The sequence below is a fragment of the Xanthomonas sp. AM6 genome, assembly GCF_025665335.1.
In the GTDB taxonomy this organism is placed as follows: domain Bacteria; phylum Pseudomonadota; class Gammaproteobacteria; order Xanthomonadales; family Xanthomonadaceae; genus Xanthomonas_A.
On the sequence record NZ_CP106869.1, the window covers coordinates 1,885,834 to 2,113,682 of the forward strand.

At 69.2% G+C, this 227,849-nt stretch carries 196 protein-coding genes, 4 tRNA genes and 1 pseudogene (1 of these 201 running past the window's edge); 127 read left to right on the forward strand and 74 right to left on the reverse strand.

Annotated elements, in window-relative coordinates:
- The first annotated feature begins 319 nt into the window (after positions 1-319).
- On the forward strand, positions 320-1,600 hold the full coding sequence (locus OCJ37_RS07815) for an MFS transporter (RefSeq protein WP_263113099.1): 1,281 nt from the start codon (positions 320-322) through the stop codon (positions 1,598-1,600).
- An 18-nt stretch (positions 1,601-1,618) separates the two neighbouring features.
- Here OCJ37_RS07815 and OCJ37_RS07820 read toward each other — a convergent pair whose 3' ends face one another.
- Together OCJ37_RS07820 and OCJ37_RS07825 are read right to left on the reverse strand one after the other, a co-directional pair.
- Positions 1,619-2,926 carry an NAD(P)/FAD-dependent oxidoreductase gene (locus OCJ37_RS07820; RefSeq protein ID WP_263113100.1) on the reverse strand — a complete coding sequence of 436 codons (1,308 nt, stop codon included), beginning with the start codon at positions 2,924-2,926 and terminating at the stop codon, positions 1,619-1,621.
- Positions 2,927-3,024: 98 nt separating this feature from the next.
- On the reverse strand, positions 3,025-4,404 hold the full coding sequence (locus tag OCJ37_RS07825; RefSeq protein ID WP_263113101.1) for a glutamine synthetase family protein: 1,380 nt from the start codon (positions 4,402-4,404) through the stop codon (positions 3,025-3,027).
- Positions 4,405-4,659: 255 nt separating this feature from the next.
- On the opposite strand from OCJ37_RS07825, the gene OCJ37_RS07830 reads away from it, so the two are divergent.
- The 12 genes from OCJ37_RS07830 (at position 4,660) to OCJ37_RS07885 (ending at position 20,874) form a co-directional block, all read left to right on the forward strand.
- Positions 4,660-5,415 (forward strand): gamma-glutamyl-gamma-aminobutyrate hydrolase family protein, encoded by a 756-nt coding sequence (locus OCJ37_RS07830; protein ID WP_263113102.1) that lies wholly within the window; start codon positions 4,660-4,662, stop codon positions 5,413-5,415.
- Positions 5,416-5,429: 14 nt separating this feature from the next.
- Entirely contained in the window at positions 5,430-6,812 is a 1,383-nt protein-coding gene (locus OCJ37_RS07835) for a glutamine synthetase family protein (protein ID WP_263113103.1), read from the forward strand.
- A gap of 798 nt (positions 6,813-7,610) precedes the next feature.
- Entirely contained in the window at positions 7,611-8,975 is a 1,365-nt protein-coding gene (locus tag OCJ37_RS07840) for an aspartate aminotransferase family protein (RefSeq protein ID WP_263113104.1), read from the forward strand.
- Between the two features lie 100 nt (positions 8,976-9,075).
- Positions 9,076-10,203, forward strand: a complete 1,128-nt coding sequence (locus OCJ37_RS07845) for a polyamine ABC transporter substrate-binding protein (RefSeq protein WP_263113105.1) — start codon at positions 9,076-9,078, stop codon at positions 10,201-10,203.
- A 162-nt stretch (positions 10,204-10,365) separates the two neighbouring features.
- Positions 10,366-11,496, forward strand: a complete 1,131-nt coding sequence (locus OCJ37_RS07850; RefSeq protein ID WP_263113106.1) for an extracellular solute-binding protein — start codon at positions 10,366-10,368, stop codon at positions 11,494-11,496.
- A gap of 430 nt (positions 11,497-11,926) precedes the next feature.
- Positions 11,927-13,132 (forward strand): HlyD family secretion protein, encoded by a 1,206-nt coding sequence (locus OCJ37_RS07855; protein ID WP_263113107.1) that lies wholly within the window; start codon positions 11,927-11,929, stop codon positions 13,130-13,132.
- A gap of 98 nt (positions 13,133-13,230) precedes the next feature.
- Complete coding sequence (locus OCJ37_RS07860) at positions 13,231-14,712, forward strand: DHA2 family efflux MFS transporter permease subunit (protein ID WP_263113619.1); 1,482 nt, start codon at positions 13,231-13,233, stop codon at positions 14,710-14,712.
- A gap of 7 nt (positions 14,713-14,719) precedes the next feature.
- The gene (locus OCJ37_RS07865) at positions 14,720-16,210 is read left to right on the forward strand and encodes an efflux transporter outer membrane subunit (RefSeq protein ID WP_263113108.1); all 1,491 of its coding nucleotides are present in this window, start codon (positions 14,720-14,722) and stop codon (positions 16,208-16,210) included.
- 116 nt (positions 16,211-16,326) lie between these two features.
- Complete coding sequence (gene potA, locus OCJ37_RS07870) at positions 16,327-17,487, forward strand: ABC transporter ATP-binding protein (protein ID WP_263113109.1); 1,161 nt, start codon at positions 16,327-16,329, stop codon at positions 17,485-17,487.
- On the forward strand, positions 17,484-18,449 hold the full coding sequence (locus OCJ37_RS07875) for an ABC transporter permease subunit (RefSeq protein WP_263113110.1): 966 nt from the start codon (positions 17,484-17,486) through the stop codon (positions 18,447-18,449). Before potA ends, OCJ37_RS07875 begins: the two co-directional genes overlap by 4 nt.
- Positions 18,446-19,300 carry an ABC transporter permease subunit gene (locus OCJ37_RS07880; RefSeq protein ID WP_263113111.1) on the forward strand — a complete coding sequence of 285 codons (855 nt, stop codon included), beginning with the start codon at positions 18,446-18,448 and terminating at the stop codon, positions 19,298-19,300. Before OCJ37_RS07875 ends, OCJ37_RS07880 begins: the two co-directional genes overlap by 4 nt.
- 209 nt (positions 19,301-19,509) lie before the next feature.
- Entirely contained in the window at positions 19,510-20,874 is a 1,365-nt protein-coding gene (locus tag OCJ37_RS07885) for an NAD-dependent succinate-semialdehyde dehydrogenase (RefSeq protein WP_263113112.1), read from the forward strand.
- A 194-nt stretch (positions 20,875-21,068) separates the two neighbouring features.
- Here the strand turns inward: OCJ37_RS07885 and OCJ37_RS07890 are convergent, their stop codons facing one another.
- From OCJ37_RS07890 to OCJ37_RS07935, 10 genes are all read right to left on the reverse strand, one after another.
- Positions 21,069-22,061, reverse strand: a complete 993-nt coding sequence (locus tag OCJ37_RS07890) for a magnesium and cobalt transport protein CorA (protein WP_263113113.1) — start codon at positions 22,059-22,061, stop codon at positions 21,069-21,071.
- A 25-nt stretch (positions 22,062-22,086) separates the two neighbouring features.
- Positions 22,087-23,337, reverse strand: a complete 1,251-nt coding sequence (locus OCJ37_RS07895) for a lipoprotein N-acyltransferase Lnb domain-containing protein (protein WP_263113620.1) — start codon at positions 23,335-23,337, stop codon at positions 22,087-22,089.
- 50 nt (positions 23,338-23,387) lie between these two features.
- Complete coding sequence (locus tag OCJ37_RS07900) at positions 23,388-24,269, reverse strand: CorC family transporter (protein ID WP_263113114.1); 882 nt, start codon at positions 24,267-24,269, stop codon at positions 23,388-23,390.
- A gap of 111 nt (positions 24,270-24,380) precedes the next feature.
- The gene (locus tag OCJ37_RS07905; RefSeq protein ID WP_263113115.1) at positions 24,381-24,977 is read right to left on the reverse strand and encodes a hypothetical protein; all 597 of its coding nucleotides are present in this window, start codon (positions 24,975-24,977) and stop codon (positions 24,381-24,383) included.
- 58 nt (positions 24,978-25,035) lie between these two features.
- Positions 25,036-25,434 (reverse strand): hypothetical protein, encoded by a 399-nt coding sequence (locus OCJ37_RS07910; RefSeq protein ID WP_263113116.1) that lies wholly within the window; start codon positions 25,432-25,434, stop codon positions 25,036-25,038.
- A gap of 118 nt (positions 25,435-25,552) precedes the next feature.
- Entirely contained in the window at positions 25,553-26,038 is a 486-nt protein-coding gene (gene ybeY / locus OCJ37_RS07915) for an rRNA maturation RNase YbeY (RefSeq protein WP_263113117.1), read from the reverse strand.
- Positions 26,039-26,111: 73 nt separating this feature from the next.
- The gene (locus OCJ37_RS07920; RefSeq protein WP_263113118.1) at positions 26,112-26,666 is read right to left on the reverse strand and encodes a hypothetical protein; all 555 of its coding nucleotides are present in this window, start codon (positions 26,664-26,666) and stop codon (positions 26,112-26,114) included.
- Positions 26,663-27,649: a PhoH family protein gene (locus OCJ37_RS07925; RefSeq protein ID WP_263113119.1), complete on the reverse strand. Its 987-nt coding sequence runs from the start codon at positions 27,647-27,649 to the stop codon at positions 26,663-26,665. The genes OCJ37_RS07920 and OCJ37_RS07925 overlap by 4 nt, the downstream gene beginning before the upstream one ends.
- A 229-nt stretch (positions 27,650-27,878) precedes the next feature.
- On the reverse strand, positions 27,879-28,760 hold the full coding sequence (locus tag OCJ37_RS07930; protein ID WP_263113120.1) for a class I SAM-dependent methyltransferase: 882 nt from the start codon (positions 28,758-28,760) through the stop codon (positions 27,879-27,881).
- Position 28,761: 1 nt separating this feature from the next.
- Positions 28,762-30,330, reverse strand: a complete 1,569-nt coding sequence (locus OCJ37_RS07935) for an FAD-binding oxidoreductase (RefSeq protein ID WP_263113121.1) — start codon at positions 30,328-30,330, stop codon at positions 28,762-28,764.
- On the opposite strand from OCJ37_RS07935, the gene OCJ37_RS07940 reads away from it, so the two are divergent.
- Positions 30,292-31,083, forward strand: a complete 792-nt coding sequence (locus OCJ37_RS07940) for a helix-turn-helix domain-containing protein (protein ID WP_263113122.1) — start codon at positions 30,292-30,294, stop codon at positions 31,081-31,083. The genes OCJ37_RS07935 and OCJ37_RS07940 overlap by 39 nt on opposite strands.
- Positions 31,084-31,249: 166 nt before the next feature.
- Here OCJ37_RS07940 and miaB read toward each other — a convergent pair whose 3' ends face one another.
- Together miaB and OCJ37_RS07950 are read right to left on the reverse strand one after the other, a co-directional pair.
- Complete coding sequence (gene miaB / locus OCJ37_RS07945; RefSeq protein ID WP_263113123.1) at positions 31,250-32,674, reverse strand: tRNA (N6-isopentenyl adenosine(37)-C2)-methylthiotransferase MiaB; 1,425 nt, start codon at positions 32,672-32,674, stop codon at positions 31,250-31,252.
- A gap of 71 nt (positions 32,675-32,745) precedes the next feature.
- The gene (locus OCJ37_RS07950; RefSeq protein ID WP_263113124.1) at positions 32,746-33,369 is read right to left on the reverse strand and encodes a glutathione S-transferase family protein; all 624 of its coding nucleotides are present in this window, start codon (positions 33,367-33,369) and stop codon (positions 32,746-32,748) included.
- 73 nt (positions 33,370-33,442) lie between these two features.
- Here OCJ37_RS07950 and OCJ37_RS07955 point away from each other — a divergent pair, with 73 nt between their 5' ends.
- From OCJ37_RS07955 to OCJ37_RS07990, 8 genes are all read left to right on the forward strand, one after another.
- The gene (locus OCJ37_RS07955) at positions 33,443-34,402 is read left to right on the forward strand and encodes a helix-turn-helix transcriptional regulator (protein ID WP_263113125.1); all 960 of its coding nucleotides are present in this window, start codon (positions 33,443-33,445) and stop codon (positions 34,400-34,402) included.
- A gap of 333 nt (positions 34,403-34,735) precedes the next feature.
- Positions 34,736-35,698 carry a lytic transglycosylase domain-containing protein gene (locus OCJ37_RS07960; RefSeq protein ID WP_263113126.1) on the forward strand — a complete coding sequence of 321 codons (963 nt, stop codon included), beginning with the start codon at positions 34,736-34,738 and terminating at the stop codon, positions 35,696-35,698.
- A gap of 136 nt (positions 35,699-35,834) precedes the next feature.
- A complete protein-coding gene (gene petA / locus OCJ37_RS07965) occupies positions 35,835-36,455 on the forward strand; it encodes a ubiquinol-cytochrome c reductase iron-sulfur subunit (protein ID WP_263113621.1) in 621 nt (206 codons plus the stop codon).
- 3 nt (positions 36,456-36,458) lie between these two features.
- Complete coding sequence (locus tag OCJ37_RS07970; RefSeq protein WP_263113127.1) at positions 36,459-37,721, forward strand: cytochrome b; 1,263 nt, start codon at positions 36,459-36,461, stop codon at positions 37,719-37,721.
- Positions 37,714-37,866, forward strand: coding sequence for a hypothetical protein (locus OCJ37_RS07975; protein ID WP_263113128.1), 153 nt, complete (start codon positions 37,714-37,716; stop codon positions 37,864-37,866). Before OCJ37_RS07970 ends, OCJ37_RS07975 begins: the two co-directional genes overlap by 8 nt.
- Entirely contained in the window at positions 37,863-38,609 is a 747-nt protein-coding gene (locus tag OCJ37_RS07980) for a cytochrome c1 (protein ID WP_263113129.1), read from the forward strand. The genes OCJ37_RS07975 and OCJ37_RS07980 overlap by 4 nt, the downstream gene beginning before the upstream one ends.
- A 170-nt stretch (positions 38,610-38,779) precedes the next feature.
- A complete protein-coding gene (locus OCJ37_RS07985; RefSeq protein ID WP_263113130.1) occupies positions 38,780-39,415 on the forward strand; it encodes a glutathione S-transferase N-terminal domain-containing protein in 636 nt (211 codons plus the stop codon).
- A 79-nt stretch (positions 39,416-39,494) separates the two neighbouring features.
- Positions 39,495-39,926 carry a ClpXP protease specificity-enhancing factor gene (locus OCJ37_RS07990; RefSeq protein WP_263113131.1) on the forward strand — a complete coding sequence of 144 codons (432 nt, stop codon included), beginning with the start codon at positions 39,495-39,497 and terminating at the stop codon, positions 39,924-39,926.
- Between the two features lie 379 nt (positions 39,927-40,305).
- On the opposite strand, the gene OCJ37_RS07995 is transcribed toward OCJ37_RS07990, so the two are convergent.
- The 4 genes from OCJ37_RS07995 to OCJ37_RS08010 form a co-directional block, all read right to left on the reverse strand.
- Entirely contained in the window at positions 40,306-40,650 is a 345-nt protein-coding gene (locus OCJ37_RS07995; protein WP_263113132.1) for a DUF3301 domain-containing protein, read from the reverse strand.
- Positions 40,651-41,062: 412 nt separating this feature from the next.
- Entirely contained in the window at positions 41,063-42,166 is a 1,104-nt protein-coding gene (locus tag OCJ37_RS08000) for a DUF2272 domain-containing protein (protein ID WP_263113133.1), read from the reverse strand.
- A 61-nt stretch (positions 42,167-42,227) separates the two neighbouring features.
- Positions 42,228-43,106: a carboxylating nicotinate-nucleotide diphosphorylase gene (gene nadC, locus OCJ37_RS08005; RefSeq protein ID WP_263113134.1), complete on the reverse strand. Its 879-nt coding sequence runs from the start codon at positions 43,104-43,106 to the stop codon at positions 42,228-42,230.
- On the reverse strand, positions 43,103-43,372 hold the full coding sequence (locus tag OCJ37_RS08010; protein ID WP_263113135.1) for a Trm112 family protein: 270 nt from the start codon (positions 43,370-43,372) through the stop codon (positions 43,103-43,105). Before OCJ37_RS08010 ends, nadC begins: the two co-directional genes overlap by 4 nt.
- Positions 43,373-43,430: 58 nt before the next feature.
- Here OCJ37_RS08010 and purE point away from each other — a divergent pair, with 58 nt between their 5' ends.
- The gene (gene purE / locus OCJ37_RS08015; RefSeq protein WP_263113136.1) at positions 43,431-43,934 is read left to right on the forward strand and encodes a 5-(carboxyamino)imidazole ribonucleotide mutase; all 504 of its coding nucleotides are present in this window, start codon (positions 43,431-43,433) and stop codon (positions 43,932-43,934) included.
- The gene (locus OCJ37_RS08020) at positions 43,931-45,091 is read left to right on the forward strand and encodes a 5-(carboxyamino)imidazole ribonucleotide synthase (protein WP_263113137.1); all 1,161 of its coding nucleotides are present in this window, start codon (positions 43,931-43,933) and stop codon (positions 45,089-45,091) included. The genes purE and OCJ37_RS08020 overlap by 4 nt, the downstream gene beginning before the upstream one ends.
- A 177-nt stretch (positions 45,092-45,268) precedes the next feature.
- On the opposite strand, the gene OCJ37_RS08025 is transcribed toward OCJ37_RS08020, so the two are convergent.
- Entirely contained in the window at positions 45,269-45,847 is a 579-nt protein-coding gene (locus OCJ37_RS08025; RefSeq protein WP_263113138.1) for a superoxide dismutase, read from the reverse strand.
- 123 nt (positions 45,848-45,970) lie between these two features.
- On the opposite strand from OCJ37_RS08025, the gene grxD reads away from it, so the two are divergent.
- The 5 genes from grxD (at position 45,971) to ppnN (ending at position 52,901) form a co-directional block, all read left to right on the forward strand.
- A complete protein-coding gene (gene grxD, locus OCJ37_RS08030) occupies positions 45,971-46,291 on the forward strand; it encodes a Grx4 family monothiol glutaredoxin (RefSeq protein WP_263113139.1) in 321 nt (106 codons plus the stop codon).
- Positions 46,288-47,028: an SDR family NAD(P)-dependent oxidoreductase gene (locus tag OCJ37_RS08035; protein ID WP_263113140.1), complete on the forward strand. Its 741-nt coding sequence runs from the start codon at positions 46,288-46,290 to the stop codon at positions 47,026-47,028. The genes grxD and OCJ37_RS08035 overlap by 4 nt, the downstream gene beginning before the upstream one ends.
- Positions 47,025-47,624: a YhgN family NAAT transporter gene (locus tag OCJ37_RS08040; protein ID WP_263113141.1), complete on the forward strand. Its 600-nt coding sequence runs from the start codon at positions 47,025-47,027 to the stop codon at positions 47,622-47,624. Before OCJ37_RS08035 ends, OCJ37_RS08040 begins: the two co-directional genes overlap by 4 nt.
- Before the next feature lie 568 nt (positions 47,625-48,192).
- Complete coding sequence (locus OCJ37_RS08045) at positions 48,193-51,402, forward strand: TonB-dependent receptor (protein ID WP_263113622.1); 3,210 nt, start codon at positions 48,193-48,195, stop codon at positions 51,400-51,402.
- Positions 51,403-51,512: 110 nt separating this feature from the next.
- Positions 51,513-52,901 carry a nucleotide 5'-monophosphate nucleosidase PpnN gene (gene ppnN, locus OCJ37_RS08050; RefSeq protein WP_263113142.1) on the forward strand — a complete coding sequence of 463 codons (1,389 nt, stop codon included), beginning with the start codon at positions 51,513-51,515 and terminating at the stop codon, positions 52,899-52,901.
- Between the two features lie 39 nt (positions 52,902-52,940).
- On the opposite strand, the gene OCJ37_RS08055 is transcribed toward ppnN, so the two are convergent.
- The gene (locus tag OCJ37_RS08055; protein WP_263113143.1) at positions 52,941-53,972 is read right to left on the reverse strand and encodes a sensor histidine kinase; all 1,032 of its coding nucleotides are present in this window, start codon (positions 53,970-53,972) and stop codon (positions 52,941-52,943) included.
- Positions 53,973-54,117: 145 nt separating this feature from the next.
- Here OCJ37_RS08055 and OCJ37_RS08060 point away from each other — a divergent pair, with 145 nt between their 5' ends.
- From OCJ37_RS08060 to OCJ37_RS08085, 6 genes are read left to right on the forward strand one after another with little or no spacing between them, the layout of a single operon-like run.
- Complete coding sequence (locus OCJ37_RS08060; protein ID WP_263113144.1) at positions 54,118-54,711, forward strand: GspH/FimT family pseudopilin; 594 nt, start codon at positions 54,118-54,120, stop codon at positions 54,709-54,711.
- A gap of 5 nt (positions 54,712-54,716) precedes the next feature.
- Complete coding sequence (gene pilV / locus OCJ37_RS08065; protein ID WP_263113145.1) at positions 54,717-55,187, forward strand: type IV pilus modification protein PilV; 471 nt, start codon at positions 54,717-54,719, stop codon at positions 55,185-55,187.
- Positions 55,188-55,234: 47 nt separating this feature from the next.
- Positions 55,235-56,197, forward strand: a complete 963-nt coding sequence (locus OCJ37_RS08070) for a Tfp pilus assembly protein PilW (RefSeq protein WP_263113146.1) — start codon at positions 55,235-55,237, stop codon at positions 56,195-56,197.
- Complete coding sequence (locus OCJ37_RS08075; RefSeq protein WP_263113147.1) at positions 56,194-56,727, forward strand: pilus assembly PilX family protein; 534 nt, start codon at positions 56,194-56,196, stop codon at positions 56,725-56,727. Before OCJ37_RS08070 ends, OCJ37_RS08075 begins: the two co-directional genes overlap by 4 nt.
- 15 nt (positions 56,728-56,742) lie before the next feature.
- On the forward strand, positions 56,743-60,141 hold the full coding sequence (locus tag OCJ37_RS08080; RefSeq protein ID WP_263113148.1) for a pilus assembly protein: 3,399 nt from the start codon (positions 56,743-56,745) through the stop codon (positions 60,139-60,141).
- Between the two features lie 45 nt (positions 60,142-60,186).
- The gene (locus OCJ37_RS08085) at positions 60,187-60,624 is read left to right on the forward strand and encodes a type IV pilin protein (protein ID WP_263113149.1); all 438 of its coding nucleotides are present in this window, start codon (positions 60,187-60,189) and stop codon (positions 60,622-60,624) included.
- Between the two features lie 42 nt (positions 60,625-60,666).
- On the opposite strand, the gene OCJ37_RS08090 is transcribed toward OCJ37_RS08085, so the two are convergent.
- A tRNA-Asn gene (locus tag OCJ37_RS08090) sits at positions 60,667-60,743 on the reverse strand.
- Between the two features lie 56 nt (positions 60,744-60,799).
- On the reverse strand, positions 60,800-61,327 hold the full coding sequence (locus OCJ37_RS08095; protein ID WP_263113150.1) for a GspH/FimT family pseudopilin: 528 nt from the start codon (positions 61,325-61,327) through the stop codon (positions 60,800-60,802).
- A 146-nt stretch (positions 61,328-61,473) separates the two neighbouring features.
- On the opposite strand from OCJ37_RS08095, the gene uvrB reads away from it, so the two are divergent.
- The 17 genes and pseudogenes from uvrB to OCJ37_RS08180 all read left to right on the forward strand — a co-directional run bounded on the left by uvrB (position 61,474) and on the right by OCJ37_RS08180 (position 81,404).
- On the forward strand, positions 61,474-63,498 hold the full coding sequence (gene uvrB, locus OCJ37_RS08100) for an excinuclease ABC subunit UvrB (RefSeq protein WP_263113151.1): 2,025 nt from the start codon (positions 61,474-61,476) through the stop codon (positions 63,496-63,498).
- 88 nt (positions 63,499-63,586) lie between these two features.
- Positions 63,587-63,661: transfer RNA gene (locus tag OCJ37_RS08105), tRNA-Val, on the forward strand.
- A 165-nt stretch (positions 63,662-63,826) separates the two neighbouring features.
- On the forward strand, positions 63,827-64,084 hold the full coding sequence (locus OCJ37_RS08110) for a hypothetical protein (RefSeq protein ID WP_263113152.1): 258 nt from the start codon (positions 63,827-63,829) through the stop codon (positions 64,082-64,084).
- Positions 64,085-64,119: 35 nt separating this feature from the next.
- Positions 64,120-65,793, forward strand: a complete 1,674-nt coding sequence (locus OCJ37_RS08115) for a type IV secretory system conjugative DNA transfer family protein (protein ID WP_263113153.1) — start codon at positions 64,120-64,122, stop codon at positions 65,791-65,793.
- Positions 65,794-66,222: 429 nt separating this feature from the next.
- The gene (locus OCJ37_RS08120; RefSeq protein ID WP_263113154.1) at positions 66,223-66,651 is read left to right on the forward strand and encodes a toxin co-regulated pilus biosynthesis Q family protein; all 429 of its coding nucleotides are present in this window, start codon (positions 66,223-66,225) and stop codon (positions 66,649-66,651) included.
- Between the two features lie 63 nt (positions 66,652-66,714).
- A complete protein-coding gene (locus OCJ37_RS08125) occupies positions 66,715-67,752 on the forward strand; it encodes a VirB8 family type IV secretion system protein (protein WP_263113155.1) in 1,038 nt (345 codons plus the stop codon).
- Positions 67,749-68,510 (forward strand): TrbG/VirB9 family P-type conjugative transfer protein, encoded by a 762-nt coding sequence (locus OCJ37_RS08130; RefSeq protein WP_263113156.1) that lies wholly within the window; start codon positions 67,749-67,751, stop codon positions 68,508-68,510. Before OCJ37_RS08125 ends, OCJ37_RS08130 begins: the two co-directional genes overlap by 4 nt.
- Positions 68,507-69,703, forward strand: coding sequence for a TraB/TrbI/VirB10 family type IV secretion system protein (locus OCJ37_RS08135; protein ID WP_263113157.1), 1,197 nt, complete (start codon positions 68,507-68,509; stop codon positions 69,701-69,703). The genes OCJ37_RS08130 and OCJ37_RS08135 overlap by 4 nt, the downstream gene beginning before the upstream one ends.
- 18 nt (positions 69,704-69,721) lie before the next feature.
- Positions 69,722-70,765, forward strand: a complete 1,044-nt coding sequence (gene virB11, locus OCJ37_RS08140; protein ID WP_263113158.1) for a P-type DNA transfer ATPase VirB11 — start codon at positions 69,722-69,724, stop codon at positions 70,763-70,765.
- 146 nt (positions 70,766-70,911) lie between these two features.
- Positions 70,912-71,811, forward strand: coding sequence for a lytic transglycosylase domain-containing protein (locus tag OCJ37_RS08145; RefSeq protein WP_317633222.1), 900 nt, complete (start codon positions 70,912-70,914; stop codon positions 71,809-71,811).
- Between the two features lie 71 nt (positions 71,812-71,882).
- The gene (locus OCJ37_RS08150) at positions 71,883-72,290 is read left to right on the forward strand and encodes a TrbC/VirB2 family protein (protein WP_263113159.1); all 408 of its coding nucleotides are present in this window, start codon (positions 71,883-71,885) and stop codon (positions 72,288-72,290) included.
- Complete coding sequence (locus OCJ37_RS08155; RefSeq protein ID WP_263113160.1) at positions 72,283-72,594, forward strand: VirB3 family type IV secretion system protein; 312 nt, start codon at positions 72,283-72,285, stop codon at positions 72,592-72,594. The genes OCJ37_RS08150 and OCJ37_RS08155 overlap by 8 nt, the downstream gene beginning before the upstream one ends.
- Before the next feature lie 179 nt (positions 72,595-72,773).
- The gene (locus tag OCJ37_RS08160) at positions 72,774-75,239 is read left to right on the forward strand and encodes a VirB4 family type IV secretion/conjugal transfer ATPase (RefSeq protein ID WP_263113161.1); all 2,466 of its coding nucleotides are present in this window, start codon (positions 72,774-72,776) and stop codon (positions 75,237-75,239) included.
- 66 nt (positions 75,240-75,305) lie between these two features.
- Positions 75,306-76,085 (forward strand): hypothetical protein, encoded by a 780-nt coding sequence (locus OCJ37_RS08165; RefSeq protein WP_263113162.1) that lies wholly within the window; start codon positions 75,306-75,308, stop codon positions 76,083-76,085.
- 148 nt (positions 76,086-76,233) lie between these two features.
- Positions 76,234-77,349: a TrbL/VirB6 family protein gene (locus tag OCJ37_RS08170; RefSeq protein ID WP_317633223.1), complete on the forward strand. Its 1,116-nt coding sequence runs from the start codon at positions 76,234-76,236 to the stop codon at positions 77,347-77,349.
- Between the two features lie 852 nt (positions 77,350-78,201).
- Positions 78,202-78,672, forward strand: a pseudogene (locus OCJ37_RS08175) (hypothetical protein); the annotation flags it as partial.
- Positions 78,673-79,793: 1,121 nt separating this feature from the next.
- The gene (locus tag OCJ37_RS08180) at positions 79,794-81,404 is read left to right on the forward strand and encodes an alpha-glucosidase family protein (protein ID WP_263113623.1); all 1,611 of its coding nucleotides are present in this window, start codon (positions 79,794-79,796) and stop codon (positions 81,402-81,404) included.
- A 174-nt stretch (positions 81,405-81,578) separates the two neighbouring features.
- Here the strand turns inward: OCJ37_RS08180 and OCJ37_RS08185 are convergent, their stop codons facing one another.
- From OCJ37_RS08185 to OCJ37_RS08195, 3 genes are all read right to left on the reverse strand, one after another.
- Positions 81,579-81,941: a hypothetical protein gene (locus tag OCJ37_RS08185; protein ID WP_263113164.1), complete on the reverse strand. Its 363-nt coding sequence runs from the start codon at positions 81,939-81,941 to the stop codon at positions 81,579-81,581.
- Positions 81,942-82,310: 369 nt separating this feature from the next.
- A complete protein-coding gene (locus tag OCJ37_RS08190; RefSeq protein ID WP_263113165.1) occupies positions 82,311-85,064 on the reverse strand; it encodes a TonB-dependent receptor in 2,754 nt (917 codons plus the stop codon).
- A 465-nt stretch (positions 85,065-85,529) separates the two neighbouring features.
- On the reverse strand, positions 85,530-87,518 hold the full coding sequence (locus OCJ37_RS08195) for a glycoside hydrolase family 97 protein (protein ID WP_263113624.1): 1,989 nt from the start codon (positions 87,516-87,518) through the stop codon (positions 85,530-85,532).
- Positions 87,519-87,879: 361 nt separating this feature from the next.
- Between OCJ37_RS08195 and OCJ37_RS08200 the strand changes: the two genes are divergently transcribed.
- From OCJ37_RS08200 to OCJ37_RS08210, 3 genes are read left to right on the forward strand one after another with little or no spacing between them, the layout of a single operon-like run.
- Positions 87,880-90,081: an alpha-L-rhamnosidase-related protein gene (locus OCJ37_RS08200; protein ID WP_263113166.1), complete on the forward strand. Its 2,202-nt coding sequence runs from the start codon at positions 87,880-87,882 to the stop codon at positions 90,079-90,081.
- Positions 90,078-91,568: an MFS transporter gene (locus OCJ37_RS08205; protein ID WP_263113167.1), complete on the forward strand. Its 1,491-nt coding sequence runs from the start codon at positions 90,078-90,080 to the stop codon at positions 91,566-91,568. The genes OCJ37_RS08200 and OCJ37_RS08205 overlap by 4 nt, the downstream gene beginning before the upstream one ends.
- Positions 91,565-93,241: an alpha-amylase family glycosyl hydrolase gene (locus tag OCJ37_RS08210; protein WP_263113168.1), complete on the forward strand. Its 1,677-nt coding sequence runs from the start codon at positions 91,565-91,567 to the stop codon at positions 93,239-93,241. The genes OCJ37_RS08205 and OCJ37_RS08210 overlap by 4 nt, the downstream gene beginning before the upstream one ends.
- 307 nt (positions 93,242-93,548) lie before the next feature.
- Here the strand turns inward: OCJ37_RS08210 and OCJ37_RS08215 are convergent, their stop codons facing one another.
- From OCJ37_RS08215 to OCJ37_RS08230, 4 genes are all read right to left on the reverse strand, one after another.
- Entirely contained in the window at positions 93,549-95,120 is a 1,572-nt protein-coding gene (locus tag OCJ37_RS08215) for a PepSY-associated TM helix domain-containing protein (RefSeq protein ID WP_263113169.1), read from the reverse strand.
- 10 nt (positions 95,121-95,130) lie between these two features.
- Positions 95,131-95,394, reverse strand: coding sequence for a hypothetical protein (locus tag OCJ37_RS08220; RefSeq protein WP_263113625.1), 264 nt, complete (start codon positions 95,392-95,394; stop codon positions 95,131-95,133).
- Entirely contained in the window at positions 95,394-95,693 is a 300-nt protein-coding gene (locus OCJ37_RS08225; RefSeq protein ID WP_263113170.1) for a hypothetical protein, read from the reverse strand. The genes OCJ37_RS08220 and OCJ37_RS08225 overlap by 1 nt, the downstream gene beginning before the upstream one ends.
- Before the next feature lie 319 nt (positions 95,694-96,012).
- Positions 96,013-97,038: a LacI family DNA-binding transcriptional regulator gene (locus tag OCJ37_RS08230; protein WP_263113626.1), complete on the reverse strand. Its 1,026-nt coding sequence runs from the start codon at positions 97,036-97,038 to the stop codon at positions 96,013-96,015.
- 492 nt (positions 97,039-97,530) lie between these two features.
- Between OCJ37_RS08230 and thrS the strand changes: the two genes are divergently transcribed.
- The 22 genes from thrS (at position 97,531) to OCJ37_RS08340 (ending at position 121,019) form a co-directional block, all read left to right on the forward strand.
- On the forward strand, positions 97,531-99,435 hold the full coding sequence (gene thrS, locus OCJ37_RS08235; protein ID WP_263113171.1) for a threonine--tRNA ligase: 1,905 nt from the start codon (positions 97,531-97,533) through the stop codon (positions 99,433-99,435).
- Positions 99,436-99,498: 63 nt separating this feature from the next.
- Positions 99,499-100,023 carry a translation initiation factor IF-3 gene (gene infC, locus OCJ37_RS08240; RefSeq protein WP_317633229.1) on the forward strand — a complete coding sequence of 175 codons (525 nt, stop codon included), beginning with the start codon at positions 99,499-99,501 and terminating at the stop codon, positions 100,021-100,023.
- 358 nt (positions 100,024-100,381) lie between these two features.
- Entirely contained in the window at positions 100,382-100,579 is a 198-nt protein-coding gene (gene rpmI, locus OCJ37_RS08245) for a 50S ribosomal protein L35 (RefSeq protein ID WP_002811096.1), read from the forward strand.
- A 10-nt stretch (positions 100,580-100,589) separates the two neighbouring features.
- Positions 100,590-100,949, forward strand: a complete 360-nt coding sequence (gene rplT / locus OCJ37_RS08250; protein WP_128421688.1) for a 50S ribosomal protein L20 — start codon at positions 100,590-100,592, stop codon at positions 100,947-100,949.
- Between the two features lie 203 nt (positions 100,950-101,152).
- A complete protein-coding gene (gene pheS / locus OCJ37_RS08255) occupies positions 101,153-102,148 on the forward strand; it encodes a phenylalanine--tRNA ligase subunit alpha (RefSeq protein ID WP_263113172.1) in 996 nt (331 codons plus the stop codon).
- A gap of 120 nt (positions 102,149-102,268) precedes the next feature.
- Complete coding sequence (pheT, locus tag OCJ37_RS08260) at positions 102,269-104,647, forward strand: phenylalanine--tRNA ligase subunit beta (protein WP_263113173.1); 2,379 nt, start codon at positions 102,269-102,271, stop codon at positions 104,645-104,647.
- A 21-nt stretch (positions 104,648-104,668) separates the two neighbouring features.
- Entirely contained in the window at positions 104,669-104,968 is a 300-nt protein-coding gene (locus OCJ37_RS08265) for an integration host factor subunit alpha (protein ID WP_003466661.1), read from the forward strand.
- The gene (locus OCJ37_RS08270) at positions 104,949-105,305 is read left to right on the forward strand and encodes a MerR family transcriptional regulator (RefSeq protein ID WP_045727228.1); all 357 of its coding nucleotides are present in this window, start codon (positions 104,949-104,951) and stop codon (positions 105,303-105,305) included. The genes OCJ37_RS08265 and OCJ37_RS08270 overlap by 20 nt, the downstream gene beginning before the upstream one ends.
- 97 nt (positions 105,306-105,402) lie before the next feature.
- Positions 105,403-105,479: transfer RNA gene (locus OCJ37_RS08275), tRNA-Pro, on the forward strand.
- Positions 105,480-106,203: 724 nt separating this feature from the next.
- Positions 106,204-106,902 carry a polysaccharide biosynthesis/export family protein gene (locus OCJ37_RS08280; protein ID WP_263113174.1) on the forward strand — a complete coding sequence of 233 codons (699 nt, stop codon included), beginning with the start codon at positions 106,204-106,206 and terminating at the stop codon, positions 106,900-106,902.
- The gene (locus OCJ37_RS08285) at positions 106,884-108,317 is read left to right on the forward strand and encodes a GumC family protein (protein ID WP_263113627.1); all 1,434 of its coding nucleotides are present in this window, start codon (positions 106,884-106,886) and stop codon (positions 108,315-108,317) included. Before OCJ37_RS08280 ends, OCJ37_RS08285 begins: the two co-directional genes overlap by 19 nt.
- Before the next feature lie 307 nt (positions 108,318-108,624).
- Positions 108,625-110,085 carry an undecaprenyl-phosphate glucose phosphotransferase gene (locus tag OCJ37_RS08290; RefSeq protein WP_263113175.1) on the forward strand — a complete coding sequence of 487 codons (1,461 nt, stop codon included), beginning with the start codon at positions 108,625-108,627 and terminating at the stop codon, positions 110,083-110,085.
- A gap of 223 nt (positions 110,086-110,308) precedes the next feature.
- A complete protein-coding gene (locus tag OCJ37_RS08295; RefSeq protein ID WP_263113628.1) occupies positions 110,309-111,565 on the forward strand; it encodes a polysaccharide biosynthesis protein GumE in 1,257 nt (418 codons plus the stop codon).
- A complete protein-coding gene (locus tag OCJ37_RS08300; RefSeq protein ID WP_263113176.1) occupies positions 111,562-112,668 on the forward strand; it encodes an acyltransferase family protein in 1,107 nt (368 codons plus the stop codon). The genes OCJ37_RS08295 and OCJ37_RS08300 overlap by 4 nt, the downstream gene beginning before the upstream one ends.
- Positions 112,669-112,714: 46 nt before the next feature.
- Entirely contained in the window at positions 112,715-113,848 is a 1,134-nt protein-coding gene (locus OCJ37_RS08305; protein ID WP_263113177.1) for a glycosyltransferase family 4 protein, read from the forward strand.
- Complete coding sequence (locus OCJ37_RS08310) at positions 113,845-114,894, forward strand: glycosyltransferase (protein ID WP_263113178.1); 1,050 nt, start codon at positions 113,845-113,847, stop codon at positions 114,892-114,894. Before OCJ37_RS08305 ends, OCJ37_RS08310 begins: the two co-directional genes overlap by 4 nt.
- Positions 114,891-116,396, forward strand: a complete 1,506-nt coding sequence (locus tag OCJ37_RS08315) for a lipopolysaccharide biosynthesis protein (protein WP_263113179.1) — start codon at positions 114,891-114,893, stop codon at positions 116,394-116,396. The genes OCJ37_RS08310 and OCJ37_RS08315 overlap by 4 nt, the downstream gene beginning before the upstream one ends.
- 52 nt (positions 116,397-116,448) lie before the next feature.
- Positions 116,449-117,636 (forward strand): GumK N-terminal domain-containing glycosyltransferase, encoded by a 1,188-nt coding sequence (locus OCJ37_RS08320; protein WP_263113180.1) that lies wholly within the window; start codon positions 116,449-116,451, stop codon positions 117,634-117,636.
- Between the two features lie 56 nt (positions 117,637-117,692).
- Positions 117,693-118,484 carry a polysaccharide pyruvyl transferase family protein gene (locus OCJ37_RS08325; RefSeq protein WP_263113181.1) on the forward strand — a complete coding sequence of 264 codons (792 nt, stop codon included), beginning with the start codon at positions 117,693-117,695 and terminating at the stop codon, positions 118,482-118,484.
- Entirely contained in the window at positions 118,471-119,268 is a 798-nt protein-coding gene (locus OCJ37_RS08330) for a WecB/TagA/CpsF family glycosyltransferase (protein ID WP_263113182.1), read from the forward strand. Before OCJ37_RS08325 ends, OCJ37_RS08330 begins: the two co-directional genes overlap by 14 nt.
- A 201-nt stretch (positions 119,269-119,469) precedes the next feature.
- On the forward strand, positions 119,470-119,940 hold the full coding sequence (locus tag OCJ37_RS08335; RefSeq protein ID WP_263113183.1) for a cupin domain-containing protein: 471 nt from the start codon (positions 119,470-119,472) through the stop codon (positions 119,938-119,940).
- 95 nt (positions 119,941-120,035) lie between these two features.
- Complete coding sequence (locus OCJ37_RS08340; RefSeq protein WP_263113184.1) at positions 120,036-121,019, forward strand: TraB/GumN family protein; 984 nt, start codon at positions 120,036-120,038, stop codon at positions 121,017-121,019.
- Positions 121,020-121,082: 63 nt separating this feature from the next.
- Here the strand turns inward: OCJ37_RS08340 and dxs are convergent, their stop codons facing one another.
- From dxs to OCJ37_RS08380, 8 genes are all read right to left on the reverse strand, one after another.
- Positions 121,083-122,996, reverse strand: coding sequence for a 1-deoxy-D-xylulose-5-phosphate synthase (gene dxs, locus OCJ37_RS08345; RefSeq protein WP_263113185.1), 1,914 nt, complete (start codon positions 122,994-122,996; stop codon positions 121,083-121,085).
- A 151-nt stretch (positions 122,997-123,147) separates the two neighbouring features.
- A complete protein-coding gene (locus tag OCJ37_RS08350; protein WP_263113186.1) occupies positions 123,148-123,807 on the reverse strand; it encodes an HNH endonuclease in 660 nt (219 codons plus the stop codon).
- Positions 123,808-123,909: 102 nt separating this feature from the next.
- Entirely contained in the window at positions 123,910-125,694 is a 1,785-nt protein-coding gene (locus tag OCJ37_RS08355) for an acyl-CoA dehydrogenase C-terminal domain-containing protein (protein ID WP_263113187.1), read from the reverse strand.
- Between the two features lie 177 nt (positions 125,695-125,871).
- Entirely contained in the window at positions 125,872-126,870 is a 999-nt protein-coding gene (locus OCJ37_RS08360; protein ID WP_263113188.1) for an HlyD family secretion protein, read from the reverse strand.
- Between the two features lie 8 nt (positions 126,871-126,878).
- The gene (locus OCJ37_RS08365) at positions 126,879-127,085 is read right to left on the reverse strand and encodes a DUF1656 domain-containing protein (RefSeq protein WP_263113189.1); all 207 of its coding nucleotides are present in this window, start codon (positions 127,083-127,085) and stop codon (positions 126,879-126,881) included.
- Positions 127,069-129,246 (reverse strand): FUSC family protein, encoded by a 2,178-nt coding sequence (locus OCJ37_RS08370; protein ID WP_263113190.1) that lies wholly within the window; start codon positions 129,244-129,246, stop codon positions 127,069-127,071. Before OCJ37_RS08370 ends, OCJ37_RS08365 begins: the two co-directional genes overlap by 17 nt.
- Positions 129,243-129,740 carry a MarR family winged helix-turn-helix transcriptional regulator gene (locus OCJ37_RS08375; protein ID WP_263113191.1) on the reverse strand — a complete coding sequence of 166 codons (498 nt, stop codon included), beginning with the start codon at positions 129,738-129,740 and terminating at the stop codon, positions 129,243-129,245. Before OCJ37_RS08375 ends, OCJ37_RS08370 begins: the two co-directional genes overlap by 4 nt.
- A gap of 489 nt (positions 129,741-130,229) precedes the next feature.
- Positions 130,230-130,706: an LEA/WHy family protein gene (locus tag OCJ37_RS08380; RefSeq protein WP_263113192.1), complete on the reverse strand. Its 477-nt coding sequence runs from the start codon at positions 130,704-130,706 to the stop codon at positions 130,230-130,232.
- A gap of 644 nt (positions 130,707-131,350) precedes the next feature.
- Here OCJ37_RS08380 and OCJ37_RS08385 point away from each other — a divergent pair.
- A tRNA-Phe gene (locus tag OCJ37_RS08385) sits at positions 131,351-131,426 on the forward strand.
- A gap of 244 nt (positions 131,427-131,670) precedes the next feature.
- Positions 131,671-132,216, forward strand: coding sequence for a lipocalin family protein (locus OCJ37_RS08390; protein ID WP_263113193.1), 546 nt, complete (start codon positions 131,671-131,673; stop codon positions 132,214-132,216).
- A gap of 45 nt (positions 132,217-132,261) precedes the next feature.
- On the opposite strand, the gene OCJ37_RS08395 is transcribed toward OCJ37_RS08390, so the two are convergent.
- From OCJ37_RS08395 to queG, 3 genes are read right to left on the reverse strand one after another with little or no spacing between them, the layout of a single operon-like run.
- Positions 132,262-132,657 (reverse strand): antitoxin Xre/MbcA/ParS toxin-binding domain-containing protein, encoded by a 396-nt coding sequence (locus OCJ37_RS08395; RefSeq protein WP_263113194.1) that lies wholly within the window; start codon positions 132,655-132,657, stop codon positions 132,262-132,264.
- Between the two features lie 41 nt (positions 132,658-132,698).
- Positions 132,699-134,030, reverse strand: coding sequence for an exodeoxyribonuclease VII large subunit (gene xseA / locus OCJ37_RS08400; RefSeq protein ID WP_263113195.1), 1,332 nt, complete (start codon positions 134,028-134,030; stop codon positions 132,699-132,701).
- A gap of 27 nt (positions 134,031-134,057) precedes the next feature.
- Positions 134,058-135,191: a tRNA epoxyqueuosine(34) reductase QueG gene (queG, locus tag OCJ37_RS08405; protein WP_263113196.1), complete on the reverse strand. Its 1,134-nt coding sequence runs from the start codon at positions 135,189-135,191 to the stop codon at positions 134,058-134,060.
- Positions 135,192-135,214: 23 nt separating this feature from the next.
- On the opposite strand from queG, the gene OCJ37_RS08410 reads away from it, so the two are divergent.
- The 6 genes from OCJ37_RS08410 to OCJ37_RS08435 all read left to right on the forward strand — a co-directional run bounded on the left by OCJ37_RS08410 (position 135,215) and on the right by OCJ37_RS08435 (position 142,808).
- Positions 135,215-136,699: an NAD(P)H-hydrate dehydratase gene (locus OCJ37_RS08410; protein ID WP_263113197.1), complete on the forward strand. Its 1,485-nt coding sequence runs from the start codon at positions 135,215-135,217 to the stop codon at positions 136,697-136,699.
- Positions 136,696-137,175 (forward strand): tRNA (adenosine(37)-N6)-threonylcarbamoyltransferase complex ATPase subunit type 1 TsaE, encoded by a 480-nt coding sequence (tsaE, locus tag OCJ37_RS08415; RefSeq protein WP_263113198.1) that lies wholly within the window; start codon positions 136,696-136,698, stop codon positions 137,173-137,175. Before OCJ37_RS08410 ends, tsaE begins: the two co-directional genes overlap by 4 nt.
- 81 nt (positions 137,176-137,256) lie before the next feature.
- On the forward strand, positions 137,257-138,909 hold the full coding sequence (locus OCJ37_RS08420) for an N-acetylmuramoyl-L-alanine amidase (protein WP_263113199.1): 1,653 nt from the start codon (positions 137,257-137,259) through the stop codon (positions 138,907-138,909).
- Between the two features lie 156 nt (positions 138,910-139,065).
- Positions 139,066-140,898 (forward strand): DNA mismatch repair endonuclease MutL, encoded by a 1,833-nt coding sequence (gene mutL, locus OCJ37_RS08425; RefSeq protein ID WP_263113200.1) that lies wholly within the window; start codon positions 139,066-139,068, stop codon positions 140,896-140,898.
- Positions 140,898-141,827: a DUF1684 domain-containing protein gene (locus OCJ37_RS08430; protein ID WP_263113201.1), complete on the forward strand. Its 930-nt coding sequence runs from the start codon at positions 140,898-140,900 to the stop codon at positions 141,825-141,827. Before mutL ends, OCJ37_RS08430 begins: the two co-directional genes overlap by 1 nt.
- A 12-nt stretch (positions 141,828-141,839) precedes the next feature.
- Complete coding sequence (locus OCJ37_RS08435; RefSeq protein ID WP_263113202.1) at positions 141,840-142,808, forward strand: TraB/GumN family protein; 969 nt, start codon at positions 141,840-141,842, stop codon at positions 142,806-142,808.
- 145 nt (positions 142,809-142,953) lie between these two features.
- Here OCJ37_RS08435 and phaR read toward each other — a convergent pair whose 3' ends face one another.
- The 3 genes from phaR to gluQRS all read right to left on the reverse strand — a co-directional run bounded on the left by phaR (position 142,954) and on the right by gluQRS (position 145,387).
- Positions 142,954-143,472, reverse strand: a complete 519-nt coding sequence (gene phaR, locus OCJ37_RS08440; protein ID WP_263113203.1) for a polyhydroxyalkanoate synthesis repressor PhaR — start codon at positions 143,470-143,472, stop codon at positions 142,954-142,956.
- 211 nt (positions 143,473-143,683) lie between these two features.
- Complete coding sequence (locus tag OCJ37_RS08445) at positions 143,684-144,424, reverse strand: beta-ketoacyl-ACP reductase (protein WP_263113204.1); 741 nt, start codon at positions 144,422-144,424, stop codon at positions 143,684-143,686.
- A gap of 54 nt (positions 144,425-144,478) precedes the next feature.
- On the reverse strand, positions 144,479-145,387 hold the full coding sequence (gene gluQRS, locus OCJ37_RS08450; RefSeq protein WP_263113205.1) for a tRNA glutamyl-Q(34) synthetase GluQRS: 909 nt from the start codon (positions 145,385-145,387) through the stop codon (positions 144,479-144,481).
- 101 nt (positions 145,388-145,488) lie between these two features.
- Between gluQRS and htpX the strand changes: the two genes are divergently transcribed.
- Positions 145,489-146,373, forward strand: coding sequence for a protease HtpX (htpX, locus tag OCJ37_RS08455; RefSeq protein ID WP_263113206.1), 885 nt, complete (start codon positions 145,489-145,491; stop codon positions 146,371-146,373).
- Between the two features lie 194 nt (positions 146,374-146,567).
- Here the strand turns inward: htpX and OCJ37_RS08460 are convergent, their stop codons facing one another.
- The 3 genes from OCJ37_RS08460 to OCJ37_RS08470 form a co-directional block, all read right to left on the reverse strand.
- On the reverse strand, positions 146,568-148,643 hold the full coding sequence (locus tag OCJ37_RS08460) for an EAL domain-containing response regulator (protein WP_263113207.1): 2,076 nt from the start codon (positions 148,641-148,643) through the stop codon (positions 146,568-146,570).
- 180 nt (positions 148,644-148,823) lie between these two features.
- Positions 148,824-150,020: a BaiN/RdsA family NAD(P)/FAD-dependent oxidoreductase gene (locus tag OCJ37_RS08465; RefSeq protein WP_263113208.1), complete on the reverse strand. Its 1,197-nt coding sequence runs from the start codon at positions 150,018-150,020 to the stop codon at positions 148,824-148,826.
- On the reverse strand, positions 150,017-150,562 hold the full coding sequence (locus tag OCJ37_RS08470; protein WP_263113209.1) for a YaeQ family protein: 546 nt from the start codon (positions 150,560-150,562) through the stop codon (positions 150,017-150,019). The genes OCJ37_RS08465 and OCJ37_RS08470 overlap by 4 nt, the downstream gene beginning before the upstream one ends.
- Before the next feature lie 42 nt (positions 150,563-150,604).
- Here OCJ37_RS08470 and OCJ37_RS08475 point away from each other — a divergent pair, with 42 nt between their 5' ends.
- The 3 genes from OCJ37_RS08475 to OCJ37_RS08485 all read left to right on the forward strand — a co-directional run bounded on the left by OCJ37_RS08475 (position 150,605) and on the right by OCJ37_RS08485 (position 153,242).
- Positions 150,605-151,519 (forward strand): pseudouridine synthase, encoded by a 915-nt coding sequence (locus OCJ37_RS08475; RefSeq protein WP_263113210.1) that lies wholly within the window; start codon positions 150,605-150,607, stop codon positions 151,517-151,519.
- A gap of 577 nt (positions 151,520-152,096) precedes the next feature.
- Positions 152,097-152,309: a cold-shock protein gene (locus tag OCJ37_RS08480; RefSeq protein ID WP_263113211.1), complete on the forward strand. Its 213-nt coding sequence runs from the start codon at positions 152,097-152,099 to the stop codon at positions 152,307-152,309.
- 237 nt (positions 152,310-152,546) lie between these two features.
- Entirely contained in the window at positions 152,547-153,242 is a 696-nt protein-coding gene (locus OCJ37_RS08485; protein ID WP_263113212.1) for a glutathione S-transferase family protein, read from the forward strand.
- Between the two features lie 94 nt (positions 153,243-153,336).
- Here the strand turns inward: OCJ37_RS08485 and OCJ37_RS08490 are convergent, their stop codons facing one another.
- Positions 153,337-154,233 carry an alpha/beta hydrolase gene (locus tag OCJ37_RS08490; protein WP_263113213.1) on the reverse strand — a complete coding sequence of 299 codons (897 nt, stop codon included), beginning with the start codon at positions 154,231-154,233 and terminating at the stop codon, positions 153,337-153,339.
- A gap of 424 nt (positions 154,234-154,657) precedes the next feature.
- On the opposite strand from OCJ37_RS08490, the gene OCJ37_RS08495 reads away from it, so the two are divergent.
- The gene (locus OCJ37_RS08495; protein WP_263113214.1) at positions 154,658-156,211 is read left to right on the forward strand and encodes a protein adenylyltransferase SelO; all 1,554 of its coding nucleotides are present in this window, start codon (positions 154,658-154,660) and stop codon (positions 156,209-156,211) included.
- 490 nt (positions 156,212-156,701) lie between these two features.
- On the opposite strand, the gene OCJ37_RS08500 is transcribed toward OCJ37_RS08495, so the two are convergent.
- Positions 156,702-157,406 carry a TetR/AcrR family transcriptional regulator gene (locus OCJ37_RS08500; RefSeq protein WP_263113215.1) on the reverse strand — a complete coding sequence of 235 codons (705 nt, stop codon included), beginning with the start codon at positions 157,404-157,406 and terminating at the stop codon, positions 156,702-156,704.
- A gap of 61 nt (positions 157,407-157,467) precedes the next feature.
- Here OCJ37_RS08500 and OCJ37_RS08505 point away from each other — a divergent pair, with 61 nt between their 5' ends.
- The 3 genes from OCJ37_RS08505 (at position 157,468) to OCJ37_RS08515 (ending at position 162,390) form a co-directional block, all read left to right on the forward strand.
- Complete coding sequence (locus OCJ37_RS08505; RefSeq protein ID WP_263113216.1) at positions 157,468-158,622, forward strand: efflux RND transporter periplasmic adaptor subunit; 1,155 nt, start codon at positions 157,468-157,470, stop codon at positions 158,620-158,622.
- Between the two features lie 6 nt (positions 158,623-158,628).
- Positions 158,629-161,751 carry an efflux RND transporter permease subunit gene (locus OCJ37_RS08510; RefSeq protein WP_263113217.1) on the forward strand — a complete coding sequence of 1,041 codons (3,123 nt, stop codon included), beginning with the start codon at positions 158,629-158,631 and terminating at the stop codon, positions 161,749-161,751.
- Between the two features lie 81 nt (positions 161,752-161,832).
- Positions 161,833-162,390, forward strand: coding sequence for an adenine phosphoribosyltransferase (locus OCJ37_RS08515; RefSeq protein WP_263113218.1), 558 nt, complete (start codon positions 161,833-161,835; stop codon positions 162,388-162,390).
- Between the two features lie 175 nt (positions 162,391-162,565).
- Here the strand turns inward: OCJ37_RS08515 and OCJ37_RS08520 are convergent, their stop codons facing one another.
- Genes OCJ37_RS08520 through OCJ37_RS08530 form a run of 3 tightly spaced genes read right to left on the reverse strand, consistent with a single transcriptional unit; the run spans position 162,566 to position 164,900 of the window.
- Positions 162,566-163,084 (reverse strand): DUF6985 domain-containing protein, encoded by a 519-nt coding sequence (locus OCJ37_RS08520; protein ID WP_263113219.1) that lies wholly within the window; start codon positions 163,082-163,084, stop codon positions 162,566-162,568.
- On the reverse strand, positions 163,081-164,457 hold the full coding sequence (gene dbpA, locus OCJ37_RS08525) for an ATP-dependent RNA helicase DbpA (RefSeq protein ID WP_263113220.1): 1,377 nt from the start codon (positions 164,455-164,457) through the stop codon (positions 163,081-163,083). Before dbpA ends, OCJ37_RS08520 begins: the two co-directional genes overlap by 4 nt.
- 59 nt (positions 164,458-164,516) lie before the next feature.
- Positions 164,517-164,900 (reverse strand): hypothetical protein, encoded by a 384-nt coding sequence (locus tag OCJ37_RS08530; protein WP_263113221.1) that lies wholly within the window; start codon positions 164,898-164,900, stop codon positions 164,517-164,519.
- A gap of 44 nt (positions 164,901-164,944) precedes the next feature.
- Here OCJ37_RS08530 and OCJ37_RS08535 point away from each other — a divergent pair, with 44 nt between their 5' ends.
- Complete coding sequence (locus OCJ37_RS08535) at positions 164,945-166,843, forward strand: ATP-binding cassette domain-containing protein (RefSeq protein WP_263113222.1); 1,899 nt, start codon at positions 164,945-164,947, stop codon at positions 166,841-166,843.
- Between the two features lie 865 nt (positions 166,844-167,708).
- Here OCJ37_RS08535 and OCJ37_RS08540 read toward each other — a convergent pair.
- Both OCJ37_RS08540 and OCJ37_RS08545 read right to left on the reverse strand, forming a co-directional pair.
- The gene (locus OCJ37_RS08540) at positions 167,709-168,218 is read right to left on the reverse strand and encodes a barstar family protein (RefSeq protein WP_263113223.1); all 510 of its coding nucleotides are present in this window, start codon (positions 168,216-168,218) and stop codon (positions 167,709-167,711) included.
- Positions 168,215-168,682 (reverse strand): guanyl-specific ribonuclease, encoded by a 468-nt coding sequence (locus OCJ37_RS08545; RefSeq protein WP_263113629.1) that lies wholly within the window; start codon positions 168,680-168,682, stop codon positions 168,215-168,217. Before OCJ37_RS08545 ends, OCJ37_RS08540 begins: the two co-directional genes overlap by 4 nt.
- Positions 168,683-169,255: 573 nt before the next feature.
- Here OCJ37_RS08545 and OCJ37_RS08550 point away from each other — a divergent pair.
- Positions 169,256-169,867 (forward strand): superoxide dismutase, encoded by a 612-nt coding sequence (locus OCJ37_RS08550; protein ID WP_263113224.1) that lies wholly within the window; start codon positions 169,256-169,258, stop codon positions 169,865-169,867.
- Between the two features lie 67 nt (positions 169,868-169,934).
- Here OCJ37_RS08550 and OCJ37_RS08555 read toward each other — a convergent pair whose 3' ends face one another.
- Both OCJ37_RS08555 and OCJ37_RS08560 read right to left on the reverse strand, forming a co-directional pair.
- The gene (locus tag OCJ37_RS08555) at positions 169,935-170,453 is read right to left on the reverse strand and encodes a helix-turn-helix domain-containing protein (protein ID WP_263113225.1); all 519 of its coding nucleotides are present in this window, start codon (positions 170,451-170,453) and stop codon (positions 169,935-169,937) included.
- 145 nt (positions 170,454-170,598) lie between these two features.
- Positions 170,599-170,997: a hypothetical protein gene (locus tag OCJ37_RS08560; RefSeq protein ID WP_263113226.1), complete on the reverse strand. Its 399-nt coding sequence runs from the start codon at positions 170,995-170,997 to the stop codon at positions 170,599-170,601.
- A 184-nt stretch (positions 170,998-171,181) separates the two neighbouring features.
- Here OCJ37_RS08560 and OCJ37_RS08565 point away from each other — a divergent pair, with 184 nt between their 5' ends.
- Both OCJ37_RS08565 and OCJ37_RS08570 read left to right on the forward strand, forming a co-directional pair.
- A complete protein-coding gene (locus OCJ37_RS08565; RefSeq protein ID WP_263113227.1) occupies positions 171,182-174,181 on the forward strand; it encodes a sensor histidine kinase in 3,000 nt (999 codons plus the stop codon).
- Between the two features lie 55 nt (positions 174,182-174,236).
- Positions 174,237-174,818 (forward strand): response regulator, encoded by a 582-nt coding sequence (locus OCJ37_RS08570; RefSeq protein WP_263113630.1) that lies wholly within the window; start codon positions 174,237-174,239, stop codon positions 174,816-174,818.
- A 29-nt stretch (positions 174,819-174,847) separates the two neighbouring features.
- Here the strand turns inward: OCJ37_RS08570 and OCJ37_RS08575 are convergent, their stop codons facing one another.
- The 3 genes from OCJ37_RS08575 to OCJ37_RS08585 form a co-directional block, all read right to left on the reverse strand.
- Complete coding sequence (locus tag OCJ37_RS08575) at positions 174,848-175,735, reverse strand: endonuclease/exonuclease/phosphatase family protein (RefSeq protein WP_263113228.1); 888 nt, start codon at positions 175,733-175,735, stop codon at positions 174,848-174,850.
- 231 nt (positions 175,736-175,966) lie between these two features.
- Positions 175,967-178,948 carry a glycoside hydrolase family 3 C-terminal domain-containing protein gene (locus OCJ37_RS08580; RefSeq protein ID WP_263113229.1) on the reverse strand — a complete coding sequence of 994 codons (2,982 nt, stop codon included), beginning with the start codon at positions 178,946-178,948 and terminating at the stop codon, positions 175,967-175,969.
- Between the two features lie 77 nt (positions 178,949-179,025).
- A complete protein-coding gene (locus OCJ37_RS08585) occupies positions 179,026-180,798 on the reverse strand; it encodes a M14 family metallopeptidase (RefSeq protein ID WP_263113230.1) in 1,773 nt (590 codons plus the stop codon).
- Between the two features lie 179 nt (positions 180,799-180,977).
- On the opposite strand from OCJ37_RS08585, the gene OCJ37_RS08590 reads away from it, so the two are divergent.
- Both OCJ37_RS08590 and OCJ37_RS08595 read left to right on the forward strand, forming a co-directional pair.
- Positions 180,978-182,534: a POT-type proton-dependent oligopeptide transporter gene (locus tag OCJ37_RS08590; RefSeq protein ID WP_263113231.1), complete on the forward strand. Its 1,557-nt coding sequence runs from the start codon at positions 180,978-180,980 to the stop codon at positions 182,532-182,534.
- Between the two features lie 9 nt (positions 182,535-182,543).
- Entirely contained in the window at positions 182,544-183,179 is a 636-nt protein-coding gene (locus OCJ37_RS08595; RefSeq protein WP_263113232.1) for a rhomboid family intramembrane serine protease, read from the forward strand.
- Between the two features lie 176 nt (positions 183,180-183,355).
- Here OCJ37_RS08595 and OCJ37_RS08600 read toward each other — a convergent pair whose 3' ends face one another.
- On the reverse strand, positions 183,356-183,556 hold the full coding sequence (locus OCJ37_RS08600) for a hypothetical protein (protein WP_263113233.1): 201 nt from the start codon (positions 183,554-183,556) through the stop codon (positions 183,356-183,358).
- 297 nt (positions 183,557-183,853) lie between these two features.
- Between OCJ37_RS08600 and OCJ37_RS08605 the strand changes: the two genes are divergently transcribed.
- From OCJ37_RS08605 to OCJ37_RS08620, 4 genes are all read left to right on the forward strand, one after another.
- Positions 183,854-184,141 (forward strand): GNAT family N-acetyltransferase, encoded by a 288-nt coding sequence (locus OCJ37_RS08605; protein WP_263113234.1) that lies wholly within the window; start codon positions 183,854-183,856, stop codon positions 184,139-184,141.
- A gap of 44 nt (positions 184,142-184,185) precedes the next feature.
- Positions 184,186-185,064: a PdaC/RsiV family protein gene (locus tag OCJ37_RS08610; RefSeq protein ID WP_263113235.1), complete on the forward strand. Its 879-nt coding sequence runs from the start codon at positions 184,186-184,188 to the stop codon at positions 185,062-185,064.
- 15 nt (positions 185,065-185,079) lie between these two features.
- The gene (gene cfa / locus OCJ37_RS08615; RefSeq protein WP_263113236.1) at positions 185,080-186,198 is read left to right on the forward strand and encodes a cyclopropane fatty acyl phospholipid synthase; all 1,119 of its coding nucleotides are present in this window, start codon (positions 185,080-185,082) and stop codon (positions 186,196-186,198) included.
- Positions 186,199-186,275: 77 nt separating this feature from the next.
- Positions 186,276-186,773 (forward strand): MarR family winged helix-turn-helix transcriptional regulator, encoded by a 498-nt coding sequence (locus OCJ37_RS08620; protein WP_263113237.1) that lies wholly within the window; start codon positions 186,276-186,278, stop codon positions 186,771-186,773.
- 109 nt (positions 186,774-186,882) lie between these two features.
- Here OCJ37_RS08620 and OCJ37_RS08625 read toward each other — a convergent pair whose 3' ends face one another.
- Entirely contained in the window at positions 186,883-189,084 is a 2,202-nt protein-coding gene (locus OCJ37_RS08625) for a M3 family metallopeptidase (protein WP_263113238.1), read from the reverse strand.
- Between the two features lie 207 nt (positions 189,085-189,291).
- Here OCJ37_RS08625 and OCJ37_RS08630 point away from each other — a divergent pair, with 207 nt between their 5' ends.
- Positions 189,292-191,334 carry an amidohydrolase family protein gene (locus OCJ37_RS08630; protein ID WP_263113239.1) on the forward strand — a complete coding sequence of 681 codons (2,043 nt, stop codon included), beginning with the start codon at positions 189,292-189,294 and terminating at the stop codon, positions 191,332-191,334.
- A 4-nt stretch (positions 191,335-191,338) separates the two neighbouring features.
- Positions 191,339-191,830 (forward strand): glutathione peroxidase, encoded by a 492-nt coding sequence (locus tag OCJ37_RS08635; RefSeq protein ID WP_263113240.1) that lies wholly within the window; start codon positions 191,339-191,341, stop codon positions 191,828-191,830.
- 137 nt (positions 191,831-191,967) lie between these two features.
- Here the strand turns inward: OCJ37_RS08635 and OCJ37_RS08640 are convergent, their stop codons facing one another.
- From OCJ37_RS08640 to OCJ37_RS08665, 6 genes are all read right to left on the reverse strand, one after another.
- Entirely contained in the window at positions 191,968-192,747 is a 780-nt protein-coding gene (locus tag OCJ37_RS08640; RefSeq protein ID WP_263113241.1) for a ferredoxin--NADP reductase, read from the reverse strand.
- Between the two features lie 97 nt (positions 192,748-192,844).
- Positions 192,845-193,240, reverse strand: coding sequence for a hypothetical protein (locus tag OCJ37_RS08645; RefSeq protein WP_263113242.1), 396 nt, complete (start codon positions 193,238-193,240; stop codon positions 192,845-192,847).
- 25 nt (positions 193,241-193,265) lie between these two features.
- Positions 193,266-195,149 carry an ABC transporter ATP-binding protein gene (locus OCJ37_RS08650; protein ID WP_263113243.1) on the reverse strand — a complete coding sequence of 628 codons (1,884 nt, stop codon included), beginning with the start codon at positions 195,147-195,149 and terminating at the stop codon, positions 193,266-193,268.
- Between the two features lie 405 nt (positions 195,150-195,554).
- The gene (locus OCJ37_RS08655) at positions 195,555-196,460 is read right to left on the reverse strand and encodes a dimethylarginine dimethylaminohydrolase family protein (protein ID WP_263113244.1); all 906 of its coding nucleotides are present in this window, start codon (positions 196,458-196,460) and stop codon (positions 195,555-195,557) included.
- 150 nt (positions 196,461-196,610) lie between these two features.
- Entirely contained in the window at positions 196,611-197,051 is a 441-nt protein-coding gene (locus OCJ37_RS08660; RefSeq protein ID WP_263113245.1) for a carboxymuconolactone decarboxylase family protein, read from the reverse strand.
- A 153-nt stretch (positions 197,052-197,204) separates the two neighbouring features.
- Positions 197,205-198,071, reverse strand: a complete 867-nt coding sequence (locus OCJ37_RS08665) for an RNA polymerase sigma-70 factor (protein ID WP_263113246.1) — start codon at positions 198,069-198,071, stop codon at positions 197,205-197,207.
- A 102-nt stretch (positions 198,072-198,173) separates the two neighbouring features.
- On the opposite strand from OCJ37_RS08665, the gene OCJ37_RS08670 reads away from it, so the two are divergent.
- Both OCJ37_RS08670 and OCJ37_RS08675 read left to right on the forward strand, forming a co-directional pair.
- Positions 198,174-199,697 carry a fumarate hydratase gene (locus tag OCJ37_RS08670; protein WP_263113247.1) on the forward strand — a complete coding sequence of 508 codons (1,524 nt, stop codon included), beginning with the start codon at positions 198,174-198,176 and terminating at the stop codon, positions 199,695-199,697.
- Between the two features lie 79 nt (positions 199,698-199,776).
- Positions 199,777-200,412 carry a glutathione S-transferase family protein gene (locus tag OCJ37_RS08675; RefSeq protein WP_263113248.1) on the forward strand — a complete coding sequence of 212 codons (636 nt, stop codon included), beginning with the start codon at positions 199,777-199,779 and terminating at the stop codon, positions 200,410-200,412.
- 75 nt (positions 200,413-200,487) lie between these two features.
- Here OCJ37_RS08675 and OCJ37_RS08680 read toward each other — a convergent pair whose 3' ends face one another.
- Positions 200,488-201,639 carry a phospholipase A gene (locus OCJ37_RS08680; RefSeq protein WP_263113249.1) on the reverse strand — a complete coding sequence of 384 codons (1,152 nt, stop codon included), beginning with the start codon at positions 201,637-201,639 and terminating at the stop codon, positions 200,488-200,490.
- Positions 201,640-201,769: 130 nt separating this feature from the next.
- Complete coding sequence (locus tag OCJ37_RS08685; RefSeq protein WP_263113250.1) at positions 201,770-202,255, reverse strand: DUF456 domain-containing protein; 486 nt, start codon at positions 202,253-202,255, stop codon at positions 201,770-201,772.
- 235 nt (positions 202,256-202,490) lie between these two features.
- On the opposite strand from OCJ37_RS08685, the gene OCJ37_RS08690 reads away from it, so the two are divergent.
- Entirely contained in the window at positions 202,491-202,706 is a 216-nt protein-coding gene (locus tag OCJ37_RS08690) for a cold-shock protein (protein ID WP_046979462.1), read from the forward strand.
- A 103-nt stretch (positions 202,707-202,809) separates the two neighbouring features.
- Here OCJ37_RS08690 and OCJ37_RS08695 read toward each other — a convergent pair whose 3' ends face one another.
- A complete protein-coding gene (locus OCJ37_RS08695) occupies positions 202,810-203,289 on the reverse strand; it encodes a glycine zipper 2TM domain-containing protein (protein WP_263113251.1) in 480 nt (159 codons plus the stop codon).
- A 154-nt stretch (positions 203,290-203,443) separates the two neighbouring features.
- On the reverse strand, positions 203,444-203,869 hold the full coding sequence (locus OCJ37_RS08700) for a hypothetical protein (protein WP_263113631.1): 426 nt from the start codon (positions 203,867-203,869) through the stop codon (positions 203,444-203,446).
- Positions 203,870-203,975: 106 nt separating this feature from the next.
- Between OCJ37_RS08700 and OCJ37_RS08705 the strand changes: the two genes are divergently transcribed.
- Entirely contained in the window at positions 203,976-204,809 is an 834-nt protein-coding gene (locus tag OCJ37_RS08705) for a tRNA threonylcarbamoyladenosine dehydratase (protein WP_263113252.1), read from the forward strand.
- Between the two features lie 91 nt (positions 204,810-204,900).
- Here the strand turns inward: OCJ37_RS08705 and OCJ37_RS08710 are convergent, their stop codons facing one another.
- Together OCJ37_RS08710 and OCJ37_RS08715 are read right to left on the reverse strand one after the other, a co-directional pair.
- On the reverse strand, positions 204,901-205,683 hold the full coding sequence (locus OCJ37_RS08710; RefSeq protein ID WP_263113253.1) for a TatD family hydrolase: 783 nt from the start codon (positions 205,681-205,683) through the stop codon (positions 204,901-204,903).
- Between the two features lie 6 nt (positions 205,684-205,689).
- Positions 205,690-205,923: a DUF6116 family protein gene (locus OCJ37_RS08715; protein WP_263113254.1), complete on the reverse strand. Its 234-nt coding sequence runs from the start codon at positions 205,921-205,923 to the stop codon at positions 205,690-205,692.
- Positions 205,924-206,098: 175 nt separating this feature from the next.
- Between OCJ37_RS08715 and OCJ37_RS08720 the strand changes: the two genes are divergently transcribed.
- The 6 genes from OCJ37_RS08720 (at position 206,099) to OCJ37_RS08745 (ending at position 211,792) form a co-directional block, all read left to right on the forward strand.
- Entirely contained in the window at positions 206,099-206,908 is an 810-nt protein-coding gene (locus tag OCJ37_RS08720) for a glycine zipper 2TM domain-containing protein (protein WP_317633224.1), read from the forward strand.
- Positions 206,909-207,017: 109 nt separating this feature from the next.
- Complete coding sequence (locus OCJ37_RS08725; protein WP_263113255.1) at positions 207,018-208,181, forward strand: acyl-CoA dehydrogenase family protein; 1,164 nt, start codon at positions 207,018-207,020, stop codon at positions 208,179-208,181.
- Between the two features lie 57 nt (positions 208,182-208,238).
- Entirely contained in the window at positions 208,239-208,778 is a 540-nt protein-coding gene (locus OCJ37_RS08730) for a GNAT family N-acetyltransferase (RefSeq protein ID WP_263113256.1), read from the forward strand.
- Between the two features lie 40 nt (positions 208,779-208,818).
- On the forward strand, positions 208,819-209,481 hold the full coding sequence (locus tag OCJ37_RS08735) for a glutathione S-transferase family protein (protein WP_263113257.1): 663 nt from the start codon (positions 208,819-208,821) through the stop codon (positions 209,479-209,481).
- Between the two features lie 72 nt (positions 209,482-209,553).
- Positions 209,554-210,108 carry an NADPH-dependent FMN reductase gene (locus OCJ37_RS08740; protein ID WP_263113258.1) on the forward strand — a complete coding sequence of 185 codons (555 nt, stop codon included), beginning with the start codon at positions 209,554-209,556 and terminating at the stop codon, positions 210,106-210,108.
- Positions 210,109-210,373: 265 nt separating this feature from the next.
- Positions 210,374-211,792, forward strand: coding sequence for a replicative DNA helicase (locus OCJ37_RS08745; RefSeq protein WP_263113259.1), 1,419 nt, complete (start codon positions 210,374-210,376; stop codon positions 211,790-211,792).
- A gap of 102 nt (positions 211,793-211,894) precedes the next feature.
- Here the strand turns inward: OCJ37_RS08745 and OCJ37_RS08750 are convergent, their stop codons facing one another.
- Positions 211,895-212,239, reverse strand: a complete 345-nt coding sequence (locus tag OCJ37_RS08750; protein WP_263113260.1) for a hypothetical protein — start codon at positions 212,237-212,239, stop codon at positions 211,895-211,897.
- Between the two features lie 268 nt (positions 212,240-212,507).
- Between OCJ37_RS08750 and OCJ37_RS08755 the strand changes: the two genes are divergently transcribed.
- The 7 genes from OCJ37_RS08755 (at position 212,508) to OCJ37_RS08785 (ending at position 220,919) form a co-directional block, all read left to right on the forward strand.
- The gene (locus OCJ37_RS08755) at positions 212,508-213,617 is read left to right on the forward strand and encodes an FIST N-terminal domain-containing protein (RefSeq protein WP_263113261.1); all 1,110 of its coding nucleotides are present in this window, start codon (positions 212,508-212,510) and stop codon (positions 213,615-213,617) included.
- A gap of 2 nt (positions 213,618-213,619) precedes the next feature.
- On the forward strand, positions 213,620-214,747 hold the full coding sequence (locus tag OCJ37_RS08760) for a sensor histidine kinase (protein WP_263113262.1): 1,128 nt from the start codon (positions 213,620-213,622) through the stop codon (positions 214,745-214,747).
- A 3-nt stretch (positions 214,748-214,750) separates the two neighbouring features.
- Positions 214,751-215,857 carry an HDOD domain-containing protein gene (locus tag OCJ37_RS08765; protein ID WP_263113263.1) on the forward strand — a complete coding sequence of 369 codons (1,107 nt, stop codon included), beginning with the start codon at positions 214,751-214,753 and terminating at the stop codon, positions 215,855-215,857.
- Entirely contained in the window at positions 215,854-217,011 is a 1,158-nt protein-coding gene (locus OCJ37_RS08770) for an HD domain-containing phosphohydrolase (RefSeq protein ID WP_263113264.1), read from the forward strand. Before OCJ37_RS08765 ends, OCJ37_RS08770 begins: the two co-directional genes overlap by 4 nt.
- 92 nt (positions 217,012-217,103) lie before the next feature.
- A complete protein-coding gene (locus tag OCJ37_RS08775) occupies positions 217,104-218,516 on the forward strand; it encodes a cryptochrome/photolyase family protein (RefSeq protein ID WP_263113265.1) in 1,413 nt (470 codons plus the stop codon).
- 147 nt (positions 218,517-218,663) lie between these two features.
- The gene (locus tag OCJ37_RS08780) at positions 218,664-220,148 is read left to right on the forward strand and encodes a WS/DGAT/MGAT family O-acyltransferase (protein WP_263113266.1); all 1,485 of its coding nucleotides are present in this window, start codon (positions 218,664-218,666) and stop codon (positions 220,146-220,148) included.
- A gap of 75 nt (positions 220,149-220,223) precedes the next feature.
- Positions 220,224-220,919, forward strand: coding sequence for a YiaD family glycine zipper/OmpA-like lipoprotein (locus OCJ37_RS08785; protein ID WP_263113267.1), 696 nt, complete (start codon positions 220,224-220,226; stop codon positions 220,917-220,919).
- A gap of 94 nt (positions 220,920-221,013) precedes the next feature.
- On the opposite strand, the gene OCJ37_RS08790 is transcribed toward OCJ37_RS08785, so the two are convergent.
- Positions 221,014-222,120 carry a LysR family transcriptional regulator gene (locus OCJ37_RS08790; protein WP_263113268.1) on the reverse strand — a complete coding sequence of 369 codons (1,107 nt, stop codon included), beginning with the start codon at positions 222,118-222,120 and terminating at the stop codon, positions 221,014-221,016.
- A 129-nt stretch (positions 222,121-222,249) separates the two neighbouring features.
- Here OCJ37_RS08790 and OCJ37_RS08795 point away from each other — a divergent pair, with 129 nt between their 5' ends.
- The 5 genes from OCJ37_RS08795 to OCJ37_RS08815 all read left to right on the forward strand — a co-directional run.
- Positions 222,250-222,474 carry a hypothetical protein gene (locus OCJ37_RS08795; protein WP_263113269.1) on the forward strand — a complete coding sequence of 75 codons (225 nt, stop codon included), beginning with the start codon at positions 222,250-222,252 and terminating at the stop codon, positions 222,472-222,474.
- Positions 222,475-222,479: 5 nt separating this feature from the next.
- Entirely contained in the window at positions 222,480-223,241 is a 762-nt protein-coding gene (locus OCJ37_RS08800) for an SDR family NAD(P)-dependent oxidoreductase (RefSeq protein ID WP_263113633.1), read from the forward strand.
- Positions 223,238-224,443 carry an efflux RND transporter periplasmic adaptor subunit gene (locus OCJ37_RS08805; protein ID WP_263113270.1) on the forward strand — a complete coding sequence of 402 codons (1,206 nt, stop codon included), beginning with the start codon at positions 223,238-223,240 and terminating at the stop codon, positions 224,441-224,443. The genes OCJ37_RS08800 and OCJ37_RS08805 overlap by 4 nt, the downstream gene beginning before the upstream one ends.
- 144 nt (positions 224,444-224,587) lie before the next feature.
- The gene (locus tag OCJ37_RS08810) at positions 224,588-227,758 is read left to right on the forward strand and encodes an efflux RND transporter permease subunit (RefSeq protein WP_263113271.1); all 3,171 of its coding nucleotides are present in this window, start codon (positions 224,588-224,590) and stop codon (positions 227,756-227,758) included.
- A 31-nt stretch (positions 227,759-227,789) separates the two neighbouring features.
- Positions 227,790-227,849: the beginning of an SDR family oxidoreductase gene (locus tag OCJ37_RS08815; protein WP_263113272.1), read on the forward strand. It continues 675 nt past the right edge of the window; the window shows 60 of its 735 coding nt (coding positions 1-60); its start codon is at positions 227,790-227,792; its stop codon lies beyond the right edge, outside the window.

Sequence of the window (227,849 nt, forward strand, 5' to 3'; positions counted from 1 at the left end):
GGCAGGGACGCTCCTGCGCGTGCGCGATCCATGCCCGGCACCGGCACCGCATCGGCCACGGTCGCGCCGAGCGCAGCGCGGGGTGCGGCGGGCGGGGTGATCGCTCAGGCGCCGCTCCTTGCCGCTCCGCGCGCAAGAGCGGGCGAGGTGCGCGGCGATCGGGGCATGCGTCAGGCATGGCGGGATCACCCGCCTGCCCGTCGTATGCGCACTGTCGCATGCAGGCATCGCCGGCTGCGGCCGACCGCCATCGCGGGGCCGGGCGCCACGCCCGCGATCGATCTGCCAGAATCGGGCGGTGTCCCGTCGATGCCGATCCATGACCGCTGCCGCGCTTCCCGCTTCGCCCCTCAATTCGCCGCGTCGCGTGCTGCTGGCCAGCCTGGTCGGCACCACCATCGAATTCTTCGACTTCTACATCTACGCCACCGCCGCGGTGCTGGTGTTCCCGACCCTGTTCTTTCCCGCCGGCGATGCCGACGCGGCCAGGCTGCAGTCGCTGGCGACCTTCGCCGTGGCCTTCGTCGCGCGGCCGCTGGGCTCGGCGCTGTTCGGCCATTTCGGCGACCGCGTCGGGCGCAAGGCCACGCTGGTGGCGGCGCTGCTGACCATGGGCCTGTCCACGGTGCTGATCGGCTTGCTGCCCAGCTACGCCAGCATCGGCATGTGGGCGCCGGCGCTGCTGGTGCTGTGCCGCTTCGGCCAGGGCCTGGGGCTGGGCGGGGAATGGGGCGGGGCGGTGCTGCTGGCGACCGAGAACGCGCCGCCGGGCAAGCGCGCCTGGTACGGCATGTTCCCGCAGCTGGGCGCGCCGCTGGGCTTCCTGCTGTGCTCGGGCATCTTCCTGTTGCTCGGCGCGCTGCTGGACGATGCGCAATTCATGCAGTGGGGCTGGCGCGTCCCGTTCGTGGCCAGTTCGCTGCTGGTGGTCACCGGGCTGTGGGTGCGCCTGCGCATCCACGAAACCCCCGACTTCCAGCGCGCGCTGGACCGCAACGAGCGCGTGCGCCTGCCGATGTGGACGGTGCTGTCGCGGCATACCGGGGCGATGCTGCTGGGCACGCTGGGGGTGTTCGCCACCTTCGTGCTGTTCTACCTGATGACCGTGTTCGCGCTGGGCTACGGCACCGCGGCGCTGGGCTATAGCCGCGAGCAGTTCCTGCTGCTGCAGATGGTCGGGATCCTGTTCTTCGCCGCCGGCATCCCGCTGTCGGCGCATTTCGGCGATCGCCGCGGCACGCGCCTGGCGATGATCGTGGCCAGCGTCGCCATCGTGCTGTTCGGGCTGGGCTTCGCGCCGCTGTTCCAGGCCGGGCAGCCCTGGCAGGTGCTGGCGTTCCTGTCGCTGGGGTTCTTCTTCATGGGCCTGACCTACGGCCCGTGCGGCACCTTGCTGGCCGAGCTGTACCCGGTGCCGGTGCGCTACACCGGCGCCTCGCTGTCGTTCAACCTGGCCGGCATCGTCGGCGCGGCGCCGGCGCCGTACGTGGCCAGCTGGCTGGCCCAGCACTACGGCCTGCAGTGGGTGGGCTACTACCTCAGCGCCGCGGCGCTGCTGACCCTGCTGGCGCTGTTGGCGATCCGCGCCGCGCGCCGCTGAGGCGCCAGCGCGGCGTGCTCACCACAGCGCGTCGCGCAGCTTGTACCAAGACATCGCCGCCACCAGCAGCGGCGTGCGCAGCAGGCGCCCGCCGGGAAACGGCGCGTGCGGGATCCTGGCGAACAGGTCCAGGCGCTGCGCCTGCCCGGCGATGGCGGACGCGATGACCTGGCCGGCCAGGCCGGTGGCGGCCACGCCGTGGCCGGAGAAGCCCTGCGCGAAATACACGTTCGGGGTCAGCCGGCCCCAGTGCGGGGCGCGGTTGCGGGTGATGTCGACGTAGCCGCCCCATACGTAGTCCAGCTCGACCGCGCGCAGCTGCGGGAACACCCGGCGCATGCGCCGGGTCATGACTCCGCGCAGGCCCGGCGGCGGCAGCGACGAATAGCTGGCGCGGCCGCCGAACAGCAGGCGGTGGTCGCGGCTGAGGCGGAAGTAGTCCAGCGCCCAGTTCACGTCGGCCACCGCCATGTCGTTGCCGATCAGCTCGCGCGCCAGCGCCGCGCCCAGCGGCGCGCTGGCGCCGATGTAGGTGCCGACCGGCATGATCCGCGACTCCAGCTCCGGCGCGATGCCGCGCAGCCAGGCGTTGCCGGCGAGGACCGCGAAATCGGCCTGGACCTCGCCGTGGGCGCCGCGCAGGACCGGCCGCGCGCCGCGCACCAGCGCGGTCACCGGCGACTGCTCGTAGATGCGCACGCCGGCGGCCAGCGCCGCGCGCGCCAGCCCGCGCGCGTATTCCAGCGGGTGCAGGTGGCCGCTGGCCGGATCGTACATCGCGCCCAGGTAGCGCTCGCTGCGCAGCTGTTCGCGCAGCTGCGCGCGGTCCCACCACTGCAGCGGATAGTCGTAGCGCTGCGCCATCTCGACGATGCCGGCCTGCAGCGCGCGCGCCTGGCGCGGCTTGATCGCCACGTGCGCATGGCCGTCGCGCCAGTCGCAGGCGATGGCGTGGCGCTGGATGCGCTCGCGCAGCAATCGCATGCCGTCGCGCGAGAAGTCGAACAGCAGCCGCGCCTCGGCGTGGCCGAGCAGCGCTTCCAGCGTGTGCTGCTCGCAGCCGTAGCCGACGATGGCCTGGCCGCCGTTGCGCCCGGACGCACCCCAGCCGACCCGCTGCGCTTCCACGACCGCGACCTGATAGCCGGCCTCGGCCAGCGCCAGCGCCGCGCTCAGCCCGGTATAGCCGGCGCCGAGGATGCACACGTCGGCCCGCACCTGCCCGCGCAACGGCGGCTGCGGCGGCAGCGGGGTGGCGCTGTCGGTGTACCAGGAAGAGCCGGGATCCGGGATTCGGGAATCGGGAATCGGGGAAGAGCGGGTCATGGCAGCAGGTTGCTGGAATGGGGAAACATGGAGTCAGCGTCCGGATGCGTGGCGTTTGCTCTTCGATTCCCCATTCCCGATTCCCCATTCCCGGCCTTTCACACCGTACGCAAGTACCACCGATAATCCAGGTCGCTCACCTGCGCATGGAAATCCAGCATCTCGCGCCGTTTCTGCTGGCCGTAGACGTGGCGGAAGCGGGTGCCGAACTGCGTGGCGGCGAAGTCGCTGGCGAGGAAGTCGGCGATCGCGCCGCGCCAGTCCGGATGGCGGATCTCGGTCTGCTCGTAGGCGTTGCCCTGCACCGGCGGACCGGGGTCGAACCGGTGCTGCAGGCCGTGCTCGATGCCGGCCAGCACCGCCGCGGCGACCAGGTACGGGTTGGCGTCGGCGCCGGCGATGCGGTGCTCGATGCGGGTGTTGGCCGGGTCGCTGTGCGGCACCCGCATCGCCACGGTGCGGTTGTTGAAGCCCCAGCTGTCGTTGAGCGGCACGAACGCGTTGGGTACGAAGCGGCGATAGCTGTTGGCGTGCGGGGCGAACAGCAGCAGGCAATCGTCGGCGCTGCGCTGCAGGCCGCCGATGGCGTGGCGCAAGGCGTCGGCCGGCGCCTGCGGGGTGCCGGCGAAGACGTTGGCGCCGGCATCGTCGAGCAGGCTCACGTGCAGGTGCAGGCCGCTGCCGGACTGCGCCGCGAACGGCTTGGCCATGAAGCTGGCGAGCAGGCCCTGCTGCTGCGCGACCGCCTTGATCGCGCGCTTGAGCAGCACCGCATCGTCGCAGGCGGCCAGCGCGTCGCCGCGGTGCTTGAGGTTGATCTCGAACTGGCCGGGCGCGTATTCGGCGACCGCGGTGTCGGCGGGGATGCCCTGCGCACGGCAGGCCTGCGCGACCGCGTCGGTGAAGCCGCGCTGGTCGTCCAGTTCCTGCATGTAGTAGACCTGGGTGCTGTCGTTGCGCAGCCCGGTCTGCGCCTGCAGCGGCGGCTGCGGCCGGCCGTGCGCGTCGGCGCGCGGGTCGAACAGGTAGAACTCCAGTTCCACCGCGATCACCGCGGTCAGGCCGCGCGCGCGCAGCCGCGCCAGCACCCGCGCCAGCACTTCGCGCGGGGCGAACTCCAGCGGCTGGCCGTCTTCGTCGCGCATCGCCAGCAGCAACTGCGCCGACGGCACCGGCGCCCACGGCACCGGCCGCAGCGTGCCGGGCACCGGGAAGCACAGCCGGTCCTCGTCGCCGATGGCGTAGCCCAGCCCGGTCTCCTCGACCGTGTTGCCGGTGATGTCGGTGGCGATCAGCGACATCGGCAGGCACACCCCGTCGCGGTAGACCTTGTCCAGCGCGTCGCGGGTGATGCGCTTGCCGCGCAGCAGGCCGTTGCTGTCCGGCAGCAGCAGGTCGATCTGTTCGCAGCCGGGGATGCGCTGCAAGGCGTCGGCGGCATCCGGGGGCAGGGGCGGAGCGTCGTGCGTGCGGGTCATGGCGGCGGCCTGCGGGAGTGGGGCGAGCTTAGCAGAGCCGTGCGCGCGTCAAGAATACTCAACAGGCCGGCGCATCGGTGGTAGCGGCACGCCGGGCACCGCCGCCGCACGATCCCTATCCGCGCTGTAATAACAGCGCTATGCCGCGTGCGGGCAATGGCGACGCGCCCTCGGTGCCAGCCACGCGGCGCTGCTGCGTGTTGTAAAAATAAAACGCCCGGGGTAAGTTGCGGCGACGCCACACGAGCTCTTCGCATGGCCGTATCGCCCCTGGTCGGCCTGCCGACCGATCGCAAGCTCATCGGCCAGCATCCGTTCCTGGCCGCTGGGGAAAAGTACCTGCGCGCGGCCGTCGACGGCGCCGGGGTGACCCCGGTGCTGCTGCCGTCGCTGCAGCCGCCGGTCGCGCCGCGCGACTGGCTGGCGCGGCTGGACGGCCTGCTGCTGACCGGCGCGATCAGCAACATCGAACCGCACCATTACAGCGACGAACCGAGCTGGCTCGGCAATCCGCACGATCCGGCGCGCGACGCCAACACGCTGGACCTGATCCCGCAGGCGATCTCGCTCGGCCTGCCGATCCTGGCGATCTGCCGCGGCTTCCAGGAAGTCAACGTCGCCCTGGGCGGCACCCTGCACCAGAAGGTGCACGCGGTGCCGGGGCTGTCCGATCATCGCGAGGACACCCAGGCGGCGCTGGAACTGCAGTACGCGCCGGCGCACGAGGTGGTGTTGAGCGAGGGCGGCTGGCTGGCGGAGATCGCCGGCAGCACGCGCGCACGGGTCAATTCGCTGCACGGGCAGGGCGTGGCCCGGCTCGGCGGCGACCTGATCGTGGAGGCGCTGGCGCCGGATGGATTGATCGAAGCGTTCCGCGGCATCGGCCCCGGCTTCCTGCTGGGCGTACAGTGGCACCCGGAATGGCGCGTGCTCGACGACCCGTTCTATCTGGGCATCTTCCAATCCTTCGGCGATGCCTGTCGCCACTACGCGGCTCGCCGCACGCACTGAATCGATCCCTCCCCATGGCCAGCCGACCGCGCTCCCGCAAGAACACCCCCGAACAGCAGGAAAGCTCGCTGCGGCGCTGGCTCAAGGAGCGCCACATCACCGAGGTCGAGTGCCTGGTGCCGGACATCACCGGCAACGCGCGCGGCAAGATCATTCCCGCCGCCAAGTTCTCCCACGATTACGGCACGCGCCTGCCCGAAGGCATCTTCGCCACCACCGTCACCGGCGAGTATCCGGACGACTACTACGAACTGACCTCGCCGTCGGACTCGGACATGCAGCTGCGCCCGGATCCGGACACGGTGCGGATGGTGCCGTGGGCCACCGATCCCACCGCGCAGGTGATCCACGACTGCTACACCAAGGACGGCCAGCCGCACGACCTGGCGCCGCGCAACGTGCTGCGCGGCGTGCTGCAGGCCTACGCGGCGCTCGGCTTCAAACCGGTGGTGGCGCCGGAACTGGAGTTCTTCCTGGTGCAGAAGAACACCGACCCGGATTTCCCGCTGCTGCCGCCGGCCGGCCGCTCCGGCCGCCCGGAGACGGCGCGGCAGTCGTACTCGATCGACGCGGTCAACGAGTTCGACCCGATCCTGGACCTGATGTACGACTACTGCGACGCGATGGAACTGGACGTGGACACCTTGATCCACGAATCCGGCGCGGCGCAGCTGGAGGTCAACTTCACCCATTCCGACGCGCTGTCGCGCGCGGACCAGGTGTTCCTGTTCAAGCGCACGATGCGCGAGGCGGCGATGCGCCACGGCGTCTACGCCACGTTCCTGGCCAAGCCGATGGAGAACGAACCGGGCAGCGCGATGCACATCCACCAGAGCCTGGTCGACAAGAACGGCAAGAACGTGTTCAGCGGCCGTCGCGCCGGCGAGTACAGCCGCACCTTCGCGCACTACCTGGCCGGGCTGCAGAAGTACGTGCCGATGGCGATGGCGCTGCTGGCGCCGAACGTCAATTCCTACCGCCGGCTGATGTTCGGCGAGGTGTCGCCGAGCAACGTGCTGTGGGGCTTCGACAACCGCACCTGCGGGCTGCGGGTGCCGATCGACACGATCGAGAACATGCGGGTGGAGAGCCGTTTCGCCGGCTCCGACGCCAATCCGTACCTGGCGATGGCGGCGACGCTGGCCTGCGGCCTGCTGGGCATCCGCGAGAAGCTGGAGCCGACCGAGCCGATCAGCGGCAACGGCAAGGAGATGGGCTATCAGCTGCCGCGCTCGCTGGGCGAGGCGCTGGACGAGCTGGAGCGCTGCGTGCCGCTGCAGGAGCTGCTGGGGCCGCGCTTCGTGCGCGCCTACATCTCGGTCAAGCGCAAGGAATACGAGACGTTCTTCCGGGTGATCAGTTCGTGGGAGCGCGAGTTCCTGTTGTTGAACGTGTGAGTTCGGCATCGCATCCGATGGCGGATCGGACGAGCCGCAGTCGCTAGCTTTTGCGGTTGCCGCTGCCGTGCTGTTGCTGTTGCCTTGGCTGTTGCTGTTGCCTTGGCTGTTGCTTGTGATTTGCCGGGTTCCCTTCCGTAGCGGCGAACCAGGCGGGAAAACACCCGAAGGGCGGCGCACAGGGATGTGCGCCGTCCGCGGCAGGGGCAGGATGCCCCTTCCGCGGATCCCGTCTGGTTCGCGGACCCGTAGCGCGCAGCGCGGAGGGCGCGCAGGCAGGGTGTGCTTTCTTTTGGTTACTTTTCTTTGCACAAGCAAAGAAAAGTGACCCGCGCAGCGGAAGCTCTGCTCCTGCTCCATATGCTCTTGTTGTTGCTCAGGGCTTACGAAGGCAAAAACAGAGGCAAAGGCAAAAGCTTTCGCGCTTTGGCGCGAGTCACTTTTCTTTGCTCGCGCAAAGAAAAGTAACCAAAAGAAAGCGCGCCCTGCCTCGCGCCTTCCGCGCTGCGCGCTCCAGGTCCGCGTCCATGGCGGGGATTCGCGGAAGGGGCATCCTGCCCCTGCCGCGAACGGCGCACATCCTTGTGCGCCGCCCCTTCGGGGTTTTTCCCCGCCATGGCCGCCGCTGCGGAAGGGAACCCGGTAAGTCAAAAGCAACAACAACAGCCAAGCAACAGCCAAAGCGACAGCCAAAGCGACAGCAAGAGCAGGAACAGCAAGAACAAGAACAAGCACAGGAGCAAGAGCAAGAGCAGTAAGAGCAGCAGCAACAGCCACAGCAACGAGCACGGAGTGGACATGGATCGGATAGAAACGCGGACCCTGCAGGACCTGGATGCGGCGCACCACCTGCACCCGTTCAACGACAACGCCGCGTTGGCCCAGAAGGGCACGCGCATCCTCACCCGCGGCGACGGCGCCTACGTCTGGGATGCCGACGGCAACAAACTGCTCGACGCCTTCGCCGGGCTGTGGTGCGTCAACGTCGGCTACGGGCGCAAGGAACTCGGCCAGGCCGCGGCGCGGCAGATGGAGCAGCTGGCGTACTACAACAGCTTCTTCCAGTGCACCACCGAACCGACCATCCGCCTGGCCGCCAAGCTCGCCGAACTGGCCCCCGGCGACCTCGACCATGCCTTCTTCACCAACTCCGGCTCCGAGGCAAACGACACCATCCTGCGCCTGGTGCGCCACTTCTGGGCGGTGCAGGACCAGCCGCAGAAGAGCATCTTCATCGGCCGCCACGACGGCTACCACGGCACCACCATGGCCGGCGCCAGCCTCGGCGGCATGAAGGGCATGCACCGCCAGGGCGGGCTGCCGATCCCCGACATCCACCACATCGATCCGCCATACCCGTTCGGCGACGGCGGCGACCTGGACCCGGAGGAATACGGCCTGCTGGCCGCGCGCCGGCTCGAGGACAAGATCCTGGAACTGGGCCCGCAGCGCGTGGCCGCGTTCATCGGCGAGCCGATCATGGGCGCGATCGGCGTCTACATCCCGCCGCGCAGCTACTGGCCGGAGATCGAGCGCATCTGCCGCCGCTACGACGTGCTGCTGGTCGCCGACGAGGTGATCTGCGGCTTCGGCCGCACCGGCGAGTGGTTCGGCGCGCAACACTTCGGCTTCCAGCCCGACGTGATGACCATCGCCAAGGGCATCACCTCCGGCTACATCCCGCTGGGCGCGGCGATGTTCGGCCAGCGCGTGGCCACGGTGCTGAAGGAGCAGGGCGGGGAGCTGGCGCACGGTTGCACCTATTCGGGGCATCCGGTGTGCGCGGCGGTGGCGCTGGAGAACCTGCGCCTGCTGCAGGACGAGGGCATCGTCGAACGCGCGCGCAGCGAGATCGCGCCGTACCTGGCGCAGCGCTGGGCCGAGCTGGGCGAGCACCGGCTGGTCGGCGAGGCGCGCATCGTCGGCATGATCGGCGCGCTCGAACTGGTCCCGGACAAGCCGCGCCGGCACTATTTTCCCGACCGCGGCAGGGTCGGCGCGCTGTGCCGCGACCACGCCCTGCGCCGCGGCCTGATCCTGCGCGCGACCAACGACGCGATGCTGCTGTCGCCGCCGCTGATCCTCAGCCGCGCCCAGGTCGACGAGCTGTTCGACAAGGCCTGGCTGGCGCTGGAGGACACCGCGCAGGCGCTGGGCAAATAGGCCGGCGCCGGCCGCCCTGGATTGGTAGTCTAGAGGCGGCCGCGCGGCGTCGTGGCGTGTATCTTCCGATCTTCCCCCCATGGACCTGCGGAGACCTGCAATGAAGCTGCGACTGCTCACTCTTTCCCTCACTGCGGCGCTGCTCGCCTCCTGTGGCGGTTCCGGCGGCGGGGAGGGCGGCAAGCCCGCGGCGGCGGGCGAGGACCAGGTCCTCAACGTCTACAACTATTCGGACTACATCGCCGAGAACACCGTGCCGGCGTTCGAGCAGGCCAGCGGGGTCAAGGTCACCTACGACGTGTTCGACAGCGACGAGATGGTCGAGACCAAGCTGCTGGCCGGCGGCAGCGGCTACGACGTGGTGGTGCCGACGCTGAACTTCTTCGGCCGGCAGATCCAGGCCGGCGTGTTCCTGCCGCTGGACAAGAGCAAGATCCCGAACATCGCCAACCTGGATCCGGAGATCATGCAGCGCATCGCGCAGCAGGACCCGGGCAACAAGTACGGCATGCCGTACATGGTCGGCACCACCGGCATCGGCTACAACGTGGACAAGGTCAAGGCCGCGTTCGGCAGCACCGACGTCGCCAACAGCTGGGACCTGGTGTTCAAGCCGGAGAACATCGCCAAGCTCAAGGACTGCGGCGTCACCATCCTCGACACGCCCTCGGACCTGATCCCGATCGCGCTGCACTACCAGGGCGAGGACCCGCACACCACCGACAGCGCCAAGATCGAGAAGGCCGCGGCGCTGATCAAGAGCATCCGCCCGTACGTGCAGAACTTCCACTCCTCGCAGTACGTGACCTCGCTGGCCAACGGCAGCACCTGCCTGGCGGTGGGCTGGTCGGGCGACATCATCCAGGCGCGCGACCGCGCCGAGGAAGCCAAGAACGGCGTGCACGTGGCCTATTCGATTCCCAAGGAAGGCGCGCCGCAGTGGTTCGACATGCTGGCGATCCCGAAGGACGCCAAGCATCCGGAGAACGCCTACAAGTTCATCAACTACCTGTTGACGCCGGAGGTGGCTGCGGCCAACAGCAACTTCATCCACTACGCCAATCCGGTGCCGAAGGCGACGCCGCTGGTGGATGCGGCGATCCGCAATGACCCGACCATCTATCCGCCGCCGGACGTGGCCGCGAAGATGTTCACCTATTCGATCAACCCGCCCGAGGTGGACAAGCTGTACACCCGCCTGTGGACGGAGATCAAGACCGGCCGCTGAGCCGGTCGCGTCCGTGGTCCATGGCGCGGCGCGGCGGCGCGGCGCCTGCACGCAGTACGGCCGCGCCGCGCGCGGCCGCCAACGGGGAGGACCACCGGGATGCGCGCCACGTGCGGCGTCCCGCCAACCGCTGCCCGCCACGGGCGGCATGGGAGACGATTGATGAAGCGGCGAGCGATAGCGGGGATGGTGGCGGTGCTGTGCCTGGCCGGTTGCGGCGGATCGGGCCAGGACAGCGGCGCGGCGGAAACGGCCGGCGCCGACGATGCCAGGCAATTGAACGTCTACAACTGGTCGGACTACATCGCCGAGGGCACCGTGCCCGGTTTCGAGCGGCTCAGCGGCGTGCACGTCACCTACGACGTGTTCGACAGCAACGAGGTGCTGGAAGCCAAGCTGCTGGCTGGCGGCAGCGGCTACGACGTGGTGGTGCCGTCGCTGAGTTTCCTCGGCCGGCAGATCCAGGCCGGCGTGTTCCTGCCGCTGGACAAGAACAAGATTCCGAACCTGGCCAACCTGGATCCGGCGATGATGCAGCGCATCGCCCAGCAGGACCCGGGCAACACCTACGCGGTGCCGTACCTGTGGGGCACTACCGGCATCGGCTACAACGTCGACAGGATCCAGGCCGCGTTCGGCAGCACCGACGTGGTGAACAGCTGGGACCTGGTGTTCAAGCCGGAGAACCTGGCCAAGCTCAAGGACTGCGGGGTGACCTTCCTGGATACCGCCTCGGAGATCGTGCCGACGGTGCTGCACTACCTGGGCGAGGACCCGAACAGCACCGACCCGAAGGTGATCGAGAAGGCGGCGGCCAAGCTCAGGGAGATCCGCCCCTACATCCAGAACTTCCATTCCTCGCAGTACATCGACGCGCTGGCCAAGGGCAGCACCTGCCTGGTGGTGGGCTGGTCGGGCGACATCCTGCAGGCGCGCGACCGTGCCGAGGAGGCCAAGAACGGCGTGCGCATCGCCTATTCGATCCCGAAGGAAGGCGCGCTGCAGTTCTTCGACATGCTGGCCATCCCCAAGGACGCCAAGCATCCGGAGAGCGCCTACCAGTTCATCAACTACCTGCTGACCCCGGAAGTGGCCGCGGCCAACACCAACTTCGTCAGCTATCCGAACGCGGTGCCCAAGTCGCTGCCGCTGATCGACGCGGCGATCAGCGGCGACCGCACCATCTATCCGCCGGCGGAAGTGCAGGCCAAGCTGTTCGCGCTGGCGGTGATGCCGCCGGAAGTGGACCGCCAGTACACCAGGCTGTGGACCGAGCTGAAGACCGGGCGCTGAGCGAAGGCGGGCCCATCGGAGCCATGATCCCCCTCTCCCCGCGGGAGAGGGGGAGGAGTGAGGGTACGGCGGTGCCGGGAAGTTGAAGGCTGGGATCGAGCGCTGTCGTCATCCCACAGCTTCGCAACGCCCGATCGCGTGCGTGTTGCCCGTACCCTCATCCGCCCTGCGGGCACCTTGTCCCGAGGGGAGAAGGAGAGGCGTGGGTCGCTGCCACAGGCAGGGGTGACGCGTCCGGGCGAGCAGGACGACGTGCCGGCGCACTGAATGCCGCCATCGGCGCATTCACACAATCTGGACTCGCCGGTACAGATACTTGCGCAGTCCGTACGCCACCGTCTGGTGGAGGGGCCGGCTGGTGCGGTGCACGGCCATGCCCCTGCCAGGCAGCTGCGCCGACGGTCCCCACTCCTTCCCCAGGATCCGCGACTTGAGCACCCACGACCCAGATCCCACGCAGACGCAACGGCAGGCGGCTTCGGACGACGGCGGCCGGGCCACACCGCCCCAGGACGACGGCAAGCAGCCCGACAAGCCGTCGCCGCTGAAGAATCCCAAGGTCAAATGGACGCTGCTGCTGATCGGCCTGGCGGTCGCGATCGGCCTGGTGGTGTGGCTGATCTATTACCTGACCACCGGCCGCTACCTGCAGGAAACCAACAACGCCTACCTGCAGGCCGATTCGGTGGCGGTGGCGCCGCGGGTCAACGGCTACGTGACCGCGGTGTTCGTCGGCGACAACCAGACGGTGAAGGCCGGGCAGCCGCTGCTGCAGATCGACGAGCGCACCTACCGCGCCACCCAGCAGCAGGCGCAGGCCGTGGTCGCGGTGCGCCAGGCCGACATCGCCGCCGCCGAGGCCGGGCTGCAGGCGCAGCGCGCGACGCTGCTGCAGGCGCGCACCCAGGTCGCCGCGGCCGCGGCCAGCCTGCGCTTCGCCCAGGCCGAGGCCAAGCGCTTCGCGCCGCTGGCCGCGTCCGGCGCCGATACCCACGAGCACTACGAGAGCATCGTCCACGACCGCGATCGCGCCCAGGCCCAGTACGACGCGGCCAAGGCGCAGGTCGCCGCCGCCGAGAGCCAGGTGCAGGGCGCGAGCGCGCAGCTCGACCAGGCCCGTGCCGGGCTGCAGCAGGCGCAGGCCGACGCCGACCAGGCGCAGGTGGCGGTGGAGGACACCCGGCTCACCGCGCGCATCGATGGCCGCATCGGCGACAAGACCGTGCAGGTCGGCCAGTTCGTCGCCGCCGGCACGCGGCTGATGAGCGTGGTGCCGGTGGATGCGCTGTACCTGAGCGCCAACTTCAAGGAAACCCAGGTCGGGCTGATGCGGCCCGGGCAGCCGGCGCGGATCGAGGTCGATGCGCTGTCCGGGGTCGAGCTGGACGGCGTGGTCGAGAGCATCGCCCCGGGCACCGGTTCGCAGTTCGCGCTGCTGCCGCCGGAGAACGCCACCGGCAACTTCACCAAGGTCGTGCAGCGGGTGCCGGTGCGGATCCGGCTCAAGGCCGGCGCCGAGGCGCGCAAGGTGCTGGTGCCGGGCATGTCGGTGACGGTCACGGTGGACACGCGCGGGGCCAAGGACGCCAAGGACCGGGTCGAGGAGGAAGGCGAGCAGGGCGGGGCCAAGCCGTGAGCGAGGCGGCCGCTGCCCCGGCGGCGGGCGCAGGCGTACAGCAGAAGGCCGACACCGGCGCCTGGCTGGCGGTGGCTGCCGGCACCATCGGCTCGTTCATGGCGACGCTGGACATCTCCATCGTCAACGCCGCGCTGCCGACCATCCAGGGCGAGGTCGGCGCCAGCGGCACCGAGGGCACCTGGATCTCCACCGCCTACCTGGTCGCCGAGATCGTGATGATCCCGCTGACCGGCTGGTTCGTGCGCACCCTGGGGCTGCGCAACTTCCTGCTGATCTGCGCGCTGCTGTTCACCTTCTTCTCGGTGCTGTGCGGGCTGTCCGACAGCCTGACCATGATGATCCTGGGCCGCGTCGGCCAGGGCTTCGCCGGCGGCGCGCTGATCCCCACCGCGCTGACCATCGTCGCCACCCGCCTGCCGCCGGCACAGCAGACCCTGGGCACGGCGCTGTTCGGCATGACCGTGATCCTGGGGCCGGTGATCGGGCCGCTGCTCGGCGGCTGGCTGACCGAGAACGTCAGCTGGCACTACGCGTTCTTCCTCAACGTGCCGGTCTGCGCCGGGCTGGTGGCGCTGCTGCTGCTGGGCCTGCCGCACGAGCGCATGAACCTGCGCGGGCTGCTCGACGCCGACTGGCTCGGCATCTTCGGCCTCGCCGCCGGGCTCGGCGCGCTGACCGTGGTGCTGGAGGAAGGCCAGCGCGAACGCTGGTTCGAATCCTCGGAGATCGTGCTGCTGAGCGTGGTGTCGCTGGTCGGCTTCGTCGCCCTGGGCGCCTCGCAGTTCTTCAGCCGGCAGCCGGTGATCCGCCTGTCGATCCTGCGCCAGCGCAGTTTCAGCGCGGTGTTCGTGATGGTGATGGCGGTGGGCATGATCCTGTTCGGGGTCATGTACATGATCCCGCAGTTCCTGGCCACGATCTCCGGCTACAACACCGAGCAGTCCGGCTACGTGGTGCTGCTGTCCGGCGTGCCCACCGTGCTGCTGATGCCGTTGATGCCGAAGATGCTGACCAGCGTGGACGTGCGCATCCTGGTGATCGGCGGGCTGAGCTGCTTCGCCGTCGCCTGCTTCGTCAACATGAACCTCAGCGCCGATTCGGTCGGCATGCATTTCGTGGCCGGCCAGCTGCTGCAGGGCTGCGGCCTGGCGCTGGCGATGATGTCGCTGAACCAGGCGGCGATCTCGTCGGTGCCGGCGGACCTGGCCGGCGACGCCTCCGGGCTGTTCAACGCCGCGCGCAACATGGGCGGCTCGATCGGCCTGGCGCTGATCTCCACCTTCCAGGAGCGGCGCATGGTGCTGCACACGCAGATGATCGGCAGCAACACCAGCGCCAATTCGCCGCTGGCGCAGGACTACCTGCATGGCCTGGCCGCGCAGCTGCAGTCCAGCGCCGGCGCCGGCGCGGCGATGCAGTCGGTGGCGCAGCTGGCGCGGCTGGTGCAGCAGCAGGCGCTGGTGATGACCTACAACGACCTGTTCTGGATCTTCGGGGTGATCGTGGTGTGCACGATCCCGCTGGCGTTCCTGCTCAAACCGCTGCCCAAGGGCGGCGCTCCGCTCGCGATGCATTGAGGATTCCATGGCCCAGCGCTTTTCCCGCGTTCTCGTTCCCGCCGCGCTGCCGCTGCTGTTGTCGGCCTGCGTGCTCGGCCCGGACTACGTGAAGCCGCCGCCGGTGGCCGAGGCGGCGCAGGCGCAGCCGCGGCTGCACCGCGCCGATGCGGACGCCGCGGCCGCCGGCGTGGTGCCGGCGCCGCCGCCGCAGCGCTGGTGGGAGGCGTTGCAGGACCCGCAGTTGAACAGCCTGGTCGAGCAGGCGCTGCACAACAGTCCGAACCTGCGCGCGGCGCAGGCCAGGCTGCGCGCCTCGCGCGCGCTGGTGCGGCAGCGCCATGCCGAACAGCTGCCCAGCGTCGGCGCCAATGCCGCCTACCTCAATGCCAGGGCGCCGGACGCGCTGGCCGACGGCCTGGGCTCCATCGCCGCCGGCGCCGGCCAGCAGTTGGCGATCGATCCGCGCGCGGAGTTGTACAGCGTCGGCTTCGACGCCAGCTGGGAACTGGATTTCTTCGGCCGCCGCCGCCGCGCCAGCGAAGGCGCGCTGGCCGACGCGCAGGCCGACGAGGCCGAGCTGGCCGACACCCAGGTGCAGCTCGCCGCCGAAGTGGGCCAGGCCTACCTGGGCTACCGCGGCACCCGCGAGCGCATCGCCATCGCCCAGCGCAACCTGGAGGCGGCGCGGCGGACCCTGCAGCTGACCCGGCAGCGCCGCGAGCGCGGCGCCGACGCCGACCTGCAGGTGGAGCGCGCCCAGGCACAGCTGCAGCAGCAGGAGGCGGTGTTGCCGGACCTGCAGGCGCAGGCGAAGGAAGCGCTGGACCAGCTGGCGCTGATGATCGGCCGCGAGCCGGGCGCGCTCGACGCCACGCTGGCCGCGGACCGGCCGCTGCCGACGCTGCCGGCGGTGGTGCCGGTGGACGATGCCGGATCGCTGATCCGCCGCCGCCCGGACGTGCGCCGCGCCGAACGCCAGCTGGCCTCGTCGTCGGCGCAGATCGGGCAGGCGCTGAGCGCGTATTTCCCGCAGGTGACCCTGCTCGGCAACATCGGCATGGCCGCGACCTCGCCGGGCGACCTCGGCAGCGATGCGGTCAACAGCGTGGTGGCGCCGTTCCTGCGCTGGTCGATCTTCGATTTCGGCGCGACCAGGGCCAAGGTCGAACAGGCCCGCGCCGGCAACGAGGCGCGCCTGGCCGCCTACGAAGGCACCGTGCTGGCGGCGCTGCAGGACGCCAACAGCGCGCTGGCGCGGTTCGGCGCCGCGCGCCAGCAGGCGCTGGCCGCGGCCAAGGCCGAAGCCTCGGCGGACCGTTCCGCGGCGTTGTTGCAACAGCGTTACGCCGCCGGCGCCTCGTCGCTGATCGATGCGCTGGACGTGCAGCGCCAGCAGGCCTCGGCGCAGGACAGCGCGGTGCAGGCGCGCATCCAGGTGCTGCTGCGCTACGTGGCGCTGCAGAAGAGCCTGGGCCTGGGCTGGGCGCCGCCGCCGCCGCCGGCACAGGCGCAATAAAAACGCCTGCGCCGCGGTATCGCCGATGCGGCGGCCGCGGCTACACTGGGGTCGGCCACGCGGCGCCCGGCACGATCGGCGAGCGCGCATGCGCGGGTCTTCCACGGGAGCGACAGATGGCGTTGAGCGAAGCGAGATCCGACCTTCCGCCGGCGGCGATTGCGGCCGCCGCGGCGCCGCCGGCCAAGGGCAGCGGTTACCTGTCCATCGCCGGCCTGCGCAAGGAATTCGACGGCTTCGTCGCGCTGGACGACGTCGACCTGGACATCCGCAAGGGCGAGATCTTCGCGCTGCTCGGCGGCTCGGGCAGCGGCAAGTCCACGCTGCTGCGCTGCCTGGGCGGGTTCGAGCAGCCCAGCCGCGGCCGCATCGTGCTCGACGGCCAGCCGCTGGACGGCCTGCCGCCGTACGAGCGCCCGCTCAACATGATGTTCCAGTCCTACGCGCTGTTCCCGCACATGACGGTGGAGCAGAACATCGCCTTCGGGCTGAAGCAGGACGGACTGTCGCGCGATGCCATCGCCAGGCGCGTGGGCGAGATGCTGGACCTGGTGCAGCTGGGCAAGCTCGGCAAGCGCAAGCCGCACCAGCTCTCCGGCGGCCAGCAGCAGCGCGTGGCGCTGGCGCGTTCGCTGGCCAAGGGGCCGAAACTGCTGCTGCTGGACGAACCGATGGGCGCGCTGGACAAGAAGCTGCGTTCGCAGATGCAGCTGGAACTGGTCAACATCATCGAGACCTCCGGGGTGACCTGCGTGATGGTCACCCACGACCAGGAGGAGGCGATGACCATGGCCACCCGCATCGCGCTGATGGACGCCGGCTGGATCCAGCAGGTCGGCACCCCGGACGAGATCTACGAGCAGCCGGCCAACCGCTTCGCCGCCGAGTTCATCGGTTCGGTGAACCTGATCGACGCGGTCATCGACGAGGACCTGCCGGACTACGTGACCCTGCGCACCGGCGCGTTCGCCGACAGCATCTACGTCGGCCACGGCATCACCGGCATCACCGGGCAGCCGGTGTCCTTCGCGGTGCGCCCGGAAAAGCTGGGCATCGGCAAGGACGCGCCGGCGCAGCCCTACAACAAGGCGCAGGGCACGATCGAGGACATCGCCTACTTCGGCAGCCACTCGGTCTACCACGTGCGCCTGCCCAGCGGCTTCAAGCTGATGGCCAACTTCGCCAACCAGCAGCGTTGGGCCAGCGACAACCTGACCTGGGGCGATGCGGTGTGGGTGTGGTGGGCCGACAACGACGGCGTGGTGCTGACCGCATGAGCGCGCCCGCCGCCCCGGCCGTGCCTGCCGCGCCGTCCGCGCCGCCGCGGCGTTCGCTGCTGCAGCGCCTGCGGCGCCTGCCCGGCGCGCGCTGGGCGGTGATCGCCGCGCCGTACCTGTGGCTGCTGCTGTTCTTCGCGATCCCGTTCCTGATCGTGCTGCGCATCTCCTTCGCCGAGCAGGCGATCAGCAGCCCGCCTTACAGCGCGCTGCTGGACTACCGCGACGGCGTGCTGACGCTGAAGTTCACCCTGCAGAACTACCTGGCGCTGTTCCGCGACAGCCAGTACATCGCCGCCTACTGGGGCTCGATCAAGATCGCCGGGATCTCCACCGCGCTGACCCTGCTGATCGGCTACCCGATGGCCTACGTGATCGCGCGCATGTCGCCGGCGTCGCGCAACATCGCGATGATGCTGGTGGTGCTGCCGTCGTGGACCTCGTTCCTGATCCGGGTCTACGCCTGGATCGGCATCCTCGACAGCAACGGCGTGCTCAACCGCACGCTGCTGGCGCTGGGGCTGATCGATGCGCCGCTGCGGATCCTGTACACGCCGATCGCCGCCTACATCGGCATCGTCTACTGCTATCTGCCGTTCATGGTGCTGCCGCTGTACGCGACCCTGGTCAAGCTGGATCACCGCCTGCTCGAGGCCGCCTACGACCTGGGCGCGCGGCCGTGGAAAGCCTTCCTCACCATCACCTTGCCGATGTCGCGCGCCGGCATCGTCGCCGGCTGCATGCTGGTGATGATCCCGGCGGTGGGCGAGTTCGTGATCCCGGAGATGCTCGGCGGGCCGGACACGCTGATGATCGGCCGGGTGCTGTGGGGCGAGTTCTTCAACAACCGCGACTGGCCGGCGGCCTCGGCGGTGGCGATCGCGATGCTGGCGCTGCTGATGCTGCCGATCCTGGTCTTCAACCGCTACCAGCAGCGCCAGCTCGAAGGTGGGCAGGCGTGAGCGGCGCGGGCGCGTTGCGCGGCGGGCGGTTGCTGCGCTGGACGGTGCTGGGCGGCGGCTTCGCCTTCCTGTACCTGCCGATCCTGCTGCTGATGGTGTACTCGTTCAATGCCTCGAAGCTGGCCACGGTATGGGCCGGGTTCTCGACCAAGTGGTACGGCGAACTGCTGCGCGACCGGCAGATCCTGCAGGCGGCGTGGATCAGCCTGAAGGTGGCGTTCTGGACCGCCACCGCGTCGATGGTGATCGGCACGCTGGCGGCGATGGTGATGACCCGCTTCCGCCGCTTCCCCAGCAAGAGCCTGTTCGGCGCGCTGGTGACCGCGCCGCTGGTGATGCCGGAGGTGATCATCGGCCTGTCGATCATGATGATGCTGGTGTCGATGGGCGGGCTGATCGGCATCCCGCCCAAGGGCGTCACCGCGATCTGGGCCGCGCACGTCACCTTCACCCTGTCCTTCGTCACCGTGGTGGTGTCCTCGCGGCTGCAGGAACTGGACCGCTCGCTGGAAGAGGCGGCGATGGACCTGGGCGCGAACCGGCTCAAGGTGTTCTTCCTGATCACCTTGCCGATCATCGCCCCGGCACTGGTGTCCGGCTGGCTGCTGGCGTTCACCCTGTCGCTGGACGACGTGGTGATCGCCAACTTCGTCGCCGGCCCCAACTCGACCACGCTGCCGATGACCGTGTTCTCCTCGGTGCGGATGGGCCTGAAGCCGAAGATCAACGCGCTGGCCACGCTGATGGTGCTGGCGGTGTCGATCGCCGCCTTCGTCGGCTGGTGGCTGATGGCGCGCAGCGAGAAGCGCCGCCAGCGCGACATCCAGCTGGCGCTGCAGCAGGGCGGCTAGGGGGCTTCGCGTTTCTGTAGGAGCGGCTTCAGCCGCGACATCGGCGCCGGAAGCTGTCGGCTGCGGGAAATCCCTGTCGCGGCTGAAGCCGCTCCTACAATGTCGCCGGCCGCGCGGAACGCTGTGGTCCATCCCTTCGGCGCCATCGCCACGCCGCCGCAACCTTCGCGGCGCTAGGCTGGGCGGACTTTTTCCAGGAGTCCGTCGCGATGCCTCACGACACCGTCAATCCCGCCACCGGCAAGGTCGAATACTCGCTCGAACTGATGGACGCCGCCGCCGTCGAGCAACGCCTGGCCGCCTCCGCGCAGGCGTTCCCGGCATGGGCGGCGACGCCGCTGGAGCAGCGCGGCGCGCTGCTGCGCCAGGTCGGCGTGCAGCTGCGCGCGCGCCGCGAGCAGATCCAGCGGGTGATGACCGCGGAGATGGGCAAGCTGCGCAAGGAGGCGCTGGCCGAGATCGACAAGTGCGCCGACGCCTGCGACTACTACGCCGAGCACGCCGCCGACTACCTGCGCGACGTGCCGGTGGCCACCGACGCGCAGCGCAGCTACGTGCGCTACGAGCCGCTGGGCTGCGTGCTGGCGGTGATGCCGTGGAACTTCCCGATCTGGCAGGTGTTCCGGTTCCTGGCGCCGGCGCTGATGGCCGGCAACGTGGCGCTGCTCAAGCACGCCAGCAACGTGCCGCGCTGCGCCGACGCGATCCACGCGGCGCTGGCCGCTGCGGGCATTCCGGCCGGCGTGTTCGACGTGCTGCACATCGACAACGACCAGGCCGCCGAGGTGCTGCGCGATGCGCGCATCGCCGCGGTGACGCTGACCGGCAGCGAGCGCGCCGGCCGCTCGATCGCCGCCAATGCCGGCGGGCAGCTGAAGAAGTGCGTGATGGAACTGGGCGGCAGCGATGCCTTCGTGGTGCTGGACGACGCCGACCTGGACACCACCGTGGCCGCGGCGGTGAAGTCGCGTTTCGACAATGCCGGGCAGACCTGCATCGCGGCCAAGCGCTTCGTGGTGGTGGAGGCCATCGCCGACGAATTCGTGCGCCGCTTCGTCGCCGCCGCGGCCGAGCGCCGGCTCGGCGATCCGCAGGACGAGGCGACCACGCTGGCGCCGCTGGCGCGGCAGGACCTGCGCGACGAACTGCACAAGCAGGTGCAGGCCAGCATCGCCAAGGGCGCCAAACCGCTGCTCGGCGGCGCGCCGGACACCGGCACCCATGCCGGCTACCCGGCGACGATCCTGGACCACGTGGCGCCGGGCATGCCCGCCTACGACGAGGAACTGTTCGGCCCGGTCGCCGCGATCCTGCGCGTGGCCGACGAGGCCGAGGCGGTGCGCGTGGCCAACGACACCAGCTTCGGCCTGGGCGGCAGCGTGTGGAGCGCCGACCGCGCCCGCGGCGAGCGCGTCGCCCGCCAGCTGCAGTGCGGCGCCGCCTTCGTCAACGCCATCGTCAAGAGCGACGTGCGCCTGCCGTTCGGCGGCATCAAGCGCTCCGGCTTCGGCCGCGAACTGGCCGAGCACGGCATTCACGAGTTCATGAACATCAAGTCGGTCTATGTGGGGTGAGGCCGGGATTCGGGAGTCGGGATTGGGGATTCGCAAAAGCGGGTCCCGGTTCCTGAGACGAGCAGCGACGGTCTAGCTTGCACTGCGGTACTCACCGCAGCGTGTGCTTGCGGCGAGTCGGGCTATCTCCGTTCGCGTCAGCGGCCAGACCGCCGCTGTTGCGAATCCCGATTCCCCAATCCCGAATCCCGGCCCTACAGCCAGCGCGCCCGCTTGAACGCCAGGTACAGCCCCAGGCAGACCGCGCCGACGCCGGCGATGGTCAGCGGGTAGGCCCAGGGCGAGTCGAGTTCGGGCATGTGCTGGAAGTTCATGCCGTACCAGCTGGTGATCAGGGTCGGGGCGGCCAGCAGCGCGGCCCAGGCGCCGAGGCGCTTGACCGTCTCGCCCTGGGCCAGGGTCACCAGCGACAGGTTCACGCTCAGCGCGGTGCCCAGCATCTCGCGCAAGGTGTCGATCGCCTCGTTGGTGCGTACCGCATGGTCGAGCACGTCGCGCAGGTACAGCCGCACTTCGTCGGGGATCAGCGGGCCGGGATTGCGCTTGAGGTGGGCCAGCACGTCCTGCAGCGGCGCCACGCCCAGGCGCATCTGGTTGAGTTCGCGCTTGAGTTCGTACAGGCGGATCGCGGTGTCGCGCCGGTAGGCCTCGGCGAAGATGTCCTTTTCCAGCCGTTCCAGGCTCTGCCGGAACTCGTCCAGGATCGGCTGGTAGTTGTCGACGATGTAGTCCAGCACCGCATACAGCGCGTAGGACGGGCCGAGCAGCATCAGCGCCTTCTCGCGTTCCAGCCGCTCGCGCACCGGCGCGTACGGCAGCGAGGCGCCGTGGCGCACGGTCAGCAGGAAGCGCGCGCCGAGGAAGGCGTGGGTCTCGCCGTAGACGATGCGCTCGTCGATCACCTGCGCGGTGTGCACCGCCAGGAACAGCGAGTTGCCGTAGGCCTCCACCTTCGGCCGCTGGTGCGCCATGCGCGTGTCTTCGATCGCCAGGTCGTGCAGCTGGAATTCTTCCTGCAGCTTCTGCAGCACGTCGTCGCCGGGTTCGTACATGCCGACCCAGACGAAGCCGTCGGGCTCGGCCAGCACGTCGCTGATCCGTTCCAGGGCGATGTCGTGGCGGCGGCCTTGGCCGTCGTAGTGCACGCAGTTGATGACGCAGGCGGGATTTTCGGGGACGGAGGCCATGGGCGGGAATCGTGCGCGGGCGGGATCAGCGCTGCAAGCGGCGCCGTGTGAACGCCCAGGCCAGTGCCGCATGCACCGGCAGCAGCAGGGCGATCCATTGCAGGTTGAACTGCGGCTGCAGCATCGACAGCCAGTGGATCAGCAGCGCCGCGCCGGCCAGCGCCACCACCAGCCACAGCAGCACGCCGAACCAGCGCCCGGGCTGGCGCCCGCGCAGCAGCGTCGCCGCGCCGAGCAGCAGCGGCAGGCACAGCGGGTCGAGCAGCAGCAGGTTGCGATTGGCCCAGGCGGCGCGGTGGTCGCTGAAGCCCCACAGGTACAGCAGCACGCCGCCGCCGAGCGCGCACAGCAGCCAGAACGGCAGCGCCAGCGCCGCCAGCCGGCGCGGCCGACGGCCCAGCGCCAGCACGCCTGCCGCCGCGGCCAGGCCGACCAGCAGCCACGGCCACCAGTGCCGCACCTGCTCCGGCGGTTCCGGCGCCAGCCGCTGCGGCAGCAGCTGCTGGCGCGCCTGCACCAGCGGGCGCCCGGCGCTGTTGCGCACCTCGCCCAGGCTCTCGGCCAGGCGCATCGGCACGAACGCCTCTTCCCAGCGCGACAGCGGCTTGTCCGCGAACGGCCCCAGGCCCAGGTCGAAGCCCAGCCACATCCACGGCGCCGGCGAGGCCAGGCGCACCGATTCGCTGCGGTAGGTGTTGCCGCGCGAACGCCCGGACAGCTGCGCGTGCAGCGTGCCGTCCAGCGCCCGGTCCAGCGCGTCGCGGACCATGGTGGCGCAGTTGGCGGTGTAGTAGTCGTAGCGGTAGCGCGCGTTTTCCGGGCGTGCGCGCCAGGCCAGCGCGGCCTGCAGCGCGCGCGCCTGCGCCGGCTCCATGTCCAGCCACTGGATGTCCACGCCGCGGCCGGCGTCGCGGTACTGCGCCAGGTCCTCCTGCAGCGGCAGCGCGACCAGGTAGTACCGCATGTCGCCGGCGGCGAAGCGGCCGACGAAGTCCGGCTCGCTGGGGTCGAAGAAGCCGAAGTTGTACGAGGTGGCCTGGCCGCTGCGCGGGTCGACCACCACGATCGCGTCGTGGCCGAAGCGTTCGAAGAACACCTCGCCCGGCTGCATCGTGGCCACGCCGATGCGCGGCGCCGGCGCGTCGGCGTCGGTGCCAAGCGCGGCGGCGCCCGGCGTTGCGGCGGAAGCCGGGGCCGGCGCCGGCGGCGCGGCAAGGTCGGCACTGCCGGCCTGCGCGAACGCCAGCGCGGCGCAGCAGGCCAGCAGCGCGCCCAGCAGCCACTGCGGCCAGCCACGCGCCGGCAGGCGCGGCGAACGACGGCCGATCAAGCGTCTTCCTGCGGGCCGGGCGGCAGGATGGTGACGTGGAACGCCTGCACCCGGCGCGCGTCGGCGCGGGCCACGCGGAACGCGAAGCGTCCCAGGGTCAGTTCCTCGCCGGTTTCCGGCAGATGGCCGATGGCCTCGGTGACCAGGCCGCCGACGGTGTCGTAGTCGTCGTCGGGGAAGTCGGCGCCGAAGCGTTCGTTGAAATCCTCGATCGGGGTCAGCGCATCGACCACGTACTGGCCGTCGGCCTGCGCGGCGATCAGCGAGGCCTCGTCCTCGGCGTCGTCGTGCTCGTCGTCGATCTCGCCGACGATCTGCTCCAGCACGTCCTCGATGGTGACCAGCCCGGCGACGCCGCCGTATTCGTCGACCACGATCGCCATGTGGTTGCGCGAGAGCCGGAACTCCTTGAGCAGCACGTTGAGCTTCTTGGATTCGGGGATCAGCACCGCCGGGCGCAGCAGTTCGCGCACCGTGCCCGGGCCGTGGTCGGCGACCACGCCGCGCAGCAGGTCCTTGGCCAGCAGGATACCGAGGATGTCGTCCTTGTTCTCGCCGTGTACCGGGAAGCGCGAGTGGCCGGATTCGACCACCTGCTTCATCAGGTCGAGGAAGCGCGATTCGGCCGACAGCGACACCATCTGCGAGCGCGAGACCATCACGTCGCCGACGGTGAGTTCGGACACCGACAGCGCGCCTTCCATCATGCGCAGGGTGTCGGCGGCGATCAGCCCGTCGTGCTGGGCGTCGCGCAGCACCTCGACCAGGTCGTCGCGGGTGTGCGGGTCGCCGGAGAAGACCGAGCTCAGGCGTTCCAGCCAGCCGCGGCGTTTTTCGTGGGTTTCCGGAGGGGAGCTACTAGAGTCGTCTTCTGACATGTTCTGTGGATACGGCACCCGGTCGGCCGGGCGATGCGCGCAAGTCTAGCAGGGCCAATGGGACAGAGCCGCGACGCCGGCGGCGGCCGCGGCGGCGCGCACGGACACGGCTCAGCCGTCGCTGGCGGGTGCGTGCAGCGGGTCCGGCGCCGGCGCGGCGTCCGGGTCCTCGGGCAGGTCCAGGCTGTAGCTGCAACCGGCCAGGGTCTTGCCCGGGTGCGACTTCACCGTGGACAGGCTGAGGATGATCGATTCGATCATCGGCTCGCCGGTCTTCGGATCGGTCACGTCGCGGCTGACCACCTCGCGTCCGAACATCGCCTTTTCCGGCGTGTCCACCGCCGCCTCCAGCTGCAGCTGGGTGGCCAGCGGGCGCGGATCGGCCAGGTCCAGGATCGCCATCACGCTGGCGCCGGCCACCGCGATGCGCGTGGTGCTGTGGCCGAACACTTGGATCGGCCGCACCAGTTCGTATTCGCTCATGAACAGGTTGGACTGCGGCAACGGCCGCCAGCCCTGCGCCACCGCCTTCAGCGGATCGGCCAGCAGCGGCCCCAGCGCAGTGAAGTCGGCCACCCGCTGGCGGCATTCCAGCAGCGCCGGCAGGTCGATGGCGGGCGCGGATGCGGGTGCGGGCGCAGGCGCGGCGGCCGCGGGCAGCGCGGACGCGAGCGCGAGCGCGAGCAGGACGAACGATGGACGGATCAACGCGCTGGACCTCGGGCCGGAGAACGGGGCAGGGCGGCGCAGCGGCCGCGCGGCAACGTTACCGTCCGCGCCGGCGCTTGACCAGCCATGCGCTCGCGCTGGGCAGGGTCAACAACGCGCTGGTCAGGTACAGCACGGACAGCGCAGCCAACATGCCGTCGCTGTCGAGCTGCTGGCTCAGCTGCCGGCAGCACAGCCAGGCGACGATCGACAACGGGAACAGCAGCGCGACCCGTCCGGCGCGGGGGGCGATACGCACCGTGCCGCCGCCCGCCTCCGGGTGCCTGCGCAGGTACAGCCAGCGCCAGGCGCTGGGCGTGGTCGCCAGCGCCAGCAGGGCGAGCGCGCCCAGCCAGGGCAGGTGCTGCTCGGGCAAGGTGCCGGTGCCCGCGAAGCGCGGCGCCGGGCGGATCGCGCCCAGATAGAGGTAGGCGCTCAGGCTGAGACCCCACAGCACGACCGCGATCCCGCGCGTTCGCGCCGCGGCGTGGCCGGTTCCATGCGGTGCGGGGGGGCCTGATTCGAGCATCCGTGTCTACCTCGGCAGTTGTCCGAAACGCGCCGTGTTCGACGGCTCAGCCTTCCCCGGCGTAAGGGTCGCCCACGCCCAGGTCGGCCAGGATCTCGCGCTCCAGTTGCTCCATCGCGTCGGCCTCCTTGTCGTCCTCGTGGTCCCAGCCGAGCAGGTGCAGCACGCCGTGCACGGTCAGGTGCGCGTAGTGGGCATTGAGCGGCTTGCCCTGTTCGGCGGCTTCGCGCGCCACCACCGGCGCGCAGATCACCAGGTCGCCGAGCAGCGGCAGCTTGACCCCCTTGGGCAGGCCCTCGGGCAGTTCGGCCGGGAAGCTGAGCACGTTGGTGGCGTAGTCCTTGCCGCGGTAGTGGTGGTTCAGCGAACGGCCCTCCTTGGCGTCGACCAGGCGGATCGCCAGGTCGGCTTCGCGGATGCGGCCCTTCAGCGCCGCGGCCACCCACTTGCGGAAGCTCGCCGCCGCCGGCAGGCCGGCGCGGGGCAGGGCGTAGCTGACGCCGACATCGAGGCGGACCGGACCTTTGGTCATGGCGAGACGGCAATTCGGAGCGGACAGGAGCCGACAGTATCGCAAGTGCGGCGCTTCACTGCGACTTCCAGTGTCAGGTGACGCACTCGATCAGCATCAGCAACGGCGGTCCGCCGGCGGCCATGCGGTAGACGACGTTGCCCATCGGGCCGTGCTGGCACTGCGGGTTGCTGCGCGTGACCTCGATCGCGGCGGCCAGGCCCGGCGGCGCGTCGGTCCACACCGCGGCGTGCCCGCCTTCGAGCAGGCGTCCCACCAGGTACAGGCCGTCGGCGGGCACGTGCTCGCGGTCGAGGAGGGTGCAGCCGAAGCGGTCGCGTTCGTCGCTGGCCACGGCCAGCAACGCCTGCGCGCGCCCGCCTGCGATCCACGCCAGCCGCTGCGCATCGTCCGCTGGCGCGGTGGCCGAAGCGCGCCTGGCCTGGGCGGCGCGCACGAGCTCATGGCCCGACAGGCTGATGGTTGCGCGTTCGACCGCGATCGACAGGCACGGCGGCGCCATGCGCTGGGCGGTGGCGATGCGCTGCTGCGTTTCCGGGATCGCTGCCGGCGCCTGCGCCAGGCCGACGTCGCTGCCGGCCGCGCCGAGCAGGGCGGCCAGCGCGATGCCCGGCCAGCGTGGCGTCATGCCGCCGGACCGGTCAGCTTGTCGGTGATGTCGCGCTTCTCGTAGGCGTTGACGATGCGCGCCACCAGCGGATGGCGCACCACGTCGCGCGCCTCGAAGAAGGTGAAGCTGACGCCCTCGACCTCGTGCAGCACCTCGATCGCGTCGCGCAGGCCGGACTTGACGTGCTTGGGCAGGTCGATCTGGGTCAGGTCGCCGGTGACCACCGCGGTGGAGCCGAAGCCGAGCCGGGTCAGGAACATCTTCATCTGCTCGATGGTGGTGTTCTGCGCCTCGTCCAGGATCACGTAGGCATCGTTGAGCGTGCGTCCGCGCATGTAGGCCAGCGGCGCGATCTCGATGACGTTCTTCTCCAGCAGCTTGACCACCTTCTCCACGCCGAGCATCTCGTACAGCGCGTCGTACAGCGGGCGCAGGTAGGGATCGACCTTCTGGCTCAGGTCGCCGGGCAGGAAGCCGAGCTTCTCGCCGGCCTCCACCGCCGGGCGCACCAGGATCAGCCGCTGCACGCGCGATTCGTTCAATGCCTCGACCGCGCTGGCCACCGCCAGGAAGGTCTTGCCGGTGCCGGCCGGGCCGATGCCGAAGTTGATGTCGTGGGTGGTGATCTGGTGCAGGTACTTGGCCTGGTTGGCGCCGCGGCCGCGGACGGTGCCGCGCTTGACCTTGATCGCCACTTCCTGCGGTTCGTAGGCGCGCTGCGCGACATGATCGACGTTGGCCTGGGTCAGGCGCAGGTGGATCGCCTGGTCGTCGAACACGACGCTCTCGGCCTCGGCGTACAGCGCCTGCAGCAGGGTCTCGGCGGCGGCGACCGCGGTGGCCGGGCCGGTGACCCGGTAGACGTTGCCGCGGTTGGAGATCTCCACGCCCAGGCGCAGTTCGATCTGGCGCAGGTGCGCGTCGAACGGGCCGGCCAGGTTGGCCAGGCGTTCGGTGTCGGCGGGTTCGAGGGTGAAATCGCGTTGTGCGGGGATGGTCATCGAGGTTCGTCCGCGGCGCGCAATGCGACGCCAGCGTCGTTGGACAGGGAGGGAGAGCGTAGCGCGCGCGGCTGTGAAGGAACAGGCGACGCGCGCTGCGTCGCGGCGGCGCCGTGGCGTTCCGGCAGGAAAACAATGCGCGCCGGTCGCGAATACGGCAGCGCGCCGCACGCCAAGTGCCCGTGTAGCGGAAAGACGCGCCGCCACGGCCCGCGCGACGGCGCTTGGGTCAGTGGTCAGCGACCGGCGCTGGACCCGGCGACAGGTCGCCAGCGAACAGCCATTCTCCTGGACACGGATCCGGGTCGGCGGGATCGTCGGGGTCGGCTAGCGTGTCCACCACCAGTCCCGCCGGCAGCAATGTCGCCGGCAATGCCGCGCGGCTGCATCCCCAGCGGAACGGCTCGCCGCTCCAGCGCAGCCAGCGACGCAGCCAGGGGCGCGCGTGCAGGAAATCCACGCGACCGTCGCCGCGCGTCTGCATCGCGGTGGCGATGCAGCGCGCCTGCCGCAGAAACCCGGCCAGCCCATGCAGCAACCGGATCGCCGCCGGCGCGGGCAGATACATCAGGACGCCCTCGGCGATCACCAGCGTGGGCGCCGAGGGGGCGAAATGCGCAGCGCCGGCGAGCGAGACCGGCAGCGACGCTTGCGCCAGATCCAGCGCCACGAAATGCAGGCGCGGTTGCTCGATCCCCAGCGACGTCAGCGCACGCTGCTTGATCGCGATCCCGGGCGCCAGATCGATTTCGTAGACATGCAGGTGCGGGGTGCGGTTCGCCAGGTCCACGCCCAGGGCATCGAAACCGGCGCCGAGAATCACCACCTGCCGCATTCCCTCGGCGCAGGCGCGTTCGGCCCAGGCGCGGATCCGACGCTTGCGCCATGCGTAGTGCGCGCCGATCCCCGGTACCAGCGCGTACTCGAGCCATCGCAGCAGGCAACGCCCCAGTCGGGAACCGGTCGCACGCAGCAGGCCGTTGCCGACGCCGCCGCCGTGGCGCAGGCAGGCCTCGGCCACGCGCGCGTTCCATGGCAAGGCCGCGGCGCCGGCGCGCGCCTGCAGCACGGCCGCCGCCGCGAGCACCTGTGCGGTGGACAGCCGCGGCATGTCAGCTGCGCGCCGCGACGATGTGGCGATACCAGTCGCTGCGCCACCGGCCGCGTGGATCGAATTCGCGCTGGGCGGCGAGGAATGCGTCGATGCGCGGATGCGCGGCCTGCAGCTGGGCGGACGTAGCCCAGCGGTGGTAGGTCAGGTAATAGCTGCCGCCGAAGTGCAGCGCATCGTCGATCAGTGCGCGGAACGCGTCGGCTGCCTGCGCCAGGCCCGCCGGGTGGTGCGGCACGTGCAGGTTGAAGACGATGCAGGCCCAGTTCTCGCGCGCCCAGCACAGCATGCTGGTGGGGTCGGGTTCGATCAGGCGCACCGTGCCATAGACCGGCTGCGCGGCGCAGCGGCGCAGGCTGTCAGCGGCGCGGGCCATGAACCCGGACAGGCATGCGCGCGGCACATAGAGTTCGGTGATCATGTCCGAGCCGCGATGGCCCAGGCTGCGATCCACCGCCGCGTGGTAGTGGCCGAGATAGACGCCGCTTTGCTGCGTATCGCAGTGGTAATGCTGGCCGTCGGTGGCCAGGTAGAACCTGGCGTATTCGTCGAACGCGCGCGAGGGCGCGGTATGCGCCATGCCCAGCAGCCGGACGAAATCGTCGGCCTGCAGCTGCACGGGCGCGGCGACCGCCGCGGTCGGCGCCGGGTAGTAGCACGACAGCACGCCCAGATCGAGGAAGTCGTCGCTGGCCGGATCGATGGCGAACTGGAAATCGCCGTAGCAGGCGCCGTCGGCGATCGCCTGCTCGAACGCGTGCGGCAGGCCGGCCACCCGCTGCAGGCGCACGCACCGCTGCAGTACCCGGCGCGGCGTGAGCCGCAAGGTGAGTTGCACCACCAGGCCGAACAGCCCGTAGCCGCCGGCAGCCAAGGCGAACAGCCGCGGTTGCGTATCGCGGCTGGCATGTACCAAGCGGCCGCACGCGTCGACCAGCGTCACCGATTCGACGTCCTCCACGAACGGCGCATAGCGCAGCCCGCGGCCGTGCACGTTCGCGGCGAAGGCGCCGCCGAGGCTGAAGTCGTCGGCGCCGGTCTGCTTCTGCCGAATGGTCCAGCCGCGTGCGTTGCCCGGATGCTGGCGCAGCCATGCCAGCAGCGCCGGCCAGCGGATGCCGGCTTCGACGGTCAGCAGTCCGCGCTCCGCATCGAATGCGAGGACCCGGTCCAGGGCCGAGGTGTCCAGCACGCAGCCATGCGACAGGAATTGGTGCCCACCCATGGCGTGGCGGGCGCCGGCGGCGATGAGGCTGTGGCCGCCCTGGGCGCAGGCGCGCACCATCGCGACGGCCTCCGCCTGCGTGGTCGGCGCCAGCAGGCGCACGGGCGTGGCATTGAGCCGCGAATGCACGTCGTTGAGCAGTCGTTCGCCGCATTCGGCGTGGCGCGGGAGCGGGGACGGTGACATGGATTCGAGCCGAATGAGGAGATCGGGCAAACGTGCCAGCGGGTATTGCAAGGCGCAACCGTGGCGCTCAAGGTATCGCCTTGTGATACCGTGCGTCGCACCCGTCACGACGATGCATCCATGCTCGAACGCGAACGCCTGCTGGCTGCGCTGAAGCAACTGCTCAAGGAGCGCGGCTGGCGCTACGCCGATCTGGCCGCCGCGGTCGGCGTGTCGGAGCCGACGATCAAGCGCATTCTGTCGACCGGGCGGATGGACCTGGATCGGCTGGAGCGCATCTGCGAGGTGCTGGAGATCGACTTCTTCGAACTGGCGCGCGCGGCCAGCGGCACCCGCCAGTCCCGCCGCCTGCTCAGCCTGCGCCAGGAGCAGGCGCTGGCCGATGCGCCGCGCCTGATGATGGTCTTCCACATGCTGTGCCAGGGCTGGCGCAGCGAGGCGATCGCCACCGACTACGGGATGGCGCATGCCGAGCTGGTGCAACTGCTGGCGCGGCTGGACCGGGTCGGCCTGATCGAACTGCTTCCGGGCGACCGCACCCGCCTGCGGGTAGCGCGCGACTTTTCCTGGCGCGACGACGGCCCGGTGCGGGCGCGTTACCTGGCTGCCGCCAGCCAGGAATTTATGCAGGACGCGTTCGATGCGCCGCAGGCGCTGCTGGCGTTGGAGGTCCGCGAACTGGGCGATGCCTCGATCGCCACGTTGCGGCGCAAGCTGGAGCGGCTGGTGGTCGAATTCCGCGAGGCGGCGGACGTGGATGTCAGCCTGCCGCACGAACGCCGGCGCAGCGTCGGCATGCTGGTGGCGATGCGGCCATGGGTATTCTCGCTGGCCAACAGCCTGCGCGTGGCCGACACGCCCGTCTCCGCCACGCCGGCGCGCGGCGGTCGCCGGCGTGCCAGAGCACCGTAGCGCTTTCGTCGCCGGTGCGGGCCTTGCGGACGCGAGGTCTTGCGGCCCCAACCCACGCCATACCCCACTTCATGAACCAGCGATCGCCCCGCTGCGCTATCGGCGATGCCGGTCATGCGTCGCGCGGCCCGGCGCACGCGCCGGCCGGTCGCGACACCGCGGTCGCCTAGATGCCAGCCGTCGTGTCCACCGCCGTGAGGCGCCCGCGCAGCGAATTGCTCAGCGCCTCGGTGATCGCCACCTCGACGAACTGGCCGATCAGGCGCGGGTGGCCGGGGAAGTTCACCGAGCGCATGTTCTCGGTCTTGCCGGTCAGCTCGGCCGGGTTCTTCTTCGACGGGCCTTCGACCAGCACGGTCTGCACGCTGCCGACCATCTCGCGCGAGATCTGCAGCGAATGCGCGTTGATGTGCGCCTGCAGCCGCGCCAGCCGCGCGTGCTTGACCGCGTCGGGCGTGTCGTCTTCCAGGTCGGCGGCGGGCGTGCCCGGGCGCCGCGAATAGATGAAGGAGAAGCTCTGGTCGAAGCCCACGTCCTCGATCAGCTTCATGGTCTTGTCGAAGTCGGCGTCGGTCTCGCCGGGGAAACCGACGATGAAGTCCGAGCTGATCGAGATGTCCGGGCGCACCGCGCGCAGCTTGCGGATCTTCTGCTTGAACTCCAGCGCGGTGTAGCCGCGCTTCATCGCGCTGAGGATGCGGTCGCTGCCGGCCTGCACCGGCAGGTGCAGGTAGTTGGCCAGCTGCGGCACGTCGCGGTAGGCGTCCACCAGCGAGTCGCTGAACTCCAGCGGATGCGAGGTGGTGAAACGGATGCGGCCGATGCCCTCGATCTGCGCGATGCTGCGGATCAGCAGGCCCAGGTCGGCGTACTGCGGCTGCTCGCCGGCCTCGGCGTCGGCGTACGGCCCGCGGTAGGCGTTGACGTTCTGGCCGAGCAGGTTGATCTCGCGCACGCCCTGCGCGGCCAGCTGCGCCACTTCCACCAGCACGTCCTCGAACGGCCGGCTGATCTCCTCGCCGCGGGTGTAGGGCACCACGCAGAACGAGCAGTACTTGGAGCAGCCCTCCATGATCGACACGAACGCCGACGGGCCCTCGGCGCGCGGCTCGGGCAGGCGGTCGAACTTCTCCACCTCGGGGAAGCTGATGTCCACCTGCGACTTGCCCGATTCGCGCCGCGCGCGGATCAGTTCCGGCAGGCGGTGCAGGGTCTGCGGGCCGAACACCAGGTCCACGTACGGCGCGCGCTTGACGATCGCCTCGCCCTCCTGCGACGCCACGCAGCCGCCGACGCCGATGATCACCGGCTTGCCGCCGGCCTTGAGCGCCTTCCAGCGGCCGAGCTGGCTGAACACCTTCTCCTGCGCCTTCTCGCGGATCGAGCAGGTGTTGACCAGCACCACGTCGGCTTCCTCCGGGTTGTCGGTCAGCTCCAGGCCCTCGGCGGCGGCGAGCACGTCGGCCATCTTGGCCGAGTCGTACTCGTTCATCTGGCAACCGTGGGTCTTGATGTACAGCTTGCCGCGCACCGGCAGCGCAGCGGCCGGCGTGCCGGCGGAGGGCAGGGGATGCAGGACGGTCCCGGTCATGGCGCTTAATCCAGGCGGGTGGAAAGGGAAGCCGACTAGTCTACCCGCGCCGGGCGCCCCGCGCAGGCGGGTCAGGCCTCGGCGGCCGCGTCGATCGCCTGCGCGCGCTGCACCGCCGGCCGTGCGGCCATGCGTTCGACGTAGGCGCGGGTCGGCGCCGGCGGGTCCATCAGGCCGAAGGCGATCATCCAGCCCAGCGCGCTGCCCCACAGCACGTCGGCGGCGGTGCAGCGCTCGCCGAGCAGGTAGTCGCCCCGCGCCAGTTGGTCGTCGACCACGCCCATCACCGTGTCGCAGTCGGCATAGGGCGAGAGCATCCGTGGCGGCGCCTGGCGCTTGAGCGCGCGGTCGAGCACCGCCGGCTCGAACGCCGAGCCGTAGAACGCCAGCCAGCGCAGGTAGGGCCCGCGGCGCGGGTCGCCCATCGCCGGGGCCAGCCCGGCCTCGGGGTACAGGTCGGCCAGGTACTGGTAGATCGCCACCTGTTCGGTGATGGGCGCCTGCAGGTGGACGATGGCCGGGACCTTGCCCATCGGGTTGATCGCCAGGTACTCCGGCGCCAGCTGCTCGCCCTTCTGCAGGTCCAGGCGCTCGATCGCATAGTCGGCGCCGAGTTCCTCGAGCAGGATCAGCACGCCCTTGGAGCGCGATTTGGGGTTGTGGTACAGGGTCACGTGGCGGTCGGCGGTGGGCATGGCGGGTTCTCCTGGGTGTGAGCCCATGCTAGGCGCTATTGCGGACGGATCGTGTCCGCAATACGGTGGTGCGATGGCATCTCCCGCGTCCCGCATGCTGCGCCTGATCGCTTTGCTGCAGACCCGCCGGGTCTGGCCGGGCGCGGAACTGGCCGAGCGCCTGGGCGTGGACCGGCGCAGCCTGCGCCGCGACGTGGAGCGGCTGCGCGGCCTGGGCTATCCGGTGCGCGCCTCGTCCGGGGTCGGCGGCGGCTACCAGCTGGCGGCCGGCGCGCAGATGCTGCCGCTGCTGTTCGAAGAGGACGAGGCGGTGGCGGTCGCGGTGGCGCTGCGCGCGGCCGCGGCCAGCATGGGCGGGCTGGAGGACACCGCGCTGCGGGTGCTGGCCAAGCTGGACCCGCTGCTGCCGGCGCGGGTGCGGCAGCGCGCCGGCGCGCTGCATGCGGTGACCGTGTCGCTGGGGCACGACCTGCCGGTGCCGGACACCCACCTGCTGATCGGCATCGCCGGCGCCTGCCGCGACCGGCGCCTGCTCGGGTTCGCCTACCGCGACCACCAGGGCCGGGCCAGCCAGCGCTGGCTCGAGCCGCTGCGCCTGGTCAACTACGGGCGCCGCTGGTACCTGCTGGGCTGGGACCGCGACCGGGCCGACTGGCGCACGTTCCGGGTCGACCGCATCGACCCGCCGCTGGCCCTGGGCGGTCCGGTCGCGGCGCGGCTGCCGCCGCGCGATCCGGCGGCGATGGTGCGCCAGGCGATCAGCGTCGCGCCGTTCCCGGTGCAGTTGCGGGTGCGCCTGCGCGGCGATCCGGCCGCGCTGGCCGCACGCATCCCGCCGTGGTGCGGGATGCTGGAGACGGACGGGGACGGCGGCTGCGTGCTGTCGATGGGCGCCGAGTCGCCGGCCTGGCTGGCGGCCGAACTGCTGACGTTGGGGATGCCGTTCGAGCCGATCGACGGGCAGGCGCTGCGGCCGGCGCTGCTGGCGGCGTTGCGCGATGTAGCGGCCTGCATCGATGGCGATACCCAGTGACGCGCGGCGCGGCCACGGCTGCGGCGGACGCTATGGCGGAGCGGTGCGGCGGGCGATGCCGCCAGGTGATGCAGCAAAGACGGTGCAACAGGGGCGACGGTGAGCCCGGCGCGGCGCGAGGGCCGTTCGCAGTGGCGGTGCCGGCCGTGGCGACCGCGATACGCGCCATGCCGGCCCGAGCGGCGGGAGCGCCGGCGTGGTGCGGAGGTGCCCCCGTGCCGGCATCGGATGCACAAGGCCCACGGCCGGCCGGGACGCGGCAAACGGGTCGCCGATCCCGGTCGCGCCAGCGCGCACTTGGCAAGCGCCGGCGAAGTTGGGACACTCGCCGCCATGAAGGGGATGGTGGGGCTTCTGGGGCTGGCAATCGCCACGCTGTCGGCATCGCCGGCCAGCGCCGGCACCCTGTACAAGTGCATCGGCGGCGACGGCGTGCCCAGCTACGTCAGCAAGCGCGTGGCCGGCGCCAGCTGCAGCGTGGTCAGCCGCTATGTGCCCGACCGCAGCACCGCACGCGCGGTGCCCGCGCCTGTCGCGGCGCCCGGTTCCGCCGAACGCGCGCCCAGTCGGAGCGTCATCGCCCTGGCCACGCCGCAGTCCGGCGCCCCGGCCACCATCATCAGCACGCCGGTCGCGGCCCCGGCCCCGGTCGCCGCCAGCGCCGCGCCCAGAAGCGTGGCGCCGGTGGCTGCGGGCACTGGCGCCGCGCCGCGGCGGGTGGTCAGCGGCCAGGTCTATTCCTACATGAAGGACGGCGTGCGCCACTACACCAGCGCGCGCCCGACCCAGGTCGCGAGCCTCGGCGCGGTGCGCACCATCCACTACAGCTTCATCGAGACCTGCTACGCCTGCGCCAATCCCGGACTCAACTTCGGCGCGGTGCGGTTGAACACCACCGCCTACCAGAGCGAGATCGCCGCCGCCGCGCGCGAGTACGGGGTCGACGAGGCGGTGGTGCGCGCGATCATCCATGCCGAGTCGGCGTACAACCCGATGGCGCTGAGCCGCGCCGGCGCGCAGGGCCTGATGCAGCTGATGCCGCCGACCGCGCGCCGCTTCGGGGTCAGCGATTCGTTCGATGCGGCGCAGAACATCCGCGGCGGCGTGCAGTACCTGGCCTGGTTGCTGAAGCGCTTCAACGGCAACCTGACCCTGGCCGCCGCCGGCTACAACGCCGGCGAGGGCGCGGTGGACAAGCATGGCGGGGTGCCGCCGTACAGCGAGACGCAGCGCTACGTGCAGCGGGTCGGCGTGCTGGCCGACCGCTACCGCGGCGTGCTGGCGGCGGCGCATTGAGCGTTCCGGCGGCCGTCGCGACGATGCATTGTCTGCGCGTTGACGGTTCCGCTACACTGCAGTGGATTTTATGCGGCTCGACCCCCACCGAGCCGCTGGCAGCCTCACGCTACCCAATCAAAAATCGGAGTGCCGGATGGCCAACGATGGGGTCAACGATTCTGTAAATGCAGGACGCCGCCGCTTTCTCACCGCCACCACGGCGGTGGTGGGCGCGGTTGGAGCAGGTTTCGTCGCGGTTCCTTTCATCAAGTCGTGGAACCCCAGCGCCAAGGCCAAACTGGCCGGCGCGCCGGTGACCGCCGACATCAGTGCGTTGCAGGAAGGCCAGCGCCTGATCCTGGAGTGGCGCGGTCAGCCGATCTGGATCGTCAAGCGCTCCAAGGCGATCCTGGATGCGCTGCCGACGCTGGACGGACGACTCAAGGACCCCAAGTCCGAGGTCACCGACCAACAGCCGGCCTACATCAAGGGCGAAGGTCGCTCGATCAAGCCCGACATCTCGGTGCTGGTCGGGCTGTGCACGCACCTGGGCTGCTCGCCGGAGATGGTCGCGGAGATCCGCCCCGAGCCCTACGATCCGGAGTGGAAGGGCGGCTATTTCTGCCCCTGCCACAAGTCGCGCTTCGACATGGCCGGCCGCGTGTTCCAGGGCGTGCCCGCGCCGATCAACCTGCTGGTGCCCCCGCATCACTACCAGGACGACAACACGTTGATCATCGGCGTCGATCCGAGTTCCGCGAAGGGAGCCGCCTAAGCCATGGCTGACAATATCCTGACCCGCACCGCGGGCAACGTGTCGGAGTGGGTGAACGAGCGCGCCCCGGGGCTGATGCCGTTCTACCGCAAGCATGTCGGCGAGTACTACGCGCCGAAGAACTTCAACATCTGGTACTACTTCGGCTCGCTGGCGCTGGTGGTGCTGGTCAACCAGATCGTCACCGGCATCTTCCTGACGATGCACTACAAGACCAGCGCGGCCGAGGCGTTCAACTCGGTCGAGTACATCATGCGCGACGTCGAGTGGGGCTGGCTGATCCGCTACATGCACTCCACCGGCGCCTCGCTGTTCTTCATCGTGGTGTACCTGCACATGTTCCGCGGCCTGCTCTACGGCAGCTACAAGAAGCCGCGCGAGCTGGTGTGGATCCTCGGCATGCTGATCTACCTGGTGCTGATGGCCGAGGCCTTCATGGGCTACGTGCTGCCGTGGGGGCAGATGTCGTTCTGGGGCGCGAAGGTGATCATCTCGCTGTTCGGCGCGATCCCGGTGATCGGCAACGGCCTGACCGAATGGATCATGGGCGACTACCTGCCGTCCGACGCCACCCTCAACCGCTTCTTCGCGCTGCACGTGATCGCGTTGCCGCTGGTGCTGCTGCTGCTGGTGGTGCTGCACCTGGGCGCGCTGCACGAGGTCGGCTCCAACAATCCCGACGGCGTGGAGATCAAGAAGGGGCCCAAGGGCAACCGCTGGGATCCGAACAAGCCGGCCGACGGCATTCCGTTCCATCCGTACTACACGGTCAAGGACATGGTCGGGGTCGGGTTCCTGCTGCTGATCGGCGCCTTCATCATCTTCTTCGTGCCGGCCTTCGGCGGCCTGTTCCTGGAGCACGACAACTTCACCGAGGCCAACCGCCTGGTCACGCCCGAGCACATCAAGCCGGTGTGGTACTACACGCCGTACTACGCGATGCTGCGGGTGGTGCCGAACAAGCTCGGCGGCGTGCTGGTGATGTTCTCGGCGATCGCGATCCTGTTCCTGGTGCCCTGGCTGGACCGCGCCAAGGTCAAGTCGATCCGCTACCGCGGCTGGATTTCGCGGGTGATGCTGGGCGTGCTGGCGGTGTGCTTCGTCTGGCTCGGGGTGATCGGTTCCGGTCCCGGCACCGATGCCAGCGAGACCTACATCGGGCGCGTGCTGACCGTGCTGTATTTCGGATTCTTCCTGACCATGCCGATCTGGACCACGCTGGACCGGACCAAGCCGGTGCCGGAGCGGGTGACCACCCATGACTAAGCCCCTGATCACCGTGCTGGCCTGTTTCGGATCCGTGTCGCTGCTGTCCTTCGTGGGCTATCTGCTGCCCTGGGGGCAGATGGCGTTCTGGGGCGCGCAGATGATCGGCTCCCTGCTCGGTGCGACCGCGGGAGGCCAGGCATGAGCAAGCGCCTGATCGCCACCCTGGCCGGTTTCGCCGCCGCCCTGCTGCTGTCCGTCTCGGCACTGGCCGCCGAGGGCGGCGCCACCCAGCAGGCCGGCAACGACCTCGGCGACCGCGCCTCGCTGCAGCGCGGCGCCAAGCTGTTCATGAACTACTGCTCCGGCTGCCATTCGCTGAAATACCTGCGCTATTCGCGCATGGCCGAGGACCTGGGCCTGAGCGAGGAAGAGGTGATGAACAACCTCAACTTCACCGGCGCCAAGGTCGGCGAGCACATCGAGGCGGCGATGCCGCACGATGCGGCGGGCAAGTGGTTCGGCAAGGCGCCGCCGGACCTGAGCCTGATCGCGCGGGTGCGCGGCACCGACTGGGTCTACACCTACCTCAAGTCGTTCTACCTGGACCAGTCGCGTCCGCTGGGCTGGAACAACAAGCTGTTCGCCAACGCCTCGATGCCCAATCCGCTGTGGGAACTGCAGGGCCTGCAGCAGCCGGTCTACGGCAAGGCCGAGCAGGCCGGCATGGACAAGCCGGTGGAGCGGCTGCAGCTGGCCACGCCGGGCAAGGAAACCCCGGCGCAGTTCGACCAGACGGTCCGCGACATCAGCAATTTCCTCGAATACGCCGGCGAACCGGCGGCGCTGAAGCGGCAGAGCCTGGGCGTGTGGGTGGTGCTGTTCCTGGCCCTGCTGACCTTCCTGGCCTATCTGCTGAAGAAGGAATACTGGAAGGACGTGCACTGAGCGTCGGCCTCGCTGCCGACGCGCCGGCTGCATCGTAGCTGACCCGATCCCCTGTTCATCCTATTGGCTTTTGCGAGCGAGGGTTGCACACTCAGGGGCCGTGATGACCGTCAGCAAGGTGTTGGCGGCGTCGATGCGGCCGGCGGATTCCGGTCGTCGGAGAGCCTTGAATGGCGGCGAGTTTGCGCATGCGAAATACCTTGACGTTGTTTTCCTCCACGGATGATGTCCTGTGCCACCGGGTGCGCCTGGTGCTGGCGGCCAAGGGCGTGACCTACGATTTCGTGGCGGTGGATCCGCAGAATCCTCCGGAAGACCTGATCGACCTCAATCCCTACCACTCGGTGCCGACCCTGGTGGAGCGCGAACTGGTGCTGTACGCCGCCTCGGTGGTCAGCGAATACCTGGACGAGCGCTACCCGCATCCGCCGCTGATGCCGGTGGACCCGCTGTCGCGCGCGCGCCTGCGCCTGGCCATGCTGCGCATCGAACACGACTGGGTGCCGCAGGTGCAGGCCATCCAGCTCGGCAACAAGGCCCAGGCCGAGGCCGGGCGCAAGCGGCTCAAGGAGCTGCTGACCGCCTCGGTGCCGCTGTTCAAGGCCAGCAAGTTCTTCCTCAATCCGGAAATGAGCCTGGCCGATTGCGCGATGGCGCCGATCATCTGGCGCCTGCAGGCCCTGGACATCCCGCTGCCCAAGGACGGCAAGGCGATCGAGGACTACGGCAACCGCATCTTCCGCAATCCCGGTTTCATCCGCAGCCTGACCGACCAGGAAAAGAAACTGCGCGAGCTGCCGGCCTGATTTCCCGGCCGCGCCTGGCGCATCCGGCGTTTCCCGAGTTGCGCCGGCGCCTTCGCGTGCCGGCGCGTAGAATTGGCGCATGACCGACGATATTTCCCGCATGACCAGCCATCGCCCGTACCTGCTGCGGGCGCTGGTGGAGTGGATCAACGACAACGGCATGACCCCGCACATCCTGGTGGATGCGGGCCTGCCCAACGTGCAGGTGCCGCCGAGCGCGGTCAAGGACGGCCGGGTGGTGCTCAATATCGCCGAGCGCGCGGTGGTGCGCCTGCAGATCGACAACGACGGGGTCAGCTTCACCGCCCGCTTCGGCGGCGTCAGCTATCCGGTGCAGGTGCCGATGGCCGCGGTGCTGGCGGTCTACGCGCGCGAGACCGGGCAGGGCATGGCGCTGCCGGACGACATCCACGGCGCCACCGAGCCGCCGGGCGACGACCCCCCGCCGCCGCGTCCGACCGGGTCGGACGAAGGTGCCGGCAAGCGGCCGCATCTGCGCGTGGTGAAGTAGGCGATTCCCCAGGGGGTTCAAGCGATTGCCTGCGTTCGCGCGTCGCGATGCGGCGAGCGCACGGCGATTCCCGATCGCGGTCTCGCTGCGCCAGGTGGCGTCGCAGCAGCGCCACCCACGGCCTGGACTCGGCCCGCGCGTGCCCTGTACGCCTCGCTGCCGCCATCATGGCCGGCGGGGCCGGCTCGGGCTGGTTGGTGCATCAACGGTTGCTGCAGATCGAATCTGCTGCGCAGGCGCGCGATCGAATGCGTTGCGCCGATTGCCGGGACGTTGACCACGCCGCCGGTGGCCGCCGCCCGTAGAGGAAGTGACCGGGCCGCGCAGCACTTCGATGCGTTCGCCGAGCGGCGGGTCGACGGTGACCGCGTGGTGCGCGTCAGTCGCGCGGTTCGCGTGGCTCGTGCAGGGCCGTCACCGTGGCCACCGACGGCCCGGTGAACGCGATCAGCTGGTCGCCGAGCAGCACCAGGCGGCCGCTGTGGCGATCGACCCCATCGTAGGAATAATCGAAACGGAAGGTCCGCTCGAAACCCAGCCAACCGCTGGGCAGGCGCCGCAGGCGCAGGCCGGTGCCGTGCACGCTCTGGTCCAGCCACTGCACGTCGGCGGCCTTGCAGGCATTGCGGCCGAGGGCCTCGGCACGTTCGGCGGCGGCACGCGACGCGTTCCAGAACGCGAACACCGCGGCGCCGGCAATCATCATCAGGATCAGGCTGGGCATGGCGCCACTGTAGCGAGGGGCCGGGTGGGGCGGCAATGCTTGGGTTCGGGGTTCGGGGTTCGGGGAATCGGGATTCGGAAATCGGAAATCGGAAATCGGGGCAGGGTTTCAAGAATCGCGAAGCGCGAAGCAAAAGCGCAACGCGCTAAGGCAGGAAGCAGTCTCGAGTTCTGGCCTGCCCGCGTCAGCGCTGCTTGATAGCTGCGTCGCCGCCGGGTGCGTTATTGCCCTGCGCCCGGCAGTGTCGGTCTCGGCGGCACATCCGCTGCGAGCCAGGACTGATGCCAGCGCGTCCGCGCGCTGCGTTCCTGCCTTCCCGTGCGCTCAGGTGGCCCGCAGCGTCCGGAGAGCCACTGTGGGAGCGACTTCAGTCGCGACAGGCGTTCCCGATACGCCCTGGGGCGACTGGATATCAGCGCGCCGGCCGGACAGGTTCGGTGGCATGCGGCTCTGCGGCGGGCGTGGGCATCGCGGGTGTGGTGGCCGCGGGCATGGCAGGCGCGGTACCGGGCGCTGCCGGTGCCGGAAGCGGAGTCGCGGCCGGCGCCGGAACCGGCGGCGCCGCTGGATCGGGCGCCGGCTGCACGCCCGGGGTCGCCGGCGGCTGCAATTGCGCCTGCGGCTGCAGTTGCAGCAGCGCGGCCCAGTCCTGGCGGTTGAAGTCGCACAGTTCCTCGCGGCCGGGCGTGCATTCCAGGCCGGCGCCGTCGTCGCCGACCTGGTCCTGCGCCAGCGGCGCCTGCAGCTGCAGGCGGCCGGCGCGGTCCAGCGGCAGCTTGCGCATGGTCACCGCGTTGAGCACGTTGCCGCCGATCAGGTACAGGGTGTGGTCGCCGCCGACGTTGGCCGCGACCACGATGTCGCAATGCGATTCCCAGGGCAGCGCGCCGCCGCGCGCCAGCGCCTCGCGCAGCCCGGCCGCGCCCAGCGGCTGCTTGCGCCCGCGCAGGAAGCACAGCAGATCGCCCGGTGCGGGCTTGTCCTGCTGCGGATCGGCATAGCGGTACGGCAGGCCGTCGGCGCCGCCCTGGTAGGCGGCGCGGATGTACTCGATATGCCGTACCGAGGTATGGAAGCCGCTCACGCCGGCGTGCACCATCACGTAGGACACGAACGCCGCCGACCACGGGTTGTCGACGATGAACGCACGGCAGTCGGCCTGCCGGTAGCGCGAGCCGTCCAGCGCCTGGCAGCTGGCGGCACCGTCGCTGGCGCCCATCGCGCCCAGCGTGCCGCTGTCGCGCCAGTAGGCGGCCACGCGCTGCCAGGCCTCGATGCCGTGGTCGGCGAGATAGCCGCGTTCGGCCTCGGTCACGCGCAGTCCGGCAAGGCGGCCTTCGGTATCGATGAACGGCCGCCACCACAGGCGATGCTCGTTGCAGGCGGTGCGCACGATGGCCACCGCGGTCGGGGTCAGGCCGTAGCGCGGCGGCAGGTCGCACACTTCCGCCGCGGCCGCACGGCCGGCGGGAAACAGGGCGGCGGCACACAACAACGCGAACCAGGGACGGGCCATCGGCGACTCGGTGAATGGGGGAAGTGCAGCGTCGCAGAGCGGCGGGGCCGCGGCCGTGAAGTCAGTGCGGCGGCGGGCCCAGCTTCAGCGACAGGTCCACCGCCTGCACGTGCTTGGTCAGCGCGCCGATGGAGATGCAGTCCACGCCGTCGGCGGCGATCGCGCGCACGCCGTCCAGGTCGACGCCGCCGGACACTTCCAGCGGGATCGCGCGGTGGAACGGCGCGGCCGCGGCGATCGCCACCGCCGCGCGGCGCTGCGCCGCGTCGAAATCGTCGATCAGGATGCGGTCGCAGCCGACCTGCAGCGCCTCGCGCAGCTGGTCCAGCGTCTCCACCTCGACCACCAGCGGCAGCGCCGGCCACTGCGCGCGCGCGGCATGCACCGCCGTGGTCAGCGAGCCGGCGGCGCGGATGTGGTTTTCCTTCAGCATCACCGTGTCGTACAGGCCGAAGCGGTGGTTGCTGCCGCCGCCGCAGCGCACCGCGTACTTCTGCGCCGCGCGCAGGCCGGGCAGGGTCTTGCGCGTGTCGAGGATGCGCGCGCCGGTGCCGGCGACCGCGGCGACGTAGGCGGCGGTGGCGGTGGCGGTGGCCGACAGGGTCTGCAGGAAGTTCAACGAGGCGCGCTCGGCGCTGACCAGCGCGCGACTGCGCCCGTGCAGCAGCGCCAGCACCGTGCCGGCGGCGACGCGCTGGCCTTCGGCGATGCGCCAGTCGATCTGCACACGCGGGTCGAGCGCGCGGTGGCAGGCGTCGAACCAGGGCCGGCCGGCGATCACCGCATCCTGCTTGCACAGCAGGTAGGCGCTGTCGGCGCGGTCGGGCAACAGCGCGGCGGTGACGTCGCCGCTGCCCAGGTCCTCGGCCAGCGCGCGCGCCACGTCGGCGTCGATCAGGTCTTGCGCCGGCGCCTGCAGCGGCGCCACGTCGCTGCTCATTTGCCCGGGAAGTCGGCGAGCTGGGCGGTGGCGATCGCTTCTTCGGCCAGCAGCACCGGGATGCCGTCGTCGACGCGGAACACCTGCTTGCGGTCGCGGGTGACCAGCGCCTCGCGCAGGGGCTGCGCCTGCGGGCTGCCGTCGGCGCGCTGCACGGTGCCGTCGGCGATGGCGCGGTTCAGCGCCTCCAGGCCGCGCGCATCCAGCAGGGCCAGCGGTTGGCGGGTGTCGGGCGAGCACAGCAGGTCGAGCAGTTTGCGGTCCATCCGGTCTTCGTCTTGCGTGGAAGACGGCTAGAATACGTCTTTAAGGCAGGGGACGGCCATGACCTCCAAGCAAACCGCGCCGCTCGTCGGCATCGTGATGGGCTCCCGTTCCGACTGGGAGACCATGCAGCATGCGGCGCAGAAACTCGATGCGCTGGGCGTGCCCTACGAAGTGAAGGTGGTGTCCGCGCACCGCACCCCGGACGTATTGTTCGCCTATGCCGAAGCGGCGTCCGCGCGCGGGCTGCGCGCGATCGTGGCCGGTGCCGGCGGCGCCGCGCACCTGCCGGGCATGCTCGCGGCCAAGACTGCGGTGCCGGTGCTCGGCGTGCCGGTACAGTCCAAGGCGTTGAACGGAATGGACTCGCTGCTGTCGATCGTGCAGATGCCGGCCGGCATCCCGGTGGCCACGTTCGCGATCGGCAATGCCGGCGCGGCCAATGCCGCGCTGTTCGCCGCGGCGATGCTGGCCGCCGAGCACGCCGACATCGCCGCTGCGCTGGGCGATCTCCGCCAGCGCCAGACCGATGAGGTGATGGCCAAGGACGATCCGCGCCAATGACCAGCACTGTCGGAATCCTGGGCGGCGGCCAGCTGGCGCGCATGCTGGCCGTGGCCGGCGCGCCGCTGGGCCTGCGTTTCGTGATGCTGGATACGGTGGCCGATGCCTGCGCCGGGCAGGTCGCGCCGCTGCAGGTCGGCGACTACCGCGACGAGGCGGCGCTGGCCGCGTTCGCGGCGAAGATCGATGTGGCCACCTTCGATTTCGAGAACGTGCCGGCAGCCAGCGCCGAATGGCTGGCGGGGCAGGTGCCGGTGTTCCCGAATCCGCGCGCCTTGGCGGTGGCGCAGGACCGGCTGGCCGAGAAGACCCTGTTCCGCGAGCTGGGCATCCCGGTGCCGGACTTCGCCGCGGTCGGCAGCCGCGAGGAACTGGACGCGGCGCTGGCGCAGGTCGGCATCCCGTGCATCCTCAAGACCCGGCGCCTGGGCTACGACGGCAAGGGCCAGTTCCGGATCAAGTCCGCGGCCGACGCCGAGGCGGCCTGGGCCGCGCTGGGCGCGCAGGCGTCCAGCGTCGGCCTGATCGTGGAAGCCTTCGTGCCGTTCCAGCGCGAGATCAGCGTGGTCGCGGTGCGTGGCCGCGACGGCGAGTTCCGCAGCTGGCCACTGACCGAGAACTGGCACGTGCAGGGCGTGCTGTCGGCCAGCCTGGCCCCGGCGCAGGCCGACGCGGCGCTGGCGCAGGCCGCCATCGCCCATGCGCAGGCGCTGGCCGAGCGGCTGCAGTACGTGGGCGTGTTCGCGCTGGAGCTGTTCTGCCGCGACGGCGAACTGCTCGCCAACGAGATGGCGCCGCGGGTGCACAACTCCGGGCACTGGACCATCGAAGGTGCGGAGACCTCGCAGTTCGAGAACCACCTGCGCGCGGTGCTGGGCCTGCCGTTGGGGTCCACGCGCATGCTCGGCCATGCCTGCATGCTCAACTGGATCGGGCAGATGCCCGACGCCGCGCCGGTGCTGGCGCAACCCGGCGGCCATTGGCACGACTACGGCAAGGAAGCGCGCGAAGGCCGCAAGGTCGGCCACGCCACGCTGCGCGAGGACACGCCGGCGGCCCTGGCGCAGGCGCTGCAGGCGGTCGGCGCGCAACTGCAGCGCAGCGAGCAAGTCGCGCCGGTGATCGAGACCCTGCGCGCGCAGGGCCGAGCCGGCTGAAACATGTCGCGCCCAGGCCGCGCTTGGGCCTGATCGGGAACGAGGCGCTAGCGGCGCCAGCGGCTACGCATCAACCATTCGCTCGAACCCGAGCGAATGCCTGCAGGCCGCTCATCCCAATCCCGAAGCGCTTTACAACAGCCGCAGGCTGGTCATCCCCAATCCCCAATCCCGGCTTCACCGCATGTTCGCCGCCACGAACTCCCAATTCACCAGCTTCCAGAACGCCTCCAGGTAGCGCGCGCGGTCGCCGCGGTAGTCGCCCCAGTAGGCGTGTTCCCACAGGTCGCAGGCCAGCAGCGGGGTGTCCTCGCCGGTCAGCGGCGAGCCGACGTTGACCGTGGCGACCAGGGCCAGGGTGGCGTCCGGGCGCTGCACCAGCCATACCCAGCCCGAACCGAACACGGCCAGCGCCATGCGTTCGAAATCGGCCTTGAAGCGGGCGACGTCGCCGAAGCTCCTGGCGAGGCGCTCGGCGAGCGCGCCGCCCGGGTCGCCGCCGCCGCGCGGGCGCAGTCCCTGCCAGTAGAACTCGTGGTTCCAGACCTCGGCGGCGTGCTGGAACAGCCGGCCCTGGGTACGGCGCACCAGTTCCTGCAACGGCAGGTCGGCGAATTCGCTGCCGGCGAGCTGCGCGTTGAGCCGTTCCACCAGCATGCGCTGGTGCTGGCCGTGGTGCTGGTCCACGGTCTCGGCGGACAGGTGCGGCGCCAGCGCCGCGCGGTCGTACGGCAGGGGAGCGAGTTCGATGGCCATGGATCCTCGGGGCGGTTTCGGGCGCGCATGTCGGTACCGGCATGCGCAGGGCTTACACTATGCGGCTACGCGAAAGTCTAGCCGACCGCCGAGGTCGTTCTTTCGCCCAAGCAGGAGAAACCCATGCAGGTGATGGAGCGCATCCAGGCCGACATCGAACGCCATCCCATCGTGTTGTTCATGAAGGGCACGCCGCAGTACCCGATGTGCGGCTTTTCCAGCCGCGCGCTGCAGGCCCTGCTGGCGGCCGGCGCCGACCGGCTGCACACCGTCAACGTGCTCGAGGAGCCGGAGATCCGCGCCAACCTGCCGCGCCATTCGAACTGGCCGACGTTCCCGCAGCTGTTCATCCATGGCGAGCTGATCGGCGGCTGCGACATCACCCTGGAGCTGTTCGAATCCGGCGAGCTGCAGCGCATCGTGGCCGAGGCCTACCAGCCGTGAGCGAGCCGGCGACGTCGCACGCGGGCGCGTTGGCGCAGCGCGTGGTGCTGGTATGCGGGGCCGCCGGCGGGCTGGGCAGCGCCGCGGCGCTGGCCTGCGCCCAGGCCGGCGCCACGGTGGTGCTGCTCGGGCACAAGCCGGCGCGCCTGAACCGGGTCTACGACGCGATCGCCGCGATCGGCGCGCAGCCGCTGCTGTATCCGCTGGACCTGCTCGGCGCCACGCCGGAGGACTACGCGACGCTGGCCGAGCGGGTGCATGCCGAGCTCGGACGGCTGGACGGCCTGCTGCACTGCGCCGCCGATTTCGTCGGCCTGACCCCGCTCGAGCACGCCGATCCGGCGCAGTTCGCGCGCGCCATCCACGTCAACCTGACCGCCCCGGGCTGGCTGACCCAGGCCTGCCTGCCGCTGCTCAAACAGGCGCCGGACGCGGCGATCGTGTTCGCGCTGGACGACCCGGCGCGCGTCGGCCAGGCCTACTGGGGCGGCTACGGCGCGGCCCAGCATGGCCGCCGCGGCCTGCTGGCGACCCTGCACGGCGAACTGGCGGCCTCCCCGGTGCGCGTGGCCGGGCTGCAGCCCGGGCCGATGCGCACCGCACTGCGCGCCCGCGCCTACACCCACCAGGAAGACTTCGACGCAGTGGATCCGGCGCGCTACGCAGCCGCCTGCGTGGAACTGCTGTCGCCCGCCGGCGCCGTGCACCGCGGCGCGATCTGGAATCCCTTGGCATGACCATCCTGTCGGCGGCGCTGCTGCTGTTCCTGATCCTCGACCCGCTGGGCAACATCCCGGTGTTCCTCAGCGTGCTCAAGCCGCTGCCGGCCAAGCGCCAGCGCATCGTGCTGGCGCGCGAACTGCTGATCGCGCTGGGCGTGCTGATGGCGTTCCTGTGGGGCGGCAAGTACGCGCTGGAAGTGATGCACCTGCGCCAGGAGTCGGTGGCGATCGCCGGCGGCATCGTGCTGTTCCTGATCGGCATCCGCATGATCTTCCCGCGCCCGGAAGGCCTGATGGGCGAGATTCCCGACGGCGAACCGTTCATTGTGCCGCTGGCGATCCCGCTGGTGGCCGGCCCCTCGGGCATGGCCGCGGTGATGCTGATGGGCAGCAACGAACCCACCCGCCTGGGCGAATGGAGCCTGGCGCTGATCCTGGCCTGGGTCGGCACCTCGGCGCTGCTGTTCTCCGGCACCCTGTTGTACAAGCTGCTCGGCATGCGCGTGCTGACCGCGGTCGAGCGGCTGATGGGCATGCTGCTGGTGGCGATCTCGGTGCAGATGTTCCTGGACGGCCTCACGGCCTATCTGAAACTGCCGGGCGCCGGCTGAGCGGGAGCGTGCCGCCGCCGTTGCGGCATGCGCGCCGCGTCGCTAGCGGACACTGGTCTTGTCGCGGGCGCTAGCGCTGGGGCGGCCCAAGCCGGTTGCTTGCGCATGGCGATGCGCTTTGGGGCGCCGAGTGCCGCGCGTGGCGGCAGATCAAAGTTCCGTCAACTGCGGCTAACGTGAGCCAATAGCCTCCCTGCCGCGCGCCTTGCGAGCGATAGACGAGCGCGGCGTACCCCAATGGCCACGGCTCTCCGCCGCCCATTGGGCGGCGAGGGCGTGTGTTGGATGAGCTCGTTTCTGCCCGTATGCGCTGGGCTGCGCGTCCCTCGCCGAACCCTGCTGCCCACTCGAGCCAAATGCCAGTTCCCACGAACTGGGATCCATGTCTTGTCATGTCCGCTTGTGTCTGGCTGTCACGTTTTGGCAACAAATCGGCCCTATGGTGTTAAACTCACGTTAACCCTTGCGGGGGATCCAGCAAGGGGGCACGAACCTCATTCCGCTGCCGTGCGTCGACCAGGGACGGCTAGCTATGCGCATTTCGTCAACTTCCATCGAGGCTATTGCAATGACTCAACCCCGCCGTCTCCGGATGTCCAAGCTCACTCTTGGCCTCGTAGCTGCGCTCGCCGCCGCCCCCGTGTTTGCCCAGAGCACGTCCGCCGGCATCGCCGGTCAGGTCGTGGGTGCTGGTGGCCAGCCGGTGCCAAACGCGGAGGTGACGATCACGCACGTCGAATCCGGCACCGTCAGCCGCGCGGTCACCGATGCCAGCGGCCGCTACAACGCGCGCGGTCTGCGCGTCGGCGGTCCGTACACCATCGTCGTCACCGGTTCCGGTGCGGGCACCACGACCCGTGAAGGTGTGTACCTGAATCTGGACAAGGTGAATGAAGTCGACGCCACGCTTGGCGGCGATGTCTCCACCCTGGGCACCGTGCAGGCGATCGTCGGCAGCTACGGCTCGGCCGTGTTCAGCGCCAACAAGATGGGTACCGGCACCAACGTGACTCGCGAGGACATCGATTCGCTGCCGTCGATCAACCGCAACCTGCAGGACTATGTGCGCCTGGATCCGCGCGTGTCGCAGACCGACAAGTCGCGCAACGAGATTTCGGTGGGCGGCCAGAACCCGCGCTACAACGCGATCCGCGTCGACGGCATCAGCACCAACGACGCGTTCGGCCTGGAGTCCAACAGCCTGCCGACGCCACGCCAGCCGTTCTCGATGGACGTGATCGACGAGATCTCGATCGACGTCGCCAACTACGACGTGAGCATCAGCGGCGGCACCGGTGGCGTGATCAACGCGGTGACCAAATCCGGCACCAACGAGTTCCACGGCTCGGTGTATGGCACCTACCGCGACAACGACTGGTCCGGCAAGAACCAGAACGACATCCGTCCCAAGCTGTTCGACAGCGAGAAGACCTACGGCCTGACCGTGGGCGGCCCGATCGTCAAGGACAAGCTGTTCTTCTTCGCCAACTACGAGAAGTACGAGGGCAAGGGCGTGTTCACCGGCGCTTCGGGCTATGGCCCGACCGGCTCCGGCGCCAGCAACATCGTCAACGTCTCGCAGGCGCAGGTCGACGAGATCATCGACATCTCCCGGAACGTCTATGGCTTCGAGCCGGGCACCCTGGCGCTGCCCGCGCTGAATTCCGACTCGGAAGAGAAGGGCTTTAAGCTGGATTGGAACATCAGCGACAAGCACCGCGCTTCGTTCCGCTATGGCAAGTCCGAGCAGAGTACCGCCAACCTCAACGGCTTCACCTCCTCGGCGCTGTCGCTGAACTCCTACCACTACGTCCGCGACTTCGAGCTGGAAACCTACACCGGCCAGCTGTTCAGCGACTGGACCGATACCTTCTCCACCGAAGCCAAGGTCTCCTATCGCGACTACGCCACCGAGCGTACCGCTGCCTCGCAGCTGCCGGCGATTGCCGTGCGCGTGGGCAACTCCACGATCAACCTCGGCACCGAGCAGAGCACCCAGGCCAACGCGCTGCGTACCGAGACCTGGAACGCATTCTTCGCCGGCAACCTGTTCCTGAACGACCACACGGTGAAGTTCGGCTTCGACTACGAAGACAACGACATCTTCAACCTGTTCGCGCAGCGCGTGTTCGGCTCGTACACGTTCAATTCGATCGCCGACTATCGCGCCAACCGCCCCGCCAACTATCGCTATTCCAAATCGAACTCGGGCAATATCGATGACATCGCCGCGCAGTGGGGCATCCGCAACCTGGGCCTGTTCGTGCAGGACACCTGGGCGGTCAACAGCAATCTGACCCTGACCTTCGGTCTGCGCTACGACGAGCCGATGGTGAAGGACAAGCCGCAGTACAACGCGGCGGCATCGACCGCGTTCGGCGTGCGCAACGATGCGACCATCGACGGCAACGGCCTGTTCGAGCCACGCTTCGGCTTCAACTATACCTTCGATGCGGAGCGCCCGACCCAGCTGCGTGGCGGCGTGGGCCTGTTCCAGGGTGCGGCTGCTTCGGTGTGGCTGTCCAATCCGTATTCGAACACTGGTCTGGCCTACACCGACTACAACTTCTCCAATACCGCTTTGATCAATTCCAACGGTATCCGTTTCACCCCGGACATCAATAACCAGCCGACGGGCAACGGCAGTGTTGGTGGTGCTACGCAGTCCGTCGACTTCGTCGACAAGGATCTCGGCCAGCCGTCGGTGTGGAAGGCCAACCTTGCGTTCGACACCGAGCTGCCGTGGTACGGCATCGTCGCGTCGGTGGAAGGCGTCGTGACGTCGGTTGAGGAAGCGATCTACTACCAGCAGCTGAATCTCGGTACCGCGACCGCTGTGGGTCAGGATGGCCGCGAAATCTATTGGAACGCAGCGGGTCGCAACCCGGCCAGTTGGAACGTGAATGGTTCCCAGCCTACGGGGGTATCCGTCGACGCGCGTACCAATCGTCTGCGGGCCTACAACGATGCCATCATCGCCCGCTCCACCAGCAAGGGTGGCAGCCAGAGTCTGACCGTCGGTCTGAGCAAGCCGTTCAACGACAGCGACTGGTCGTGGAGCATGTCTTACACCTACACCAATGCGGACGAAGTCAGCACGCTGACCAGTTCGACATCGAGCTCCCAGCTGGGCAACACCGCAGTGTTTCAGGCCAACGAAGAGGTCAACACCACGTCGGCGTACGAGATCAAGAACAGCTTCCTGGCGACCCTGCAGTGGAAGCATGCGTTCTTCGGCGACTACAACACCAAGGTCGGCCTGATCTACCAGGGCCGCAGCGGCCGTCCGTATAGCTATACGTTCGACAACGACGCCAACGGCGACGGCCGCTTGAACGACCTGCTGTACATCCCGCGCGCCCCGGGCGACGTGCTGTTCGGCTCGGCTGCCGAAGAGACGGCGTTCTGGAACTATGTGAACGGCAACGAGTACCTGAAGTCGCATTTGGGACAGGTCGCCCAGCGCAACGATTCGCGCAATCCGTGGGTCAACCAGTTCGACCTGCATATCGAGCAAGAGATTCCTGGTTTCCTCAAGGGTAACAAGGCCTCCATCTGGCTCGACGTGATGAACGTGGGCAACCTGCTGAACAAGAAGTGGGGCCGAGTGGAAGAGGTCGCGTTCCCGGCGATGCGCGGTATCGTCGAGTACGGCGGCATCGACCAGGCCACCGGCAAGTACGTGTACCGCTACAACGGCGCGGACAACCTGACCGTCTACGACGACAAGGGCATCTCGCGCTGGGCGCTGCAGGTGGGCTTCCGCTACCAGTTCTAAAAGCTGCGGCGATGCATGTATGAAAGCGAACGGCCGGGGCGACCCGGCCGTTTTCTTTTGCGGGGCCGGGCGCTAAAGTCGCCGCTGACGACAACGACAAGACTTACGACATGACGACGAGCAACACGGCGGCGCGGGCGCTGCCGGTAGTGGACGCGCGGATCTACCCGCGCGGCGGCCTGGATATCCTCTCGCGCGCCGAAGTGGTGCGCCTGCGCGACGCGTCCAGCGGCGGCCTGCACGAGCTGCTGCGGCGCTGCGCGCTGGCGGTGCTGACCAGCGGCAGCGCGTCCGACGATCCGCGCGCCGCGCGCGACCTGTACCCCGACTTCGACATCCAGGTGGTCCAGCGCGACCGCGGCGTGCGCATCGACCTGTTCAACGCGCCGGCGATGGCCTTCGTGGACGGGGAGATCATCAACGGCGTGGCCGAACTGCTGTTCGCCGTGGTCCGCGACCTGGCCTACATGGCCATCGAGCTGGGGCCGGAATCGGCCGCCGACCTGGAGTCCAGCGAAGGCATCACCAGCGCCGTGTTCGGGCAGTTGCGCAATGGGCGCATCCTGCAGCCGGCCGATCCCAACCTGGTGGTGTGCTGGGGCGGCCATTCGATCTCGCGCGACGAGTACCTGTACACCAAGCAGGTCGGCTACGAGCTGGGCCTGCGCGGGCTGGACATCTGCACCGGCTGCGGTCCGGGCGCGATGAAGGGGCCGATGAAAGGCGCCACCATCGCCCACGCCAAGCAGCGCAAGCACGACAACCGCTACATCGGCATCACCGAGCCGGGCATCATCGCCGCCGAGTCGCCGAACCCGATCGTCAACCACCTGGTGATCATGCCGGACATCGAGAAGCGCCTGGAGGCCTTCGTCCGCATCGGCCACGGCATCATCGTGTTCCCCGGCGGCGTCGGCACCGCCGAGGAGATCCTGTACCTGCTCGGCATCCTGCTGCGCGACGAGAACCGCGCGCTGCCGTTCCCGCTGCTCCTGACCGGCCCCACCATCGCCGCGCCGTACTTCGAGCAGATCGACCGCTTCCTGCGCCTGACCCTGGGCGAGGCGGCCACGTCGCGCTACGAGATCGTGGTCGGCGACCCGATCGCGGTGGCGCGCAAGATGGCCGAGGGCATCCAGCGGGTGCGCATGTACCGCAAGGAGCAGAAGGACGCCTTCTACTTCAACTGGTCGTTGCACATCCCGCTGGAGTACCAGCGCCCGTTCGCGCCGACCCACGAGGCGATGGCCGCGCTCGACCTGCACCACGGGCGCCCGCCGCACGCATTGGCGGCGGACCTGCGCCGCGCCTTCTCCGGCATCGTCGCCGGCAACGTCAAGGAGGACGGCATGCGCCGCATCGAGGAGTTCGGCCCGTTCGAGATCCACGGCGACGCGGACATGATGCAGGCCCTGGACGAGCTGCTGCGCGCCTTCGTCGAGCAGCGCCGGATGAAGATTTCCGGCGAGTACCGGCCTTGTTATCGGGTCATGGCCTGAGCGCGGACCGGGACGGCCGTTCGCGGGCCGTCGGTGCCGTCAGGGAGGGCTGGGCAGTTCGAGCAGGCTGACGAAGGTGTCGGTCCCGTGTTGGGTGCTCAAGCGTCCGTTGCCGATGCTTTCCACGCGCGCGCGGACCGCGTCCAGGCCGATTCCGGACCCGCTGCCGGCGGCCGCCTCGCCGTTCGCGGGCAAGGAGTTGACGATCTCGATCCTGATCCAGTGCGCGTCCTGTTCGACCCGAAGGCGGACATGGCCGCCGCTGGTGCTGGGCTCGATGCCGTGCCGGACCGCGTTCTCCACCAGGGGCTGGATCGAAAGGGTGGGGACGTCGATCGCCGGAAGGGGATCGGGCAGTTCCCAATCGATGGTCAGGCGGTCGCCGAGGCGCATCTGCTCGATGCCGAGATAACGCCGGGCGAGCGACAGCTCTTCTTCCAGGCTCAACCGGTCGGGTCCGGCGAGCGCCGCCCTGAACAGGTCGGCGAGATCCAGCAACAGGCGTTCCGCCTGTTCCGGCCGAAAGCGCGCCAACGCCGCGCCGGTGTTGAGCGTGTTGAACAGGAAGTGGGGGCGGATGCGGGCACGCAGTGCTTCGAGCTGGGCGTGTTTGGCCTGTACCGCCAGCTGCTGCACGCGCCAGTGGTTCTGGAATGCCAGCAGCGCCATCAGCCCCACGGTGAGGGCGATGGCCGCCACCTTGAGCAGGAAGGCATGCCAGCCTCCCTGCAACAGCGACAGTTCTTCCAGCGCCGCCCACGCAATCGCGTGCACGGCGACGGCGACGATCACCAGCAGCGCCACTGCCAGATAGGCCACCTGCTGCGGACGGCAGCGTTCGAGACGCCTGCGCGCCAGATAGAGCAAGGCCAGCGTGGTCAACGCCGTCCACTGCAGCAGCAGCGAGGCGAGGCCGAAATGGACCCAGCCGCTCGTGGACTGTCCGGGCGCCAAGGTCAGGATGACCGCGACTGCTTCGCCGGTCAGCAGCACCCAGATCAGGGTGCTGGACTGCCATAGGATGTCGAGCGGCAGGGCGGAGGCGGGGGCTGGGCGCATGGGATCGGGCATGGGACGCTGGGCGCATGATGCCTCGGATTCCCGGCCCCATGTCGCCGGACCTGCCGTTCAGCTACGATCTGCCACCGCCCATCGGACCCGGCTGGCATTGCCGCGGGCAGGGCTCTAGTTTAGGCGCGGGAAAAGGGGATACGACATGCAGCGCTTTCACGCCGAGCGGCCGCGCAACTTGGGGCGATGCCGACGGGTCGATGGTTTCAGCTTGATCGAGTTGATGGTGACGGTGGTCGTGCTGGCAGTGGCGATGAGCATCGCCATCCCCAGCTACACCTATCTGGTCAATACCAGCCGGCTGACCTCCGCCTCCAACGAGATGGTGGCATCGCTTCAGCTCGCGCGTTCGGAGGCGATTCGGCTCAACCGGAACGTGGCGGTGTGCCGCAGCGACAACGGCACCAGTTGCGCGACCGGTAGCGCATGGAACCAGTGGATCACCATTGTGGTGACCGACTCGAACGTGCTGCGCGTCAGTGCGGTGAAGGCTCCGGTCCAGCTGAGCGTGAGCAGCGCGGTCAGCGGCAACAACGACCGCATCGTCTTCAGTCCGGACGGATTCGCCCGCAGCAGTGCCGGAACCTTGCTCAATGCCGGGTTTTCCAGCTGCATCGCGACCACGCGCCCGAGCGACAACCTGCGGGTCGTGTACATCGTCGGCGGCAGCCGGGTGGGGTTCGTCACTACCCCGGGCAACGCCGCATGTCCTGCGCCATCAAACTCTCCACCTGTGTGAATTCTATGCATACGTCTCCTCCGCGCCCGGCATCGCTGGCGTCGCAACGTGGGATAAGCCTCATCGAAGTGCTGATCTCGGTCCTGATCATGGGCATCGGCATGCTGGGGGTCGCAGCGCTGCAGGCGACGGCGCTTCGCAACAACCAGAGTTCCTTCGAGCGCAGCCAGGTCGTCGTAGGCACCACCGGCATCTTCGACGCGATGCGCGCCAACGTCGCCGCCGCCCGGAACGGCAACTACAACATGGGCATGACCTGCACTGCGCCGACAGGCACGTCGCAGGTGGTGGTCGATCAGCGCAATTTCCTCAATTCCCTGCAGGCCATCATGGGCGCTTCCGCATGCGGCGCGATCAATTGCAGCGCCGACGATTGCCAGGTGACGGTGCAGTGGGACGACAGCAGGGGCAGCCAGGCGGCAGCGAACGTGACTGCGGCGCAAACCCAGCAGTTCCAGACGGTGACCAGGCTATGAGCCGCGCGTGGCGGAGCGGGGCGCCGAGCAGGCACCGGGTCGCAGGCATGAGTCTGATCGAACTGATGATCTCTCTGCTGCTGGGATTGCTGGTGGTCGGCGCGGCCATCGGCATTTTCATCACCAACCGGCGTACCTATGCCGCCACGGAGAACCTGGGTCGCGTGCAGGAAAACGTGCGCACCGCGTTCGAGCTGATGACGCGCGACATCCGCGAGGCGGGTGGGAACCAATGCAACAGCAGCGACAACATGGGCATGTCGAACGTCATCAACAGCCCGGCATCGCGCTGGTGGACGAACTGGTCGGGCAACAAGCTGGTGGGCGTGTCGGCAAGCGGCAGCTTCCCAACGCCGGCACCGACGAGCCGCGTCGCCAACACCGAAGGCCTGGTGCTGATGTCCTCGGGCGACGCGACCGCGATCGTCACGGCGCACACGCCGGCCTCGGCGCAGTTCACGGTCAGCACCAATACGCATGGTTTCAGGAACGGCGACTACCTGATCGCCTGCGGTCCCAACGCCGAAACGACGGGCGTGCTGCGCATCGGAGCCCTGTTCCAGATGAGCAGTGGCCAGGGCAGCAGCACCATTGGCCACGCCGCGTCGGGTTCGCCAGGAAATTCCAGCAGCAACCTGGGGATCAACGGCTCCGTCTTCACCTACGGGCCGAACACGATGCTCAGCCGGCTCAATGCATCGCGCTGGTTCATCGGCACCAATCCTAGGGGCGGGCGTTCGCTGTACCAGGGCGTGCTGACGAATACAGGGGGTACGCCGGCGATCTTCGATCAAGAAGTAGCCGAGAACGTGCAGAACATGGCGATCACCTATCTCATTCCCAGCGACGGCGGCTACGTCAGCGCTGCGACCGTCGGGACGCGCTGGGACCAGGTCACCGCCATCAACCTGTCGCTGACCTTCCAGACCCAGGACGCGATCGGAACGAACGGCTCGCCGGTGACGCGCACGATCAGCAATGTCATCACCTTGCGGAACCGCAACGAATGAGCACGACTCCATATCCCGCCCCCGCCGCGCGCCAGGCTGGCGTCTCCCTGATCGTGGTACTGATGCTGCTGCTGGTGATGACGTTGCTGGGCCTGGCGGTCGTGCGCGGAACGTTGATGCAGGAGCGGATGAGCGGCAACCTGCTCGATCGCAGCGTGAACTTCCAGGCCGCCGAGTCGGCCCTGCGCCAGGGCGAAGCGCTCGCGTTGGCACAAACCGTGGTGCCGACCGGTAATGGATGCAGCGGGGGCGTTTGCGGCCTGCCGCTGGCGAATCAACCCGAGCGTTGGCGCGATGCCAGCTTTGGCGGCTGGGTCGACGCCAGCACCAGTACCCGAAGCGCCTCGGCGTCCAGAACGCAGTTCTATATCGAATACATGGGGACGGCCGAAGCCTGGTTCGAATGCAACAGCGACGAAAAGTACACGGGGCAGCCGATTTGCGTGCGGCCGATGTATCGGATCGTGGCGCGCAGCCAGGCTCCAGGCCGTTCCAGTGTCATCCTTCAATCAAGCTATATCGCGCCGTAAGACGGAGTCACCATCATGAACCAGTTCCACGACGTTCGTCTGCGCAGGCATCGCTTCTTGCCTCGTCTCAATGCATTCGCAGCGGCTTTCGCCTGCACCATGCTCGCCCTGCCAGCCAGCGCCGGTGTCGTGGTACCCAGCTACCCGTTGCAGTCGGGTGGGCGTATCGCGCCCAACGTGTTGTTCATCCTGGACGATTCCGGTTCCATGGAAAGCACGTTCATGCCGGACGCCGTGCCACAGACCACCGTCGATGGCACCAATTTCAACATCAGCAACAGCACGTACGCGCGCAACACCATCTATTACAATCCTGCTGTCACTTATGAGCCATGGGTGGATGCTACCGGTGCCCCCATGACCGGTGGGATGGATTATGGTAGCGTTTATAACAATGTCGAGTTTCTGACGGATAACGTGAATCTTGCCGGGTCGGATAGGTCATTCTATGTCCCCAAAGACCTTTCTAATACCGCCGAGAGCTATCTTTCAAATACTGCCAACTATTATCGTTACCAGATTCGCACGGACGGTACGGTCATCCGCAGTGAGTTGATGTTCGGCGTGTCCGGCCAGCAAGGGTTGACTGGAAGCGGGTGTAGTAATTCCAATAACGGCTGGCAGTGGAAGAATTGCGTGCGGGATACTCCTGTTACTCCTGCCACTTCCACGGCTTCGGCCGTTCACAGAAGCGAGGCGGAGGAGCGTAGAAACTTCGCAACCTGGTGGTCTTACAGCCGCACTCGAATGAAGGTGGCAAAAGGAAGCGCTGGCCGTGCCTTCAACGATCTTGGCACGAACGTACGTGTCGGGTTTCGCACGATCTGGCAAAAGGGGCTGGCAGGAAACCTGATCACGCAGGCGGCGCCTATTCCCGTCGGCCGGAACAATGGGTTTTTTGATAACCCTAATGGCGTGGATGGCGCGGACAACAACCGTACGCTTTGGTATCAGCGCTTGTATGGGGCCGATGCTGGAGGGGGGACGCCGCTCCATGGAGCGCTCAACGATGCCGGGCGGTATTTCAGTAGCAGTGCGGCTGGTGGGCCGTATGGCCCGCAAGTCGGGGCTGCGCAGTTCGCTTGCCGGCAGAATTTCACGATCTTGACGACGGACGGCTATTGGAATGGCAAGGACAACTATGCAACTCCTGTCAACGAGCAGGATAACGTTGCGGGTTCCGAGATAACCAGGCCTGCCGGCGATCCGTACACCTATACGCCTGTCCGTCCTTACAGAAGCGCCGACTCGGACACTCTGGCCGACGTCGCGATGCGCTACTGGAAATCCGATCTTCGGACGGACCTGGAGAACACGGTGCCCAGTAGCGCTTCGGATCCTGCGTTCTGGCAGCATATGACCACATTTGCGATTTCGATCGGCGCCAAGGGCACGCTCGATCCGAAAACGGACTTGCCTGCGATAACTTCCGGGGCGAAGAATTGGCCTACGCCGGTCAATAACAGCATTCAGAACGTCGACGATTTGTGGCACGCGGCGGTCAATGGCCGCGGCAGCTTCATTGTCGCCAGCAATCCTAACGAGTTCACCCAGGGACTGAAGGCAGCGCTGGGCGAAATCGTGAGGCGTACCGGTACCGGCGGCAATCTTGCCGCCAATTCCAGCAGCCTTACCAGCGATACGCATGTCTATCAGGCGACCTTCGTGTCAGGGGTCTGGACGGGCGAAATGAAAGCCGTCCCGGTCACGAGTACGGGTGTCGACACCACCGCTCCAACATGGCGCAGCAGCATTCCCAGCACGGGCCGCAATATCCGCACGTGGAGCGGTAGCACGGGTGCGGCATTTCCTACTTCCGCGCAACAGACGGCATTGACGCGTGCGGGGACGGCGACCGCTGCGGCGGTGACGGGTGCCGACAACGCCGCCTACATCGCGGGAAATCAGGATCTCGAGCTGAATCGCACCAACGGGTACCTTCGCACGCGCAGCACCTTGCTCGGCGACATCGTCAATTCTTCTCCGGCCTACGACAGTGTCAGCGGCACCATCTACGTCGGCGCCAATGACGGCATGATGCATGCGTTCGATGCGAGCAACGGCGTGGAGCGCTTTGCCTACGTGCCTGGCAGCCTCAACTTTACCGATCTGGCTACCCTCAGTGCGCCGGACTACGACCACCGATTCTTCGTGGACGGCCCGATCAGTCTTTCGCGCAAGGATCAGTTGAACAATCAGACGATCCTGGTGGGCACCCTCGGGCGCGGTGGCAAGGGCATTTACGCGCTGGATGTCACCAATCCCGGCAGCTTTTCCAACAGCAATGTGCTCTGGGAGAAAGCGGGCGACAATCTGGCGTCCACTGCCGCGGACAACAACATGGGCTTGAATCTCGGTGCACCGGTCATCGCCAAGCTCAACAACGGCGAGTTGGCCGCGATCGTGGCCAATGGCCCCAACAGCACCAACGAGCGCGCCGTCCTGTTCGTGTATCGCCTCAGCGATGGCGCGCTGCTCTCCGAAATCGACACCGGCGTCGGATCCTCTGCGTCGCCAAATGGGCTGTTCGCCCCGGCCGTTCGCGACATCGACGGCAACGGCACCATCGATTACGTCTATGCCGGCGACATGCAGGGAAATCTCTGGCGCTTCAATCTTTCCGCCTCCACGCCGTCCAGCTGGAACACCGCGTCCAATCGTTTGCGTATGTTCACCGCGACGAATTCTGCGGGTACCGTGCAGCCGATCACGTCGGCGCCAGCGATAGCGCGCGATCCGGCGACCTTCAATCTGTGGATCTTCTTCGGCACAGGTCGTTTCCTCACCGCCGACGACGTGACCAATACTACCGTGCAGACCGTCTATGGCATCAAGGACTCTGCCACCACCGTTGCCAAGGCCGACTTGCAGCGCCGGAAATTTGCCGCCAGCGGCGTGGTCAACAATCAGAACGTACGTGTCATGGAGGCCAACAGTGCGTTGGGTGCAGGCAAGAAGGGCTGGTATCTGGACCTGATCGATCCGCCAGTTGCAGATCCCGCGCCGGCAACGGCCAATGGCGAGCGGGTCTACACCGGCATGAACGTCATCTCGGGTGTTCTTACCTTCACCAGCAACACTCCCGATGACGACCCGTGCCTGCCTGGCGGCAAGGGCCAGGACAACGCGATCGACGCGTTTACCGGGTCGAGCCTTAGCCAGTCGTTCTTCGATCTCAATCAGGATGGTTCCTACGCGGACGAAACGCTGACGGTAAACGGGGTGAAGATTCCGGTGGCATCGGTCGCGTTGGGTGGATTGGGAAGTTCGAGCAATTACTTCACCGGCGGAGGCTCAGGCAGCGGCGGTGGCCTGGCTTGCCTCAACATCAACGATGGCAGCGCGGTCTGCAAAAAGATCCGCGAGATTCGCAAGGTGGGGCGTGTCCAGTGGCGGGAGGCGATCCAGGAATGAGTGCGTCCACTTCAAGCGTCCTTCACATCCATCGGAGTCATTGCAATGCGTAGTCATCGTCGATTTTCAACGCAGCGCGGTTTCAGCTTGATCGAGATCATGATCACCGTGGTGATCATCGCGGTTCTCGCTGGCATCGCCATGGCTAGCTACAGCTGGGCGATGATCAAGGCGCGGCGTTCGGCGGCCGCCGGGTGCGTGCAGGAGGCCGCGCAATATATGGAGCGGTTCCACACTACAAGCATGAGCTACGTAAACGCGGACGGTACCGCGCCGGCGCTCCCAGCGTGCAGTGCTGACGTTACTCGTTTCTATACCGTGAGCCTTACCGCCAGTACAGCGTCCAGCTTTACGATTTCCGCTGTGCCGATCGCCGGAAAGCCGCAGGCGAAGGATCGGGAATGTGCGACATTGCAGATCAATGAACGGGGGACCCGCTCAGCTACCGGCACCCTGTCCTCCACACCCGCCCAGTGCTGGTAAGGCAAAAAAAAACCGCCGATCAACGGCGGTTTTTTCTATGCGTGGCGCCCGAAGTTGGACTCGAACCAACGACCCCCTGATTAACAGTCAAGTGCTCTAACCGGCTGAGCTATTCGGGCGAGGCGCGTATTGTAGGCACATCTTTCCTGGCTGGCAAGGGTCTGGTCGCCTCTTCCTAGGAGCCGCACAGTGGCCTGTCTGCCAGGCGCACCGAACGTGCCCGCCCAGTGGCGCTGACCACCACTTCGGCTGCGGCCGTCTGATGGTTGCAGAGTCGGAATGTAAGGTTGCTGCCCGCGGCCCTCCCATCGGGGAGATAGCGCATCTGCACACGTCCGGCAGAGGACAGGATGCGAAGCCTGCCGCCTCCCGGAGCCGGCGACATCGTCAGGATGTCGCTACTCCGGTCCGGCTGCCGGTTGCCGTCCGGATCGGCATAGATGATCCAGCTGCCGCTCCATTCGAAACCGGGATCGCAGTGCCGCCGGTTGGTCGACGGACACAGGGCGATGGGCTCTCCCCTGGAGATGGCCCAGGTACGCGCCAGCGCCAACTGCGCCAGCATCTCGTTGCTGGCCGCCAGTTCCCGGTGCCTGTCCAGCATCTGGCTGAAGCTGGGCATCCCGATGCACAGCGCAATCAGCATTAGCGCCATGGCGGTCAGTATTTCCATCAGTGTGAAGCCTCGGGTCCTCTTGTTCATGGCGCCTCCTCGACTGGCATTGCCAGCTTGGACGCGGGTGTGAGGCGAGGGCATCGCCGGGATGCCGACTGGGCTGTAGGAATAGTCCAGACGCGGCTGTCATCCGGGGCTCGCTATACTCATCTGTCGTCTCAAGGTGCCGATCCATGTCCGACCGTTTCCAACTCGTATCGCCGTACTCGCCGGCCGGCGACCAGCCGCAGGCGATCGAGAAGCTGGTGGCCGGCTTCGAGGCCGGCCTGGCCAAGCAGACCCTGCTCGGGGTGACCGGCTCGGGCAAGACCTACACCATCGCCAACGTGGTCGAGGCGATCCAGAAGCCGACCCTGGTGATGGCGCCGAACAAGACCCTGGCGGCGCAGCTGTACGGCGAGTTCAAGGCGTTCTTCCCGAACAACGCGGTCGAGTACTTCGTCAGCTACTACGACTACTACCAGCCCGAGGCCTACGTGCCGTCGTCGGACACCTTCATCGAGAAGGACAGTTCGATCAACGAGCACATCGAGCAGATGCGCCTGGCCGCGACCAAGACGCTGCTGTCGCGCCGCGATGCCCTGGTGGTGGCCACGGTCTCGGCGATCTACGGCCTGGGCGCGCCGGAGGACTATCTGTCGCTGCGCCTGATCCTGTCGATCGGCGAGCACATCGAACAGCGCCAGCTGATCAAGCACCTGACCGACCTGCAGTACACCCGCAACGAATACGAACTGCACCGCGGCACGTTCCGCGTGCGCGGCGAGGTCATCGACGTGTTTCCCGCCGAGTCGGACAGCGAGGCGCTGCGCATCGAGCTGTTCGACGGCGACGTCGAGCACCTGACCCTGTTCGATCCGCTGACCGGCGAGACCCTGCGCAAGCTGCAGCGCTACACGGTCTATCCGAAGACCCACTACGCCACCACCCGCGAGCGCACGCTCAGCGCGGTGGATACGATCAAGATCGAGCTGAAGGAGCGGCTGGAGCAGCTGTATGCGCAGAACAAGCTGGTGGAGGCGCAGCGGCTGGCGCAGCGTACCCAGTTCGACCTGGAGATGATGGCCGAGGTCGGCTACTGCAACGGCATCGAGAACTACTCGCGGCATCTCACCGGCAAGGCCCCGGGCGAGCCGCCGCCGACCCTGTTCGACTACCTGCCGGCCGACGCGCTGCTGGTGGTGGACGAGTCGCACGTCACCGTCCCGCAGATCGGCGCGATGTACAAGGGCGACCGTTCGCGCAAGGAGACGCTGGTGGAGTTCGGGTTCCGCCTGCCGTCGGCGCTGGACAACCGGCCGCTGCGCTTCGAGGAATGGGAAGCGCGTTCGCCGCGCAGCATCTACGTGTCGGCCACGCCCGGCCCGTACGAACTGCGCGAGTCGGCCGGCGAGATCACCGAACTGGTGGTGCGCCCGACCGGGCTGATCGACCCGGAAGTGGAGATCCGCCCGGTCGGCACCCAGGTCGACGACCTGCTGTCGGAGATCAACCTGCGCGTGGCGGCGGGCGATCGCGTCCTGGTCACCACGCTGACCAAGCGCATGGCCGAGAACCTCACGGAGTACCTCGGCGAGCACGGGGTCAAGGTGCGCTACCTGCATTCGGACATCGACACGGTCGAGCGCGTGGAGATCATCCGCGACCTGCGCCTGGGCAAGTTCGACGTGCTGGTCGGCATCAACCTGCTGCGCGAGGGCCTGGACATGCCCGAGGTGTCGCTGGTGGCGATCCTGGACGCGGACAAGGAGGGCTTCCTGCGCTCCACCGGCTCGCTGATCCAGACCATCGGCCGCGCCGCGCGCAACCTGCGCGGCAAGGCGATCCTGTACGCGGACCGCATGACCCGCTCGATGCAGGCGGCGATCGACGAGACCGGGCGCCGCCGCGAGAAGCAGGTGGAGTACAACCTCGAGCACGGCATCACCCCGAAATCGGTGGCGCGGCCGATCGTCGACATCCTGGAGGGCGCGCGCGGCGACGGCGCCGTCGAGGCCAAGTCCGGCAAGGGCAAGGGGGGGCGCCGGGTGGCGGAGGAGCCGGCCGACTACCGCACGCTGGATCCGGCCGAGGTCGCATCGCGGCTCAAGGCGCTGGAACAGAAGATGTACCAGCACGCGCGCGACCTGGAGTTCGAGGACGCGGCGCGGGTGCGCGACCAGATCAAGAAGCTGCGCGACGCCAGCCTGATCAGCTAGGGCGGGCCGCTGCGCCGGCAGCTATTGTTCTTGGGCGCAAGGTGGGCTAAGATTCGCGCCCCTGCAGCGGTATGGCCGCAGCAGCGATGGGCGGTTAGCTCAGCGGTAGAGCACTACCTTGACATGGTAGGGGTCACAGGTTCGAACCCTGTACCGCCCACCACGACATGCAAGCGATGCACTCGTGGAACACGATGAAGCCGGCGTCCGCCGGCTTTTTTGTTGGCCTACGCCCGGCGCGGGCATCGCGTCCCGGCTGGCGGCGGGTGGCCCTGGCGCCCGGCTTGCTTTAGCATCCAGGCGACGATCAGGCGAGGAGGCCGTGCGCATGATGGAATATCATCATACGATTCAAGTCAAAGGACGCTACCAGCTCGTGGCGTTGACGCGCGAACCGGAGTACAGCCCCGACAACGTGGTGGGCTATACGGTGACCACCGAGGGTGGCGCGCGCCTGGATTCGCACGACATGTCCTGGGACGAGGCGCGGGTCTGGATGGACACCCTGGTCGAGCAGGACGGCGGCGGCGTCGGCGTCGAAAAAAAGCCGTCGACGAGCAAGCCGAGCACCCGGCGCCGACGCTAGAATAGGCGCCAAGGTGGATCAGGGAGGATAGGGGCTTGTCGAATCGTAAGATCGTTGCGGCCGCAGTGGTGGTCGCACTCACTGCCGTTGCCGGCTATTTCCTGTCCGGCTACCTGGTGCTGCTGCTGCTCAAGCTGGACACCCGCCTGTTCGGGCTGGGCACCTACTACGAATACGTGCATGCCATCGGCTTGCCGCAGGTCGCGCCGTTCGTCGGCAAGATCAAGTGGGCGGGCTACCTGGGCTTCGGCTTGCCGGGGTTGCTGTGCCTGCTGACGCTGGTGCTGATGTTCAAGCCGCGCAAGCAGGCCCTGCACGGCGACGCCCGTTTCGCCGGCGCCTCCGACCTGGCCAAGCACGGTCTGTTCAAGCAGAGCGGCAACGGCATCGTGGTCGGCAAGTTCCGCGGCAAGCTGGTGCGCCTGAGCGGGCAGCAGTTCGTCATCCTGGCCGCGCCCACCCGCTCGGGCAAGGGCGTCGGCGTGGTGATCCCGAACCTGCTCGAATACCAGGAATCGGTGGTGGTCCTGGACATCAAGCAGGAAAACTTCGACCTCACCAGCGGCTGGCGCGCCAGCCAGGGGCAGGAGGTCTTCCTGTTCAACCCCTTCGCCGAGGACCGGCGCACCCATCGCTGGAATCCGCTCAGCTACGTCTCCGACGATCCGGCGTTCCGCGTCTCCGACCTGATGAGTATCGCCGCGATGCTGTATCCGGACGGGTCGGACGACCAGAAATTCTGGGTCAGCCAGGCGCGCAACGCGTTCATGGCGTTCGCGCTGTACCTGTTCGAGAACTGGGACGACGAGCGCAACATCGGCTTCCCCGGCGGCCTGGGCACCCCGACGCTGGGCGCGATCTACCGCCTGTCCTCGGGCGACGGCAGCGACCTGAAGAAATACCTGAAGTCGCTGTCGGAGCGGCGCTTCCTCAGCAGCAACGCCAAGTCGGCGTTCTCCAACATGCTGTCGCAGGCCGAGGAAACCTTCGCCTCGATCCTGGGTACGCTGAAGGAGCCGCTCAATGCCTGGATCAATCCGGTGCTCGACGCGGCCACCAGCGACAACGACTTCCTGCTGACCGACCTGCGCAAGAAGAAGATGACCATCTACATCGGCATCCAGCCCAACAAGCTGGCCGAGAGCCGCCTGATCATCAACCTGTTCTTCAGCCAGATCATCAACCTCAACACCAAGGAACTGCCCAAGAGCAACCCGGCGCTGAAGTACCAATGCCTGCTGCTGATGGACGAGTTCACCGCGATCGGCAAGGTCGACATCATCGCCTCGGCGGTGTCATACATGGCCGGCTACAATGTGCGCCTTCTGCCGATCATCCAGAGCATGGCGCAGCTGGATGCGACCTATGGCAAGGACGTGTCGCGCACCATCATCACCAATCATGCGCTGCAGATCCTGTACGCTCCGCGCGAGCAGCAGGATGCCAACGATTACTCGGAAATGCTCGGCTACACCACGTTCCGCAAGAAGAACGTCACGCGCGGCAAGGACGTGACCCGCAGCGTGTCGGAGGAGAGGAGGGCGCTGATGCTGCCGCAGGAACTGAAGGCGATGGGGAACGATCACGAAGTGTTCCTGTACGAGGGCATCCCGCATCCGGTGAAGTGCGACAAGATCAAGTACTACAAGGATCGGCACTTCACTTCGAGGCTGCTGCCCAAGGTCGATGTGCCGATGCTTTCGCTCTGAGTTAGTGTGATGAATTTCGCAAAATTATCGGCAATCTTGCTGGATTGAACGCTTTTTTACCAAACGCTTGACGGAAGCATTGCGCTGCGGCACATTCTCGCGATGCTGGTGCGGGGCAATGGCAATAGGAACAGGGGGCGTGGGTTCTTGCGACACACGCGAGGGTGACATGGAAAGTTTTGTGGCAAATTCCGTTTTTCTCAGCGCTGAAAGCCTGTCCCTGGACGCCCTTCGTCTTCAGGGGCGCACGCCTGCGCCAGATTCGCGTGGCCGCGGGCCCTGTCGCCAGGCGCCCATGCCGGCGCAGGCGATGCATCGCGCCGCGCCGTCCGCGTGGCGAAACCCGAAGTTCTCAGGCTGCCGGCCGTGTGCCGGCCGTCCATCAATACCCGTTTCCGCAATTTAGAGGCTCGCGTGAAAAGAACGCATATGTTTCGGCTGATCGCCACTCTGAGCACCGTTGCGCTGTTGGGCGCCTGTGCGAGTTCGCCGGCGCCTGATTTCCGCGGGAGGTGGAAGCCGGTCAACCGCTTCTCCGAGTCGACGATGGAGATCCCGCTGTATTCCTCGTACGTGTATCAGGCCGTGCCGATGGACGGCACCCTGAAGACGATGCTCGAGCGCTGGGCCAAGGACTCGAACATGGAACTGGCATACAGCATCCAGTCCGACTACACGCTCTACGCGCCGGTAGCGAAGATCAACACCACGAGCATCCAGCAGGCCGTCGCCGAACTCAGCGTGGTCTATGCGCAGGAAGGGGTCACCGTTTCCGCTGCAGGCAACCGCATCCTGGTGCAGCCGTCTTCTTCGCTGAGCGGGGCCGCGTCGCCGGCCGCCGAGGGCAGCGCGAAGTGACTTTACTTCCGGAGGCCGTTCCTGCGCCTCCGCAGCCACATTACGTAACCCTGGTGAAGTCTGATGTTCGGTAAAAAACCAGTTGAGAGCGAAAGCGTCAACAAGGCGGTCGCAAAGGCTGTCAACTACGAGATCAGCATCGCTGATCTGGCGCGCCGCAGCGAGCGTCGCGCATGGTGGGTGGCATTCGGCGCGATCGTCATGTGCCTGCTGCTGGGCGGCGGCTATTACTACATGTTGCCGTTGAAGGAGAAGGTGCCTTACTTGGTGATGGCCGACGCCTACACCGGCACTGCGACGGTCGCCGTCCTGCAGAACACTGGTGAAGTGCGCAACATCACCGCAAGCGAGGCGCTGGCCAGGAGCAACGTGTCGCGCTTCATTACGGCTCGCGAGTCCTACGATTTCGAGATGATGGGACTCAACGACTGGAATACCGTCTTTGCGATGTCTGAGAAGGACGGGGCTGTTGCCAACGAATACCGGGCGCTGCATGCGCCGAACAATCCGTCTGCGCCTTATTTCATCTATGGCAAGGTCAGGTCAATTCGAGTCAACATCCTGAGCATCACCTTGCTGGGCGGCGCCGGCAAGCCCTACACCGGTGCCAATGTCCGTTTCCAGCGCAGCATCTACGACAAGAAGTCGGGGCAGACCACGTTGCTGGACAACCGGTTCGCAATCATGGGTTTCCGTTACAACGGTAACCTGGCCATGTCCGACAACCTGCGCATCGAGAATCCGCTCGGTTTCCAGGTGACCGATTACCGCGTCGACACGGACTACGCGTCGATTCCCGCGCCACCGCCGGCCGCGTTCCAGGCGCCGGCAACCCAGGCGGCGCCGGCAACCCAGGCGGCGCCAGCCACCGCGCCGAACGTGCCCGCCGGCCAGCAGCTCATGCCCGGACAGGTGCCTGGTCAACCGGTGCCGCAGCCGGCGGCTCCCGGTGCGAATGGGGCGGTGATGCCCGCTCAGCAGCAGGCTCCGGTGATGAACGCTGCGGGCGTGCCCGTCTACCCAGGCACGCAACCCGCTCCGGTGGCGCCCGCGCCGAACGCTGCACCTCAGAACAATGGCAATGGAGCGAACGTTAGATGAGTTTCATGACTAAAAACGGCTCGGTGCAGATTGCGCTGCTGGCCTTGGCTTTGGTTGCGCCGCTCGCGTCCGCTCAGGTTGTCCAGCAATACGAGTATGAAGCGGACAAGATCTACCAGGTACGTACCGGCCTCGGTATCACGACCCAGGTGGAGCTGAGCCCGAACGAGAAAATCCTCGACTACAGCACCGGTTTCACCAGTGGCTGGGAATTGAGCCGTCGCGAGAACGTCTTCTATTTGAAGCCGAAGAACGTCGACGTCGATACCAACATGATGATTCGCACCGCGACCCATTCCTATATTCTGGAATTGAAGGTCGTGGCGACGGATTGGCAGCGGCTGGAGCAGGCCAAGCAGGCCGGCGTCCAGTACAAGGTGACCTTCGTCTATCCGAAGGACACCAGTTTCGCCGCTGCCAGCGAAGAGGTGAAGGACGAGTCCCAGATCGACACCAGGCTGTCCAAGGACCGGCGCTATTACTTCGACTACGACTACTCGACGCGCTCGAAGCAAACGTGGATCGTGCCCAACAGCGTGTACGACGACGGCAAGTTCACCTATATCAAAATGGATCTCACCAGGTTCCCCACCGGTAATTTTCCGGCCGTGTTTGCCCGCGAGAAGGAAAACGATGAGGATTTCTTGGTCAATACGACGGTCGAGGGCAATACGCTGATCGTCCACGGGACCTATCCTTTCCTGGTTGTCCGCCACGGCAAGAATGTTGTCGGCTTGCGTAGGAATAAGCAAAAGTGAACTCGAACATACCTCCGTCTGACGAAAATAACGGCCGCACCGACGGCCAGCCTCCTCGTTCTCCGCAAGGCGGGGAGATCGGCAGCGAAAATCCCTATTTCGCCCGGCAACAGCAAACGGCGGATCCCGATCTCGATGCCAACGAGCCGGTCCTGAGGTCCAGCGACCTGCAAAAGCTCAACCGCAAGGCGCTGCTGTTCTTGGGCGGCATTGCGTTGTTGTTGATCGTGGCCGTTTTCTGGCTGATCAGTGGAAATGACTCGAAAGAGCCGCCACCGAAGCCGCGCCAGGAAGCCGTAGTGGCCCCCGCGCTTCCGCAAACTGCGGCGCCGTTGCCGACGCAACCTGCCGAGCCTGTGCCTTTGGCGCAAGAGCAGAACCTTCCGCCATTGCCGCCGATGCCAACCGACAACGAGATCCGGACGGCACCTGTTGCGCAGGAGCGGGGGCCGTCGCTGCTCGATCGGCGCATGGCAGGGCTGCAGGATTCGGCGCCGGCGGGTGGCGGCCAGCCGGGACTGGGCGGCATGCTGCCTCCTGGAGGTCAGCAGCAGCCCGGGGCAGACCAGGAAGAAGTGACGTCGGCGAAGCCGATCGCCAATCCTGATGGCTTGCTGGTGCGCGGCACCTATATCCGGTGCGTGCTCGAAACGCGGATCATCAGCGATTTCGCCGGTTACACGTCTTGCATCATCACGGAGCCGGTGTACTCGATCAATGGCCGGCGTTTGCTGTTGCCGAAGGGTTCCAAGCTGTTGGGCAAGTACGATTCGGTCGAGCCGACCGGGCCGCGGATGGAGGTTGTCTGGGACCGGATCACCACCCCCACCGGCATCGATGTGACGCTGATGGGGCCCGGTATCGACAATCTCGGCAGCGCCGGCCACCCGGGCAAGTACAACGCGCATTGGGCCAGCCGCATCTCTTCCGCCTTGATGATCAGCATGCTGAGCGACGCGTTCAAATGGGCCGCCGCCGAACATGGTCCGGAAACCACCACGGTGGGGCTCAATTCGGGACTGGTGACCGAGCAGCCGTACGAAAGCAACACGGCGCGGACCGTGCAGCGCATGGCCGACCAGGCGCTGGAGCGCTCGGGTCGTCGTCCTGCCACCGTGACGATCAACCAGGGCACCGTGGTCAACGTCTATGTCGCAAAAGACGTGGATTTCACTGCCGTGCTTTCCCGCTGACGCCGACGAGATAGACACGTGACGCTCGACGACTCGCCGACTGCGCAGATATCCACGGATTTCCTGGATTACCAGTATTCGGTGCTGGGCATCCTGGACTATCTGAATTCGCCGGAAGTGACGGAAATATGCATCAACCGTCCCGGCGAACTGTATCTGGAGACGCTGCGCGGCTGGCAGAAACTGGATATCCCATCGCTGACCTTCGATCGTGCACGCCAGTTCTGTACCGCGGTAGTCAACGAGAGCAATACGGGTCAGCGCATCACTGATACCGATCCGGTCGTGTCGCTGACCTTCCCGACCGGACAGCGTGCGCAGTTCGTCATCCCGCCTGCCTGCGATGCGGGCAAGGTGTCGATCACGATCCGCTTGCCGTCCAAGCACACCAAGACCCTGGAGCAGTATCAGGAGGATGGATTTTTCCGGGAGATCCTGGAGCAGGAAGCCGGCATCAGCGAGCAGGATCGCGAATTGCTGGAGTTGCGCAAGCAGCGCAACTATTCGGAGTTTTTCAAGAAGGCCGTTCTGTTCAAGAAGAATGTGGTTGTCGCCGGTGCCACCGGCAGCGGCAAGACCACGTTCATGAAGTCGCTGGTGAACCATATTCCCAACGAAGAGCGCCTGGTCACCATCGAAGACGCCCGCGAGCTGTTCATCAGTCAGCCCAATACCGTGCATTTGCTCTACTCGAAAGGCGGACAAAGCGCGAGTAACGTAACGGCAAAGAGCTGCATGGAAGCGTGCCTGCGCATGAAGCCCGACCGCATCATCCTGGCCGAGTTGCGCGGCGACGAGTCGTTCTATTTCATCAGAAATTGCGCGTCCGGCCACCCGGGTTCGATCACCAGTTGCCACGCCGGCAGCATCGGCCAGACCTGGGATCAGCTGGCGCTGATGGTCAAGGCATCGGCGGAAGGTTCGGGGCTTGAGTTCTCGGTCATCAAGCGTCTGCTGATGATGACGATCGATATCGTGGTCCATATTAAATCGCATGCGGGGCGTCGCTATATCACGGGTATCGATTTCGATCCGGAGCGCACCCTTCACGGAAGCAAGTGAATTTGTTCACGAAGGTGATTGCTGAAGCTGTGCCAGATTGACTTTGATTTTCTCTTCAGTCACTATTAATTTGCGTGATCTGTGATTGCATGGTTCTCAGGCCGGCAATCGACGGATATAGGAGGAACGACGGCATGTTGCCAGGCATGGAACTACTGAGCTGTCCCGAAATGGCGGTTCCGGCTGAAGTGATGCAGCACGTCGTGCGCGTCGAGTCGTCGCACAATCCGTTCGCGATCGGGGTCGTGGGTGGCCGTCTGGTGCGCCAGCCGCAAAATCTCTCCGAGGCCGTTGCCACGGCGCGGATGCTCGAGGACAAGGGCTACAACTTCTCTCTTGGCCTGGGCCAGGTCAACCGCTACAACTTGGTCAAGTACGGACTCGACTCGTACGAGAAAGCGTTCAAGGCGTGCCCCAACCTGCAGGCCGCGTCCAAGATCCTGGCCGAGTGCTACGGCCGATCCGGCGGCAATTGGGGCAAGTCCTTCAGTTGCTATTACTCGGGCAACTTCGAGACCGGCTACAAGCACGGCTACGTGCAGAAGGTCTATGCATCCATCAATCAAGGCCGGGCCATTGCTGCCGCAGATGCCATCCCGGTCGTGCCGAACGGGGTGCGTCGTCCGGCGCAGGCCGCCAAGGCGTCCGTCGTGCGCGAACTGGATTCGGTCGTTTCGCGCCGCATCGCCGGTGCCAACCAGCTTGCCAACGGTTTGGCGGCTCAGTCCCAGTCATCCGCGTACTATCCGGCTGCTGCAACCATGGCGCCGGCTCAGGCATCACTCAATCCCGCTGGTCGCTTGCCCAATCCCGTGGCGAACGCCTCGGCGCAAGTGGGTCAGGCGGCTGATGCCAATGCAGAACTGTATGTAATACGCCCGACAAGCGCCGGCAAAGGAGTGGCGGTGCCTGCTGGTGGCGGAGCCGATCCAGCTTCGCAAGCATCTGTGGGCAGGGCTTCGGCCCAGGGTCGCCCCGCAGAGCCGGCCGTCCCAAGCTTGAATTCGCCACCGCCGCCCCCCGGCGACGGTGCCTTTGTGTTCTAGCGTAGGGAGCAGCACCGCCATGGGAATGGCGTTTCGATCACAACCCCTCTGTTCCAATCAGGAGATACACCATGATGTCCAAGAAGAGCGAAATGACCGCGAATGCCAAGGTTGCCGGCATGGCTGCGCTGAAGGCTGCCATTTTCGTGACCACCTTGCTGGTTGCCGGTACTGCCATGGCCGGTGGCGGCGGCGCTGACTATGCCGGTACCGACGGCAAGGTCTGCGGCTTCCTGAGCAAGACCAACAACCTGCTCAACATGGGTTCCGTCGCCGTCGTCACGATTGCAGTCATCATCGCCGGCTACCAGATCGCGTTCGCCCACAAGCGCATTTCCGAAGTCTCTCCGATCCTGATCGGTGGCGTGTTGATCGGCGCGGCGGGTCAGCTCGCCAACATGCTGATCGGCGATACCGGCCAGACCTGCAACGCCACCAGCATGCATGTCGTTCAGCAGGTGATTCAGCACTATGCATAAAAACGTACTCTTCCGCGGCTGCACGCGCCCTGCGATGTTTTTGGGGGTGCCGTACATCCCTTTCTTCATCGGTGCGGGCACGGGCTTGCTGATGGGGATGTACTTCGACTTGTGGTACCTCTTGCTCATTCCGGTGATCGTCTTTGTGATGCAGCAGATGACCAAGCGGGACGAGATGATATTCAGAATGCTTGGGTTACGCTGGATGTTCAGGGTGCGGGTACGCAACCTGCAGCGCTACTCTGGTGCATGGGTGTTCTCTCCCAACGAATATCGGAGAAACGTGCCTGGTGCCAAGCGCTAGGTTCTGTTGGTGTCAGCGACTTGACCCCATGCACGAACGATTCGTTTCGTGCATGGGGTTGTTCGGTTTTACTGCATTGCCCAACTGGCTGATGTTTTTTGGCAGACAGGTGTTCGACCACTCCCGATTCGTCCGAATCGGACCTTGGCAAGACGAAATGGATTCAGGGTAATTCCACTATGTTCATCCCAGATACTTCGATCAGCGAGTTCATCTCCATCTCCACGCACGTGGCGCCCTCGGTGCTCAAGACGACGGGTGGGGACTACATGTTGACCTGGCATCTGGGCGGACTGCCGTTCGTCGGCCGCGAGGAGTGGGAAATCGAGCATCGCCACAACACGTTCAACCGGATGCTGCAGACTCTGCGCGCGCCGGATTTTGCCAACGTGGCGTTCTGGGTTCACGATGTGCGTCGGCGCCGTCGTATCAACTCTCGTGGCAAGTTCCGCCAGGTATTCAACCAGGAGCTGTCGGAACGCTATTACAGCGCGCTGTCGTCGCAGAAGATCATGCAGAACGAGCTGTATCTGACCATGATCTATCGCCCGGTGGTGACCGGGAAGCGCCTGATGGAGAAGTCGGCGAATCTGGCGCAGCTGCAGTCCGAGCAGGATCAGTCCATCGCCAAGATTCTCGAGCTGGTCGGTAATGTCGAAGCCGTACTCAAGGACTATTCTCCCTACCGGCTGAGCATGTACGAGGCCAGTAATGGCGTCGTGTTTTCCGAAGCGCTCGAATTCTTCGGCTATCTGATCAACCGGATCGACGAGCCGGTACCGGTCCTGCAAGCGCCCGTGCCGGCGTATCTGCCGGTGAGCAAGCATATGTTCGCCAACAAGACCGGCGACTTCGTCATCAAGACGCCCGACGGCACCAATCATTTCGGCGCCATCCTGAACATCAAGGAATACACCGACGGCACCTATCCAGGCATCCTGAATGGCTTGAAGTACCTGGATTTCGAGTATGTGGTGACCCATTCCTTCAGTCCGATGGGGCGCCACGACGCCTTGAAGGTGCTGGATCGGACCAAGGGCATGATGATCTCGTCGGGTGACAAGGCGGTCAGCCAGATCCATGAGCTGGACTTGGCGATGGATCAGCTGTCATCGGGCAATTTCGTGTTGGGCGAGTACCACTTCACCATCGCGGTCTATGCCGACACCCAGGAGAAGCTGTCGCAGCAGATTGCGACCACCCGTGCCGAGCTGTCCAATGCTGGGTTCGTGTCCTCCAAGGAGGATCTGGCGATCGCGTCGTCCTTTTATTCGCAGCTTCCAGGCAACTGGAAGTACCGCACGCGCCTGGCCAACGTCAGTTCGCTGAACTTCCTGGGCCTGTCGCCGCTGCACAACTTCGCCCAGGGCAAGCGCGACAACAATCCCTGGGGCGAATGCGTCACCACGCTGCAGACGACCAATGGCCAGCCGTATTATTTCAATTTCCATGCGACCCATCCGGCGGAGAATTCGCTGGGCGAGAAAGCCATCGCCAACACGATGGTCATCGGTAAATCCGGTACGGGTAAGACCGCGCTAATCAACTTCCTGCTCAGTCAGGTACAAAAGTTCGATCCTTCGCCGACGATTTTCTTTTTCGACAAGGATCGCGGCGCCGAGATTTTCGTGCGCGCCTGTGGCGGCAATTATCTCGCCCTGGAAAATGGTCGGCCCACCGGTTTCAATCCGTTCCAGTGCGAGCGCAGCGAAGCCAACGTGCAATTCCTGGCGGACATGATCAAGGTGCTCGCAGGCAAGGCCGAATACACCTCGCGCGACGACGAGGACATCTTCCGCGCCGTCGAGGGCATGCTCGATACCCCGATGCAGCTGCGCAGCATGACCAATTTCCGCAAGAGCCTGCCGAACATGGGCGACGACGGCCTGTATGCGCGCATGCGCAAGTGGACCGCGGGCAATTCGCTGGGCTGGGTGTTCGACAACCCGGTCGACACCATCGACCTGGAAAAAGCCAACATCATCGGCTTCGACTACACCGACGTCATCGACAACCCGGAAGTGCGCGTCCCGGTCATCAACTACCTGTTGCACCGGCTCGAGGCCTTGATCGACGGGCGCCCGCTGATCTACGTGATGGATGAATTCTGGAAGATCCTGGACGGCAAGGGCGGTCTCAAGGAGTTCGCCAAGAACAAGCAGAAGACCATCCGTAAGCAGAATGGCTTGGGCATCTTCGCCACTCAGAGCCCGGAGGATGCGCTGGCCAGCGACATTTCGGCGGCGTTGGTCGAGCAGACTGCGACGATGATCCTGCTGCCGAACCCGAATGCGAGCAAGGAAGACTACATGGAAGGCCTCAAGTTGACCGAGGCCGAATATCAGGTCGTGGTCAATCTGGACGAGCGCTCGCGTTGTTTCCTGGTCAAGCAGGGCCATGGCTCGTCGGTGTGCCAGCTCAATCTGCGCGGCATGGACGATGCGCTGGCGGTCATCTCCGCGTCCACCGACAACATCGAAATCATGCACCAGGTGCTGGAGCAGAAGGCCGCGGAGCACGGGGTGATGCCGAACGACTTGCGGCCCGAGCAATGGCTCAACGAGTTCTATGCCAAGCGCAAGGGATCGGGCAAGGCAAGCAAACCCTCGGCGTCGGACAGCAAGGGCGCCACCGCGCTCGCGTGACCGATGCAACTTTTGGAAGTCGCTTCTTTCCACATGACTGGCTGTGAGGTCTATATGGACAAATACATGAAATCCTCTGCTCGATTCCGTCTGCTCGCTATCGCGTGCGTCCTCTGCGCATCGGCTCCGTCGACCGCGCTCGCGCAGTGGTGGGTGCAGGACGACGAGCAGATCAAAGAGAACAAGACCAACACCGAGACGATCGACAAGAAGCTCGACAAGATCCGCAAGGACAACGAGATCGGCCCCAAAAGTTCCGGCGAGAAGCCGAGCGGCGAGGAAGTCGAGAAGCTGAGCGACGAGATGAAGCCGAAGAAGATCGACGCGAATTATGGCGTCGCAGCGTGCGCTACCTCGACCAAGGGCACGCCGGTGCAGGACAAGCAGAAGCAATCCTGCGAGCTGATCCAAAAGACGAGGAACGCACAGTACAACTACATGGTCGCCATGTATGAGATCACCACCAAGCGCCTTGAGCGCCTGCGCGCTTTGGAGAAAGAGCGTTCGGAGATCGAAACGACCCAGATCGGCAAGCTGGAGGACAACACCAACAAGCTGATCGCGCTCAAGACATTGATGGATATCGATCGTCAGCAGATGGAGTCGGCGATGTTCGCCTACGAGGTGCGCCTCAAGTATCTGATGACTCAACAGTCCGCCGAAACGAAATCGGCAATGACCGGCAAAGAAGTGCAGCCCGATGGCGGCGGCTTCCTCGGTTCGCTAACCGGCACGATCAAGGACATGGCCCAGGCCGCTGTGGCCGGCGTGGTGATGAAGGGGGCGCTGGAGGGTGTCAAATCTGACAAGCCCCAGGGAATGAGCACGTTGAGCCTGGAAAAGTAGCCGAGCAATCTTGAATACGACTGGTCCGCGAGGCTCTTCGGGGCCCGTGGATCAATCAAGTCAAACAGGTTTCCTGCAGGGAAGGTCGATATGTTTTTTTGGGCGGAAGAGTTTTTTTTGGAAGCAGTCAGCTTGAAGGGGCGAGCCAATGCTTGATTCATTCCTCGGGAATATGGCGAATTATGCCTTCTTCTCGCTTATCAACGATTATCTGCGTGATGAGATCGACATCTTCCAATGGACGCTCTTGCAGCGAACCACCATATGGATGGGTGCCGTTGCGCTGACCGTGCTGACGCTTTGGATCTTGATCCAGGGGTACCGTGTCGCGACCGGGCAGATGCGCGAGTCCGCCATGTCGCTGGTCGTGACCGCGTTGCGCGCGACCTTGATCATCGCGCTGGCGACCAGCATGGCGGCGGGCTCGTCGCGTCTGTACTGGACGCTGACGGACGGGTTGAGCAGTGAGATCACGCAAGTGGTCACCGGCGACGACGACAGTCCCTACGACAAGATCGACAGGAATCTACTGTTGATGCAGACCGCGTTGGCGAGCATCGACGCGCTGCAGGCCGGCGGGAGCGATGAGGGCGAGGCCGACAAGAACCGGGCGCGTTGGTTTATGGGACTGGGCATTGCCGGTCCTGGCGTGGTCGCGGGTTCGATGTTGCTGCTGAACAAGATCGCCATGGCCCTGTTCGTGGGCTTTGGGCCGTTGTTCATCATGAGTCTGCTATTCAACGCCACGAAGCAGCTCTTTAGCAAGTGGCTCTACTACGGCATCGGCACGGTGTTTTCGCTGGCAGTGCTGAGCGTAATGGTCGCGATAGCGACGAAGGTCGTGGGTGCGGTCGCACTCGCCTTCGTGACGAAGTGGGCCATGAGCGGTTGGAGTCTGAGCGGAGAGGGCGTTAGCAGCATGTCGCTGCAACAAGGAGGACTGGGTTTGGTGATGACCACGTTGATCGTGACGGCGCCTCCCATGGCGGCTTCGTTCTTCCAGGGCGTCCTCGGCCAGTTCAGCCCGTACTCGGCGATGGGTGGTGGAGGCGCTGTGCCGGCCGGGCCGGGTGGCTCGTATGTACCTCGTCAAGCGCAAGGCACCTCAGATATTGGGCAGGCGCAAGTCCAGAATAACGGTGTGGGTGCTAATCCACTCAATAATTATGGTAGTAGGATTGCAGGTTCCGACACTCCTGATGTCAACTATAATAATAGGAATATGGGACTCGCTGGAAGGAAGCCCGGTGACAATGTCGGATAATAGCTTTCTCTGAGGTGGTGCGTATGAAGTATCTTCTGTCTTTATTTTTATGCGCCTCAGCTTCTTTTGCCGGATGCGCCTTGGCTCAAACCGCGTGTCCGGTTGGTACTACTCCAGGAAGTGCGACATGCGGACCTTCGACTAGCTATGCAGAACCCCCACCTCCCCAGCCCGCTGGGGAGTGGGATAGTAGGTTTGGTGCGATTGCTGCCGATATGTCTACTTCTGGCAATACCGGAGTGGCTGCCAATAAGGCCTCGAAAGAAGATGCTATAAATGACGCATTGGAGAAGTGTAGATCTCTTGGTAGCGTCAATTGCGGTATTGTAATGTCTTATTCTAACCAGTGTGTCGCCATACTTGCTCCCGCGGTTAATGGGGTGGAGCGCGGGGGTTCCCCGGTAACCAGGCCGGGTAGGAGTATGGAAATAGCGGCTGCGATTGCTGAGAAGGATTGTAAGAAGGCTAATAAGTCTTCAGAATGTATCGTAATTTATTCTGCTTGCAGCATGCCTGTGTTTCGTCACTATTAGTAAGTCTGATTGAGCCAGTTCAGCCCGTATTCGGCGTAGGGTGCTGGTTCCGGTATTGCTGTTGTGCCGGGTGGTGTCTGCGTGCCTCGACAACTGGCTGCGGATCGACAAATTCTGGCTTGCAAAAATACTGGTAGTCGATTTGCTGGCACTCAGGAGAGCAGTTGGAGTAGTAAGAAGTTGGACGCTTTGCTAAGCGTCTACTAATTCGTCCAGTCAATTAGCAATTCATGTTGCTTGTGGTGATTTGAGTTTGAGAATGATGATTTAATTTAAAAAAATATATTAATTTTTTCATCTCATAATTCGTTCGTGGCACTTTAACAGCTGGCTCTACTACGGCATCGGCACGGTGTTTTCGCTGGCAGTGCTGAGCGTAATGGTCGCGATAGCGACGAAGGTCGTGGGTGCGGTCGCACTCGCCTTCGTGACGAAGTGGGCCATGAGCGGTTGGAGTTTGAGCGGAGAGGGCGTTAGCAGCATGTCGCTGCAACAAGGAGGACTGGGTTTGGTGATGACCACGTTGATCGTGACGGCGCCTCCCATGGCGGCTTCGTTCTTCCAGGGCGTCCTCGGCCAGTTCAGCCCGTACTCGGCGATGGGTGGTGGGGGCGCTGCTGTACCGGCGGGTCCGGGCGGGTCTTATGTGCCGAGACAGCAATCAGCAGATTCTACAAATCAAGTTGCTACCCAGCAGGATTACACCAGCGCTGGGCGAGTCTCAGGTTCCCAAGCTGCAACCAATGAAACCGGCCAAGGAAAAATGGGCAAGTTCTCTGGGAACTCGTGAACGGCCTTTTCGAGAACCTTTATGATTATTAGAATTTTTCCGCTTTTTTTTCTTTCTGCATTTGGAAGTGTTGCGTTTGCTCAAACTGCATGCCCAGTTGGGGTCGCTCCAGGCTCTGCTACGTGTGGCCCTTCTCCGGGTGTCGAAATGCAACAACCCCCGCCTACTCCTTCGGGGGAGTGGCTCAAAACTTGGGGGGCTGTGGCGAGTAACAAAAGTGGCGATATAGGACTCAGTTCCGGGCGCGCCACAAAGCAAGATGCCGAGGCCGTGGCGATAGAGAAATGCGAAGATTGGAACACTGGTCATTGCAAAATTGACTTGTCTTACAGGAACCAGTGTGTTGCGGGTGCGACAGCGACAACAGGAAAAGGTGGGGCTGTTTCTAGCGCGGCGACCGTGAAGCTGGCTGAATCAATGGCGTTGTCAAATTGTTCGAATCAAGGTTCGAAGAATTGTAAAATTTTATTTTCAGAGTGTTCTAAACCTGTATTCAGGAAGTATTGATCGCGTACTGCATGCTGCCGATGTGCCGGATTAATCCTAGGGTATGCAAACTTAGGGTTGAAGATGAGTGCCTCGAAGCACAGGCTGATCTACTGCCTTGGATTGTTGCTACCTTTATGCTTCCTGTCGTTTGCGTGGCGCAGACGGCTTGCCCCGTTGGCACAACGCCTGTGTCGGCGACGTGCGGGCTCTCCGGCGTCGGCGAGATCGCCACTCAACCGAGGCCTATCGGCGTAGTGAATCAAGACCTGGGGCACCCGAGTTCAGATCCTGTTTTCAGGAAGTTCTGAACGCCGGGTGCATTGGCTAGGCATTGAAGACCGATGGTCGTTGCCTCGTGGGATTTTTGCTCAGTTTCGTCTTGCCTTTCGCGCGCCAACAGTTACGCGGTAGCAGTCGGCGGTCTCTACTTACGGCAATCTGATGACCTGCGCGCTCAGTCTGTCCTCTGGCAGTGTGACTTATGTACGTTGCGGCGGTTGCCGGCTGGCAGATGCCCGCCATGATGTGAATACGTATGCAGGGCCGACTGCAATTCATGCTTGGACGCTACCCTAACGCAGCTTTCCGCGTGCCCACTGCGCACGCGTTTTCTGCCCGAAGGGGGGCGTTGCATGACTCAGGCTCCATGGTGGCGCGGTGCCGTCATCTATCAGATTTATCCGCGTAGCTTTCTCGATGCGAACGGCGATGGGATCGGCGATCTGCCGGGCATCGTGCGGAAGCTGGACTACATCGCTGCGCTCGGGGTGGATGCGATCTGGATTTCGCCGTTCTTCAAGTCACCGATGGCCGATTTTGGCTACGACATCGCCGACTATCGCGAGGTCGATCCCCTGTTCGGCACGATGGACGATTTCGATCGGTTGCTGGCCAGGGCGCATGCGCTTGGCCTGAAGGTGATGATCGATCAGGTGCTCAGCCATACGTCGGTGGAGCATGCGTGGTTCAAGGAAAGCCGCCAGAGCCGGGACAATCCCAAGGCCGATTGGTACGTGTGGGCGGACGCGCGCGAGGACGGTACGCCGCCGAACAACTGGATGTCGATCTTCGGCGGCGTCGCCTGGCAATGGGAGCCGCGCCGCGGCCAGTACTACCTGCACAATTTCCTGGCGTCGCAGCCGGACCTGAACTTCCACAATCCCGAGGTGCAGCAGGCCACGCTGGACAATGTGGAGTTCTGGCTTGCGCGCGGGGTGGACGGTTTCCGGCTGGATGCGATCAATTTCTGCTTCCACGATCCGATGCTGCGGGACAATCCGCCCAAGCCGCTGGAAAAGCGGGTGGGGCGGGGCTTCAGTCCTGACAATCCGTATGCGTTCCAGTACCACTACTACAACAACACGCAGGCGGAGAACCTGCCGTTCCTGCAGAAGCTGCGCGGCCTGCTCGATCGCTATCCGGGGACGGTGAGCCTGGGTGAGATCTCGTCGGAGGATTCGCTCGCCACCACCGCCGAGTACACGCGGGCCGGGCATCTGCACATGGGCTACAGCTTCGAGTTGCTGACCGACGATTTCAGCGCGGGGTACATCCGCGAGACGGTGTCGCGGCTCGAGGTGGCGATGACCGAAGGCTGGCCGTGCTGGGCGATCTCCAACCACGACGTGCAGCGCGCGGTGTCGCGGTGGGGAAGGGGCGCGGAAACGCCGGCGTTCGCGCGCCTGCTGGTCGCGATGCTGTGCTCGCTGCGCGGTTCGGTGTGCGTCTACCAGGGCGAAGAGCTGGGCTTGGGCGAGGCCGAGGTGCCGTTCGAGGCATTGCAGGATCCATACGGCATCGCGTTCTGGCCCAGCTTCAAGGGTCGCGACGGATGCCGCACGCCGATGCCGTGGGACGGCAGCGCGCACGCGGGGTTCAGTGAAGGCAAGCCTTGGCTGCCTGTGGCGCTGGCGCACCGTGCGCAGTCGGTGGCGGCGCAGCTGGCCGATCCGCAGTCGGTGCTGATCGCGTTCCAGCAGTTCCAGGCCTGGCGCAAGCAGCATGTGGCCTTGCGCGAAGGCGACATCGTGTTCGTCGAGACCGCCGAGCCGGTGCTGATGTTCATGCGCCGGCATGCGCAGCAGACGTTGTTGTTGGCGTTCAATCTTTCCGCGGAAGCGGCCGAGGTGGCGCTGCCCGCGGGGCGATGGCAAGCCCTGACGGTGCCGGGCGTCGATGCCGGCGAGAGCGATGGCGGCCTGCGCCTGCCCGGTTACGCGATGATGTGCATGGAAGGCACCTAGGCGTCCGGAGTCCGCGGCTCCACTGCGGTTTCGTCGCGAGTCGGGCGCCGTTCGTTGATCCGGGGCATGACAGGCCTGCAACGAGATGGCACCGCCCGACGCATTGCAGCAGTTGCGCGGCCGCTGGCAGGGCGGCGATGAACTGCCCGTGTGTGCTGGATCCACGTGCTCCGGTCACGCGACCGAACGTCGAAACCGCCGTTGGCATCGAAGATGTGAACGCCCTGCCGGTCGGGCGTTCACGGCGTTCCCGTTCGCCAACCGTTCCTGAAAGTGCTGTCCTCTATCTGGCGCGACGGAGAATCTTCCGCGTGAGCGCCGTGTTGCCTCCATGAACGCTGCCATGCATTGGCAGCGAGCCGGGCCGCGAGCGGCGAGCAACGCCGCAGGCAAGCTGGCGGCCAACACATAGGTGTCGATGCCGCCGGCGGCCAGTTGCGACGGGCGCGCCAGCACCATCTGTTCGCCGCGCAGCGACAGCGCGCTTTCGGCGTTGAGTGGCGCCTCCAGCGGCGCGATGCCGCTGGCGAGCAGCATGCGAGCCTTGCGATCCCGGCGAGGCCCTACGACGACTGGGTGCCGAGCTTGAACCTGGCCTTCGTGTTCCCGCACCAGCAGAGCTGCGCTTCGCCCGCCAGTGTCGCGGCGGCCTCGCGAGCGACGTATCGGCCCGGTCTTCCAGTGCGTGGCGGCTGGGTCTGATCGCGACGGCAGCTGTGCGCGCCGGGGCGGTCTCTTCAACATGGCCATATCGCGCCGTCTTGCTGCGTCCAGAGAGTGTGCCCAGGTCGAAACGTGCACGCATCGCCATGCGTTCAGCACCGCCAGCCACGGCGCGCCAATCGGCAATAAAAAAAGCCCGCCGGCATGCCGCCGGCGGGCTCGTTGCAGGCACGGAGGGGTGGCCTAGAACTTGTAGTTCACCCCGAGCACGTAGGTGCGGCCCCACTCGGTGTATTCCAGCGGGCGGTCCTTGCTCCCGGCGTAGGTGCGGTACGGCTCGTTGGTCAGGTTGCTCGCCTGCAGCAGCAGGGTCAGCCCGCTCAAGGTGCTGTGGTCGCCGAAGGTGTAGCTGAGCTGCGCGTCGGTCACGTTCTCGCCGACCACGTAACGCAGGGTGCGGTTGCCGTTGAAGTTGCCGATCTCGCCGATGAAGTCCGAACGCCGGCGCTGGCTGACACGCGCTTCGAAGCCGGCGCGCTCGTAGTAGGCGGTGAAGTTGTACACGCGCTTGGACAGGCCCGGCAGGCTGATCGGATCCGAACCCACGCTGGACGCGCTTTCCGGATCGAGGATCTCGATGTCGCTGTCGTTGAACGTGGCGCTGGCCTGCACGCCGAAGCCGCGCAGGCTGTCGGTCAGCATGTCCAGCGGCAGCGAGGCGGTGAGTTCCAGGCCGCGCAGGGTGCCGCCCTTGCCGTTCTGCGGCGAGGAGAAGGTGCCGATGGTCTGCACCGGGGCGGTCATGCCCGGCGGCACCACATAGCTGGCTACGAGGTCGGAGAAGTCGTAGTCGTCGCGCGACTGCGTGTAGACGTAGCTCTTCAGGTCCTTGTAGAAGATCGCCGCGGCCACGTAGGCCTTTTCGTCGAAGTACTTCTCGTACGACAGGTCGAACGCGGTGGCGCGCCACGGATCCAGCAACGGGTTGCCGCCGCTGCCGCCGGGCCTGCCGGTGGAGGTGTCGACGCCGAACTCCAGGCCGGCGCGCATCTGGTCCACGCGCGGGCGCGCGACCTGCTTGGCGGCGGTGAAGCGTAGGGTCTGCTGGTGCGGGAACATGAAGGCCAGGTTCAAGCTCGGCAGCCAGTCGTTGTAGGTCTTGCCGGCATCGATCGGCAGGACGTTCTGGCCAGCCGGGCGCGAGCGGTCGAAGTAGTTGGACTGCGAGCTCTGGTCGGTGTGCTGCATCTGCACGCCGATGTTGCCGCGCACGACGACCTCGCCGATGTCGGTGTTGATGTTCGCGCGCAGCCAGGCGGTGGTGATCTTCTCCTGCACGGTCCACGACTTCGGGATCAGGTAGTCGAGGTCGGTGACCGGATCGAACGTCATGTAGCGGCCGACGGCGGCCGGGACGTTCCAGGCCGGGATGTAGCCGATGCCGGCGAAGCCCAGGTTGACCGGGTCGTACTGCAGGTCGCTGGCGATGCTGGCATCGCCCTGCGCGCCGAGCAGGATGTTGCCCTCGGCCTGGGTCTTCTGCTTGCGCCGGTCGGCGTAGTTCACGCCCACGTCGATATCGGAGAACCACGACAGCGCCTGCGGCGCCGGCAGCGTTGCCGACAGGCGGCCGCCCTTCAGCCGGTCCTCGACCTGCGGCACCTTGCCGTAGCCGGAGCCGTAGATGGTGTTGGTCAGGAACAGCGCGTCGGGGTTGGAATAATCCAGGCCGGGGCAGATCTGCGAGAAGCCGTTCGGGTTGACCGCGATGCCCACGGTATCCAGCTGCGGCATCGGGGTCAGCTGCAGGTTGTTTTCCAGGTTCAACTCGTCGCGTGTGGCCTTGGAGTAGTTCAGGTCGGCGACGAGCCTGACGTCGCCGACGTTGATCTCGTTGTTCCAGCCGAACGCGTCGATCTTGTCCTTGCGCTTGTTGTACATGCCGCGCACCAGCGGATACACGCCGCTGGCGGTGCCGCCGGTGAAGGTGTTGTCGGCATTGAGCTGCGGATTGCCGATCAGCAGGCCGGGAGTGTAGCCGCCGTTGTAGTTGCTGAGGTTGACCTCGAACTGGTTGGCGGTGTCGATCTGCTCGGCTTCGGTATGGAACGCATCGAAGGTGCTGGTCCAGGCGTTGGACGGGCGGAACTGCACGGTGGCCATCACGCCGTCGCGCTTGTTGTTGCCGGTGCGGCGCAGGGCCTTGATGCCGTCGGAGAAGTAGGTGCCCGGGGCCAGGCCGGGACGGTTGCCGGCGTCGGTGTGCTCGGTGGTCCAGGGTTCGTACAGGCCGACCTGGTTCTCCTGGATCGGGTTGTCGCTGTGCGCGTAGCCGATCGAGATGCCCAGCGTCTTGTCGAGGAACTGGTCGATGTAGCTGGCGCTGAAGCGATTGCCGTATGCGTCGACGTCGGCGGCCTTGCCCAGCGAGGTCTTCTGCAGGCGGCCGCTGACGGCGATCACCCGGTCCGGGAAGCTCAGCGGGCGCACGGTCTGCATGTCGATGGTGCCGGACAGGCCCTGGCCGACCAGCGCCGCGTCGGGGGTCTTGTACACGGTCACGCCGTTGACCAGTTCCGAGGGGTACTGGTCGAATTCGACGCTGCGGTTGTCGCCGGTGCTGACCACCTCGCGGCCGTTGAGCAGGGTGGTGGCGAAGTCGGGCGACAGGCCGCGCACGCTGATCACCTGGGCGCGGCCGGCCACGCGCTGCGCGGCCAGGCCGGGCAGGCGGCCCAGCGATTCGGCGATGCTCACGTCCGGCAGCTTGCCGATGTCCTCGGCCGAGATCGCCTCGACGATGGACGTGGCGTCCTGCTTGACCGCGATCGCGCTCTCGATGCCGCGGCGGATGCCGGTCACCTGGACCTTGTCCAGTTCGGTGACCGGGTCCTGCGCCGGTGCGCCGCTCTGCGTCTCGGACTGTGCGGCGGCCAGCATCGGCGTCATGGCGACGGCCAGCGCCAGCGTCAGCGCATTGCGCTTGTGGTTCAACATTTTCCCCTCCCAGGCAATGTTGTCGTACGAATTTTCTGGTCCGGCACCGCGGCCGGATGTAGGTATCGCGCTGCCGATGGTTCGGTGACGCGACTGCGACGTATGGTAGACATGGCAATCCATCACGAACGTCGCCTGCATACGTATTCACTGGGTTTCATCGCGATGGAATCGATTCCACGATTGCGATGTCGTGTGCGAGGGCCGAGCGCTGCGTGCCGATATCGGAGCGGCATGTGGCGGACTTCGCCGCCGGTGATAAGTGAACGCGATGTGAGAGGTGGCGAGGTTTGAAACCTGCGAATGGGCAGCGCGCGTGAAGGCTGGCGCAGAGGCATTGCGGATGAGGTCTGTCGCGACTGGAGTCGCTCCTATCGCCGCATCAGGCGGCGGCGATCGCGCGCACCCGTTTGGGCGGCAACCGCGCCGCTACCCGTAGCCGATCCATTTGAAATCGGGCATGCCTCAGCGGCGCCGCATCGTATCGCCGCCGGCACCTGCTGCAGCGTCCACCGGCGTGAACCGGATCGCCTGGCCGCCGCCAGGCGCCAGCTTCAGTTGCAGCCGGTCGGCACTGGTGACCTCGCGCTGCTCGCGCACGAAATCGAACGGGTTGTGCCGGTAGTCGGCGGCGTCGCCATCACGGTAGATCTCGGCGCGGTAGCGCACGCCCGGTTCCAGGAACGACAGCGATACCGGCAGCAGGCGGCCGTGTTCGTCGGTGATGCTGCCCAGGTACCAGTCGCGGCTGTGGCGGTCCTTGCGCGCGATGGTCACGTAGTCGCCGACTTCGCCGTCGAGGACGCGGCTGTCGTCCCAGTCCACCGCCACGTCCTCGATGAAGCGGAACGCCTCGCGGTGCTGCAGGTAGTGCTCGGGCAGGTCGGCGGCCATCTGGATCGGGCTGTAGATCGCCACGTAAAGCGCCAGTTGCCGCGCCAGCGTGCTCGGGATCGGCTGGCCGTCGCGGCCCTTCAGGCTGAGGATGCCGGGGGTGTAGTCCATCGGCCCGGCCAGCATGCGGGTGAAGACCAGGTCGACCTCGTGCTCGGGCGGGTTCGGCGGTTGGCCCCAGGCGTTGTACTCCATGCCGCGCGCGCCTTCGCGCGCGAGCCAGTTGGGATAGGTGCGGCGCAGGCCGGTGTCCTTGATCGGCTCGTGCGCGTTGACCGACAGGTGCCGCGCCGCCGCTTCGCGCACCACCTTCAGATGATGCTGCGCCATGAACTCGCCGTCGTGCCATTCGCGCCACAGCGGCCCGCCTGCCGGATTGCGCCGGTCCACCTGGCCGTCGTCGCAGACGTAGCCGGTCTTGAACGTGTCCACGCCCAGGCGCGCGTACAGGTCCAGGGCGGCGTCGAGCTGGTCTTCGTAGTGCTGCACCGCGCAGCCGGTCTCGTGATGGCCGATCAGGCGCACGCCGCGCTCGGCGGCGTAGGCGCTGAGCGCTTCGATGTCGAAGTCGGGCGTGGGCCGGGTGAAGTCGAAGCCGCCGCCGTTGCCGAACCACTCGCCGTTCCAGCCGGGATTCCAGCCCTCCACCAGCACGCCGCGGAATCCGTGCGCGGCGGCGAAGTCGATGTAGCGGCGGGTGTTGGCGGTGGTCGCGCCGTGCTTGGGCCCCGTCGCCCAGGTCTGCTGGTTCAGGTGCATCGACCACCACACGCCCACGTACTTGGCCGGGTGCACCCAGCTCACGTCGCCGAGCGCGTTGGGCTCGTTGAGGTTGAGGATCAGGTCGGAATCGACCAGGCCGCCGGCGCGGTCGGCGATCTGCACGGTGCGCCACGGCGTGTCGAACGGCAGGCTGCGCTTGACCTTCCAGCCCTGCGCCGACGGCGACAGCTGCGCATGCAGGCGCTGGCCGTCGCCGCGGCGCAGCCACATGCCGGCGTAGTCGACCAGGGCGGCCTCGTGCAGGGCGATGTGCAGCCCGTCGCGGCTGCGCAGGGTGATCGGGGTATGCGCCAGCGCGACCTGGTTCAACGGCGTCTGCCGGTACAGGTACTCGTAGTGGATCGGTTCGCCGGCCGGGATCCACCACGCGGTGGCGTCCGGCGCGATGTCGAACTCGGTCAGTTCCTCGTCGATGATCGCCTCGCGCAGGCCCGCTTGCTGCGGGAAGCTGTAGCGAAAACCCAGGCCGTCGTCGTAGACCCGGAACACGACCGCGAAACGGCGCCGCTGGCCGCTGCGCTCGCCCAGCTCCACGCGCAGTTCGTTGTAGCGGTTGCGCACGTAGCGGCGTTCGCCCCACGGCTGCTCCCAGGTCTCGTCGACGCTGCGCGTGGCCTGCGCCAGCACCGCCAGGTCGCGGTCCAGGCGCCCGTCGCGCAACTGGAAGCCCAGCCTGGATTCGCCGATCACGCTGTCGCCCAGGCGCTGCACCCGGTAGCTCGGCTTGCCGCCGTCCAGTTGCAGCGCGACCTGCAGCACCTTGCCCGGCGAATCCATGCTGGCCACCGTCCTGGGGTCGGCGCGCAGCAGCGGTGCAACGCACGACAACGCGGCCGCGAGCAGCAGCGGCAGGCGCCAGGCGCGGCGCCGGTCTGGCATGGCATGACGCTGCGGCATATCCCCTCCCAAGGCGGCCGTGGCACGTGCGGCGACTATAGCGACGCGCCGCCGCGGCGCCGCGGCGCGGGCGATGAATACGTATGCAGATGCGCGCGTCGCGCTGCGGCGCGTCTACCATGTCCGCAGCGCTTCTCGAAGAAGGGGCCGCGACCGCGACGCCGGCATGCCGGCGCTGCGAACCCACAATGCAGGCAAAGAGGGAGGGAGGCCGACGGGCGCGAGCCGGTCCGCCGCTTCGATGCTGAAGATGATCTGCTTGGCCGCCACCTTGGGTGCCGCGGCGTCCGCGTCTGCGTGGCAGACGTCGTTGCAATGGCGCGGCCAGACCGCGCGAGCCGAGGCCGCGGCCGACGGCGGTTTCGTGCTGACCTCGGCGCAGGGCACGCGCACGCTGGCGCCACAGCCGCTGCGCAGCGACACCGCCAGCCCGCTGTTCGATGCGCTGTTCGCGCTGGCGCAGCAGGAACTGCGCGACGACCAGGTGGACGCGATCCGCGATCCCGCGTTCGACCACGGCAAGCCGCTGCCGTGCGATTGCTACCAGACCGGCGAACGCTGGCCCTACGTGTGGACCCGCGACGTTAGCTATGCCGCCGATCTGGCGCTGGCGCGGCTGGATCCGCAGCGCACGCGGCGCTCGCTGCGCTTCAAGCTGTCGGCGATGCGCGGTCCGGACGCGCGCCCTGGCCTGTTCGTGGCCCAGGACACCGGCTCCGGCGGCAGCTGGCCGGTGAGCAGCGACCGCGTGGTCTGGTTCCTGGCGGCGCGGCATCTGCTCGACGACGCCACGTTCGCCGCCGACACCCGCGCCGCGCTCGACGCGACCCTGGCGCAGGACCGCGAATTCGCCTTCGACCCGCGCATCGGCCTGTACCGCGGCGAGACCTCGTTCCTGGACTGGCGCGAGCAGACCTATCCGGCCTGGACCCGCAACGACGTGCGCTTCATCGCCGAATCGTTCGCCCTGTCCACCAACGTGCTGCACTACCAGGCGCTGCGCCTGGGCGAACGGCTGGCGCGCGGGCAGGGCGACAGCGCGGCCGCGGCGCGCTACGCCGCGTGGGCGGACGCGCTGAAGCAGGCGATCGCGCAGCGCTTCTGGCGCGAGGACCGTGGTACCTACGTCAGCTACCTCGGCAACGCCGCGCATCCGGTCGCCTACGAGAGCTACGACCTGCTCGGCCTGTCGCTGGCGGTGCTGGCCGACGTGCTGCCGCGCGAACGCGCGCGCCAGGCGCTGGCGCGCTATCCGGCGGTCGAGGCCGGCAGCCCGGTGGTGTGGCCGCAGCAGCAGGACGTGCCGATCTACCACAATCGCGCGATCTGGCCGTTCGTCAGCGCCTATGCGCTGCGCGCGGCGCGGCACACCGACGACAGCGCGCGCATCGCCTTCGAGGTGCAGTCGCTGCTGCGCGGCGCCGCCTTGGCCGGCTCGAACATGGAGAACTACGAATTCCTGAGCCAGGCCGCGCATGTGGACGACGGTCCGCTCAGCGGGCCGGTGGTCAATTCGCCGCGGCAGCTGTGGTCGGTGGCCGGCTACCTGGCGATGGTGATCGAAGGCGTGTTCGGCGTGGAGGACGACGGCAAGGTCGTGCCCAAGCTGCCGGTGAGCCTGGTGCCGATGCTGTTCGGCGACCGCGCCGAGATCGCGCTGCAGCTGCACGGGCGGCGCATCGTGCTGCGGCGGCCGGCGCAGCTGCGCGGCGACCTGCTGGTGGCCGGCGACACGCGCACCGAGGGCGGCGTGACCACGGTGCACCTGGTCGCGCGCGACACCGCGAGCGACCAGGTGCCGTTGCTCGTGGCGGCGGATGCCTTCGCCCCGCTCGCGCCGCCGGCGCCGCGCGTCAGCGGCGATGCGCAGGGCTGGCGGGTATCGGCGCCCGCCGACACGGTGCTGTACGTCGATGGGCGGCTCCTACCGGGCGCGGCCGACGGCGCGCGCCTGCCGCATCGCGAGCAGGTGCAGTGCCTGAGCCTGACCCGGCGCGGCGCGCGTTGGGAGTCGCTGCACAGCCCCAGCGTCTGCGTCGGCGACGTGGTGCGCCTGGCCGGACGCGACGACTGGCGCTGGGCCGCGCCGCACGATGGCGAGTACCGGCTGAGCCTGCGCTACGTCAACGCACACGGTCCGATCAACACCGGCGTCACCGCCGCGGTGAAGCGGTTGCAACTGCAGTGCGGCGATGCCGCGCCGCAGTGGATGCCGGTGGTGATGCCGCACAGTGTCGGCGAGCAGGAATCCACCGCGGCCGTGTTCGCGCTGAAGGCCGGGCAGGACTGCCGCATCCGCCTGGCGCCCGCGGCCAACATGAGCGCGCTGCAGCACTTCGCGCGCTACACCGGCGGCCAGGGTGGCGCCGATGGCGTGGTCAATGCGGCCGACGTCGCCGCGCTGCTGATCGTGCCGGCCGGCGCGATCCGGGAGCGCCGATGAGCGCCGTATCGCGCGCCAAGCCGGCGCTGTCGTTCTGGCAGATCTGGAACATGTGCTTCGGTTTCCTCGGCATCCAGTTCGGCTTCGCGCTGCAGAACGCCAATGCCAGCCGCATCTTCCAGACCCTGGGCGCGGACATGGAGCAGGTGCCGGGCCTGTGGATCGCCGCGCCGCTGACCGGGCTGATCGTGCAGCCGATCGTCGGCCATCTGTCCGACCGCACCTGGAACCGCTTCGGCCGGCGTCGCCCGTATTTCATGGTCGGCGCGCTGTTCACCACGCTGGCGTTGCTGGCGATGCCGAACTCGCCGGCGCTGTGGGTGGCCGCCGGCACGCTGTGGATCCTGGATGCCTCGATCAACATCTCGATGGAGCCGTTCCGCGCCTTCGTCGGCGACCAGTTGCCGCAGCGCCAGCGCGCCAGCGGCTATGCGATGCAGAGTTTCTTCATCGGCGTGGGCGCGGTCGTGGCGAGCATGCTGCCGTGGCTGCTGGCGCAGTGGGGGGTGAGCAACACCGCCGCGCCGGGCCAGGTGCCGGCCACGGTGCGCTACGCGTTCTACCTGGGCGGCGCGGTGCTGTTCCTGTCGATCGGCTGGACCGTGCTGCGCACCCGCGAGTATCCGCCCGAGGCGCTGCAGGCTTTCGACGACGCGCCGGCGGCGGTGGATTCCGCAGGGACGGTCCTGCGCCGGTCGGACGGCGCCGCGGTGCTGTGGCTGGCGATCGGCCTTGCCGGCGCGGCGGCGATCGCCTGGAGCGGCGGCGACCGCATGCTGTACGTGCTGGCCGGCCTGTTCGCCGGCTATGGGCTGTTGCGATGGCTGGCGCCGCGGCTGCGGCCCGGGCACATGCTGGCGGCGATCATGCGCGACGTGCAGGCGATGCCGCAGGCGATGCGGCGCCTGGCCTGGGTGCAGTTCTTCTCCTGGTTCGCGCTGTTCGCGATGTGGATCTACACCACCGCGGCGGTGACGCAGACGCATTACGGCGCCACCGACACCGCTTCGGCGGCGTACAACGACGGCGCCAACTGGGTGGGCGTGTTGTTCGGCGCGTACAACGGCTTCGCGGCGCTGGCGGCGATCGCCATTCCGCTGCTGGTGCGCGCGTTCGGCCTGCGCGTCAGCCACCTGCTCAACCTGTGCCTGGGCGCGGCCGGCCTGCTGTCGTTCCTGTGGATCCGCGACCCGCACTGGCTGCTGCTGTCGATGCTCGGCGTCGGCTTCGCCTGGGCCTCGATCCTGTCGCTGCCGTACGCCTTGCTGTCCGACAGCGTGCCGGCGGCGAAGATGGGCGTGTACATGGGCATCTTCAATTTCTTCATCGTGATCCCGCAGCTGGTCGCGGTCAGCGTGCTGGGTTTCGTGCTCACGCACTGGCTCGGCGGCCGGCCGCTGTACGCGCTGGGCATCGGCGGCGCCAGCCTGCTGGTGGCGGCGCTGTGCGTGCTGCGGGTTCCCGCCGAACAGGGAGCAAGGCAATGACGTATCGGATGTCGCTGCTGGCGCTGGCGCTGCTGGGCGCCTGCGCGCAACCGGCGCGCGCGCAGCAGGCGGAGTACTACGGCACGCTGGAGCCGTTCGCCAGCGACGCGGTGTATTTCGTGGTCACCGACCGCTTCGTCAACGGCGATCCCGGCAACGACCAGCGCGACCAGGGCGGCGCGCACCGCACCTTCGACATTCCGCTGCCGGCGCCGGCGGGCGAGAGCGACAACATCGGCTACCTGGGCGGCGACTTCAAGGGCGTGGTCGACAACGCCGGCTACATCCGCGGCCTGGGTTTCGGCGCGGTGTGGATCACCCCGATCGTCGACAATCCGGACGAGGCGTTCACCGGCGGCAAGCCGATCAGCTGGGGTAGCAACCTGAGCGACCGCGGCAAGACCGGCTACCACGGCTACTGGGGCGTCAACTTCTACAAGCTGGACGAGCACCTGCCCAGCCCGGGCCTGGATTTCGCCGGCTTCACCAAGGCGATGCACGCGCAGCGGCTGAAGGTGGTGCTGGACATCGTCGGCAACCACGGCTCGCCGGCCTACACGATGCCCAAGCGGCAGCCGATGTTCGGCCAGGTGTTCGACCGCGATGGCACGCTCGTCGCCGACCACCAGAACCTGCCCCCGGCCAGGCTCGATCCGGCGCACAACCCGTTGCATGCGTTCTACAACACCGGCGGTGGCCTGGCCGAGCTGTCGGACTTCAACGAGCGCAACCCGGCGGTGATGGAGTACCTGGTCGGCGCCTATTCGCAATGGCTGGGGCAGGGTGCCGACGCGTTCCGCATCGACACCATCGGCTGGATGCCGGACAGTTTCTGGCACGAGTTCGTGCGCCGCATCCGCGCGCAGCGGCCGGGTATGTTTATGTTCGGCGAAGCCTTCGACTACGACGCGCGCAAGATCGCCGGGCACACCTGGGCGCGCAATGCCGGGGTCAGCGTGCTGGACTTCCCGCTGAAGCAGGCGCTGGCGTCGGTATTCGGGCATGCGCGCGGCGGCTTCGAGCAGCTGCAGGCGCCGCTGTACCTGGAGCGCGGCCCGTACGCCAATCCGTACGAACTGATGACCTTCTACGACAACCACGACATGGCGCGGCTCGACGCCAGCGACACCGGTTTCATCGACGCGCACAACTGGCTGTTCACCGCGCGTGGCATCCCGGTGCTCTATTACGGCTCGGAAACCGGCTTCATGCGCGGCCGCGCCGAGCACGCCGGCAACCGCAACTACTTCGGCCAGGAGCGGGTGGATGCTGCGCCGCAGAGCCCGATCTTCGCGCCGCTGCAGCGCATCGCGCAGCTGCGCCAGCGCAGTCCGGCATTGCAGCGCGGGCTGCAGCTCAACCTGCGCCTGTCCGGCGACGAAGCGGTGTTCTATCGCGTGTACCAGCATGCCGGCAGCACCCAGACCGCGCTGGTGCTGCTGAACAAGAGCGACGCGCCGAAGACGCTGGAAGTGAATCGCTACCTGCAGTCCGGCACCTGGCGCGACGGCTTCGACGGCAGCGCGATCGAGGTCGCGGGCAGCTTGCGTGCCGAGGTGCCGGCGCACGGCGTGCGCGTGTTCCTGTCCGATGCCCCGATCGTGCGCCCGGACCTGCGCGCGCGGCTCGCCTGGCTGATGTCGGCCAAGGACGGCGTGGCGCCGGCGCAATAGCGTTTCGTCGACCCCGTTCCTGTAGGAGCGGCTTTAGCCGCGACGCTCTGTCGGTAAAGCGTCGCGGCTAAAGCCGCTCCTACAGGGGGCGTTGCACTGCAGGAAGGTTTCGGCCTTCGCCGAACCGTGCGGCCTTCGGCTTCGCTCGTCGCGACCGAAGTCGCTCCTACAAAAGTCGGCTGCGCGCGCCGGCTAGGTGCGCGCTTACAGTCCCGACTGCTTCCGCAGCTGAGCACCCAGAAGGCTTGGTTCGCTGCGGCTGATGGCGCAGCCGCGCGGCGCCGCTTCCACACACGAAGCCGGCGGTTCACGCCGCCGCCGGATGCGGATCGGCCCACACGCTGTTGGGTTCGCCATGCCGTGCGCGGCGCGCGGTCGCGCGCGCCAGCGCGGCGAAGCCTGCCGCCATCGCCAGGGCCATGCCGTCGACCCAGAACAACGGCCATTGCCCGGCCGCGGCGCTGGTCCACATCCACCAGCCGCTGGCCAGGCCGTGCGCCAGCGGGATCGCCGCGGTCACCGCCGCCGCCGCCCACAGCAGTTCGCGCGCGGCCTGCGCCGGCGCGCGCAGCGCCGCCCACAGCGCGCACAGCGCCCAGCTGCCGAAGCAGGTCCAGCGCATGCCGGCGTCCACCGCGTCCGGCGCGGCGCGTTCCAGCACCTGCACCGCGATGAATGCCGCCGAGATCGCCACGCACAGGCCGATGCACACGCCGACCGTGGCCCGCGCCATGTTGATCTGCGCGCGGCCCTGCTGCGCCTGGCGGCGCTTGCGCCGCGATTCGATCCACAGCAGGTTGCCCGAGTAGAACAGGAACGCGCCGCCGATGCCGAGCAGGAAGTACAGCCACGGCACCAGCGCGTTGCCGTACTCGCCGAAGTGCAGCGCATAGGCCGAGGTCAGCGTGGCGTGGTTGGCGTCGCGGCGGCCGGGCAGCTGCGTGGCGAGCACCTTGCCGCTGGCCGCCTCCAGCGCCACCGTGCCGGTCGGCCCCAGCGCGCCAGGCGAATCGCCGCTGATCTCCACCGTGGCGTTGCGGTCGCCGGCATGCTGCAGCTTCATGTACACCGGCTCGAATTCGTGCAGGCCCTGCCGCCTTGCCTCGGCCACGGCGCGCGCGCTCCAGTCGGCCAGCGTGCCCACCGGCGCCGGCGCGCCGCTGGCGCTGCGCACCGGCGCGGTGTCCATCGCCACCGGCACCGCCTCGGGCAGCTTGCCGTCGAAGACCAGCGGGTTGAGCGCCGCCATCAGCACCAGCGACAGGCACAGCACCGCGCCGGTCACCGCGAACATCAGGTGCAGCGGCAGGCTCAGCACGCCGACCACGTTGTGCGCGTCCAGCCAGAACTGCTTGAGATTGCGGCCGGGCCGCAGCGCGAACAGGTCCTTGAGCAGCTTGGGCAGGTGGATGATCACCCCGGACACGATCGCCACCGCGTACAGCAGGCTGACGATGCCCATCAGATAGACGCCGGCCACCGGCAAGCCGAGCGTGTAGTGCAGTTCGTTGACCAGCGTGGCCAGGCCGGCCTGCGGCAGGGTCGGGCCGCCGTCCAGGTCGTCCAGCGTGGCCATCTGCCACACGCCCTCGGCGTCGGGCCAGTAGATCAGCGCCTTGGGGAATTCGCTGCTGGGGAACAGCATGCCGAGCATCGGCTTGGCCTGCGGGTGCCGCGCCAGCGTGGCGTCGAGCAGGCGCTGCGCATCGTCCAGGGTCTGCACCGGCACCACCTGCTGCGACTGCCAGCGCGGCAGGTCGTGGTGGAACACGGTGATCGCCCCGGCGTAGAAGGCGACGAACAGGGCGAAGCCGGCGACCAGGCCCATCCAGGTGTGCAGCGCGGTGAAGGTGCGCAGCGTGGTGGCGTGCAGTTTCATGCGGATGTCCTCATTGCGCCCAGCCCAGGGCCTTCAGCGCCCACAGCAGGGCGAAGCCGGCCAGCGCCAGCGCGCTCAGCCATGTCCAGGCGCGGCGCCCGCTGGCGAAGCAGTAGGCGCCGATCGCCACGCCCACCCACAGCGGCACGAATGCGATCAGCGCGGGGACCAGCGCCTGCTGCCACGGCCCCGGCGGCAGCCAGCAGACCAGGCCGGTCGACGCGGTGGCCAGGAAGAAGCCGGGGATCAGCGCGGCCAGCCCGCGGCTCCACATCATCGCGGCCGGCCCCGCGCGGCGTCGCCCGCGCCGCCGCCCAAGGCGGCCAAGGTCGGCACCAGCATCAGCGCCAGCATCCAGCTGGCGAGCATCGCGCACAATCCCGCGCCGACGCCCAGTTGCGCGATCCACGCCGCTAGCGAGGCCATCGCCAGCGCCAGGCCCAGCCCGTTGCCGAACCGGCGCAGGCGCTGCAGCGGCGCCAGGCGGCAGTTCGGCGAGCCGGCGTACAGGGCCAGGGCCGACAATGCCGCGCACACCGCAGCCAGGACGATGCCGCCCACCGACGGACTCATCGGCCACCGCGCCGCGGTGCCGTTGGCGCCGCTCCATGACGCGGCACGGCGGCGGGCAGGGCGGCGAAGGCCGGGCGGACGGCGGGGCGGGCAGGGGGCATCGACAGATCCAGGCGGTGGCGGGCGACCACGGCAATCCGCGGCGCGACTCCCGCAGATGATAATGATTCTGCTTTCGCAATGAAACGCGGCCGGCAGCTGCTGTCGCGCCTGGCAGCAGGAGGGGAGCGCCCGGGCCTCCACAGAGCGCGAGCCGGCAGGGGCGCGTCCTTGCCGGTCGACGGCGCCGACGTACTGCGGCTTCCCGCAGGCTGCGGCGTTAGCCGCGCTGCGAGGAGCCGCGCAGGGCCAGGGTCACCGGCAGGGTGCGGCTGGCGACCGGCTGCCCGGCGATCTGCGCCAGCAGGGTGTCCACCAGCACCGCGCCGGCCAGCTTGGTGTCCTGCTGCACGGTCGACAGCGCCGGCGCCACGCAGGCGGCGACCGGGATGTCGTCGAACCCGGCCAGGGCCACGTCTTCGGGCACGCGCAGACCGTGTTCGCGCAGCGCCTTCAGCGCGCCGATCGCGATCAGGTCGCTGGCGGCGAACACCGCGTCGAAACGTTCGCCCCGGCGCAGCAGCGCCAGCGCCGCCTCGTAGCCGGACTGCTCGGTGGTGATCGCGTCCACCTGCAACCCGGGAGCGATGTCCGACCCGGCCGCGCGCAGCGCCTGCGCATGGCCGCGGTAGCGCTCGAGGAATTCGGGATAGTGGTTCGAGGCGTCGCCGAGGAAGGCGATGCGCCGGCAGCCCTGCTCCAGCAGGTGCGCGGTGATGTCGTGGCCGCCCTGGAAGTTGTCGCTGCCGATCGACACCCCCGGCTGCCCGGGCAGCACCGCGCCCCAGCGCACGAAGTGGGTGCCTTGCTCGACCAGGTGCTGCAGCCGCTGCTGCGCCTGCAGGTAGTCGCCGTAGCCGAGCAGGATCAGGCCGTCGGCCTTCTGGCTGTCGCCGTAGTCGGCCCGCCAGTTGTCCGACAGCTGCTGGAACGACACCAGCAGGTCGTAGCCGTGGCGCGCGCAGGCGCGGGTGATCGAACCCAGCATCGAGTGGAAGAACGGGTTGATCAGCGAATCGTCGGTGGTCGGGTCCTCGAAGAACAGCAGCGCCAGCGTGCCGGCATTGCGCAGGCGCAGGCTGGAGGCGTGCTTGTCGACCTTGTAGTTCAGCTCGTTGGCGATCGCCAGGATCTTGCGCCGGGTCTGCTCGTTGACCGCCGGGCTGCCGCGCAGGGCGCGCGACACGGTGGGTTGCGACACGCCTGCCAGATAGGCGATATCGAGCGATGTGGCCTTGCCTTTGATGACGGGCGCTCGCAGTGCAGGGAAACAGAGCGAAGCATGCCACGGCGTACGGGATAGCACCTGCTGCGGTGCAGCGTTGGTGCGGGACTCGGAACTCGGGACCGGGGACCCGGAAAGGCGCTTGGCCGGGGCCGACGATGTGCGTGGCAATCGACGGTCAAGGCCAGCAGCGCGGCGGCAACGAAGCTGCACGCCTTGCGCTCTTGCGGGTCCCCGGTCCCGAGTCCCGCGCTTCCGACCGCCAAATCCACAAACCACCCAAATGCGTTACCATTTGCTATCTCTTCAATGCGGAATGACGGGTGGCCCGCGGCGACGCCGGCCGAGCGTGCGACATGAGCACTACCATCGCCCCAGCATGAAATCCCGCCCAAGGCTGTCCGAGCAGGCGCCCTTGTGGCGCCTTCTTTGTATCCCGCGCCTTGCGCCGCCGGCCTCCGGCGCGCGGCGGGAGACGCCCGCCCCGCATCGCTTTCCTTCTTGCCGACTCCCATGATCACGATCACGCTCCCCGACGGCAGCCGCCGCGAATTCGAACACCCCGTCAGCCCCATGGACGTGGCCCAGTCCATCGGCCCGGGCCTGGCCAAGGCGACCATCGCCGGCCAGGTCGACGGCCGCCTGGTCGATGCCAGCGACCTCATCGACCACGACGCCAGCCTGCGCCTCATCACCGCCAAGGACGCCGAGGGCGTGGAGATCATCCGCCACTCCTGCGCGCACCTGGTCGGGCACGCGGTCAAGCAGCTGTATCCCGAGGTCAAGATGGTGATCGGCCCGGTCATCGCCGAAGGCTTCTACTACGACATCTACAGCGAGCGCCCGTTCACCCCCGAGGACATGGCGGCGATCGAAAAGCGCATGCAGGAGCTGATCGCGCAGGACTACGACGTGGTCAAGAAGGTCACCCCGCGCGCCGAGGTGATCGAGCTGTTCCGCCAGCGCGGCGAGGACTACAAGCTGCGCCTGATCGAGGACATGCCCGACGACGTCACCGCGATGGGCCTGTACTACCACCAGGAATACGTGGACATGTGCCGCGGCCCGCACGTGCCCAACACGCGCTTCCTCAAGGCGTTCAAGCTGACCCGCATCTCCGGCGCCTACTGGCGCGGTGACGCCAAGAACGAGCAGCTGCAGCGCATCTACGGCACCGCCTGGGCCGACAAGAAGCAGCTGGACGCCTACATCCTGCGCATGGAGGAAGCCGACAAGCGCGACCACCGCAAGATCGGCAAGCAGCAGGGCCTGTTCCACCTGCAGGAGGAAGGCCCGGGCCTAGTGTTCTGGCATCCCAAGGGCTGGTCGATCTGGCAGGTGGTCGAGCAGTACATGCGCAAGGTGTACCGCGACAGCGGCTACGGCGAGGTGCGCTGCCCGCAGATCCTGGACGTGTCGCTGTGGCAGAAGTCCGGCCACTGGGACAACTACCAGGACAACATGTTCTTCACCGAATCGGAGAAGCGCACCTACGCGGTCAAGCCGATGAACTGCCCCGGCCACGTGCAGGTGTTCAACCAGGGCCTGCATAGCTACCGCGACCTGCCGATCCGCTACGGCGAGTTCGGCGCCTGCCACCGCAACGAGCCGTCCGGCGCGCTGCACGGCATCCTGCGCGTGCGCGGCTTCACCCAGGACGACGGCCACATCTTCTGCACCGAGCAGCAGATCGAGGCCGAGGTCACCGCGTTCCACCGCCAGGCGCTGAAGGTGTACGCCGACTTCGGCTTCGACGACATCCAGATCAAGATCGCGCTGCGCCCGGAAAAGCGCCTGGGCGACGATGCCACCTGGGACAAGGCCGAGGCCGCGCTGCGCGCCGCGCTCGGCGCCTGCGGCGTGGAGTGGCAGGAGCTGCCGGGCGAGGGCGCGTTCTACGGGCCGAAGATCGAGTACCACCTGAAGGACGCGATCGGCCGCACCTGGCAGTTGGGCACGATGCAGGTGGACTTCATGATGCCCGGCCGCCTCGGCGCCGAGTACGTGGACGAGAACAGCCACAAGCAGCACCCGGTCATGCTGCACCGGGCCATCGTCGGCTCGATGGAGCGGTTCATCGGCATCCTGATCGAGCATCACGCCGGCGCCTTCCCGGCCTGGCTGTCGCCGGTGCAGGCGATGGTGATGAACATCACCGATGCCCAGGCCGACTACGTAGACAGCGTGCGGAAACTCCTTGCAAATCAAGGCTTCCGCATCGAGGCCGATTTGCGGAACGAAAAAATCGGCTATAAGATTCGCGAACACACGCTGCAGCGGGTGCCGTACCTGCTGGTGGCGGGCGACCGCGAGAAGGAAAACGGCGCCATTGCAGTGCGCACGCGATCGGGGGAGGATCTGGGGACCATGTCGGTTGCCGCCTTCGCCGAACGGCTGCTCGCCGAGCAGCTGGCGTAAGACAACCCCGATGCGGGCGGAGCCTCCGCCCGCATCGGTCCGATTCCCCTGGGAGATTGCAACATCAGTACCCCTGACAACAAACAGAACCGCAAGAACCAAGAGATCCGCGTCCCGCGGGTCCGCGTGATCGGCGCGGACGGCGAGATGGTCGGCGTGTTGACCCGCGACGAAGCGCTGGCGCTGGCCGAAGAGGATGGGCTCGACCTGGTCGAGATCCAGCCGCAGGCCGATCCGCCGGTCTGCAAGATCATGGACTTCGGCAAGTTCAAGTTCGAGCAGCAGAAGAAGGCCAACGAAGCCAAGAAGAAGACCAAGCAGGTCGAGATCAAGGAAATCAAGTTCCGTCCGGTCACGGACGAGGGCGATTACCAGATCAAGCTGCGCAACATGCGCCGCTTCCTCGAAGAGGGCGACAAGGTCAAGGTCAACATCCGCTTCCGTGGCCGCGAGATGAGCCACCAGGAACTCGGGCGCGAAATGGCGTCGCGGATCGAGGCCGACCTCGGCGAGGACATCGTCATCGAATCGCGCCCGCGCCTGGAAGGCCGGCAGATGGTGATGATGATCGCGCCGAAGAAGCGCTGACCGCAGTTCAGGTTCGCGCCCCGCCTCGCGCGGGAGCGCCGCCGGGCGCCTGCTGGCGCCCTTTGCGTTTTACGTGTGTTCCGCCGCCATCCGGTGGCGTCGCTGCGTGGCCGCACGCAAATCGCGCCGCCTGTTGGAATCTCCGATCCCGAATTCCGGCACGAACCGCATGATTTGCAAGGCATTCCAAGCCCTGGCATAATGCGCGGCCCAGTGCATCGGGTTTGCCGTTCACGCGGCAACAGGACCCGCCCTGATCCTTCCGGATCAAGGGCTTACAAGCCGGTACGGGCACGGACGGAAAGTGTGGCGCAGCCACCGCCCTGACCAGTGACAAAACACCATCAAGGACATTGCAATGCCCAAGATCAAGACCAACCGGGCGGCGGCCAAGCGTTTCCGCAAGACCGCCTCCGGCAAGTACAAGTGCGGCCACGCCAACCGTAGCCATATCCTCACCAAGAAAGCGACCAAGCGGAAGCGCAACCTGCGGCAGACGAACCACGTTCGTGCCGAGGACGCTGGCCGTCTTGACCGTATGCTGCCTTACCTCTGAGGACTGAACCATGGCTCGAGTAAAACGTGGCGTCCAGGCACGCCGTCGTCACAAGAAAGTTCTGAACCTGGCCAAGGGCTACTACAACGCCCGCCGCAAGGTCTTCCGCGTCGCCAAGCAGGCGGTGATCAAGGCGCAGCAGTACGCCTACATCGGCCGCAAGCAGAAGAAGCGCAATTTCCGTTCGCTGTGGATCACCCGCATCAATGCGGCGGCCCGCATCAACGGCCTGAGCTACAGCCGTTTCATGAACGGCCTGCTCAAGGCCGGCATCACCCTGGACCGCAAGGTGCTGGCGGACATCGCCGTGCACGACGCGCAGGGCTTTGCCGCCTTGGCGGAGAAGGCAAAGGGCGCGCTGGCGGCATAATGCAGGTCCCTCTGCAACGGCCCGCACCTCCATGTGCGGACCGTTGAACAGCAGCAGGGAAATAGCAGACATGCAGGGGAAGGGCGCGAGTCCTTCCCCTTTTTGCGTTTTGTGCATCCCGATCGCGAGTTTTACCCGCGATCGGGTGTGTCCCGAGCACCGTATCCGGATCGGGCGGTCGGCTGAATTGAGGCGCGAGTGCAATGAGTGAGATCCAATCCCTGAGCGGGCAGGCGCTGGCCGACATCGCCGCGGCGGACAGTCCCGAAGCGCTGGAGCAGCTGCGGGTCGCGCTGCTGGGCAAGAGCGGCAGCATCACCGCACAGCTCAAGCAGCTGGGCGCGTTGCCGCCCGACCAGCGCAAGCTGGCCGGCGAGGCGATCAACCAGGCGCGCGATGCGGTCTCCGCGGCGCTGGCCGAGCGCCGCGCGCTGCTGGAAGGCGCGGCGCTGGACGCGCGCCTGGCCGCCGAGCGCATCGACGTGACCCTGCCGGGCCGGCGCGGCGAGCGCGGCGGGCTGCACCCGGTCACGCGCACCCTGGAGCGCATCACCGAGATCTTCGCGCGGCTGGGCTACGAACTGTCCGACGGCCCGGAGATCGAGGACGACTGGCACAACTTCGAGGCGTTGAACTTCCCGCCGCACCATCCGGCGCGGGCGATGCACGACACCTTCTACTTCGGCGACGGCCGCCTGCTGCGCACGCACACCTCCGGCGTGCAGGTGCGCTACATGGCCGAGCATGCGCCACCGCTGCGCATGATCGCCGCCGGCAAGGTCTACCGCAGCGACAGCGACCAGACCCATTCGCCGATGTTCCACCAGGTCGAAGGCCTGCTGGTCGACGAGCACTCCACCTTCGCCGATCTCAAGGGCACCCTGTCCGAGTTCGTGCGCGCGTTCTTCGAGCGCGATTTCCAGATGCGCTTCCGTCCCAGCTATTTCCCGTTCGTCGAACCCGGCGCGGAAGTGGACATCGCCTGGCAGCAGCCCGACGGCAGCACCCGCTGGCTGGAAGTGCTCGGCTGCGGCATGGTCCATCCGAACGTGCTGCGCAGCGTCGGCATCGATCCGGAGCGCTACACCGGCTTCGCCTTCGGCATGGGCGTGGAGCGCTTCGCGATGCTGCGCTACGGCGTCAACGACCTGCGCGCGTTCTTCGAGAACGATGTGCGGTTCCTCAGGCAGTTCGCCTGAGGGCCGGGATTGGGGATTCGGGATTGGGGATTCGCGAAAGCGGTTCCATCCTGATTCCCGATCCCGCACGAAGCCGCTGTTACGAATCCCCAATCCCGAATCCCCAATCCCGGCCCCTCAATGAAATTCAGCGAAAACTGGCTGCGCAGCCACGTCCCCACCCAGGCCTCGCGCGATGAACTGGCCGCGACCCTGACCGCCATCGGCCTGGAGGTCGAGGAGGTCACGCCGCTCGGCGAGTCGCTGCAGCAGGTGGTGGTGGCGCGCATCGTCGAGGCGGTGCGGCATCCGGAGGCCGACCGGCTGCAGGTGTGCCAGGTCGATGCCGGGCAGGGCGGGATGCTGCAGATCGTCTGCGGCGCCCCGAACGCGCGCGCCGGGCTGGTCGCGCCGCTGGCGCTGGTCGGCGCCCAGGTCGGCGGCATCGCGATCAAGGCGGCCAAGCTGCGCGGCGTGGAATCCAACGGCATGCTGTGCTCGGCCAAGGAACTGGGCCTGGACAGCGATGCGTCCGGCCTGTTCGAACTGCCCGACGACGCGCCGATCGGCCAGGCGCTGGCCGAGTACCTGGGCCTGCCCGACGCCAGCATCGAGATCAAGCTGACCCCGAACCGCGCCGACTGCTTCGGCGTGCGCGGCATCGCCTACGACGTGGCCGCGGCCTGCGCCAGCGAAGTGCTGCCGTTCGCGGCCGAGCCGGTCGCGGTGACCAGTGCGCGCAAGCTCGAGGTGCGCCTGGAGGCGGGCGGCGACGCGCCGCGTTACTGCGGCCGCGTCGTCGAGGATCTCGACCCGGCGGCGAAGACGCCGCTGTGGATGGCCGAGCGCCTGCGCCGCAGCGGCGTGCGCCCGGTGTCGCTGCTGGTGGACATCACCCAGTACGTGATGCTGGAACTGGGCCAGCCGATGCATGCCTTCGACCTGGACACGCTGCACGGCCCGGTCGCGGTGCGCCGCGCCCGCGCCGGCGAGACGCTGAAGCTGCTCGACGGCCGCGACGCGACGCTCGACGACGGCTTCCTGGCCATCGCCGACGGCGACCGCGTGGTCGCCCTGGCCGGATTGATGGGCGGCCACGACACCCGCGTCACCGACGCCACCCGCCACGTGTTCCTGGAGGCGGCGCATTTCGCGCCGGCGGCGATCATGGGCCGCGGCCGCAAGCTCGGCCTGCACACCGATGCCGGGCACCGTTTCGAGCGCGGCGTGGATCCGGCCCTGCCGCGGCAGGCGCTGGAGCTGGCGACGCGGCTGGTGCTGGAACTGGCCGGCGGCCGCGCCGGTCCGGTGGTCGAGGCCGAACTGCCCGACTACCTGCCGGCGCCCGCGCCGATCGCGCTGCGCCGCGCGCGCATCGTGCGCGTGCTCGGCATCGAGATCGCCGACGCCGAGGTCGAGCGCATCCTGCGCGCCTTGGGCATGGCCGTTGCCGCCAGCGCCGACGGCTGGCAGGTGACCGCGCCGAGCCGCCGCTTCGACATCGCCCTGGAAGAGGACCTGATCGAGGAGCTGGCGCGCATCCACGGCTACGACCGCTTGCCGACCACGCTGCCGGGCGGCGCCTCGCGCATCGCCATGGGCAGCGAGACGCAGCTGGACGAACTGAGCGCGCGCCGCCAGCTGGTCGCGCGCGAGATGCTGGAGACCATCAACTACGCCTTCGTCGATGCCGGCCTGCTGGACCAGTGGGGCCTGGACGCCGGGCGCGTGGCGCTGGCCAATCCGCTCAGCGCCGAGCTGGCGGTGATGCGCCCGTCGCTGCTGCCGGGGCTGGTCGCGGCGCTGGGCCGCAATGCCGCGCGGCAGGCCGGGCGCGTGCGCCTGTTCGAGCTGGGCAAGGCGTTCGCGGCCGCGGCCGGCGCCGATGCCGCGCCGGTCGAGACCCAGCGCGTGGCCGCGGCGGTGTGCGGCGATGCCGAGGCGCTGCAATGGGGCCTGCCGGCGCGCAAGGTCGACTTTCACGACCTGAAGGGCGATCTGGAGTCGCTGGCCAGCGCCGCCGGCGCGCGCCTGGACTACCGTCCGTCGGCGCTGCCGTTCGCGCATCCGACCCGGTCGGCCGACGTGTACCGCGACGGCGCGCGCATCGGCTGGATCGGCCAGCTGCATCCGCGGCTGCTGCAGGCGATGCAGATCGACGTGGACGTGCTCGGGTTCGAGCTGGACCTGGCGCCGCTGGCCGCGCGCGCGCTGCCGCGTGCCGCCGAGCTGTCGCGGTTCCCGTCGGTGCGCCGCGACCTGGCGTTCCTGGTGCCGGAGGCGGTGGCCTGGTCGGCGCTGGCGGACAGCGTGCGCGGCGCGGTCGGGCCGCTGCTGCGCGAGGTGGTGCTGTTCGACCGCTACGTCGGGCCGGGGGTCGAGGCGGGTTTCAAGAGTCTCGCTATGGGCTTGATTTTGCAGGACAACTCGCGCACTCTGACGGATCGCGATGTGGATGCAGTGGTCGCCGATGCAGTGGCGGCGCTGGCGCGCGAACACGATGCGCGGATTCGCGGCTGAGACGCAGGGGATAGCAGGGCAATGGCGTTGACCAAAGCGGAAATGGCCGAACGGTTGTTCGACGAAGTCGGGCTGAACAAGCGCGAGGCCAAGGAATTCGTCGATGCTTTCTTCGATGTGCTGCGCGATGCGCTGGAGCAGGGGCGGCAGGTGAAGCTGTCCGGCTTCGGCAACTTCGATCTGCGCCGCAAGAACCAACGGCCCGGTCGCAACCCCAAGACCGGCGAAGAAATCCCGATCTCGGCGCGGACGGTGGTGACCTTCCGCCCGGGACAGAAGCTCAAGGAGCGAGTGGAGGCTTATGCTGGACCCGGGCAGTAACCGCGAACTTCCGCCGATTCCGGCCAAGCGCTACTTCACCATCGGTGAGGTCAGCGAGCTGTGCGACGTCAAGCCGCACGTGCTGCGCTACTGGGAGACCGAATTCCCCAGCCTGGAACCGGTCAAGCGCCGCGGCAACCGCCGCTACTACCAGCGCCACGACGTGCTGATGGTGCGGCAGATCCGCAGCCTGCTGTACGAACAGGGCTATACGATCGGCGGCGCGCGCTTGCGCCTGGACGGCGAGGGCGCGCGGCAGGAGTCGGCGCTGAGCAACCAGATCATCAAGCAGGTGCGGCAGGAACTGGAAGAAGTGCTGCAGTTGCTGCGCCGTTGAGCGGCCACGGCGCGACCGGCTAGGAAAGGCCGCGCCAATCCCGCTATAATCGCCAGCTCGCCGCGAGGCGGGCCGCCGCCACGGCGGACGTTTTTACCGGGGTATAGCGCAGCCTGGTAGCGCACTAGTCTGGGGGACTAGTGGTCGTCGGTTCGAATCCGGCTACCCCGACCATCTTCGAAGGCCCATGTCAGCGACATGGGCCTTTTTTCGTTCTGCGCCGTTCGGTTCGGCGCCTGGGTCTTGTTGCGCGAACCCGGCGTGGCGTCGGCGCGCGGATAAACGGCAAGCGGGAGGGCGCGTGCCGCGGTGCAACGCCATCTTGCGCGCCGGAGCGGCCTGGTCCAGACGCTGTCGCTCCGGGAGCAGGCTGGCGCCACAGGCGTTCGGTAAGGCATGGCCTGACTGAGCTGGTTCCGCAGAATGTGCCAGCGGTGGGGCCTGGATCATGGCCCCGGCCGGAATCGGGCGGCGGTGTAGACAAATGCCCCGGTGCCGAACGAATCCCGGCATATGCAAACAAGACGGTGGGAAGGCCAAGCCGCCAGCAGCGACGGGACGCTGGCGCCGAACTGCGAGGGAGGGCCGTCAAGGCATTGACATGCGTCACGTTAACGTCGTGTCTTTTGCTGCACTGCTTCGTTCGCAATGCTGAATATCCGGACATGTAGTTGAATCTCGCCGGTATGCCGTCAAAAAAATGTCGGATCATGTCTTGGTACGTGCAGATAGCTGTGCCATAGTGCACTGCAACACGAGGCTTCACTGTTGGCCCGGGCAATCGCCCGAGGCTGGAAATGACACTGCAATCGTCTTACCCGACCGGTGATGGAGCGCTGGCCGGCGGGAGGAGTGTGGCGTTCTCAAAACCACTCGACAGAGGGCATCGGCATCGCGCATGGGTAAACTTTTCGGTACGTTCAATCGGGCATTGGGCCTGGCCCTTTCCTGTCTGGTCTTCCTGTCCGCATGCAGCAGCGGGCCGAAGCTGCGGACGGATCTGCCTCCGGGCGATCCACTGGCGGGCGCGATGGGGCAGCCGGAGTACCTGCTCGGCCCCGGCGACCTGTTGACGGTCAAGGTGTTCCAGATCGACGACCTGGAGCGCCAGGTGCGGGTCGACAACGAGGGCCGCATCTCGCTGCCGCTGATCGGCGACGTCAAGGCCGCCGGGCGCAGCGTCAACGCGCTGCAGAAGGACATCGCCGAACGCTACCGCAACGGCTATCTGCAGAACCCGCAGGTCTCGGTGCTGGTCGATGAATTCACCGGCAACCGGGTCACCGTGACCGGCGCGGTCACCGAACCGGGCATCTATCCGATCGCAGGCTCCGCGCTGACCCTGCAGCAGGCGCTGGCGCTGGGCAAGGGCGTCAACAACGTCGCCAGCCGCGGCAACGTGGTGGTGTTCCGCAACGTCGGCGGGCAGAAGATGCTGGCCCGTTTCGACCTGGGCGATATCGAGAAGGGCATCTCTCCCGACCCGGAAATCTATGGCGGCGACCTGGTCGTGGTGTACCGCTCCGACGCGCGCCTGCTGCTGCGCACGGTGGTCGAGCTGACCCCGTTCGTGATGATCTGGCGGGCCTACCGATGAGTACCCACGGCATGCATCACCGCTCCTCCTCGGCATCGGCACCGCTGAGCCCGGCCGACATCAGCCTGCTGGACTACTGGAATGCGCTGTACCGGCAGCGCTGGCTGATCGTCGGCATCACCGCCGCGGTCGTGCTGCTGGCGCTGCTGGTCACGCTGCTGATGACGCCCAAGTATCGCGCCACCAGCGTGCTGCAGATCGAGCGCGAGGCCTTGAACGTCACCAACGTGGCGAACCTGATGCCGGTGGAATCGCCGCAGGATCGCGATTTCTACCAGACCCAGTACGAACTGCTCGGCAGCCGTTCGCTGGCCCGCGCGGTGATCCGCGAGGCGCGGCTGACCCAGGAGCCGGCCTTCAAACCGCTGGTCGACGAGGCGCTGGAGAAGCTGCAGGGCAATGGCGACGGCCGCGCGCCGTCGCCGCAGGCGCGCGCCACCGCCGCCGAGAACGCGCTGGTCGGTCCGGTGCTGGACGCGCTGCAGATCGAGCCGGTGCGCGATTCGCGGCTGGTGCGGATCAACTTCGATTCGCCCGACCGGGCGCTGGCCGCGCGCGTGGCCAACACCTACGCGAAGATGTTCATCGCCTCGACCCAGGAACGGCGCCTGCAGGCGTCCTCGTTCGCCGCCAAGTACCTGTCCGAGCGGCTGGAACAGCTGCGCGACAAGGTGGAGGAGTCGGAGAAGAACACGGTCGACTACTCCAGCAAGGAGCAGATCGTGTCGCTGGGCGAGGACAAGCCGTCGCTGCCGACGCAGAACATGAGCGAACTGAACATGCGCCTGGCCGCCGCCCAGGATGCGCGGATCAAGGCCGAGGCCGCCTGGCGCCAGGCCGGCATCGGCGACGGCATGGGCCTGCCGCAGGTGGTGAGCAGCCCGCTGATCCAGAGCCTGCGCACCGAGCAGGTGAAGCTGACCGCCGACTACCAGCAGAAACTGGCCACGTTCCAGCCCGGCTATCCGGAGATGCAGCGCCTGCAGAACCAGATCGCCGAGATCAAGCGCCAGATCGGCAGCGAGATCGGCAACATCCGCAGTGCGCTGAAGAACGACTACGAGGCGGCGCGGCAGCAGGAGACCCTGCTGTCCGAGCGCATCTCCAGCCTGAAGAACGAGGAACTGGATCTGCAGACCCGCAGCATCCGCTACAACATGCTGCGGCGCGAAGCCGACACCAACCGCCAGCTCTACGACGCGCTGCTGCAGCGCTACAAGGAGATCGGCGTGGCCGGCAACGTCGGCACCAACAACGTGTCGATCGTGGATCGGGCCGACGTGCCGGGCCGGCCGAGTTCGCCGAAGACCTTGCTGAACCTGGCGCTGGCCTTTGTGTTCGGCCTGTTCATGGCGGTCACGATCGCGTTGATCCGCTATTTCCTGCGCGAAGCCAATGCGGCGGCAGCGGCATGAACCGCCCGGCGCGGCGCGGCGGCGTGACCGCGGTCGCGGCCGTGGCGCCGACGCAAGCACAGGTCATTTTTCGTACGCAAATTCTTCAGCGAGGTGAGACGTGATTCAGCTAACAACGGAGGCGATCCATTATTTTCCTGACCGGTTGTACGCAGTCGACATTCTGTTGAAGTAACACGGGCTGCCGTGGACCTGGGGTCGGTGAGGAAGGCACCGCAGCGGTCCACTGGCAGATGAGATCGAGGCTCGACGACGTCGCATGTTCCCCCGCATGCCACCGACCCGAGTTTGGATGGGAATCCCGACCATGCTTTTGGCAGACCTGAGTAGCGCCACCTATACAACTTCGTCCCCCCGCCTGCTGTCCAAATATGCAGCCGCGGCGGATATCGTGCTCCGCGTTTCGGACCTGACGGTCATCGTCGCCGCGGCGCTGGTCAGCCATCGCCTGCTGTTCAACAGCTGGCTGCCGGAAGCGTCCTACCGGGTCGCGATCGGCACCACGCTGCTGTACGCGGTGATCTGTTTCGCGCTGTTCCCGCTGTACCGCAGCTGGCGCGGACGCGGCCTGTTGCGCGAGATGATGGTGCTGGGCCTGGCCTGCAGCGGCGTGTTCGCGCTGTTCGCCGTGCACGCCTTCGTGGTGCAATTCGGGCAGCAGGTCTCGCGGCTGTGGATCGGGCTGTGGTTCACCAGCAGCCTGGCCACGCTGCTGGTCTCGCGCACCGTGGTCCGCGGCGTGCTCAACCACCTGCGCTCGGAAGGCGTGGACGTGCAGCGCGTGGTCGTGGTCGGCCTGCGCCACCCGGTGGTCAAGATCCACAACTACCTGAGCCGCAACCCGTGGGTCGGCATGCAGCTGGTCGGCTATTTCAGCAGCGACTACGACCTGTCGGTGGCCGACCATCCGAAGAAGCTGCAGTGCCTGGGCGCCGGCACGCCCGAATCGCTGATCGACTACCTCAACAACAACGAGGTGGAGCAGGTGTGGATCTCGCTGCCGCTGGGCGAGCGCGACCACATCAAGCAGCTGCTGCAGCAGATGGACCGCTACCCGATCCAGGTCAGGCTGATCCCGGACCTGTTCGACTTCGGCATGCTCAACCAGTCCGGCGACCAGATCGGCAACGTGCCGGTGATCAACCTGCGCCAGGGCGGGGTGGACCGCAACACCTACTTCGTGGTCGCCAAGGCGCTGCAGGACAAGGTGGTGGCGCTGGCGGCGCTGGCGGTGCTGTGGCCGGTGATGCTGGCGGTGGCGGTGGGGGTGAAGCTGAGCTCGCCGGGCCCGGTGTTCTTCCGCCAGCGCCGGCACGGCCTGGGCGGCCGCGAGTTCTACATGTACAAGTTCCGCTCGATGCGCGTGCAGCAGGAGCCCAGCGACGTGGTGGTACAGGCCAAGCGCGGCGACAGCCGGGTCACGCCGTTCGGCGCGTTCCTGCGCCGCACCAGCCTGGACGAGCTGCCGCAGCTGTTCAACGTGCTCGGCGGCAGCATGTCGGTGGTGGGGCCGCGGCCGCATGCGGCGCAGCACAATACCCACTACGAGAAGCTGATCAACCATTACATGCAGCGGCACTACGTCAAGCCGGGCATCACCGGCTGGGCCCAGGTCAACGGGTTCCGTGGCGAGACGCCGGAGCTGCGGACGATGAAGAAGCGCATCCAGTACGACCTGGACTACATCCGGCGCTGGTCGCTGTGGCTGGATACGCGGATCATCGTGCTCACCGCGGTGAAGGTGCTCGGGCAGAAGACCGCCTACTGATGCGCCCGATGGACCGTGAACCCGCCGACCGTCCCCGCTGCCGGCGCCGCCCCGTCGTCGCCGTCGGCAGCGGGGACGGCGGCGTCCGCGGCGCCGTGATCGCGCCAGCCGGCCGTGGCTTGCGTGCCCGGCGTGCCGTGGCTGCGCTGCGCCAGGCGCCGGTGTGGCGCGTCGCGTTCTTGCGCGCCGCGTCGCGAGGCCTTGCGTGCTGACCGCGCCGGTGATGACGCTGCGCGAGCAGCGCCGCAACCTGCTGATCGAACTGGTGCTGCTGTTCGCCGTCGGCTACAACTTCCTGCTCGCGGTGGTGAACGCCAAGGTGTTCCGGGTCAGCCCGGCCATGACCTATGCCGCCGAGCTGGCGATCTACGGCGCCTGCTTCCTGATCGGCCTGTGGTCGCTGGACCGCAAGCGCACCGCCCTGGTGTTCACCGGGATCGCGGCGGTGGTGCTGCTGATGCTGTTGCGGCTGTTCCTGACCTGGTCGATCGATCCGAAGTTTTTCCGCGACGCGCTGATCCCGTTCGCGTTCCTGGTGCTGGGCGCGGCCTACACAGGGTCGCTGCCCAAGCTGTTCCTGCGCATGGCGCTGATCGTGTCGCTGGTGGCGCTGTTCGAGCTGGCGCTGCCCACGCTGTACGGCGACGTGGTCAACCCCAAGAGCTACTTCGTCAACGCGCGCGGCGCCAGCGCGTCCAGCTTCTGGAACCAGGACAGCAACCTGTTCGTCAGCGCGACCCGGCCGGGCGCGCGCAACTTCCTGCCGTCCTCCAACCTGCCGCGCGCCTCCTCGGTGTTCATCGAGCCGGTGACGATGGGCAACTTCATCATCTTCTTCACCGCGATCCTGCTGACCTTCTGGCGCTGGATGCGGCCGCTGGCCATCGTCGCGTCGGTGGCGATGATCGGCTTCCTGATCGTGGCCTCGGACGGGCGCCTGGCCGCCGGCACCTGCGTGATGATGGTGCTGCTGACCCCGCTGCTGCTGCGCATGGACCAGCGCCTGGGCTTTCTGCTCTTCTTCGGCGTGCTGCTGGGCGCGTGGCTGATGGTGTGGGCGTCCGGCATCCAGAGCTACGAGGACACCACCCTGGGACGGGTGTTCTTCACCGTCTATTCGATCCGCAACATGACCGCCGAATCGTGGCTGGGCCTGAATTTCGACGCGCCGTACAAGTATTTCGACAGCGGCATCGCCTACTTCATCTCCTCGCAGTCAGTGGTGATGGTGCTGGCGTTCCTGCTCGCCTATTCGTTCGCGATGCTGATGCGCACGATCGAGGGCCAGCTGTTCAAGAACCTGCTGATCTTCGCCTTCGCGCTGAGCCTGCTGGTGTCCAACGGCTATTTCTCGATCAAGACCGCGGCGCTGTGGTGGTTCGTCTGCGGTTGCCTGTGGCAGATGGTGCCGCGCCGGTCCGCGCCGGACGCGCTGCCGCCGGCTCCCGACGCGCAACGGCTTCCGGCGGTGGCGACATGAGCGCATCGACGCAGCCGCTGCAGACGGTGCTGGCCGAGGCGCCGACCCGGACCGGCGTGCACGGCACGCGCGGCGCGCGCGATGCGCGCATCGACGCGGCCAAGGCGCTGGCGATCCTGTTGGTGGTGTTCGGCCACGCCAAGGGCATCCCGCACGCCTATGTGATCCTGGCCTACAGCTTCCACGTGCCGATGTTCTTCGTGCTGTCCGGCTGGGTCGGCGAAGCGTTCGGCAAGCGGCCGCTGGGCGTGGCGACCTGGACCAAGCTGGCGCGCAGCCTGCTGCTGCCTTACCTGGCGTTCTTCGTGGTCGCGTACGCCTACTGGATGCTGACCCGCAACATCGGTTCCAAGGCGCAGCTGTGGGGCGACCGGCCGTGGTGGGAACCGCTGCTGGGCCTGGTCAGCGGCATCGGGCCCAAGCTCTACGTGATGCCGGCGCTGTGGTTCCTGCCGGCGCTGTTCGTGACCACGCTGGCTTATCTGTACCTGCGCCGGCGCCTGTCGCTGGATCTGCTGGCGCTGCTGTCGCTGCTGCTGGCCTGGGGCTGGGCGGTCTGGTTTCCGACCCAGGACTATCGGCTGCCGTTCGCGTTGGACGTGCTGCCGGTGGCGTTGTGCTTCTTCGCGGTCGGCGCGGCCGCGGCCAAGCGCAGCGCGCGCCTGCCGAGCAGCCGCACGGGCAATGCGCTGGCGGCCTTGCTGCTCGGCGCGGCCTGGTTCGCGATCGCCTGGAACAACGGCCGGGTGGACGTGAACATGATGAAGTTCGGCCATTCGCCGCTTGCGTTCCTGGCGGCGAGCCTGCTCGGCAGCGCGATGGCGCTGTGCGCGGCGCGGCTGGTGCAGGAGTGGGCGTGGGTGCAGTGGATCGGGCGCAACACCTTGCTGATCCTGTGCACGCATACGCTGCTGTTCTCGCTGATGGCCGGCGTCGCCAGCCGCACCGGCCTGGTCCGCGGCGATGCCTGGGGACCGGCCTGGGCGGTGTCGGTGGGCGTGATCGCGGTGATCGCCAGCGTGCCGATCCGCGCGGTGATCGTGCGCGTGGCGCCGTGGATGATCGGGCTGCGCCGCGAACCGGCCGCACAGGAGGCGTCCTGATGGCGCCATCGCAACGACGCTGTGCGCTGTCGCACGGGAGCGCTCAATGAAAGTGGTACATGTGGTGCGCCAGTTCCATCCGTCCGTGGGCGGCATGGAGGAGGTGGTGCTGAACATCGCGCGGCGGCACCTGCAGCAGGGCCGCGATCAGGTCGAGGTGGTCACCCTGGACCGGGTCTTCACCCGGCCGCAGGAGCGGCTGGCGCAACGCGACGTGCACCAGGGCGTGCCGATCGTGCGCGTGCCGTTTCGCGGCTCCTCGCGCTATCCGCTGGCGCCGCAGGTGCTGGCCGCGCTGCGCGGCGCCGACCTGGTGCACGTGCACGGCATCGATTTCTTCTACGACTTCCTGGCCCTGACCCGCGCGCTGCACGGCACGCCGATGATCGTGTCCACCCACGGCGGCTTCTTCCACACCACCTACGCCTCGCGGCTGAAGATGCTGTGGTTCAAGACCCTGACCCGGGCCTCCGCCCTGGCCTACGCGCGGGTCGTGGCGACCAGCGAGAACGACGGCCAGGTGTTCTCCGCGGTGGTCGCGCCGCAGCGCCTGAGGGTGATCGAGAACGGCGTGGACGTGAGCAAGTTCGCCGGGCAGGGCAGCGCCTTGCCCGGACGCACGCTGATCTATTTCGGGCGCTGGTCGGTCAACAAGGGCCTGCTGGAGACGCTGGACCTGCTGCGCGCGCTGGCCGCGCAGGATCCGGCGTGGCGGCTGATCGTGGCCGGGCGCGAATACGACTTCAGCCAGGCCGACCTGCAGCAGGCGATCGCCGAACGCGGGCTGCAGGAGCGCGTGCAGCTGCACGTAGCGCCCTCGCAGGAGGAACTGGCGCAGCTGCTGGGCAGCGCGCAGTATTTCGTGTGCCTGTCGCGGCACGAGGGCTTCGGCCTGGCCGCGGTCGAGGCGATGAGCGCCGGGCTGCTGCCGGTGTTGAGCGACATCCCGCCGTTCGCGCGGCTGGTGCGCGAATCGGCGCAGGGCGTGCTGGTGGATCCGACCGATGCGCAGCGCGCCGCCGGCGCGGTGCAGGCCTATGCGGCCGCCACCGACGCCGCGTTCGCCGCGCAACGGCAGGCGGCCATGGCCTACGCGCAGCGCTACGATTGGGAGCAGGTGGTCGGCGCCTACCTGGACGAGTACCGCGCCGCGCTCGGCGTGGCGGAGGGCGGGCGATGAGCGTGGAACCGCGCTGCAGCGGCGATGCGCGCGTGCCCGGCCCGCCGATCACCGTGCTGCTGTCGACCGAACGGCCGGCCGCCACCACCAACCCGTATCTGACCCAGCTCTACGCCGCATTGCCGCAGCAGGTGCAGTTGCGCTTCTTCTCGATGCGCGCGGCGCTGCTGTCGCGCTACGACGTGCTGCACGTGCACTGGCCCGAATACATGATGCGGCACCGCACCGGCCTGGGCACGCTGGCCAAGCAGGCGTGCATGGCGCTGCTGCTGCTGCGGCTGTGGCTCACCGGCGTGCCGCTGGTGCGCACGCTGCACAACGTGGCCCCGCACGAGGACAAGGGCTGGCGCGAGCGCCAGCTGCTGCGCTGGACCGATCGCCTGACCGCGCGCTGGATCCGCATCAACGCGACCACGCCCGAACGCGCGCCGGCCACCGACACCATCCTGCACGGCCATTACCGCGACTGGTACGCGGCGATGCCGCAACCGCCGCGGGTGCGCGGCCGGCTGCTGCATTTCGGCCTGCTGCGCCCGTACAAGGGCGTGGAAACGCTGGTGGCGACGCTGCAGGCCTTGCCCGATCCGGCGCTGAGCCTGCGCATCGCCGGCAACCCGATCAATCCGCAGATCCGCGCCGTGGTCGAGCAGGCCTGCGCCGCCGATCCGCGGATCAGCGCGCGCCTGCAGTACGTGGAGGACGAGGTGCTGGCGCGCGAGGTCGGCGAGGCCGAACTGGTGGTGCTGCCGTACCGGCAGATGCACAACTCCGGCACGCTGCTGCTGGCCCTGTCGCTGGCGCGGCCGGTGCTGGCGCCGTGGAACGAGGCCAATGCGGCGATCGCCGCCGAGGTCGGGCCGCAGTGGGTGCTGCTGTACCAGGGCGAGCTGGATGCGGCGCAGCTGGCGAACGCGCTGGCGCAGGCGCAGCGGCTGCCGGCCGACGCGATGCCGGACCTGTCGCGGCGCGACTGGAGCGCGATCGGGGTGCAGCATTACCGCAGCTATCTGGACGCGCTCGGCCAGCGCGCCGAGGCGCTGGCATGAGCGCGGCCGGAGCGCCGCCGCCCGCAGCGCCGCCGGAACGCAGCCTGGGCTCGCGCGCGGCCGGCGGCGCGGCGGTGACGATGGCCGGGCAGCTGGCCAAGATGGTGGTGCAGTTCGGCGGCATCGTGCTGCTGGCGCGGCTGCTGACGCCCTACGACTACGGCCTGATGGCGATGGTCACCGCGATCGTCGGCATGGCCGAGATCCTGCGCGACTTCGGCCTGTCCTCGGCCGCGATCCAGGCCAAGCACGTCAGCCGCGAGCAGCGCGACAACCTGTTCTGGATCAACAGCGGCATCGGCCTGGTGCTGGCGGTGGTGGTGTTCCTGGCCTCGTCGTGGATCGCGCACTTCTACCGCGAGCCGGCGCTGCTGGGCATCTCGCAGGCGCTGGCGGTGACCTTCCTGCTCAACGGCATGACCACCCAGTACCGCGCGCATCTCAGCCGCGGGCTGCGGTTCGGCCAGGTGTCGCTGAGCGACGTCGGCGCGCAGGTGCTGGGCCTGATCGCCGGCGTGATCGTGGCGCTGGCCGGCTACGGCTACTGGGCGCTGGTCTGGCAGCAGGTGGTGCAGGCGCTGGTCAACCTGGCGATCGCCGGCGCCTGCGCGCGCTGGCTGCCGCGCGGCTACCGTCGCGACGCGCCGATGCGCGCGTTCCTGAGCTTCGGCTGGAACCTGATGGCCGCGCAGCTGCTCGGCTACGCCAGCCGCAACGTCGGCCAGGTGATCATCGGCCACCGCATCGGCGCCGAGGCGCTGGGCCTGTACAACCGCGCGTTCCAGCTGCTGATGATGCCGCTGAACCAGATCAACGCGCCGGCCACCTCGGTGGCCTTGCCGGTGCTGTCGCAGCTGCAGGACGATCCGCCGCGCTTCGGCAGCTTCCTGCTGCGCGGGCAGACGGTGATGGTGCACCTGATCGTGGCGCTGTTCTCCTTCGCCTGCGCGCTGGCGCTGCCGCTGATCGTGCTGGTGCTGGGCGAACAGTGGCGGCCGGCGGTGCCGCTGTTCCAGGTGCTGACCCTGGGCGGCATCTTCCAGACCGCGTCCTACGCCACCTACTGGGTGTTCCTGGCGCAGGGCCTGATGCGCCAGCAGCTGGTGTATTCGGTGGTCGGGCGGGTGCTGCTGATCGCCTGCATCTTCGCCGGCTCGATCTGGGGGGTGATGGGCGTGACCGTCGGCTATACGCTGGGCCTGCTGGCGATGTGGCCGCTGTCGGTGATCTGGATCGCGAAGGTGGCGCCGCAGGTGCCGGCGCTGGCGCTGTTCAACAACGGCCTGCGCGCGATCCTGGGCTACGGCGCGGCCGGCGTGGCGGCGTACTTCGCCGCGCAGCAGTGGGGCGGCGGCTCGCTGTGGCGGCAGCTGGCGGTGGGCAGCGCGGCGATGGCGCTGGGCTGCGTGCTGGTGTTCGCGCTGTGGCCGGCGTTCCGTCGCGACGTGATGGCGATCCTCAACATGCGCACGCTGCTGCGCGACGCCAGGGCCAAGCGATGACCCGCGACCCGGCGAATTTTCCCGAATCCCCCTACCGCAAAGGAGCGATGGCATGAGCGATTCTTCCGCGTCGGCGACGCTCGCCGCGGCACCGGCCGCGGCCATTGCCGGCCGTCCCCCGTGCTACCTGGTGCTGTCGGCGCACGACTACCGCACGCCGCGCCGCGCCAACATCCATTTCATCGCCGACGAACTGGCCAAGCGCGGGACCACGCGCTTCTTCTCGCTGCGCTACAGCCTGCTGTCGCGGCTCAAGGGCGACCTGCGGCTGCCGCTGGACGCCACCGCCAACACGGTGGTCAGGCACAACGGCGTGGACTGCTACCTGTGGCGCGCGCCTCTGCACCCGTTCAACACCCGGCGGCGCTGGCTGCGGCCGCTGGAAGACCTGATGTTCAAGCTGTACGCGGCCAAGCCGCCGGCCACGCTGTTGCGCTGGATGCAGGAAGCGGACGTGATCGTGTTCGAAAGCGGCATCGCGGTGGCCTTCATCGAACTGGCGGCGCGGATCAACCCGACCGCGCGCAAGGTCTATCGCGCCTCCGACGGGCTGAGCACGATCAACGTCGCCGATTACATCGAGCGCGAATTCGACCGGGTGGCGCCGAGCCTGGACGTGATCGCGCTGGTGTCGCCGGCGATGGCCGACGAGATCTCCAGCCGCCACAACGTGTTCCATGTCGGCCACGGCGTGGACCACAACCTGGACACGCTCGGCGATCCGTCGCCGTACGCCGAGGGCATCCATGCAGTGGCGGTCGGTTCGATGCTGTTCGATCCGGACTTCTTCGTCGCCGCCAGCCGCGCCTTCCCGCAGGTCACCTTCCACGTGATCGGCTCGGGCATGGGCCGCGCGCCGGGCTATGGCGACAACGTGATCGTGTACGGCGAGATGAAGCACGCCGAGACCATCCGCTACATCAAGCACGCGCGCTTCGGCATCGCGCCCTACGCCTCGGAACAGGTGCCGGTGTACCTGGCCGACAGTTCGATGAAACTGCTGCAGTACGATTTCTTCGGCCTGCCAGCGGTGTGCCCGAACGCGGTGGTCGGCAGCTACCGCTCGCGCTTCGGCTACACGCCGGGCGACGAGGCCTCGATCGTCGCGGCGATCGAGCAGGCACTGCAGGCGCCGCACGTGCGCCATCGCCAGTGCCTGAGCTGGTCGGAGACCACCGACCGCGTGCTGGACCCGACGGCCTATCCGGAAACGCGCCTGTTCGCCGACAGCGCGACCTGAGACCGCACCCCATCGCCAACGAACGACCTACGCGCACTCGATAAGGAGCCTTTCGCATGTCCACACTGCAAAAATGGATTGACTACGAAGAACGCCGTGCGCTGTTCTGGTGGAAACCGAAGAACGGGGAGATCAACGTCGGCGACCACCTGTCCAAGATCATCGTCTCCAACGTCCTCGGCCAGCGCGACCGCACCCTGCTGGACAAGCGCGACAAGCGCCGGCGCCTGATCGCGATCGGCTCGGTGCTGCACTTCGCCAGGGATGGCGACACGGTGTGGGGCAGCGGCGTCAACGGCAAGATTCCGGCCGACCGGCACACCTTCCACAGCCTCGACGTGCGCGCCGTGCGCGGCCCCAAGACCCGCGCGTTCCTGCGCGAGCGCGGGCTGGAAGTGCCGGAGATCTACGGTGATCCGGGCCTGCTGATGCCGCTGTTCTTCCCGCGCGAGGCGCTGGCGCCGCCGGCCACGCGGCAGCCGTTCCTGATCGTGCCGCACTTCAACGAGCCGTCGGAAAAGTACGCGCGCTACAAGGACCAGCTGGTGTTGCCGAACCGGCAACCGGCCACGTTCGTGCGGCAGCTGCTGGGCGCGGAAATGGTGGTGTCCAGTTCCCTGCACGGCCTGATCCTGGCCGAGGCCTACGGCGTGCCGTCGGTGTACCTGGACTGGGGCAACGGCGAGGACCGCTTCAAGTACGACGATTACTACTACGGCACCGGACGCATGCAGTGGCATGCCGGCCACAGCGTGGAGGAATGCCTGGCGTTGGGCGGCAATGCCGGTTTCGATCTGGACGCCGTGCAGCGCGGGCTGCTGGACAGTTTTCCCCATGACCTCTGGTGAGCGCCAGCCCGAACGCCCGGAGGTGATGGCGCTGGGCGGCTATCCGATCCTGCGCACCACCGAAGCGGCGTTCGCGCAGACGCTGTTCCAGGCGCAGGCGCGCGGCGAACAGCGCCAGGTGTTCTTCGCCAACACCAACTTCGTGGTGCAGTGCCAGGCGCTGCGCGCGCGCCTGCGCGCGCCGGGCGTGCGCATCGTCAACGACGGCATCGGCATGGACCTGGGCGCGCTGCTGGTGCATGGCCGGCGCTTCGCCGGCAACCTCAACGGCACCGACCTGATCCCGTACCTGTGCCGGCACAGCCAGCGGCCGCTGCGCTTCTTCCTGCTCGGCGGGCGTCCCGGTGTGGCCGAGGACGCCGCGCGGACGCTGCGGCAGACGCTGGGGCAGGAGGTGGTCGGCACCTGCGACGGCTACGGCGAATTCGCCGCGGCCGGCGCCGGGTTGACCGAGCGCATCAACGCCAGCGGCGCCGACGTGGTGCTGGTGGCGTTCGGCAATCCGCTGCAGGAGACCTGGATCCTCGACCATGCCGCGCAGCTGCGCGCGCCGTTGCTGTTCGGGGTCGGCGCGCTGCTGGATTTCCTGTCCGGCAGGGCGCAGCGCGCGCCCGAATGGGTGCGGCGGCTGCACATGGAATGGATGTACCGGCTGTTGCGCGAGCCGCGGCGCCTGCTCAAGCGCTACAGCTGGGATCTGCTGGTGTTCTTCGGCGTGTGCCTGCGCAATGGCCGGCGTCTCGACCAGGGCGCGGCGGCAGCGGGCATCCCGCGCGCGCCCTGAACGCGTGCTTGCGGGTGCGTCGCCGCATGCGCCGGTCACGATGAAACGCTGGTGCGCGCCTGCAGCTCGCGCCGGCGCTCGCTGCGAAGTGCGATTCGGCAGCGCCGCTACCGGGCGGCACGCGCGAGACAGGCCACACGATCGCATCCGCCATTGCGGCATGGCCTGTTCCAATCGCGCCGGCAGCCCCTAGACTGAGGCATGGCGACCGCATCCTCTTCCCGTATCCAGGCCCTGCTGCACGAACTGTCGCTGCAGCCGCATCCCGAAGGCGGGCACTACGTCCGCGTGCATACCTCCACGCTGCAGGTCCAGCACGAGGGCGCCACGCGTCCGGCCTGCACCGCGATCCGCTTCCTGCTGGCGCGCGGCGAGCACAGCGACTGGCACCGGATCGACGCCGACGAGACCTGGCAGTGGGAGGAGGGCGGCGCGCTGGAACTGCTCAGCTTCGATCCGCAGCATGGCCTGCAACGCCAGCGGCTGGACGCCAGCGAACGCGGCGGCGTACCGGCGGTGGTGATCCCGGCCGGCCGCTGGCAGGCGGCGCGGCCGCTGGACGACTACTGCCTGGTGCGCTGTGTGGTGGCGCCGGGCTTCCTGTGGGAACGCTTCGAACTGCTGTCCGCTGCCGATCCGCTGGCCGCGGACCTGCCCGTGCTGGCGGTGTGAACGACGCCGCGCCACGCCCGCGTCCGGCGCCGGCCCCGTCCCGGGCGTGTGGCCGGATGCGCTGGGCGAATGCGCTGCGAGGCGGCTGCCTCGCCGTGTTGCTGGCATGCGCGACGCTGGCCATGGCGCAGCCGGGTCCGCCGCCGGCGCCGCCGGCCGCCGCGCCGGTGGTCGATCTGGACGCGGTGCTGGTGACCGGGCGCCAACCCGGTCCGGGGCTGTGGCAGGTGCGCCGCGGCGCGCACGTGCTGTGGATCCTGGGCACGGTGTCGCCGCTGCCCGAGCGCATGCAGTGGGAATCGGGCGAAGTGGAACGGGTCATCGGCCAATCGCAGCAGGTCATCGCCGCGCCGACGCTGTCGCTGTCCTCGAACCTGGGCGTGTTCCGCAGCATGCTGCTGTTGCCGTCGCTGCTGAAGGCGCGCCGCAACCCGGACGGCAAGACCCTGCAGCAGGTGCTGCCGGCGGACCTGTACGCGCGATGGCTGCCGCTGAAGGCGCGCTATCTGGGGCGCGACGGCAGCGTGGAGAACTGGCGGCCGGTCTTCGCCGCGCAGGCGCTGTACGAGGCGGCGATGCGCAAGTCCGGACTGAGCATGGCCAGCGTCGCCGAGCCGGTGATCGCGCGCGCGGCCAAGCGCGCCAAGGTGCCGATCGTGCCGGTGGTGGTGGCGGTGAAGGTGCCCGACGCCAAGCGCGCGCTGCAGGAATTCCGTGCGACGTCGTTGAACGACAGCCACTGCTTCGCACGCACCTTGCAGGTCATCCAGGACGACCTGGAGGCGATGGGGCAGCGTGCCAATGCCTGGTCCGAAGGCGATCTCGACGCGCTCGGCAGGCTGCCGCGCAACGATCAGTACCGGGTGTGCATGGACGCGGTGGGCGAGGCCGCGATCGCGCGCAGGCTGGGCCTGGGCGACGTGCGCCGGCGTGCGCTGGACCAATGGCTGGAGGCGGCCGAGCGGGCGCTGGCGAAGAACCGCTCCAGCTTCGCGGTGCTGTCGATGCAGAGCCTGCAGGAGGCCGACGGTCCACTGGACCGGCTGCGCGCACGCGGTTACGAGGTGGTCGCGCCCTGATGCGCTGCGGTGCGGCGCGCGGCGCCTGGCCGCGCCGCACCTGCCATGCCGACCGCGCTGCTGTCAGCCGGCCGCGGTACGCGGCGTGTTGGCGCCGGCGGCCAGTTGCGGCCAGCGCGCCAGGATCGCCGCGCGGATGCCGGCGGCGTCGATGCCGGCTTCGGCCAGCAACTGCTCGCGGCTGGCATGGTGCTGGAACGCATCGGGCAGGCCCAGGTGCAGCACCGGGCGCAGCACGCCCTCGGCATTGAGCAGCTCGGCCACGCCGGAGCCGGCGCCGCCGGCCACCACGTTGTCCTCGATGGTCACGAAGCCGTCGTGGTTGCGGGCCAGTTCCAGCAGCAGCGCGCGGTCCAGCGGCTTGACGAAGCGCATGTTGACCACGCTCAGGCCGAGTTCGCGCCCGACCTGTTCGGCCGCCGCCACGGTCGCGCCGAACGCCAGCAGCGCCAGCGTGGCGCCCTGCACACGCAGCTGCGCCTTGCCGATCGGCAGCGTGTCCAGCGCCGTGCCGGGCGCCACGCCGGGGCCGGTGCCGCGCGGGTAGCGCACCGCGGCCGGGCCGGCGTGGCGCAGGCCGGTGCTGAGCATCTGCCGGCACTCGGCCTCGTCGGCCGGCGCCATCACCACCAGGTGCGGCACGCAGCGCAGGAAGCTCAGGTCCAGGTTGCCGGCATGGGTGGCGCCGTCCGGGCCGACCACGCCGCCGCGGTCGATCGCGAACAGCACGTCGAGCTGCTGCACCGCCACGTCGTGCACCAACTGGTCGTAGCCGCGCTGCAGGAAGGTCGAATAGATCGCCACCACGGGCTTGGCGCCCTGCGTGGCCATGCCCGCGGCCAGCGTCACCGCGTGCTGCTCGGCGATCGCCACGTCGAAGTAGCGCTGCGGGTATTCCTTGCTGAAGCGCACCAGGCCCGAGCCCTCGCGCATCGCCGGGGTGATCGCCAACAGCGCCGGTTCGGCCGCGGCCATGTCGCAGACCCAGTCGCCGAACACGTCGGTGTAGGCCGGCGCCTTGGCGCCCGGCTTGGACACCAGGCCCTTGCTCGGATCGAACGGGCCGACCGCGTGGTAGCCGATCTGGTCGCCCTCGGCCAGTTCGTAGCCCTTGCCCTTGGTGGTGATCACGTGCAGCAGCTGCGGGCCCTTCAGCGTCTGCAGGGTCTTCAGCGCGCCGATCAGCGCCGGCAGGTCGTGGCCGTCGATCGGGCCGGTGTAGTGGAAACCCATCTCCTCGAACAGCGTGGACGGCACGAACATGCCCTTCCAGTGCTCTTCCCAGCGGCGCACGAAGCGCGCGGTGGGATTGCTCTTCTTGTCGCCGAGGATCTTCTTGCCGCCCTCGCGGATCGCGTTGAGGGTCTTGCTGCCGCTCATCCGCCCGAGCATCTTGGTGACCCCGCCGACCGCCTCGGAGATCGACATGCGGTTGTCGTTGAGGATCACCAGCAGGTTCGGTTTCGGGTCCATGCCGCCGGCGTGGTTCAGGGCCTCGTAGGCCATGCCGGCGGTCATCGCGCCGTCGCCGATCACCGCGACCACCTTGCGCTCGTCGCCGGCGCGCTGCAGCGCGATGGCCATGCCCAGCGCCGCGGAGATCGAGGTGGAGGAGTGGCCGACGCCGAAGGTGTCGTATTCGCTCTCCTCGCGCTTGGGGAACGGCGCCACGCCGCCGGCCTGCTTGACCGAATGGATCTGGTCGCGGCGCCCGGTCAGGATCTTGTGCGGGTAGGTCTGGTGGCCGACATCCCACACCAGCTGGTCGACCGGGGTGTCGTACAGGTAGTGCAGGGCCACGGTGAGTTCGATCACGCCCAGGCCGGCGCCGAAATGGCCGCCGCTCTTGCCGACGCACTCGATCAGGTAGGCGCGCAGTTCCTCGGCGATCGCCGGCAGCTCCGATTCCTCGAAGCGGCGCAGTTCGGCGGGGATCTGGATGCGCGAGAGGCGCGGATAGCGGGTGGGGTCGATCATCGGAATCAAGGTTCAGCGGATCGGCCATTTTCCTCCCCATTCCAGGCACGGGCAAGCAACCTGTTCAGCCCGGTCCGGGCGCGGGCCGCGCTGGCGGCGGGGTGCGGCAATCGGTCGCAGTGCGCGGCGCGTTGCGCGCCGGGGGAGCGGTTCAGACCGAGAGCTTGGAACGCTTGGGCAACTGCGCCTTCAGGAACGACATCTGGTCGGCCAGGATGTTGCGGTTGGACAGGATCAGGTGTTCGATCCAGCTCGGCCGGTAGGGCACCGCCAGCAGCGGCATCGACGCCTGCTGCGGGGTGCGGTTGCCCTTGCGCGAATTGCAGTGGAAGCAGGCGGTGACCACGTTCTCCCAGGTGTCGCGGCCGCCCTTGGACACCGGCAGCACGTGGTCGCGGGTCAGCTGCGGGCGGCTGAACTGCTGGCCGCAGTACAGGCACAGCTGCGCGTCGCGGGCGAACAGCGCGGTATTGGTCAGGGTCGGGGTGGGATCGAGCGCGCGCGAGCGCGCATGGCCGCGCGCGGCGATGATCGGATGCAGGTGCAGCACGCTGCGCTCGCCGCTGGCGCGCGACATCCCGCCATGGATGTGCATGCACGGCTCGCCCAGGGTCCAGGCCACCGCGCCGCGCGCGTACAGGCAGGCGGCCGATTGCCAGTTGATCCAGTCCAGCACCCGGCCGTGCGCGTCCAGCGACAGCAGTCGCACCGAAGGCAGGTGGGCGGGGGAGGACGCGAAAGACGCCTCGCCGGCCGAAGCGGCGAAGGCTCCGGTATCGATCAGACCAAGCGTTGTTGTGTCTGTCTCCATCGGGAAAACAGCTTATACCCGATTGTTGACGATTTGTGTATCGCGACGGGACGGATCGGCGCGACCGGCGGCGCATGCGTGCCGGTCGCGCGATCGCCTTGCTCAGAAGCGCGCGTCGGCCATCGCCATCAGCGGCTCGGCGCCGGCCTCGATCACCGCGGCGTGGGTCAGCGTGCGCGGCAGGATCTTGGCGTAGTAGAAGCGCGCGGTCTCGCGCTTGGACTGCTTGAACGCCTCGCTCTGCGCCGAGGCCTCGGCCGCGGCGACGCTGCGCGCCCACCAGTAGGCCAGCACCACGTAGCCGGAATAGAACACGTAGTCGTAGCTGGCCGCGCCCAGTTCGTCGGCGTTGCCGGCGGCGCGCTGCAGGATGCGCCTGGTCAGCGCCGCCCATTCGCCGGCCTTCTCGCGCAGCGGGCCGGCGAACTCGGCCACCGCCGGGTTGTCGCCGTGCTCGGCGAGGAAGGCCTCGATCTGCGCCAGGAACAGCTTCAGCCCCGCGCCCTGGCTGGACGCGGTCTTGCGCCCGATCAGGTCCAGTGCCTGGATGCCGGTGGTGCCTTCGTACAGGGTGGTGATGCGCGCATCGCGCGCCAGCTGCTCCATGCCGTGCTCGTGGATGTAGCCGTGGCCGCCGAAGCACTGCAGCGCGTGGTAGGTGTTCTCCACGCCCCATTCGGTCTGGCAGGCCTTGGAGATCGGGGTGAGGAAGCTGACCAGCACGTCGGCCTGCTCGCGCTCGGCCGGGTCCTGCGCGTGGTGGGCGATGTCGATCAGGGTCGCCGCGTGCAGCGCCAGCAGGCGGCTGCCTTCGGTCAGCGCCTTCACCGTCAGCAGCATGCGGCGCACGTCCGGGTGCACCAGGATCGGGTCGGCCGGCTTGTCTGGCAGCTTGGCGCCGGTCAGCGAGCGCGACTGCAGGCGTTCGCGCGCGTAGCGCAGGGCGTTCTGGTAGGCGCGCTCGGACAGGCCGATGCCCTGCAGGCCGACGCCCAGCCGCGCCGTGTTCATCATCGTGAACATGGCCTGCAGGCCCTTGTGCGGCTGGCCGACCAGGTAGCCCTGCGCGCCGTCGAAGTTCAGCACGCAGGTGGCCGAGCCGTGGATGCCCATCTTGTGCTCCAGCGAGCCGCAGCGCACCGCGTTGCGTTCGCCGACGCTGCCGTCGCGGGCGACCTTGAACTTGGGCACCACCAGCAGCGAGATGCCCTTGGCCCCGGCCGGCGCGTCCGGCAGCCGCGCCAGCACCAGGTGCACGATGTTGTCGGTGAAGTCGTGCTCGCCGGCGGTGATGAAGATCTTGGTGCCGCTGACCGACCAGCTGCCGTCGGCATTGGGCTCGGCGCGGGTCTTGAGCAGGCCCAGGTCGGTGCCGCAGTGCGGCTCGGTCAGGCACATGGTGCCGGTCCAGCGGCCGTCGACCAGCGGCTTCAGGAACACCTCCTGCTGCCAGGCCTCGCCGTGCTGCTTCAGCGCCTCGACCGCGCCGTGCGACAGCAGCGGGAAGTTGCCCCAGGCCAGATTGGCGGCGTTGACCATCTCGTTGAGCGGCACCCCCAGCGTGTGCGGCAGGCCCTGGCCGCCGAACTCGGTGGCGGCGGTCAGCCCGGTCCAGCCGCCGTCGGCGAACTGACGGTAGGCCTCGCGGAAACCGGGCGCGGTGGTGACCGCACCGGTGGCCGCGTCCAGCGTGCAGCCATGTTCGTCGCCGACGCGGTTCAGCGGCGCCAGCACGCTGCCGGTGAAGCGCGCGGCTTCTTCCAGGACGGCGTCGACCACGTCGGCGCTGGCCTCGGCATAGCCCAGGCGGGCGAACAAGGCCTCCACCTGCAGCACGTCGTGCAGCGCGAAGCGCAGGTCGGTCAGCGGGGCTTGGTAGGTGCTCATGCGGTCGCTCGTGACAGGGGCCGCGGCGCGGCCGAGGCGCGCAGGATACTACGGCGTATGGAGTGTGGGGCCGGGATTCGGGATTGGGGATTCGGGATCGGCAACAGCCGTCCTGCGCAGTGGACGGATCGCCGCCAAGATCCGCCGTCGCTTTTGCCAATCCCCAATCCCCAATCCCTAATCACGGCTTCCACGCACGGTGACCGTCGCGGTCATGCCCGCCGCCAGGATCGTGCCCGCGGGGACGCTGGCCGGATCGATGCGCACCCGCACCGGCACGCGCTGCGCTAGGCGGATCCAGTTGAAGGTGGGGCTGACGTCGGCCAGCAGCGAGGCGCCGGTCGGGTTGTCGCTGTCGGCGATGCCGCGGGCGATGCCTTCGACCCGGCCGTGCAGCAGCACGCCGCCGCTCATCAGGCGGATGTCGGCGCGGTCGCCGACGTGCACCTGCGGCAGCTTGGTCTCCTCGAAGTAGCCGTAGATCCACATCGCGTCGTCGCGCACCAGCGCCAGCCGCGCGCTGCCGGCCTGGGCGTAGTCGCCCACGCGCACGTCCAGGTTGGTGACGTAGCCATCGGCGGTGGCGCGCACTTGGGTGCGCTGCAGGTCCAGCTCGGCCAGGTCGACCGCGGCCTGGGCCTGCGCCACCGCCGCCAATGCCTGCGCCTGTGCGGCGCTGGCCTGGCCGCGCAGGGCGGCGGTGCGGTGCACGTCGGCCTGCGCCGAGCGCGCGGTGGCCTCGGCGTCGGAGCGCGACTCGGCCGAGATCACCGCCGCGGCGCGCGCGCGCCGTTCGGCCTGCGCGCGGCGCATCTGGAATTCGGCCTCGCTGGCCGCCTGGCTGGCGGCCGCGGCGGAGATGCTGGCGCCGGCCGAGCGCGCCTGCGCCTGCGCGGCCGCGAGGTCGGCGCGCGCCTGCTCCAGCGCCAGTTCGAAGCGCCGCCGGTCGACGCTGAACAGCACTTCGCCGCGCTTGACGTGCTGGTTGTCGGCCACCGCCACCGCATCGACTAGGCCGGACACGTCAGGTGCGATGCGCACCACTTCGGCGCGCACGCGGCCGTCGCGGGTCCATGGCGACAGCATGTAGTGCCGCCACAGCGCGTGCGCGAGCAGGGCGGCGATCAGCACGATCACGGCGGTCAGGGCGAAACGGATCAGGGCAGGGGTCTTCATGGCGGGACTCACGGCAAAAGGAGCAGGCCGCACGCGGCGAACACGCCGACGTACAGGGCCAGGCGGAACAGCGGCGGATGCCAGGCGTAGCGGTACAGACCGGCGCGGCCGGCCAGCGCATCCAGCGCCCAGGCGGCGAACAGCAGCAGCACCGCCAGCACCAGCAGGCCGGGCACGTACACCCCGGCGATCGAGATTTCAGCGGGCAGCGACATCGGCGGCTCCTGGCGGGGTTGGGGCGGGCGCAGGCCCGCTGGCGAGGGCGGCCAGCACCGAGTCGGCGTCGAGCAACGCGCCGCGCAGCAGGTGCAGGTGTTCGCGGCTGCGTTTCCAGCGCAGAGGCACCAGGCCGTCGACCCGGCTCGCCGCCAGCGCCGCGTCGATGCGCTGCAGGGCCAGGCGGTGCCGTGCCGGCGACGGCGCCAGGTACAGCGCGGCCAGCGCCTGCACCGCCGCGTCCACGTCGGCCGCCAGCGCGGCCGGCAGGTCGCCGTCGGCGGCGTCGCGGCGCAGTTCGATCAGGGTGCGCCCGGTCTCGTGCACCGACAGCGCCCAGCCGAGCAGTTCGCGCAACTCGTCGCTGCCCGGCGGGGTGTGCGCGACGATCTGCTGGAACAGGTCGCGGTTGACGCTCTCCAGGCGCAACTGCAGGCCCGGCAGCGGCGCGCGCGCGGCCAGCGTGGTCTGCCGCCGCAGCTGTTCCAGCAGGCGCCGGCGATGCCAGCGCGTGCCGATCACCGGCGGCACGAACACGAACGCCACGCTCACCGCCAGCGTGCCCAGCAGCAGCGGCACCACGCTGTTGAAGGTGGCGACGGCATCGAAGTGCGGCGTGGGCTGCACCGCCAGGATCGAGATGAAGGCCAGGTTGGTGCCGGTGGCGAAGCCGAACAGCGCCGGCTTGGACGCCAGGTACACGGTCAGCAGCAGGAACGGTGCGGTGCCGGCGACGAACAGGCCGTAGCCGTCCATCTGCGGCAGCACCAGCAGCTGGCAGGCCGCGCCCAGCGCGGCGCCGAACACGAAGCCCTTGAACAGCGAGCGCGCCGCCGCCGGCGCGTTGGCGCTGGAGGACAGGATCGCGCTCAGCGCCACCGCCTGGAACACCGCGGTGGCGCCGCTGATCCAGCCGGCCTGGATCCACAGCCAGCACATCGCCGCGACCAGCAGCGCGCTGCGCAGCGCGGTCAGCGCCGCCGCGGCGTAGTCGTTGCCGCGCAGGAACCGCGCGGTGTCGCCGCTCTCCTGCGGCGTGCGCCATTGCTGCGGGGCGACCAGCGCGGCTTCGGCGGCGACGTAGTCGTGCAGCTCGCCGAAGAAGCGCCGCAGCAGCGACACGCCGGTGTCGAAATCCTCGTGGCGGTCGCCCGGCAGGGTGTCGCGCACTGCGGCCGCGCGCGGCGCCAGCGCGTCGCGGCATTCGGCCAGCCGGCGCGCGGTCTCGGCCGTGCGTTCGCGCCCGCCGCGTTCGCTCAGCGCCGCCTTCAGCGGCCGGTACAGGCCGATCAGCGCGTCGGCGACATCGCCCTCGGCCTGGCGCAGCAGCCGGTTGATGTAGTGGTGCAGCGCCTGGAAGCTGGTGGACACGGCCATGAAGCGCTGGTTGAGCAGGCGCAGGCGGCCGCTGCGCGCGCGCGCCTCCGGGTCCTCGAACACCACCGAGCTGCGCAGGTCCTCGATCTCCACCGCGTCGCGCACGAAGCGCAGATGCGCCTGTTCCATCGCCGCGCGCGGCAACTGGCCGCCGGTGGCGTCGCGGACGAAATCGAGGAAGCCGTCGTAGGCACGGCGCACGGTATCGCGCAGGGTCTGGCGCAGCCGGCTGGGGAACACCACGTCGCTGACCACGCCGGTCACCAGCAGCCCCAGCAGCACCTCGGTCACGCGCGCGACCACCAGCGTGAACACGTTCTCCGGCTGGTTCACCGCCGGCAGCGCGATCAGCGCCACGGTATAGCCGGACAGCACGAACGCGTACGCCTTGAAGTTGCGGTACAGCAGCGCGCCGCCGGTGCACAGGCCGATCCACAGCGCCAGCACCAGCACGAACAGCACCGGTTCCTGCGGGAACAGCGCGACCATCGCCAGCGCGGCGACGCTGCCGATCAGCGTGCCCAACACGCGATAGAAGCCCTTGGCGAACACCATGCCGGTCTGCCGGTGCATCACCACCACCACGGTGATCATCGCGGTCATCGGCGAGGACAGGTCCAGGCGCAGCGCGATCCAGCCGGCGATGTAAATCGACAGCAGCGTGCGCAGCACGAACAGCCAGGCCTCGCCTTCGCCGCGCAAGGCCTCGGCCAGCAGCGTGCGCAGGCGCTGCGGCGGCGCCGCGCCTGCGGGCGCGCCGGTGTCGGCGTGGTGCGCGGTCATGCGCCGGCCTCCACGCTGCGCAGCAGCTTCTTCAGCAGCGCTTCCAGCTGCGCCAGTTCGCGCGGCTGCAGGTCCTGCACATAGCCGCCGAGCTGCGCGAACACGGCGGGCATGAACGCCTCGATCAGCCGCTCGCCCTCGGCGGTCAGGCGCAGCAGCAGCATGCGCCGGTCCTCGGCGCTGGGGCTGCGCTGGATCAGGCCCTTGTCGACCAGATGGCTGGTCAGGCGGGTGATGTTGGCCGATTTCTCGCTGGCCGCATCGCTCAGCTGCGACGGGCTCAGGGTCCCGTCCGGGCTGGCGTCGATCATCATCAGCACGTTGTATTCGGAATAGTTCAGGCCGTAGGCGCGCAGCATCTCGTTGCCCTGGTCCAGGATCAGCTTGTGCAGCAGCTTGATCAGGCGCACGACCGTGGCCGCGTCGCGCGGGAAGCCCGGATGCTTGTGCCCGGTCACGTCCAGGCGCTGTTCGGTGGCGTCGAAGCGGCTCATGGCTGGTCAGGGGTGTTGTACATATGCATATATTACATTTATGTACTAATTGAGCGGTAATCCCAGTTAAACGGGCTGTGCCGCTTGGCGAGCCTGGAAGCGCATGGCGCGGGGAGCCCAGGTTGCCGGCCTCGGTCGTCCGCAGCAGGTGGCCGCTGGTCAGGGGCAGGGCGGCCGGCCGGCACTATCCGTGCAGTGCCAACCGCAATCCATTTGCGTGGAAGCGGGAAACGCAGCCTGACGCTGCAACACGTTCCAAGGAACATTCCAGCCGCTGAGAGGATGGCCTGAGCGGTGCAGCGTCGGGGTCGTCGGATTGGCCGCTGATCAGGCAACAGGCGCGGCGCCCATCCGCCGTCTTTGCCGGGCTCAGCCCGCAAGGTCGCGCGCTGGGTGCGTCATCTGCCGGCAGGGCATGGCGATGCCACACCGCACCCTTAGGTCAAGCGCGCGCAGCGCCGCAAGACCGCTCGCCAGCGAAGGCCCCGCTCAGCGCAGCACGCCGTCCAGTCCGGGCGCCGGGCTGAGCATGTTGCGCGTGTCGATCTCGAAGTTGCGCTGCTTCTTCTCTTCCGGCGTGGCGTCGATGCTGCCCTTGAGCGTGTACTCGAGGCTGCGGCGCCCGGCCAGCGCGTCGGCGACGGCGATGCGGGCGGCCGAGCTGGGGCGCAGCGCGACGCTGACCACGTCCGCCGTTTCCGGTCCGATCGAGATTCCTGGCGCGGTCTGCACGGTCCCGGCGGCTTCGCCGCCCACGCCCACGTCCAGGCGCACGCTGTCGTAGCGCATCGGGATGCTGCTGTAGTTCTGCAGGCGCAGGTCCAGCTTCCAGCTGCCGTCCATGTTGACGGTGAGCTGCTGCACGCTGGCGGCGGGGTCGGACACGCGGCGCACCATGCCGTCGCCGCAGGCGGCCAGCAGCGCAGTGCACAACACGAGCAAGCCGAAGCGGAGCCGCTGACCCATGACCGGATTCCAGACGTGAAGACCGGCGAAGAATACTACGGCGCCGCGCAGCGCTGCGCGGCGCGGAGGGAGCAAGCCAAGCGGGTGTGGCTGGTGACGCCGTACTTCGTACCGGGCGAGGCCGCGCGCATGCTGCGTCGGATCGACCTCCTTCGCTGCCGGTCGCGAGATCTCGGGGGGGTGCCGAAGCATCAGGCTCGACGCGGCGCCACGCCGCCGGTGCAGCCTTGGTACAGCGCGTACATGTACACGGCGATGCCGGCTTCCAGGCAGGCCGTACGCCGCAGCGGGGGCGGCGACCGTCGCAGAGGGGCGTTGGCAGACCCTACAGGACCGGAGCGAGTCTGCAGCAGCGCAATCGCGCCCATGGCAGGGATTGCATGGGGGCTTCGATGCCGACTTCATTGATCCCGCGCGTCCTCGCGTTGCCCTCGGCGGCCCGGCCCATGACCATCGCCAGCGGCCTCCGTGCCCATGCACGGGCCAGGCGCCGAGGACGTCACCAGCATGGGCGACGGCGGCGTCCGGCGCAGTCGGTGCGCGCCACGTCGTGCGGTAGGAAAATTCCGCAAGCCGCACTTGCCCAATCCCGATCGCGTCGCTATGATGCGCGTCCCCGCACCGGTCCTGCCGCGTTGCGCAGTGGCCGAGTAGCTCAGTTGGTAGAGCAGGGGATTGAAAATCCCCGTGTCGGCGGTTCGATTCCGTCCTCGGCCACCATTACACGAAGGGTCTGCAGAAATGCAGGCCCTTTTCTTTGCCGTAGTGCCAACGGGGCATGCGCTGCACTGTCGCGCAGGCGCCTGGCGACGTGCCATGCGTCAGCCTTCATCCAGGCCGTTCCGGCAACGGCCCGGCGAGCGCGGCGAATGGCCGCAGCGTGGCCCAAGGGCAGGCCGGCGGCGCTTTACATCGTTCCGCAGCTCCTGCATAAGGCTGTCTTCCCCTTTGCTGGATCGTGCGCATGCGCCATTCATCGATCGCGACGCTGCTGCTGGCATCGGTGCTGTGCCTGGCGCTGCCGGCGCGGGCCGCGCAGCCGGTGCGCTCGGTCGCCGAGTTCGATCTCGGCCGCTATGCCGGGCAGTGGCACGAAATCGCGCACCTGCCGGTGTCGTTCCAGAAGAAATGCAGCGGCGACATCACCGCCGCCTACATGCTGCGCGACGACGGCCTGATCGGCGTGCGCAACGCGTGCCGTACCGGCAAGGGCGACCTGCTCGCCGCGGAGGGCGTGGCGCGGCGGGTGAGCGGCCATCCCGGACGGCTGCAGGTGCGCTTCGCGCCCGACTGGCTGGCCTGGGTGCCGATGGTGTGGGCCGACTACTGGGTGATCGCGCTGGATCCGGACTACCAGTGGGCGCTGATCGGCGAGCCGGACCGCAAATACCTGTGGGTGCTGTCGCGCTCGCCGCGGATGCCGCGCGCGCTGTTCGAGCAGATCAAGGCCAGGGCGGTGGCGATGGGCTACGACCTGGATCCGTTGCTGGTCGTCGCGCCGCTGGACTGAGCGGGCGCGCCGGTCCGCGGACACCGTGCACGCGACATCCCGCCGTTAGCCGGCGAACGACGCGCGCGCCGCGTCCAGCAGCCGGGCGCTGGCGCCGTCCTGCAGCAGCTGTCGCGGCGTCTGGCCGCCGAGCTGCGCATGGCTGCCGTTCAACCACTGCGACAGTGCGGCAGGGTCGCTGCCGCAGCCGTTCCAGACGATGCAGATCATTTCGCCGACATCGGCCAGGTGCTCGGCGCGCAACCGCGGCAGCGTGTCGGCGTCGCGCGCCAGCCAGCCGAGCACGCGCTGCGCATCCTCGGCGGAGCCGTAGGTGCCGCCGCCGATCAGCGAAAGGGTGTCGGTCGTGCGCGACAGTTGCCCGGCCTTGTCGCGCTCGGCGCGGCGCATGCCTTGCAGCACCGCCTTGACGCGTTGCTCGTGGGAAATCTGCTGCGGCATGGGCGGGCAACGATGGAAGCGGTGTCACAGGTGTACAGCAGTCACTCTGTACGCACCGTCACCTCGCCGTCGGCGAGCCTGGCGCGCAGGCGGTCGCCGGGGGCGAGCTGCGCGGTCGAGCGCACCAGCGTGCCGTCGTCGACCCGGGTCAGGATCGCGTAGCCGCGGGTCACCGTGGCCAGCGGGCTGACCGTTTCCAGCGCGCGGGCCAGCGCGCGCAGGCGCTGCGCGTCGGCCTGCAACTGGCGCGCCATCGCCGCTTGCGGGCGCCGGCCCAGCGCCAGCAGGCGTTCGCGCAGCGCGGCCAGGCGGCGTTGCGGCTGGGCGCTGCGCAGGACCGCGGCGGCGTGGCGCAGGCGCGCGCCGCGGCGTTCGTGCTGCTGCCGCCACAGCGCCAGCAACCTCCGCGCCGCCTCCTGCTGGCGGCGCCGCAGCAAGTGCAGCTGCGCCTGCGGGCTCTGCGCCTGCAGCCGCAGCAGGGCGCGATCGGCGCGTTGCATCGCCTGGCGCAGGCGGTGCTGCTGCCATTGCAGCAGGCGCGCGTGCTGGCCGCGCAGGCGCGCAGCGAGGTCGCGCTGGTCGGGGACGAGCAGTTCCGCGGCGACCGAGGGGGTCGGCGCGCGCAGGTCGGCGGCGAAGTCGGCCAGGGTCACGTCGGTCTCGTGGCCGACCGCCGACACCACCGGCGTGGCCGCGGCGGCGATCGCCCGCGCCAGGCGTTCGTCGTTGAACGCCCACAGGTCTTCCAGCGAGCCGCCGCCGCGGGTCAGCAGGATCGCGTCGTAGCGGCCGCTGGCGTCGGCGCGCTGCAGCAGCGAGGTCAGTTGCGCGGCGGCGCTGTCGCCTTGCACCAGGCTCGGCAGGATGTCCACCTGCAGCAGCGGCAGGCGCCGGCCGAGCACGCTCAGCACGTCGCGCACCGCCGCGCCGCTGGGCGAGGTGATCACCGCCAGGCGGCGCACGAAGGCGGGCAGGGCGCGCTTGCGCTCGCTGGCGAACAGGCCTTCGGCGGCGAGCCTGGCCTTGAGTTCCTCGAACGCGCGGCGCAATGCGCCTTCGCCGGCCTCCTCCAGGTGGTCCAGCACCAGCTGGTAGTCGCCGCGCGCCTCGTACAGGGTCAGCCGGCCGCGCGCGAGCACGCGCAGGCCTTCGCGCGGGACGAACTTCAGCCACTGGCTCTTCGGCTTGAACATCGCGCAGCGCACCTGCGCCCGCGCGTCCTTCAGGGTGAAGTACAGGTGCCCGGACGAGGGCCGGGTGACGTTGCCCAGTTCGCCTTCCACCCAGGCCAGCGGGAACGCGCTTTCCAGCAGGTCGCGCGCCAGGGTGTTGAGCTGGCTGGGGCTGAGGATCTGGTCGTCGCGATCGGGCATGCGGGCGTTGCGGTGGAATGCGGGCGGCTATCGTCGCACGTCGGCGTGATCGGCCGGTCGCGGCAGTGCGCCTGCGCCGTCGTCCTTGGGCACGGCGCCGGCGTGCCGCGCCAACGCCCACTGCACGTGTTCGCGCACCAGCGGCGAGGCGTGCTGCGCGCGCGCGCCGAGCGCGGCGAGCACCTGCGGCGTGGTCGGCGCGTTGCCCAGCGCCACCGCCAGGTTGCGCAGCCAGCGCTCGTGGCCGCTGCGGCGGATCGCGCTGCCTTCGGTGCGGCGCAGGAACTCGTCCTCGTCCCAGGCGAACAGCTGCGCCAGCGTGGCCCGGTCCAGGTCGTTGCGCGCGCGGAAGTCCGGCTCGTCGCTGCGCTTGGCGAACTTGTTCCACGGGCACACCAGCTGGCAGTCGTCGCAGCCGAAGATGCGGTTGCCGATCGCCGGGCGCAGTTCCTCGGGAATCGCGCCGTCGTGCTCGATGGTCAGGTAGGCGATGCAGCGGCGCGCGTCCAGCCGGTACGGCGCGACGATCGCCTGCGTGGGGCACACGTCGATGCAGCGCGTGCAGGTGCCGCAGTGCGCGCTGGCCGGCGGGTCGATCGGCAGCGGCAGGTCGACGTAGATCTCGCCCAGGAAGAACCACGAGCCGCCGTTGCGGTCGATCAGGCAGGTGTGCTTGCCGATCCAGCCCAGCCCGGCGTCGCGCGCCAGCGCGCGCTCCAACACCGGCGCCGAATCGACGAACACGCGGTGGCCGAAGCGGCCGATCTCGCCCTGGATGCGTTCGGCCAGCTTCTGCAGGCGGTTGCGCATCAGCTTGTGGTAGTCGCGGCCCAGCGCATAGCGGGCGACGTAGGCGCGCTCGCCGTCGCGCAGCGTGTCCCACGCCGAATCGTCGTCGTTGCGGCCGTAGTCCAGGCCGACCGAGATCACCCGCAGCGTGCCCGGGATCAGTTCGGCCGGGCGCGCGCGCTTGTCGCCATGCTGGGCCATCCACTGCATCGTGCCGTACAGGCCTTGCGCCAGCCAGTCGCGCAGATGCGCCTCGTCCTGCTGCAGCTCGATCCCGGCGATGCCGCAGCGCTGGAAGCCGAATTCGCGCGCCAGCGCGCGGATGCGCGCGGCAGCGGCGTGGGGATCGACGGGGGCGGCGCTGCTGGACATGGCGCAAGTATAGAATCCCGGGCATGTCCGACTCGTTCGATCTCTACGCCACCGCCGCCGCGCGGCGCATCGACGCGCAGGCCACGGCCTTGCTCGGCGGCGACGGCTACACGCTGATGCAGCGCGCCGGCGAGGCCGCCTGGCAGGCGCTGCTGCAGCACTGGCCGCAGGCACAGCGCATCCTGGTGGCCTGCGGCACCGGCAACAACGGCGGCGACGGCTACGTGCTGGCGCGGCTGGCGCATCGCGCCGGACGCCGCGTGCGCGTGCTGCAGCTGCCCGGGCGCGGCCCGCAGTCGGCGCTGGCGCAGCGCGCCTGCACCGACTACATCGGCGTCGGCGGCCGCATCGAGGTGTTCGATGCGGTACTGGACGAGGCCGACGTGGTGGTCGATGCGCTGCTCGGCATCGGCCTCAATCGCGCGCCCGATGCCGAACTGGCCGCCCTGCTCGGCGCGCTCGCCGGCCTCGGCGCGCCGGTGCTGGCGCTGGACGTGCCCAGCGGCGTGGACGCCGAGCACGGCACCGTGCCCGGCGCGGTGTTGCCGGCGACGCTGACCGTGCAGTTCATCGTCGCCCATGCCGGGCTGCATACCGGTGCGGCGCTGAACCACGTCGGCGACACCGCGCTGGCGACGCTGGAGGTGCCGGCCGCCGCGTTCGACGGCTGCGCGCCGCAGGCGCAGGCCTGGACCGCCGCGGCGCTGGCCACGCGCCTGGCGCCGCGCCGGCGCGACAGCCACAAGGGCGATTCCGGCCACGTGCTGTGCATCGGCGGCAACCTCGGCAGCGGCGGCGCGGTCATGCTCGCCGCCGAATCGGCGCTGCGCAGCGGCGCCGGCCTGGTCAGCGTGGCGACGCGCGGCGTGCACGTGGCGCCGCTGCTGGCGCGCTGTCCGGAAGCGATGGCGCACGCGATCGAGGACGGCGCCGCGCTGGCGCCGCTGCTGCGCAGGGCGAGCGTGGTCGCGCTCGGGCCCGGGCTGGGCCAGGACGAATGGGCGCACGGCCTGTGGCGCCTGGCGCTGGCCGCGGAACTGCCGCTGGTGATCGACGCCGACGCGCTGAACCTGCTGGCGCAATCGCCGCGCGCATTGCCGGACGCGGTACTGACCCCGCACCCGGGCGAGGCCGGGCGCCTGCTCGGCATCGCCACCGCCGAGGTGCAGCGCGACCGCTTCGCCGCCGCGGCGGCGCTGGCCGAGCGCTACCAGGCGGCGGTGGTGCTCAAAGGCGCCGGCAGCCTCGTCGCCGCGCCGGGGCGGGCGCCGCGCGTCATCGCCGCCGGCAATCCGGGCATGGCGGTCGGCGGCATGGGCGATCTGCTGACCGGAGTGATCGCCGCGCTGCGCGCGCAGGGCCTGGACCCGTTCGACGCGGCCAGCGTCGGTGCGCTGCTGCACGCGGCCGCCGGCGATCGCGCCGCCGCCGGCGGCCAGCGCGGCCTGCTGCCGTCCGACCTGCTGCCGGCGCTGCGCCACCTGGCCAATCCGGAAGCGCGCCGATGATGCATCTGTTTCTGCCGGACAGCGACGCCACCGAGCGCCTGGGCCGGATCCTGGCCGCCACCCGCCCGGCGCTGGCGACGGTGCACCTGCACGGCGATCTGGGCGCCGGCAAATCGACCCTGGCGCGGGCGCTGCTGCGCGCACTGGGCGTGCAGGGCGCGATCCGCAGCCCGACCTACACCCTGGTCGAGCGCTATCCGCTGGCCGACGGCGAGGCCTGGCACCTGGACCTGTACCGCATCGGCGCCGCCGGCGAACTGGATTTCCTGGGCCTGGACGAGGCCGCGGCGACGCTGTGGCTGGTGGAATGGCCCGAACGCGGCGGCGATGTGCTGCCCGCGGCCGACCTGATCGTGGCGCTGGCGCTGCACGAGGCCGGGCGCGCGGTGCAGCTGCGCGCCGGCACCGCGGTCGGCGCCGCTTGGCTGGCGCGGATGGCGGAACGGGAGGACTTGCGGGGCCTTTCTGCCGGCTGACACTAGGAAGTGCAGGCAGGTTATGGATTATTAAGGGAAAACCGCTTGTGTTTAGGGCGCGGTGATGCTTGAATCGCCACCATGCGCCCGGGGATCCGATTTTTCGCCTGTTCCGCCATCGCCGCAGGCTGGTGCCTGGCGGCGCACTCGGCGTTTGCCGGCCAGGTGCAGGCGGTGTCGGTCGGCAACGGCGCCACCGGCACCCGCGCCGAGATCAGGTTGCAGGGCAGCGGCGGCTTCACCACGCTGACCCTGGCCAACCCCAACCGGCTGGTCGTCGACCTGCCCGAATCCTCCGCTGCGCAAGGCCTGAAGCTGCCCGCCGGCAACGGCGTGGTCACCGCCGTGCGCACCGGCCATCCGGTTCCCGGCACCTTGCGCATCGTGTTCGACCTGAGCAGCCCGGTGGTGGCGTTCAAGCCGCAGATGCAGACCGTCGGCGGCAGCTCGGTGTTGGTGATCGAGTGGCCGGGCGAGGCGGCGCCGGGCAAGCCGGTGGCCAGCGGCAGTGCCGCGGCACCGGCGTCGACCGCGCCTCCCGCTCCACAAGCCGTTGCTCCCGCTGCGGAAATGGCCGCGGCCAAGCCGACGCCCGATCCGCGCCAGGAAGCGGCGCGCGCGACCGCGGCGTTGACCTCGTCGGTGGTGCAGCGTGCGGCGCCAGTGCCCGCGCCGCACGCACCTGCGCCGGCCCCCACGCCACCGCCCAGCGCAGCGCCGACCCCGGCGCCGATGGCCGGCGCGATGGCGGCACCCGCCGCGGCGCAGGCCGCGGTGGCCGCGACCGGAACCATGGTGCCGACCCCGTCGGCCAACAGCACCGTCGTGCCGGCCCAGCAGGGCATTGCCGCGGCGCCCGGGCCGGCGAAGCCCGACGCCATGGCCAGCGCCGACGACGCGGCCGTGGCCGCCGCCGCCGAGGCACGCCCGGTGATGCCGAGCGCGCCGTCGCGGGTGGCGATGAAGCCGGGCATGCGGCCGTTGATCGTGGCCATCGATCCCGGCCACGGCGGCCAGGATCCCGGCGCCACCGGCCCGACCGGCAAGCGCGAGAAGGACGTGACCCTGGCGATCGGCCGCGAACTGGCGCGGCAGATCAACGCCACCCCGGGCATGAAGGCCTACATGACCCGCGACACCGACGTGTTCATCCCGCTGCCGATGCGCGCGCAGAAGGCGCGCGCGGCCAAGGCCGACATCTTCATCTCGATCCACGCCGACGCCGCCGAGAACCGCAGCGCGACCGGCTCCTCGGTCTACGTGCTGTCGACCAAGGGCGCCTCCTCGCAGCGCGCACGCTGGCTGGCGGACAAGGAAAACGCGGCCGACCTGGTCGGCGGCGTGCGCCTGCAGAAGACCGACAGCACCCTGGCCAGCGTGCTGCTGGACCTGGCCCAGAGCGGCCACATGAAGGCCTCCGAAGACGCCGCCGGGCACGTGCTGGGCGGGCTCAAGCGGATCGGCAACAACCACAAGCCGGAACTGGAGCGCGCCAACTTCGCGGTGCTGCGCACCTCGGACATGCCGGCGATGCTGGTCGAGACCGCCTTCATCTCCAATCCGGACGAAGAGCGCCGGCTGACCGACCCGGCCTACCAGCGGCGCCTGGCCGGCGCGGTGCTGGACGGGGTCAATACCTTCTTCACCCGGCAGCCGCCGCCGGGCACGCTATTCGCCGCGCGCGCGCAGGCCGAGGCCGAAGCGGCCAGCACCGTGGCCGGCGGCAGCCGCTGAGGCGCTCGGCTATCATCGCCGGCTGATCCTCATGACGGCGTCCGCGCCGTGAGCCGTGCCGATGTTCCGTAACCGTTGCCGTCCTCCCGTTTCCGAGCCTAGCGCGACCGCGCGGCGCCCGCCTTCGTGCGCGCCGCAGCGCAGGCGGGAGCCGGCATGAGCATCCGCCAGCTGCCCGAGATCCTGATCAACCAGATCGCCGCCGGCGAGGTGGTCGAGCGTCCGGCCTCGGTGGTCAAGGAACTGGTCGAGAACGCGCTGGATGCAGGCGCGCGCCGCGTGGACATCGACCTGGAGGAGGGCGGCGTGCGCCTGATCCGGATCCGCGACGACGGCGGCGGCATCGCGCCGGAGGAACTGCCGCTGGCGGTGTCGCGGCACGCGACCAGCAAGATCGCCTCGCTCGACGACCTGGAGTCGGTCGGCACGCTCGGCTTCCGCGGCGAGGCGCTGCCGTCGATCGCCTCGGTCAGCCGCTTCACCCTGGCCTCGCGGCGCCCCGGCGACGAACATGGCGCGGCGTTGCAGGTCGACGGCGGCAAGGTCGGGCAGGTGCAGCCGCGCGCGCAGGCGCCGGGCACCACGGTCGAGGTGCGCGAGCTGTTCTACAACGTGCCGGCGCGGCGCAAGTTCCTGCGCGCCGAGCGCACCGAACTGGGCCACATCGAGGAATGGCTGCGCTCGCTGGCGCTGGCGCGCCCGGACGTGGAACTGCGCGTGTCGCACAACGGCAAGCCGTCGCGGCGCTACAAGCCCGGCGACCTATATTCGGACGCGCGGCTGGGCGAGACCCTGGGCGAGGACTTCGCGCGCCAGGCGTTGCGCGTGGACCACAGCGGCGCCGGGCTGCGCCTGCATGGCTGGATCGCGCAGCCGCACTATTCGCGCGCCAGCGCCGACCAGCAGTACCTGTACGTCAACGGCCGCTCGGTGCGCGACCGCAGCGTCGCGCACGCGGTGAAGATGGCCTATGGCGACGTGCTGTTCCATGGCCGCCAGCCGGCCTACGTGCTGTTCCTGGAACTGGAGCCGGCGCGGGTCGACGTCAACGTGCACCCGGCCAAGCACGAGGTGCGGTTCCGCGACGCACGGCTGATCCACGACTTCGTCTACCGCACGCTGCAGGACGCGCTGGCGCAGACCCGCGCCGGCAGCACGCCGACCGTCGGCGACGCTTCGCAGGTGCCGCCGCAGGCGTATGCCGGCGGCGCGGGCGGCGCCGGCGGCTACGGCGCGCAATGGCGTCCGGCGCAATCGCCGCTGGGCCTGCGCGTCAACGAGGCCCCGGCCGCCTACGCGGCGCTGTATGCGGCGCCCGCGGGGAGCGCCGATGGCGCGGCGCGCATGCCGCTGCAGGCGCAGGAGGCGGCCGGCGGCCTGCCGCCGACCTCGCCCGACAGCGGCGTGCCGCCGCTCGGCTACGCGATCGCGCAACTGCACGGCATCTACATCCTGGCCGAGAACGCCGAAGGCCTGATCGTGGTCGACATGCACGCCGCGCACGAGCGCATCGGCTACGAACGGCTGAAGAATGCGCACGACGGCATCGGCCTGCATGCGCAGCCGCTGCTGGTGCCGATCACCCTGGCGGTGGGCGAGCGCGACGCCGACACCGCCGAGCGCGAGGCGGACACGCTGGCCGCGCTCGGTTTCGAGATCACCCGCAGCGGTCCGCAATCGCTGCACGTGCGCAGCATCCCGGCGCTGCTGGCCCAGGCCGAGCCCGAAGCGCTGCTGCGCGACGTGCTGACCGACCTGCGCGAGCACGGCCACAGCCGCCGCGTCGCCGGCGCGCGCGACGAACTGCTGTCGACGATGGCCTGCCATGGCGCGGTGCGCGCCAACCGGCGCCTCACCGTGCCGGAAATGAACGCGCTGCTGCGCGACATGGAAGCCACCGAGCGCTCCGGGCAGTGCAACCATGGGCGCCCGACCTGGGCGCGCTTCACGCTGGGCGAGATCGATCGTTGGTTCTTACGGGGGCGCTGATGGACAAGTGGGGAAGAGCGGCGGCGTTGCTGGCAGCGCTGCTCGCGTTGGGCGCATGCGGCAAGCAGGCGCCGGCACCGGCCGCGCCGGTGGCAGCCGACAAGGCATTCGTGGCCGATCTGCAGCGCTGGCGCGAGCAGCGCCAACAGGAGCTGCAGGCGCCCGATGGCTGGACCAGCCTGGTCGGCCTGCACTGGCTGGAACTCAAGGAGCACTACATCGGCAGCGGCCCCGGCAGCGGCATCCGCCTGGCGGTGGGGCCGGCACGGATGGCGCTGGTGTCGCGGGTGGACGGCCAGGTGTTCCTGACCCCCGAACCCGGCGCGGCGCTGAGCGTGGACGGCAAGCCGCTGCTGCGGCGCACGCGCCTGTACAGCGACCACGACCCCACGCCGACCGTGATCGACTTCGACGGCGGCAAGGGCAAGCTGAGCCTGATCGAGCGCGGCGGCCGCCATGCGCTGCGGGTCAAGCACGCCGACGCGCCGACCCGGCTCGGCTTCGCCGGGCTGACGTACTGGCCGGCCGCCGAAGCCTGGCGCATCCGTGGCCGCTTCGTGCCCAACGCGGCGGGCAAGACCATGCCGATCGTCGACATCATCGGCGTCACCACCGAATCGCCCAATCCCGGCGCGCTGGAGTTCGAGCGCGACGGCAAGCGCCTGCGCCTGGAAGCGATCGGCGAGCCCGGCGGCGCGCTGTTCGTGGTGTTCGCCGACCGCACCAACGGCCGCGGCAGCTACCCGGCCGGGCGCTTCCTGGACGTGCCGGCGCCGAGCGCCGACGGCAGCGTGGTGCTGGATTTCAATCGCGCCTACAACCCGCCGTGCGCGTTCACTCCGTTCGCGACCTGTCCGCTGCCGCCGCCGGAGAACCGGCTGGACCTGGCGGTGGAGGCGGGCGAACAGGCCTACGCCGCCGCCCACTGACCCGAGATGCCGATGACGCCGATCCCGCGCCTGCTGCGCAGCCTGCTGTTGTGCCTGACCCTGTTCGCCGCCGCGCCGGCGCCGGCGCGCGCGCCGCTTCCCGCCGCCGCGCCCAGCGCCGCGCCCGCGCCGCCGACGCCGCTGCTGTGGAAGGTCAGCGGGCCGCGCGGCGTGCTGTACCTGCTCGGCTCGTTCCACCTGCTCAAGCCGGAGGACTATCCGCTGGCGCACGAGGTGGACGCGGCGTACGCGGCGTCGCCGCGGCTGCTGTTCGAACTCTCGCCACAGGACGTGGACGCGCCGCAGCTGGGCGCGCAGATGCTGCAGGCGGCGCAGCGGCAGGACGGCAGGCGCCTGCAGGACGACCTGGACGCGGCCACCTGGCAACGCCTGCGCCGCTATGCCGCCGGCCACGGCCTGCCGCTGGAGCAGATGGGCGGGTTCGAACCGTGGTTCGTCGGCCTGAGCATCAGCATCGCCGAGATGAAGGCGCAGGGGCTGCAGGCCGACGCCGGCCTGGACCGGCATTTCATGAGCATGGCGGTGCAGGCCGGCAAGGCGGTCGAGGGACTGGAGACTGCGCAGGCGCAGATCGCGATGCTCGACGGCATGGAGCCGGTGGAGCAGAAGCAGATGCTGGTCGAGGCGCTGGACGATGCCGAGCAGGGCGCGGCGCAGACCCAGCGCCTGTACGTGGCGTGGCGCCGCGGCGACGAGCGCCTGCTGTGGCAGGACATGGGGATGGAGATGAAGCGCGACTATCCGCGCCTGTACCAGCGCATCAACGTCGAGCGCAACCAGGCCTGGGTGCCGCGGCTGGAACAGCGCCTGCGCGACGGCCAGGGCGATACGCTGGTGGTGGTCGGCGCCTTGCACCTGATCGGACCCGACGGCGTGGTCGAGGCGCTGCGCGCGCGCGGCTACAAGGTCGAGCGGATCTGTTCGGGCTGCCGCACGTCGCAGTCGCCGCGCACGCGCTGAGTCCGCGGCGCCGTGGTGGCGCCAGTCGTGCAGGTGGCATTTGTAGGAGCGGCTTCAGCCGCGACCTGGGCGGTACTGGTAAAGCCCGTCGCGGCTGAAGCCGCTCCTACAAGATTGCGAGCGGCTGATGCGCTCGACGGGCGCCTCAGCGCGCCCGCGACTTCGGTGCGGCGCCGGCGGCGGCCGGCGGTTCGCTCGGCTTGCTGCTGCCGGCGGCGGGACGGCCGAAGCCGGCGCCGAGGTTGCGCTGGAATTCCTGCCACAGCTCCATGTTGCGCTCGGTCAGCTGGTTCATCATGGTCCACGGGGTCTGGCCGAGCAGGTTGCCCATCTGCTGGCGGAACTGCTGCTGCTGGTCCAGGAACACCTGCATGCTGCGCTCCAGGTAGTTGCCCATGAAGCCCTGCAGCGAATCGCCGTAGAAGCGGATGATCTGGCTGAGCAACTGGGTGGACAGCATCGGTTCGCCGTCCTGTTCCTGGTCGGCGATGATCTGCAGCAACACCGCGCGGCTGAGGTCTTCGCCGGTCTTGGCGTCGCGGACCTCGAATTCCTCGCCGTCGATGATCAACTGGCGGACGTCTTCGATGGTGATGTAGCTGGAAATCTCGGTGTCGTAGAGGCGGCGATTGGGGTACTTCTTGATGATGCGGATCTCAGCCATGAAGCGGTCGCTCTTGACGGTAGGCGCGCAGCATGGCGCAGCGCAGCAGGGCTTGCAACCGCCGCAAGCCCCTGAACTCGGGCCTGGGTGCAAAAAAATGCTGCGCAGCATGCGCGCGGCGCCGGGGGCGGATGCGCAATGCTGACTGCAGCATTTTCGGTAGCGTTACCTCGACCTCCCGCACCCGACCTGAGCGGTTCAGCCGCCTTCGCTACCAACCCATGTGGTGGCCGCCGTTGATGTCCAGGTTCGAGCCGGTGATCCACGCCGCTTCCTCGGCGACCAGGAACGCCACCGCGTAGGCGATCTCCTCCGGCTTGCCCAGCCGCCCGGTGGGGATGTCGGCGATGATCTTGGCGCGCACCTCTTCCGGTACCGCCATCACCATGTCGGTGGCCACGTAGCCCGGCGACACGGTGTTGACGGTGATGCCGTAGCCGGCGTTCTCGCGTGCCAGGGAAATGGTGAAGCCGTGCATGCCGGCCTTGGCCGCGGCGTAGTTGGCCTGGCCGTACTGGCCCTTCAGGCCGTTGATCGAGCTGATCTGGATGACCCGGCCCCAGCGCTGCCGGCGCATGCCCTCGATCACCGGGCGGGTGACGTTGAACACCGAGTTGAGGTTGGTGTTGATGACTTCGTGCCACTGCTCGGCGGTCATCTTGTGGAAGGTGGTGTCGCGGGTGATGCCGGCGTTGTTGACCAGCACCTCGACCGGGCCGAGCAGCCGTTCCACGTCCTGCACCAGCGCCTGCGCATGCTCGGGCGAGGCGACGTCGCCGGCGACGATGGCGACCTCGTGGCCGCGTTCGCGCATGCGCTGCTGCCAGGCGCGGGCCTTGGCCTCGTCGCGGTAGTTGCTGGCCACGCGGTGGCCCTGCGCGGCCAGCCGCTCGCAGATGGCGGTGCCGATGCCGCCGGTACCGCCGGTGACCAGCGCAACGCGTGATGTCATGGATTCGCTCCGGATAGGGAAGAAGAGTGGGCCGGGTACGGCCAAACCCCGATTCTAGTCAGCCTTGGTGTCGCCGGGGACATCGGCCGCATCCTCCAGTACCCGATCCTGCGCCGGCAGCCGCGCCGGGTCGAACGCGCGCAGCGCCGCCGCCAGCAGCGCGTCCACCGAACCGGCGCCGGCCAGCGCGGCCGGAACCTGGCCCAGCGTCGCCCAGGCCAGGCGCAGTGCCGGCAGCCGATCGGCGTCGTCCAGCGGCAGCGCGGCGTGCGACTTGGACAGCTTGCGGCCGTCGGCGCCGAGCAGCAGCGGCAGGTGCAGATAGTTCGGCGTGGGCAGGCCCAGCGCGCGCTGCAGCAGGATCTGCCGCGGCGTGGAATCGAGCAGGTCGGCGCCGCGGACCACGTCGCTGATGCCCTGCGCGGCATCGTCGACCACCACCGCCAGCTGGTAGGCCCAGCAGCCGTCGGCACGCAGCAGCACGAAGTCGCCGACCTCGGCGTATACGTCCTGCGCGACGTCGCCGCGCACGCCGTCGCGAAACCCGACCACGCTGTCCGGCGCCACCCGCAGGCGCAGCGCCGGCTGCGGCCGCGGCTGGCTCGCCACGCAGCGATGGTGCACGCCGCCCTGCGCGGCCAGCTCGCTGCGGCTGCAACTGCACGCGAAGGCCAGGCCTTGCTGCAGCAGGCGCTGCGCCGTGGCCTGGTAGACCGCGCCGCGCTCGCTCTGGCGCAGGATCGGCCCGTCCGCCTCCAGGCCGCAGGCGCGCAGGCTGGCGAGTTGGCGTGCGGCCGCGCCGGGCACGCTGCGCGGCCGGTCCACGTCCTCGATGCGCAGCAGCCACTGGCCGCCGGCATGGCGCGCCAGCAGCCAGCTGCCGAACGCGGCGAGCAGCGAGCCCAGGTGCAGCGGGCCGGTGGGCGAGGGCGCGAAACGGCCGCGGTAGGGAGGCGAGGGCATGGGCAAGCTGAATCGTCGGTCAGGTGCGCGCTTGAATTCAAGCGGCCTGCGCCGCAGATTCGAGCCAATCCTTCCTTTTCCCGCTGCGGAGTCCACGCGACATGTTCAATCGAATCGCCCTGTTCCTCATCACCAATCTGGCGGTGCTGGTGCTGGCCGGCATTGTCATGTCCGTGTTCGGGGTCAATCCCAACCAGATGGGCGGGCTGCTGGTGATGGCCGCGCTGTTCGGCTTCGGCGGCTCGCTGGTGTCGCTGCTGCTGTCCAAGTTCATGGCCAAGCGCGCCACCGGCGCGCAGGTGATCACCGAGCCGCGCAACCATACCGAGCGCTGGCTGCTGGAGACGGTGCGGCGCCAGGCGCAGGCCGCCGGCATCGGCATGCCCGAGGTCGCGGTCTACGACGGCCCGGAGATCAACGCCTTCGCCACCGGCGCCAACCGCAACAACGCGCTGGTCGCGGTCTCCACCGGCCTGCTGCAGAACATGACCGAGGACGAGGCCGAGGCGGTGCTCGCCCACGAGATCAGCCACGTCGCCAACGGCGACATGGTGACGATGGCGCTGCTGCAGGGCGTGCTGAACACCTTCGTGATCGTGCTGGCGCGGGTGGTCGGCGGGGTGGTGGACAGCTACCTGTCCGGCAACCGCGACGGCCGCCGCGGCCTGGCCTACTACGCGATCGTGATGGTGCTGGAGATGGTGTTCGGCCTGTTCGCGACGATGATCGCGATGTGGTTCTCGCGCTACCGTGAGTTCCGCGCCGACGCCGGCGGCGCCAGCCTGGCCGGCCGCGGCAAGATGATCGCGGCGCTGCAGCGGCTGGAACTCAACCACGGGCAAAGCACGCTGCCGTCGCAGGTGCAGGCGTTCGGCATCGCCGGCGGCCTCGGCCAGGGCCTGCGCAAGCTGTTCATGAGCCACCCGCCGCTGTCCGAGCGCATCGCCACGCTGCGCGCCTCGCACGCCAACGCGACGGTGAGCTGAGCGGCGCGGAGCGCGTCCGCCGGCTTGCGCCTGGCCGGACGCGAGCCGGAATCAAGCCGCCGACCACCAGTCGGCGCCGCAACGCCAGGCAGTTCACCGCCTGGCGTTTTCTTTTTCGCGGGACCGCAGAACAGCCAGCAGCTGCCGTTACGACTCCCGAATCCCGACATCCCGGCCTTGCGAATCCCGGCCCCTCAAGCAAAATCGAATGCCATCCCCGGCCCCGCCAACCCTACGAACTCGCCCTGCACGTAGTCCACGCCGGCGCTGAACAGCAGGCTCATCGAGGTGGCGTCGGCGACGAACTCGGCGATGGTGCGGATCCCCGCGGACTGCGCGCGCTCGGTGATCTCGCGGATCTTTTCCTGGTGCTCGCGGGTCTGCGCCAGGTCCTGGGTGAAGCCGCGGTCCAGCTTCAGGAACGCGGGCTGGAAGTGCGCCAGCAGCTGGAACGAGTCCAGGCCCGAGCCGAACTGCTCCAGCCCGACCTTGCAGCCCAGCGCGGTGGCATTGGCGAGGAACTGCTGCGCGTTGCGCAGGTGGGTGAACACCTTGGCCTCGGGCGTCTGCAGCCACAGGCGCTCGCCGGGCACGCCGTGCGCGGCCAGCTCGCGCCGGATCAGCTCCACCATCTGCGGATCGGCGAAGGCGTCCGGGCTGATCTTGACCAGCAGGCTGGTGGCGTGGCCGGCGCGCTGGCGTTCGCCGATCACCGCGATCGCGCGCGCCACCACCCAGCGGTCGATCTCGGCCATCAGCCCGTGCTCGGCGGCGATGCCGAGGAAGGTGGTCGGGCCGATGATCTCGTCGTTGCGCTCCAGGCGCAGGTAGGCCTCGTACAGTTCGTGCGGCTCGCCCTGCAGGTTCAGCACCGGCTGGTAGTGCAGCAGGAAGCCGTCGCCGGCCAGCGCCTCGCGCAGGTGCTGCACCCAGCGCTGGATGCGCTCTTCCTCGACCCGGTCGGCCGCGCCGGGGTCGAAGATCTTGCAGGCGTTGCCGCCCAGCTCGATCGTGGCCTGCACGTTCTCGCTGGCGCGGGCCAGGACCTGGCCGACCGTGGCGATCTTCTCGCCGATCTGCACGCCGCCGACGCTGACGGTGACCGTGGCCGAACGCTCGCCGACGCTGAACACGTGCGCGGCGTAGGCATCGAGCAGGCGATCGGCCAGCGCCGAGGTGCGGGCGTAGTCGCCCTGCAGCAGCAGCGCGAAGTTGTGCTCGCCGAAGCGCGCGGCCTGCACGTCGCCGTCGATCGCCGCGGCCAGGTGCCGGGCCAGCGCGGCGACCAGCGCGTCGGCCGAGTCCAGGCCGATGTCGGCCAGTAGCCGGGCGTAGTGGTCGGGCTCGACCAGCAAAAAGCCGTAGTGGCCGTCGCCGCGGCCGACCTGGGCCACCGCGTTCTCCAGCGCCAGCATGAAGGTCGGGCGGTTGAGCAGGCCGGTGACCTGGTCGCGCTGGCGCAGGTCCTCGACCTCGCGCGCCAGTTCCGGGTCGAACTCCTCGCGGCGGCGGAACACCACCTGCACGCAGGCCTCGCCCTCGTAGCTGGCGGTGGCGAACTCCATCGTCGCCGGGAAGCTCTCGCCGGCCATGGTGCGCGCGTCGACCTGGTACTGCGCCGGCGGCGGCTCGCCCTTGCCCAGCGCCTTCAGCAGTTGCTTGAACTCCTCCACGTGCTGCGGGGCGACCATGTCCAGCAGCGAGATGCCCTCGACGTCGTCGAAGGACTCGAACCCGAACATCTCCAGGTAGGCCTCGTTGGCGCGGATGTGCATGCCTTCGTGGATGTAGGCGATCGGATCGCGCGAGGAGGCGATCAGCGCGTCGCAGCGGCGCTCGGTCTCGCGCATCTGCGCCTCGATCCGGCGCAGCCCGCGCCGCGCCTGCAGGTCGGCCCAGGTGGTGCGCACCACCGCCAGCAGGTGTTCGGGGCGCTGGCGCAGCGCGATCGCGCGCGCGCCGCCGGCCACCGCCTCGACCCATTCGTTCTCGTCGATGCTGTCGGCGAGCAGGATCACCGGGATGTCCTTGCCGCTGGCGCCCACGCGCTGCAGCACCTGCGGCAGCGGGATGGCCTGCGAGCGCGCGCTCAGCACCAGGTCGATCGGCTGCGCGGCGAGCATGGCGCCCAGTTCCTCCGCGTGCTGCGGCCGCGACGGCCGCACCGCGATGCCGCTGTTGCGCAGGCTGCTGACGATCGCCTCGGCGTCTTCACCGCTGTCGTCGACGATCATCAGGCGGAGGGTGATGTCTTTGCCTGTCTGCTGCATGAAGCCTCCCGGGGACGGGGTTTAATACACGATGCCCGCTGCGGCGTCCATGTGGGGGCCGGGATTGGGGATTGGGGATTCGTAAGAGCGGTTCGCCGTGTCGGAGCGTTCGCGGGCTGGCCGATGCGATCACGACCGTCGAAGCGCGCCGTTGCGAATCCCCAATCCCCGATCCCGGCCTCACACCGCCGCGCCGGCGGCATGGCCCGAGGCCCAGGCCCACTGGAAGTTGTAGCCGCCCAGCCAGCCGGTCACGTCTAGCACTTCGCCGACGAAGTACAGACCGGGCACCCGCCGCGATTCCATGGTCGAGGACGACACCTGGTCGGTGTCCACGCCGCCCAGGGTGACCTCGGCGGTGCGGTAGCCCTCGGTGCCGCTGGCGACCAGCGGCCAGGCGCCGAGCAGCGCGGCGGCCGCGCGCAGCTGCGGTTCGTCGAGCTGGCGGACCGGCTTGTCCGGCAGCCATACCTCGCACAGGCGCTGGGCGAAGCGCCGCGGCAGCGCCTCGCCCAGCACCGTGCGCAGCTCGGCGGCGCCGCGCAGGCGCTTGTGTTCGCGCAGCCAGGCGGCCGCGTCCTGCCCGGGCAGCAGGTCTAGGCGCAGGTCGTCGCCCGGCTGCCAGTACGAGGAGATCTGCAGGATCGCCGGGCCACTGACGCCGCGGTGGGTGATCAGCATGGAGTTGCGGAAGCTGGCGCCGTTGCAGCTGGCCTCCACCGGCAGCGCCAGCCCGGACAGGTCCTGCAGGCGTTCCTGGTGCTTGCCGCTGAGGGTCAGCGGCACCAGCCCGGCGCGGGTCGGCAATACGCCGTGGCCGAACTGGCGGGCCAGCTCGTAGCCGAAGCCGGTGGCGCCCAGGCTGGGGATGGACAGCCCGCCGCTGGCCACCACCAGCGAGGCGGCGTGCACCGGGCCGTCGCCGCTGTCGATGCGGAACCCCTCGCTGCCGCGCTCCACGCCGCGCACCGGGCACTGGCTGCGGATGGTCACCCCGGCTGCGTCGCATTCGTCCACCAGCATGCGCACGATCTGCTTGGAGGAGATGTCGCAGAACAGCTGGCCCAGTTCCTTCTCGTGGTAGGCGATGCCGTGGCGTTCGACCATCGCGACGAAGTCGGCCGGACGGTAGCGGGCCAGCGCCGACTTGCAGAAGTGCGGGTTGGCGGACAGGAAGTTGCCCGGGCCGGTGCCGGTATTGGTGAAGTTGCAGCGCCCGCCGCCGGACATCAGGATCTTCTTGCCGACCTTGTTGGCGTGCTCGATCACCCGCACGCTGCGCCCGCGCTGGCCGGCGGTCAGCGCGCACATCAGCCCGGCGGCGCCGGCGCCGATGACCGCGACGTCGACCCGGATCGGCTCGGCGCGCGCAGTCATGCCGCGGCTTTGCGCACCGTGGGGGTGAAGGTGACGCTGCCCTCGTCGCCGAGCAGCTGCACTTCGCCGTCCTGGATCACCACGTCGAAGCGCATGCTGCGCTGGATCAGCTCGGCCGCCGAGGCGACCGCCTCGCCGGGCAGGTCCACCACCAGCAGCGGCTTGAGCTTGAGCAGGCCGGAGGCGTTCTTCTCCCACCAGATGTCGGCGACGCGGCCGCCGTAGTTGGCCACGACCACCTCGCGGGCGCGGCCGCAGGCCTTGCGGATGCGCGATTCGTCGGGCTGGCCGACCTCGATCCACTGCTCGATCGCGCCGGTGTAGTCCATCCGCCACAGGTCCGGCTCGTCGTCGCTGCTCAGGCCCTTGCCGAACAGCAGGCGTTCCTCGGCGAACAGGGCGAAGGTCAGCAGCCGCGCCATCAGCCGCTGGTCGGTCTCGGAGGGGTGCTGGGCCAGGGTCAGCGCATGCGCCGCGTAATAGCCGCGGTCCATGTCGGAAATCTGCAGCTCGGCCTTGCGGAGGGTGGCGGTGAGGGCCATGCGGCTACCGGGATCAAAGGGCGGCCATGATAATGCGTGGCGATGTCCGATCCCCGCCCGCCGTCCGCCTTCGTTCCGGCCCCGAGCCGCTGGCAGCTGCCGCCGGGGCCGTGGCCGACGCTGCTGGACGGGCTGTGCGCGCGTTTCCCGCAGGTGTCGCGGGCGCAGTGGCAGGACCGCTGCGAGCGCGGCCGGGTGCAGGATCCGCACGGCCGGCCGCTGCCGGGGTCGCTGCCGTACCGGGTCGGGCTGGAGGTGCGCTATTTCCGCGAGGTCGCCGACGAGGCACCGATCGCCGGGCTGGAGCGCATCGTCCATGCCGACGCGCACCTGGTGGTCGCCGACAAGCCGCACGGGCTGCCGGTGACCCCGTCCGGGCGCTTCGTGCGCGAGACCTTGCTGGCGCGGCTGGTGGCGCGGCTGGGCAATCCGGCGCTGGTGCCGCTGCACCGCCTGGATCGCGCGACCGCCGGGCTGGTGCTGTTCTCGGCCGATCCGGGCAGCCGCGCCGCCTACCAGGCGCTGTTCCGCGAGCGGCGCATCGACAAGCGCTACGAGGCGCTGGCGCCGGCCTTGCCGGGGCAGGCATTCCCGCTGCTGCGCGCGAGCCGGGTGGTCCGTGGCGAGCCGTTCTTCCGCATGGCCGAGGCCGCCGGCGAGGCCAACAGCCTGACCCGGATCGAGGTGCTGGAGGCGCGCGACGGACCGCTGTGGCGCTACGCGCTGACGCCGGTGACCGGGCGCAAGCACCAGTTGCGCGTGCACATGGCCGCGCTGGGCGCCCCGATCCTGGGCGATGCGCTGTATCCGCAGTTGCGCGCGGAGAGGGAGGGTGCTGCCGCAGATAAGCTGCACTTGCTGGCCTGCGGCTTGGAGTTCGACGACCCGCTCAGTGGGCAGGCGCGCCGTTTTGCCAGCGCGCAGAGCCTGGCCTGGGCCGTCGGCATAGCGCCGTAACCTCTAAGCCAGCGGGACGCTTCGTGCCGACCCTCACCGAACCCCACTCCCGGCGGGAGAGAGGGCTAGGCTGTTCCATTCTCCCATCGGGAGAAGGTGGCCCGCAGGGCCGGATGAGGGTACGGGCGAAGCCTCGTGTACCCAAACGCAGCGAGCCGCTTCACGCCGGACCCTCACCCCAACCCCTCTCCCGGTGGGAGAGGGGCTCTTGCTGTCGCGGTGCGCAACGGTCAAGCTGCGACAGCGCCGCAGCCGGCTGAATGAGCGGCAGGGGAAGAAGCCTGCGCACTTTGCGCAAAACAGCAGGCGTATCGGCCGCGTTGACGCGAACTTTAGGCCTGCGTTCAGCTTCTTTGTGGGTCATCTCGGTTTGTCTACACAAACTTGTCGCTTTTTGCGGACGACCCGCGTATGGTTGGTCCACTGTGTTTGCTAGGGTCACCGTGAATCGTGGCCTGGTGCAGTTGATCTCGCGATCCGCTTCATCGTTCCGCTTTACCAACGCCTGCAACTCAGTCTCGGCCCCGATACCCGGTGGCTGCGATTTTCTTCAATTCAATGTTTCAGGAGTTAGTAAATGTCTGCTGATCGTCAGAGCGGTACCGTGAAGTGGTTCAACGATGCCAAGGGCTTCGGCTTCATCACCCCGGAAAGCGGCCCGGACCTGTTCGTGCACTTCCGTGCCATCCAGGGCACCGGCTTCAAGTCGCTGCAGGAAGGCCAGAAGGTGACTTTCGTCGCCGTCCAGGGCCAGAAGGGCATGCAGGCTGACCAGGTGCAGGCCGTCTAATCAGACGCCCGCCACCGCAAGGTTGCCAGAACGCCGGAAGCGCAATCTTCCGGCGTTTTTATTTGGGCGCGCCGTCGTCCCGGTTGCCGGGCCGGGTCCGCGGTGGTATCGCCCAGCGCCAACGTCGCCTCGGCGCGGCCCGTCGGTGCGTCGGCGCTGCGCGTGTCGCCGGCGCGGTCCATGGGCCGCCGCCGGGCCGGCTACCATGGTCGGCCCCGCGTCCCCGGAACCGCCGCCATGATCACCGTCCACCACCTCAACCAGTCCCGTTCCCAGCGCGTGCTGTGGCTGCTGGAGGAACTGGCGCTGCCGTACCAGGTGGTCAAGTACCAGCGCGACCGGCAGACCATGCTGGCGCCGCCGGAACTGCGCGCGATCCATCCGCTGGGCAAGTCGCCGGTGCTGGCCGACGATGGCCACGTGCTGGCCGAATCCGGCGCGATCCTCGATTACCTGGTGGAGCGCTACGACACCGAACGCGCGCTGTCGCCATCCCCGCAGCCGCTGGACGCGCCCGAGCGCCTGCGCTACCGCTACTGGATGCACTACGCCGAGGGCTCGGCGATGCCGCCGCTGCTGATGAGCCTGGTGTTCGGGCGCATCCGCTCGGCGAAGATGCCGTTCTTCGCGCGGCCGATCGCGCGCGCCATCGTCGACAAGGCGATGCAGGGCTTCGTCGGCCCGCAACTGACGCTGCACCTGGACTGGATGGAGCGCGAACTCGGCGCCAGCGGCTGGTTCGCCGGCGACCGCTTCACCGCCGCCGACGTGCAGATGAGCTTCCCGGTGCAGGCCGCGGCCGCGCGCGCCGGCCTGCAGGCCTACCCCAACCTGGCCGGCTTCGTGCGGCGTATCGAGCAGCGCCCGGCCTACCAGCGTGCGCTGCAGCAGGGCGGGCCGTTCGAGCTGCTCGGCAGCGGCAAGGCCGACTGAAGTCCGTTCCAGCCGAGCCGGTGGCGAGCGCGCCGACGGGCTCCAGGCCGCCGACACTCGTCGCGGGCGGCGATGGGCGCCCGCGTCGTCCGGTTCACGGCGGCCCCTCGCGCGGCGGGCACCGGCGCACGAAGGCGATGCTGTCGGCCATGACCGGCAGCGCCGGGTCGTCCTTGCGCAGCGCCAGCGCCAGGCGCAGATGGCCGACGCCGGGATAGGTCTTCAGGTCGGCGGGCACACCGACGCGGTGCAGCGCGGCCTGCAGCGCCTGGCTTTCGCGCGGCGCGACCACCCGGTCGGCGCCGCCGTGCAGCAGCAGCACCGGCGGTTCGTCGCCGTCGACGAAGGCCACCGGCTGCGAACGGCGCTGCTGCGCCGGGTCGCGGCCGAACATGCCGATCAGGTCGGTCTCGGTCAGCGGCAGGAAATCGTAGGGACCGGCCAGGCCGACCAGCCCGCACAGCTGCCGTGGCGACATCCCCTGCGCCTGCAGCCAGCGGCCGTCGCTGGCCAGCAGCGCGGCCATGTGCGCGCCGGCGGAATGGCCCATCAGCACCAGCCGGCGCGGGTCGCCGCCGTGCTCGGCGGCATGGCGCCGGCTCCACGCCACCGCGGCGGCGGCGTCGCGCATGAAGCCGTCCAGGGTCACCTGCGGGTACTTGCGGTAGTCCGGCACGATCGCGACCACGCCGTGCCGCGCCAGCGCTTCGCCGGCCCAGCGGTATTGCCGGCGGTTGCCGGTCTTCCAGGTGCCGCCGTGGAAGAACACCACCACCGGGGCGTCCCGCGCCGCGACCGGGCGGTAGACGTCGAGCTTGAGGCCATGCGCCGCATCGAACACGATGCCGCGTTGTTCGCCCAGCCCCTGGCGCGCGGAGCCGGCGTTGAGGCCGCCGAAGAACACGCTGCTGCAGGCGGTGACCAGCAGCGACGACAGCGCGACCAGCAGGTGGCGGGGCCAGCGCGGGGGCAACGGCGAAGCGTCGGACATGGTGGCCTCTGCGAAAAGAGCGGCCAGCATGCCGCAAGGGCATGTCGGCGTTGGGTGCAGGATGTGGTGGCGCTGCCGGGAACGACAGCCAAGGCTGGTGCGGATGCGCTGTCCGCACTGCAGTTCATCGCTGCTGCCTGCCACCGGGCGCTTGCTGCTTGCTCCTGTCGCAACGCTGCCGCATGCCTTGGCATGGGCATGCGCGGCGACAGAGGGGGGCTTATGGCGGCAAGAGGGGCTCAGGCGCGCCGCGGCTGTTCCCTTCTCACATCGGGACCATGGTCCCTTTTCGGGGGAAGGTGGCCCGCAGGGGCGGATGAGGGGACGGGCGCGCAGCTCCGTGCATCTTGAAAGCAGCCAATCTCTCGCCGCCCAGGCACACTCCAACGCGTGCCAATCACGCCTCAAGGCCTAAGCTGCATCAATGAGTCCATTACGCTTCGACAACCGTTTCACCGCCGAGCTGCCCGGCGATCCCGAGCGTGGTCCGCGCCGGCGCGAGGTGCTGGGCGCGTTGTGGTCGCCGGTCGAGCCGACGCCGGTGGCCGCGCCGCGGCTGCTGGCGCACGCGCGCGAGGTGGCGGCCATGCTCGGCCTGTCGGAGCAGGAAGTGCTGGCGCCGCAGTTCGCCGAGGTCTTCGCCGGCAATGCGCTGTACCCGGGCATGCGCCCGTACGCGGCGAACTACGGCGGCCACCAGTTCGGGCACTGGGCCGGGCAGCTCGGCGACGGCCGCGCGATCGCCCTGGGCGAGGCGCTGGGCGCCGACGGGCGGCGCTGGGAACTGCAGCTCAAGGGCGCCGGGCGCACCCCATATTCGCGCGGCGCCGATGGCCGCGCGGTGCTGCGTTCGTCGATCCGCGAATTCCTGTGCAGCGAGGCGATGCACCATCTCGGCGTGCCGACCACGCGCGCGCTGAGCCTGGTAGGCACCGGCGAGCAGGTGGTGCGCGACATGTTCTACGACGGCCATCCGCGCGCCGAGCCGGGCGCGGTGGTGTGTCGGGTGGCGCCGTCGTTCGTGCGCTTCGGCAGTTTCGAACTGCCGGCCGCGCGCGGCGATACGGCCTTGCTGCGCCGGCTGGCCGACTTCGTGATCGACCGCGATTTTCCCGAACTGCGCGCGCGCGGCGCCGGCCGCGGCGCCGATTGGTTCGGCGAGGTCTGCGCGCGCACTGCGACGATGGTCGCGCAGTGGATGCGGGTCGGCTTCGTGCATGGAGTGATGAACACCGACAACATGTCGATCCTGGGCCTGACCATCGACTACGGCCCGTACGGCTGGATCGACGACTACGATCCGGACTGGACGCCGAACACCACCGATGCGCAGGGTCGCCGCTACCGCTTCGGCACCCAGCCGCAGGTCGCGTACTGGAACCTCACCCGGCTGGCGCAGGCGCTGGCGCCGCTGTTCGCCGACGTCGCGCCGCTGCACGCGGGCCTGGAGCGGTTTCGCCAGGTGCATGCACAGGCCGAACGCGACACCGCCGCCGCCAAGCTCGGCCTGGCCGCCTGCGACGAGGCCGACCTGGCGCTGATGCAGGACCTGCTGCAGCTGCTGCAGCAGGGCGAGGTGGACATGACCCTGTGGTTCCGCGGGCTGAGCGCGCCGCAGGTGCCGGCGCTGGCGGACCTGGCCGAGGCGTTCTACGACCCGGCCAAGCTGGCCGCCCAGGCGCCGGCGTTCGAGGCCTGGCTGGCGCGCTATGCGCAGCGGCTGCGCGAGGATCCGCTGCCGGCCGACGAGCGCGCGGCGAAGATGCGCGCGGCCAACCCGCGCTTCGTGCTGCGCAACTACCTGGCGCAGCAGGCGATCGACCGCGCCGAGCAGGGCGATGCCGGCGGCGTGGCCGAGCTGCTGGAGGTGATGCGCCGGCCCTACGACGAGCAACCGGGCCGCGAGGCGTTCGCGACGCGGCGTCCGGACTGGGCGCGCGAGCGCGCCGGATGCTCGATGCTGTCGTGCAGTTCCTGACGGCGCGCGACGGCCTATCCGGGGTTCTGCCGGAAACCAGCCGACGCTGTCCCGGCGAGGCGCCGGCGCTGCACCCGAAAAACGGAAAGAGCCGTCTTGCAGGCGGCAACTGGACGCCGCCGACCACGCGCGGTCGGCATTCTGACGATCTGCCGGCCCCGCAGTGATCGCGACCGGCGGCCACCCTCGGCGTGGCCGCCGATGCAGGCCGAGGGCATCAACAGACCGGCGTGAGGCGTGGCGCGCCTGGCGGTGCAGCGAGGCGAGACGATTGCGCAGGCCTTGCCGAGAAGGCGAACACTCACTCACGCTTCGCGACGATCGGGCAGTTTCGGCGGGCCGCGCCGGTGGTTGCAATCGGCGCACTTGCGCCGAAGGCGGGCACAGGATTCCGAAAGCTTCGTCCTCCCTGAGCCAGCCGATGCAGGCCGAGGGCAGCGCCCTGGCCGCCGGCACCTGCGTGTGGCGCGTCCGCAGTCCCGGCGCAGCCTCAGCGCGACGGCGCGCTGCGATAGCTCCAGGCGGCCAGGAAGCTCGCCACCACTTCCGCCGCCAGCGCCTGCTGGGTGTCGCGATCCGGCGCCTGGCCGTTGAGCATCGCGCCGGGGTAGGCGTAGCCGATGGCCGCGCCGATGAACGCGGTGGCGGCCAGTTGCGGGGACGCCACGCGCACGTCGCCGCGCGCATCGAGCCGCTGCAGCAGGTCGCTGAGGCGTTGGCGCAGGCGTCCGGTGCGGCGCTGGTGCATCGACTGCAGCAGCTCGGGCATCTGCGCGCTGGCCTGCACCAGCAGCCGGTGCAGGCGCAGCGAGGACGGCGCGTACAGGTGCGCCTGCACGGTCAGCGCGATCTGCTGCAGCGTGCGCGGCAGGTCCTGCGAGGCGGTGTCGCCGATGTTCTCCAGCCGCGTCTGCAGTTCCTCGTTCAACGCCTCGAACACCTGCATCAGCAGGTCGGCCTTGCTGGAGAAATGGTTGTACAGGCTCTGCCGGGTCAGCCCGGCGTGCAGCGCGATCTGCTCCAGCGAGACCTCCAGGCCGTGCTCCAGCAACAGCTCGCGCGCCGCGCGCAGCAACCGCGGCCGCGCCAGCGCCGGACGTCCGCGCTGGCGGCCGGCCGGCGCCGCCGCACGCGCCTCGGCCGCCGGGCGGGCAGTGCGAGGCGGCCTGGCGCGGGCGGTTGTGCGATCCTTCATGCTTATTTATTTGTCTTTAAGTAAATTAAATATCCTCCCCCCAGCTTCCAGGATCAAGCGCATGCCCGCGCCCTTCGCCCAGCGTCCTCGCCGCGCGCTGCCGCTGCTGCTGTGCCTTTCCCTGGTCGTGCTCGCCGGTTGCAAGGGCGAGCGCGCGGCGCCCGCGGCGCAGGCCAGGACGGTCGGGGTGGTGACGCTGCAGCCGCAAAGCGTGCCGCTGAGCGCCGAGCTGGCCGGACGCACCGCCGCCTCGGAGGAGTCGGAGGTGCGCCCGCAGGTCAGCGGGATCCTGCGCAAGCGGCTGTTCGAGGAAGGCGCGCTGGTGCGCGCCGGGCAGCCCCTGTTCCAGATCGAACCGACCCTGTACCAGGCCGCGGCCAACGAGGCGCAGGCCAACCTGGCCACCGCCGAGGCCGCGCTGGCCACCGCGCAACTGCGCGCCGAACGCTATCGCGAACTGGGCAAGACCCGGCTGGCCGCGCAGCAGGACGTGGACGACGCGCAGGCGACCTACAAGCAGGCGCTGGCCAGCCGCGACGCCAACCGCGCCGCGCTGGAGACCGCGCGCACCCAACTGCGCTTCGCCACGGTGGAGGCGCCGATCAGCGGCCGCATCGGCCGCGCGCGGGTGACCCCGGGCGCGCTGGTCACCGCCAGCCAGGCCGACGCGATCGCCAAGATCCAGCAGCTGGACCCGATGAACGTGGACATCACCCAGTCCGGCAGCCAGTTCCTGGCGCTGCGCCGCGCGATCGCCGGCGGCGGGGTGCAGCCGGCCACCGCCGAGGTGCGTTTGAAGCTGTCCGACGGCAGCGACTATCCGCTGCCGGGCACGCTGCAGTTCGCCGACATCGACGTGGAGGAAACCACCGGCAGCGTGACGTTGCGCGCGCGCTTCCCCAATCCCGACGCGCAGCTGCTGCCGGGCATGTACGTGCGCGCGATCGTCGGCCAGGGCATCCGCCAGCAGGCGCTGCTGGTGCCGCAGGCGGCGGTCGACCGCACCCCGCGCGGCGACGCCCAGGCCTGGGTGGTCGGCGCGGACAACATCGTGCGCCAGCGCCAGTTCACCACGCTGCGCGCGATCGGCGACCGCTGGCTGGTCGGCGACGGGCTCAAGCCCGGCGAGCGGGTGGTGGTGGAGGGCCGGCAGGGCCTGAGCGACGGCGCCAAGGTGACCGTCAAGCCGGCCGCCGCTGCCGCCGGCCAGGGCTGAGCCGGCATGCTCGCGCGTTTCTTCATTGCCCGCCCGATCTTCGCCTGGGTGCTGGCGATCTGCATCATGGCCGCCGGCGCCATCGCCGTGTTCACCTTGCCGGTGGAGCAGTACCCGGACATCGCCCCGCCCGGGGTCACCGTCACCGCCACCTACAACGGCGCCTCGGCGCAGACGGTGGAGGACAGCGTCACCCAGGTGATCGAGCAGCAGATCAAGGGCATCGACCACCTGCTGTACTTCTCCTCGACCAGTTCCTCGTCCGGGCAGGCGCGCATCAGCATCACCTTCGACCAGGCCGCCGACCCCGACATCGCCCAGGTGCAGGTGCAGAACGCGGTCAACCAGGCACTCAACCGCCTGCCGCAGGAAGTGCAGCAGCAGGGCGTGACCGTGGCCAAGTCGCAGGGCGACAGCCTGATGGCGGTGGCGCTGTACGACAGCACCGACCGGCTGGACAACGTCGACATCTCCGACTACCTGATCAGCACCCTGCAGGACCCGATCAGCCGCATCAACGGCGTCGGCGAGATCAACGTGTTCGGCGCGCAGTACGCGATGCGCATCTGGCTGGACCCGCACAAGCTCAACGCCTACAACCTGATGCCCGGCGACGTGCGCAGCGCGATCGAGGCGCAGAACACGCAGGTCACCGCTGGCGAACTCGGCGCCCTGCCCACCGGCGCCGACCAGCAGCTCAACGCCACGGTGACCGCGCAGTCGCGGTTGCAGACCCCGGAGCAGTTCCGCGCCATCATCCTGGCCACACAGCCGGACGGCTCCAGCGTGCACCTGGGCGACGTGGCGCGGGTGGAGATCGGCGCCGAGAACTACCAGAACAGCGCCACGCTCAACGGTCATCCGGCGTCCGGCTTCTCGGTGACGCTGTCCTCCGGCGCCAACGCGGTGGCCACCTCCGACGCGGTGCGCGCCACCATCGAGCGGCTCAAGCCGACCTTCCCGCCGGGCATGGAGGTCGCTTACCCGCGCGACAGCACGCCGTTCGTGCGCATCTCGATCCAGGGCGTGGTGCACACCCTGGTCGAGGCGATCGTGCTGGTGGTGGTGGTGATGTTCCTGTTCCTGCAGAACGGCCGCGCCACGTTGATCCCGGCGATCACCGTGCCGGTGGTGCTGCTGGGCACGTTCGGCATCCTCGCCGCGGCCGGTTTCACCATCAACACGCTGACCCTGTTCGCGATGGTGCTGGCGATCGGCCTGCTGGTGGACGACGCCATCGTGGTGGTGGAGAACGTCGAGCGGATCATGCACGAGCAGCACCTGCCGCCGCGCGAGGCCACCGAGCAGTCGATGGGCGAGATCACCGGCGCGCTGGTCGGCATCACCGTGGTGCTGGGCGCGGTGTTCCTGCCGATGGCGTTCTTCGGCGGCTCCACCGGCATCATCTACCGCCAGTTCTCGATCACCATCGCCTCGGCGATGGCGCTGTCGGCGCTGGTCGCGCTGACCCTGACCCCGGCGCTGTGCGCGACCCTGCTCAAGCCGGTGGAGAAGGAGCGCCAGCCGGGACGCTTCTTCCGCTGGTTCAACCGCGGCGTGGAGCGCAGCCAGCAGGCCTACCAGCGCCGGCTCGGCACGCTGCTGCGGCAGCCGCGGCGCTGGATGGCGCTGTACGCGGTGATCGCGCTGGCGATGGTGGCGCTGTACGTGCGCATGCCGACCGGCTTCCTGCCGGTGGAGGACCAGGGCCAGGTGCAGATCCAGTTCACCACGCCCGAAGGCACGCCGCTGGCGAAGACCGAGGCGCTGGGCCGGCGCATCAGCGACTATTTCATGACCCACGAGAAGGACAACCTCACCGCGATCTTCATGGTGATCGGGCGCAACAACGCCGGCACCGGGCAGAACGCCGGCCAGGCCTTCGTCGCGCTGCGGCCGTGGGGCGAGCGCAACCGCGACAACACCGCGCAGGCGATCATCGACCGCGCCAACGCGCATTTCCGCAGCACCGCCGACGCCAAGATCAGCGTGCTGTCGCCGCCGGCGGTGCGCGGCCTGGGCCAGTCCAGCGGCTTCGAGCTGTGGATCCGCGACAGCGACGGCGCCGGCCGCCCGGCCTTGCTGAAGGCGCAGCAGCAGGTGCTGCAGGAGGCCGGTGACGACCCGCAGCTGACCGCGGTGCGGCTCAACGGCCTGGGCGACAAGGCGCAGCTGCAGGTGGACATCGACCAGGCCCAGGCCAGCGCGCTGGGGCTGGCGCAGAGCGACGTCAACGCTACCCTGTCCACCGCCTGGGGCGGCAGCTACGTCAACGATTTCGTCGACCGCGGCCGGGTCAAGCGCGTCTACGTGCAGGGCGATGCGCCGTACCGCTCGCTGCCGGAGGACATCGGCCAGTGGTACGTGCGCGGCAAGGACGGGCAGATGGCGCCGTTCGCCAGCTTCGCCAGCACCCGTTGGACCCGCGGGCCGCAGCTGCAGCAGCGTTTCAACGGGTTGCCGGCGGCGCAGATCCAGGGCGGCGCCGCGTCCGGCAGCAGTTCCGGCGAGGCGATGCAGCGGATGCAGGCGCTGGTCGCCAAGCAGGAGGGCTTCGACCTGCAGTGGAGCGGGCTGTCCTACCAGGAGCAGCTGTCGAGCAACCAGACGCTGTGGCTGTACACCGCCTCGATCCTGTTCATTTTCCTGTGCCTGGCGGCGCTGTACGAGAGCTGGTCGATCCCGGTGGCGGTGCTGCTGGTGATCCCGCTGGGCGTGGTCGGCACGGTCACTGCGACCACCCTGGCCGGTTTCGTCAACGACATCTATTTCCAGGTCGGCCTGCTGACCACGATCGGCCTGTCGGCGAAGAACGCGATCCTGATCGTGGAGTTCGCCGAGGCGCAGCAGAAGGCCGGGCGGCCGCTGCTGGAGGCGGCGCTGGAAGGCGCGCGGCTGCGCCTGCGGCCGATCGTGATGACCTCGCTGGCGTTCGTCGCCGGCGTGCTGCCGCTGGCGCTGTCCACCGGCGCCGGCGCGGCCAGCCGGCGCGAGATCGGGGTCAGCGTGATCGGCGGCATGGTCTCGGGCACGGCGCTGGCGGTGCTGCTGGTGCCGCTGTTCTTCGTGCTGGTGCGCGGCCTGCTGCACGCGCCGGCGGCGGACGCGCCGGCCACGTCGGCCGGGTGAGCCATGAACGGCTCAGGACGCGGCGCTGCGCGGCCGCGTCCTGCGCCTAAAATGGGCGCCTTCCTCCGCTTCGATGCCCCGATGAACGAGTCCTCCTGCTGCGACGCGCCCGCCGACGCACCCGTGCACTGGTCCAGCCATATCCGCGACATCGCCGATTTCCCCAAGCCGGGCATCGTGTTCAAGGACATCACCCCGCTGCTGGCCGACGGCCCGGATTTCGCCTCGGCGCTGGACGAGATGGCGCGCCCGTGGCGCACCACGCCGCTGCACGCGGTGCTGGGCATCGAGTCGCGCGGCTTCATCCTGGGCGCGGCGCTGGCGCACGAACTGCGCACCGGCTTCGTGCCGATCCGCAAGCCGGGCAAGCTGCCGGGCAGGACCGTGACCCAGGACTACGCGCTGGAATACGGCAGCGACCGCATCGAGATGCACGCCGACGCGCTGCCGGCCGGCGCGCGGGTGCTGATCGTGGACGACGTGCTGGCCACCGGCGGCACCCTGCGCGCGGCGCTGTCGCTGGCGCGGCAGCTGCAGCTGGAGGTGGTCGGCGCGGCGGTGCTGGTCGAACTGCAGGCGCTGCAGGGACGCGCGCGCTGGAGCGATGCGGTGCCGTTGCTGGCCACGCTGCGTTACTGAGGCGAAACCGGCGCGTGCGGCCGCTGCCCGCGCCGTGCGATGCCGCGCCGCAACCGCGCCACTGCGGGCGTGCCGGCGTGGTCGCGCGGCGAGGGATCGGTCAGCAGGCGCGTCGCCGCACCGCACTTGTGCTGGGCGCACCGTGCCGGGCTCGCCCGCAGCGCAAGCCTGTGCGTCAGTGCGGATAGACGACGTTTTCCAGGCCGGGGTCGCCGTAGGCGTCGGCATGGCTCAGGTGGCCGTCGAACGGGCCGACCTTGCAGATCCGCCCGTCCTGGGTGAATACCAGCTGCAACCCGTGTTCTTGTTCCCAGTCGCAGTTGCACGCCAGGCTGATGCGCACGCTGCCGTCGTGATAGCGGCTGGCATAGGCTTCGAAGCCGAACTGGACGTGCTGCCACACCTGCGCCGGGCCGTCGATGCGCGGCGAGGGCATGCCGTGTTCTTCGTGCAAGGCATGCATGCGCCGGTAGTAGGCGAACACGTCCGCGGCGGCGGCATCGAGCACCGCCTGGTCGATGCGCAAAAACGCGGCGACGGCGGCGCCGAAGTCGGCCTGCGCCGGGTCGGCGGCATATTCTTCGAGGATGAAACCGCAGTCCTTGCGCATCCACGGCACCGGCACCGCCACGCTCCAGGCGTTGCCGTCCTCGTCCTCTTCCAGTGCGTCCAGCACCTGCTGCAGCGCGCTCACAGCTTGCTGACCCGGAACCGGCGGCCCTTGATCTTGCCGGCCTGCAGTTGCCCCAGCGCCCGGCCGGCATGTTCGCGGGCCACGGCGACGTAGGAGCGGGTAGGGTAGATCGCGATCTTGCCGATCGCCGCGCCCGACAGCCCGGCCTCGCCGGTCAGCGCGCCGAGGATGTCGCCGGCGCGCAGCTTGTCGGTCTTGCCGCCGTCGATGCGCAGCGTGGTCATCGCCGCCTGCGGCAGCTGCGCCGGGCGCGCGGTGGCCAGCGGCGCGCGCGACCAGCGCAGCGGCTGGCCCTGTTCGGCCTCCAGCGCCTGCGCGCGCGCCACTTCGCGCGGCGCCACCAGGCTCAGCGCCAGGCCGCGCTTGCCGGCGCGCGCGGTGCGGCCGATGCGGTGGCGGTAGGTCTCGGTATCGGTCGGCAGTTCGTAGTTGAGCACCGCCGCCAGGTCCTCCACGTCCAGCCCGCGCGCGGCCACGTCGCTGGCGACCAGCACGTTGCAGCTGCGGTTGACGAAGCGCACCAGCACCTCGTCGCGGTCGCGCTGTTCCATGTCCCCGTGCAGCGCCAGCGCCGAGAAACCGAACTGCTGCAGCGAACCGGCCACCTCGTCGACCTCCTTGCGGGTGTTGCAGAACACCACGCTGGATTCGGGGGTGAAGCGCAGCAGCAGCCCGGCCACCGCCTTCTGCCGGTAGGTCGGGTCGACCTCGAAGAACTGCTGCTCGATCTCCGGCGCGCTGTCGGCGCCTTCGATGGTGATTTCCGCCGGCTCCTTCAGCAGCTCGCGCGCCAGGGTGCGGATCGCATCGGGGAAGGTGGCCGAGAACAGCAGGCTCTGGCGGTGCTTGTCGCAGCGGCTGGCGATCTCGCGGATCGGCTCCTCGAAGCCCATGTCGAGCATGCGGTCGGCCTCGTCCAGCACCAGCGTGCGCACCCCGCCCAGGTGCAGCGCGCGTTTGCGGGCCAGTTCCTGGATGCGGCCGGGCGTGCCCACCACCACCTGCGGATCGTGCGCCTCCAGCGAGGCCAGCTGCGGGCCCAGCGGCATGCCGCCGGTCAGCACCACCAGCTTCATGTTGGGGATGCCGGTGGCCAGCTTGCGCAGCTGCTTGCCGACCTGGTCGGCCAGTTCGCGGGTCGGGCACAGCACCAGCGCCTGCGCGCGGGTCACCTCCGGATCGAGTTTCTGCAGCAGTCCCAGGCCGAATGCGGCGGTCTTGCCGCTACCGGTGGGCGCCTGCACGATCACGTCGCGTCCGTCCAGGATCGGGGGCAGGCTTTGCGCCTGCACCGGGGTCATCGTGGTGTAGCCGAGGGCGTCGATGCCGGGCGCGAGCGCCGGGGAGAGGGGCAGGGTGGCGAAATCGTTCATGGGGCATTTTAGCCGGGACTCGGGACTCGGGACCGGGGACCCGGAAAAACACGGCCGGATCACCCGTCCAGGTCGCGCGCAGACCGGGGCGCAGGGGCTCCGGCGGGGCCGGGGTCAGTCGGGTCCAGCCCCAGCGCGGCGACGCGGCGCACGAATTCGCGGAAGCAGACCTCGGACACGCCGGCGGCCATGCCCGCCTGCTCGGGTCCGAGATCGGCCGGGCCGTCGTCCAGGTGCAGGACGTAGCGATGGAACCAGGGGTTGGGGTGGCTGGTGTCGTGTTGCGCTTCCACCCGGTAGCCGCCGTCGCCGCAGCACTCGCGCAGCAGCTCGATCAGCGCGTCGTGGGCGTCGTCGAAATTGTCGGCGCCGAAGCGAGCCTGGATCCGCTCCGGCGCGATGCGCAGGGTGCGGCGGCGGTGACCGGGCCGCGCGGCCGGCATCGGGTTCGGGTTCGGGCGAGGGCGCATCCACGTACAATAGCCCAATGCCTCTTATCACCTTGCAGAACGTCGACTACAGCGTCGGCGGCCCCTTGTTGCTGGAAAAGACCGAACTGTCGATCGAGCCGGGCGAGCGTATCGCCTTGATCGGTCGCAACGGCGCCGGCAAATCCACCTTGATGAAGCTGATCGCCGGCGAGCTGAAGCCCGACGACGGCGAGATCCGCGTCCAGCAGGGCGTGCGCATCGCGCGGCTGGAGCAGGAGGTGCCGCACGGCGCCGCCGGCAGCGTGTTCGATGTGGTCGCCGACGGCCTGGGCGAGCTCGGCCACTGGCTGGCCGAGTTCCACCGGCTCAGCCATGCCGCCGAGTTCGACGGCGATGCGCTGGGCGCGGTGCAGTCCAAGATCGACGGCGCCAACGGCTGGGCGCTGGACCAGCGGGTCAACGAGACCCTGACCAGGCTCGATCTGGACGGCGACGCGGAGTTCGCGCGGCTGTCCGGCGGCATGAAGCGGCGCGTGCTGCTGGCGCGGGCGCTGGTGTCGGCGCCGGACCTGCTGCTGCTCGACGAGCCCACCAACCACCTGGACATCGAGGCCATCGACTGGCTGGAACTGTTCCTCAAGGGCTGGAACGGCAGCGTGGTGTTCGTCACCCACGACCGGCGCTTCCTGCGCGCCCTGGCCACGCGCATCGTCGAGATCGACCGCGGCCAGGTCACCAGCTGGCCCGGCGACTGGGCCAACTACGAGCGCCGCCGCGAGGAGCGGCTCAACGCGCAGGCGCAGGAGAACGCGCGCTTCGACAAGCTGCTGGCGCAGGAAGAGATCTGGATCCGCCAGGGCATTAAGGCGCGCCGCACCCGCGACGAAGGCCGCGTGCGGCGCCTGGAGTCGATGCGCAACGAGCGCACCCAGCGCCGCGAGCTCGGCGGCAACGTGCGCATGGAGGCGGCGCAGGGCGAGTCCTCGGGCAAGAAGGTGATCGAGGCCAAGGACCTGAGCTTCGCGTTCGGCGCGCGGACCATGGTGCGCGATTTCTCCAGCACCATCCTGCGCGGCGACCGCATCGGCCTGATCGGCCCCAACGGCAGCGGCAAGACCACGCTGCTGAAGCTGCTGCTGGGCGAACTGACCCCGGCCAGCGGCGAGGTGCGTACCGGCACCAACCTGCAGGTGGCCTATTTCGACCAGTACCGCGCCACCTTGCGCGAGGACTGGAGCGCGATCGAGAACGTCGCCGAGGGCCGCGACTTCATCGAGGTCAACGGCAAGCGCAAGCACGTGCACGGCTATCTGCAGGACTTCCTGTTCACCCCGGAGCGTGCGCGTGCGCCGATCACCCGCCTGTCCGGCGGCGAGCGCAACCGCTTGCTGCTGGCGCGGCTGTTCGCGCAGCCGTCGAACCTGCTGGTGATGGACGAACCGACCAACGACCTGGACGTGGAGACGCTGGAACTGCTGGAAGAGCTGCTCGGCGACTACACCGGCACCTTGCTGCTGGTCAGCCACGACCGCGACTTCATCGACAACGTGGTGACCTCGACCATGGTGATGGAAGGCGACGGCCGCATCGGCGAGTACGTCGGCGGCTACAGCGACTGGGTGCGCCAGCGCGCCGCGCCGCCGGCCAGCGCGATGGCGGTGGCCAAGGCGTCGGCGACCGCGGCGGCTACGGCGCCCGTCGCGGCAACGGCCGCGGTGGCCGCCGCGCCGGCGGCCAAGCGCAAGCTCAGCTACAAGGATGCGCGCGAGCTGGAGCAGCTGCCGGCGCGGATCGAGGCACTGGAGCAGCAGGTCGCGGCGTTGACCGCGGCGATGACCGAACCGGCGTTCTACCAGCGCGACGCGGCGGCGGTGAGCGCGCATACCCAGGCGCTGACCCAGGCCCAGGCCGAGCTGGACGCGGCCTATGCGCGCTGGAGCGAGCTGGACGCGTAGCGGTTGGTGGCGCGGTTGGAGCGGTCTTCGTTTCTTTTGCGACGCTTCCGCGGCTAGGGCGGGGGCGCTGTGGGGCTTCGGCGCCGCCTGTTTCCGGTTTGCGACGGCGCAGCGGCTTCGTTCGTCGCGGCTGAAGCCGCTCCCACAAGGGGCTGGCGGCCGGCTCGCCGGCGCATTGCAGGAGGGGCTTCAGTCCCGGCACTTTTCGGTCGCGGCGCCACTGCCGCTTCGCTCGTCGCGGCTGAAGCCGCTCCTACAGGGGGCGCGGCTTACGGCTGGTGCGCTGATAGAAGGAGCTTCGGCGCCGATCGGTTCCGGAGCCGGCAGGGCCATTGCTGCGTTCGTCGCGACTGAAGTCGCTCCTACAAGGGGGCGGCCGGCTCGCCGGCGCATTGCAGGAGGGGCTTCAGTCCCGGCACTTTTCGGTCGCGGCGCCACTGCCGCTTCGCTCGTCGCGGCTGAAGCCGCTCCTACAGGGAGCGGGCGGCCAGTGTGCTTGGTGCACTGTAGGAGGGCCTTCAGCCCCGACTGGTTCCGGAGCCGGCAGGGCCATCGCTTCGCTCGTCGCGGCTGAAGTCACTCCCACAAGGGGCTGGCGGCCGACTCGGCGGGATGCATCGCGGGAGAGGCTCAGTCCCAACACTTTTCGGTCGCGGCGCCACTGCCGCTTCGTTCGTCGCGGCTGAAGCCGCTCCTACAGGGGGGCGCGGCGGACATGCTGGGTGCACTGTGGGAGGGACTTCAGTCCCGACGGTGTGAAGCCGGCAGGGCTCCCGCTGCGTTTGCCGCACCGAGGCGGCTCCTGCATGCCGGGTTGCCTGCACCGAGAAGGCACCGGCCGCGCGATGGCGCAATCGGCGGTCGCTCAGCGCGAAGCGGTGTCTTCGTCTTCGTCGTCGTCATCCATCTCGTCCACCTCATCGTCCTGGCTGCCGCGCGCATCGTCTTCGGCCTCGTCGCCGGCCAGCAGGCCGACGAAGGCGACGAAGGCGATGCCGTCCTGGGCCCATTCCTTGGCCACGTCGTCGAGCAGTTCCAGCAGTACGTCGAAATCCTTCTTCGCCACCGACTGCAGTTCGGCGGCGTCTTCCAGCAGCAAGGCGTAGCCGCCCTTGGCCGGCAGCCACGACAGGTCGCGCAGGCCGTCCATCAGCGCGTCCCAGTTGCGGCCGAAGCCGACCGGGAAATCCAGCTGCGCGGCCAGCCGCATCAGCAGCATCGGCTTGCTGTTGCAGCCGCGCAGGTCGATCCGGCACAGCCGCAGGCCGGCGTCGCGGCCGAGCGCGGCGATGCTGTCCAGGTCGCTGTTGGCGACGCGGTACACGCCCGACGCGGCCGGCTCGGCCAGGTTCAGCGAAAAGTTGAAAGTGTTCATGGCGACGGCCTCCCGGAGGCGATGCTGAAACTGCGGAAACTGGCGTAGTGGTCGTCGCTGTAGTACCAGACGTCCGGCGGGTCGCCGCCGGTGACGATGCGCCGCGTCCCGCGGTGCTCCAGCCCCGGCGTGTCGACGGTGTATTCGCGATAGTAGCCGCGCGGGCGTGACGGCAGCCGGTTTTCGCGGTTGCCGAACACGCTGCCGTCCTGGCGGTGCGGGAACGGGCCGCCGCGCTGGATCAGGGCGATGGTGGCGCGCGCCTCCGGCGGCAGGAACGGCGGCAGCGGATCGGCGCCGGCGGCCGGCGCCGGCGGACGTTGCGCGGCGGGCGCCGGCGGCGGCGCGGGATCGCTGAGCGAGGGCGCGAACTGCGGATGCGGCGGCTGCTGCAATGCGCGGATGCCCCACAGGCCGGCGGCGAGCAGCACGATCGCGGCGATCAGTAACACGGGCTTGCGCATCATCGGCGACGGCTCCAGTGAGAACGTTGGCGCAGCGTCTTGCGGACGCGGCAACGGCACAGTATGGGCGAGCGTGGCTGTTCGTGCTCTGAAGGGCGATCGTGCTCGGCGGGGCGGGGCGGATCGCCTCGCCCCGGAAGCGGATCATCGTGGGCAGCTGGATTCGGCAACCGGGTCCGGCGGCGGAGCGATGCCGTCCATCGACGATGCGCTCCATGCCGCCGATCACGGGTCCGCGCGCGCGCAGGTGCGGCACGGGTCGGCGCGCGTCGGCGTCGCGCGTGGCCGCTGCGGGCCAGGCGCGACGCCGACGCGCGATCGCGCAAGACAGCCGCGCGGCGCGCTCTGGTCACGCAATTGCCACACGCAGCGCCGCAGCGGCGCCGGCCGATTCACATTCGACTAACCGGGTGCTGGCGCATCGTAGCCGCCGATCCGCGGCGTCGGCCGACACCGCCGCCGCGCGATGGGACGATGTTTCCCCCACGCCGGCCTTGGTAAGGCCGCTGGTCGTCCCTACCATTCACCACGCAACGTCCGTCCTTCCGGCGGGCGAAAGTCCAGGAGAACCGCATGGCCTACACCCTCCCCAAGCTGCCCTACGCCTACGACGCGCTGGAACCGCACATCGATGCGCAGACGATGGAAATCCATCACACCAAGCATCACCAGACCTACATCAACAACGTCAACGCCGCGCTGGAAGGCACCGAGTACGCCGATCTGCCGATCGAGGCGCTGGTGTCCAAGCTGAAGTCGCTGCCGGAGAACCTGCAGGGCCCGGTGCGCAACAACGGCGGCGGCCACGCCAACCACTCGCTGTTCTGGACGGTGATGGCGCCCAACGCCGGCGGCACCCCGGTCGGCGACGTCGCCAAGGCGATCGACAGCGAACTGGGCGGCTTCGACAAGTTCAAGGAAGCCTTCACCAAGGCCGCGCTGACCCGCTTCGGCAGCGGCTGGGCATGGCTGAGCGTGACCCCGGACAAGAAGATCGTGGTCGAGAGCACCGCCAACCAGGACAGCCCGCTGTTCGAAGGCAACACCCCGATCCTGGGCCTGGACGTGTGGGAACACGCCTACTACCTGAAGTACCAGAACCGCCGCCCGGACTACATCGGCGCGTTCTTCAACGTGGTCGACTGGAACGAAGTGGAGCGCCGCTACCACGCCGCGATCGGCTGATCGCGCCGGCAGCCGTTCGATCGAAAGGCCGGGCTCGCGCCCGGCCTTTTTCTTTGGCCGCCCGGCGCTAGGCCGCCGGCAGGCACAGCGTGGCGGTGGCCGGCGTGCGATCGGCGGCCATGCCGTCGCCGCCGTTGGCCGCGGCCGGCGCGTCGGCGCCGGCGATGTCGCGGTTGTGCCGGGCATACCAGCCCGGGGTGGCGCCGGTGACGCGGCGGAAGCTGTTGACGAAGTGGCTCTGGTCGAAGAAGCCCAGTTCGTAGGCCACTGTGCTGACCGAGTGGCGCCCGCTCTGCAGCAGTTGCCGGGCGCGTTCGATCCGCCGCTGCAGCAGGTACTGCATCGGGCTGTGGCCGGTGCTCAGGCGGAACATGCGCGCGAAGTGGTAGCGGCTGACGCAGGCGGCATTGGCGATGTCGGACAGGCCGATGCGTTCGGCGAGGTGGTGGTCGATGTAGTGCTGGGCGCGGGCCAGCGCGGACGGGCGCAGGCCCTTGCTGGCGGTGCTGGCGGTGCTGGCGGTGCTGGCGGCGCGGGGGCATTCGGCAGCGGCGGAACGGGAGGCGGGTGCGTGGGGGCGGGGCATGGCGTGTCTCCTGGGAAGCGCCGGAAACGCATGCGCGCGGTCTGGGGCTGGCGCCTGCGGCACGCGCGTGGACATCGTCTCCGGACGGCGTCCATGCTGGTGCCGGCGCCGCATCGCGGCCACCCCATTCCGGCAGAGCGGATGCTCACCCGTTCGGGGGATTCCGCTGCGGCGGCGCATGCGGGCCGCGCGGCAACACCAGCAGGCGCCGGCCGAAGCAGCGCGCGTCCAGCGAGTAGGCGCCCGGCCCGAGCAGCGCCAGCGCCAGCGCCGGCAACGCCGCCAGCAGCGCGCTGCCCGCTGCGGTGGTGCCGTGCCACAGCGCCAGTCCCGGCACCGCGCAGGCCAGCACCGCGGCCAGCGGGGTGAGCGCGCCGGCGGCGGCCATCAGCGCCAGCGCCATCGCCGCCCAGCGCCACGCCGGCGGCAGCGCCCACGCGCCGACAGCGGTGGCCGGCCACAGGCTCAGCGCCAGGAACAGGCGCAGGGCCAGCAGGCCCAGTCCCGCGCTGCCGCCGGGAAACATGGAGTAAAGTCGTTGCATGGAATCCAGGCTAAGGCCGGCGCGGCACGCCGGCCTAGCCGTATACGAGGCAGCGCGGCATCCCTCGATCGGGGTGTTGGCGGCGTCCGCGGCGCTTGCCGAAAATCCGGTTTTCCCCTTTTTGCGAGTCAGAGGAAGCGCAGTGCGAAGTCTGCGAAGACGGCGTTGGGCACGCGCTGTGTTGATGCTCGGCCTGGCCTTCGCGGCGCCGCTTGCCGCCACCGCGCCGCCGCCGCCGCGACCGACGCCGCTGCACAACACCGCCTGGCGGGTGGAGCAGGGCGCGCCGGCGGACGTCTGGGCGCTGGCGCAGTCGGCCGACGGTTACCTGTGGATGGCGACCGGCTTCGGCCTGTACCGCTTCGATGGCGAGCGGTTCGAACGGCGCGAGCCGGCGCATGGCGCGCATTTGCTGTCGCAGAACGTGACCGCGCTGACGGTGCTGCCGGACGGGCGCATGTGGCTGGGCTATTTCGACGGCGGCGCCAGCCTGTTGCAAGGCGATCGGTTGCTGCAGTACGGCGCGGCCGAGGGCTTCCCGGGCGGGCCGGTGGCGCGGCTGGAACAGGACGGGCAGGGGACGCTGTGGGCGGCGACCTGGGGTGGGCTGGCGCGGTTCGACGGCCGCCGCTGGCAGCGGATCGGCGCCGACTGGGGCTATCCCGCCGCGCGCGCGGAGTGGCTGCTGCGCGACAGCCGCGGGGCGCTGTGGGTGAGCAGCGGCGACGGCGTGCTGCGCCTGCGCCCGGGCGCGCGCCGCTTCGAGCCGACCGGCATCGCCACCGCGCTGTACGCGATGCTGGCGGAAAGCCCGGACGGCCGCATCTGGCTGTCGGACCGGCGCGGCGGCACCCGCGCCATCACCGATGCCGGCGGCACGCTGCTGCCGGCGGCGGCGCAGCGTGCCGCGCCGGCGCTGCGCACGCTGGCGGCGCGGCGCATGGGCTTCGCCCGCGACGGCAGCCTGTGGCTGTCCGATTTCCAGGCGCGCGGCGTGGTGCGGGTGGTGCTGGAGGATCCGCGCGCGCCGCGGCTGGAGCATTTCCGCCGCCGCGACGGCCTGGCCTCGGACTTCGCCGCGCCGGTGCTGGAGGACAAGGAAGGCAATGTCTGGATCGGCAGCACGCTCGGCCTCAACCGCTACCGCCACCGCAACGTGATGGCGCTGCCCGGCCAGCCCGGCGCCGAGGCCGGCGAGGTCGAGGTGCACGCGCAGCCGGACGACAGCGTGCTGGTCACCGACCCGCACGGCATGTTCCGGGCCGATGCCGCCGCCGCCGCGCGCTTGCTGCGCGGCGAGCCGCTGGCGCAGGAATACGCGCGGCTGCGCGACAGCGGCTGGGTGCTGGGCGAGTCCGGCATGGTGCGCATGCAGCAGGGGCGCCGCATCGAGGTCGCGCTGCCGGCCGGGCTGCAGGCGCGGCAGGTGCGCGCGTTCCTGTCCGACCGCGGCGGCGACGCCTGGGCGGCGGTGGCCGAACACGGCGTGTTCCGCTACCACGCCGGGCAGTGGGCGCGGCAGGCGCACCTGCCAGCGGACACCTGCACCGCGATCGCCGAGGACGCGCAGGGCCGCTACTGGTTCGGTTATCCGTCCGGCCAGGTGCGGCAACTGCACGGCGCGCGGGTGCGTACGTTCGCGGCCGGCGACGGCCTGCAGGTCGGCCGGGTCACCACCATCCATGCCGGCGCCGCTGCGCTGCTGGTCGCCGGCGAACTGGGCATCGCGCAGTGGCGCGGGGAACGCTTCGCCACGCTGCCGCCGGCGCGCGCGCCGGGCCTGCGCGGCATCACCGGCATCGCCGAGACCGACGATGGGGAACTGTGGTTCAACGGCGCCGTGGGCGTGGCGCGGATCGCGCGGGGCCAGCTCGACGCGGCGTTCGGCGGCGCCGACGTGGCGCTGCAGCCGGCCTACTACGATGCCGCCGACGGCCTGCCCGGCGTGGCGGTGCAGGCCAACCTCGGCGGCACCGCGGCGCGCGACGCCGATGGCCTGGTGTGGTTGGCCACCAGCCAGGGCCTGGCCTGGATCGACAGCCGGCGCCTGCGGCGCAATCCGTGGCCGCCGCAGGTGTTCGTGCGCGGCCTGGCCGCCAACGAGCAGGCGCTGCCGCTGCAGGCGCCGCTGCTGCTGCCCAAGGGCACCACCCGGCTGCAAATCGCCTACACCGCGACCAGCCTGACCGCACCCGAACGCGTGCGCTTCCGCTTCCGCCTGGACGGCGTGGACGAGGCCTGGCGCGATGCCGGCACGCGCCGCGAGGCGTTCTACACCAACCTGCGCCCAGGGCAGTACCGCTTCCAGGTGATCGCGGCCAACAACGACGGGGTCTGGAACGCGCGCGCCGCCACGCTGCGCTTCGGCATCGCGCCGCGCTTCGTGCAGACCCCGGCGTTCTGGGTGCTGTGCGTGCTGGCGCTGCTGCTGGCGCTGTCGGCGCTGTACCTGCTGCGCATGCGCCAGCTGGCCACGCGGCTGCGGCTGCGGCTGGAAGAGCGGTTCCAGGAGCGCGAGCGCATCGCCCGCGAACTGCACGACACCTTGCTGCAGGGCTACCAGGGGCTGATCCTGCGCACCCATGCGGCGCTGAGCACGCTGCCGGCCGCTGCGCCGTTGCGGCGAGAGCTGGAGAACACGCTGGACCGCGCCGAACAGGCGCTGGAGCAGGGCCGCGACCGGGTCGAGGGCCTGCGCGCCAGCGCCGGCCGCACCGAACTGCTGCCGGCCGCCTTCGCCGCGCTGCTCGAGGAACTGGGCGCGCAGTCGCAGGTGCAGCGGCGGGTGCTGGTCGAAGGCGTGCCGGTGGCGCTGCAGCCGCTGGTCGACGACGAGCTGTACCAGCTCGGCCGCGAGGCGCTGCTCAATGCGTTCCGGCATGCGCAGGCGGGCAGCATCGAGGTCGAGATCGCCTACGGCCGCGACGCGCTGCGGCTGCGCTTCCGCGACGACGGCCGCGGCATCGAGCCGCAGGTCCTGGCCGCCGGCGGCCGCGCCGGGCATTGGGGGCTGACCGGCATGCAGGAGCGCGCGCGGCGCATCGAGGCGCGGCTGGACGTGTGGTCGCGGCCGGGCATGGGCACCGAGATCAACCTGCGCCTGCCGGCGCGGCGCGCCTACCGCGAACCGGCGCGAAACCGGCTATGGTGCCGCCTGCGCCAATGGCTGTCCGGAAACAAGTGAAGTGAGCGAAGCGTCGTCCGTGCCAATCCGCATCCTCGTCGTTGACGACCACCCGATGCTGCGCGAAGGCATGGCCGCGGTGCTGGCCGCGCAGCCGGACCTGCAGCTGGTCGGGGAGGCCGCCGACGGCCTGCAGGCGCTGCAGGCCTATCGCGCGCTGCGCCCGGACCTGGTGCTGCTGGACCTGCAGTTGCCCGGGCTCGGCGGCATCGAGGTGATCGTGGCCTTGCGCAAGGAATTCCCGCAGGCGCGGATCGTGGTGGTCACCGCCTCGCGCGGCGACGTGCAGGCGGTGCGCGCGCTGGAAGCCGGCGCCAGCGGCTACCTGCTCAAGAGCGCGCTGCGCCGCGAGCTGGTCGACACGGTGCGCGCGGTCCACCAGGGCCGGCGCCAGGTGCAGGCCGAAGTGGCCGCGGAGATCGCCGAGCACCTGCTCGGCGACAGCCTGTCCGCGCGCGAGATCCAGGTGTTGCAGAGCGTGGCCGCGGGCAACTCGAACAAGGCCATCGCCGCGCTGCTGTCGATCGCCGAGGAGACGGTCAAGGCGCACATGAAGAACATCCTGTGCAAGCTCGGCGCGCGCGACCGCACCCATGCGGTGGCGATCGCGGTCAAGCGCGGCATCATCGAGCTGTAATCGCGCCGCGCGGTGGCGCCCGCGGCCTCTCAGGGCACCGGCAGCGGCGGCATGGCGTCTTCCGGCAGCGGATCCAGCGGCTGCAGCGCCACCAGCAGGCCGCGCGGGTCGGCACTGCGCGCCGCGCCCGGCGCGCGCGGCAGCAGTCGCGCGCTGCGCAGCGGGCGGAAGCGGCCGCGTTCGAAGAACACATGGTCGGCCTGCGCGGCGAGCGCGAACACGCGCGGATCCAGGCCGTTGCGCGGCGCATCGCCGCGCGCGCCGCGCAGGCGCGCATCGCCGTCGCCGAAGCGCGCCGCCAGCGGCGCCAGTTCCGGCGCGTCGGCGGCGGCGAAGAAACCGCCGGCCAGCAGCGAGGGCACGCCCTCGGCGGTGGCGTCGATCCACGCCATCAGGTCGTCGGCCTGCTCGCGGCGGCTGGCGCCGCCGTCGCGCTCGGCGTGCAGGCGGGTGAAGTACAGGTTCACCGGCTGCCCGCGCAGGTCCACGCGCACCAGGCCGGCCACGCTGTAGTCCTCGAACGGGTGCAGCAGGGTTTCCGCTTCCTCCAGCACCGGCAACCGGGTCAACAAGGCGTTGCCGCGGCGCTGCGGCCGGCTCGGCGGATCGGCGCTGATGAAATGGCAGTGGTAGCCGAGCTGCGCGGCCAGCCATTGCGCCTGGTTCGGCAGCTGTGCGGTCTGCAGCACTTCCTGCAGCGCGATGGCGTCGGGTTGCAGGCGTTGCAGCGCCTCGACGATACGCACGCGGCGCGCGGGCCAGTCGTTGCGGTCCTGCTCGAGGTTGAGGCTGACCACGCTGAGCGTGACGCCGGGTGCCGGCGGCGATGCAGCGGGCGGCGGCTGCGCGTGCGCCGTCGCGGCCAGGGCCAGCAGCAGCCAGCCGAGGCGATGCCATCGTCGTGTGAACCCCGTCATGCGCACGATGCTAGGGCCAACGGCTTCAGCGCCGCGTGTAGGCGCGTGCGGCGTTGCGCGCAGCGGAAGCGGCGCGAGAGGCCGCGCGTGCCGCTGCGGCGCTCGCAGCAAGGGAGGCGCCGGTCGCGTGTGCGAACCGCGTCATCGCAGCGGCGTGACGCGGTTCCGGTGCATGTGCGTGCCATGCCCGCGCACGCGCCAGCGCGGCGCGTGCGCGGCGGACGCCGGCCGTTAGCGCGGCAGCACGGTGTCCTGCAGCCGCAGCGGCGCGGTGGCCTCGGCCTGCGTCGCCGAGCGGCCCAGCACCAGCTCGTAGTCGCCGGCGGCGATGCGCCACTGGCGCTGCACCGGGTCGAAGTCGGCCAGGGTCTTGGGTTCGGCGACGATGCTGACGCGGCGCGTCTCGCCGGGCTTGAGCGTGAGCTTGTCCCAGCCGACCAGGCGGATCGGCGTGCGGTGGCCCTGCGGCAGGCGCAGGTACAGCTGCGGCACGTCGGCGCCTTCGCGCTGGCCGCTGTTGCGCACGTCGAAGCTGGCGACCACGTTGGCGCCGTCCACCTGCACGCGCAGGTTGGCGTAGTCGAAGCGGGTGTAGGACAGGCCGTGGCCGAACGCGTACAGCGGATCCAGGCCGCGCGCGGCGAACCAGCGGTAGCCGACGTTGGCGCCCTCGATGTCGTAGTCGACGTTGCTGCCGGGCGGCTGCGCCGGCTTGAAGCCCAGCCCCGGGATCGACGGCCGCGGCAGCTGCGCCACGTCGCGCAGCCAGGTCACCGGCAGGCGCCCGGACGGATTGGCGTCGCCCAGCAGCAGGCGCGCCAGTCCCTCGCCGCCGCGGATGCCGGGGTACCAGGCTTCCAGCACCGCCGGCACCTGCTGCAGCCACGGCATCGCCACCGGGCCGTTGGTCTCCAGCACCACCACGGTGCGCGGGTTGGCCTTGGCCATCGCCGCGATCAGCGCGTCCTGCCTGCCGGGCAGCTTGATGTCGGGCAGGTCCACCGATTCGGCCGACCACTGCGTGGCGAACACGATCACCGCCTCGGCGCCGCGCGCGAGCTTGGCCGCGGCGGCCACATCGTCGCCGCTGGCGTAGTCGATCCGCGCGTCCGGCAGCGCCTTGCGCAGCGCCTGCAGCGGCGAGGACGGATGGAACATCACCGGGCCCGGCCAGGTGGTCGGGGCCAGCCCCGGCACCGCGTTGCCGCCATTGACGGTGAAGCCGACCATCGACGAGCCGCCGCCGCCGACCACGCCCTTGTCGGCGTGGCCGCCGATCACCGCGATGCGGCGCAGCGTGCGCGGCAACGGCAGCGTGTCGCGCTCGTTGCGCAGCAGCACCGTGCCTTCCTCGACCACTTTCTGTACCGCGTCGCCGCCGGCGACGGCGTCGATCGGCTGCCGCTGCGGCGGATGGTCGAAGCTGCCGGTGGCGATGAACGCGCGCAGGATGCGCCGCACCATGTCGTCCAGGCGCGCCTGCGGCACCGTGCCGCCGGCCACCGCCACGCGCAGCGGCGCGTCGAAGTACACCGCCTTGTCGAACACTTCGCCGGCCGACTGCTGGTCCAGGCCGGCCAGCGCCGCCTTGGAGCCGCTGTGCACGCCGCCCCAGTCGGACATCACGTAGCCGGGGAACTTCCACTCCTGCTTGAGCACCTTGTTGAGCAGGTAGTCGTGCTCGCAGCCGTAGACGCCGTTGATGCGGTTGTACGAGCACATCACCGAGCCGGGCTCGCCAATCTGCAGCGCCAGCTCGAACGCCAGCAGGTCCGATTCGTGCATGGCCTGCTCGCCGATGTCGGCGCTGTGGGTGTTGCGCCCGGTCTCCAGGTCGTTCATCGCGAAGTGCTTCATCGTCGACACCACGCGCTGGCTCTGCACGCCGCGGATCGACTCGCCGACCATCACCCCGGCCAGCAGCGGATCTTCGCCGGCGTACTCGAAGTTGCGGCCGTTGCGCGGATCGCGCTGCAGGTTGACGCTGCCGGCCAGCAGCACGTTGAAGCCCTGCTGCCAGGATTCGCGGCCCATGGTCGCGCCGCCGGCGTAGGCCAGTTCGCGGTTCCAGGTGGCGGCGGTGGCCGGGCCGGACGGCAGCGCGGTGGCGTAGTCGCCGGGGCGCACGTTGCCCGGGTTGGTCACGCCGACGCCGGCATCGGCCAGCTGCTGCGCGGCGATGCCCAGCCGCTCGATGGCCGGCACGAAGCCGGCCGAACCGAGCGCGCCGGGCGGGCGCGGGCCGCCGTCCTTGCCCAGGCCGAAGTAGCTGTGCAGCATCTGGAACTTCTCGTCCTGGGTCATCGCCTGCACCAGCAGCGCGGCGCGGCGGTCCGGCGCCAGCGCGCGATCGGTCCACGGGCGCTGCGCGTCGGCGGGTGCGGAAGGGGCCAGGCGGAAGCTGCTGAGCAGGCCGAAGTGGTCCGAGGCCCACACGCCGTTGGCGTCCGGCTTGCGGAACAGGATGCGGCTGTCCACCGGCGCGAAGCGCTCGCGCTGGAAGAACACGTGGTCGATGCGCCGGGGCGGATTGAACTTCGGGTTCAAGGTGCTGTCGCCGCGCTTGTCCCTGGCGCCGTGCAGGCTGCCGTAGCTGTCGCCGAACCCGCTGCGCAGCGCGGCCAGTTCCGGCGCGTCGGCGCTGGCGTTGAAGTCGCCGGCCAGCAGCGAAGGCGCGCCGTCGGCGGTCTTCTCGACCCAGGCCAGCAGGTCCTGCACCTGGCGTTCGCGCAGCGCGCCGCCGGCCTCGGTCCAGTGCAGGTGGGTCACGTAGAGATTGACCACGCGGCCGTCCACGTCCAGGCGCAGGCGCCCGGCAGTGCGGCTGTCGTCGAGCGGATTCAGGCGGATCTGCTCGCGCGCCAGGATCGGATGGCGGGTCAGCAACGCGTTGCCGTAGCGCTGCGCGGCGCCGGGCGGATCGACGCTGGTGAAGTACCACTGGTAGCCGAGCTGCTCGGCCAGCCATTGCGCCTGGTTGGGCAGCGCGTCGTGCTGGATCACTTCCTGCAGCGCGATCGCGTCGGGCCGCAGTTCGCGCAGGGTCTGCACGATCTGGGTGCGCCGCTGCGGCCAGTCGAGCTTGTCGTGATACAGGTTCAGCGTGACCACGCTGAGCGTCGGGGTGTCCTTGTCGAGCGCGGGCGTCGGCGCGGCGAAGGCCGGCCAGGCCAGCGCGAGCACCAGGCAAAGAAGTCCTGAAAACGTTTTCATAGCGGGGCGTGAGGCCTCTCTAGCAGCTGAAGGGATTGCACATCTGGGGGAATCGGGGGAGGGGAGAACCGGTAGCGCTAGGACGGCGCTTCGTCGCTGCGCAGGACCGGGTACAGCCGGTACTGCGCATCCCAGGAGGAATGGCGGCGGTGGAAGAACTCCAGCCGCGCATGCGGATCCTTGGCGAAGTCGGCGTCGTGCTCGAGCTTGCTCTCGAATTCGGCCTTCAGCGCCGGGTCGCTGGCCAGCATCTGCCGCGCCACGTCCTCGGCGACATAGTCTTCCATGTATTCGGTGCGCTCGAAGGCGCTGTTGAACTCGCCCCATTGCAGCAGCGAGTCCGGCGCCTGCGGTTCCAGCAGCGCCATCAGCAGCCGCGCCTTGGGCTGGGCGATCGGCACGAACAGCGCGCCGGCGCCGACCGCGCGCGTTTCCGGGCGCCAGGCGCCCTGCACCGTGAGCCGCTGGTGGCCTTCCGACGAGCGCGCGGCGAAGCTGGCGTCGTCGGCGCGGAACGCCTGCACCGGCAGCGTGGCGCCCGCATCCAGGGTGCGGAAGGCGATGCCGTGCTGGCGCAGCTTGGCCGCGACCAGCGCGGCCTGCGCGGCCGGCACCAGGTAGCCGCCGCGCGGCGCGACCACCTCGACGCTGGGCACGATCCGGTCGCGCAGCGGCACCCGCCAGACCTGCGGGGTGCGCTCGTCGTAGCGGGTCATCAGCGCGCCGGACACCGGCGACAGCGTGCGGGTATAGGCGTAGCCGCGGAAATCCACCAGCCGCGCCTGGTCGGTGGTGCGGTAGTCCAGTGCCACCGTCTTACCGCCGAGCCGCTGCGCGCGCGCGTCGGCGGCCAGCGCGTCGGCGCGCCAGCGGCTGCCGTTGCGCGCCACCTGCTGCAGCACCGAGACGATGGTGTTGCGGGTGATGCGCACGCGCTGCGGATACGGCTTCCACGAATGCGTTTCCACCAGCACGCCGAAGCGGTTGCGCAGCTGGAAATAGCCGTGCGAGAAGCGCGGCGTGGCCACTCCGTCCTCGAAGCCGGAGGCGGGATCGTCGCTGACCACGAACGAGGGGTAGTAGGGCAGCGGCAGCGAGCCCTGCCGCTTCAGGTCGGCGAGCACGTTGTCGCGCAGGCGCAGGCCGTCGCCGCGCAGCGCGGCGTCGCCGGCGTGCAGCGGTTCCACCTGCACCGACACGTCGTGCTCGAACTGGGCGCCGTCGGTGACGTGCAGGTCCACGTACAGCAACGGATCCCACTGTTCGACCAGGCGCAGCATCGCCTGCATCTCCGGCGCGTCGGCCTTGACGTAGTCGCGGTTGAGGTTGAGGTTCTGCGCGGTGGTGCGCCAGCCCATCTGCTCCGGGCCGCGCTGGTTGGGCCGGTTCCAGGCGCCGAAGCGCTCGTGGCCGTCGACGTTGAACACCGGCACGAACAGCCACACCTGCCTGTCCAGCGCGCCGCGCGCGGCCTGGCCGTCGAGCAGCTGGCGCAAGGCCAGGAAGCCGGCGTCCTTGCCGTCGATCTCGCCGGCATGGATGCCGCCCTGGATCAGCACCACCGGCAGCTTGCGCGCCTGCGCGGTTGCCGCATCCAGCGCGCCGGCGGTGGAGACCGCCAGCGCCTTCATCGGCCGGCCCTCGGGCGTGGTGCCGAAGTCGAAGCAACGCACGGCCTGCGGGTAGCGCTGCGCGAACGCCTCGCACAGCGCGATGGTCTCCGCGTAGCGCCCGGTGCGCGCGAAACCGCTGCGTTCGGCCTCGGTGGTCAGGCCCGCACCGCTGGCCAGCAACGGCGTGCTGCACAGCAGCATCGACAGCAGGAAGGGGGCCAGCCAGGGTCGGATCATCGCGGCATCGTCTCGGGACAGGCCCCCATGATGCGTGCAGCGCGCCGTTTGCGAAAGCACCCGCATGCCGCCGCGGCCGGCGCGCGCGGTTCGATTCGCCCGGAACGATCGGGTAACCTTCTGAAAATTTTGCCTGGACCGGTGCCTGTGACGAGCCAACGATCGACGAGGATGTGCGCATGAGCGCGGCGGACGCACGCGCCGGCGCGCGGATGCCGCGGCAGATTCCGTACATCATCGGCAACGAGGCCTGCGAGCGTTTCAGCTTCTACGGGATGCGCAACATCCTGGTGCAGTTCCTGATCACCTCGCTGCTGCTGCAGGAAGTGACCGCGCCCGGCCGCGAGGCCGAGGCCAAGCACATCATGCACAGCTTCATGATCGGCGTGTTCTTCTTTCCGCTGCTCGGCGGCTGGCTGGCCGACCGCTTCTTCGGCAAGTACAACACCATCCTGTGGTTCAGCCTGGTCTACTGCGTGGGCCATGCCTGCCTTGCGCTGTTCGAAGGCAGCCGCGGCGGCTTCTTCCTCGGCCTGGGCCTGATCGCGCTGGGCGCCGGCGGGATCAAGCCGCTGGTGGCCTCGTTCATGGGCGACCAGTTCGACCAGTCCAACAAGCACCTGGCCAAGGTGGTGTTCGACGCGTTCTACTGGATCATCAACTTCGGCTCGCTGTTCGCCTCGCTGCTGATCCCGCTGGCGCTGAAGAACCTGGGCCCGGCGTGGGCGTTCGGCATTCCCGGGATCCTGATGTTCGTGGCCACGCTGGTGTTCTGGGCCGGGCGCCGCCGCTACGTGCGCGTGCCGCTGCCGCCGAAGGATCCGCACGGCTTCGCCCAGGTGGTGCGCAGCGCGCTGCTGCGCCGCGCGCCGGGGCAGGGGCGTCCCGGCCTGGTCCTGGCCGCCGTCGCGGTGGCGCTGGCGCTGGGCAGCTTCGCGCTGCTGCCGACCCTGGGCATCGTGATCTGCCTGTGCCTGGCGCTGGTGCTGCTGCTGGCCGGGATCGGCGGCGGCACCTGGTGGCAGCTGGAGCGCGCCCGCGCGGTGCATCCGGACGCGGCGGTGGACGGCGTGCGCGCGGTGCTGCGGGTGCTGGTGGTGTTCGCGCTGGTCACCCCGTTCTTCTCGCTGTTCGACCAGAAGGCCTCGACCTGGGTGCTGCAGGGCCAGCAGATGCGGATGCCGGACTGGTTCAGCGCCTCGCAGATGCAGGCGCTGAATCCGGCGCTGGTGATGCTGCTGATCCCGTTCAACAATCTGGTGCTGTACCCGCTGCTGCGCCGCCGCGGCTACGAGCCGACCGCGCTGCGGCGGATGACCGCCGGCATCGCCTTCAGCGGCCTGGCCTGGATCGTGGTCGGCACGCTGCAGGTGCTCATGGACGGCGGCGACGCGCTATCCATCGCCTGGCAGATCCTGCCGTACGCGCTGCTGACCTTCGGCGAGGTGCTGGTGTCGGCGACCGGCCTGGAATTCGCCTACAGCCAGGCGCCGCAATCGATGAAGGGCGTGGTGATGAGCTTCTGGAACCTGACCACCACGGTCGGCAACCTGTGGGTGCTGCTGTCCAACGCGGCGGTGCGCAACGACACCGTCACCGCCCACATCGGCAGCACCGGGCTCAGCGAAACCGCGTTCCTGATGTTCTTCTTCGCCGCCTTCGCCTTCGTCGCCGCATTGCTGTTCGGCCTGTACGCGCGCCGCTACCGCATGGTCGACCACTACCGCACCGCCTGAGGCCTCCGCATGCCGTCCGTCACCCCCGTCAACCTGATCCTGATCGTCCTCACCGTGCTGGTGTCGTGGGCGGCGTTCAACAACCGCAAGCTGCTGGACCGGCTGATCCTGTGGCCGCCGGCGGTGGACCGGCACAGGCAGTACGACCGGCTGGTGACCCACGGCTTCATCCATGCCGATTTCCCGCACCTGCTGTTCAACATGGTCACGCTGTACTTCTTCGGCGGCCCGATCGAGCGGCTGATGGAGCGGCTGACCGGCAGCATGCTGACCTATCCGCTGTTCTACCTGGCGGCGCTGGTGGTGGCGATCCTGCCCAGCTACCTGAAGAACCAGAAGAATCCCAATTACTTCAGCCTGGGCGCCTCGGGCGCGGTGTCGGCGGTGCTGTTCGCCTACATCCTGATGGCGCCGTGGACCGGGATCTATTTCTTCTTCATCCCGATCCCGATCCCGGCCATCCTCTACGCGGTGTTCTACGTGGGCTACAGCATCTGGATGGACCGCCGCGGCGGCGACAACATCAACCACAGCGCGCACCTGGCCGGCGCCGCGTTCGGGGTGATGTTCCTGCTGATCATGGAGCCGTCGGTGCTGCAGCACTTCCTCGACCAGCTGGCGCAGCCGCGCTTCGGCCGCGGCTAGGGCGCAGCGCGCGACGCCGCGGCCGCGCATCGGCGGCGGCGAGGGCGTGGTGGTCGATCGCTGGCGAATCGGCCGCCAGGCGCGGTTGGCGCGGCATGGCGGCGACGGCGAAGCCGCCCTGGCGGGCGGCCGGCTCCGGGCCGCGTCGCGCGGACCGGAGCGTGGCGCTCAAGCGCTCAGGCGACCTCTTGGCCGCGCAACTGCACCTGGGCGCTGCCGATGCCGGCGTGCGCGTAGGTTTCCTTCAGCCGGTCGTAGACCTCGCTGTTGAGCTGGTCGAATTCCCAGCCCTGGGTGTGGCCGCTGACCACCAGTTGGTACAGCCCTTCCAGCAACGACGCATCGTGGTCGCCATGGATCTGTTCGTTGTCGCTCATGTGCCTTGCCCCTGTTCGGTTACAACGTGATGGAATCTGCAAGTCGCATGCCAGGTTTCCACGATGCTGCACGCGTGGTAGCGGCCAGCGGCGGCGGAACTTTAGGGCGGGTCCAGCGCCGAGCGGGCCGCCGGGCGATTGGCGCGCCGGCTGGGGACGTGCTGCGCGGCGCCCGGCACGCCCCAGGCCGGAAGTGACGCGATGCGTCGGCTGCGGGTGACGCAGCGCGGCGCGCGGCTTCACACCGTCGCGGCGCGCGCGCGACCAGACTGCGCATTCCGCCGCACGAGCCTGGCCATGAACGCAGCCTCCCTCCCGCCGATCGCGCACGACCCGCAGCGGCAGCGCTTCACGCTGCAGCTGGACGGCCACGAGGCCGAGCTGGACTACCTGCTGCAGGACGGGCGCCTGGTCATCACCCATACCGGCGTGCCGACCGCGATCGGCGGCCGTGGGCTGGCGGCGGGGCTGGTGGCCGCGGCGCTGGAGCATGCGCGGGCGCAGGGGCTGAAGGTGGTCCCGGCGTGTTCGTACGCGGCGGTGTTCATCCAGCGCCATCCCGACTACGCCGACTTGCTCGGCTGAGTGCGCAAGGCGCGGCGACGGCGCGATAATCGGCCATCACACAAATGCAGGACACAGGGGCAGTGGACGTGAGGGACAGGGCACAGGCGGGACCGAACAATCGATGGCAGTGGACGGCGCTGGCGTTGGCGACGGCGTTGGCCGTGGCCGGCTGCAAGCGCGAGGCGGCCACGCCCGCGGCCGAACCGGCCCAGGCGCCGACCCCCGCCGCGGCTGCGGCGCCGGCCGCGGCCGCGCCGGCGGAGCTGAAGGACGTGATCGAGCACACGCCCAACTACGTGGTCGGCATAACCTTCCCGCCGGCGCTCAACCGCCATCCGGGCCTGGCCGAGGCGGTCGCGCGCTACGCCCAGGCCGCGCGCGACGACTTGATGCAGGCGGTCGGCGGCCTCGGCAACGACCGGCCCAGCGCGCCCTACGAACTGTCGCTGCAGTTCGAGATGCTGCTGGAACGGCCCGAACTGGTGGCGGTGGCCGCCGACGGCAGCCGCTATACCGGCGGCGCCCACGGCGAGCCGCTGGTGGCGCGCTTCGTGTGGCTGCCGCAGCAGCAGCGCATGCTCACCGCCGAGGCGCTGATCCCCGATCCCAAGGGCTGGACGCAGGTGGCCGGCTACGTCGCCGCGCAGCTGCGCCAGGCGGTGCAGGCGCGCGTGGACGCCGAGCAGCTGCCGCCGGAGGACCACGACGAACAGGTCCGCAGCGCCGACAAGATGATCGCCGAAGGCACCGAGCCGCAGGCGCAGAACTTCAGCCAGTTCCAGCCGCTGGTCGATGCCGCGGGCAAGATCGTGGCGTTGCGCTTCGTGTTCCCGCCCTACCAGGTGGGGCCGTATTCCGATGGCACGCAGTCGGTGGACGTGCCGGCCAGCGTGCTGCGCGGCCTGGTCGCGCCGGAATACGCGGAGCTGTTCGCGGCGTAGCGGGGTGCCGCGGGCATGGTCGGGCCGCTGCAGCGTCGCGTCGTCGATCTGCTCGCCGGCGCCGACGTGCGCGTCGGCGGCGAGCGTGCCCACGACATGGCGGTGCACGATCCGCGCTTCTACGCGCGGGTGCTGGCACAGGGCTCGCTGGGCCTGGGCGAAAGCTACATGGACGGCTGGTGGGATGCGCCGGCGCTGGACCAGACGCTGGCGCGGCTGATCGCGGCGCGGCTGGACCAGCGCGTGCACGGCATCGCCGATCTGACCTATGCGTTGCGCGCGCGCCTGTTCAACCTGCAGCGCGGGCGCCGCAGCTACGAGGTCGGGCGCCGCCACTACGACCTGGGCAACGACCTGTACCAGGCGATGCTCGGCCGTCGCCTGGTCTACAGCTGCGCCTACTGGGCCGCGGCCGACGACCTGGACGCGGCGCAGGAGGCCAAGCTGGACCTGGTCTGCCGCAAGCTGCGCCTGCGTCCGGGCATGCGCGTGCTGGACATCGGCTGCGGCTGGGGCGAGGCGCTGAAGTTCGCCGCCGAGCGCTACGGCGTGGCCGGGGTCGGCATCACCGTGTCGCAGGCGCAGGCCGAGTACGCGCGGCGGCTGTGCCGCGGCCTGCCGGTCGAGATCCGCCTGCAGGACTACCGCGAACTGGACGAACCCTTCGATGCGGTGTTCTCGATCGGCATGTTCGAGCACGTCGGCGACAGGAACTACCGCGGCTACCTGGAGCGGGTGCGGCGCTGCCTGCGCCCGGACGGACTGTTCCTGCTGCACACCATCGGCAGCAACGTGTCGCGGCACCGCACCGATCCGTGGATCGCGCGCTACATCTTCCCCAATTCCATGCTGCCCTCGGCCGCACAGATCGCCGCGGCGCTGGAAGGCCGCTTCGTGTGCGAGGACTGGCACAACTTCGGCGCCGACTACGACCGCACGTTGCAGGCCTGGCGCGCCAACGTCGAGGCGGCCTGGCCGCGCCTGGACGCGCAGCGCTACGACGCGCGCTTCCGACGCATGTGGCGCTTCTACCTGGCCGGGTCGATGGCCACCTTCCGCTGCCGCCGCGCGCAGCTGTGGCAGCTGTTGCTGTCGCCCGAAGGTGTACGGGGAGGATACCGCGTGCCGCGCTGAGCGGCGGCCCGTGGCCGGCGCCGCGCAACAGCCGGTAGCATTGGCCGTCTCGACCCCCGACCTGCGATTCCATCTTCATGGGAAGTTTCGACCAGACCGAACGGCGCGTGGCCTACACCTGCGAGCGCTATCCCGCCTTCCCGCGCGAACCGGCCGTGCTGGTCCGGCTCGTCAAGCACCTGTACAAGCGCATCCACGCCAACGCCGGGGTGCTGCTCAAGGCGCACGGCATCAGCCCGCCGGAGTACGAGATCCTGATGATGCTGTACGGCACGCCGGGGCAATGCATCACCCCGACCGAAATGGCCGAGGCGGCGGGCGAGAAGCCGGCCAACATCACCCGCCTCACCGACAACCTGTGCGCCAAGGACCTGCTGCTGCGCTCGGCCAGCCCCGAGGACCGGCGCAAGATCACCCTGACCCTGCAGCCGGCCGGGATCGCGCTGATCGAACGCATGCTGCCGGCGGTGTGCGGTTTCCTGGAAGAGGAGACGGTCGGCCTGGACGAGGCCGAGCAGGTGCAGCTGGAGACGCTGCTCAAGAAGATGCTCGCCGGCATCGACGGCGCCGGCTGACGCCGCGCGATTCGCACGCGGCACGCGCGGGCCACGCCGCGGCACACCACACACGGAAACGCCGCCCGCGAGGCGGACGGCGTTTCCGTGCGCAAGGCCGGGGGCTGGATCAGTCCTTGCCGGCCGGCGTCTGCGGCAGGGCGCCGTCGCCGCCGCCCGGGGTCAGGCCGCGCTTTTCCAGCAACGGCTCGATCTTCGGCGCGTGCCCGGCGAAATCCTGGAACAGCTGCATCGCATCGACGCTGCCGCCGCGCGAGAGCAGGGTCTGGCGGAAGCGGTCGCCGTTGGCGCGGCTGAGCCCGCCGTGCTGCTTGAACCACTGCTGGGTGTTGGCGTCCAGCACCTCGGACCAGATGTAGGCGTAGTAGCCGGCCGCGTAGCCGCCCATGATGTGGCTGAAGTAGGGCGTGCGGTAGCGCGGCGGCACCGGCGGGTAGGCGATGCCGTCGGCGGCCAGCGCCTTGGCCTCGAAGTCCATCACCCCGGCGGCCGGCGGCACCTGGCCGGCGCCGAGCTGGTGCCAGCGCTGGTCCAGCATCGCCGCGCCCAGGTATTCGGTGGTGGCGAAGCCCTGGTTGAACTTGGCCGCGGCCACCACCTTGTCCAACAGCGCCTGCGGCATCGCCGCGCCGGTCTGGTAGTGCTTGGCGTAGTGCTTGAGGATGGCCGGATCGTCCGCCCACATCTCGTTGACCTGCGACGGGAACTCGACGAAGTCGCGCGGCACGCTGGTGCCGGAGAAGTAGGGGTACTTCACGTTGGAGAACATGCCGTGCAGCGCATGGCCGAACTCGTGGAACGCGGTGGTGACCTCGTCCCAGGTCAGCAGGGTCGGCTGGCCGGCCGGCGGCTTGGGAATGTTGAGGTGGTTGGCGACCACCGGCTTGTAGCCGGTCAGCGCCGACTGCGAGACGTAGGAGTTCATCCACGCGCCGCCGCGCTTGGATTCGCGCGCGTACATGTCGGCGATGAAGATCGCCAGCTGGCTGCCGTCGGCGTCGAACACGTCGTAGACCAGCAGGTCGTCGCGGTAGGTCGGCAGGTCGGTGCGCTGCTTGAAGGTCAGCCCGTACTCCTGGTTGGCGGCGTAGAACACGCCGTTCTCCAGCACGTTCTTCAGTTCGAAGTACGGCTTGAGCTGGGCCTCGTCGAAGTCGTACTTGGCCTGGCGCACCTTCTCGGTGTAGTAGGCCCAGTCCCAGGCCTCGAGCTTGAAGGTCGGCTTGCCGGCGGCCTTCTGTTCCTTGTCGATCATCGCCTGCAGGTCGGCGGCCTCGCGCTTGGCGTTGGCGACCGCGGCCGGGGCCAGCTTGCCGAGCATCGCGTTGACCGCCTGCGGGGTCTTGGCGGTCTGGTCCTCCAGCGAGTAGGTGGCGTGGTTCGGGTAGCCCAGCAGCTTGGCGCGCTCGGCGCGCAGGCTCATGATCCGCGACACCAGCGCGGTGTTGTCGTACTGGCCGCCGTGGCTGCCGCGCGACACCGAGGCCTGGTAGATCTTCTGCCGCAGCGCACGGTCCTTGAGCTGGGTCAGCGGCGGCTGGCCGGTGGTGTTGAGCAGCGCGATCACGTACTTGCCGTCGAGCTTGCGCGCCTTGGCCGCTTCGGCGGCGGCGGCGATCTGCGCCTCGGACAGGCCGTCGAGCTGCTTGACGTCGTCCACCACCACCGCGGCGGCGTTCACCTCGGCCAGCACGTTCTGGCTGAACTGGGTGCCGAGCTTGGCCAGCTCGGCGTTCATCGCCTTGAGCTTGGCCTTGTCGGCGTCGCCGAGCTTGGCGCCGTCGCGCACGAAATCGCTGTAGTACTTCTCGACCAGGCGCACGCCCTGCGCGTCCAGGCCGAGCTGGGTGCGGGTGTCGTACAGCGCCTGGATGCGCGCGAACAGCTTGGGGTTGAGCGAGATCGCGTCGCGGTGCGCGGCGAACTTGCCCGAATAGTCGGCCTGCAGCTGCTTGCGGGCGTCGTTGGTGTCGGCGCCGACCAGGTTGAAGAACACGGTGGTGGCGCGGTCCAGCACCTGGCCGCTCTTCTCCATCGCCACGATGGTGTTGTCGAAGGTCGGCTTGGCCTTCTGGTCGGCGATCGCCTCCACTTCCTTCAGCTGCTGCGCCATGCCGGCGTCGAAGGCCGGGGCGAAGTCGCTGTCGCGGATCTTGTCGAACTGCGGGTAGTGCAGCGGCAGCGGGCTTTCGGCGAAGAACGGATTGGCCTGCGTGGCCGCCTGCGAAGCGGCGGGCGTGGCGGCGTTGGCGTAGGCGGGCATGGCGAGTCCGAGCGTGGCGGCGAGCGCGAGGGCGAGGCGGGTGGTCATCAAGCAGCATCCAGCGATAAGGGCGGACTACGCAGGCTACCCCAGCCCGGCGCATGTGGCCCGTGACTAAAGCCATGGGCCGCCGGCGGCAGCCCCGGGGCATGCTGCAACCGCGCTTGCCTTCGCCGCGGCGGCGGCGTCATATAGCGCCTGACCGGGGGACCACCGCCATTGCGTGAAGACGGCCGACGGCCGCAGGGAGAACCGATGAAAGCGATCTTCGGCTTGTGCGTGGCCGCGTGCGCGGCATGGGCGGCGCCGGCGTGGTCGGCGCAGACGCTGCGCTACGTGGCGCTGGTGGACGGCGGCAAGCAGGCCGGGCAGCAGACCGTCAGCGTCGGCGACGACGGGGTCACCCGGGTGGACTTCGTGTTCAAGGACAACGGCCGCGGCCCGGAACTGAAGGAACAGTACACGCTGGCCGCCGACGGCACCTTCAAGACCTACCAGGTGCAGGGCACCTCGACCTTCGGCGCGCCGGTGGACGAGCGTTTCAGCCGCGACGGCGAGCGCGTGCAGTGGAAGACCACTTCCGACCAGGGCGAGCGGCGCGTGGCCGGCGGCGCGCAGTACTGGCCGCTCGGCGGCACCCCGGCGGCGACCTCGGCGGCGGTCACCGCGCTGACCCGCCGCGCCGACGGCAAGCTGCCGCTGATCCCCAGCGGCAGCCTGACCCTGCGCAAGCTGGTGCAGGCGCAGGTCGGCCAGGGCGGCGGCGCGCGCAAGGTGCAGCTGGTGGCGCTGACCGGGGTCGGCTTCACCCCCACCTTCGCCTGGCTCACCACCGACGCGTCGCCGCGCCTGTTCGCGTTCATCGCACCCGGCTGGCTGCAGCTGATCGAGACCGGCTACGAGAAGGATGCCGACGCGCTGGAAGCGGCGCAGAAGCAGGCCGAGGCCACCGCCCTGGTCGACCTGCAGCAGCGCCTGGCGCATCCCTTGCCCGGCACCACGCTGATCCGCAACGCGCGCGTGTTCGACAGCGAGCACGCCACGCTCGGCGCCGCCTCCGACGTGCTGCTGCGCGACGGCAGGATCGTCTCAGTGGCCGCCACCGGCGCCGCGCCGGCCAAGGCGCAGCAGGTGATCGACGCGCAGGGGCGGGTGCTGCTGCCCGGCCTGTTCGACATGCACGGGCACGTCGGCCGCTGGGACGGCGGCCTGCACCTGGCCGCCGGCGTCACCACCGTGCGCGACATGGGCAACGACAACGCCACCCTGCAGCAGGTGATGCAGGAGGAACGCGCCGGCCAGCTGCTGATGCCGAGCCTGGTCGCCTGCGGGTTCCTGGAGGGCGAGAGCCCGATGTCGGCGCGCAACGGCTTCGTGGTCAGCACCCAGGCGCAGGCCAACGAGGCGGTGGACTGGTATGCGGCGCACGGCTACGTCGGCATCAAGATCTACAACTCCTTCCCGCAGGCGCTGGTGCGCGACACCGCCGCCTACGCGCATGCCAAGGGCCTGCGCGTCAGCGGGCACATTCCCGTGCACATGCTCGCGCACGAGGCGGTGGAGCAGGGCTACGACGAGATCCAGCACATCAACCAGGTGCTGCTGAACTTCTACGCCACCCACGACACCGACACGCGCACGCTGGAGCGGTTCTACCTGCCGGCCAAGCGCACCGCCGACCTGGATTTCGACTCGGCGCCGGTGCAGGCCTTCGTGCAGGACCTGGCCAAGCGGCAGATCGCCATCGACGCGACCCTGGCCACGTTCGACTTCATCCGCCAGCGCCCGGGCGACCTGTCGCAGGCCTACGCCGCGGTCGCCGAGCACCTGCCGCCGGACGTGCAGCGCGGGCTGCGCACGGCCGAGTTCGACATTCCCGACGACGCCACCGCGGCGCTGTACGAGCGCTCCTACGCGAAGATGGTGGCCTTCGTCGGGCGCCTGTACCGGGCCGGCGTGCCGTTGGTGGCCGGCACCGACGCCACGCCCGGCTTCACCCTGCAGCGCGAGATCGAACTGTACGTGCAGGCCGGGCTGACCCCGGCGCAGGCGCTGCAGGTGGCCACCTGGAACGGCGCCAAGTACTCGCGCACGCTGGACAGCCGCGGCTCGATCACCCCGGGCAAGCGCGCTGACCTGATCCTGGTCGACGGCGACCCGACCCGCGACATCGCCGACCTGCGCAAGGTCGCGCTGGTGGTCAAGCAGGGCACCGCCTACTTTCCCAGCGAGGTCCATGCCGCGCTGGGCATCGCGCCGTTCGCCGCACCCGCGCGCATCGTCGCCGCCAAGGAGTGACCGAATGGACACGCCGACCACCGCCTACGCCTTCACCGCCACCGACATCGACGGCCGCCCGCAGCCGCTGGCCGACTACGCGGGCAAGGTGCTGCTGATCGTCAACGTCGCCTCCAAGTGCGGCTTCACGCCGCAGTACACCGGCCTGCAGGCGCTGTGGCGGCAGTACCGCGAACGCGGGCTGATGGTGCTGGGGTTTCCCTGCGACCAGTTCGGCCACCAGGAACCCGGCAGCGCCGAGGAGATCAAGCAGTTCTGCACGTTGAACTACGAGGTCGACTTCCCGCTGTTCGCCAAGGTCCAGGTCAACGGCGAGGCCGCCGATCCGCTGTGGCAGTGGCTCAAGCAGCAGAAGGCGGGGGTGCTGGGCATCGCCGCGATCAAGTGGAACTTCAGCAAGTTTCTGGTCGGCCGCGACGGCCAGGTGCTGGCGCGCTATGCGCCGACCGACAAGCCCGAAGCGCTGGCGGCCGACATCGAGCGCGCGCTGGGCTGAGCGGGATTGATGTGCGATGCGAGCGGCTTTTCTGTAGGAGCGGCTTCAGCCGCGACGCTTACCGATAAGGCGTCGCGGCTGAAGCCGCTCCTACAAAGACGCGCCGCCGTTGGCGGGCGCAGGTAGCGCGTGGCGCGTCACTTCTCGACGAACGCGCGCTCGAACACGTAATGCCCCGGCGTGCCGATCCGCGAGGAAGCGACGAAGCCGCGCGCGTCCAGGGTGTGGCGCAGGTCGGCCAGCATCTGCGGGCTGCCGCAGATCATCGCCCGGTCGTATTCCGGGTTCAGCGGCGGCAGGCCCAGGGTCTGCTGCATCCGCCCGCTTTCCAGCAGTTCGGTGAGGCGGCCGCGGTTGCGGAAGTCCTCGCGGGTCACCGCCGGGTAGTACAGCAGCTTCTCGCGGATGGTCTCGCCCAGGAACTCGTGCTGCGGCAGTTCGTTCTCGAAGTAGTCGCGGTAGGCCAGGTCCTTCTCGAAGCGCACGCCGTGGGTCAGGATCACCTTGTCGAAGCGCTCGTAGGTCTCCGGGTCCTTGATCACCGACAGCCACGGCGCCAGGCCGGTGCCGGTGCCGAGCAGGTACAGGTGCCGGCCCGGGTGCAGGTCGCTGATCAGCAGGGTGCCGGTGGGCTTCTTGCCGACCAGCACCGCATCGCCCGGCTTGATGTGCTGCAGGCGCGAGGTCAGCGGGCCGTCCGGCACCTTGATGCTGAAGAACTCCAGCCGCTCTTCCCAGTTGGCGCTGGCGATGGAGTAGGCGCGCAGCAGCGGCCGCGTCTCCGTCTCCAGGCCGATCATCACGAACTGGCCGTTGTCGAAGCGGAAGCCTTCGTTGCGGGTGGTGGTGAAGCTGAAGTAGTCGTCCGTCCAGTGACGGACTTCGAGCACCGTTTCGGGGCCAAAAGCAGAGGACATGCCGTTGATCGTTATGGGGAAGGAGCTGCCGCCATTCTACCCCATGCCGGTTCAAATGAGAGGGAATCTCATTTGGGAGGGCTCATCCCATGCGGCGTCACTTGGCGAACGACAGCTCGTAGGACAGGTACAGCGGCGCCTGCGGCGGGGCCAGCAGCGGGCGCTGGCGCAGGAAGCGCTCCAGGCACAACGCCAGCGGCGTGGTGCCGTTGCGCCAGCTCGCGCCGACGCTGCCGTCCGCCTGCAGCTGCACCACGATGGCGAACGGCGAGGTATCCGGGCGCGGCGTGGCGCAACTGGCCACGCCCTCGTCCAGCGCCGCGCGCTGCAGCGCCTGCAGGCGCTCGGCCACCGCGCCGGGCAGCGCGGCCTCGTCGCGGTCGGCCAGGGCCTTGGCCGCGGCGAAGTCGGAGGGCGCGGGCACCGGGTCGGCCGCGGCGGCGGGGAATGCCACGGCGGCGGCAAGCAGGCAGGGCAGAAGGCGTCGCGGCATGGCAGGTCCGGAAGGCAGGCGAGGCTCAACGATACCCAGCGGCCTGCAGTTCGAACAGCTCCGCGTAGCGGCCGCCCTGCGCCATCAGTTCGGCATGGGTGCCGCTGGCCTCGATCTGGCCACCGGCCAGCACCAAGATGCGGTCGGCCATGCGCACGCTGGAGAAGCGGTGCGAGATCAGCACCGCGGTGCGGTTGTCGGACAGCTCCTTGAAGCGCTGGAACACCTCGAACTCGCTGCGCGCGTCCAGCGCGGCGGTCGGCTCGTCGAGGATCATCACCTGCGCATCGCGCATGTAGGCGCGCGCGATGGCGATCTTCTGCCACTGCCCGCCGGACAGGTCCACGCCGGTCTTGAAGCGGCGCCCGATCAGTTGGTCGTAGCCGTGCGGCAGGCCCTCGATCAGGTCGGCGGCCATCGCCCGCTGCGCGGCGGCGCGGATTCGCGCCGCGTCGTCCATCGAATCGACCCGGCCCACGCCGATGTTCTCGCCGGCGCTGAGGTGGTAGCGCACGAAGTCCTGGAAGATCACCCCGAGGTTGGCGCGCAGGTCGTCCAGGTCGTAGTCGCGCAGGTCGCGGCCGTCGAGCAGGATGCGGCCTTCGTCCGGGTCGTACAGCCGCGCCAGCAGCTTGACCAGGGTGGTCTTGCCGGCCCCGTTCTCGCCGACCAGCGCCAGCACCTCGCCGGCGCGCAGTTCGAAGTCCAGGTGCCGCACCGCCCATTGCTCGGCGTCGGGGTAGCGGAAGCCGACGTTCTCGAACACGAAGCCGCGCACGATCGGCCGCGGCACCGGCACCGCCCCGGGGCGGGTGCGGATCTCCGGCACGATGCGGAAGAACGAATACAGGTCGTCCAGGTACAGCGCCTGCCCGGCCACCTGCGAAAAGCCGATCAGCAACCCTTCCAGCAACTGCCGCAGGCGCAGGAAGCTGCCGGCCAGGAAGGTCAGGTCGCCGATGCTGAAATCGCCGCGCACCGTGCGCCAGGCGATGTAGCCGTAGGCGGCGTAGTAGCCCAGCGTGCCCAGCGCGGCCAGCAGCGTGCCCCACAGCATGCGCTTGCGCGCCAGCGCGCGGTTGGCCTGGAAGAAGCGGTCGGCCAGCGCGCGGTAGCGCCCGATCAGGAAGCTGTGCAGGTTGAAGATCTTCACTTCCTTGGCGGTCTCGACGCTGGCGCCGACCTGGCGCAGGTAGTCGAGCTGGCGCCGCTCGGCGGTCCACTGGAAGTTCAGCGAGTAACCCAGCGCGTTGAAGTGCGCCTCGCCGACGAACGCCGGGATCAGCGCCACCGCCAGCAGCAGCATCAGCCACGGCGCGTAGACCACCAGGCCGATCGCGAAGCTGACCACGGTGATCGCGTCCTGCACCTGGCCGAACAGCTGGCTCATCAGGTTCATCCGGCCCATGGTCTGGCGCCGCGCGCGGTCGAGCTTGTCCTGCTGTTCCGGGTCCTCGAAATCCTCCAGGTCCAGCTGCGCCGCATGCTCCATCAGCTGCACGCTGGTGACGTTGTTGAACAGCTCCGACAGCAGCGTGTCGGCATAGCTGACCAGCCGCCCGAGCAGGTCCGAACCCACCGCCAGCGCCAGTTCCAGCGCCAGCAGTTCCAGCAGCCGCTGCAGCCGCCCGCTGGCCAGCGCCTGGCCGAACGAGGTGAAGCCGGGCGACTGCCCGACCAGGTGGATCGCCTCGTCGATGATCAGCTTGCCGATGTACAGCGAGGCCACCGGGATCAACGCGCGCAGCACGCGCAGGCCGATGCTGGTGAGGGTCAGCCAGCGGCTGGTCTGCCAGATCTGGCGCAGGAACGGCGGCAGGTTGCGCATCGCGTCGAAGCGCTCGCGCAGGCTGGGACCGGTGCGGGACGCAGAAGGCGCGGCGCCATGGGAAGCAGGAGAAGAGGCCATCGGCGCATTGTGCCGGGGCCGGGCGTGCGCGGGGAGTGTCGGGCGTGCTGGATGCGCGATCGGCGCGCAGCGTGGGGCGGTCGCCGCTGCATCTTCCTGCATTGCATTGGATCGGGCTTGGTCGGTAAGGCTGTCGCGACTGAAGTCGCTCCTACAGTCAGGCTGTCAGGCCGGCGGTAGGCGACGGCATCCAGGCAACGCCGGCCATCGCCGGAGCCGCAGCTGCTCGGCCGCCGCCATCTTGTGGGAGCGACTTCAGTCGCGACGGGCCTTGCCGACCGTGTCCGGGTCGCGACCGATCGCCGATGCCAGCCGGCGCCGCTTCGGCCAGCAGCCTGATGATGACCGGGCGCCAGACGCGCAGCGCCGGGGTCACCACCGTCAGCAAAAACGCCGGCCCCGGCCTCACTCGTCCAGGCGCAGGGTCAGGCACTTGGCCGCGCCGCCGGCCTTGAGGAATTCGTCCAGCGGGGTCTGCACCACGCGGTAGCCGATCGCGGCCAGGGCCGCGCACAGCGCGGGCGTGGCGCGGTTGAGCAGCAGGCGCTCGTCCAGGTCCACCGCATTGCAGGCGAAGGCGAGGGCGTCGGCTTCGCTCACCGCGATGCGTCGCGCCGGCGGAATGTGGTGGGCGATCGCCTGCTGGGCGTCCGCGTCGAACGCGGCCGGGTAATACAGCAGGTAGCCGTCGCGCAGCGGGCAGAAGCAGGTGTCCAGATGGTAGAAGCGCGGATCGACCAGGCGCAGCGGCATCACCTCGATGTCGAGAAGATCGGCCAGCTCGTGCGCGGCGGCCAGGTCGCTGCGATGGCCGTGGCCCATCCACAGCCGGCGCGCGCCGCGGTCCAGCAGCGCGTCGCCGGCGCCCTCGAAAAACAGGTCCTCGGGCAGCGACTGGATGCGGAAGCCGGCGCGGCGGCACCAGTCGGCGAACAGCGCTTCCTCGCCGCGGCGCTCGGCATGGCGGAAGCGGCTGGGCACGAAACGGTCGCCGAGCACCAGGCCGGCGTTGGCGCTGAACACCATGTCCGGCAGGCCTGCGGCCGGGGCGATGCGTTCGACCCGGGTCCCGGCGGCCTCGGCCGCGGCGACCAGCGCGTTCCATTGCAGCTGCGCGCGCTCGCGGCTGGCGGCGTGGACGTTGCCTTCCATCCATGGATTGATCACGTAGTCCACCGCGAAGTGCTGCGGCGCGCACATCAGCAGGCGGTGGCCGTCGCGGGCGGCCGCGGGGGCTCGTGGCGCCGGGTCGGCCAGGGCCAGGTCCGCATCGTCCTCGACCGCCGTCCCCGCCAGGAATTTCTCGATCATGCCCGTCTCGCCTCTGCGCTGGTGATGCGCGCACGCTAGCGGGGGCGTGTTGCGGGGACATGTCGGGGGTGGAGCCGGGATTGGGGATTCGGGGTGGGGCCGTGCGGCGCGTGGTGTGGCGTACCGGCGGGGCCGGTACGCCGGGGGCGCTTACGGCATGGCCGGTTGCAGGCCGACGCCGAGCCGGTTCCAGGCGTTGATCAGGGCGATCGCCATGGTCAGCGCGCTGATGCCCTGCGCATCGAAGTGCGCGGCGAGTGCGTCGTAGCACGCGTCCGCCGGCGCGGCGCTGGGCAGGGTGGTCAGCGCTTCGGCCCAGGCCAGCGCGGCGCGTTCGCGGGCGTCGAAGAAACGGCTCTCGCGCCAGCCGGCGACGGTGTCCAGCTTGCGCGGCTCCGTGCCGGCCTTGCGCAAGGCGGTGGCGTGCATGTCGATGCAGTAGCTGCAACCGTTGAGCTGGGAGACGCGCAGGAACACCAGTTCGGCCAGTTCGGCGCCGAGCACGCCCTCGTGCACCTGCTGGCTGGCGCTCAGCAGGGCGCGGAAGGCGACGGGTTCGTGGCGGGTGTAGTCGATGCGATGGAAGTGCATGTGCGTTGCTCCATGGCGGCCACACTGGCCGCCTTCGCAACAAGGACGCGCGATCGCGCGCTGGTGTGACAGTACACGGTGCGGCGCTGGGCGATCGTCGCTGGCCGTGCCGCGCGCAGCGGGCAGGCGCGCACGGCTGCCAGCGCGCGCCAGTTAGCCCCGCACCGTCAGCGGCGGCAGCTTGTCCGGATTCATCAGCGTCAGCACTTCGACGATGCGCTCGCCTTCGATCACCACCAGCACCGCCGAATGCAGCCGCGCGCCGCTGAAGCGCAGGATCGCCGGTTCGCCGTTGACCGTGCCGAGCCGCGCCTGCAGGCCCAGCCCGCGCCGCGCCACCGCCCAGTACAGCCGGGCGATGCGCTCGGCGCCGAGCAGCGGCCGCAGCGTGGCGGTGACCTTGCCGCCGCCGTCGGACAGCATCCGCGCATTGGCGTCGAGCAGCGCGACGATCGCATCGCGGTCGCCCTGCTGCGAGGCGTGCATGAAGCGCTCGAGCAGTTGCCGGTGGCGTTCCGGCGTCGCCGCGAAGCGCGGCCGCCCGGCCTTGAGCCGTTCGCGCGCGCGATGCACCAGCTGCCGACAGTTGGCTTCGGCATGGCCGAGCAGTTGCCCGATCTGCGCATAGTCGTAGTCGAAGGCTTCCTTCAGCAGGAACGCGGCGCGCTCGTCCGGGCCCAGCCGTTCCAGCAGCGCCAGGAACGCCACCGACACCTGCTCGGCGCGCGCATGGCGCTCGGCCGGATCGGCGTCCTCGGCGATCTCCAGCGGCTCGGGCAGCCACGGCCCGGTGTAGTGCACGCGCGCGCTGCGCGCGGCGCGCAGCCGGTCCAGCCCGAGCCGGGTGGTGGTGGTCACCAGCCAGGCCTCGGGGTCGCGGATCGCGGCGCGGTCGCTGGACTGCCAGCGCAGCCAGGCGTCCTGCAGCACGTCCTCGGCATCCTGGCGGCTGCCGAGCAGGCGATAGGCCAGGCCGAACAGCCTGGGACGCTGGGATTCGAAGGTCGGATCGGGGCTCATGGCGACCAGGACGGAACAGGGCGTGCCGGCGTGACAGCGGGCGGGGCGGCCACTTTGCCCTAAAATGCACCGGTTTCCCCCTCGCCAGCCGTAGAGCCAGCCGTGACCTCGATCAAGCAGGAAGACCTCATCCAGTCCGTCGCCGACGCGCTGCAGTACATCAGCTACTACCACCCGGTCGACTACATCAAGAACCTGGCCGCCGCCTACGAGCACGAACAGTCGCCCGCGGCCAAGGACGCGATCGCGCAGATCCTGATCAACTCGCGCATGTGCGCCGAAGGCCACCGCCCGATCTGCCAGGACACCGGCATCGTCACCGTGTTCCTGGAAATCGGCATGAACGTGCGCTGGGACGACGCCACGATGGGCGTGGAGGACATGGTCAACGAGGGCGTGCGCCGCGCCTACAACCATCCGGACAACAAGCTGCGCGCCAGCGTGCTGGCCGACCCGGCCGGCAAGCGCGCCAACACCCGCGACAACACCCCGGCGGTGGTCAACACCAAGATCGTGCCGGGCGACCACGTCGAGGTGATCGTCGCGGCCAAGGGCGGCGGCTCGGAGGCCAAGAGCAAGTTCGCCATGCTCAATCCCTCCGACTCGATCGTGGACTGGGTGCTCAAGACCGTGCCGACCATGGGCGCCGGCTGGTGCCCGCCGGGCATGCTCGGCATCGGCATCGGCGGCACCGCCGAGAAGGCGATGCTGCTGGCCAAGGAAGCGCTGATGGAGCCGATCGACATCGTCGACCTGCAGGCGCGCGGCGCGGCCAATCGCGCCGAGGAGCTGCGCCTGGAACTGTACGAGAAGGTCAACGCGCTGGGCATCGGCGCGCAGGGCCTGGGCGGGCTGACCACGGTGCTGGACATCAAGGTCAAGGACTACCCGACCCACGCCGCCAACCTGCCGGTGGCGATGATCCCCAACTGCGCCGCCACCCGCCACGCGCACTTCACCCTGGACGGCAGCGGCCCGGTGATGCTGGAGCCGCCGTCGCTGGAGGACTGGCCGAAACTGACCTACAACCCGGGCAACGCGCGCCGGGTGAACCTGGACACCATCACCCGCGAGGAAGTGGCCAGCTTCAAGCCGGGCGAGGTGGTCCTGCTCAACGGCAAGCTGCTGACCGGCCGCGACGCCGCGCACAAGCGCATGGTCGACATGCTCAACCGCGGCGAGAAACTGCCGGTCGATTTCACCAACCGCTTCATCTACTACGTCGGCCCGGTCGATCCGGTGCGCGACGAGGTGGTGGGCCCGGCCGGCCCGACCACCGCCACGCGCATGGACAAGTTCACCCGGCAGATGCTGGAGCAGACCGGCCTGCTCGGCATGGTCGGCAAGTCCGAGCGCGGCGATGCGGCGATCGACGCGATCCGCGACAACAAGGCGGTGTACCTGATGGCGGTCGGCGGCTCGGCCTACCTGGTGTCCAAGGCGATCAAGGCCTCGCGCGTGCTGGCGTTCGAGGACCTGGGCATGGAGGCGATCTACGAGTTCGAGGTCAAGGACATGCCGGTCACCGTGGCGGTGGATGCCAGCGGCGAGTCGGTGCACAAGACCGGGCCGCGCGAATGGCAGTCGCGCATCGGCAAGATCCCGGTGGTGGTCGAGCCGGCCTGAGCGGCGCCGCGTGCCGGCGCGGCATGCGAGACTGCCGCCGCCGCCGTCGCCCGGTTCCGGCGACTCCCCAGGAGACTGCATGAGCGCCACCCTGTACTACTCGCCCAGCACCGCCGCGTTGGTGGTGCACTGGCTGCTGATCGAACTGGACGTGCCGCATACGCTGCACGCGCTGGATTTCGAACGGCGCGAGCACAAGTCGCCGGACTACCTGCGGCTCAATCCCGCCGGCCTGGTGCCGACGCTGGTGCTGGACGGGCAGGTGCTGACCGAGGCGCCGGCGATCGCGCTGCACCTGGCCGACCTGCATCCGCAGGCCGGGCTGGCCCCGCCGGTCGGCAGCCCGGCACGCGCCGCGTACTACCGCTGGATGTTCTTCTGCGCCAATACGCTGCAGCCGGCGTACCGCGCCTGGTTCTATCCGGACGAGCCGGCCGGTGCCGGCAACGTCGAGGCGAGCAAGGCGCAGGCGCGGCACAAGCTGGAGGCGGCCTGGGAACAGGTGGCGCAGCACCTGCAGGCGAACGGTCCGTACCTGCTCGGCGCGCAGCTGTCGGCGGCCGATTTCATGTTGACGATGATGATGCGCTGGTCGCGCAACATGCCGCGGCCCACCGATACCTGGCCGGCGCTGCAGGCCCACGCGCAACGGATGAAGGCGCGCCCGGCGTTCCAGGAAACCTACCGCCGCGAAGGCCTGACCGACTGGACCTGAGCGCGGCGGCGCGGGTGCCGCGCGGCGGCCGTCGATGGCCGCCGCGAGCGTTCCCCGAGTGAGGCCCGTCGGGCCTCAGTACCACTCCAGCAGCGACACGCCCAGGCCCACGTAGGTGGCGCGATGGTTGTAGTCGATCATGCTCTCGCCGTAGCCGTCGAACACCTGCACATGGCCGCGCAGCAGGTTGCTGATCGGGAAACCCCAGTCCAGCTGCACCGCGCCGTGCGAGCGGTCGCCGCCGCGCAGCGAATGCCGCGCCATCAGCGAGATCTCGTGGCCGCCGCGGTTGTAGGTCAGGGTCGCGTCGCCGCGGCCCATGTAGTCCTCGATGTCCGGGTTGTTGTCCTGGCGGTCGTTCTCCGGGATCCGGTACCACGGGCGCAGCACCAGCGCCCAGTTCTCGCGGTCCAGGCCGATGTTGAGGATCGCCCGGTTCCAGCTGCGCGAGAGCGGATCGCTGCGGCCGTTGGACTGGTGGTTGAGCTGGATCCCGGTCATCCGCCCCTTCCAGCCGAACAGGCTGTAGTTGTTGCGGAACACCAGCGCCAGTTCCGGCTCGTAGTCGGTCTCGCGGAACGGCCGCGACTGCTCGCTGTTGTAGACCTGCCAGCGCGAACTCTGGGTATAGGCGCCCCACAGGTCGCCGTTGTCGCCGAAGATGTTCTCCACGATCTTGGTCTTGAAGCTGAGCTGGAACTTGGCCTCGATGCTGTCCAGCGGCTCGGCGCTGGTCACCGTGTTGTTCGGGTTCGGCGAGGACGGCATCTCGTTCTTCTTGCTGGTCCAGAACGCCGGCAGCAGGTATACCGGCTTGTAGGCGCGCAGCTGGAAGTTGCCGAGCTTGGAATCCTTGGCCAGCTCCCAGCGGCTGTCCAGCAGCGAGCCCTTGCCGGCGTTGGCGATGGTGGCGTCGTAGCGGTCGTCCTTGAACAGCGAGGCGGTGCGCTGGCGGGTGCGCTCGGCCAGGCCGGCGTCCTGCGGGATCGACGCGTCCAGCTGCTGCTTCTGGTTCTCGCTGGCGATCTTCGCCGCCGCGTCGGCGGCCTGCGGATCGGCAACACGGCGCGACAGCGCCTGGTCGTAGCAGGACAGGCGCGCGGCGTCGCTGGAAATGGCCACGCAGGCTTCCGGCGAGGCAGGAGTGGGCATCACTTCCTGGGCATGGGCCAGCGGCATCGCCGCGAAGGACAGCAGCAACAGGGGACGGGCCGGGCGGTGGGACATGCGGTTCTCTCGGAAACGGGCGGCGCGGGCGGGGAGTGCGCTGCCGAGGGGAATGGCCGGGTGCGAAAATACAGGAAGCCGCCGCAACGGCGTCGTCACGTGTTCATCGCAGGGCGCGAACGCCCGCGCTTCAGAACAGCCAGGCCGCGGCGAACAGGCCGACCATCGCCAGCGCCAGGCCCAGCTTGGCGGCGGTGCCCAGGACGATGCCCAGCCAGGTGCCGAGCCCGACCTTGGTCGCCTGCTGCAACTGCCGGCCATGCCAGTACTCGCCGGCCAGCGCGCCGACGAAGGGGCCGACGAACAGGCCGATCGGCATGAAGAACAGCCCCGCCACGCTGCCCAGCACCGAGCCCCACAGCGCCTTGCGGCTGGCGCCGACGCGCTTGGCGCCGAACACCGTGGCCAGGAAGTCGACCAGGAACGACAGCAGGGTAAGCGCGCCGAGCACGGTCAGCATCACCCAGCCCACGCGCTGGAAGCCGTCGGCCCATGCCGCCAGCAGCAGCCCGGCGAACAGCAGCGGCATGCCCGGCAGCGCCGGCAGCACCACCCCCGCCAGCCCCAGGAAGACCAACAGGCCGGCGACCATGTAATAGATGAACGTAGGGTCCACGCGGCTCACTCCGGGGGTGATTTGGGGGTTGACAGGCGGGGTGTTTTTGCTGATTGCATTTTCATTTTGGCCGGGGTAAGTTTTCAGCCGCTGCGTTTGCAAAGGTCACCGTGAATCGTGGCCCGATGCGGTAGATCCAACGATCCGCTACAGCGTTATACCTCGCTTCCTCCTTGCAACCAGCCGCCGACCCCCGGCGTACCCACCCCTGAGACGTGTTCCAAGGAGTAAGTCCATGACTGACGGCAATCGCGAAAACGGCACCGTGAAATGGTTCAACGATGCCAAGGGCTTCGGTTTCATCAGCCGCGAGAACGGCGAGGACGTGTTCGTGCACTTCCGCGCCATCCAGACCCAAGGCTTCAAGAGCCTGAAGGAAGGGCAGAAGGTCAGCTTCACCGTGGTCCAGGGCCAGAAGGGCCTGCAGGCCGACGCGGTGCAGCCGGTCTGAATCGGGCGCGCCGCTCCGGCGCGCTCCAGCGCCGCGATCGCGCCCAGCAAAAAGGCCCGCATTGCGGGCCTTTTTGCGTTGCGGCAAAGTGCGGCGGCGCGGCTTAGCGCGGCACCACGCGGCCGTTGACCACGCGCACGTAGGTGTTCTCGCGGACCCCGGCCAGGTCGCGCTGGTTGACCACGATCACCCGGCCGTCGTCCATCTGCACGTGCACGTCGTAGGTGTCGCTGGTGACGTTCTTCTGGATCTGGTTGCCGGCCAGGGCGCCGGCCGCGGCGCCGGCGACGGCCGACACGTTCTGGTTGCCCTTGCTGCCGCCGGTATGGTCGGAAATCTCATGGCCGGCGACCGCGCCGACGATGCCGCCGAGGATCGCGCCGGTGGCGGTGGGCGCGGTGCGGCCGGAGGCGACCGTGTCGATGCGGGTGACGATGCCGCAGTCGGCGCAGCGGTTGTCCGAATAGCCGCGCGAGGGCTGGCTGTAGCCACCGCCGCCGCCATAGCCACCGCTGGGGGACGTGGCGCAGCCGGCCAAAGCCAGGGCGGCGACGGCGCCGGTAGCCAACAGGTGAATCTTCATGGGTGCTCTCCTCGACAGACGGTGAATGGGCGGCAGGGCCGCGTTCGTTACGCATCCTGTCCGCCAGCGTGTGAATGCAACGCCAATCGAGGCGGTGCGCGCCCCGCCGCGCACGTGCAGGGTCAGGGGGAATTCATCGAAGCCCGACGGCAGGTCAGCGGAAATCGCGATGGCAGGCGTCGCAGCCCTCGTCGAGGCGCTGGGTGAGCCGCTCGAGCGCGGCGCAGCTATCGGGTGGCGCGGCCTGCGCCGCGTCGAGCGTGGCCCGCAGCGCGCTGGCGTGCTGCCGGAAGCGGCTGTCGTCGCCGAGCGCGGGAAATGCGGTATCCAGCTCGCCGCCGAGCAGGCGCAGCATGCGCACCCGCGGCTGCAGCTCGGCGGCGCTGCAGCGGTGTTGCGCCTGGCTGCGCTGCAGCAACGCCAGCTGCCTGTCCATCACCTGCATCAGCGCACGCGGAAACGGATCCTGTCGCGCCTGCACGGCGCGCATCGCCATCACCGTGGCGACCAGGCCGATCAGCACGCCGGCGAGCAGCACGAACAGATAACGGGATGCGGTGGAGGCGGGCGGGCTGGCCATCGGACAGGCAGGCGTGCGGGACGAAAGCGCGATAGTACGCCGCGCGCCGCCAGCGCGCGGCATCGCCGCTGCCGCCGTGTCGCCGCCGATGAAATAAACTGCGCGCATGAACGAACAATTGCGTGAGCGCTTCGCCGGCATCGACCGGCTGTACGGGCGCGGGACCATCGAGCGCCTGGCGCAGTGCCGGGTGGCGGTGGTGGGCATGGGCGGGGTCGGCTCGTGGGTGGTGGAAGCGCTGGCGCGCTCGGCGGTCGGGCAGCTGACCCTGATCGACGCCGACGACATCTGCGTGTCCAACACCAACCGCCAGCTGCCGGCGCTGGAAGGGCAGTACGGGCGCAACAAGGCGCGGGCGATGGCCGAGCGCTGCGCGGCGATCAATCCGGCGATCGAGGCCACGGCCGTGGAGGCGTTCCTGACCCCGTCCAACATCGCCGAACTGCTCGGCGGCGGCTTCGATCTGGTCATCGACGCCTGCGACAGCTTCCGGGTCAAGGTCGAGACCATCGCCTGGTGCCGCCGGCGCAAGCTGCCGCTGCTGACCGTGGGCTCGGCCGGCGGGCGCACCGACCCGACCCTGGTGCGCATCCGCGACGTGTCGCGCACCGAGCACGACGCGATGCTGGCGCTGATCCGCAAGAAGCTGCGCAGCGAGTTCAACTTCCCGAAGAACCCGCAGCGCTATTTCGGCGTGCCGGCGGTGTATTCGCTGGAGAACGTGCGCTACCCGCAGGCCGACGGCAGCGTCTGCGGGCTGCGCCCGCAGCTGGGCCCGGACGCGGCGCTGAACCTGGACTGCGGCGCCGGGCTCGGCGCGGCCACGCACATCACCGGCGCGTTCGCCTTCGCCGCCGCGGGCAAGGCGCTGGAGATGCTGCTCAAGCCCAAGCGGGAGCAGGCGGCGGTGGCGACGGCGGCGGCGCTGGAAGCGGAGTAGCGGTCGGAGGCCGTTGCTTGCCCCACGGCCGCGGCATATGGACGCGTTTCCATGTACGGCGCCTGCCGCGCGCCGTTCCCTCTGCGTGCCGTCACGCCGGCGCGGCGATCGCCTCCAGGCCGAACAGGCGCTGCGCATTGCGCGCGGTCTGTTCGGCGATCTCGGCGGCGGGCTGGCCGCGCAGCGCGGCGATCGTGTCCAGGACCGTGCGCAGCCGCGCCGGTTCGTTGCGTTCGCCGCGGATCGACGCATCGGGCTGGTCCGGGGCGTCGGTTTCCAGAAGCAATTGCTGCAGCGGCATCTCGGCGGCCAACCGGCGCAGGCGCTGCGCGCGTTCGTAGGTCACCGGGCCGCCGAGGCCGATCAGGAAGTCCAGCGACTGCAGCTGCCGCGCCTGTTCCGGGCTGCCGGCGAAGCTGTGCACCACGCCGCGCAGACGCCCGACCTTGCGGATCGCCAGGATCACTGCGTCCACCGCGCGCCGGGCGTGCACGATCACCGGCAGGTCGAAGTCGCGCGCCAGTTGCAGCTGGCCGACGAAGTAGCGCTGCTGCTGGTCTGGGTCCAGGCCGTCGACGAAGAAGTCCAGGCCGCATTCGCCGATCGCGCACGGGCGCTCGCGCGCGATCCAGTCGCCGAGCAGCGGCAGGTGCTCGGGCCGGTGCTGGTCCAGGAACAGCGGATGCAGGCCGTAGGCCGGATACAGGCCGTCGGCCGCCGCGCAGACGTCGCGCAGCTTCGGCCAGGAAGCCGCGGTCACCGCCGGCACCACCTGCGCGACGACGCCGGCCGCCTGCGCGCGCGCGACCACCGCGGTGCGGTCGCGGTCGAACTCGTCGGCGTCCAGGTGGCAGTGGCTGTCGACCAGGCGCATCGGCGGTCAGCGGCGCACGCGCCGCGCGCTGGAGGCGATCGGTGCCGGCTCGGCGGGCGTGCGGTTCTTCCAGTTGGCCAGCAGCAAGGCGCCCAGGCCGAACACGATCTCGTCGAGGAACGGAATCGGGTCGGGCAGCAGCACGCTCACGACGAACAGCCCGGCGGTCACCTTGAACAGGGTCGGGTAGCGCAATTTGCCGGCCCAGCGCAGCAGCGGCAGCATGATCGGGTTGGGCATGACGGTTCTCCGGCCGGTGGGTGAAAACGCTAACACGCCTGATATGGCGCCTTCCCCGGCGCCGCACCAGCCCGCGCCGCGGAGTTTGGCTGAATAGGGAGCGGATCGGTTCAGCTACGGCATGGTAATCACAGCACCGTAGACAACGCGGCCCCACCACCGCAGGAGAGCAACGATGAAGAGCAATACGACAACCATTCTGGTCGCGGCGGGCGCCTTGCTGGCCGGCGGCGTGGCCACCGCGGCGTTCATGAACAACCGCGACAAGCAGGAGTTCGTCGGCAGCGGCGACGTGCGCCCGGCAGCGGACAGCGCCGGCGACACGGTCGCCGGCAACGGCGTCGGCGGCAAGCTGGAATACGCCGACGTGGTCCGGGTCGACCCGATCACGCAGAAGGAGCAGCGCTACGCCGAGGTGATCGGCACCGAGCCGCTGCGCGAGACCTCCACCACCACCACGCCGCGCCAGGTGTGCAACGACGTGGTGGTGCAGGAGCGCCTGCCCGAGCGCGACGGCAACGTCGGCGGCACCGTGGTCGGCGCGGTGGTCGGCGGCCTGCTCGGCAACCAGGTCGGCGGCGGCAACGGGCGCAAGGCCGCGACCGCGGCCGGCGCGGTGGCCGGCGGCTTCATCGGCAACCGGGTCGACCGCAACCACGTCGGCGGCCGCGTGGTCGACCGCACCGAGCGCCAGTGCCATACCGAAAACAGCACCGCCGAGTCGTCGCGGATCACCGGCTACAACGTGACCTACCGCAACGACGACGGCACCACCGGCACCATGCGCATGGACAGCAAGCCGGGCAGCCGCATCGCCATGGGCAAGGACGACGTGGTCAAGGGCTACGAGGTCACCTACCGCTACGACGGCCAAGAGAAGACCGTGCGCATGGACGACAAGCCTAACAGCGATCGCCTGCCGGTGCTGGACGGGCGCCTGGTCACCCAGACCGCGGCGGCCAGCGACGTGATCAGCCAGCGCTGAGCGGCGCGCGCGGCAACCCGAGCGAAGGCCGGCCCTGTGCCGGCCTTCCGCTTTTTCCGGGCGGCGCCGGCACCGATACAATGCCGGTTCCGCCTGCCCGAGTCCCGCCATGCCGTTGCCTTGCGACGATCTGTTCAACGTGGCCGCGCTGCTGAGCGAAGAGGAGCGCGCGATCCAGCAGGCGGTGGCGCGCTTCGTCGATGCCAGGGTGCTGCCGATCATCGGCGATGCGTTCGACCAGGCGCGGTTCCCGGCCGAACTGGTGCCGGAACTGGCGCAGCTGGGCCTGCTCGGCGCAACGCTGCCGCCCGCCGACGGCGGCGCCGGGCTCAACGCGGTCTGCTACGGCCTGATCTGCCAGGAACTGGAACGCGGCGACAGCGGCCTGCGCAGCTTCGTCAGCGTGCAGTCCTCGCTGTGCATGTATCCGATCCACGCCTACGGCAGCGAGGCGCAGCGCCGGCGCTGGCTGCCGGCGATGGCCGCCGGCACCGCGATCGGCTGCTTCGGCCTGACCGAGGCGCAGGGCGGTTCGGATCCGGCGGCGATGCAGACCCGCGCGGTGCGCGATGGCGATGGCTGGCGCCTGAGCGGCAGCAAGATGTGGATCACCAACGGCAGCCTGGCCGACGTGGCGATCGTGTGGGCGCAGACCGAGGACGGCGTGCAGGGCTTCCTGGTCGAGGCCGGCACGCCCGGGTTCGGCGTGCAGGACATCGCGCACAAGATGAGCCTGCGCGCCTCGGTGACCTCGGCGCTGTTCCTGGACGCGGTGCGCCTGCCCGATACCCAGCGCCTGCCGGGCGTGCGCGGGCTCAAGGGACCGCTCGGTTGCCTGACCCAGGCCCGCTACGGCATCAGCTGGGGCGCGATCGGCGCGGCCATCGCCTGCCTGCGCGAGGCGCTGGCCTATGCCGGCGAGCGCATCCTGTTCGGGCGCCCGCTGGCGGCCACGCAGAGCGCGCAGATCAAGCTGGCCGACATGGCCCGGCGCATCGCCGCCGCGCAGCTGCTGGCGCTGCAACTGGGCCGGCTCAAGGACGCCGGCGCGCTGCAGCCGGCGCAGGTGTCGCTGGCGAAGTGGAACAACGTGCGCATGGCGCTGGACATCGCCCGCGAATGCCGCGACCTGCTCGGCGGCGCCGGCATCACCACCGAGTACGGCGCGATCCGGCATGCGCTGAACCTGGAATCGGTGATCACCTACGAAGGCACCGAGACCGTGCACCAACTGGTGGTCGGCCGCGAGCTGACCGGGATCAATGCGTTCTGAGCGGCCGCGCCGGCGCTGCGGCGCGGGCGCATCCACCATGCGAGAGGAGGCGAGGGCATGAGCATTTTCGATCTGCGACTGGACACCGGGCGTTTGCTGCTGCGGCCGCCGGGCGCGGAGGATTTCGAGGCGTTCGCACGGTTCACCGGCGATGCCGAGGCGATGCGCCACCTGGGCGGCGTGCAGTCGCCGCCGGTGGCCTGGCGCAGCCTGGCGGCCCTGGTCGGCAGCTGGCAGTTGCAGGGGTATTCGATGTTCTCGGTGATCGAGAAACGCAGCGGGCAGTGGATCGGCCGGGTCGGGCCGTGGCAGCCGCACGGCTGGCCGGGTCCGGAGGTGGGCTGGTCGATCGCGCGTTCGCACTGGGGCCAGGGCTATGCGCCGGAGGCGGCGCGCGCGGCGATCGACTGGGCGTTCGCGCAACTGGGCTGGACCGAGGTGATCCACACCATCGCCGCCGACAACGCCAATTCCAAGGCGGTGGCGGCCAAGCTCGGCTCGCGCTACCTGCGCCAGGACCGCCTGCCCGAGCCGCTGCAGGCGCACGAGGTGGAAGTGTGGGGGCAGTCGCGCGCGGACTGGCAGGCGCGGCGTTGAGCGGCATGCGCGACGTCGCGACCGGCGGCAGGAGCCGATGATGGCCTTCGAACGTGTTCCGCTGACCGTGTACGGCATGGCGCTGTCCGGCAACTGCTACAAGGTGCGGCTGCTGCTGGACCAGCTCGGCTGCAACTATCGCTGGGTCGAGGTCGACAGCGCCAATGGCCAGACGCGCACGCCGCAGTACCTGGCCAAGAACCCCAACGGCAAGGTGCCGCTGCTGGAACGCGAGGACGGCCGCGTGCTGGCCGAGTCCAACGCGATCCTGTGCTGGCTCGCCGACGGCACCGCCTACCTGCCCAGCGATGCCTGGCAGCGCGCGCAGGCGCTGAGCTGGCTGTTCTTCGAACAGTACAGCCATGAGCCGTACGTGGCGGTGGCGCGCTTCGTGCGCGGCTGGACCGCCGCCGATTCGCCGCGCCGCGCCGAACTGCCGCGGCTGCGCGCGGCGGCGGCGCAGGCGCTGGCGGTGATGGAGCAGCACCTGCAGGCGCAGGCCTGGTTCACCGGTCCCGACTACGGTGTCGCCGACATCGCGCTGTTCGCCTACACCCATTGCGCCGAGGACGGCGGCATCGCGCTGGACCGCTATCCGCGCCTGTGCGACTGGCTGCAGCGGGTACGCGCCACGCCCGGCTTCGTCGCCTTGCCGCCGCTGCCGGCCGAGGTGCTGGCGCGGCTGGCGCTCGCCGACGGGTGAGGCCGGGCGCGTTCACCTGGCCGCGCCGCGCCGGCGGCTAGGCTGCAAGCCCCGAATCGTCAGGAGCACGCCATGAGCCAGTACCGCATCGCCGTCTTCGTCGGCAGCCTGCGCAAGGAGTCGTTCAACCGGCGCCTGGCGCTGGCGCTGGAGAAGCTCGCCGGCGACCGCGCCCGTTTCGAGTACGTGGAGATCGGCGACCTGCCGCTGTACGACCAGGACCAGGATCAGGACTACCCGGAGCAGGGCCGGCGGCTGAAGACGCAGGTCAGCGACGCCGACGCGGTGCTGTTCGTCACTCCCGAGTACAACCGCTCGATCCCGGGCGTGCTCAAGAACGCGATCGACCTGGGCTCGCGGCCCTACGGCGAGAACGCCTTCGCCGGCAAGCCGGCGGCGGTGTGCGGTGCTTCGCCCGGCACGCTCGGCACCGCGCTGGCGCAGCAGCACCTGCGCAACGTGCTGGCCTACCTGGACATGCCGGTGCTGAGCCAGCCGGAGGTGTTCGTGCAGTTCCAGGAGGGGCTGATCGAGGCCGACGGCAGCATCGGCAGCGAGGACACGCGCAAGTTCCTGCAGGGCTTCGTCGACAAGTTCATCGCCTGGGTCGACGAACTGCAGGCCTGAGCGCCGGTGCCCGGTGCTCCCCCGCGCCGGGCACGGGGGCGTGGCGCGGGCCGCCGCCGCGGTCGCAGCCAGTGCGACGCGCCGCGGCGACACTGGCGCGCAGGCCGTCGGCGAAGCGTTGCGCGGCGGGCTCGGGCGCAGTTCTCAACGGGTTGTCCACAGACTTGTCCCTAGCCGCGCCGGGCCGCGCTGACTAAGATGCCCGACCGGGTCGCGCCGACCGCGCCGCCCGCCGACCGCGTCCCACACAGAGAAGACCCAGCCCATGTCCGCCCGTCCCGGCTACCGCGGCGACCGCAAAAGCGAGCGTGGCGAGCGCAGCGAATCGCGCATCGACCAACTGCGCGTGCCGCCGCACTCGATCGAGGCCGAACAGGCGGTGCTCGGCGGCCTGATGCTGGCGCCCGACGCCTACGACCGGGTCAACGACCAGCTCACCGACAACGACTTCTACCGCCGCGACCACCAGCTGATCTACCGCGCGATCCGCGAGCTGGCCGAGAAGGGCCGCCCGTTCGACGCGGTGACCCTGGGCGAGTGGTTCGAATCGCAGGGCAAGCTGGAGATGGTCGGCGACGGCGCCTACCTGATCGAACTGGCCAGCACCACGCCGTCGGCGGCCAACATCGCCGCCTACGCCGAGATCGTGCGCGACAAGGCGGTGCTGCGGCAGCTGATCGAGGTCGGCACCAACATCGTCAACGACGGCTTCCAGCCCGAGGGGCGCGAGAGCGCGGAACTGCTGGCCACCGCCGAGAAGGCGGTGTTCAAGATCGCCGAGGCCGGCGCGCGCGGGCGCAGCGACTTCGTGGCGATGCCGGGCGCGTTGAAGGACGCGTTCGAGGAATTGCGCAACCGCTTCGAGAACGGCGGCAACATCACCGGCCTGCCCACCGGCTATACCGACTTCGACGCGATGACCGCGGGCCTGCAGCCGACCGACCTGATCATCCTCGCCGCGCGTCCGGCGATGGGCAAGACCACGCTGGCGCTGAACATCGCCGAGTACGCGGCGATCAAGTCGAAGAAGGCGGTGGCGGTGTTCTCGATGGAAATGTCGGCCTCGCAGCTGGCGATGCGCCTGATCTCCTCCAACGGCCGCATCAACGCGCAGCGCCTGCGCACCGGCCAGCTCGAGGACGAGGACTGGGCGCGGGTCACCGGCGCGATCAAGATGCTCAAGGAGACCAAGATCTTCATCGACGACACGCCCGGCGTGTCGCCGGAGGTGCTGCGCTCCAAGGCGCGCCGGCTCAAGCGCGAGCACGACCTGGGGCTGATCGTGATCGACTACCTGCAGCTGATGTCGGTGCCCGGCAACAGCGAGAACCGCGCCACCGAGATCTCCGAGATCTCGCGCTCGCTCAAGGGCCTGGCCAAGGAACTGGGGGTGCCGGTGATCGCGCTGTCGCAGCTCAACCGCTCGCTGGAAACGCGCACCGACAAGCGCCCGGTGATGGCCGACCTGCGCGAATCCGGCGCCATCGAGCAGGACGCGGACATGATCGTGTTCATCTACCGCGACGACTACTACAACAAGGAGAATTCGCCGGACAAGGGCCTGGCCGAGATCATCATCGGCAAGCACCGCGGCGGCCCGACCGGGTCGTGCAAGCTCAAGTTCTTCGGCGAATACACCCGCTTCGACAATCTGGCCCACGATTCGGTGGGCGCGTTCGAGTAGCCGGACCTGCGGGCGACGTTCCGGCGCAGGCGCGACAGGCGACCGCGCGCGTCGCGGTGGCGCCCGGACGGCCCGGGCGCCAGGCCAGGCGCCGCCCCGCGATCAGTTTGGAATGGTGAACTGCGCGTTGCTGGTGGTGTCGTAGGTATTCACGCCGAACGTCGCATGGTGCGCGCACACCACGGTGATCGTGCGATAGATGCCGTAGACGAAGTTCGAGGCGAAGTGCACGTCGACGAGCGCGCCCCCGTTCTCCGAATCGTACTCGGTGGTGTAGCCGTTGCCGATCTGGTCGTAGGCGTTGCAGCGCACGTTGATGTAGTCGGCGTCGACGCGGTCGTTGCTGGCGTTGGCAAACCGGGAGTAGGCGCGGATCTTGACCCGCTTGCCGCCGCCGGGGCCATTGTCCGATTCGTAGCCCTGGTTCTCGATGACGCCTTGCAGCACATAGACCGGGGTGCTGCCGCCGCTCCCCGGCGGTGCCAGGCGTATCGCCCGTGCATCCCTGGTTCGAGGCGCTGACGCAGGCTGGGGGCGGTACGCCCGCGCCCGGCAGCGAGCGTTCGGCGACACGCGATTGCTGCATTGCAACGAACTGGGCAGTGCGCCTATTCATCCGAGTGGAGCGATATCTCCATCACAGACCATGCCGGTCGCGCTCAATGCGAATTGGCGACGGTCGATACCCAGCATGAGCCCGTTCCGGATTGCGCCCATGCCATTGACCGTCACCCAAGCGGAAACCTCCGAACGCGACGCCATCGCCGCGGTCGCGGCCTTGCGCGCGCAGCTCGGCGCCGCGCCGCTGGATGCCGTGCTGCTGTTCTGCGATGCGGAGTACGACCTGGACGCGCTGGGTCCGGCGCTCAAGGCCGGTTTCGACTGCCCGGTGATCGGCTGCACCGCCGCCGGCCAGGTCGGCGAGCGCGGCTTCCAGAGCGACGGCATCCTGGTCGCCGGCCTGCGCGGCGGCGTGCTGCAGGCGCAGCCGTTGCTGATCGCGCCGCTGAGCGACCTGCAGGCGCAGGTCGCGGTCGCCGCCGAGGCGGTGCAGGCGGCCACCGCGGACAAGGCCGGGCAGTGCTTCGCGCTGCTGCTGGTCGATGGCCTGTCGACCTGCGAGGAATACCTGGCCGCGGCGCTGTACCGGATGATCGGCGACGTGCCGCTGCTCGGCGGCTCGGCCGGCGACAACCTGCGGTTCGAGCGCACCCAGGTCTATTACGACGGCCGCTTCCTGGCCGATGCGGCGGTGCTGACCCTGTTCCGCTCGCGGCATCCGTTCGTGGTGTTCAAGCTGCAGCACTTCGTCGCCAGCGAGGTCGAGCTGGTGGTCACCGAGGCCGACCCGGAGCGGCGCCTGATCTGCGAGATCAACGGCGAGCCCGCGGCGCTGGCCTACGCCGAGGCGATCGGGGTGCCGCTGGAGGCGCTGAACCCGCACGTGTTCTCCACCTATCCGCTGCTGCTGACGCTCAGCGGCGAGCCTTACGTGCGCTCGATCCTGCGCGTCAACGAGGACCTGTCGCTGACCTGCTACTGCGCGGTGGAGGAGGGCATGGTGGTCGCGGTCGGCAAGGCGGTGGACGTGATGGAGACGCTGCAGCAGGCGTTCGCCGAGGTGCACGAGGCGGTGCCCGATCCGGCGCTGGTGATCGGCTGCGACTGCATCCTGCGCCGCCTGGAGTTCGGCCAGTCGCAGATGCAGCAGCAGGTCGGCGCGTACATGGCGCAGCAGCGCGTGTTCGGTTTTTCCACCTACGGCGAGCAGTTCAACGGCCTGCACGTCAACCAGACCTTCACCGGCGTGGCGATCGGGAGATGAGCATGCACGCAGATGCAGCGCCGGCCCCGGCGGGTGCCGCGGCCAGTGCCGTCCAGGGTGGCGACGCGGTGCTCATCGCCGAACTGCGCCGGCAACTGGCCGCGCGCGACAAGGTGATCGCGGTGCTGAAGAAGCGGGTCACCGCGCGCGACGACGCGGTCGCCTCGCCGCTGGCCACGCTGCAGCAGAACATCGCGCTGGGCAAGGTGGTGGCGCTGAAGACCCAGGAACTGAGCCGCGAGCGCCATGAGCTGGAACAGGCGCTGGCCGACCTGGGCAAGGCGCAGGTGGCGCTGCTGCAGGCGCAGAAGATGGAGTCGATCGGCCAGCTCGCCGCCGGCATCGCCCACGAGATCAATACGCCTGCGCAGTACGTGCGCGACAACCTGGCGTTCGTGTGCAAGGCCAAGCAGATCCTCGACCAGGTGTTCGACATGACCTTCGGCATCGTCGATGCGGCGCGCGCGCAGGGCGTGGCGCCGGAGCTGGTCGCCGCGCTCGATGCGCAGGTGAAATCCTCCAAGTTCCAGTACCTGCGCAAGCAGACCCCGGAGGCCCTGCAGCAATCGCTGGAGGGGCTGGACCGCATCACCAAGATCGTCGGCGCGATGAAGATGTTCTCGCACCCGTCGGCGGGCGAGAAGGAACCGGTGGACCTGCGCGAGCTGGTCGCCACCACCATCACCGTCGCCCGCAACGAATGGAAGTACGTGGCCGAGGTCGAGACGGAGTTCGCCGACGACGTGCCGCTGGTGCCGTGCCTGCGCGACGAGATCGGCCAGGTGCTGCTGAACCTGGTGGTCAACGCGGCGCATGCGATCGGCGACACGCTGGTGCCGGGCGAGCGCGAGCAGGGCCGGATCCGCATCATCCTGCGCCGTGCCGGCGACAGCCACGTGGACCTGTGCGTCAGCGACGACGGCCCGGGCATTCCCGAGGCGATCCGCACCAAGGTGTTCGACCCGTTCTTCACCACCAAGCCGGTCGGCAAGGGCACCGGCCAGGGCCTGGCCATCGCCTATTCGGCGGTGGTGGAGAAGCACCAGGGGCGGATCTTCTTCGAACCCTCGGCGGACCAGCGCGGCACCACCTTCGTGGTGCGGCTGCCGCTGAACGCCGGGGCGGGCTGAGCGATGCGCATCCTGTTCGTCGACGACGAAAAGCAGGTCCTGGCCGGGCTGGAACGCACCATGTTCATGGCCGACCGCGACTGGGACGTGGCCTTCGCCGGCAGCGGCGCCGACGCGCTGGCCACGCTGCAGGCGCAGCCGGCCGACGTGGTGGTCTCGGACATGCGCATGCCGATGATGGATGGCGCCGAACTGCTGCGGCGGGTGCGCGACAGCTGCCCGCGCACCATCCGTATCATCCTGTCCGGGCATACCGAGCAGGAAGCGGCGCTGCGCTCGCTGGACGTGGCCCACCAGTTCCTGGCCAAGCCGTGCGAGGGCGATGCGCTGATCGAGGCGATCGACCGCGCGGTGGCGCTGCAGCTGCTGCTGGACGATCCGGCGGTGCAGGCGGTGGCTGGCCGCATCGGCGGGCTGCCGTCGGCGCCGCGCATGTTCGCCCAGCTCAACCGCCTGCTCGGCGACCCCGCCGCCGGCGTGGCGCAGGTGGCGGCGGTGGTGGAAGGCGATCCGGCGCTGGCGGCCAAGGTGCTGCAGCTGGCCAATTGCGCGTTCTTCGGCAACGGCCATCACGTGGCCGAGATCAGGGACGCGGTCAATCGCATCGGCATCGGCCTGCTGCGCACGCTGGTGCTGGCCAGCGAGGTGTTCCACAGCGGCGCCGGCGATTCGGCCGACGCGCTGCGCGCCGATGCGGTGCGCGCCTCGCGGCTGGCGGCGGTGGTCGGCAAGGGCCATGCCGCCGAGGACGTGGTGACCACCGCGGCGCTGCTGGCCAACATCGGCGCGCTGTTGCCGGACATCGCGCAGCTGTGCCGCGACGCCGACCCGCACGGCCGCGGCTTCCCGTCGCATGCGGAGATCGGCGCCTACCTGCTCGGCGTGTGGGGCCTGCCCGGCGCGATCGTCGAGGCGGTCGCCCATCACCGCACGCCGGGCCGGGTCGAGCATCGCCAGTTCGACGCGGTCGGCGTGGTGCACGTGGCGGTGGCGCTGGCACACGGCGCGGAACCGGACCTGGGCTACCTGCAGGCGATGGGCGTGGCGGCGCGGCTGCCGCAATGGCAGGCGGACTGCGCGCAGATTCGCCAAGCGGAGTGCGTGTCATGAGCGAACCCGAACTGCCGCGCATCCTGTGCGTGGACGACGAACCCAACCTGCTGGCCGCGCTGGAGCGCAACCTGTTCGGCCAGTTCGACGTGGTCACCGCCAACGGCGGCGAGGCCGGGCTGGCCGCGATCGCCGAGGGCCCGCCGTTCGCGGCGATCGTGTCGGACATGCGCATGCCGGGCATGGACGGCGCCGCGTTCCTGGCCGCAGCGCGCGCCCGCGCGCCGGACAGCGTGCGCCTGCTGCTGACCGGGCAGGCCGATGCGACCTCGGCGATCGCCGCGATCAACCAGGGCGCGATCTTCCGCTTCCTGTGCAAGCCGTGCCCGACCGAGGAACTGGTCGCGGCGCTGGAGCAGGCGGTGGCTCTGCACCGGACCACGCTGCTGGAGCGCGAACTGCTGGAGACCACGCTGGCCGGCACCACGCGCATGCTCACCGAGGTGCTGTCGATGGTCGCGCCCTGGGCATTCCAGCGCTCGGCGCAGCTGCAGGCCTGCGTGCGCCACGTCACCGACAAGCTGCCGTGGCCGAACCGCTGGATGGTGGAAGTGGCCGCGGCGCTGAGCCACATCGGCTGCGTCAGCGTGCCCGGCGACATCGTGCAGCGCGAGATCGCCGGCGACGAACTGTCCGAGGAAGAACAGAAGCTGGTCGACGGCCATCCGCTGGTCGCGCACCGGCTGCTGACGGCGATCCCGCGCATGCAGGCGGTGGCCGAGATCGTGCGCTACCAGGCGCTGCCGCCGCCCGCCGACGCCGCGCCGGACGTGGTCCGCGGCGCGCACCTGCTGCGCGCCTCGCTGCTGCTGGTGCGCGGGCTGGCGCGCAAGCTGCCGCTGGCGCATGCGGTGCAGGAACTGCGCAAGGCCGAGCCGCCGCTGCCGCGCGGGCTGATCGACGCGTTCGCCGACCTGCAGCTCAACACCCGCAGCGGCATCCGCAAGGCCAAGGTCTGCGACCTGGTGCCGGGCTGGCGCCTGGAGCAGGACGTGGTGTCCAAGCGCGGCATGATGCTGCTGGCGCACGGTACGGAACTGAGCCTCACCTCGATCCTGGCCTTGCGCAACCTGCAGGCGGCCGGCGCCATCGTCGAGCCGCTGCTGATCAGCTACGGCGGCACGGAACAGAGCGGGGCGCCGGTCGCCGCCTAGCGGCGCGCCTGGCGGCCGGCCGTGCGCGCTCACATCGGCTGCGCGGCGGCCCTGCGTATCCTTGCGCGTCTTTTTCCGGCCCGTCCCCGCGCATGAGCTACGCCATCGTCTGGTTCCGCCGCGACCTGCGCCTGCAGGACCAGCCCGCGCTGCACGCGGCGCTGGCCGCCGGGCACACGCCGGTGCCGGTGTACCTGCACAGTCCCGGCGACGAGGGCGCCTGGGCCGCCGGCGCGGCCTCGCTGCGCTGGCTGCAGCGCTCGCTGGCCGCGCTCGACGCGCAGCTGCGCGCACTGGGATCGCGGCTGATCCTGCGCCAGGGCCCGGCCGAGACCGTGCTGCGCGAGCTGATCGCCGAATGCGGCGCGGTCGCGGTGTACTGGAACCGCCGCTACGAACCGGCCACGCAGCCGCGCGACGCCCGGCTCAAGCGCGAACTGCGCGAGCAGGGCGTGGAGGTGCACAGCCACAACGGCGCGCTGCTGTTCGAACCGTGGCAGTTGGCGACCCAGCAGGGCGGTCCGTACAAGGTGTTCACGCCGTTCTGGCGCAGCGCCTTGCGCCAGTGGCAGCTGCCGGCGCTGCAGCCTGCGCCGACGACGCTGCCGCCACCGCCGCAGGCGCTGCACAGCGAGCCGCTGCAGCGGCTCGGGCTGGCGTCGGCGCGCGACTGGGACCGCGGCTTCTGGGACGTGTGGCGACCGGGCGAGGCCGGCGCGCACGAGGCCCTGGAGGTGTTCGTCGACGGCGCCCTGCGCGGCTACGTCGCAGGCCGCGACCGTCCCGACCAGGTCGGCACCTCGCGCCTGTCGCCGCACCTGCACTTCGGCGAGATCGCGCCGTGGCGGGTGGTCGCCGAACTGGAACGGGAGCGGCGCGCCGCCAGCGGCGCAGCGATCGACGCCTACATCCGCCAGCTCGGCTGGCGCGACTTCGCCCACCACCTGCTGCACCATTTCCCGACCACGCCCGAGCACAACCTCAATCCGCGCTTCGCCCGCTTCCGCTGGGCCACGCCGGCGCCGGCGCAGCTGGACGCGTGGCGGCGTGGCCGCACCGGCGTGCCGATCGTCGACGCCGGGCTGCGCGAACTGTGGCACACCGGCTGGATGCACAACCGGGTGCGGATGATCGTCGCCAGTTACCTGTGCAAGCACCTGCGCGTGCACTGGATCGAAGGCGCGCGCTGGTTCTGGGACACGCTGGTCGACGCCGACCTGGCCAACAACACGCTCGGCTGGCAGTGGGTGGCCGGCACCGGCGCCGATGCCGCACCGTATTTCCGCGTGTTCAATCCGGTGACCCAGGCGCAGAAGTTCGATCCGCAGGGCCGCTACATTGCGCGCTGGGTGCCGGAACTGGCGGCGCTTCCGGTGGCCGAACGCTTCGCGCCGTGGCTGTCGCCGCAGCGCCTGGCGTCCTGCGCGCCGCGCTATCCGCGGCAGCCGATCGTGGACCTGGCCGCCGGCCGCGACGCCGCGCTGGCCGCCTACCGCGCGACCTGAGCGCCGCGCACGCGTCCGTGCGCGCGCACCGGCGCAGCGCCGATGCCGGTCGCGCGGCGGCGTGAACTGCGGTCGCGGCGCCCGCCGCGCCGCGATTGACGCCCTTCGCCGCGCCATGATTCACTCCGGCCACGCACAGGAGCATGCATGGCCACCAGCACAGCCCGCCGCAAGCCGCGGCGCGAACCGATGTCGCGTGTGGATACCGCCTGGCTGCGGATGGAGCGGCCGACCAATCCGATGATGATCACCGGCGTGCTGATGCTCGACGAGCCGCTGTCGCTGCCGCAGTTCAAGCAGCTGGTGCGCAAGCGCTTCCTGTCGTTCCCGCGCTTCCAGCAGAAGCCGGTGGAGACCGCGACCGGCGCCTACTGGCAGCACGACGACGATTTCGACCTGGACTGGCACGTGCGCCTGTCGGCCCTGCCCGGGCGCGGCGGCAAGAAGGCGCTGGAGCGCTTCGCCGGGCAGATGGCGTCCACGCCGCTGGACCAGAGCAAGCCGCTGTGGCAGTTCCACCTGATCGAACGCTACGAAGGCGGCTCGGCGCTGGTGGCGCGCATCCACCATAGCTACGCCGACGGCATCGCGCTGGTGCAGGTGCTGCTGTCGCTGACCGATACGCAGCGCATGCCGGAGCCGGCGGCGCAACTGGGCCGCGCCTGGCTGAAGGACGACGGCAAGGAGGTGGTGCGCCGGGTCGGCGCCATCGACCGCTACCTGAAACTGGGCGGGCGCATGCTCGACAAGGGCCGGGAGATGTACCAGGACCCGAACCTGGCGCAGATGCTGGCCAAGGAGGGCGGCCTGATCGGCCGCGAACTGGCCAATGCGCTGCTGCTGTCCGACGACCCGCCGACGCTGCTGCGCGGGCGCCTGGGCGTCAGCAAGCGGGTGGCCTGGGCCGAGCCGCTGGACCTGGACGAGGTGAAGGCGGTCGGCCGCGCCTGCGACTGCACGGTCAACGACGTGCTGATGGCGACGATGGCCGGCGCGCTGCGCGACTACATGCTCGAGCGCGGCGAACAGTTGGACGGGGTGACCCTGCGCGCCACGGTGCCGGTCAACCTGCGACCGCTGGAGCACGCGCGCAAGCTCGGCAACCATTTCGGGCTGGTGTTCCTGGACCTGCCGGTCGGCGAGGCCAACCCGGTGCGGCGCCTGCAACGCGTGGCCGAGGCGATGCAGCAGCTCAAGCAGTCGCGCCAGGCGATGGTGGTGTTCGGGCTGCTGGCCGCGGTGGGCATGGCGCCGGCGGCGCTGCAGTCGCTGGCGCTGGACCTGTTCAGCCGCAAGGCGACCACGGTGGCGACCAACGTGCCGGGGCCGCAGCAGCCGCTGTACCTGGCCGGCAGCGGCGTGCGCGAGATGATGTTCTGGGTGCCGCAGACCGGCTCGATCGGGGTCGGCGTGTCGATCATGAGCTACAACCACCGCGTCCACTTCGGCCTGATCGGCGATGCGCGGCTGATCCCCGATCCGGACGCGGTGATGCGCCGGATCGGCGCGGAATTCGAAAAGTTGCTGTACCTGGCGCTGATGGGCGACTGGGACCATCCGCTGGGCGCGGCGGACGCGGACGCGTTGCTGCCGCTTCCTGAACAGGGCGCATCCGTCCGCAGCGCGGGCTAGGCTTCGTTCATGCCGGTCTCGCGGCCCACTGTTTATGCTTGCGCCCACTTCACTTCAGATTCGGGAGAGAGCGCGATGAAACGCACCGCCATCCAAGGCATTTCCGTGGCGCTGGCCAGCGCGCTGGTGTTGTCCGCCTGCGCCACCGGCGGCTCCTACGTGCAGCGCGACCAGTACGGCAATCCGACCGAGCAGCAGAACCGCACCGGCCGCGGCGCGCTGATCGGCACCGCGGTCGGCGTCGCCGCCGGCCTGCTCAGCGGCAGCAGCGCCACCGAGCGCCGCCAGCACGCGATGATCGGCGCCGGCATCGGCGCGCTCAGCGGCGCGGCGATCGGCAACTACCAGGACCGCCAGGAGCGCGCGCTGCGCGAGCGCACCGCCAACACCGGCATCGACGTGCGCCGCGACGGCGACAACATCACCCTGAACCTGCCCGACGGCATCACCTTCGATTTCAACCAGTCCACGCTGAAGCCGCAGTTCTATTCGGCGCTCAACGGCGTGGCCAAGACCCTGGGCGAATACAACCAGACCATGATCGAAGTGGTCGGGCACACCGACAGCATCGGCAGCGACGCGGTCAACCAGCGCCTGTCCGAGCAGCGCGCCGCCTCGGTGGCCGCGTACCTGACCGCGCAGGGCGTGCAGCGCGAGCGCATCGAGACGCTGGGCGCGGGCAAGAAGTACCCGATCGCCGACAACAGCACCGAGGCCGGGCGCGCGCAGAACCGCCGCGTCGAGATCCGCGTGGTGCCGCTGCGCTCCTGAGCGGGGCCACCGCTGGGCGAAACGCGAACGGGCCGCTGCATGCGGCCCGTTCGCGTTCCCGAGGTCGGCCGCGCAACGCGCGGACGTGCCTGGCTCAAACCAGCGCTTCTTCTTCCTCCTCCGGTGCCGGTGCCGGTGCCGGTGCCGGCATCGGCGCGGTGCCAGGCAGCGTCGCATCGGCCAGTTGCGGCAGCGACAGCGACTGGGTGTTCATCGCCACGCCGCTGCACAGGGTGAACTCGGCGCCGCTGTCGGCCTGTTGCGTGGCCAGCTTGGCCGGGCACTGCGCCAGCATGTAGTTGACGTCGAAGTTGAGCTTGTCGACCAGGAAATCGACGAAGGCGCGCACCTTCGGCGACAGCATGCGCCCGCCCGGGAACACCGCGTTGAAGTCCAGGTCCGGGCCGACCCAGCCGCCGAGCACGCGCCGCGCCTTGCCGGCCTCGATCAGCGGCTTGATCGTCGCGTCGCTGGCCAGCACCAGGCCCTCGCCGCAGACCAGGCCGCCGATCAGCGCGGCCGAGTCGTTGGCCACCAGGATCGGCTGGATCGCGAACTCGCCGCTCTGCTTGCCGTTGCGCAGCGGCCAGCTGAGCCGGTTGTTGCCGTTGCGGCCGTTGCTCAGCGCCAGCGTGCGGTGGTGCTGCAGGTCGTCCGGGTGCAGCGGCTCGCCATGGCGCTCGATGTAGTACGGGCTGGCGAACACCTGGGTGCGGAAGGTGGCCAACTTGCGCGCGACCATGGTCGAATCCAGCAGCGCGCCCATGTGCAGGGCCACGTCCACGCCTTCGGCGATCGGATCGACCTTGTCGCTGGTCATGACCATTTCCAGGCGCACTTCCGGATGCTGCTTGTGGAATTCGCCCAGGATCGGCGCGACCCAGGAAATGCCGGCGGAGTAGGGCACGCTGAAACGCAGCCAGCCGCGCGGGCCGGCCTGCAGCTGCCCGACCGCGCTCTCGGCTTCCTCCAGTTCGCGGGCGATGCGCTGGCAGTGCTCGTGGTAGACCGCGCCGGCCTCGGTCAGGCCGAGGCGGCGCGTGGTCCGGTGCAGCAGGCGCGCGCCGAGCCGCGCCTCCAGGTCCTGCACCTTGCGGCTGACGGTGGTCTTGGGCAGGCCGAGCGCATTGGCCGCGGCGATGAAGCTGCCTTGTTCGACCACCTTGACGAAGATCAGGGTGTCGTTCAGATCGTGGGTCATGGCGGGTTCCTGGAGGGTTGAGGGCGATTGGACCGGTGACGGGACGATTATTCCCCTTAATTCGGACTAATCAAGTGCGGCTTTGACGCCTAATTTGTACGCATTCGCCGCCAGCCAGGCCATTTCCCCATGTCGTTGCGTACTCTGTTCCAGTTTCTCGTGGGCGCCCGCCGTCCCGTTCCGGTAGACGGGACGCCAATCGACGCGCTGGAAACCGGTTACCTGAAAGCCTTTCGCGAGTTTACGCCCCCTCCGCGCAGCCAGAGCGGCAGTACGCTGCAGCTCGGTCGCCGCGGCGGCGGGCGACTGGACCGCATCGCGATTGTCCCGTTTGCGGGAGTAAAAGTCCCGTGAGCGGGATGTTGGACCCGGAGGTTCTGGTGCTCGGCGGCACCGGCACCGTCGGCCACGGCGTGGTCGGCGCACTGCTGGAGGCCGGCAGCCCGGTGCTGGCGGTGGCGCGCGACCGCGGCCGCCTGCGCGCGCTGCGCGAACGCTACAGCGACGAACCGGCGCTGGACGTGCTGCAGGGCTCGGTCGCCAACGATGCCGGCGCCGCGGCGCTGGCCGCGCTCGTGGCGCAACGGCCGCGGCCGCTGGCCGGCGTGGTCGCCAGCCTCGGCAGCCCGCTGCGCAGCGGGCGCCTGCTGGACCAGCCGATCGCCGCGTTGCGCCGGCGCCTGGACGCCGACCTGCTGCCGCACCTGGCCGCGGCCCGGCACCTGCTGCCGCTGCTGGCGCAGGCCGAGCGCGGCGGGCGCTACATCCTGCTCGGCAGCCCGTGCGCGCTGCGCGCCTGGGCCGGGCACGGCGACAGTTCGGTGGCCACGGCGGCGATCCGCATGCTCGCCCAGGTCCTGCACGAAGAGGCCAAGCCGCTGGGCGTGCGCGTCCACCTGCTGTCGCTGACCCATCCGGTGTGCAGCGACACCGCCGCCGACGGCTGCCCGGAGTGGTTCACCACGCTCAGCGTGGGCCGCGCCGCGGTGTCGCTGCTCGCCGACCGCGACACGCCCGGCCAGGCCGTGGTCGATATCGACAAACAACAGTACGCGCGTCCACGCACCTCGCTGATGACCGCATCGCATTTTTCCCCTTCCACTCACGAGGTCTCCCGATGAACCCGATTCCGATGTCCCTCCACTCCCCACGCGTCTTGCGCCCGCTGGCGATCGCGCTGCTGGCCGTGGCCCTGGCCGCCTGCGGCAGCAAGGCCGACGGGCAGGGCGCGCCGCCGCCGCCGGCGGTCGGCGTCGCGCCGGTGCTGCAGAAGGAAATCAGCCAGTGGGACGAGTTCAGCGGCCGCGTCGAGGCGGTCGAGCACGTCGACCTGCGCCCGCGCGTGTCCGGCTACATCGACAAGGTCAACTACGTCGAAGGCCAGGAAGTGAAGAAGGGCGACGTGCTGTTCACCATCGACGCGCGCAGCTACCGCGCCGAACTGGCGCGCGCCAACGCCGAACTGGCGCGGGCGCGGACCCAGGCCAAGCTCAGCGGCAGCGAGGCGGCGCGCGCCAAGAAGCTGTCCGACCAGCAGGCGATCTCCACCGAGAGCTGGGAGCAGCGCCACGCCGCCGCCGAGCAGGCCGAGGCCGACGTGCTCGCCGCGCAGGCCGCGGTCGACACCGCGCGGCTGAACCTGGAATGGACCCAGGTGCGTGCGCCGATCGACGGCCACGCCGGCCGCGCCCAGGTCACCGCCGGCAACCTGGTCAGCGCCGGCGACAGCGCCAGCGTGCTGACCACGCTGGTGTCGCTGGACAAGGTCCACGTGTACTTCGACGCCGACGAGGGCACCTTCCTGCGCTATGCGCAGATGGCGCGCAAGGGCGAGCGGCCGAGCGAGCGCGACGGGCAGTTGCCGGTGCAGGTCGGCCTGGTCGGCGAGGACGGTTTCCCGCACGCCGGCAAGGTCGATTTCCTCGACAACCAGATCACCCGCACCACCGGCACCATCCGCGTCCGCGCCGTGCTGGACAACGCCGACCGCAGCTTCACCCCGGGCCTGTTCGCGCGCGTGCGCCTGCTCGGCAGCGGCCGCTTCAAGGCGATGCTGATCGACGACCGCTCGGTGCTGACCGACCAGGACCGCAAGTACGTCTACGTCGTCGACAAGGACGGCAAGGCGCAGCGCCGCGACGTGCAGCTGGGGCGTGACGCCGAGGGCCTGCGCATCGTGACCAGCGGGCTCAACCCCGGCGACCGCGTCATCGTCGACGGAGTGCAGAAAGTGTTCATGCCGGGCATGCCGGTGCAGGCCAAGCCCGTGGCGCTGGCCACGGCGACGCCGGCGGCCGCGCGCAAGGCCGTCGCTCTCGACTGACCCGCGGTCGCGCAGCGTCGCAGACCGGCCGCGCTGGCGGCCGGTCGCCGCAGGCCGGGCCACCGTCGTGGCCCGGCATCGCCACAGTTTTGCCCGTGCTCCGGTGCGGCCACCCGTTTCAACCCGTTTCCAGGACCACCACCCATGGACTTTTCCAGATTCTTCATCGACCGGCCGATCTTCGCGGCCGTGCTGTCGATCGTCATCTTCGCCGCGGGTCTGATCGCGATCCCGATGCTGCCCATCGGCGAATACCCCGAAGTGGTACCGCCTTCGGTGGTGGTGCGCACGGTGTATCCGGGCGCCAACCCCAAGGTCATCGCCGAGACCGTCGCCACGCCGTTGGAAGAGGCGATCAACGGCGTGGAAGGCATGATGTACCTCAAGTCGGTGGCCGGCTCCGACGGCGTGCTGCAGATGACCATCACCTTCCGCCCGGGCACCGATGCCGACGATGCCGCGGTGAAAGTGCAGAACCGCGTGGCGCAGGCGCAGGCGCGCCTGCCCGAGGACGTGCGCCGGCAGGGCGTGACCACGCAGAAGCAGTCGCCGACCTTCCTGATGGTCGTGCACCTGACCTCGCCGAAGGGCAAGTACGACACGCTGTACCTGCGCAACTACGCGCGCCTGCACGTCAAGGACGCGCTGGCGCGGATCCAGGGCGTGGGCGATGCGCAGGTGTTCGGCGGCGGCGACTACGCGATGCGCGCCTGGCTCGACCCGGAGCGCATCGCCGCGCGCGGGCTCACCGCCAGCGACGTGGTCAACGCCATGCGCGAGCAGAACGTGCAGGTCTCGGCCGGCCAGCTCGGCGCCGAGCCGATGCCTGAAAGCAAGTTCCTGACCCTGATCAACGCGCAGGGCCGCCTGCGCAGCGAGCAGGAGTTCGGCGACATCGTGCTCAAGACCGGGGCCGACGGCGAGAGCGTGCGCCTGGCCGACGTCGCGCGCCTGGAGCTGGGCGCCGGCGACTACACGCTGCGCTCGCAGCTGGACGGCAAGAACGCGGTCGGCATCGGCATCTTCCAGGCGCCGGGCGCCAATGCGCTGCAGATCCGCGACCAGGTGATCGCGACGATGGACGAGCTCACCAAGCAGTTCCCGGCCGACGTGAAGTACGAGGCGGTGTACGACACCACGATCTTCGTGCGCGACTCGATCACCGCCGTGGTGCACACCTTGCTGGAGGCGGTGCTGCTGGTGGTGCTGGTGGTGATCCTGTTCCTGCAGACCTGGCGCGCGTCGATCATCCCGCTGATCGCGGTGCCGGTGTCGGTGGTGGGCACCTTCGCGGCGCTGTACGTGCTGGGCTTCTCGATCAACACGCTGACCCTGTTCGGGCTGGTGCTGGCGATCGGCATCGTCGTGGACGATGCGATCGTGGTGGTGGAGAACGTCGAGCGCAACATCGAGGAAGGGCTGACCCCGCTGGCCGCGGCGCACCAGGCGATGCGCGAGGTGTCCGGCCCGATCGTGGCGATCGCGCTGGTGCTGTGCGCGGTGTTCGTGCCGATGGCGTTCCTGTCCGGCGTGACCGGCCAGTTCTACAAGCAGTTCGCGGTGACCATCGCCATCTCCACGGTGATCTCGGCGATCAACTCGCTGACCCTGTCGCCGGCGCTGGCCGCGCGCCTGCTGCGCGCCCACGACGCGCCCAAGGATGGCCCGTCGCGGCTGATGGACCGCATGTTCGGCGGCTGGCTGTTCCGCCCGTTCAACCGCTTCTTCAACCGCAACTCCGAGCGTTACCAGGGCAGCGTGTCGCGCATCCTCGGCAAGCGCGGTGTGGTGTTCGCGGTCTATCTGGTGCTGCTGGTGGCCACCGGCGTGATGTTCAAGGCGGTGCCGGCCGGCTTCATTCCGACCCAGGACAAGATGTACCTGATCGCCGGCGTGAAGCTGCCCGAGGGCGCCTCGCTCGAACGCACCGACGCGATGCTGCGCAAGGTCACCAACATCGCCATGCAGACCGACGGCGTGGAGCATGCGATCTCCTTCCCCGGCCTGAACGCGCTGCAGTTCACCAACACGCCCAATACCGGCGTGGTGTTCCTGACCCTCAAGCCGTTCGCCAAGCGCCACCGCAGCGCGCTGGAGATCAATGCCGAAATCAACCAGCGCATCTCCCAGCTGGGCGAGGGCATGGCGTTCGCGTTCATGCCGCCGCCGATCCTGGGCCTGGGCAACGGCAACGGCTACCAGCTGTTCATCGAGGACCGCGCCAACCTGGGCTACGGCGCACTGCAGAGCGCGGTCAACGCGATGCAGGGCGCGGTGGCGCAGACCCCGGGCATGAGCTATCCGATCGGCACCTACCAGGCCAACGTGCCGCAGCTGGACGCCGAGGTCGACCGGGTCAAGGCCAAGGCCCAGGGCGTGGCCCTGACCGATCTGTTCGACACCTTGCAGACCTACCTGGGCTCGACCTACGTCAACGACTTCAACCAGTTCGGCCGCACCTGGCAGGTGATCGCCCAGGCCGACGCGCCGTTCCGCGAGAGCGTGGAGGACATCGCCCGGCTGCGCACCCGCAATGCCGCCGGCGAGATGGTGCCGATCGGCTCGATGGTGACGGTCAAGCAGACCTTCGGTCCGGACCCGGTGCTGCGCTACAACGGCTACCCGGCGGCCGACCTGGCCGGCGAGGCGGATGCGCGCATGCTGTCCTCGGCCGAAGCGATGGCCAAGGTCACCCAGATCGCCAAGCAGGTCCTGCCCAACGGCATGGAGATCGAGTGGACCGACCTGAGCTACCAGCAGGCGACCCAGGGCAAGGCGGCGATGGTGGTGTTCCCGCTGGCGGTGCTGCTGGCGTTCCTGGTGCTGGCCGCGCTGTACGAAAGCTGGACGCTGCCGCTGGCGGTGATCCTGATCGTGCCGATGACGCTGCTGTCTGCGCTGTTCGGCGTGTGGCTGACCGGCGGCGACAACAACGTGTTCGTGCAGGTCGGCCTGGTGGTGCTGATGGGCCTGGCGTGCAAGAACGCGATCCTGATCGTCGAGTTCGCCCGCGAACTGGAGCTGCAGGGCAAGGGCATCGTGGAATCGGCGCTGCAGGCCTGCCGCCTGCGTCTGCGCCCGATCGTGATGACCTCGATCGCGTTCATCGCCGGCACCGTGCCGCTGGTGTTCTCGCACGGCGCCGGCGCCGAAGTGCGCTCGGCCACCGGCATCACGGTGTTCGCCGGCATGCTCGGCGTGACCCTGTTCGGCCTGTTCCTCACCCCGGTGTTCTACGTCGCCCTGCGCAAGCTGGCCGGTCGCCCGCTGGTATCGCACGGCCCGGCGCACGGCGCCGCACCGACCCACGCCTGATCCCCCAATTCCCCCTTCTCTGGACATTCGCATGAACGCTACTCAAAAAATCGCACTCGTCACCGGTGCCACCCGCGGCATCGGCCTGCAC

Coding starts and splice junctions, on each gene's coding strand:
- OCJ37_RS08695 (WP_263113251.1), bottom strand. CDS start 203,289: ATGAAGATTCACCTGTTGGCTACCGGCGCCGTCGCCGCCCTGGCTTTG.
- OCJ37_RS08200 (WP_263113166.1), top strand. CDS start 87,880: ATGCTGAAGATGATCTGCTTGGCCGCCACCTTGGGTGCCGCGGCGTCC.
- OCJ37_RS08080 (WP_263113148.1), top strand. CDS start 56,743: ATGAACCAGTTCCACGACGTTCGTCTGCGCAGGCATCGCTTCTTGCCT.
- grxD (WP_263113139.1), top strand. CDS start 45,971: ATGCAGGTGATGGAGCGCATCCAGGCCGACATCGAACGCCATCCCATC.
- OCJ37_RS08640 (WP_263113241.1), bottom strand. CDS start 192,747: ATGTCCTCTGCTTTTGGCCCCGAAACGGTGCTCGAAGTCCGTCACTGG.
- OCJ37_RS08480 (WP_263113211.1), top strand. CDS start 152,097: ATGTCTGCTGATCGTCAGAGCGGTACCGTGAAGTGGTTCAACGATGCC.
- OCJ37_RS08500 (WP_263113215.1), bottom strand. CDS start 157,406: ATGAAGGATCGCACAACCGCCCGCGCCAGGCCGCCTCGCACTGCCCGC.
- OCJ37_RS08800 (WP_263113633.1), top strand. CDS start 222,480: ATGTTGGACCCGGAGGTTCTGGTGCTCGGCGGCACCGGCACCGTCGGC.
- OCJ37_RS08510 (WP_263113217.1), top strand. CDS start 158,629: ATGCTCGCGCGTTTCTTCATTGCCCGCCCGATCTTCGCCTGGGTGCTG.
- OCJ37_RS07975 (WP_263113128.1), top strand. CDS start 37,714: ATGACTAAGCCCCTGATCACCGTGCTGGCCTGTTTCGGATCCGTGTCG.
- OCJ37_RS08225 (WP_263113170.1), bottom strand. CDS start 95,693: ATGAGTCCGTCGGTGGGCGGCATCGTCCTGGCTGCGGTGTGCGCGGCA.
- pheS (WP_263113172.1), top strand. CDS start 101,153: ATGAGTGAGATCCAATCCCTGAGCGGGCAGGCGCTGGCCGACATCGCC.
- OCJ37_RS07950 (WP_263113124.1), bottom strand. CDS start 33,369: ATGCCCACCGCCGACCGCCACGTGACCCTGTACCACAACCCCAAATCG.
- OCJ37_RS08655 (WP_263113244.1), bottom strand. CDS start 196,460: ATGATCGAGAAATTCCTGGCGGGGACGGCGGTCGAGGACGATGCGGAC.
- OCJ37_RS08420 (WP_263113199.1), top strand. CDS start 137,257: ATGCGCCCGGGGATCCGATTTTTCGCCTGTTCCGCCATCGCCGCAGGC.
- OCJ37_RS08210 (WP_263113168.1), top strand. CDS start 91,565: ATGACGTATCGGATGTCGCTGCTGGCGCTGGCGCTGCTGGGCGCCTGC.
- OCJ37_RS07925 (WP_263113119.1), bottom strand. CDS start 27,649: ATGACCATCCCCGCACAACGCGATTTCACCCTCGAACCCGCCGACACC.
- OCJ37_RS08195 (WP_263113624.1), bottom strand. CDS start 87,518: ATGGATTCGCCGGGCAAGGTGCTGCAGGTCGCGCTGCAACTGGACGGC.
- OCJ37_RS07830 (WP_263113102.1), top strand. CDS start 4,660: ATGGCCGTATCGCCCCTGGTCGGCCTGCCGACCGATCGCAAGCTCATC.
- OCJ37_RS08780 (WP_263113266.1), top strand. CDS start 218,664: ATGGCCACCAGCACAGCCCGCCGCAAGCCGCGGCGCGAACCGATGTCG.
- OCJ37_RS08585 (WP_263113230.1), bottom strand. CDS start 180,798: ATGATCCGACCCTGGCTGGCCCCCTTCCTGCTGTCGATGCTGCTGTGC.
- OCJ37_RS08170 (WP_317633223.1), top strand. CDS start 76,234: ATGCTTGATTCATTCCTCGGGAATATGGCGAATTATGCCTTCTTCTCG.
- ybeY (WP_263113117.1), bottom strand. CDS start 26,038: ATGACCAAAGGTCCGGTCCGCCTCGATGTCGGCGTCAGCTACGCCCTG.
- OCJ37_RS08725 (WP_263113255.1), top strand. CDS start 207,018: ATGCCGTTGCCTTGCGACGATCTGTTCAACGTGGCCGCGCTGCTGAGC.
- uvrB (WP_263113151.1), top strand. CDS start 61,474: ATGTCCGACCGTTTCCAACTCGTATCGCCGTACTCGCCGGCCGGCGAC.
- OCJ37_RS08320 (WP_263113180.1), top strand. CDS start 116,449: ATGAGCGATTCTTCCGCGTCGGCGACGCTCGCCGCGGCACCGGCCGCG.
- dbpA (WP_263113220.1), bottom strand. CDS start 164,457: ATGAACGATTTCGCCACCCTGCCCCTCTCCCCGGCGCTCGCGCCCGGC.
- OCJ37_RS08165 (WP_263113162.1), top strand. CDS start 75,306: ATGAAATCCTCTGCTCGATTCCGTCTGCTCGCTATCGCGTGCGTCCTC.
- OCJ37_RS08265 (WP_003466661.1), top strand. CDS start 104,669: ATGGCGTTGACCAAAGCGGAAATGGCCGAACGGTTGTTCGACGAAGTC.
- OCJ37_RS08505 (WP_263113216.1), top strand. CDS start 157,468: ATGCCCGCGCCCTTCGCCCAGCGTCCTCGCCGCGCGCTGCCGCTGCTG.
- OCJ37_RS07980 (WP_263113129.1), top strand. CDS start 37,863: ATGAGCAAGCGCCTGATCGCCACCCTGGCCGGTTTCGCCGCCGCCCTG.
- OCJ37_RS08535 (WP_263113222.1), top strand. CDS start 164,945: ATGCCTCTTATCACCTTGCAGAACGTCGACTACAGCGTCGGCGGCCCC.
- OCJ37_RS08145 (WP_317633222.1), top strand. CDS start 70,912: ATGGAACTACTGAGCTGTCCCGAAATGGCGGTTCCGGCTGAAGTGATG.
- OCJ37_RS08155 (WP_263113160.1), top strand. CDS start 72,283: ATGCATAAAAACGTACTCTTCCGCGGCTGCACGCGCCCTGCGATGTTT.
- OCJ37_RS08555 (WP_263113225.1), bottom strand. CDS start 170,453: ATGCCCCGCCCCCACGCACCCGCCTCCCGTTCCGCCGCTGCCGAATGC.
- OCJ37_RS08515 (WP_263113218.1), top strand. CDS start 161,833: ATGAACGAGTCCTCCTGCTGCGACGCGCCCGCCGACGCACCCGTGCAC.
- OCJ37_RS08000 (WP_263113133.1), bottom strand. CDS start 42,166: ATGGCCCGTCCCTGGTTCGCGTTGTTGTGTGCCGCCGCCCTGTTTCCC.
- OCJ37_RS07900 (WP_263113114.1), bottom strand. CDS start 24,269: ATGTCAGAAGACGACTCTAGTAGCTCCCCTCCGGAAACCCACGAAAAA.
- OCJ37_RS08635 (WP_263113240.1), top strand. CDS start 191,339: ATGGACACGCCGACCACCGCCTACGCCTTCACCGCCACCGACATCGAC.
- OCJ37_RS08020 (WP_263113137.1), top strand. CDS start 43,931: ATGACCAGCACTGTCGGAATCCTGGGCGGCGGCCAGCTGGCGCGCATG.
- OCJ37_RS08315 (WP_263113179.1), top strand. CDS start 114,891: ATGAGCGCGGCCGGAGCGCCGCCGCCCGCAGCGCCGCCGGAACGCAGC.
- OCJ37_RS08690 (WP_046979462.1), top strand. CDS start 202,491: ATGACTGACGGCAATCGCGAAAACGGCACCGTGAAATGGTTCAACGAT.
- OCJ37_RS08625 (WP_263113238.1), bottom strand. CDS start 189,084: ATGACCACCCGCCTCGCCCTCGCGCTCGCCGCCACGCTCGGACTCGCC.
- OCJ37_RS08310 (WP_263113178.1), top strand. CDS start 113,845: ATGAGCGTGGAACCGCGCTGCAGCGGCGATGCGCGCGTGCCCGGCCCG.
- OCJ37_RS07885 (WP_263113112.1), top strand. CDS start 19,510: ATGCCTCACGACACCGTCAATCCCGCCACCGGCAAGGTCGAATACTCG.
- OCJ37_RS08715 (WP_263113254.1), bottom strand. CDS start 205,923: ATGCCCAACCCGATCATGCTGCCGCTGCTGCGCTGGGCCGGCAAATTG.
- OCJ37_RS08205 (WP_263113167.1), top strand. CDS start 90,078: ATGAGCGCCGTATCGCGCGCCAAGCCGGCGCTGTCGTTCTGGCAGATC.
- OCJ37_RS08215 (WP_263113169.1), bottom strand. CDS start 95,120: ATGAAACTGCACGCCACCACGCTGCGCACCTTCACCGCGCTGCACACC.
- OCJ37_RS08710 (WP_263113253.1), bottom strand. CDS start 205,683: ATGCGCCTGGTCGACAGCCACTGCCACCTGGACGCCGACGAGTTCGAC.
- OCJ37_RS08575 (WP_263113228.1), bottom strand. CDS start 175,735: ATGACGGGGTTCACACGACGATGGCATCGCCTCGGCTGGCTGCTGCTG.
- OCJ37_RS07970 (WP_263113127.1), top strand. CDS start 36,459: ATGGCTGACAATATCCTGACCCGCACCGCGGGCAACGTGTCGGAGTGG.
- OCJ37_RS08700 (WP_263113631.1), bottom strand. CDS start 203,869: ATGGCCAGCCCGCCCGCCTCCACCGCATCCCGTTATCTGTTCGTGCTG.
- OCJ37_RS08380 (WP_263113192.1), bottom strand. CDS start 130,706: ATGGGTCAGCGGCTCCGCTTCGGCTTGCTCGTGTTGTGCACTGCGCTG.
- pilV (WP_263113145.1), top strand. CDS start 54,717: ATGCATACGTCTCCTCCGCGCCCGGCATCGCTGGCGTCGCAACGTGGG.
- OCJ37_RS08560 (WP_263113226.1), bottom strand. CDS start 170,997: ATGCAACGACTTTACTCCATGTTTCCCGGCGGCAGCGCGGGACTGGGC.
- OCJ37_RS08150 (WP_263113159.1), top strand. CDS start 71,883: ATGATGTCCAAGAAGAGCGAAATGACCGCGAATGCCAAGGTTGCCGGC.
- OCJ37_RS08650 (WP_263113243.1), bottom strand. CDS start 195,149: ATGGCCTCTTCTCCTGCTTCCCATGGCGCCGCGCCTTCTGCGTCCCGC.
- OCJ37_RS07815 (WP_263113099.1), top strand. CDS start 320: ATGACCGCTGCCGCGCTTCCCGCTTCGCCCCTCAATTCGCCGCGTCGC.
- OCJ37_RS08590 (WP_263113231.1), top strand. CDS start 180,978: ATGAGCGCGGCGGACGCACGCGCCGGCGCGCGGATGCCGCGGCAGATT.
- OCJ37_RS08465 (WP_263113208.1), bottom strand. CDS start 150,020: ATGACTGCGCGCGCCGAGCCGATCCGGGTCGACGTCGCGGTCATCGGC.
- OCJ37_RS08040 (WP_263113141.1), top strand. CDS start 47,025: ATGACCATCCTGTCGGCGGCGCTGCTGCTGTTCCTGATCCTCGACCCG.
- OCJ37_RS07920 (WP_263113118.1), bottom strand. CDS start 26,666: ATGACGCCACGCTGGCCGGGCATCGCGCTGGCCGCCCTGCTCGGCGCG.
- OCJ37_RS08395 (WP_263113194.1), bottom strand. CDS start 132,657: ATGCCGCAGCAGATTTCCCACGAGCAACGCGTCAAGGCGGTGCTGCAA.
- OCJ37_RS08475 (WP_263113210.1), top strand. CDS start 150,605: ATGTCCGATCCCCGCCCGCCGTCCGCCTTCGTTCCGGCCCCGAGCCGC.
- OCJ37_RS07960 (WP_263113126.1), top strand. CDS start 34,736: ATGAAGGGGATGGTGGGGCTTCTGGGGCTGGCAATCGCCACGCTGTCG.
- OCJ37_RS08580 (WP_263113229.1), bottom strand. CDS start 178,948: ATGAAAACGTTTTCAGGACTTCTTTGCCTGGTGCTCGCGCTGGCCTGG.
- OCJ37_RS08720 (WP_317633224.1), top strand. CDS start 206,099: ATGAAGAGCAATACGACAACCATTCTGGTCGCGGCGGGCGCCTTGCTG.
- OCJ37_RS08010 (WP_263113135.1), bottom strand. CDS start 43,372: ATGGACCGCAAACTGCTCGACCTGCTGTGCTCGCCCGACACCCGCCAA.
- OCJ37_RS08130 (WP_263113156.1), top strand. CDS start 67,749: ATGAGTTTCATGACTAAAAACGGCTCGGTGCAGATTGCGCTGCTGGCC.
- OCJ37_RS07890 (WP_263113113.1), bottom strand. CDS start 22,061: ATGGCCTCCGTCCCCGAAAATCCCGCCTGCGTCATCAACTGCGTGCAC.
- OCJ37_RS08595 (WP_263113232.1), top strand. CDS start 182,544: ATGCCGTCCGTCACCCCCGTCAACCTGATCCTGATCGTCCTCACCGTG.
- OCJ37_RS08790 (WP_263113268.1), bottom strand. CDS start 222,120: ATGACCCACGATCTGAACGACACCCTGATCTTCGTCAAGGTGGTCGAA.
- rplT (WP_128421688.1), top strand. CDS start 100,590: ATGGCTCGAGTAAAACGTGGCGTCCAGGCACGCCGTCGTCACAAGAAA.
- OCJ37_RS08350 (WP_263113186.1), bottom strand. CDS start 123,807: ATGGAGACAGACACAACAACGCTTGGTCTGATCGATACCGGAGCCTTC.
- OCJ37_RS08095 (WP_263113150.1), bottom strand. CDS start 61,327: ATGAACAAGAGGACCCGAGGCTTCACACTGATGGAAATACTGACCGCC.
- OCJ37_RS08025 (WP_263113138.1), bottom strand. CDS start 45,847: ATGGCCATCGAACTCGCTCCCCTGCCGTACGACCGCGCGGCGCTGGCG.
- OCJ37_RS08125 (WP_263113155.1), top strand. CDS start 66,715: ATGTTCGGTAAAAAACCAGTTGAGAGCGAAAGCGTCAACAAGGCGGTC.
- OCJ37_RS08410 (WP_263113197.1), top strand. CDS start 135,215: ATGTCCGACTCGTTCGATCTCTACGCCACCGCCGCCGCGCGGCGCATC.
- OCJ37_RS08740 (WP_263113258.1), top strand. CDS start 209,554: ATGAGCCAGTACCGCATCGCCGTCTTCGTCGGCAGCCTGCGCAAGGAG.
- OCJ37_RS08435 (WP_263113202.1), top strand. CDS start 141,840: ATGACGCCGATCCCGCGCCTGCTGCGCAGCCTGCTGTTGTGCCTGACC.
- OCJ37_RS08370 (WP_263113190.1), bottom strand. CDS start 129,246: ATGACCGCGCACCACGCCGACACCGGCGCGCCCGCAGGCGCGGCGCCG.
- OCJ37_RS08490 (WP_263113213.1), bottom strand. CDS start 154,233: ATGTCCGACGCTTCGCCGTTGCCCCCGCGCTGGCCCCGCCACCTGCTG.
- OCJ37_RS08570 (WP_263113630.1), top strand. CDS start 174,237: ATGCTGCGCGAAGGCATGGCCGCGGTGCTGGCCGCGCAGCCGGACCTG.
- OCJ37_RS07850 (WP_263113106.1), top strand. CDS start 10,366: ATGAAGCGGCGAGCGATAGCGGGGATGGTGGCGGTGCTGTGCCTGGCC.
- OCJ37_RS08600 (WP_263113233.1), bottom strand. CDS start 183,556: ATGAGCGACAACGAACAGATCCATGGCGACCACGATGCGTCGTTGCTG.
- miaB (WP_263113123.1), bottom strand. CDS start 32,674: ATGACCGGGACCGTCCTGCATCCCCTGCCCTCCGCCGGCACGCCGGCC.
- OCJ37_RS08445 (WP_263113204.1), bottom strand. CDS start 144,424: ATGACATCACGCGTTGCGCTGGTCACCGGCGGTACCGGCGGCATCGGC.
- OCJ37_RS08775 (WP_263113265.1), top strand. CDS start 217,104: ATGAGCTACGCCATCGTCTGGTTCCGCCGCGACCTGCGCCTGCAGGAC.
- OCJ37_RS07835 (WP_263113103.1), top strand. CDS start 5,430: ATGGCCAGCCGACCGCGCTCCCGCAAGAACACCCCCGAACAGCAGGAA.
- mutL (WP_263113200.1), top strand. CDS start 139,066: ATGAGCATCCGCCAGCTGCCCGAGATCCTGATCAACCAGATCGCCGCC.
- OCJ37_RS08630 (WP_263113239.1), top strand. CDS start 189,292: ATGAAAGCGATCTTCGGCTTGTGCGTGGCCGCGTGCGCGGCATGGGCG.
- OCJ37_RS08185 (WP_263113164.1), bottom strand. CDS start 81,941: ATGCTGCTCGCCAGCGGCATCGCGCCGCTGGAGGCGCCACTCAACGCC.
- OCJ37_RS08795 (WP_263113269.1), top strand. CDS start 222,250: ATGTCGTTGCGTACTCTGTTCCAGTTTCTCGTGGGCGCCCGCCGTCCC.
- OCJ37_RS08085 (WP_263113149.1), top strand. CDS start 60,187: ATGCGTAGTCATCGTCGATTTTCAACGCAGCGCGGTTTCAGCTTGATC.
- OCJ37_RS07930 (WP_263113120.1), bottom strand. CDS start 28,760: ATGCCGCGGCTGTCCACCGCACAGGTGCTCGCGGCGGCGGCCGTGCTG.
- OCJ37_RS08110 (WP_263113152.1), top strand. CDS start 63,827: ATGATGGAATATCATCATACGATTCAAGTCAAAGGACGCTACCAGCTC.
- OCJ37_RS07865 (WP_263113108.1), top strand. CDS start 14,720: ATGGCCCAGCGCTTTTCCCGCGTTCTCGTTCCCGCCGCGCTGCCGCTG.
- OCJ37_RS08360 (WP_263113188.1), bottom strand. CDS start 126,870: ATGAAGACCCCTGCCCTGATCCGTTTCGCCCTGACCGCCGTGATCGTG.
- OCJ37_RS08055 (WP_263113143.1), bottom strand. CDS start 53,972: ATGCCCGATCCCATGCGCCCAGCCCCCGCCTCCGCCCTGCCGCTCGAC.
- petA (WP_263113621.1), top strand. CDS start 35,835: ATGGCCAACGATGGGGTCAACGATTCTGTAAATGCAGGACGCCGCCGC.
- xseA (WP_263113195.1), bottom strand. CDS start 134,030: ATGCCCGATCGCGACGACCAGATCCTCAGCCCCAGCCAGCTCAACACC.
- OCJ37_RS07990 (WP_263113131.1), top strand. CDS start 39,495: ATGACCGACGATATTTCCCGCATGACCAGCCATCGCCCGTACCTGCTG.
- OCJ37_RS08220 (WP_263113625.1), bottom strand. CDS start 95,394: ATGTGGAGCCGCGGGCTGGCCGCGCTGATCCCCGGCTTCTTCCTGGCC.
- phaR (WP_263113203.1), bottom strand. CDS start 143,472: ATGGCTGAGATCCGCATCATCAAGAAGTACCCCAATCGCCGCCTCTAC.
- OCJ37_RS08605 (WP_263113234.1), top strand. CDS start 183,854: ATGAACGCAGCCTCCCTCCCGCCGATCGCGCACGACCCGCAGCGGCAG.
- OCJ37_RS08120 (WP_263113154.1), top strand. CDS start 66,223: ATGTTTCGGCTGATCGCCACTCTGAGCACCGTTGCGCTGTTGGGCGCC.
- OCJ37_RS08270 (WP_045727228.1), top strand. CDS start 104,949: ATGCTGGACCCGGGCAGTAACCGCGAACTTCCGCCGATTCCGGCCAAG.
- OCJ37_RS07985 (WP_263113130.1), top strand. CDS start 38,780: ATGGCGGCGAGTTTGCGCATGCGAAATACCTTGACGTTGTTTTCCTCC.
- OCJ37_RS08295 (WP_263113628.1), top strand. CDS start 110,309: ATGACGCTGCGCGAGCAGCGCCGCAACCTGCTGATCGAACTGGTGCTG.
- OCJ37_RS08390 (WP_263113193.1), top strand. CDS start 131,671: ATGCGCCATTCATCGATCGCGACGCTGCTGCTGGCATCGGTGCTGTGC.
- OCJ37_RS07940 (WP_263113122.1), top strand. CDS start 30,292: ATGCTCGAACGCGAACGCCTGCTGGCTGCGCTGAAGCAACTGCTCAAG.
- rpmI (WP_002811096.1), top strand. CDS start 100,382: ATGCCCAAGATCAAGACCAACCGGGCGGCGGCCAAGCGTTTCCGCAAG.
- OCJ37_RS07825 (WP_263113101.1), bottom strand. CDS start 4,404: ATGACCCGCACGCACGACGCTCCGCCCCTGCCCCCGGATGCCGCCGAC.
- OCJ37_RS08485 (WP_263113212.1), top strand. CDS start 152,547: ATGATCACCGTCCACCACCTCAACCAGTCCCGTTCCCAGCGCGTGCTG.
- OCJ37_RS08180 (WP_263113623.1), top strand. CDS start 79,794: ATGACTCAGGCTCCATGGTGGCGCGGTGCCGTCATCTATCAGATTTAT.
- OCJ37_RS07820 (WP_263113100.1), bottom strand. CDS start 2,926: ATGACCCGCTCTTCCCCGATTCCCGATTCCCGAATCCCGGATCCCGGC.
- thrS (WP_263113171.1), top strand. CDS start 97,531: ATGATCACGATCACGCTCCCCGACGGCAGCCGCCGCGAATTCGAACAC.
- OCJ37_RS08280 (WP_263113174.1), top strand. CDS start 106,204: ATGGGTAAACTTTTCGGTACGTTCAATCGGGCATTGGGCCTGGCCCTT.
- OCJ37_RS08495 (WP_263113214.1), top strand. CDS start 154,658: ATGAGTCCATTACGCTTCGACAACCGTTTCACCGCCGAGCTGCCCGGC.
- OCJ37_RS08760 (WP_263113262.1), top strand. CDS start 213,620: ATGCACGCAGATGCAGCGCCGGCCCCGGCGGGTGCCGCGGCCAGTGCC.
- OCJ37_RS08070 (WP_263113146.1), top strand. CDS start 55,235: ATGAGTCTGATCGAACTGATGATCTCTCTGCTGCTGGGATTGCTGGTG.
- purE (WP_263113136.1), top strand. CDS start 43,431: ATGACCTCCAAGCAAACCGCGCCGCTCGTCGGCATCGTGATGGGCTCC.
- OCJ37_RS07840 (WP_263113104.1), top strand. CDS start 7,611: ATGGATCGGATAGAAACGCGGACCCTGCAGGACCTGGATGCGGCGCAC.
- OCJ37_RS08770 (WP_263113264.1), top strand. CDS start 215,854: ATGAGCGAACCCGAACTGCCGCGCATCCTGTGCGTGGACGACGAACCC.
- OCJ37_RS08530 (WP_263113221.1), bottom strand. CDS start 164,900: ATGCCGGCCGCGCGGCCCGGTCACCGCCGCCGCACCCTGCGCATCGCG.
- OCJ37_RS08075 (WP_263113147.1), top strand. CDS start 56,194: ATGAGCACGACTCCATATCCCGCCCCCGCCGCGCGCCAGGCTGGCGTC.
- OCJ37_RS08305 (WP_263113177.1), top strand. CDS start 112,715: ATGAAAGTGGTACATGTGGTGCGCCAGTTCCATCCGTCCGTGGGCGGC.
- OCJ37_RS07860 (WP_263113619.1), top strand. CDS start 13,231: ATGGCGACGCTGGACATCTCCATCGTCAACGCCGCGCTGCCGACCATC.
- ppnN (WP_263113142.1), top strand. CDS start 51,513: ATGACGACGAGCAACACGGCGGCGCGGGCGCTGCCGGTAGTGGACGCG.
- OCJ37_RS08290 (WP_263113175.1), top strand. CDS start 108,625: ATGCTTTTGGCAGACCTGAGTAGCGCCACCTATACAACTTCGTCCCCC.
- OCJ37_RS08550 (WP_263113224.1), top strand. CDS start 169,256: ATGGCCTACACCCTCCCCAAGCTGCCCTACGCCTACGACGCGCTGGAA.
- htpX (WP_263113206.1), top strand. CDS start 145,489: ATGTTCAATCGAATCGCCCTGTTCCTCATCACCAATCTGGCGGTGCTG.
- OCJ37_RS08675 (WP_263113248.1), top strand. CDS start 199,777: ATGAGCGCCACCCTGTACTACTCGCCCAGCACCGCCGCGTTGGTGGTG.
- OCJ37_RS08335 (WP_263113183.1), top strand. CDS start 119,470: ATGGCGACCGCATCCTCTTCCCGTATCCAGGCCCTGCTGCACGAACTG.
- OCJ37_RS08540 (WP_263113223.1), bottom strand. CDS start 168,218: ATGAACACTTTCAACTTTTCGCTGAACCTGGCCGAGCCGGCCGCGTCG.
- OCJ37_RS08160 (WP_263113161.1), top strand. CDS start 72,774: ATGTTCATCCCAGATACTTCGATCAGCGAGTTCATCTCCATCTCCACG.
- OCJ37_RS08045 (WP_263113622.1), top strand. CDS start 48,193: ATGACTCAACCCCGCCGTCTCCGGATGTCCAAGCTCACTCTTGGCCTC.
- OCJ37_RS08735 (WP_263113257.1), top strand. CDS start 208,819: ATGGCCTTCGAACGTGTTCCGCTGACCGTGTACGGCATGGCGCTGTCC.
- OCJ37_RS08355 (WP_263113187.1), bottom strand. CDS start 125,694: ATGAGCACCTACCAAGCCCCGCTGACCGACCTGCGCTTCGCGCTGCAC.
- OCJ37_RS08375 (WP_263113191.1), bottom strand. CDS start 129,740: ATGAGCCGCTTCGACGCCACCGAACAGCGCCTGGACGTGACCGGGCAC.
- dxs (WP_263113185.1), bottom strand. CDS start 122,996: ATGATCGACCCCACCCGCTATCCGCGCCTCTCGCGCATCCAGATCCCC.
- OCJ37_RS08805 (WP_263113270.1), top strand. CDS start 223,238: ATGAACCCGATTCCGATGTCCCTCCACTCCCCACGCGTCTTGCGCCCG.
- OCJ37_RS08460 (WP_263113207.1), bottom strand. CDS start 148,643: ATGCAGCAGACAGGCAAAGACATCACCCTCCGCCTGATGATCGTCGAC.
- tsaE (WP_263113198.1), top strand. CDS start 136,696: ATGATGCATCTGTTTCTGCCGGACAGCGACGCCACCGAGCGCCTGGGC.
- OCJ37_RS08660 (WP_263113245.1), bottom strand. CDS start 197,051: ATGCACTTCCATCGCATCGACTACACCCGCCACGAACCCGTCGCCTTC.
- OCJ37_RS08430 (WP_263113201.1), top strand. CDS start 140,898: ATGGACAAGTGGGGAAGAGCGGCGGCGTTGCTGGCAGCGCTGCTCGCG.
- OCJ37_RS08620 (WP_263113237.1), top strand. CDS start 186,276: ATGGGAAGTTTCGACCAGACCGAACGGCGCGTGGCCTACACCTGCGAG.
- OCJ37_RS08300 (WP_263113176.1), top strand. CDS start 111,562: ATGAGCGCATCGACGCAGCCGCTGCAGACGGTGCTGGCCGAGGCGCCG.
- OCJ37_RS08745 (WP_263113259.1), top strand. CDS start 210,374: ATGTCCGCCCGTCCCGGCTACCGCGGCGACCGCAAAAGCGAGCGTGGC.
- OCJ37_RS08470 (WP_263113209.1), bottom strand. CDS start 150,562: ATGGCCCTCACCGCCACCCTCCGCAAGGCCGAGCTGCAGATTTCCGAC.
- OCJ37_RS08755 (WP_263113261.1), top strand. CDS start 212,508: ATGCCATTGACCGTCACCCAAGCGGAAACCTCCGAACGCGACGCCATC.
- OCJ37_RS08765 (WP_263113263.1), top strand. CDS start 214,751: ATGCGCATCCTGTTCGTCGACGACGAAAAGCAGGTCCTGGCCGGGCTG.
- OCJ37_RS08565 (WP_263113227.1), top strand. CDS start 171,182: ATGCTCGGCCTGGCCTTCGCGGCGCCGCTTGCCGCCACCGCGCCGCCG.
- OCJ37_RS08330 (WP_263113182.1), top strand. CDS start 118,471: ATGACCTCTGGTGAGCGCCAGCCCGAACGCCCGGAGGTGATGGCGCTG.
- OCJ37_RS08325 (WP_263113181.1), top strand. CDS start 117,693: ATGTCCACACTGCAAAAATGGATTGACTACGAAGAACGCCGTGCGCTG.
- cfa (WP_263113236.1), top strand. CDS start 185,080: ATGGTCGGGCCGCTGCAGCGTCGCGTCGTCGATCTGCTCGCCGGCGCC.
- nadC (WP_263113134.1), bottom strand. CDS start 43,106: ATGAGCAGCGACGTGGCGCCGCTGCAGGCGCCGGCGCAAGACCTGATC.
- OCJ37_RS07875 (WP_263113110.1), top strand. CDS start 17,484: ATGAGCGCGCCCGCCGCCCCGGCCGTGCCTGCCGCGCCGTCCGCGCCG.
- gluQRS (WP_263113205.1), bottom strand. CDS start 145,387: ATGCCCTCGCCTCCCTACCGCGGCCGTTTCGCGCCCTCGCCCACCGGC.
- queG (WP_263113196.1), bottom strand. CDS start 135,191: ATGTCCAGCAGCGCCGCCCCCGTCGATCCCCACGCCGCTGCCGCGCGC.
- potA (WP_263113109.1), top strand. CDS start 16,327: ATGGCGTTGAGCGAAGCGAGATCCGACCTTCCGCCGGCGGCGATTGCG.
- OCJ37_RS07955 (WP_263113125.1), top strand. CDS start 33,443: ATGGCATCTCCCGCGTCCCGCATGCTGCGCCTGATCGCTTTGCTGCAG.
- OCJ37_RS08190 (WP_263113165.1), bottom strand. CDS start 85,064: ATGTTGAACCACAAGCGCAATGCGCTGACGCTGGCGCTGGCCGTCGCC.
- OCJ37_RS08705 (WP_263113252.1), top strand. CDS start 203,976: ATGAACGAACAATTGCGTGAGCGCTTCGCCGGCATCGACCGGCTGTAC.
- OCJ37_RS08730 (WP_263113256.1), top strand. CDS start 208,239: ATGAGCATTTTCGATCTGCGACTGGACACCGGGCGTTTGCTGCTGCGG.
- OCJ37_RS08610 (WP_263113235.1), top strand. CDS start 184,186: ATGCAGGACACAGGGGCAGTGGACGTGAGGGACAGGGCACAGGCGGGA.
- OCJ37_RS08810 (WP_263113271.1), top strand. CDS start 224,588: ATGGACTTTTCCAGATTCTTCATCGACCGGCCGATCTTCGCGGCCGTG.
- OCJ37_RS08785 (WP_263113267.1), top strand. CDS start 220,224: ATGAAACGCACCGCCATCCAAGGCATTTCCGTGGCGCTGGCCAGCGCG.
- pheT (WP_263113173.1), top strand. CDS start 102,269: ATGAAATTCAGCGAAAACTGGCTGCGCAGCCACGTCCCCACCCAGGCC.
- OCJ37_RS08665 (WP_263113246.1), bottom strand. CDS start 198,071: ATGAGCCCCGATCCGACCTTCGAATCCCAGCGTCCCAGGCTGTTCGGC.
- OCJ37_RS08060 (WP_263113144.1), top strand. CDS start 54,118: ATGCAGCGCTTTCACGCCGAGCGGCCGCGCAACTTGGGGCGATGCCGA.
- OCJ37_RS08645 (WP_263113242.1), bottom strand. CDS start 193,240: ATGCCGCGACGCCTTCTGCCCTGCCTGCTTGCCGCCGCCGTGGCATTC.
- OCJ37_RS08545 (WP_263113629.1), bottom strand. CDS start 168,682: ATGCGCAAGCCCGTGTTACTGATCGCCGCGATCGTGCTGCTCGCCGCC.
- OCJ37_RS07845 (WP_263113105.1), top strand. CDS start 9,076: ATGAAGCTGCGACTGCTCACTCTTTCCCTCACTGCGGCGCTGCTCGCC.
- OCJ37_RS08680 (WP_263113249.1), bottom strand. CDS start 201,639: ATGTCCCACCGCCCGGCCCGTCCCCTGTTGCTGCTGTCCTTCGCGGCG.
- OCJ37_RS08365 (WP_263113189.1), bottom strand. CDS start 127,085: ATGTCGCTGCCCGCTGAAATCTCGATCGCCGGGGTGTACGTGCCCGGC.
- OCJ37_RS07995 (WP_263113132.1), bottom strand. CDS start 40,650: ATGCCCAGCCTGATCCTGATGATGATTGCCGGCGCCGCGGTGTTCGCG.